Source organism: Rhizobium sp. WSM409 (assembly GCF_057653825.1).
The window spans coordinates 393095-623780 of the sequence record NZ_JBYGKP010000003.1 but is presented as its reverse complement, the minus strand read 5'-3'; the positions used below and the strand labels follow the sequence as shown (position 1 = coordinate 623780).

Below are 230686 nucleotides of genomic sequence, written 5' to 3'. Positions count from 1 at the left end.
TTGCTTATCGATCATCCGCGTCTTGGCGAGCGCCACCCCGAGATCTTCCGCACCGCGCGGATGCTAGTCGAAGCGCCGTATGTGATCCTGTACGAGACGCACCCCGACACGGACGAGGGCGAGGTTGATGCGGTCGAGATCATCCGCGTGGTGGATGGCCGGCGCGATCTGGCGGCGCTTTTCTAGGAATTTGAGGTGGACGAGGATAGAGGCTGTCGCACACCCTCAAAGGCGGCTTAAAATCCGTTCACACGCACGCACAGGTCCACACACACCGGGAATCTCTATGCAATAACCAAATAAATTCAATATGATATCGCATGGTGCAACTGACTTTGAGATAAAGGTCATCGCCAGTATTCCGGCAAGTCCTTGACATCGCTACCCGGCTCGCGCGGCATCGATGATGAACAAGCCACATTTGTATGTCAGCGAGCAGCCGCAAGACTGGCGGTCAACGGCGCGCCGGAGGCTTCACCGCGGCCCGCCGCTGCAGCGCGAAGCGCGCTGCCGAGCAGTTGACATCGGGAACGAGATCGTAGGTCTGTTGGTAGAGGGTCAGCGCCAGCGTTTTGTTGCCGCGGTTTTCCGAGGCAAGGGCTGCGAGTGCCGTGCGCTTGTAGGCCTCGACGATCGGCTCGGCGGCCTTCGCCAGCGCGGCGTCATCAGACGGTTCGGCGGCAAGCGAAAGGGCGGCATAGGTTGCGTCGCCATCCCTGCCGACACGGCCGCCGACTGCCCCGTTGAAGCTCGCCTCCGAAACCTGGCGCATGCGCCGGGCATTCTTGATGCATGTCGGAATGCGGCCGGCTTCCGCATTGATGCGTTCTGCCGTTGGGCCACCCTCCGCGCTGCCGCTGTCGGAGAGGATTACGTAACCGATGATGCCGACGATGGCGAGATAGGCGACACCCATGCCGGCGAGGAAGGCCGGCTGCTTGAGGAGCGACTTTTTCGGCTTGTCGTCACCTGCCTTGGAAGCCTCCTTCTTCGGCGCCTCCTTGGCGGCGGCCTTGACGACGAACTGGAATTCGACGTCCTTGCCGAGGCGGAAGCTGTCGCCGGCTTTCAGCGAGGCCGTCTGCAGCAGGGCTTCGCCGCGCAGCATGATCGGGTTCAGCCCCATGCGGCGGATGATGAAGCCGCCGTCGCTCTGCCGCTCGATGCGCGCATGGATCGGCGCAAGGAACGGATCGTCGACGACGATATCGGCATTAGCAGCCCTGCCGATCGACATTTCCGGCCGGTCGAGCACATGGCTGCGGCTCTGGCCACCGGGACCGGTCTGCAGAAGGCTTGGTTTGTTTCCGCGAAAGAAGGAAAAAAAGGCCATGATCAGAACATCCCACTCGACATCATCTCGACAATTGCAGGCGCCAGTACCAGAAGCAGGATCGACACGACGATCATCATCGCCGGCATAACGATCTTGGCCTTCAGCTTTTCACTGGCCCTGTCGGCCTTTTCCCAGCGCCGGAAGCGTAGGTCGCGCGCATGTTCGCGCAACAGCTCGACGCGGTTGCTGCCCTCGACTTCGCCCTGAATGACGGCGCGGATGACGCGGATGACCTCCTCGGCGGTCATGCGGCGCTCCAGACGTTGCAACGCCTCGATCATGCCGGTGCCGAGCGCCACGTCCTTCAGCGTCTGTTCGATCTCCTCGCTCATGACAGTGCCGGGTGCGGCTTCGGCATAAAGCCTCAGGCTTTCCGGCAGCGTCGCCTGCGCCTGCTGCGTCATGACGACCAGATCGAGGAAATAGGGAAATTCGCGCGAAATGCGTTCCTTGCGGTCCTGCGCCTTGTCGTCGGCGACGACCCAGAAATAGATCGCGGGGATCAGGCCAAGGATCAGCCCGGCCACGAGCCCGCCGATCACGCTGCCGCTGGCAATACCGAACAGCAGGCCGAGCACGACGAAACCGAAAAGGCTTAAGACCACGAGAAGCGCGATATATTCCCGCCCCGTGACGCCGCCGAAGGGCCGGCCGCCATAGATCAATTTCTGCTCCAGCTGCGCGCCGTAATCAGCCAGGAGGGTCTCGAAATGCGTCAGCACGAATTCGACCGGCGTGCGCATGCCGATGCTATCGACGATATTCGGCGGCGGACCATCGCCACCTGCGGACCGGCGCACCACCTGAATGCTGCCGAGCATATCGCCGATCCACCAGACGAACAGCGCAGCGGTGATCCCGGCAAAGACGATGGCGATCGGGGCGAGGGGTATCTGAGACATCAGACAGACACCTTCATCATCGAGCGCATCCAGAAGAAACCGGTCGCGTAGAGAATGGCGCCGACGATCGCGATGACGATGCCGATGGCGTTGCCGAACACCTTGTCGATCAGTTCCGGCTGGCCGAAGAAGATCATCAGCATCATGAACAGCGCGCCGCCATTGACGACGCGAAAGTTCATGCGCGCCTGCGACGACGAGGTCGTGATCTTCTGATCGAGCTTCCAGATTTCCTTGAAGGATTTCGACATTTCGGTCAGCGGCTCGGAGATGTCACCGCCCTGGCGGGCAAAGAGACCGAGGGCTGCATCGACCATCTTGAAGTGCAGGCTCGGCACGTTGCGGCCGTGGCGGTCGAGCGCCTCGACCAGGCCGATGCCGAGCTTCTGTTCGCGGGCGATGCGCTCGAACTCGCGCGAGGCCGGCATCTGGCCGGTATCGGCTACCGCATTGACGGCGATGGCGAGCGGCTTGCCGGTGCGCACCGCCGAGACGATCTGGTCGACGGCATAGGGAAGCTGCGATTCGATCTGCAGCCAGCGACGCTGCAGAAAATAACGGATCATGCCCTTGGGGAGGAAGATGGCGACCGGGATGGCGATGACGATGCCGAAGATCGGCCCGAAGATCAGCGAAATCACGATGAAGACGACGATCGCCGTGATGCCGTAGGCAAGGATCATCGTATAGGGTGGAACGGCATCGCGCCCGAAGACCTGCGCCGCCTCGCTGGCCAGCGCAATGTCGCGTTCGGTGGCGCGCAGCAGCGGCGCCGGCCAGCGCACCGGCGCGCCCCAGACGAGCAGCCCCGCCGTCACAGCGCCGAGGGCGACCGTAAAAATCTGCAGAATGCTGATATTCATCGCTTCCCCCTCAGACGAACATGTCCAGTTTTTCGATCTCGCCGTCGTCGTTGAACTCGACGAGCTCGGCGACGAAGCTCGGTAGGTAGCCGGTGAAGGCATGCACGGCCTGGCCGCCGGCACGGCCGACGAGATTGAAGATCGGCTCAACGATGATGAGGCCGGTATCCGGATCGATACCGATCACCTCCGATATTTCGGTGACGGCGCGCCGACCATTTGCCAGGCGGTTCAGCTGCACGACAAGTTCGACCGCGGCAACGATCTGCTGGCGGATCGCCATGACAGGCAGCGAGCTCTGCCCCTGCAGCACCATCACCTCCAGGCGGGTCATCATGTCCTGCGGCGTATTGGCATGCGCCGTCGTCATCGAGCCGGCATGGCCGGTGTTCATCGCCTGCAGCATGTCGATCGCCTCGGCGCCGCGGCACTCGCCGACGATGATGCGGTCGGGACGCATGCGCAGCGCGTTGCGCACGAGGTCGCGGATGGTGACGCTGGTCTCCGACTCCGCCGTCTTCGGCCGCGATTGAAGATAGACGACATGAATGCCGTCGAGCTGCAGTTCCGACGTGTCTTCGACGGCAACGACGCGCTCGCCCACCGGAATGAACTGCGACAGGCTGTTCAAGAGCGTCGTCTTGCCGGAGCCGGTGCCGCCTGAGACGACGATGTTCTTGCGGGAGCGGACGGCCGCCTCGAGGAAGGCGCGCATCGGCTCGCTGAGCGCGCCGGCGGTCACCAGTTTGCTGATATCGAGCCGCGACTTGCCGCCGAACTTGCGGATGGTGAGGCAGGCGCCCTTGACCGCCAGCGGCGGAATGACGGCGTTGACGCGAGAGCCATCCGGCATGCGGAAGTCGGCCATCGCCTCGCTCTCGTTGATCGAGCGGTTGGAATCGACGGCGATGCGCTCGATCACCTTCATCAGCTGCCGCTCATTGGCGAAGGCGAAGGGATAGCGCTCCAGCAGGCCGAATTTTTCGACGTAGATCTCGTCGTAGCGCGTCACCATGATTTCCGAGATCACGTCGAGATCCATCAGCTCGGAGATCGTTCCCCAGCGATACATCAGCTCCTCGATGCTGGAGCGCAGGTGCATATGGGCGATCTCATAGCGGTCACCGGCGTTAAAAAGCGCTTGCCGAGACTGGAAAGCTGCGCTGAAACGGGTGTCGAGCTGGGCAAAGTCCGCGCGGGTGGATTCGAAGTTGAGCTTGAGCTGCAGCGCCGAAATCAGCGCCTTGCCGACGTCGAAGAGGCGGCGATTGTCCTGCTCCTCGCGCGACAGGCTTGCGGCATTCGACGATGCGTCGCGCCGCCCCGTTCGGGCAATGCGTTTGGCCAGCCACCGATAGACGGCGTTCTTGATGACAAGGATGACGAGATCCTGCTGTGCTGCATCGAGCGCCTCCTTGATGAACATGTCGAGGCGTTCGCGGATGCGGTTTCGCGTGTCCTCGCGGCCGAAATCGGCGGATTTCACCAGCCGGTCATATTGCGTGTCCTTCAGCAGACGTTCGTGGATTTCCATCTGCAGGGCGAGCACGCGTTCCTGATCGGGAAATTGCGTCACCACCTCGGCGGCCGCGGCCGGCTCGACGAGCTCGATCGTGACATTCGGCACCCAGATCGACATGCCGGCCGAGACTGCAACCGGGGTGCCGGCCCGAAGCGGCTGATCGTCGACCCGCGTCGGGTTGCGTCCGTGATGCTGCACCGACCATCCCTGGCCGGACTTCCGCAGCACGAATTGCGGCGAAGAGACGTGGCTGCCCCGCAACCGCACGACCCCCGCGCCGGCGGGCAGCGTCAGCGTGCTGCTCTCGCCGACGAAATAGGTTTCGTTCGCCGAGAGCGGGATGACCTCTCGACCGCTGCCGTCCTCATAGGAAATCTTCAACAGCATGGCTTATTCCCCCGCGACGGTCACATGCGCGTCCAGTTGATGCTCGGCAGGTCCTCGACGGTATTGTCGGCCGGATTGCGCAGCACGAGGTTTAGGCTGCCGTTCGACTGGCCCATGGCAAAAATCAGCATTTCGGCTTCCGACGGCGTCACTTCGACGGTCACATTGTTGTAGGTGCTGTTGGCCTTGGTGACCGCACCCTCCGCCGTCGTCGCCGCGCCGACGGCCAGAACCTTGACATTCTGCAGGAAGGTGCGGGTGACGACGCGGGTACGCGAGCTGATGCCGAGTTTATAATCCTGCGCCTGCTTGCGGTAGGCGTTGACGTCGTTCTCGTCGGCACCGGGATACTGGGTGAGATAGTTCTTCAGCATCTGTTCGACCGGCGACTGCGGCTGGGCTGGAGCCTGCGGCTGTGCGGCTGTGGCCGGCGCCTGGCCCGGCACGGCAGGCTGACCTGGCAAGGCAGCGGGCTGGCCGGGAGCTCCCGGCTGGTTCGCGGCGGCCGGCGCCACGGGCTCGACCGGTTCGTCGACCGTGCCGAGGATATCGACATAGCTGCCCGGCTCGACGAAATGGCCGACGGCCGCGGCCGCGTTGACAGGGAGGGTCAGCGCCCGCTTGCCGGGCGCGATCATCGTCGTCAGGCGTCCGCCGTCGGTATCGTCGAAATACTGAAAGAGCAACACGGAGCCGGCCGGAATATCGCTCGCAGCCGTCCTGTCCTTCAGCCATTCCTGATAGGCGCTGGCGGCGGGAACCGCGAGTTTGGCCAGCGCCCCGAAGCTTTCCGGCAGCATCACCGGTTCGGCGAGCATGTCGGGCGTGATCGCCTGTCCTCGCGTGACCTTCCTGTCGGGCTGGAGCCGCATGAAGGCATAGGCCACCTGCTCGTTCTTGACGCTCTCGGTCCAGAAGTAGAGCAGAACGCCGGTGATGAGCCCGACGATGACAGCCGCGATGAGCTTCCAGTTCATGGTGTTATTCCTTCGACGAAGGGTTGCCTGATTTGAATGACTTCGACGGTCCGGCCGTCGGTTTTGCTGCGAGTGTACAAAACATTGGCCTCGACGCTGCCGCGCCGGCCATAAAGTGCTGTGACCCCGCCGCGCTGTGCCGGCGGCGTCTCGATGGTAAAACCGTCGCGGGCAAGCAGATCGGCGCGCTGATCGGACCAGCGCACGGCCGAAAGCGTGCCTTTCGACACGACCGTGCGCGACGTGTGGCTTTGGTCGCGATCGCCGATATCGCTCAGCACCTCGACACCGGCCGGCGGACGCAGCGACATCGGCAGCTTGCTGACATCGGCGGGGGCCGCAAAGGCCGGCAGCGTCGAGGCAACATCCTCGAAGCGGCTCATCAGCACCTCGGTCCTCGGCGCATCGGCGGGACGGCGGATCATGATCGAGACGCCCGGGATCGGCGCTCTTGCCGAAGGATTTTTAGGATCCTGCCGGCGGAGATAGTCGAGGGCCGCCTCGCCGTCGCCGTCGAAGAACCGCACCACCACGGCGAGATCGTCGCGGATGCGGCTCGTCTTCGGGACGATCAGCATGTTGGCGGCAATGACCGCGGTCAGTTCTTCCTTGTTATCGCTCCTGGGCAAGGCCGGCCTTGTATTGGCGGCCAGCACCCGCAGCCATTCGTCGGTGATATCGGAAATGCTGCGATCGCTCTGGTAGGGCGTGAATTCAAGCGGCTGGCCGTTGATGACGAGATCGCGCGGCGCCCGCTCCGGCGCGCCGAGGATGCCGGCCAGCATCGAGTTCAGCGTCACTTTGAAATCCTTGTAGATTTCGGCACGGACCGGTGTGGCCACGGCGACGGCGAGCCCGATCACCAGCACCAAACCAGTGAGATGGCCGGCAAGGTGACCGGCGAGACGAAAGGAGATGCGCGCGCCCTGCATCATCTTATTTCGCTCCCGGGAAGACGCCGTCGAACAGATCGCCGGAATCGTCGGCCACATCGCGGATTTCCCGACGCAGCGTCGGATCGTAGCCACGGCGCGTGGTATCGTTGTTGTGGGAGGCAAACAGCGTCGAGTCATCAACCGTGAACGCGTCCTTCCAGCGGAGGCTTCTGATCGTATCGAGATCATCGGAATCCCTGAACTTGTAGACCCGGTCGGCCGTCGCGGTGACGAGCTGCGGCTTCTCATTGGCGAGGTCGCCGACCATGTCGCCGAAATCGCGCCCGTCGCTCTTCAAGGTATTTTGCACGTCGTCCCAGACAAAGGTGCGTTGCGGGTCGCCGTCGCCTTCATGCGATGGCGTGCGCGCGCAGCTCATGGCGTCGCCCCCGGGCAGTGCCGGCAAGGCCGGGATCGGGAAGACGTTCGAGAAATCCGACGTGCAGTCCAGCCCATTCGCTTCGGCGAAGGCGGCGTTGCGCATCGCAAGCATGGTTCCCACCTTCTTGGTGGAAATCTTGTTGGCGTGGATGACGAAAATCACGATCAGCAGGATAACTGGCGCGGCAAGTACGAATTCGATCGAGGCGAGACCGCGCCTGTCGCGGTGCAGCCGCATCAGCAGCCCGCGGCCTGGAAGACCGCCCGTAGGCTCAGTGTGTGTTGACGGCAGCCCAGGCATTGGCTCCTCCTCGGTCGAAGACGCGGGTCAGACCGGTAAAACTGTCGGCCGCCGGGCTCTGCTTGATGGTGTTCGAAACATCGCCGATATCGTCGGCTAGCGTGGCGGGCGCAAGCGATGCCAGCCAGTCCTGTGTGTAGAGGTCGAAGGCCGTGTAATTGTGGACCCAGCTCTGCGCGAGCGCATAGGCCGACGGTGTCTTGTCCTTGAAGATGCGGATCTGCAGCCTGGCGCGCGGGGCGCGCGAAACGATCGCCAGCGTCTGGTAGTCGTCGAGTTGCTCGCCGCCGAAAGGCGTGAAGTTGAAAGGTGTGCGTCCCTTCAGCCAGTAAGGCTTCGGGAAGGAAACGACAGGCAGTGCGCCTGCCATCGAAATCGCAGCACCCGCCGGGCTGCAGACCCCATCCCAGATCGTGTCGAACTTGCGGGTGAAATCATTCTCGTCCTTTGTCTGCGCGTCGGAATAACGCGGCGGCACGTCGATCGGCAGCTGGAAGGGATTGGTGACGCCAAAGCCGACGCCGAAGACCTTGTCCGCGAGCCAGAAGCTGACGTCGAGCGCTGCTTCTTCCAGCCAGCTCAGATCACCGGCATATTGCTCGACGATCGCCTTGAACGGTACCTTGCTCAGGTAAGCTGGGCCGAAGGCTTCATAGAAGATGTAGAAGTTCACCAGCGCATCGTCGATGCCGCTTTCGTGGTTCACCCAGTCGCGAATATGGCTGCCATCGACGCCGCCTGCGGTCAACGGACCCTTGCCGTTGGGGAAGCCGCGGTTGGCAAACTCGCCGCGCATGAGGAACGGGTCCTGCCCTTGGGTGCCATAGGTCATGGCAATGCACATTTCAGCGTAGGCCGAGGCGGGATTGATGCCGTCGCGATCGACCGGCAGATTACCGCCCGCACCCTCTCCGGCGTTGTTGCAGGACTCGCAGGGCGGATGGAAGACGACGTGGTCCGACTTGTTCAGGCGCACCAAATGCAGGGCCTCGTTGCCAACGCGCTGCGGGAAGCTTTCGACGAGATAGTCGTTGAGGTCGTTCATGGCGTCGATAATGTCGCTGGACTTCACGATGAGGCCCCAGGGATCATAATCGAGCTGTGCTTTTACCGTATAGCCAATCGCCAGGCCGGCTTCCGTCGCCCGGAACCCCTGGAAAGCCAGGCAAGCGCCGTAGATGATGCCACCGACGATCGGCACCTTCTGCCAGCCCGGGCAGTAGGGCATCGGCGGAAGCGGCGGCAGGAGCGACGCCGGCCCGAAGCCTTCGGTGAACGAATATTCGGCGAGTTTCGCCAGAATGGCGGCCGAGCGCACGGCCAGTTCCGCCGTCGTCAGCTGGAAGGCGACCGAGGTCGCCATGACGACGGTTGCCTGCGAGGAGGCGACGTTGTTCATCGCCATGATGTTGAGATAGCGGGCTTCCCAGTCGGCATGGACGAGTGCGGCGGCATCGGCCGTGTCCTGCGTGCGCTGCTTGTCGTAGATCATCTGTCCCGTATTCAGGATCCAGACGATCATCAGCGCGAGCGCGATCGTCATGTAGAGAATGATCGGTGACAGGAAGCCGCGTTCGTCGCGGTGCAGGCGCTTGATGAGGGTCGGTGTCATAGCAGGTTCACCTCCGCCGTCGAGATCGTGTAGTAGCGGCCGTCCTTCCTCTGGCCGCGGGCAAAGACCCAGCCGGCATATTCGAGCAGCAGGAAGCGCGCTTCCACCTTGGCGGTGACCGGCACATGCGGCGAGCGGTTGATGGCCGCATAGAGCGCCATCGGCGCGCGGTCGACGGTCACGGTGACGTTTTGCGGGTCGAACATGTAGCGGGCCTGGTTGCGCATTGCGCGCCAGTTCTTCGAAAGCCCGGAGGCATCGGCAAGGTTTTTCAGCGCATCTTCCGGCGGCTGGCAGGCGCCGACGCATTTCAGCTGGTCGTAGGGTGCGGCCGGGATCAGCGCCAAGCGGGCAGCAAGATCGGCTTTGCCGGCAGCAGCGTCGTCATCGCAGGTCTTGACGTCGATTAGGCTTCGCAGCGTGATCGGCAGGGCCGGGCAGAAATAGACGCGGGCGCTGCGGGCCGCCGCATAGGCGGCATAATGGGTGAAAAGGTGGTTTTTCGCCAGGATGGTGAACTGGAAGACCACGAACATGAAGAAGACGAAGACCGGCGTCACGAGGACGAAATCCATCATCGTCGTGCTGCCGGAGGTATCCCCGTGCAGCTCCGATATCCGGCGCCGGCGGGCGGAAAGCCGCGGCAGCAGCAGCATCGAGGCAAGCAGCAGCATGGCGATCGCAAAGGTACCGAGGAGCGCGCCGTGATCCTGAGGGACCCAGAAGGTCCGCGAGTGCAGGATCGAACTCCAGAAGGCACCGTCGAAGATGGGGCGTTCGAGTTCAGCGCGCATTGCCGTTACCTCACGAATGAAAGAGGGGTGAAATCGGGCATGAAAAGGCACCAGAGAAGTCCGAGAGCAGCGGCAACGCCGAAGCGAACGGTATGATGGGTTTCGCGCGGCTTCAGCACGGAAGCGGCATCGCGGAAACCGGCAGGCAGGAGAAGCGCAAACAATCCGACCGTTCGGGCCAGCACGCTCCACTGAACACGCCGCGCCATGGAGAAAACGGCAATCACGCCGCCGACCATCAGCGATGCAAGGGTTACGTCGATGGCGGGCCAGAGGCCAAGAATGGCGCCGAGCGCCGCCATCAGCTTGACGTCGCCGCCGCCGCAGCTTCCGGCTGCGAAGGCGATGATGAAGATCAGGCCGGCTGCAAAGAGGCCTGCGAAAGCAAGCCCTATCCCCGCGAGACCGCCGCTGACTGCCGCCAACATGAACCCGCCAAGCAGGCAAGGATAAGTGACGGCGTTCGGGATATGACCGTGGCGATGGTCGAGCACCGCCGCGGTCATGGTGCAGGCGACGGCAAGAGCCGCCGCCGCAGGCATCAGGGTCAGATCATAGGTCGTATCCATGATCCCGACCCACTTATTGACCCGGCTCAGGAATTCTCTCGGCATCCGAGAGCGCCGTGTTCTTTTCGTTGAACCATTCGCCGATCTGTTTGCCGAATGCGAGCAGGATCAGCATCAGCGGAATGACGATCAGGGCGACGGCCAGGACGATCTGGGCCATGTCGCCGCGTTCGTCCTTGTGAAGTGCAATTGCGAGAGTCTTGAGTTTACCAAACATGTGAGTACTCCTCATTCCCAGGTTTGTTTCGGTTCGAAGCCTTGGTGAAGATGAACCAAGCATACGCTATCGATCCGAACGAGCATGTTGCTCGATCCAATGATATTTTCTGCTTCAGCTTATCTTCCCCGGCGGCCAACGTTTGTTGAGCAACACCATTAAGACCCAAGAGTGCGCCCAAGGCCAGCCCTCCGTCAAGCAAACGAAACGAAGGGTTCCAAATGTCTTGGAGGCATCGGCGGCAAAGTCGCAGTTGACGCCGGGTTTTTGCAACTAACCTTTTGAACAGGCTGACGTTTTACCTGTAGAGAAGAAGTTTTTGATGGTCCTTCGCGGCTTCGTCTACTGCTCCATAATTGGCCAATTCTTTCAAAGCGATAGAAGAGAAGGCGTACCGCGGGCAGAATCACCGCCCGCGCGGCGCCCGACCATGGCGTTGTTTGATGATCTGGATTAAGCTTTCGTCAAATGGTGGATATCGCCCGCCAGTCGATCCGGAGAGAGAATGATGGAAACGATGAGCAGCATCTTAATACTTGGATTGGTCCTCATTCCATTGATGATGTTCTTTCCGACCGCGGTTCAGATGATGGCGACGCTGTTCGGCATGAGCACGGTCCTGGTCGGGATGCCGCTCTGATGAAAGCCGTATCCGACGACGCTGCCGAACAGGCGACCTTCCAGGTCCTGACCCGGGCGCTGGACAAACTGCTTGGGCCGATCCGCTTTCTCCTCGATGATCCGAGCGTGTCCGAAATCCTGATCAACGGCACATCAGACATCTTCGTCGAAAGGCGAGGCAAGCTCGAACGCGCCGATACGCGTTTCGCCAGTCGTGAGGATCTGGAATCGGCCGCGCGCAGCATCGCGCAGTTCTCAGGCAAGCGGCTGACGCCGGAGGAACCGAGCGTCGAGGCCCGTCTGCCGGATGGTTCGCGCGTGCAGATGATCCAGCCGCCCGCGTCGCGCACCGGGCTCTGCATCTCCATCCGCCGTTTTTTGAAAGAACATCGCAGCATCCATGATCTCGTCACTCAGGGCAGCCTGACCGACGAGTCGCTGACGCTGCTGCAGGCGGCCGTCGGGCTGCAAAAGAACGTCATCATCTCGGGCGGCACCGGCACCGGCAAGACGACAATGCTGAACGCGCTGTCGGAAGCCTTTGCCGACCACGAGCGCATCATCGTCATCGAGGACACGTCGGAACTGCAGATCCGAAAGGAACACGTGGTCTATCTCGAAGTGACCAAGCCCGACCGGTTCGGCCGCGGCGGCGCCAGCATCCGCGACCTGTTCCGCTCGTCGCTGCGCATGCGGCCCGACCGCGTCATCGTCGGTGAGTGCCGCGGTGGTGAGGCGCTCGATATGATCCAGGCGATGACATCAGGCCACAGCGGCAGCCTTTCGACGGTGCATGCGAACACGCCCTATGACTCCCTGCACCGGCTGGAAACGCTGGCGCTGATGTCTGATATCGACATGCCGCTTCGGCCGCTGCGGGCCCAGATCGCCTCGGCGGTCGACGTCGTCGTGCAGATCGCCCGCTTCAAGCGCACAGGAAGGCGCCGGGTGGTCGAGATTTCCGAGATCAAGGGCCTGAACAATGACGGCCAGTATATCGTCGAAAGCATCTACAGGCTCGAGGGCGACGGCCATTCCAATCCCGACGGCGCACTGCTGTGGACCGGTGTCGTACCGAGCTTTGCCGCCGATGCGCTGGAGGAGCTGCAAGGCGCGGTGCGCCCCGAATGGGTCGGCACCGGCGCGCTGCATACACCTTAAACCTATTGGCGGATGCTACCTGGGGCTGTCTGTCCGGCTCTCGAAGCATCCGCTCGAATTCCCCACTGCCGCGTTCCGAACAGGCACCCATCCACTGTCCACGTAAGATCCGCGACGACAGACACCTAGGCAGCAAGTGGCGTGGTCCCCTTGGCGCTCGATCCGCATGGACAGGTCCAGCTTCGATCATCGAGCTATATATTGTGATCGGCTGGACCCCAGCGCAGTTAAGGCTCTGGGCTTTAAAACTTACCGGTGAGCATGGTGCATTCGAGGGAAGGCAAGCCTAGTTGCCTTCCCCGGTGTTTACTGGCGCTTTTTGCGCCAGGGCGCGTTCTTCTGCCAGTCGCCGGCCATGATGCTCCCGTAAGGGACTACTTCGTCGACCACTTCGGCGAGGCCGTAGTGCTCGATCTGCGCCCGAACGTTCGCAGCGCTCTTGTAGGCACTCGGCAGTTCCGACACATCGGCGAAACCAGAGAAGAACCGCGCGTCGAGACCGCTTGTTTCCTTATCCAGAATAGCCGCGATGTTGTTCGGGCTCAGACCTCGCGAATCCGCCCCATACTCCACAGACAGTTGCCTCATATGCGCGCTGCGCGAAAAGTTGCGGCCAGCGCCATGCGGCGAGAAGCCGAGGCCATGGGCAGCGTTCGAGCCACGAACGATCAGGATCGGTTCCGCCATATTGAGCGGAATGATGGTCAGATCGGTCGCGTCATGCGCCCAGTTGTCGAAGGCAGGGGTGGCACCCTTTCCGTGGTAGAACAGCCCGTCCGACTTCCGGAAGACGAAATTATGCTCGTTCCAGAATCGGTCCGCGACCTTGACCGAGAGTCTTTCCGCCGCCAGGTCGTGAAGGACATAGTGGTTTTCCTTCGTCCACTGGCGGATCGTCTGCAGCGCCGACCAGTAAAAGTCACCTTCCTCGGTATCCGCCGGAATCCAGGCATTTTCCCTATGCGTCTCGGGTGAAATGTGCTCCCGAAACCGGTTGGCGACCTTCATGCCCTTGTCGTAGAGCCGGGCGCCCGGTGCCCGCGATCCATGGTGGGTCACAAGTGCGGTTTCACCGGTCGACTTCATCGTCCCGACATAGGCAAAATGATTGCCGTCGCCCTGGGTCGCGAAATGCTCGATGCCAGCGCTCAGCGCACCGTCGCGCAGATAAGGATTCTGCTCGAAGGCCGAAAGCGTCGCCTCGGAAGGTCTGATCTGCGCGCCGCGCGGACGACCGCCGGGACCGAAATGCGTCACGGCATGCACGGCATCCAGAAGCGACTTCGGGTCTGTGCCAGGAAAGATCGAGATCGCCATGGAGCAGCAGATATCGGCCGAATGCATGCCGGGATGGATTGCTTCGGACGCGACTACGCCGCCGACCGGGATCGTTCCGACCGGACCAGCCGGGCAAGCGTCAGGCATGATCGCCGCGGAACGGACGACCGGTGTGCGCACCAGCGCCCGCATCGTCGCGTTGACCTTCTCGACATTGTCCTGTTCAAAGGCGTTCTCGGCACGAATGTTGGAATAGATCTCGATATCGTTGTCGGCCCTCAAGGCGAGCGTTGCCCCGGGCTGGAAAGCCTTTGCCGCTTCCAGCGCATCTGTCACCGAGCCACCCTTGCTCAAAACCGCGTTGGCCGCGTCGAGAGCCGGGCGAAACCACTTCCCCTGGCTCATGCCGGCATCGATCAAATCCTGTCCGCTCATTACCACTATCATTGTCTTTTCTGCGTCTGCAGTCCTTCTTGTTCAGTTGCTTTTCTTCACACCGCCTGCGCGACGAGCATTGCCGGAGATCTATCTCGCCGCACGCATTCCATGAACATGGCGCGATGCGGCCCCTGTAGTCACCGGCGGCATTCGCCCAGGGCCCTACCATCGTCCCGGCGACGAGATTTGGCAGGACAGTTTACTGAGCTACGCGCTCCTTTCGGAAGCGCGGGATGATTTGAACACCCGACCTGCCCGCCGGAAATCCGAGGGGCCGCTCTACCTGTAGTCCTGCCGGCATTCGCCGAGTTATTCCGTCCCTGTGGAACAGGGATAGTGCATGCCATGCAGCGGCGACGAGGGTGGACGAAACCGGATGGCCCCGCTCGTGCCAGAGAGCGTATGCCCAGGAGGAGTCGAACCTGCCAGACCATCCAATGGTGGCGGCTGTAGTTCCGTCCGGCATTCGCCGCTGCATTTGGCTATGGCGACTAGTGTTTAAGAAACTTCCCGCTACCAAGGGGACGTTCAATCCCTCGCAGGGTTCGAACCTGCCGCGGCCATGTAGTTCCTTTTGCATTCGCCATGTCATTCCATTCGTCCGTGACGACGAGGTGTGGTGAAACATCCTGCTCTATCCGCTGAGCTACGGGTCCATGAACTGGAGGACCCGACGGGATTCGAACCCGCGACCTGGAGATTAACGATCTGTAGTTTCATCCGGCATTCGTCACGGCCCCTCGCGCCGTTCTCGGCGGCGCGAGGGTATTGCTTCCTGTGAGCTCGTCAAAGCTCGATCGCCTCGATGGCTTTCACCCAGCCATCCACTCCTTTGCTATCGGCCGCGAACGCCGTGATCACCCCATAGACGGCATCCGAGAAGCCACCGATGTTGAGCACATCTTCCCGCGTCGGCGCCTGTGTCGTGGCATGGGGCTGGATATCGAGGCAGACCAGCTTTGCAGCCGGGTTGAACCGCTTGATCCTCGCCCATTCCGTCATCACCGCCGTCGGCTGGCCGCGCCTGCCTGCATCCACCCAGGACTCATTGTCCGAGATGAACACCACGAGATCGACCTTGGCCGTCTCGTTTGCCAGCGTCTTCAGCGGTGCCGAGCAATTGGTTCCGCCGCCGCCGATTTTCGCCAGCTTGCTGGCATTGGTCATCACCGAATCCCGCTTGTTGAGGCTGACGTGCACCACGTCATTCTCGAACGGCAGCACCCGCGCCTCCGGGTTGCGCTGCAGGAACGCCGCGGTCATCAGACCGGCGACATCGATGCAACGAACCGAGGACGTCGCGCCCTTCCGGTAGCCGGTCACGGGCGAGCCCATGGAACCGGACACGTCGGGGCAGAGCACCACATTGCCCATCAGGGACGGCACATTGGCGATGGCGATATCCATCGCGTCCTGAAGCGCATCCCGCACGACATCCGGAACCTGGCCATCGACCATCTTCCACGCCATCATCAACTGATAGGGGAAGACCTTTGCCTTGCGGATTTCCTCCGGATCGGCAAGCCGCGCCGCCAGCGCCTCGGCAAAACCGTCGACCTCGAACACGCCGTTGCGTGCAAAGGTGTTAAGGTTCTGCCGCACCATCTGCCAGCCGCCCTTGCGGGCGATCTCGACCCAATGCTCCTGCGTCAGCGGCAGCGAGGTCAGCATTTGGAACGGGACGTCGGGCACTGGCACCGTCTGGTCACGTCGAAACGCTTCCAATGCCTTGACGAGCTCAGGCAGTGCCGCGTAGTCGTGTGGCTTGCCGATCGCCCAGGCATAAAGCGCCTTGCGCTCCTCGGTCGCCGGCTTCGGATGCACCATGCGGATGACGTCGGCGAGCGAAGGATCGTTTCCGACTATCGCACGCAGGATCTGCTCGGTGCTGGCCCGTTCGAGCCACGCCTGCACCACCTTCTTCGGGCGTGTGCCGAGCGACTTGCGACCGGTGGCGCCGGAGCGCATGACCTGCACGAAGCCGCGCAGCATCTTGCCGTTCTTCACCACCCGCGGGAATGCACGGGCGAAGGCATCGCTCTGAAGGCTGGAGAGCATGGCGAGCAACGTCACCGGCATATCCTTCATGTGACCCATTTCAGCCGCGTAGACCGCCACCCTGGCGAGGAACTCCGGCTCGACCTGAAGGGCAAGCGTCTTTACCGCGTCAAGCTGCTCAGCTCCATCCGCATAGAAGGTGCCGTTGAAGGTGCCGGTAACAGCATATTGCGCCAGCGCCTCGCGCGGCGTCAGCTGGTAGGCCGGGGCCGCTTCGTGATTTTTGGTAACCGTTCCCGGAAGCAATTTCCCGAAGTAGGTTTTGAAGATTGCCTTGTTGACCATGACAGTACCTCTTGTTTGGTTCGTGCCAGATACATTTCAAGACGCGTGCCAGTTTGGAGAAAGGAGCGAGAGATACACAATATTTCGTGCATCTAGCTGTTTTAAAAAGAGAAATTTTTATGCCCTTGTCGAACGCAATCATGAATTGCGAAAATCGATATCCCGATTATATTATCGCAAATTATACTGTTTTATAATTTTGGATAAGACATGAAGCGTCGCGTCGCCATCAGCATATTGGGAACTACCCTGGATGCAGGGAAATGGGAAAATCGCTGGAGCCGCTGGCGGCCCAATGTCGCGCTCTGCCAGCAACCGGGCTTGTTTATCGACCGGCTGGAACTGATCCACGACAACCACTCGCAAGCTCTCTGTCACCGTATCGTTGCCGACATCGAAACCGTGGCACCGGCGACGGAGGTGCGGAGCAACGTCATCAACTTCCGGGACCCCTGGGACTTTTCGGAGGTTTACACGAACCTCAGGGACTTTGCCCGCAACTACAACTTCGACCCTGACACGGAAGACTATCTCGTCAACATCACTACCGGCACTCATGTGGCACAGATCTGCTGGTTCTTGCTGACCGAAGCCCGCATCATTCCCGGCCAGTTGTTGCAGCTCTCGCCGCCGCGCGATCGGGAACCGGAGCAGGATTTCGCCGGCACGCATCGGATCATCGACCTCGACCTTTCCCGCTATGACGAGATCGCCAAACGCTTCGCCTCCGAGCGCGAAGACGCCGCCTCGTTCCTGAAATCGGGGATTTCGACCCGCAGCGCCGCCTTCAACAGAATGATCGACGAGATCGAGAGGGTGGCGATCCGCTCGACCGCGCCTGTTCTCCTGACCGGGCCAACCGGTGCCGGCAAGTCGCAACTCGCCCGCAGAATCTACGAGTTGAAGAAGAGCCAGCGTAAGGTCAGTGGTCCGTTCATCGAGGTCAACTGCGCGACCCTGCGCGGCGACCAGGCCATGTCCACCCTGTTCGGCCATGTGAAAGGAGCGTTTACCGGCGCTGCCGGCGAGCGTGCCGGCTTGCTCAAGTCTGCCGACAAAGGCGTGCTGTTCCTCGACGAGATTGGCGAACTCGGCCTTGACGAACAGGCCATGTGCCTGCGCGCGATCGAGGAAAAGAGGTTCCTGCCCGTGGGCGCTGATCGGGAGGCGTCCGCGGACTTTCAGCTGCTTGCCGGCACCAATCGCGATCTTGGCGAGGATGTCCGCAAAGGCAGGTTCCGCGAAGATCTCTATGCCCGCCTGAACCTCTGGACTTTCCAGCTGCCGGCCCTGCGCGAGCGCAAGGAGGACATAGAGCCCAATCTGGACTTCGAGCTCAGGCGCTATCTGGAACGAGAAGGCGAAAATGTTACTTTCAACAAGGAAGCACGCGAACGCTATCTTACCTTCGCAACTGGCCCGCAAGCCGTCTGGAGTGCCAATTTTCGCGACCTGTCGGCTTCGGTTACCCGCATGGCGACCCTCTCGCCGCATGGGCGCATCACGACTGACGTCGTTGATGATGAAGTCCGACGGCTGAATGCGTTTTGGCGCAGCTCGGGCGACGGCGGCACGGTAGATCTGATCATTGAGGAAGTGCTGGGTGCAGAGTCTGCTGCCAACCTCGATCGCTTTGACGCAGCACAGCTTGCCACTGTTCTTCATAGCTGCCGCCAACATGCCACGGCGAGCGCGGCGGGCAGAGCCTTATTTGCGATCTCGCGATTGGAGAAAAAGAGCAGCAACGACGCCGATCGCCTGAGTAAATATCTCGCGCGGTTCAGTCTCAGATTCGAGGACATCAAGAAAGCAGGATAAGGGCTATGTGCTAGGCGTGAACGCCAATCATCTCTTTCGCTCATGAGACAAACCATTGGCGGTTGCCGTCGCCACGACCTAAAGCGCTCATCGACGATTTTGACAAGGGAACGAAGCCATTCGTCCCCTTAACGTCGTCCCTGATGTTGCGGGTACTAATGGCCTTATCGGCTATCCTTTTCGGCGCTCGCCGCCATTTGGGTGAGATCGTCCCACAGGCTTTCGGCAAAACTGCGCAGGACCGTGAGTTCGAAGCTGTCATCGCCGGTGCGGACGATCTGCACGGAGAGATGACCGACCATCGTCATGGCCGAATGGCCTTCCGGAAAGACGGAAGGATCGAGATCGACGGCGGTCCCCCTTGAGAGAAGTGCGCGCGAAGAACGGCCGGAAACGCCGATACGCACGCGCCCGTGGCTCTGGTCCATGACGAAAGCCTTTCCCGCAAGTGCTGCCGCGAGAGCATGGAGGCTGGCGGGCACGAGCGGCTCGTCGCCGGCGACGAACCATTGCCGGAAGCCTGCCTTACGGATCGAACTTTTCGCACAGCCTGCTTTCACCAATTCTGCGGCGAGCGCGGTGGGCTCGATTGCGCCGAGCACATGCAGGAGATGGCCCTCCGGCAAGGCTTCCAGCCGGACGCCCGCCCCTGAGATGCCTTTATATGCTGCCCCGGCCAGAACCGGCTTGTGTTGCGGAAGATCACGCATGGAGCTTCTCGTTTTCGGGATCGATGAAGACGGGATGGCAGAGCACCGCATCGGTGAATTCGTTGCGCAGGCCGTTCCAGACCGTCACCTTTTCACCGATGCGCTCCGGCCCACGCCTGACGAGCGCCAGGCCGATCGTATGGCCGAGCCCTGGCGAAAAGGCGCTTGAAGTGACGTAGCCTTGGTCGTTTTCGAGGGTCGCCGCAACGCCGTCGGCGAGAATATGCGAGCCGGTGCGGAAACCGGTCGCCGGATTAAGCGGCTTGACGCCGACAAGGCGCTGCCGCTCGGGATCTTGCAGCCCTTCGCGGGCAAGCAATGCCTTGCCGATGAAATCCGGCTTGGTTGATGAAACCATGCGGCCGAAACCGAGGTCGCCAGGCGTCACCGTGCCGTTGATTTCGGCATGGGTGACATGGCCCTTTTCGATGCGCATGACGCCGAGCGCTTCGGCGCCATAGGCGCAGATGCCATGTTTCTCGCCCGCCGCCATGATCGCATCCGCAACGCCTTCGCCGTAGCCGGCGGGCACCGCCAGCTCGTAGGCGAGTTCGCCCGAGAAGGAAATCCGGAAGAGCCGCCCTTCAAGTTGGCCGCCGAACAGGGAGACCTTGCGCGCGCTCATGAAGGGGAAGGCTGCATCCGACAAATCCTCGTCGACGATCTCCTGAAGAATGGCGCGCGACTTCGGCCCGGCAACGGCCATCTGCGCCCATTGATCGGTCGAGGAGGCGAAGCAGACGTCGAGTTCCGGCCAGAGCGTCTGGGCGCAGAATTCGAGATGGGTCAACACGCCGGCGGCAAGTGCGGTCGTCGTCGTCATGAAGAAATGCTCGTCACTGAACCGGCTGGTGGTGCCGTCATCATAGATGAAGCCGTCCTCACGCAGCATGATGCCGTAACGCGCCTTGCCGACAGCGAGCTTGGCGAAGCCGTTGCAATAGATGCGATCGAGGAAGGTCGCGGCATCCCTCCCTGATATTTCGATCTTGCCGAGGGTCGAGACGTCGCAGAGGCCGGCATTCTTCCGGATGTTCAGCACCTCGCGGTCGACGCTTTCACGCCATGTCGTCTCTCCGGCGCGCGGAAACCAGGCGGACCGGTACCAGAGGCCGGTTTCGACGAAGATCGCGCCATTCTTCTTAGCCCAGCCATGCAGCGGCGATTTGCGCGCCGGCTGGAAATGTTTGCCGCGCGACGCCCCAGTCAAGGCGCCGAAGGAAACCGGCGTATAGAAGGGCCGGAAAGTCGTCGTTCCCACATCGGCGGGCGACACGCCGCGCGCCTCGGCAAGGATGCCGATGGCGTTGATGTTGGAAAGCTTGCCCTGATCGGTCGCCATGCCTGATGTGGTGTAGCGCTTGGCAAGCTCGACATGACCGTAGCCTTCGCGGACGGCGAGGCCGAGATCCTTGAGATGCACGTCGTTCTGGTAATCGACGAAGGCCTTGCCCTTCGAGCCCTTGACCGACCAGAGCGGCTTTGCCTGTGCAGCCGCCTCGGACGCCAAGGCAAAGGCCGGTTCCGCCGCCGCGAAACCGATCGCCTTCAACGCGGCAACTGCCTTTGCGGCGCCATCACCGAGGCAGGTCGCGGTTTGCGCAAGGCCGGCAGCCGAGCCGGCAACGGTCAGACCTTCCTGCTGGACAGGCGCCAGAAACGCCGAGGCTTCGTCCGACCATTGCGGTTTCGCACCGCGATGGCAGGCAAGATGAATGATCGGGCTCCAGCCGCCCGACATGGCTAGCGCATCGGCTTCGATCCGGCGGGTGCCGGTTGCGGTTTCGACGCTGACGCCGCGCAGGCGCTTGCCGCCAAGCGCATCGATGACCCTGGCGCCCTTCAGCACTTCGGCGCGGCCCTGCCAGCTCGCGGCCGCATCCGCGCGGCTGTCGACGATCGCCGCGACGGTGAGGCCGGCGGCCTCCAGATCGGCTGCGGTTCGATATCCGGCATCGTTGGTGGTGAAGATGACCGTGCTTCTGCCGGGCGCGACCGCCTGCCGATTGAGATAGCTGCGCATCGCGCCTGCCATCATCACACCGGGAATATCGTTGCCGCCGAAGACCAGCGGACGCTCCTCGACGCCGGTTGCAAGGATCGCCTGGCGGGCGACGATGCGCCACAACCGTTCCACGGGGCGTTCCGGATCCGGCATCGCCACATGCTTCTGCACCCGTTCGACGGCGCCAAAGACATTGTCGTCATACCAGCCGAACACCGTCATGCGCGGCAGGCGGCGCACGTTCTCCAGGCTCGCCAGTTCGGCAAGCAGCTCGCCGAGAAGCGCATCCGCCGGCTTGCCGTCAATGGTGGCGCTGTCGGAAAGCAGGCTGCCGCCAAGTTCGGACCCCTCGTCGGCGAGGATGACGCGCGCACCGGCGCGGCCGGCGGTCAGCGCTGCGGCAAGACCGGTCGGGCCGGCACCGATCACCAGCAGATCGCAATGCGCCCAGCATTTCTCGTAAGTGTCGGGATCGGCCTGGTAGGAGGCCCTGCCGAGTCCTGCCGCCTTGCGAATCACCGGCTCGTAGAGCTTTTCCCAGAGGGCCGCCGGCCACATGAAGGTCTTGTAGTAGAAGCCGGCACTGAGGAAGGGCGACAGCAGCCCGTTGACCGCGCCGACATCGAAGCCGAGCGAAGGCCAGCGGTTCTGGCTCTTTGCCGTCAGCCCCTGGTAGAGCTCGATCATCGTGGCGCGCGTATTCGGCTCGGTGCGCCCGCCGCTGCCCGTCGTTACCAGCGCGTTCGGTTCGGCAGCGCCCGCCGTCAGGATGCCGCGCGGGCGGTGATATTTGAAGCTGCGGCCGACGAGCTGGACGCCGTTGGCAAGCAGCGCCGAGGCGAGTGTATCGCCCGGATGGCCTTCGAGTGGCCTGCCGTCGAAAGTAAAACCGAGCGTCGTGGCGCGGTCGATGCGGCCGCCGGAGGAAAGACGGAAGCTCGTCATGCCGGTTCTCCGCCGAGCTTGGAAAGAGCGGCATCCCTGACGCCGTGGACCACATGGGTGACGGTATCGCGTTCGACGATCAGCCAGCGGCGGCATCCGGAAGAGTGGTGCCAATATTCGCTGTGCCGGCCTCTCGGATTGTCGCGCAGATAGACATAATCGAACCAGGCCGCCGCACCGGCATCCGGCGCCGGCCTGATAAGGCCGGCATCGCCGCGGATCGAGAACTCCTCCTTCGGTCGGGCGCCGCAATGGGGACAGGAAATCAAGCTCGCCATCTTAAATGTCCTCAGTGCAGATTGGGCTGGGCGCCGACGCCCTTTTCGTCGATCGGATAGCCCCGCGCGAAGCGGTCGAGCCGGAAGGCGCGGGCGGTCTGATGCGGCGTATTGCGGGCGATCAGATGGGCGTAGCAGAAGCCGGAGGCGGGCGTGGCCTTGAAGCCGCCGTAACACCAGCCGGTATTCAGATAGAGATTGTCCATATGGGTGCGGTCGATGATCGGCGAGCCGTCCATGCTCATATCCATGACGCCGCCCCAGGAGCGCAGATAACGCACGCGCGACAGCGACGGGATCAGCGCCAGCCCGGCTTCGGCGACATGCTCGACCGAAGCGAGATTGCCGCGCTGGGCATAGGAATTGTAGCCGTCGATGTCACCGCCGAAGACCAGGCCGCCCTTGTCCGACTGGGACGCGTAGAAATGCCCGGCGCCGAAGGTGACGACCGTGTCGATGAACGGTTTCAGCCCTTCGGAGACGAAGGCCTGCAGCACGTGGCTTTCGATCGGCAGGCGAAGGCCGGCCATATCGGCGACGACGGTGGAGTTGCCGGCGGCAGCAAGCGCCAGCTTGCCGCAGCCGATGAAGCCCTTGTTGGTCTCGACGCCGGTAATCTGACCGTTTTCGCTGCGGATGCCGGTCACCTCGCACTGGGTGATGATGTCGACGCCGCGCTGATCGGCGCCTCGCGCATAACCCCAGGCGACCGCATCGTGGCGCACCGTGCCGCCGCGCGGCTGGAACAGGCCGCCCATAATGGGGAAACGGGCATTGTCGAAATCGAGGAAGGGCAATTTCCTGCGTACCGCCTGCCGGTCGAGAAGCTCGGCGTCGACGCCATGCAGCCGCATGGCGTTGCCGCGGCGCGTATAGGCGTCGCGCTGCGCGTCGGAATGGAAGAGGTTGAGAACGCCGCGCTGCGAGACCATGGCGTTGAAGTTGAAGTCCTGCTCCAGCCCCTCCCAAAGTTTCATCGACAGCTCGTAGAACGGATTATTACCCGGCAGCAGATAGTTCGAGCGGATGATCGTCGTGTTCCTGCCGATATTGCCGGAGCCGAGATAGCCCTTTTCGAGGACAGCGACATTGGTGACGCCGAATTCCTTGGCAAGGTAGTAGGCGGTGGCAAGACCATGCCCGCCGCCGCCGACGATGATGACGTCGTAATGCGGCTTCGGCGCCGTGTCGCGCCAGGCCGGCGCCCAGCCTTTGTTGCCGCGAAGGCCGTTCAAGAAAATCGAAAGAGCGGAATAGCGCATGGTCACTCCGGAAAGAACAGCTGCATGATGCCAGAAAGAGAAGGGCTGACTTGCATGATAAGGACACAAATCGCTAAGAAAGAGACATGTCCTCTATTGATAGTAGAAATGTCCAGAAAATCGGCTTCATCCTTATCCCGGGATTTGCGCTGATGTCCTATGCTTCGGCGACCGAACCGCTCAGGGCGGCAAATCTTTTGGCCGGACGCGAGATCTATCGACTGCAGATCTTCTCGCCCGATGGCGCGCCGGCGCTCTCCTCCTCGGGCACAAGCGTCCCCGCCGAGCCTCTCCCGGTCAGGGGCTCGGGGCTCGGAACGGCCTTCGTCTGCGCCGGCGGCTTGCCCCGCGACTGGCGGTACCCCGGCGTACTTGCCTGCTTGCGGCAGCTGTCGCGCGAAGGGGTGAGGATCGGCGGCATCTCGGGCGGCCCCTATCTGATGGCCGCCGCCGGACTGCTTGGCGGCCGCGACTTCACCATCCACTGGGAGCATGCGGCCGCCCTTCTCGAAGCCTTCCCGGACCTGACGCCGCGCCAGGCGCGCTTCGTGATCGACGGCAACCGGATCACCTGCGGCGGCGGCATCGCACCGCTCGACATGATGCATGTGCTGATCGCCGAGCGCATGGGGCCGGATTTCGCCCGCCGGGTCAGCGACTGGTATCTGCACACCGAGGTCAACGAGCCCGCTGCACCCCAGCGCGCCTCGCTGGCGCAGCGTTACGGCGTCCATCATTCCGGCCTGCTCAACGTTCTCGAACGGATGGAAGAGACGATCGAGATGCCGCTCGAGCGTGCCGCCATGGCGCGCATCGCCGGCGTCACCACCCGCCATCTCGACCGGCTCTTTTCGGCCCATCTCGGCACCACCTTCCTCGATCAGTACCGCAGGATCAGGCTGCAGCATGCCCATCGCCTGCTGAAGCAGAGCCCGCTTTCCGTCTCGGAAATCGCGGTGGCCACCGGTTTTTCCAGTCTGAGCCATTTTTCCCGGATGTTCCGTGCCGTCTACGGCATCGCTCCGCGCGCGGCGCGGCGGGAATAGGTTTTCTTCACGGTTGAGGAATTTTCACTATGACGATAGGGTTGCCTTCAGACAAAAGAGAAGGCGGCGGTGGAAAACCCATGAAAACCAAGCGTGAAGCGGCAGAGCAACCGGAACAGGCGCAGAGTGGACGCGCTCCCTTTTCCCAGGATCCGCACGCCGTCCGCGAGCCGAAGGAAAACAACCTCGAAATGGCGATCGGCCATGAGGTGCGCGCCTACCGCAAGAAACTCGGCATCACAGTCACCGATCTGGCGGCCGCGACCGGCATTTCACTCGGCATGCTGTCGAAGATCGAGAACGGCAACATCTCGCCGTCGCTGACGACCCTGCAATCGCTGTCGCGGGCGCTCGGCGTGCCGCTGACCGCCTTCTTCCGCCGTTTCGAGGAACCGCGCAATGCCGTCTTCGTCAAAGCGGGGCAGGGCATCGAACTCGAACGGCGCGGCACGCGCGCCGGCCATCAATATAATCTGCTCGGCCATATCGACAACAATACCAGCGGCGTCATCGTCGAGCCTTACCTCATCACATTGACGGCCGATTCCGACACCTTCCCGACCTTCCAGCACGAGGGCATGGAATTTCTCTACATGCTCGAAGGCGAAGTCGTTTACCGCCATGGCGACCAGCTTTTCCAGATGGAGCCGGGCGACAGCCTGTTCTTCGATGCCGATGCACCACATGGGCCGGAGCAGTTGGTCAAACTCCCGAGCAAATACCTCTCGATCATCACCTATCCTCAGCGCAGCTCGAAAGGCTGACTTGCCTTAAAAGAAAAAATCTTTCTTCCGAGTTGAAAACCGAAAACAGACCTGCTAGTCCTTTCTCAACACGAACGGAGGTCTGGTCATGTGCGGAATTGTGGGGCTCTTCCTCAAGGATAAAAGTCTCGAACCGGAGCTCGGGGCACTGCTGTCCTCGATGCTGATAACGATGACGGATCGGGGGCCGGACAGCGCCGGTATCGCGATCTATGGCGACGCCAGCGGCAGCAATGCCAAGATCACCATCCAGTCGGCCAATCCGAAGAAGGATTTCGCCGACCTCGAGGCCGAGCTCGGCCAGGCGGTCGGCGCACCGGTCGCCATCCAGGTTAAGAGCACCCATGCCGTCATCACGCTTGCGAAGGATCTGCTCGATGCGGGCAAGGCAGCCGTTTCTGAATTGCGTCCCAACATCCGCATCATGAGCAGCGGCGACGCCATCGAGATCTACAAGGAAACCGGCCTGCCGAAGGATGTGGTCTCCCGCTTCGCGGTCAATTCAATGGCCGGCACCCACGGCATCGGCCATACCCGCATGGCGACGGAATCAGCCGTCACGACGCTCGGCGCCCATCCTTTTTCCACCGGCTCCGACCAATGCCTTGTGCATAATGGCTCCCTGTCCAACCACAACAATCTGCGCCGCGAACTGAAGCGCGAAGGCATGACCTTCGAAACCGAAAACGACACCGAGGTCGCCGCCGCCTATCTGACGGCAGAGATGGCCAAGGGCAAGAATCTCGGCCAGGCGCTGGAAGGCGCGGTGGATGACCTCGACGGCTTCTTCACCTTCGTCGTCGGCACCAAGTCCGGCTTCGGCGTGGTGCGCGATGCGATCGCCTGCAAGCCCGCCGTCATGGCCGAAACGGAGCAGTATGTCGCATTCGGTTCCGAATACCGGGCGCTCGTCAATCTGCCCGGCATCGAGAATGCCCGGGTCTGGGAGCCGGAGCCTGCAACCGTCTATTTCTGGGATCACCAGAAGGTCGCTTGACCGGCGCCTCATGCATATTCTCCAAGGGTTATCGAAACATGCCTATCATTGATCTTGCCACTACGCCGTTGCGTGAACTCAACAGCGCCCTGCACAACATCCAGAACGGTTCGAACGATCTTTCCTTCGAAGTCGTCAATCCGCGCGGCAGCCATTCGGTTGCCGTCGGCATCGATGCGCCCGTCACGGTCGATGTGAAGGGGTCGGTCGGCTATTACTGCGCCGGGATGAACGACGGCGGGACCGTCACGGTTCACGGTTCGGCAGGTCCGGGTGTTGCAGAAAACATGATGTCTGGAACCGTCGTCATCGAGGGTGATGCCAGCCAGTATGCCGGCGCAACCGGCCGCGGCGGCCTCCTTGTCATCAAGGGCAATGCGGCATCGCGCTGCGGCATCTCGATGAAGGGCATCGACATCGTCGTTCATGGCAATATCGGCCATATGTCGGCCTTCATGGGCCAGTCCGGCCACCTCGTGGTGCTGGGCAATGCTGGCGATGCGCTTGGGGATTCGCTCTACGAGGCGAAGCTCTTCGTGCGCGGTTCGGTCAAGAGCCTGGGTGCCGATTGCATCGAAAAGGAGCTGCGTCCCGAGCATCTGACGAAGCTGGCCGAACTTCTCGAAAAGGCGGGTGTGACCGAAGTGAGGCCCGAGGAATTCAAGCGTTACGGCTCGGCCCGCAACCTCTATAATTTCAATATCGACAACGCCGACGCGTATTAAGGCGAGGGACCATCATGAGCTATCACAACCCCTATACCCCGCCGCGCAAGTCCGCGACCTTCGACGATTACACGCTGGCGGAAATCCGCCGTGCGGCGGCGACCGGCATTTACGACATCCGTGGCGCCGGCACCAAACGCAAGGTTCCGCATTTCGATGACCTGCTTTTTCTCGGCGCATCGATCTCGCGCTATCCGCTCGAAGGTTACCGCGAGAAGTGCGACACGTCGGTCGTCCTCGGCGCGCGCTTCGCCAAAAAGCCCATTCACCTGAAGACGCCGATCACCATTGCCGGCATGAGCTTCGGTGCGCTCTCCGGCAATGCCAAGGAAGCGCTCGGACGCGGCGCGACGATTGCCGGAACCTCCACCACGACAGGCGACGGCGGGATGACCGATGAAGAGCGCGGCCATTCGCAGACGCTGGTCTACCAGTATCTGCCGTCGCGATACGGCATGAATCCCAAGGACCTGCGTCGCGCCGATGCGATCGAAGTGGTTGTCGGTCAAGGCGCAAAGCCCGGCGGCGGTGGCATGCTGCTCGGCCAGAAGATCTCCGATCGTGTCGCCAACATGCGCAATCTGCCGAAGGGCATCGACCAGCGCTCGGCCTGCCGCCACCCGGATTGGACCGGCCCGGACGACCTCGAAATCAAGATCCTGGAACTGCGTGAGATCACCGACTGGGAAAAGCCGATCTATGTGAAGGTCGGTGGCGCGCGTCCCTATTACGATACCGCACTTGCGGTGAAGGCTGGGGCCGACGTGGTGGTGCTCGATGGCATGCAGGGCGGAACCGCCGCGACGCAGGATGTCTTCATCGAAAATGTCGGCATGCCGACGCTCGCCTGCATCCGCCCCGCCGTCCAGGCGCTGCAGGATCTCGGCATGCATCGCAAGGTGCAACTGATCATCTCGGGCGGCATCCGATCGGGCGCCGACGTGGCCAAGGCACTGGCGCTGGGTGCCGATGCCGTTGCCATCGGCACGGCGGCACTCGTTGCGATCGGCGACAACGATCCGCATTGGGAAGAAGAATACCAGAAGCTCGGCACGACGGCCGGCGCCTATGACGACTGGCACGAAGGCAAAGACCCGGCCGGCATCACGACGCAGGACCCGGAACTGATGAAGCGCCTTGATCCAATCGCCGCCGGCCGCCGTCTCGCGAACTATCTGAAGGTTATGACGCTGGAAGCCCAGACCATCGCGCGCGCCTGCGGCAAGAACCACCTGCACAACCTGGAACCGGAAGATCTTTGCGCGCTGACGATGGAGGCGGCCGCCATGGCCCAGATCCCGCTCGCCGGCACAAACTGGTATCCCGGCAAGGGAGGCTACTGATTTCTACTACCGGCCGGGCAAACGTCCCGGCCGTCTCGCATCCATAAGCAAAGTGTCTCCAAGAAATCCAAAGGGGAACGAGAATGACACTGGACCTTGCCGCTTTTGCCAAAGACAAAGGCATCAAATATTTCATGATCAGCTATACCGACCTGTTCGGTGGCCAACGCGCCAAGCTGGTCCCGGCAGAAGCCATCGCCGATATGCAGAAGGATGGCGCCGGCTTTGCGGGCTTCGCAACCTGGCTCGATTTGACGCCAGCCCATCCCGACCTGTTCGCGCTTCCCGATGCGTCCTCGGTCATCCAGTTGCCCTGGAAGAAAGACGTCGCATGGGTTGCAGCCGACTGCGTCATGAACGATCAGCCTGTCGAACAGGCACCGCGCGTGGTGCTGAAAAGACTGGTCGCTGAAGCTGCGAAAGAAGGGCTCCGGGTGAAAACCGGCGTGGAGCCCGAGTTCTTTCTGATTTCTGCGGACGGCTCGGTGATTTCGGACCAGTTCGATACCGCCGAGAAGCCTTGCTACGATCAGCAGGCCGTGATGCGTCGCTATGATGTCATCGCCGAGATCTGCGACTACATGCTCGAGCTCGGCTGGAAGCCCTATCAGAACGACCACGAGGACGCGAACGGCCAGTTCGAGATGAACTGGGAATATGACGACGCGCTTCAGACGGCAGACAAGCACTCCTTCTTCAAGTTCATGGTCAAGTCGGTCGCCGAAAAACACGGCCTTCGCGCCACCTTCATGCCGAAGCCCTTCAAAGGCCTGACCGGAAACGGCTGCCATGCCCATATTTCGGTCTGGGACATCGATGGCAAGGTCAACGCCTTTGCCGACAAGGAAATGGCCTTTGGGCTCTCCGCTCAGGGTAAAACCTTCCTCGGCGGCATCATGAAGCACGCCTCCGCGCTTGCCGCGATCACCAATCCGACGGTCAATTCCTATAAGCGCATCAACGCGCCGCGCACGACATCGGGCGCGACCTGGGCGCCGAACACCGTGACCTGGACGGGCAACAACCGCACCCACATGGTGCGCGTGCCGGGACCTGGACGTTTCGAGCTGCGCCTGCCTGATGGTGCGGTCAATCCGTACCTGCTGCAGGCGATCATCATCGCGGCCGGCCTCGACGGCATCCGCAGCCAGGCAGACCCCGGCCGGCATTACGATATCGACATGTATGCCGAAGGGTATCTGGTGAAGGACGCGCCGCGCCTACCGCTCAACCTGCTCGACGCGCTGCGCGCCTATGATGCAGACGAGGGCTTGAAGCAGGCGATCGGGGCCGAGTTTTCCGCCGCCTATCTCAAGCTCAAGCATCAGGAATGGAATGCTTTCTGCTCGCATTTCACCCAGTGGGAACGCGACAGCACGCTCGACATCTGAACGGACGGGCGTTCTGAAGACACGCTGATGCGCCGGAGCAGACAAGCTCCGGCGTGGTTGCAGTGCCGCGTGTATTTCAGACGCCAAAACGACGCTAACACTTTGAATTGCTGCGTAATTATCAAGTCGATCCCGATTTAAGGAATTATGCAGTAGGCCATCTGCGCTCGGGATAGCGAAGGAAGAAACAGCATGAAGAGTTTCGTACTCACCGTATCCTGCAAGTCGACGCGCGGCATCGTCGCGGCGATTTCGAGCTATCTGGCCGACAAGGGCTGCAACATCATCGACAGTTCGCAGTTCGACGATCTCGACACCGGCACGTTCTTCATGCGCGTCAGCTTCATTTCGGAGGAGGGGCTTTCGGGCGCCGATATCGACGCCGGTTTTGCGACCGTCGCCGCTCCTTTCGAAATGGATTACGATTTTCACGACAGCGAGAAGCGCATGAAGGTGCTCTTGATGGTGTCGCGCTTCGGCCATTGTCTGAACGACCTGCTCTACCGCTGGAAGATCGGCGCCCTGCCGATCGATATCGTCGGCGTCGTCTCCAACCATTTCGATTACCAGAAAGTCGTGGTCAACCACGACATTCCCTTCCACCACATCAAGGTGACGAAGGAGAACAAACTGCAGGCTGAAGGCCAGATCATGGATATCGTCGAACAGACCGGAACCGAGCTGATCGTGCTGGCGCGCTACATGCAGGTGCTTTCGGATGCGATGTGCCAGAAGATGTCCGGGAAGATCATCAACATCCACCATTCCTTCCTGCCGAGCTTCAAGGGCGCCAACCCTTACAAACAGGCCTATCAACGCGGCGTGAAGCTGATCGGGGCGACGGCGCATTACGTCACCGCCGATCTCGACGAAGGCCCGATCATCGAGCAGGACACGGCGCGCATCACCCATGCGCAGTCGCCCGACGACTATGTCTCGATCGGCCGCGACGTCGAAAGCCAGGTGCTGGCGCGCGCCATCCACGCCCATATCCATCACCGCACCTTCATCAACGGCAACCGCACCGTGGTCTTCCCGGCCAGCCCCGGAAGTTACGCGTCGGAGCGGATGGGCTGAGAGATGATTGGCGTCATCGCACCCATCGCGCCACAGCGCCTATGCCATCAAAGTTTGGGAAATGCATGCCGGGCGGGCTTGCCACGACGCGAAAGACTTATATAGTCAGGAAATAAATATTCCGTAGAGGAAATAAGAGGGAACGGACAATGGCTTTATCATGGCGTTTCTCCGTCTTGGCGGATCGGCATCGCGCACTGGGATCGAAGCTCGAGGACTGGAGCGGTATGGGCACCGCCTGGACTTATGACAAAGACATGTCGGAAGAGCATGTCGCCGTCCGTACCAAGGCCGGCATCATGGATGTCTCGGGCCTGAAGAAGGTGCACCTGGTCGGCCCGCACGCCATCGCCGTGCTCGACTCCATCACCAGCCGCGACCTGACGAAGATCTACCCCGGCCGGTCGGTCTATGCGACGATGCTGAACGAGCGCGGCCACTTCACCGACGACTGCATCGTCTATCGCACCGGCCCGAATTCCTGGATGCTGGTGCATGGCTCCGGCTCCGGCCACGAGGAACTCGTCAAGCAGGCCGCGGGCCGCAATTGCGCCGTGCTCTTCGATGACGACCTGCACGACCTGTCGCTGCAGGGACCGCTCGCGGTCGACTATCTGGCCAAATATGTGCCCGGCATTCGCGATCTCAAATACTTCCACCACATGCAGACGACGCTGTTCGGCGCGCCGGTGATGATCTCGCGCACCGGTTATACCGGCGAGCGGGGCTACGAGATCTTCGTGCGCGGCCAGGACGCCGTCATGGTCTGGGACCGGATCGTCGAGGAAGGCAAGGAGATGGGCATCATCCCCTGCTGCTTCTCCGTTCTCGACATGCTGCGGGTCGAAAGCTACCTGCTCTTCTACCCTTACGACAATTCGCAAATGTATCCCTTCGCCGATCAGCCGCCCGGCGATAGCCTCTGGGAACTCGGCCTCGACTTCACCGTCAGCCCCGGCAAGACGGGCTTCCGTGGCGCCGAGGAGCATGCCCGCCTCAAGGGCAAGGAACGCTTCAAGATCTTCGGCATGCTGATCGATGCCGACGGACCGGCCGATCTCGGTGACGAAGTCTTTGCCGACGGCAAAAAGGTCGGTGTCATTACCTGCCCGAGCTATTCCTCCCTGACGAAGAAATCCATGGCGATTGCCCGCTTGGACGTTGACAAGGCGGTGCATGGGACGAAACTCGAAGTCCGCGGCAAGACAGTAAAGGCAAGCGCCACCGCCCATACACTTCCCTTCGACGATCCGGAGAAGAAAAAGAGGATTGCCGTAGGTTAAGGAGCAGGCGAATGCTCGTTGCAGGCATCAAGAGCCGACCCGTCTACACGGGCTTGACCATCCAGCCCAATGCCCGGCGGCACATTTTCGCGCTCGAAGGGGAGGGCGCCAGGGCTCTGCTCGATCAGCAGCCGGCGCTTGACGAAACGGCTCTTGCCCGCAGCGAGATCCTCTATGTCGCCCGCGGCTCGCAAGGATCCGGCCTGGACGAGACGCTGCGCCGCCTCGGCGCCGACATGTTCTTCACGGCCCCGACGATCGCAACGTTGCTCTTCCGATTGAAGGGGTCGCTTGCCACCGCTCACATGGGCACGCGGCTTTACCTATCGGGCACGGAAGGCTTCATCGGCCAGGCAATGCTCGTGGCGCTCGATTACGGCATGGACCATGCCTCCGTCATCACCGAGCATCGCGGCTCGCTGGCACGGCGCGTGCAATGCGTCCATTGCAAGGGCATCACCGACGACGTCACCACCAGCCCGTTTGCCTGCAGCCATTGCGGGCTGCCGCTTCTGGTGCGCGATCATTATTCGCGCCGGCTCGCCGCCTTCCAGGGCGTCAATATCGATGCGGAAGAACCGGGCAGCGCGCCTGACCCCGAGGAGTTGTTCCTTTGAGCGGTGGTACTGAAATTCCTGTCCGTGTGGTGCGGATCACGCCGATTGCCGAGCGCGTCAAGCGCTTCCGTTTCGAGCGCCTTGACGGCAAGCCGATGCCTTATTTCTCCGGCGGCGCCCACGTCATCGTCTTGATGAACGATGGCGGCCATATGCGCCGCAACGCCTATTCGCTGATGTCGCCGCCGCATGATTGCGCAGCCTACGAGATCAGTGTGCTGCACGTCGAGAATTCGCGCGGCGGCTCCACCTTCATGCATGAGAAGGTCAGCGAAGGCGACGAGCTCAAGGTCAGTTATCCTGTCAACCTCTTCCAGCCGGACTGGCGCGGGCGCAAGCATCTTCTGATCGCCGGCGGCATCGGCATTACCCCCTTCATCGCAATGATGGAGCAGTTTTCCCGCGAGGGCGCCAATTTCGAGCTGCATTATGCCATCCGCACGCGCGACCGCGGTGCCTATTGGCAGCAACTTGTCGAGCGCTATGGCGGACATCGCATCAAGATCTATTGCGATGCCGAAGGCGGCGCCATCCCCCTGACGCGCCTGCTCGGCACCCAGCCGCTCGGCACGCATCTTTATGTCTGCGGCCCATCCGGCATGATCGACGGCGTGCTGAAGTCGGGACTGGACGCCGGCTGGCCGGAACAGAACCTGCATTCGGAACGGTTCCTGTCGTCTCTACCAGGCAAGCCCTTCGCGATCGAGCTCCTGCGGTCCGGCAAGACCGTGAAGGTCGGCCATCACGAAAGCATGCTGGAGGCAATCGAGGCAGCGGGCGTCGATGCGCCCTTCCTCTGTCGCGGCGGCGCCTGCGGTCAATGCGAGACCGGCGTCGTCACCTGCGACGGCAAGCTGCTGCACCATGACGTCTATTTGACGAGCGAAGAAAAAGCATCCGGCCGCAAGGTGATGATCTGCGTTTCCCGCTTCGAGGGAAACACGCTGCATCTTGATCTCTAGCGGCATCGGAAGCGGAACAAGGAGACCGGACATGGCAATCGTCTTCAAGCAGGAAACCTTCCGGAACGATTTCAGCTATCGGAATAGCCCCGAGAATATCCGGCGTTTCCCGTTTCCCTTTGACCGCGACGAATACATGTATTCGGTCAATATGGAGCCGCATGTCCACGGCCGGGCGGGAACCGTCTACGAAAGCTTGATCGACGTCGACGAGCATTATGTCGCCGAGATGCACGACCGGGCGCTGGTGCTGAAGGAAGATCCGCTACGCTATCAGGCGCTGCCGCACATGATGAGCGCGCAATGGGATACGCTCGAACTTTTGATGGAAGAGCAGGCGGCAGGGTACCCCGACCATTTCACGCTGATCCGCAACGGTGACCAGTGGCGTTGGATCAACCGCCCGCTCGGCATCGACGACAGCTTCACCTTTGGCGATGCCTCGACGCTGCCCTATGAGCCCTTCGAATATATCACCCGCCAGGCCCAGGGCGATTTCTGCATCGTCGACCAGCGCGACAGCAATCTCTGGATGGACGCCGGCATGGTGACGACGCAGGCCGACTGGTCGCTCGATTTCGACATCGGCATGAACTTCATGGAATGGCATGGGCCGGTGCCGCTCGCCCACCAGATCGGCGTCTTCGACCGAGCGCTGAAATTCCTGTTGAACCTGCAGCAGGGCAAGCCGACACGGCGCTTCAACTGGACGATGACGATCAATCCGCGGCTCGACACCAGCCCGGAGAATTATCACAAATGGGGTCCTGACCGCACCACGGTGACACCTGATAATGTCGGCGAGAAGGTGCATCTGCGCGTCGAGCTGCAGAGCCTTTGGCGCCTGCCACGCTCGAACGCCATCCTTTTCGTCATCCGCTGCTACCTGATGAACATGGAAGAGCTCGTGACCGTGCCGAAATGGGCGCGACGCTTTCCGCGCGTGCTGAAGACACTGCCGCCGGAGCTCATCGACTACAAAGGCCTCACCCGCTTCCGCGAGACGACGATCGACTGGTTTTCCAAGTATGACGATGGGGCGCCGACCAGCCCCGGCATCTATCCGGACTGACACGCAGGACAATGCGATATAATCAAGAGGGGAATGCTTCATGACAAGAGTAGCCGTCATCGGTGCCGGTCCTTCCGGACTGGCGCAGCTGCGCGCCTTTCAATCGGCCGCCCAAAAGTGCGCCGAGATCCCGGAGATCGTCTGCTTCGAAAAACAGTCGGACTGGGGCGGGCTCTGGAACTATACCTGGCGCACCGGCCTCGACGAATATGGCGAGCCGGTCCACGGCAGCATGTATCGTTACCTTTGGTCGAACGGACCGAAGGAATGCCTTGAATTCGCTGACTATTCCTTCGAGGAGCACTTCGGCAAGCCGATCGCCTCCTATCCGCCGCGCGCCGTGCTCTGGGACTACATCAAGGGCCGCGTCGAGAAGGCGAACGTCCGCCACTGGGTGCGCTTCAGCACGCCGGTACGCATGGTCCGCTTCGACGATCAGACGAAGAAGTTCACGGTGACGGCGCATAACCGCGTCGAGGACCGGATGTATGACGAGGAATTCGACTATGTCGTCGTGGCATCAGGTCATTTCTCGACGCCGAACGTGCCCTATTTCGAAGGCGTGAAGACCTTCAACGGCCGCGTGCTGCATGCCCACGACTTCCGTGACGCGCTGGAGTTCAAGGGCAAGGACATCCTGCTCGTCGGACGCAGCTATTCGGCCGAGGACATCGGCTCGCAATGCTGGAAATACGGCGCGAAATCGGTGACGACGAGCTATCGCTCGAAGCCGATGGGCTTCAAATGGCCGGAGAATTTCGAGGAGCGGCCATTGCTGATCAAGCTCGAAAACCGCACCGCACATTTCCTCGACGGCTCGACCAAGGAGGTCGATGCGGTGATCCTCTGCACCGGATACCAGCACCACTTCCCATTCCTGCCCGACGAACTCCGGCTGAAGACCGCCAACCGCCTCTGGGCTGACAGCCTCTACAAGGGGGTGATCTTCGACAAGAACCCGCAGCTTTTCTATATCGGCATGCAGGACCAGTTCTATACCTTCAACATGTTCGACGTGCAGGCCTGGTGGGCACGCGACGTGATGATGGGCCGCATCACGCTGCCGCCGGAAGAGGAGCTGAAAGCCAATTTCGACATGTGGCGCGCCCGCGAGGAAACACTCGAGGATGCCGAGCAGATGATCTGGTATCAGGGCGACTATGTGAAGGAACTGCTTGCCGAAACCGATTATCCCTCCTTCGACATCGAGGGCACCAACCAGACCTTCATGGAGTGGGAACATCACAAGGCTCACAACATCATGGGCTTTCGCGATCATGCCTACCGATCGCTGATGACCGGCAACATGTCGCCGACGCACCACACCCCCTGGGTCGAGGCGCTCGACGATTCCATGGAGGAATATCTGCGCAACTGATGAGGCGGGCCTGCATTGCCGGAGGAGGGTGTTCGTGCACTCTCCTCCGGCATATTGTGAGCCGCGCCTTTGAGCGAGACGATTGCAACTCTTCTCTTCGGATGTGGCCTTCATGGATTTTCAAACGAGCATTCTCGGGCGCATGAGCGGTTTTCTTTACCGCTGCCGTGCCGATGAAAACTACACGATGCTTGAGATGACCAACGGCATCGAGCGCATCTTCGGTTATCCCGTCGATGAAATCATCGGCAACCGCACGCGAACCTTCACCTCGATCATGTACGAGGAAGACGTGCCTTTGATGGATGAGATCGTCGGACGGGCGCTGGAGAAGCGCACGGACTGGACGATGGAATATCGCATCCGCCACGCCATGGGGCATCTCATCTGGGTCACCGAGACAGGCGGCGGTATCTGGGACGAGAAGGGTGAGCTTCTCTATCTCGAAGGCAGCATCATCAACATCGAATCGCTCTATCAGCGAATCGATGAACAGACCTCCGGCATGCGCGTCACCGCCTCGAAGACCAATGAGATCCTGCAATCGCTGCGTTACCTGAAGCTGCTCGCCGTCAATGCCGGCATCGAGGCCGCCCGCGCCGGCACGGCCGGATCGGGCTTTGCCGTGCTGGCCGCAGAAATGCGCACGCTCGCCAACTCCTCGGAAGAGGCCGCACGCGCCATTTCCAACGCACAACGCAAGGCCGAGGGCTGAGCTTTACCCAAGCAGCGGCAGATTTGCGACTCAAGTCGAAAGCCGCAATATTAACCGGGCAGCGCTTCCGCAGATTGCAACGCTTTTCCAATGGCTTGCGGTAATTCTGCGCTTAAAGAATCTCAGGTGATTGTCGGTGAAATTAAGGCCGCGTTAACTTTTTGTTAACCATAGCAGCGGTAGACATGGTCAACGATTTCTTCACATAGATGACCAAAGTGCTAACAGACGCTCGCTCTATCCGCATCAAGGGCCGCTCTTTCCTCGCGGTCATGCTGTCTCCGGATCTTCCCATCGATGATTGGTTGATCCGGCTGGACGATTTGGCCGCGCGTTCGGCCGGCTTCTTCCTCGGACGGCCTGTCGTGCTCGATCTGACGGACCTGCAAATCGACCGGCCACAGCTCAAGGACCTGATTGCCGAACTTGCCAAGCGCAATGTCAGCATCATGGGCATCGAGGGCGCGCGGCCTTCGATCCTCGGATCCGGCATGCCGCCGGCACTCAAAGGCGGTAGGTCGGTCTCCGACATCGAAGTTCAGGCAAAGGAGCCTGCCGATCTACCCGGCAAACCGGCAGCGGCGGAGGCCCGCCCGGCCATGCAATCGATCGTCATCCGGGAACCGGTGCGCTCGGGGCAATCGGTGATCTTTCCGGAAGGCGACGTCACCGTCATCGGATCGGTCGCCTCGGGTGCCGAGGTCATCGCCGGCGGGTCCGTCCATATCTATGGCGCCTTGCGTGGCCGAGCCATGGCGGGATCCATCGGAAACGCATCGGCGCGGATCTTTTGCCGCAAGCTCGAGGCCGAGCTGGTTGCAATCGACGGCATCTACAAAATGGCGGAAGACATGGCCGCCAATCTTCGCGGACAGGCTGTTCAGCTCTGGCTCGAAGACGACGCGATCATGGCAGAGAAACTGATCTGACGACAGCGCCGCGTCTCTTCGAGAGCCGCAAAGGACGCTTTAACACTTTGAATTACTGGGGCCACGGCAAAGGAGAGACAATGATGGGGAAAGTGATCGTCGTCACGTCAGGCAAGGGCGGGGTTGGCAAGACGACCTCGACCGCCGCATTGGGAGCGGCGCTGGCGAAACGCAATGAAAAAGTCGTCGTCGTCGATTTCGACGTGGGCTTACGCAATCTCGACCTCGTGATGGGCGCCGAGCGCAGGGTCGTCTACGACCTGATCAATGTCATCCAGGGCGACGCCAAGCTTACCCAGGCGCTGATCCGCGACAAGCGGCTGGAAACGCTGTTCCTGCTGCCGGCCTCGCAGACGCGGGACAAGGACAATCTGACGGCCGAGGGCGTCGAGCGCGTCATCAACGACCTGAAGCGTTATTTCGACTGGATCATCTGCGACAGCCCCGCCGGGATCGAGCGCGGCGCGACGCTCGCCATGCGCCACGCCGATGTTGCCGTGGTCGTCACCAATCCCGAGGTCTCGTCGGTGCGCGATTCGGATCGCATCATCGGCCTGCTCGATGCCAAGACCGCCAAGGCCGAACGCGGCGAGCGGATGGAAAAGCACCTGCTGCTCACCCGCTATGACGCCAACCGCGCCGAACGCGGCGACATGCTCAAGGTCGACGACGTCCTGGAGATCCTGTCCATCCCGCTGCTCGGCATCATACCCGAAAGCATGGATGTTCTGCGGGCATCCAATATCGGGGCGCCGGTCACGCTGGCAGACAGCCGCAGCGCGGCTGCGATGGCCTATTTCGATGCCGCTCGCCGGCTCGCCGGCGAAGTTGTGCCGATCGCCGTCCCAGAGGAAAAGAGGAACATTTTCGGCAAGATCTTCGGACGGAGGGCAGCATGAATATTTTCCGTCTATTCAACAAGCAGAGAACCGCACCGGCCGCCCGCGAACGGCTGCAGGTCCTTCTCGCTCATGAACGTTCCTCGGCGGGGTCGGACCTGGTCACCCTGCTGCGCGAGGAAATCCTGGCGGTGATCGCAAAGCATGTGCAGCTCGACCACGATAAGGTGCAGGTGACGATCGATCGCAACGAATACGTCTCGACCCTTGAGATCGACGTCGAAATCCCACTGAACGCAGCCGTTCAGGCTGCTTGAAAGAGAGCGCTGCCTGTTGCGACAACAGGCGGCGCTGACGATCAGGACTTCCTGGCTTTGCGATTGGCGTAACGCAGGTCGCGTTCGGCCTTTCGGGCGGCTTCGTCGGCAATCACGCGGGCGATCCGCTCTTTGTCAGCTGCTTCGCGCGCGTCGGCATCGGCGCGTGCTGCGGCCTCGGCGGCAGCCTGACGTTCGGCCTCGGCGGCCTGAGCCCGCTCCAGTTCCTCGAGCTTGACCCGTTCTCGCTGAGCGCGACGTCCTTCCCTGGCCGCGGCAATGGCTTGACGCTCCGCCTGCTTTGCCAGCCTTGTCGGTTCGGCTGAATCCTTGGCGCTACGATACGCATTGAGGAGAGCCGCCTTGGCTTCGGCAGCGGCGCTGCGGCGATCGGAAAGCTCGTTGTTTTTGGCGTTTTTCAAATCTGTTTCCTGACTGTTTGACTTCGACCCTAGAGCATGATGCCGAAAAGTGTGCGCGGTTTTCGGACGACACCATGCTCTAACTAAATAATGTAGAACAGGATTCAGAGTTTAGGCCGACCCTGCCTAAAATCATCCTGTTCTAGCGCGCCGCACGTCTTAAGACGCGCAAAGGGCGCTGTAATACCTTGAACTGCTGCATCGCTTTATCCTGAAATCGGACCGATTTAAGGAATTATGCCGTTGGGTCAGATTTTCTTTTTTCGCTTCGCGCTGGGAGCAGTACCCCCTGTCAAGCGATCCTGCAATTCCTTGGCTTCACGCGCTTCGCGTAACCGCAAGGTTTTTTCCTCGCGGGCACGTATGGTCGAATCGATCTCTTCGACCGCGCGGCTTCGCGCCAGGAACTGCGATTGCGCGTTTCCGAAGGCAATCTCCGCCTGCTTGCGTGATTTGCTGTGTGACTCTGTCATATCAATCCTGGATTTATCAGCCCGCTTGGCGGAACGCAGCAAAAAGGCCAGGCAACTTGCCTGACCTTGATAGTATCATACTTTCAACTGTGCCGGTACATCCGCGGTCAAAGGAAAGCAGATTTCAGTTTAAGCGGCTTGGAGATTGCAAGCGGACATTTTGCCCGACTTGTTATCGCGCTCAAGCTCGTAGCCGATCTTCTGGCCTTCGACGATTTCGCGCATTCCAGCACGCTCGACGGCAGAGATGTGGACGAAGGCGTCAGCGCCGCCGTCATCAGGCTGAATGAAGCCGAAGCCCTTGGTGGAATTGAACCATTTAACGGTGCCAGTGGTCATAACAAACCCTTTCATAGCAATTGACGACCGCACGTGCGAAAGCACGACGGATGATGATCTCGATTTTGAAGAGGGAAGTTCGTCCAGGGCACGCTGCCAGCGTGCGATAACAAAAGTCAAACAAGCAATATCGACCACCGAGATATAATCATCGAAGCCGGATATGTCAACTTTTAGTTTTTTTGAGCCGCCAAATCGCCATAAGATTGCATCTCGCCGGTCGTGCGCGTCAACGACAGTATCAACAACCGATCGCCGTTTCCCGACCTCCAAAGCAGGCGTTACGAGCGCGGCAGCGTCTTCTGCGGATCGTAATGCGAAAGCGGCACGATCGTCGCCGGCAGGCGCTTCTGGTGGCCGTCGAGCTTGCCGACCTCGACCTCGGTGCCCGGGTTTGCATGCATCACATCGATGCGTGCGAGCGCGATCGTCTTGCCGAGGACCGGCGAGCGCGTGGCGCTGGTGACGACGCCCACCTGCGCCCGGCCGATATGAATGCAATCGCCATGGCCGACGGCCTCGTTGGACTTGATGTCGAGGCCGACGAGCAGATGGCGCGGATGCTCCTTGCGCCGGATCAGCGCCTCGCGGCCGATGAAATCGTCCTGTTTGGATTTCAGCGGCACCGTGAAGCCGATCCCGGCCTCGAACGGATCGGTCTGGTCGGTGAATTCGTGATGGGCGAAGATCAGGCCCGCCTCGATGCGGACCATGTCCAGCGCTTCCAATCCCATCGGCTTCAACCCGTGCGGCTGGCCGGCCTCCCAGACGGCGTCGAACACCGTCAGCGCATCCTTCGGATGGCAGAAGATCTCGTAGCCGAGTTCGCCGGTGTAACCGGTGCGCGAGACGACGATCGGCGCACCCTCGAAGCCGCCGATGCGGCCGACGGTGAAGCGGAACCATTCGAGTTCGCCGATCGTCGGCTGGCGCGGCGCCGTCCAGATGATCTCCTTCAGGATATCGCGGCTCTTCGGCCCCTGCAGGGCGATATTGTGCATCTGGTCGGTCGAAGAGCGGACCCAGGCCTTGAAGCCCTTCTTCTCCGCCTGCTGGCGCAGCCATATGCCGCTGAAATCATCGCCGCCGATCCAGCGGAAGTTCTTGTCGCCGAGCCGGAACAGGGTGCCGTCATCGATCATGCCGCCGTTTTCGTAGCACATGGCGGAATAGACGACCTGGCCGGTCGACAGTTTGCGCACGTCGCGCGTCAGGCAATATTGCAGCAGTTCCTCGGCATCCGGCCCCGTCACCTCGAATTTCCGCAAGGGCGAGAGATCGATGACGGCGGCGCGCTCGCGGCAGGCCCAGTATTCCTCGACCGGCCCTTCGCTGGAAAAGCGGTTCGGCAGCCAGTAGCCGCGATATTCGGTGTAGTCGCGTGTCAAGGCGGAGAGGCGGGGATGGAAGGCGGTTTCGCGCGTCAGTTCGGCGTCGGCATCTGGGGTCATGCGATAGGCCACCGCTCGTGAGAATTTCTCTTTTCCGGAAAAGGTGCGGACGTGGATATCCGTCGGATCCCAGCCGTTCGCAGCGTCGATATCGTCAGGGCAGGACGAGGAGACGCAGACGAGATCGGTCAGCGCCCGCATCAGCACATAATCGCCGGGACGCGACCAGGGCTCGTCGAGATAGAGCTGGTTATTGTGGTCGATATTGGTGTTGTAGAAATAGTTCAGCGCTTCCCAGCCCTTGCGGCCGGCAATGCCGTAAGGCGCCAGCACCGCATTGAAATTGTCCGTGCAGTTGACGTGGCCGGGATAACCCATGTCGTCATAGTAGCGCGAATTGCAGGCGGTCGCGAAAGCGTCGTGACGGCCGACCGTATCCTGGACGATTTCGACCAGCGGCTCGAAGTCGCGGTCGAAGGCCTTCGAAGGGAGACCCGGCATCGGATAGCTGCGGCCGAGCAGCGTGCGGGTGACGGTGGAATCGAGCGCGAGGTCGAGGCCCTTGTCGACCTTGCGGGCGGCAAACGCCTGGAAATCGGTGCACTGGCGTCCATAGACGTCGATGATCTGGATGAATTCGCCGGCACGCACGAAATAGGCCGCCGCGGTCGCCGCCCGGATGCGAATATCCTCGACCGGATCGGCGGCCGGTTCCGGCAAAGCGGAGGCATAATCGCGGATCAGCAGGCTGCGCTTGATCCTGATCTCGATCGGCGTCGCTGTATCCTGCGCCTCCGGCGACATGGCGCTGGCCGGTGCTGCGACGATCAGCAGGCCCTTCATGGAAATCGTGAATTCCGCCCTGCTGCCCGGGGTCGATCCCGACCCGAAAATGCAGAGCGCGCCGGCCTTTGCAAGATCGGCGCCGCGACGCTGAAGCGCTGCACGCGTGCGGGCAGCACCCTCATCCTCCGCTTGAAGAATGGCCTTCAAACCATCGGCTGAATTGCTGAATGCCGTTCCGAGACCGGCCGCCAGGAACCGCCCTTTCTCGTCGAGGAAGGAGATTTCGCAGACCTGTCCGCCCTCGCTGTCGATGACGATGACGCCATCGCCCGGCTCGACGCGCACAACGACCGATCCGCCGCCCTTTGCCCTGTAGCGCTCGGTTCCTTCCGGCAAGGTGGAAATGCCGGGATAGTGCACGAGGCTCGGAGCGGCCGGCCGCAGGCCCGTCATAGCAGGATGAAGTTCTCGCATACTGCCCTCATGGGAGGATCGGGCGTCCTCGGACACCCACCCATGCAGGTTACAAAATGCCCCGGGAAAGTAAAGTGATGTTGACTAAAAAGAAAATATCTTCACTATGCATAAAGAGTTGAGACTCGGGGAATCCGTCGGGAACACGGATCGTCAAAATCATCCGAGCGGGCTTGAGACCGTCAGGGAGACACGTTCAGGGAGACGTACAAAGATACGTCCGGAACAAATAGAATGGGGAATTTCACCGATGACAGACGTTGTGGAGGCCGGGATTGTATCCGGCGCCGAAGGTAAGCTTGTACGTGCGCTCGACTGGAAGGGCGCATTCTGGGTGGCTGCGGGCGTGCCGCCGCTCGTTCTTTTCTCCATTGGCGGCATCGCTGGCACGACGGGCAAGCTCGCCTTCGTCGTCTGGATCATCTCGATGGTGATGGGTTTTCTGCAATCCTTCACCTATGCCGAAATCGCCGGCATGTTCGCCAACAAATCCGGCGGCGCTTCGGTCTATGGCGCCACCGCCTGGCTGCGTTATTCGAAATTCATCGCGCCGCTCTCCGTCTGGTGCAACTGGTTTGCCTGGTCGCCGGTGCTGTCGCTCGGCTGCGCCATCGCCGCCGGTTACATCCTCAACGCATTCTACCCGATTCCTGCAGCGGATTCGCAAATGGTCCTCGACTGGATCTCAGCGCATGCCGCTTCCATCACGGCCGACAGCCCCCGCGTCGCCGAATATATCGCAGCCCATACCGGCACCACGCCGGATGACGCCGTCAAGGCATTGCTCAGCACCGACGGTATCGCAGCGCTGACGCCGGCGATCCGCAGCTGGTCGCTCTTGAGCTTCAACATTCCCTTCCTCGCCACCGCCAATATCAACGCCACCTTCTTCATCGGCGGCATGCTGATGCTGATCATCTTCGCGATTCAGCATCGCGGCATTTCGGAAACGGCAAGCGTGCAGAAGTGGCTGGCAATCATCGTGCTGGTGCCGCTGCTCATCATCGGCCTCTATCCGATCGTCAGCGGTCAGATCCTCGCCACCAACGTCACCGGCCTCGTGCCGCCGACGGCGGCCTATGCCGCTGCCGACGGCACCTGGAGCAATGGTGGCTGGACGCTGTTCCTCGGCGGCCTCTATATCGCCGCCTGGTCGACCTACGGCTTCGAGACGGCCGTCTGCTACACCCGCGAACTCAAGAACCCGAAGACCGACACCTTCAAGGCGATCTTCTATTCCGGCCTTGCCTGCTGCCTGTTTTTCTTCCTCGTGCCCTTCGCCTTCCAGGGCGTTCTCGGCCATGCAGGCATGCTGGCCCCCGGCATCGTCGACGGCACAGGTGTTGCCGAAGCGCTCGGCGGCCTGATCGGCGCCGGCCGGATCGTCACTCAATTGCTCGTCGTACTGATGATCATGGCACTCTTCCTCGCCATCATGACCGCGATGGCCGGCTCCTCGCGCACGCTCTACCAGGGTTCGAAGGACGGCTGGCTGCCGAAATATCTCGACCACGTCAACGAGCACGGCGCGCCGACCAGGGCGATGTGGACCGATTTCGCCTTCAATCTCTTCCTGCTGGCGATCGCCTCTGATGTCGGCGGCTACTTCTTCGTGCTCGCCGTCTCGAATGTCGGCTACATCATCTTCAACTTCCTGAACCTCAATTCCGGCTGGATTCACCGGATGGATTCCGGCCATATCGAACGCCCCTGGAAGGCTCCGACCTGGCTGATCGGCCTTAACACCGTGCTGGCCTTCGTCAACGCGCTGTTTCTCGGCGCCGGTGCCAAGGTCTGGGGTTATTCCAATGCGCTCTGGGTTGGCTTCATCTTCGCCGCCCTGATCCTGCCGGTCTTCGCCTATCGCCACTATGTGCGCGACGGCGGCAAGTTCCCGGCAGGCGCGATGGAGGATCTCGGCCTGGTCGGCCAGGATCTCGGCGTCAAGAAAGCCGGCATGCTGCCCTATCTCGCACTCGCCGGCGGTTTGGCGATCGTCCTGATCGCCAATGTGATCTTCCAGCTTCCGGCCTAAAATCGCCTCCCAAGCAGACAGGCCGTCAAGCCGCCATGGAAACATGGCGGCTTTTTCATGGAAGCGGGCGTCGCCTGATCGTCTCGCCGCCATCGACTGGCATCCTGTCCGCCTCGACGAGAAGCGGACAGGGTTCGTTCGGAGGCGGAAGGAGGGCTCAGCGCCCACCCTCGATCTTGCGATGGCGCTGGTTGATGCCGCCCTTGCCGTAGGGATAGTCGAGTGGCTGAGGCGCGCTCACCTCGTTCAGTCTTGCCATCTCGTCGTCGGAGAGTTTGAGCTTCATGGCGCCGAGATTGTCGGCGAGCTGTTCCGGTGTGCGGGCGCCGAGGATCACGGAGGTGATCGCCGGCTGCGCCGCTGTCCAGGCGAGCGCCACCTGCGCCATGCTGACACCCTGCACCTTGGCGATCTCTTCGACGACGCCGATGATCGCCCAGGTTCGTTCCAGCGCATTGCGCGGCGCATAGGATTCGCCGCCGCGATTGGGGTTTTCACCGAGGCGGGTGGCGCCGGTCGGCATCTCGTCGCGCTTGTACTTGCCGGTCAGCCAGCCGCCGCCGAGCGGTGACCACGGCAACAGACCCATGCCGGCATCCTGGCAGGCCGCGACGATCTCGAGTTCGATGTCGCGCACCAGCAGGTTATATTGCGGCTGCAGCGTCACCGGACGGGTATAACCGCGCGCCTTGGCGATCTCCGAGGCCTTGGCAATGTGCCAGCCGACATAATTGGAGAAGCCGTAATAGCCGATCTTGCCGGAGGATACCGCATCGTCGAGGAAGCGCAGCGTCTCTTCGATCGGGGTCAGCGCGTCCCAGGCATGCATCTGGTAGAGGTCGATCTGCTCGAGGTCGAGGCGGCGGAGCGAATCGTCGAGCGCCTGGCTAAGATGCCGGCGCGACAGGCCGATATCATTGGGTCCGTTGCCCATCGGAAAGCGTCCCTTGGTGGCGACGATCGCCTGGCGGGCCTCGGTCGGTCGGGCCTTCAGCCAGCGTCCGATGATCTCTTCCGACTTGCCGGCGCTATAGACATCGGCGGTATCGATGAAATTGCCGCCCCAGGCGAAATAATCGTCGAGCAGCTTGTGCGACGCGGCCTCGTCGGCCTCCGCGCCAAAGGTCATGGTTCCGAGGCAATAGGCGGTGACGACGGTCCCGCTGGGACCGAGCTTGCGATAATCCATTTCTTCCTCCTCATGCGGATACCCGCAGCCGACGTGCAAACGTCGGGGTAGAAGCCGGGGCTCCTGCAATCAATGACAATGACAATATTGTGCTTGAGGCGGCCGCTTGCCGCCGGATGACGTATAGCGCCCTGGGCTGGGAACTCAGGGGCGAGGGCAGCATAACCAATCCCGCCCGCGCGACCAAGTGAGAAAAAAATATTCCTGCCTGCCGTCGTGCCCGGCGAGGATCACGGATTTTGCCAAAACGAACCGGCGATCCGATCGGCTGCGGCGACACCGGTCTCGTAGGCGCCGTGCGCCGTCGAATAACGCGACGTCGAACAGGCCTCTCCGGCAAAAAAGATCCGCTCGTCATGCGGCGCGGCGAGACGGCCGCGTTGATCGGAGGCGCCGGGTTCGGCGTAGGAATAGGAGCCGCCGATATGGGGCGTTGCGGCCCAGGCCGACATCGCGGCGACTGACAGCTCCTTGCGGATATCCGCGCCGAAATGTGCCGACAGTTCGTCTCCAGCGAAGGAGAAGGCGGCCTCTCTGCCTTGCCCCTCAAGATCATGCGCGAGGTCGCCGGCAAAATAGGCTTCGACGACGGGGGCGCCGAACGGCCGGAGCTGATAGGTGCCGGTCGCGCTGCGACGGGGAGAGCCCAACATATGCGTGTCCGCCGGCAACGCCTCCCGATTTGCGAGCCTCAAGAACAGCTTGTCGGCGAGCCCGAGCGGCAAACGGGCTGCTGCCTCGATCTTGTCAGGCAAAGGCGGGTCGAAGGCGATCTTGCCGGCGGCAAGCACATTCGTCGAAACCGTCACCAGCACCGCGCGGGCACTGAGCACACCCTGGTTCGTCTCGATGCCGATACGGCCGGCATGACGATGGTCGATGCGCGTGACTTCGGTGCCGAGCCTTGCCCGAACCGGCTTGCCGTAAAGCGAGACCAGCGTCCCATAGCCCTCGCGCACCCGCCAGTCAGGGCCGGGGCCGGGATCATATCTGTTGTAATCGACGACCGACGACCGCTCCAGTTCGGCGCCGGTGATGTAGGTACCGACCGCCCGGATCTGGCCGTTCCAGGGATTGCCGGGCTCGAGCATATCGGCCATGGCTGCATCATTGCCCGCGTGGCTCTCCAGCCGCTCGAAATAGGCGCCGATCGCCTGCCTTGCCGCACCCGCCTTTGCGTCATCGCGCTGAAGCCGCCGTCCGCCATCGTTCCAGGGCGCAGGTGTGTGGTCGACCGTCAGTCCGACCTCTCCGGCGATCGCAGTCCAGGCATTGGTCCGCGCGCCATGCAGCCAGCCGCAGCCAAGATCGAGCCCGATATCGGCGGCCTCAGGCAGTCCAACCGTCCAGGCGCGACCGCCGAGACGATCGCCAGCTTCAAGCAGGAGGATGGAAAGATCCGGGCGGATTGCCTGTAGGCGACGGGCGGCGGCAATGCCGGCGGCACCGGCGCCGATGATGACGACGTCCTCGTCGGCACCTTTGCTGTTGTCACCAGGCATGTATTTTCCTTCGGTCGTGCGACGGTTAAGTGGAAAGGGTCGTCTCAAGCCAGCCCCGCTTCGCTATTGCAGCTGCTCCAGCAGCCGCTGGAGTGCTGTCCGCAAATCGTCCATCTGCTGCTGGCTGGTCAGGGCGGCCCAGCCTTCATCGACGCGCCGGCCCGCCGCCATCGCTATCGGCCTGACCCCCTGGCCTTTTTCCGTCAGAAACACCAGCCGGCCACGCCGGTCAGTCGGATCGGGCCGGCGCTCGACATAACCCAAGCGCTCGAGTTCTTCCACGGCCTGCGTCATCGTCTGCTTGCGAACACGGGCGAGCTTGGTCAGCTCGCTGACCTGGATGCCCTCCGGCCGCGCGAAGGTAAAGACATTGGCGTGCGGCGGGCGGATATCGCCGTAGCCGGCCTCATCGAGTGCCGCTTCCACGGCCTGTGTCCAATGCTGATGGACCAGACGCAACAACAGGCCAAGGGAAGAAGACGACATGAAACCCCGCGCAGCGATATAGACAGTTACCTGTCTATATGATAGATGGACAGTCGCCTGCCTATATAGCACGAAAGCGTGGAGCTCCATATGCCGACCATCGATATCCTCAACTCGTTCATCTCCTACGAGGAGCTGGGGGAGGGCGACCCGATCGTCTTCCTTCACGGCAATCCCACCTCATCGCATCTCTGGCGGAACATCATGCCCGGTATCGGGCCTGGCCGCTACCTAGCGCCCGATCTCATCGGCATGGGACGCTCCGGCAAACCCGATATCGGCTATCGCTATGGCGATCACATCGCCTATCTCGACGCCTGGTTCGATGCGCTTGACCTCGACGACGTCGTGCTCGTCGGCCACGACTGGGGCGGCGCGCTGGCATTCGACTGGGCTTCACGCCACGTCGAGCGGGTGCGCGGCATCGCCTTCATGGAAACCATCCTGCGGCCGATGGGCTGGTATGATCTGCCGGGCGGCGGAAAGGCGCGTTATGAACTGTTGCGGGGTGCGGGAACCGGCGAGACCAAGGTCCTCGACGAAAATTTCTTCATCGAACAGGCCTTGCGCGCGACCACGCTGAAAGGGCTGAGCGATGCCGACTGGGATGTCTACCGAGCACCCTATCCGGACCGTAACAGCCGGCGCCCGCTGCTGGAATGGCCGCGCGCCATGCCGATCAACGGCGAGCCGGCCGACGTGGTCGCCAGGATCGAGGCCTATGACCGCTGGCTTTGCGCCAGTCCTCAGACTCCCAAGCTGTTGCTGACCTTCGACGGTCCCTCCGAAACGCTGTTGATCGGCAGCGAGATGATATCGTGGTGCCGCGACAATATCGCCGGCCTGGAGATCAGGGGGTGCGGGCCGGCGCGCCACATTGCCCCCGAGGACCAGCCCGAGGCGATTGCCGCCGAAATCAAAAGCTGGATCGACAGGAAGGGGCTCAGAACAGCGCAGCGGAAGGTCGCGTCTCAGACATAAAATCTGCGTCTGCGTTACCGTTATTGCGACATGACAGACTGTTGCAATGTTGAGCCGGTTCATGGGTGGGATCAATCAGCCACTGTGAAGGTCCAATGCCACGTTTCGATCGACGACGCTTTCTTCTTGCTTGGCTTCGTGCACCGCTGTGCATCGCTTCGATCACGCCATCAGGCCCGCGCCTTGCGGGCCTGACCTTTGGCCCAAAATGCTCGGTGCCCATCGAAATCCTCGACTCCCTCGGTCTTGTCTCAAAGAGCATCGGCTGGACCTTGCGCAATATCCCGCCGGCCGCAGTACCGCATCAGCCGCAGGTACCAACCGATGGCTTTGATCGAGCAGCGCCGTGCATCATGATGGATAGGATCCTTTGCTAGGAGGCGGCGATCTTCCATTCGATGCTCTGAAGGCACCGCAGACTTGCTTGATGGTGATATGGTTTCCACCTGTGGACCGGCAGTCCCCGATAGGAATAAGAGATGCGCATACTACTGATCGAGGATGAACCTCAAATGGCTGTGGCGCTCCGAGGCGCCCTGACCAGGCACGACATGGTGATGGATCACGTTTCGACGCTGTGCGACGCCGAGATGGTGATCGGCGACGGCGCCTACGACGCCGTGCTTCTGGATCGGCAATTGCCCGACGGCGATGGTCTCGAACTCATTCCGAAGATCCGCAAGAAGGGGCTGACGCTGCCGATCATCGTCATTACCGCCAAGGGAGAGGTTCCAGACAGGATCACCGGCCTTGAGACCGGGGCCGACGATTACCTTGCCAAGCCCTTCGTCTTCGACGAACTTCTGGCGCGGCTGCGTGCCGTGATGCGCCGCTCCGAAACCTTGCGCCCGGCGCTGATCTCGATCGGGCGGCTTTCGTTCGATCCAACCTATTGCGACATCATCGTCTCCGGCCTGCGTTTGGAAATGCCGCGCCGGGAGGCGTTGGTGCTCGAATGCCTCATGCGCCGTGCCGGTCGTATGGTGCCGCGACCGGCCTTGATGGAAGCGGTCTTCGGCTTCGACGACGAGATCCAGTCGAACGCGCTCGATTCCCACATATCGCGGTTGCGGCGCAAGCTGGCGGCATCGCAAGCAGGTGTCGTCATCAACGTTATCCGGGGCGTGGGTTATCTCCTGCGTGAAGCATCATGAGCAAACGATGCTCCTATTCGCTGCGCAAGCGCCTGTTCTGGCGGCTCCTTGCCGTCCAATCGGTCGTCCTCATCCTGGTGATGATCGTGCTGATTTCGGTTGGCAAGATATCCGAATTCAGGTCGACGGAGGGCACGATCGAGGTCCTGCGCCAGGCCGTGTTCCGCCAGCCCACCGGAGAATTGAGCCTGAGGGAGACCGAGGATCTGCGACAGCTGCGCAAGGACGCGCCCGATCTCTGGTACACCATACGCGACCTGCAGGGTCATGTTTTGACCGAGGGCCCGGTTCCGGAAGAATACGCCGCAATCGGCAACACGCTCGATCATGTCGGCCAGGCCAAATTCGGCTCGAATCTCGACGACCACGACCGTCCGGCTGCCCGAATGAAGTGGATTGCCACGGATGGGGGACAGGTGCAGTTTCTGACGGGCACCGACGGCCCAAACTCGTCCACCTTCATCCTGCTCAAGCTTTCGCTGGTCCTTGCGAAAATTGTTATTCCGATCGTCGCAGTGATGGCGTTGGGTGCGTTGATCGCGACGCCGCTGGTCGTGCGAAGGTCGCTGGTCGGGATCGACCAGGCCGCGCTCCAGGCCGATACGATCGATATCGACCAGCGTGGCGGGCGGCTGTCGGAAAACGATACTCCCGAAGAGATCGCGCCGCTGGTGCATGCCGTCAACCGCGCGCTCGGCCGTCTCGACGAGGGTTATGAGCGGCAGGAACGGTTTCTGACCGATGCCGCCCATGAACTGCGCACACCGATCGCCATCCTGAACACGAGAATTGGATCCCTGCCGCACAGTTCGATCAAGACCGACCTTTTGGAAGATGCCGCAAGGCTTGCCGTTCTCACCGAGCAGATGCTCGATCTTCAGCGACTGAAACAGGGCAAGGTCCAGTTCATCAAGGTCGATCTCGGCCAACTGGCGAGGAAGGTCATCATCGAGATGGCGCCACTGGCCTTTGCCGCCGGTTACACGGTGCAGTTCGATGTCGACGGCGCCGGCGAGATCGAGGGCGATCCCCTGGCGCTGCAGCGCGCCCTGATGAACATCCTGCAGAACGCGATCAACCACGGCGGCAGGAAAGGCATCATCTCGCTGACATCAGGCTGCAACTGGATCGAAGTCAGCGACGAGGGACCGGGCATCCCCGCCGATATGGAGGATCGGATATTCGAGCCGTTCTTCAAGCGCCATCACGACGGACGCGGTGCCGGCCTCGGCCTCAACCTTGTTCGCGACATCCTGCGCATGCACGGCGGCGAGGTGACGATCGACAACCGCAGTCCTGGCGCGGTCTGCCGGCTGCGCTTCCCGCCGGACAAATCGGCAGGCGTTTATACCCCATCGCATCTGGCTACTGCATAATTCAACGCGCTAAAGCGCCTCGCGATCTTTCAGATCGCTTGCCACGCTTTAGGTCTTTGTTTTGCGCATGTCGTTGTCGCAAAACCGCTCCACACTTTTGCGCGACATGCTTTGTTGCGTCCTTTGCGCCTCTCGAAAAGAGGCGCAGCGCTGTGCGTGCGATGGATTAAATCGCGTCTGCGTGACATATAGATTCGATGAGCGTGCACAGAGATTCGCAACTCGACATGTTTGCCAAGGCATCGCCCGTGACGGCTAAGGCGCGCGGTCCAGCGCGCCGGCGGCCGTCGCAGCCGGTCGTCCACTCCGATGAGGACATGGCGCGGGCGCTCGAAGAGAGCGGCAACTATCGCATCTTGAGAAAGCTGGTCGCCCGCCCGATTGCGTCAGTCAAACGGCCCGGATTTTCGCGCCTTGGCGTCATTCTCGATACGGAGACCACCGGTCTCAACCACCGCAGCGACGAGATCATCGAAATCGGCGCCGTCGCCTTCACCTTCAACGATGATGGGGCGATCGGCGATATCGTCGGCATTTACGGCGGCCTGCAACAGCCGTCCCGGCCGATCCCGCCCGAGATCACCCGGCTGACGGGTATCACCGATGCGATGGTCGAAGGGCAGCTCATCGATATCCAGTCGCTGAGAACTCTGATCGAGCCGGCGGATCTGATCATCGCCCATAATGCCGGATTCGACCGGCCGTTCTGCGAGGCCTTCTCAAAGATTTTCACCGGCAAGGCCTGGGCATGCTCGGTTTCGGAGATCGACTGGAGCGCCCGCGGCTTCGAAGGCACGAAGCTCGGCTATCTCGTCGGCCAGGCCGGATATTTCCATGAAGGCCATCGTGCCGTGGACGACTGCCATGCGCTGCTGGAAATCCTCGATCGAGAGCAACACGACGGTGAAAGCCCGTTCACCGAGCTTTACCGCGCCAGCCAGCGCTCGCGCATCCGCGTCTTTGCCGAACACAGCCCGTTCGAGATGAAGGATCATCTGAAGGCGAGGGGTTATCGCTGGTCGGACGGCAGCGACGGCCGCCTGAAGTCCTGGTGGATCGAAGTCGGCGAAGAGGATCTCAACGACGAACTCTCCTATCTGCGCTCGGATATTTACCGATGGGCCGAAGCGGAGCCGCCGATGGTGCGGCTGACGGCCTTCGATCGTTTCAAACTCTGACCGCGAAGCGATTCGGATCCTGATTGGCTGCTAGATATGGCGACCCATGCAACTGCCGCATAGGTGCAGTGATGCATTGGCGCTGCAATAACCGGATGCCCCATACTATATACAACTCATCGAAGCGAACAAAGCGCCAAGGACTGGCAGCTAAGCTTCGAAAGCCCACGAAAGGGGATCATCATGAACGTAGCACGCTCTTTCAATAACTGGCGCAAGTACCGTCAGACGGTCGCCGAACTGGGTCGTATGTCCGCACGCGAACTGGACGACCTCGGCATCGGCCGCGGCGACATCCGCAACGTCGCGCGCGCAGCCATCGCCCGCTAACGGCAGCTTAGACCAAGCATCTTCAAGACCATGCCAGCGCCTGCTTCTTCCCGAGCGGGCGCTTTGCTTTTGTGCTTCCGGCAAGGTGGAATCAAGGCGATCGAGCCTCCCGCTTTTCGCATAACGCATAGCTGCCCTGCAAAGAAATGCCTATCAACTGAGCAAGAAATAAGTATGATTATTTCTATCGAAGCGATGCACCTCCTCCCGCATCCCTTCGATATACAGGCGCCCCATCCTCCTCCCAGGGCCGTCTGTGGAATGACAGCACTCCTCCTCCCAGCTGTCGTTCGGTTTTTTACGAAAGCCTGCCGCACCTCCTCCCGCGGCAGGCTTTTTCGTTTTGGGCGATAGCATTGCCGGATCGCGCCAAGAGCGACCGCCAGCGATCAATCCATCGCATGACGATGGTGTCATCACCTCCGGCGTTTTGCTCTTATCCCAATTTTGCTTTCGTGCTCTTGCCGGCCCGTGCATCTCCTAAAGCGCGCACCGACAAAGCTGTTGACACCAAACTTGTCGTACAACTATGTAACCGGATGGATACCGCCGCAGCGGAATACGCCGGACAAGACCGGCTTGCGCAATAGCGACGACCCCTGGCGACAATGAAGCGGAAGGAAAATTGACATGCAGATCGACGTGAGGCACGCCTCCCATCCGGAGGCCGTGCGTGATTTCGACACGGAGACGCTGAGGCGTCACTTTCTGGTGGAAACCGTCTTCGCGAGCGGCGAGATCCGGCTCACCTATTCGCATTACGACCGGATGGTCATCGGCGGCGCGACGCCGATCGGCCCCGGGCTGACGCTGACGGCGCCGACAGCGATCGGACAGGAAACCTTCCTTGCCGAACGTGAACTGGGCGCTCTGAACATCGGCGGTGCCGGCCGCATCATCGTCGACGGCACGAATTACGATCTTGCCAAATATGATTGCCTCTATGTCGGCAAGGGTGCCAAGGACATCAGATTCGAGAGCACGGATACCGCCAATCCGGCAAAGTTCTATCTGGTCTCGACGCCAGCCCATCAAGCGCACCCGACCGTGTTGCTCACCCGCGAAAAGGCCCGTCACCTGACGCCGGGCGAAGCCGCGACGGCCAACAAGAGGTCGATCTACCAGTTCATCCATCCTGAGGTCTGCCAGTCCTGCCAACTCACCCTGGGCTTCACCATGATCGAACCGGGCAGCGTCTGGAACACAATGCCGGCCCACACGCATGACCGTCGCATGGAAGCCTATCTCTATTTCGATCTCGAAGCAGAGCAGCGCGTCTTCCACTTCATGGGCGAGCCGCAGCAGACCCGGCATATGCTTGTCGCCAACGAAGAGGCGGTCATCTCGCCGCCCTGGTCGATCCATTCGGGCGCCGGCACCAAGAATTACAGCTTCATCTGGGCGATGGCCGGCGACAATAAGAGCTTCACCGACATGGACCATATCGCCATTGCGGATCTGAGGTGAGCGTCGTGGCAAATCCCTTCGACCTTTCCGGCAGGACTGCCGTCGTCACCGGCGCCAATACTGGCCTCGGCCAGGCCATCGCGGCCGCACTGGCAGGAGCCGGTGCGTCGATCGTCGCCGTCGGGCGCTCCTCGATGGACGAAACCGAGGCGCTGGTGAAGGAAGCGGGAAGCCGCTTCCATGTCGTCAAGGCCGATCTTGCCAGCATCGAACCGGTCAAGGGGATCGTCGCTGAGGCCATCCAGACCTTCGGCGGCCTCGACATCCTCGTCAACAATGCCGGCATCATCCGCCGCGCCGATGCGCTCGATTTCACCGAGGAAGACTGGGACGCGGTGATCGACGTCAATCTGAAGACCGCCTTCTTCCTGTCGCAGGCAGCCGGCCGCCATATGGTCGACAAGGGCAGGGGCAAGATCATCAACATCGCCTCGCTGCTCTCCTTCCAGGGCGGCATCCGGATTCCGTCCTATACCGCCTCGAAAAGCGGCCTCGCCGGACTGACCAAGCTGCTTGCCTGCGAATGGGCCGGCAAGGGCGTCAACGTCAACGCCATCGCCCCTGGCTACTTCGTCACCAACAACACCACGGCGCTGCGCGAGGATGCCGACCGCAATGCCGCCATCCTTTCCCGCATCCCGGCCGGGCGCTGGGGAACGCCGTCCGAACTCGGCGGTGCGGCGGTATTCCTGGCATCGTCGGCATCCGACTACGTGCATGGAACGGTGCTGTCCGTCGATGGCGGCTGGCTGGCGCGCTGATCGGTCTCACCGACCGATCACGCCGAGAGCGCCTCGCGTCTTTTCAGACGTGCCAGGACGCTCTATCGCTTCGATCTGCGCATAACCCCGAAAATCGATTCGGATTTTCGGGATTGTGAGCGAGGGCCGCTGCCGACGCTCTCGACTTATATGTGGAATGCGAACAGGAAACGGGTCGGCGCGGCCGCCTCGACACCAGGATCTCGAAACAGGATGGCAGACAAGGACAACGCGGTCTTCAACACCATTCAGCAGGCGCCGAACCTGCGTAGCAACCTTGCCGATATGCTGACGGCGCAAATCGAGTCCGGCGACCTGAAGCCCGGCCAGCGCCTGCCGACCGAACAGGCGATCATGATTGCGACAGGCGTCAGCCGGACGATCGTTCGCGAAGCGCTCGCAGCGCTGCGCGCGAAGGGGCTGATCACCACGCGGCAAGGCCTTGGGGCTTTCGTCTCGAACGATCCGACGCCCCGATCCTTCTCCATCATTCCCAACGACCTGCAGTCGATCGACGAGGTTCTGCGCGTGTTGGAGCTGCGCATGGGGGTCGAATACGAAGCCGCCGGTCTTGCCGCGTTGCGGCGCACCCAGGAGGATATCGACCGCATGCAGGATCGTCTCGATGCCCTCGACAAGGCGCTTGAGGAGGGTGGATATGGCGCGCAAGAAGACTACGCCTTCCACAGGTCCATTCTGGTCGCGACGCAGAACTCCTATTACGGCCGTCTCTTCGATACGTTCGGCAACATCATGGTGCCACGGCAATGGGCGCGCCTGGACAAGATGACATCAGCCGAGCGCAAGCGCCATGCGGCGCGCATGCGCAGGGAACACCATGCCATATTCGCGGCGATCCGCGACCGCGACGAGCCCGCCGCGCGCCGCGCCATCCGAAGCCACCTGTCGAAGAGCGCCGCGCGCTTCGAAGAGTTGCGTGACGCTACCGCATAATGCCGCGGTGCATGAGGCGCGCCCGCTTCACACCTCAGGCTTCGGCTTCATCAGCCGCCGCCAGACGGCGTGGTCGGTTTGCAGATCGGCAGAGGCGTGGACCGCGGGAAGAAGCGGCTTGCGTTTGCGGCGGCCGAAGCGCCGTTTGAAGCCGAGGATATTTTCGACGAAGCTCCTGGTGTAAAGCCCGGGTCCGCTTGAATAGATCCGCCATCCGCCGTCGACGGCGATCTTTCCCGCCTTGACGCGCTCCCATTCGGCCGCTGCCTGATAACGGTCATGGAAAGCCGCATCGCTGCTGCTGAAATAGGTGTTGCGCTGGCGCAGTGATGCATGCGGCAGCGCCGATGTGACCGAAATCGGGTTGACGAGGGCGATCGCCTTCCAGAGCTCTTCCGCTTCGGCATCAAGCGCCAGCGTTTCGCAGTAGCGCAGATGCGCATGCACATACATCAGCCCGATCTCGCGGCCGAAGAAGGAGGAGGATTCGGCGCGGCGAAACAGCGTCTCGGGTCCGCCGGCATAGGTCGCGGGCTTCTCCATCAGTCGTACGCCGTCGGGAAAGAGCAGATGCTCTTCGATCAGCTTCATATGACCCTGTCTTTGAGCCGGCGTGAAGAGGCCGCCGAGCATCGCCTGCGTCATCGAGATCAGCGAAAAATGCAGGCCGGTGCGCCGGTCGCTCGGGTGCAGCAGCAATTCGACGCCGTCATGGCTGGGATCGAAGATACCGTAGCCGGCCACGACGCCGTCGCGCACGAGATGGCGGTTGAAATCCCGGCGCATCGCCGTTGCGATCTTCCTCAAGCCTTTGGCCTTGCCGCCATGGCCGAGGCGGCGCAGGATCGCCGAATAACGCACGATCTGCTCGTAGAGCAGGGCAACGGTCCAGCTGCTGACCATCCAGTCGCGCAGATGCGGATCGGCCGGCTGCAGAGAATCGTTCCAGTCTCCCTCGCCATAGCGGATCAGATGCGTTCCGGGGATGAAAGCTTCGCGAACGGTATCGAGCAGCTTCTCGACATGGATTGCGATAGTGTCGAGCTCCGCCCTGGCCATTGTCTTTTCATCGCGCCAGGAGACTTTCTCGTCGAGGATGGCGAGATCGCCGGTCGCTTCGATATAGTCGCAGAGCGCCTTCAGCGGCCAGACGACGATATCGCCGTGACTATCGCCCGCCCGGATGTTGGCATAGGGCTCCAGCATGAACCATTGCGGCCAGTCGCCTTTTCCCAGGTATTGTTCGCTGAAGACGGTTTTCAGCACCTGCTTGGCTTCGCGGTCATGCTCGTAGGCGAGCAGGAATTCTATCGGCCCCTGGCAGGCGTCGCGTGTGCCCCAGGCCGCACCCGTATATTGCTCGAGGCCGTGCGGCACGCTTAGATGCACGATTGCATCATGGGCGAGCCAGGGCAGCAGGGTCGTCTGCGCGGCAAGGTCGGGCGACGTGCTGGCGACCGTCAGGCCGCGCACGGTGTTCCGCCAGAATTTCGATGCCGGGGCAAGCATGGCTTCATCGGTGACGCCGGCCTGATAACGCTGCGCCAGGCGCTCGGCTTCCGCCGCATCTGTCATCGAGCCGACGACAGCGAACGACAGCGCCTGCGTCATCAGTGATCGTAGTGCCACGAAAGCGCCGTTGCGTGTTACCCCATCGCTGTAGAGCAGTTCGTCGCCGCCGATCTCTTCGATGGCATCGGGCGTCGAACTCACCAGCCAGTAGCCGGCGTCGGGATAACGCTCGCCCCAGAGCCAAGCCGGGTCCGGCCGGAAAAGAATGCGTTTGCCCGACGTATCGAATTCGATCTGCCCGCCCGCATCATATTCGCGCTCGCCGAGCACGACATGACCAAACACCAGGAAGCGGCACGGCTCGCCCTCGACGGAGACGGTCCACTGCATCGCCGCATCCTCGCCGGAGGCGACCGCCGACACGATGATCGTGCATTCAGGGAGGCGATAGATCCAGCGGCAATCGCTGAGCCCCATTTCGAAAGCCGACGGCACCGCCAGAAGCTGCCAGCCGGCGCCGACATCGGCCATGATGCGCAGCCCGCTGGCGCGGGTCAGATTGTAGGGGTCGCGGGAGACCGAAAAGAGCTTGTGAAAGGACGTATTGCCGATCGTCAGCTGGGCCGCGAAAATACCCTGCATCCAGCAGGTCGCGGCAAGCGTCCTATCGTCGAGCAGCATATTCTCACCGCTTCTGACGATCGCCCCGTGACGGCGCGCTACCAAGAGCTCCTTGTCGCGCAGGACCACATGGCGGTTCAAAACGCCGTCGGAGACGAAAAACGAAAGAAGCTTTCCGTCGACGCGCTCTTCCAGGCTCCGTTGCGGATAGAGCTGGCTGATCATTTTTTTATCCAGCGCCTCGGCCTTCAGCAAAGCAGCATCCTGGAGCAGGCTGCGGACCGGCGCGGCCTCGGCAATATCGGCCGCCGTCCCCTCTGTCGCCGCAAGCTCGTCAAGCCGTGAAAGGTCGGCATCGCTCGATGCCTCGGGATGATCCGCGGCGAAGACGGCAAAGAAGGTCGCGGTCGCACCGCTTGCCGGGACGGAAAGCGATTTTGACTGGATGGCGGGGCATGCCGTCTCCTGCTGGCGCCGTTTGCTCGGCAGGTTGGTGCCGAAGGGGCCGACCAGCAAGTCGCCGAGACGGTCACTCGCCTGTACCAATTGGATCGCATCGGTGGCATAGGCAGCCGCCCCATCGAGGCAGCCCTGCACGAGCCAGGGGTTGCGAGCACCCGACTGCTTGAGATTTTGCCGGTTCATTACGACAGAACCGAATGTCTCGTGATCGGCGATATGGTGATCGACATATTGCGAGGCATAGGCTTCGCTGTTCATCAGGAAGCCGCGATCGCCAAGACCGACGTCCTGGATCAGCACCAGATCGACCGGCAGCGTGCCATCCTTCAGATGCCGGATGGAAACACGCCAGAACCAGGCCGTTTCGGAGGGATGAAGCTCGAGGCGGACATTGTAGCCGATATCGCCTCTCTTGCCGCTCCAGGAGAGACTTGTCGCATCGTGCCCAAAGCTGCCATCGGCGAAAGACCCGACAAGCTCGACGACATCAGGTGCCGCACCACCGATACGCAGATAAAGGCGACTGACGCCGCCGGTCAGCGGCGAGCCCTGGATCTGGTTGATCTGCACCGATCCCTTGTCGTCGGCATATTCGATGGCAAACAGGGTGCCGTTCGGCAGCGCCGATATCGACAGGCCGGAACCGTTGCTGATCGTGAAGAGGCCAAGCTCGTCGCGTCGGGGCATTTGAAAACTGCGGTCAAGGTCCGTGGCCATTGAGATCTCGTCGATTGGCTTCAGAGGGGAATTGGAGGATGACGCAAAATGGTTGAGAGAAATCTTACCAACATCGCCGGTTCTCGATTTGGTCCTTGAAAGCCAGGCCAGTCGATATCACTTGATGTTCTAATTCGATAGTTGCAGCGATAGGTCATTGCCAAGGCCTCAAAGGAACAGTGGTCGCCGGTGACGAGGCGTCAGGTTGCCCGATGGCGCCATACCGGCGGGAACGGAGTTCCCTATCGTTTAAGTTCAAGGCAAACTGGGACGGAAACCGCTGATTCCGTCTGTGCGTGCTTCTTGATGCAACTCGCAGCTCCTATTCAACGAGGTGACTATTGACGCAGTTCTTCGAAACCACTCAAGGGATCATGGCAATGGGAGCGTTCATCGGCGCTGGCGGTTTAGCCGCTGGCTCCTTGCTTCCCATCGTCATTCGACTTGCGAAGTCTGGGATCAACCGGCGCCCGAAAGCCGAGGTTAGAAATCTGGCGATGCTGACGGTGCTGGCCCTAGACGATTTTGTCGGAGCCAGCTATGCGGCCGTTCACGACATGCCAGAATTCAATCCTATGGATGAAGGCCAATTCGCGTTTCACGTTCCCGATCCAACCCTTGCTCTTCCGCGTGACGCAAACTGGGGGCTTTTTAATACCGAGCTTTCAGAAGAAATTTTGTGGTTGTCGAACCGAGTGAAGACCCTTTCTTATGCGTTGGATAGCCTCGACCTTTCCAGGCCCGGATACGATGGCTTCTTTGAACGACGCCAAGAAGGTTATGCTGGTCTGGCCGCTGAAGCGATGGACATTATTCAGCGCATGCTTGAAGAGTTTGACCTCACCCTGCCTGGCAAGCCAGATTATTATCGCCAGCGGGAAGGTCTCGTTTCAGCTGTCCAAAAGGCTGGGGAAAACAACTCGCAGCGCCCAAAGGCTCGCACTGTCGCGCACCCGAGCGGGTCAAATGTGCTGCAACTGTTCCCAAAGGCGAACGACGACGCCGAGTAAAATCAAGCGAAATCGTCGAACCCGATCAAAGGCATCGCATCCTCACGCATGGCCTCTTCTCCAGTGGATGGCTCGTTCCATTGCGGCGTAGTCCGGCGCCAGATCGACGCCTTCTAAAAAGTTCAAGATCCAGGCGCGGTAGCAGCCTTCAAACACGGTCTACTTTCGGCTAGATGGTCCGCCATTGCATAGCTGCGTTGCACAAAAAATGTTTTCCAACTGGTCAAAAAAGGAGCATAACGATCATAGCTGATGCAACACGACGGCTTTCCTCCCAGTTCCGTCGTTTCAGCTGTTCCCCTCTGGAGGTTTATATCTCCACAATTAATGGGCCACGGTTTACCGTCGGCCCTCTTTTTTTGTCTCCGAAAATCACGCGTTGCCGCCGGGTTTGATCGACCGGCCTCCCAATTCCCAGGCGCTGGCTTCGGTCCGCGATTGCAATGGAGAAAAACTTATAGGGCGCTCAACCCGTGTCCGGGGAGCGCCCTTTTTGTTGCTCAAAGCGCGAAAACCAACGAGTCGGCAGGCGATTTGAAGTGGCGCTGCAATACAGGCGTGACGCCGTCGCGTAAAGTCCCGATCTCTCAGGCCTGGTAAGTGGTCCCGGTTATTTTCCGGAACATTGGGCACAGTGACCTGCCGCTCGGAACATTCTCCAAATTGATCAGTGCTGGTGGCGGAGCAGGCCTCTTTTAGCCATGTCGCTCAGGTTAAGCACGTCGACCTTGTCGACAATCGTTAGCAAGCCCGTCGCATCGTGTCCGAGCGATATCTGGACTTTTACGGCATTCGGCCGAAATAGATAAATATGTTGATCGAGAGCAGTGGGATCCCATCAAAACCGGTAGATCATAAGTCTCGCATCCGGGTCGTTGACCTCGAAACAGCCGGGAATGGCCTGAATGATGTTTGCGAGGTCGGATGGCAGGACGTCGTGCTTGGCCATGACGGGGGATGGCAGGTTGACGAAGAGCGCGGATCATTGCTTATAAATCCAGGGCGACCGATCTCTCCTGAGACGATGGCAATACATCACATCGTGGACGCGGAGGTCGCGACGGCACCTTTTTGGAAAGAAATCGCCTCCAGCGTCTTACGGCCGGAAGGTGGAGTGATCGCACTGGCTGCACATCGGGCAAGTTTCGAGCAGCGCTACTGCACCCCCAGATTTACCGGCGGAGCGGCCTGGATATGTACATGGAAATGCGCGCTTCGGCTGTGGCCTGAACTGCCGAGGTTCTCCAACCAGATGCTCCGGTATCTGCGTATGCCCGAGGGACTGGTGCACGCGATTGGCCTTCCCGCCCATCGCGCAATGCCAGATGCATACGTAACCGCACACCATTTGCGGGACATGTTGAATGAATCCACCTTCGAGCAACTGGTGAAATGGAGCAGCGAGCCCGGTCTTTTGCCACGAGTACCTTCTGGCCCAGCGCGTGGCAAAAGCTGGGATCGGCTGGATATTGCGGCATTGCAGGCGTTTGCTCGCGATCGGGATGCCGACCTCCGCTTCAGCGCGGAGACGGAACTTCGCCGGCGAGGCGACGCGGACATGAAAGTAGCTGACGAAGCCGAGCAGGGAACACTGTTTTAGGAGTTCTTCGGCTCCTGCAGGGAAAAGGGACACAGCGGTGAGGGTTTGATGGCAGAACGAATGTCTGAACGCGCCAAGGGTGACATCGACGCCATTTTGGAACGGCTCTATCGGGTTTCCCCGGAGCTGGATAGAATTGCCGCCGATTGCGAGAGAGCTTTGCGGCTCAATGCTGAAGCAAGAGGCGATTACATTTCGCCACGAACCATGCAGGCATTTGCCGAAATGCGCGATGCCGTAAGCGCGCTGTATGGCTCGGCGCAGAACGCGATGAAGGAAGCCGACAGGTTCTTTAAGCCGAAATCGTAGGCCAGTTTTCGCTCCAAATGCGCGATCGGGCCATGGGGCTCGGCACGGCTGATGATTTCAACCCATTCGCCAAGTTAACCGTTCATCTACAGGAGCTTAGACAACCAAGAGACAACGGTTCCCAAAGGCCGATAGCTCTTGAGCGTCAGCTTTTAGCCTCACGCAGGAACAAACTGCACCCCGGCGGCTTTCACATGGGCTCGAACGGAGGAGTTTGAAAATGGACCACAGCAAGCACGTGAGACTTGGCACCGACGAACTAACGCCCGCAGTCCTTGAAGGCGCTACTGTCTACGGCGCAGATGACGACAAGGTTGGAAGCGTGGACCACATGCACGGTTCAGGCAGCAGCGCAAATGTCGTCATCGACGTCGGTGGGTTTCTCGGCATTGGCGCGAAACCTGTTTCCGTGCCGATCAGCGATCTGGACTTCATGCGCGATGAAGATGGTGACGTTCACGCAGTTACGTCCTGGACAAAAGATCAGCTGAAAGACATGCCTGAGCATCGAGACTAACTCGCGGCGAGGAAGTTGAAAGCCCGATCTCAGCATCAGTCTCGGCTCCAGGTTTTTCAACAACTTGGTTGATTCTGTTCAGAGCGGCCTCGTCAACCCCAGTTTTCACGTTGGCGTTGGCCGCCTGGCAAAGGGCACTGAGAGCAGGGCGCAGCCGGTCAGGACGGCAATCACCATCCAGGCTTCGTTGATGGCCTGGACGCTTGCCGCGGTCTGGACCAGCGGATCGAGCAGTGCCGTGGTATCCGCGTCGAAGCTGCCATTATGCCCCGCTATCGTCTGAAGAGGCGCGCCGACGAATGACGCAGCCTCGACGTCGCCGGCTTGAAGGCGGGTCCACAGGCCTTGTCCCAGCGGCTCCGAGCGCGTGTAGATGATCGTATCGATCAGAGCGATGCCGATGGCCCCGCCGAGATTGCGCATCAGGTTGAAAAGTCCGCTGGCATCGGGGATGCGCTCTGGCGGCAGTGTACCGAGCGCCAGCCGCGTCGGCGGCAGCAGGCAGAACATGATAGCGACGCCGCGCACCACCTGCGGCCAGAACATCGCGTCATAGTCCGAACGAGGATCCTGAAAAGCGCTCATCCCGACACCGATCGCAAAGAGAGCGAAACCGGCCGCCGACAGCAATCGCGCGTCCATCCGCTTCTCCAGCGCCACCGCGATCGGCGCCGTGATCAATTGCGCGATGCCGGTGACCAGCATCGTCATGCCAATTTCGAGGGCGTCGTGTCCCCTGATGAAAGCGAGATAAACCGGCATGAGATAGACCGAGCCGAACAGGCCGATGCCGAGCACAAAGCTCAAAACCGAGCCGACCAGAAAGTTCCGGTCGCCGAAATTGCCGAGATCGACGATCGGACGGCGTCGGCGCAGCGTTCGCCATATGAACGCGCCTCCCGATGTGAGGCAGATCGTCAGCAGACTGAGCACATAGGCCGAGGTCCAGCCGCTCGTCGGCGCCTCTTTCAGGCTGAGTTCCAGGGTCGTCAATGCGGTTGCCATCAGCAGAAGCGAGAGCGTGTCGAGATGCCCGAGTTCAGACGGATCGGGCGCCTGCCGCGGCAGGAACCACGCAGCGACGATTGCCGAAACGATGCCCGGAATAACGTTGATCAGGAACAGCCAGTGCCAGGAGTAGGTCTCAGTCAGCCATCCGCCGACGATCGGTCCGACGGTCGGGGCCAACACCGCGAGAACGCCGGCGATCGTCGTCGCAAGCGCCTGGCGCTCGTTCGGGAAGAGAATGAACACGGCTGAAAACACCGAGGGGATCAGGGTTCCGCCGGAAAAGCCCTGCAGCACCCGCCAGGCTACCAGCTCGCCGAAGCTGCCGCTCGCCGCACAGCCGGCCGAGGCGGCGACGAACAGGCTGATGGCGGTAACGAACAGCCATCGCATCGTCAGCAGTCGGGTCAAGAGGCCGGTGAGCGGAATCGCCACCACTTCGGCGATGAGATAAGCGGTCTGTATCCAGCTCATCTGATCGGGATCGATACCCAGCGCCGACTGAATGGTCGGCAGCGATGTCGCCACCACCTGAACGTCGAGGATCGCCATGAACATGCCGACGCACATCGCCATGAAGCCGAGCCAGACGATGGCGGGGGTTTCATCAGGGCGGGCAGATTCAAGTCGTTCCGACATGCGATGATCCGGCGCGCTGCATTCTCAGCCGAGGGTGCGAAGACTACTGCATAATTTCTTAAATCGGAATCAATCGAGAGTAAAATATGCGGCAATTCAAAGTGCTACAGCGCCGCGTTTGCAAGACCGCGGCGCTGTTGGCATTTCCATCCCCAATTGCGATCGAGCCTGACCAGGTGGGTCAGGCTCGATCGTCTTTTCAACGGATTTGGTTCAGGCGTAATATATGTCAGGCGCTTAACTGCGGAAGAGCGACAGAATATTCTGCGACGACGAATTCGCGATCGATAGCGATTGGATCGCAAGCTGCTGTTGCGTTTGCAAGGCAGACAGCCTGCTCGACTCCTCCTCCATGTCGGCGTCGACCAGCCGTCCCACGCCCGACTCGATTGAATCGGACAGCGCACCGACGAAGTCTTCCTGCAGTTCGATGCGCGTCGAGATCGAACCCAGCTGCGCACCGGCAGAGGTCATTGCCGACAGCGCCGATTCGATGGTTGACAGCGCCGACTGGATCTGACCGGTGGTGAAGTCGGTAATGTCGAGCGAATAGACGGAATCGCCATTTGCGTCCACCGTTCCGAGGATGCCGGACGCGGTATCGATCGTCCCGCTGCTCATGCCGAACAACACGTTGCCCGTGGAGCTGGTATCCAGGGCATAATCCGTCACTTTAACGGAAACGGCGCCGGAGCCATCGCGAACAAAGGACGACACGACGCTTTTCGTGCCGCTTTCGCCCGCGACCCAGTTCTCACCAGAGAACGACGCTGACTGGGCGATGCTCAGCAGCTGTTCCTGAAGCTGCGTGATTTCTTCCTGGACCTTGGATTTGTCGACACCGTCTTCCGTCGCTGCCACAAGCTTGGATTTGATCTCGTCGACGACATCGATCGCATTTTCCATGGCCGTATAGGCAGTATCGACCTTTGCTGCGCCGAAGCCAAGGGCGTCGGAGACGGCCGAAAGCGCCTTGTTGTCGGACCGCATCGTGGTCGCGATCGACCAGTAGGCAGCGTTGTCGGATGCGGTGTCGACCCGATAGCCGGTAGAAACGCTGTTCTGCGTCGTTTCTAGGTTGGAGTTGATGCTGCGCAGCGTCTGAAGGGCAGACATCGCTGAATTGTTCGTATTGATGCTCGTCATTGGAAGTTCGACCCGTCCATGAGTTGGATGTGTTGCATCCCGGGTGAATCCGGGCCGTGGCGAGCAGCCTCATGCTTATCGACCCGTCTTCGGAAAGGTCAATTCGCCATCGTTGAGTTAATTATGGTACTTAAAAGTACCTTAATAGTTAACGCGAAGGACGAGTCGACACTTTTTGCATGAATACGCCGCGAAGGCTCGGCTGCTTGATTTGACGGTCGTTTTTCGTGAGGTCCAGATAAATGTCTGCCGGGAGCCGGTCCGAAAGGCGCTTCAGAAATTTCCAACCGGCAATTGACGTCTCGGCGGGAAACTGACTATCAATCTTAAATCAATTTGATTGACTTCAAAACAACGGGCTCGCGGGCATGAGGTTGAGCAAGGCTGCACCGCGCCACTTCCATCGGAGCCAGCTTCGCGGCAGCTACCGCCTCCGACCGGCTGGGCCTACGCGATCGTCGGCAACGTCACACCCTCGGCCTTCCACGAAAAGGCCGCTTGCCCCATGCCGATCCCCAATTCCGCTCCGGTAGTGCGCCGGAATACTCATGATCCGAACTCCAAGAAGAAAGAGTGACCATGTCCACATCGCGACCGAAAGCCCTGCGGCTTGAAACCCTTTGGAACCCGCCTGCTGACGGTAAGGAATTCTCCTACGTCCTGCGTCTCAAGAACCTCGGCACCGAGCCGCTTTCGAATTTCTCCCTCTGCGTGAGCGGCCCAGGCCGTGTCGATCCGGCCGGTCGTGTCGAAGGCGCCACGGTTTCGCAGCGGCTCTCGAATTTCACCGAATTCCAGCCACCGGCCAACTTCCTTCTCGGCGCCGGCGAGACGTGGACGATATCGGTCTACGCACTGAGCTGGCAGTTCCGTCACTGGACGGACGGCGCGACAAGCGGTTATCTCGCGCTTTCCGATGGAAGCACGATCGTGCTCAGCATAGAGCCGACGCGATCTTCGGTCAGCAATGCGCCGCTGAAGCGTGGCGCCGAGATCTATCCGGTTCCCATCAATTCGCCCGTTCAGGTGTCGATCATCCCCTGGCCGAACCATGTGGCGGTCACTTCCCGCCGGCCGCTGCCGGCCGGTTTTGCGCCGCAGTCGCAGAGCGCTGAAGGGGAGGCGGCATCAAGAAGTTTCGCAGCGCTGGTCGAGCATCTCTTTGCCGTCGAAGGCATTATGCGGAGCGAGACGGAAGGCGCGGTTCCGGTTGCCCTGAAGGATGCCGCCGGCTTCGGGCCGGAGGCCTATCGGCTGAGCTTCGAGGGTGAGGCGATCACGATCGAGGCAAGCAGCAAGACCGGCTTTCTCTACGGCCTCGTCACGCTCGGCCAGATCTGGCGCGGTGCAAGGCTGCATCCAGAGGTCTTCCAGTTTCCGGCATCCGGCGAGATCGTCGATGAGCCGTCGATGGGCTGGCGCGGCCTGCATCTCGACGTCGCCCGCCAGTTCTACGGCGCGGCTGAGGTCAAGAAACTGCTGGCGGTGCTTGCCTGGAACAAGCTCAACCGTTTCCACTGGCACCTTTCCGACGACGAAGCATGGCGCGTCGAGATCGACGCCTATCCTGATTTGACCGCGGTCGGTGCCTGGCGCGGCCACGGTCTTGCCGTTCCGCCGCTGCTCGGTTCGAGCCCGGCGCGCACAGGCGGTTATTACACCAAGGCTTCGATCCGCGAGATCGTCACCCATGCCAAGAGCTTCGGCGTGGAGATCGTGCCGGAGATCGATATGCCAGGCCATTGCTACGCCATGTTGCAGGCGATACCGGAGCTACGCGATCCGGCTGAGGTCGGCAGCTATTATTCGGTTCAGGGCTTTCCCGACAATTGCATCAATCCCGCCCGCGAGAAGACCTATGAGATCGTCGAGACGATCCTTTCGGAACTCATCGAGCTCTTTCCGTTCAAGACCATCCATCTCGGCGCCGACGAAGTTCCGCTTGGCGCGTGGTCCGGTTCGCCGGAAGCGCTCGAGCGCCTGCGTAGCGTGGCGGGGAACGAAGTTGCCGATGCGCATGCCAAGCGGCTGAACGTCGTGACCAATACCCACGGTGCCGACGACATCCACGGCTCGGGCGCCGCCATCCTGCAGGCGGAGTTCCTGAACCGGGTCCAGCGCTTCCTTGCGAGCAAGGGCTGCATCACCGGCGGCTGGGAAGAGGCGGCCCACGGCGATGTCATCGACAAATCGAAGAGTTATCTCTGCAGCTGGCGCAATGTCGAGGTCTCGGCCGAACTTGCCGAGCGCGGCTACGAAATGGTCGTCTGCCCCGGACAGGTCTACTACCTCGACATGGCGCTCAGGCCCGACTGGGATGAGCCCGGCGCCAGTTGGGCGGGGACTTCGGACGCCGAGAAGCTCTACAATTTTGATCCCATCGGCGGCTGGACGGCGAGCCAGAAACAGAAACTCCTCGGCATCCAGGCCTGCATCTGGTCCGAGCCGATGACGGATCGGGCCGTTTTCGACCGCCTCGTCTTCCCCCGCCTTTCCGCACTTGCCGAAACGGGCTGGACGAAGCCGTCATCCAAGTCGTGGGAGCGCTTCAGGGCGCTCGCAGGACTGATGCCGCTGCTCTACGGGCTGCAACAGTCGTAGCGCTCCGTTTGGGCCGCCGGTTTTGATTTAAGGATCACCCTTGCCATTGCCGGAGGCGGTGATGGCAAGGATACTGACATCGCTTTCAAAGGGCGTTGTCAGGTGCCGCCCCATCTGCCGCGGGCAGCTCGCATTCGGGTGCGGCGATACGAATAGGACGGGTTCCAATCTCCGCGCCGGTCGCGCGGTCGATTGTGAGGGGATCGATCTCCGTTCCGGTTGCAGCGTCAAAGAAACGGGTGACTGCACCGCCGCTGCGATGCTTGCGGCCCCAGGCGCCGATCGCAAACAGCACCGGCAGAAAGTCGCGGCCGGCTTCGGTCAGCACATATTCATCGCGCGGCGGACGCTCGGAATAGCGACGCTTTTCCAGCAATCCTTCCTCGGTCAACGATGACAGCCGCCCCGTCAGCATTGTCGGGACGATGCCGAGGCTTTTGCGAAATTCATCGAAGCGGGTCAGCCCCGCATGGGCGTCGCGCATGATCAACATGCTCCACGCATCGCCGACGAGTGCCAGGCTACGGGCGATCAGACAGGGCTGGTTTGAAAGATTCTTCATGTCGATATCTTTTTAGTAGTGACTTGCTATCAATTTGATAGTAACAGAATGCGCATGGATATTCCACGACAAAAACGAAGGCAGACGTCGATGAGCAAAAGAGAACGCGGCATTGCCCTGGTCACAGGGGCTTCTTCCGGCATCGGGCTGGTAACGGCGAAGGCCTTGCTACGCGACGGCTACAAGGTGTTCGGCACCAGCCGAAAGCCGATGGCCGACACCGCCGACGGCATCACCATGCTGGTTTGCGACGTCATCGACGATCAATCGGTGCAGAGCGTCGTCGATGAGGTTCTGAAGCGCACGGGACGGATCGATCTGCTGGTCAACAATGCCGGGATCGGCCTGCTCGGCGGCGCCGAGGAGTCGACGACGGAGCAGGCCAAAGCCGTGTTCGACGTCAACGTCTTCGGCACGATGCGCATGACCAATGCAGTGCTGCCAGTGATGCGGCGGCAGCGTAGCGGCCGGATCATCAACCTGAGCTCGATCCTTGGGCTGATCCCGGCGCCCTTCAACGCGCTTTACGCAGCGACCAAACACGCGATCGAAGGCTATTCGGAATCCCTCGACCATGAAGTGCGCACACAGGGCATCCGCGTCGTGCTCGTCGAACCGGGTGTCACCCGCACCTCCTTCGAGGAGAACATCACGCGCCCCGACCGGCCGCTTGCCGTCTATGATGCGGTGCGCGCCGACGCGGAGAGGCTGATGCGCGAGATCGTCTCAAAAGGCGATGCGCCCGAGGTGGTCGCCGCAACCGTCATCCGGGCTGCCAATGCAGCCTCGCCCAGGAGACGCTACACAGCCGGAAAGGCCGCAGGACAGATCCGTTTCATCCGCCGCTTCTTGCCCGAGTCCTTCGTCGACAAGAACCTCCGGAAATTCAACAAACTTCCCGATTGATCCTGGCTTGCCGCATTGTCGGCTCATCACAAAAACGAAAGTTCGCCCTTATGAAAGCATTCCTGATCGATCACTACAAGAAAGGCGGCGCCCTCAGGCTCGGCCAGAGCCCTGAACCTCTGCTGCGCGAGAATGACGTCATGGTCGAGATCCATGCCGCTAGCGTGAACCCGCTGGATGCCAAGATACGGGACGGAGAGTTCAAGCTGATCCTGCCTTACCGGCTTCCCTTGGTTCTCGGCAATGATGTCGCTGGTGTCGTGGTCCGGGTGGGCGCCAATGTCCGGCAATTCAAACCCGGCGACGCGGTCTATGCGCGTCCCGGCAAGGATCGCATCGGCACCTTCGCCGAGTATATCGCCATCGACGCTGCCGATGTTGCGCTGAAACCCGCCAATCTCAGCATGGAAGAAGCCGCATCCATTCCGCTTGTGGCACTGACCGCATGGCAGGCGCTGGTCGAGCGCGCCAAGCTGCAGAAGGGCCAAAGGGTGCTGATCCATGCGGGCTCCGGCGGCGTCGGCACCATCGCCATCCAGCTTGCCAAACATCTCGGCGCCCATGTGGCGACGACCGTGAGCACGGCAAATATCGATCTGGTGAAAAGCCTCGGCGCCGATGTGGTGGTCGATTACAGGAAGGACGACTTCGAAAAGGTGCTGAAGGGCTATGACGTGGTGCTGAACAGCCTCGGCAAGGAGACGCTGGAGAAATCGCTCGCCGTCCTGAAGCCCGGCGGCAAGCTGATCTCGATATCAGGTCCGCCCGATCCCGATTTCGCCCGGCAAAACGGTTTCGGCTTTCTGCTGCAGCAGGTCATGCGCTTCTTGAGCTTCGGCATCCGGCGGAAATCGAAACGCCGGGGGATCGGCTATTCCTTCCTCTTCATGACGGCAAACGGCGCGCAACTCGGCAAGATCACCGCGCTCATCGAGGCAGGCGCCATCCGCCCCGTCATCGACCGGGCCTTCCCGTTCGAGAAGACCAACGAGGCGGTGGATTATGTGGAAACCGGACGCGTCAAGGGAAAGGTCGTCATCGCGGTGAAGTGAGGTTTGGGAAGGCCGAAGAGCGCTCGGTTAGCCGAGCGGCTTTTGCAGGACGTCGAAGCGCGGATTGATTTCGGAAAAGAAAAGTGCGCTCGAGCGAAGCGGCTTCACGGTCGTTGCCGGTAGGCTGAGGGTGTAACACCTGTGCCCGACTTGAATGCCCGCGTCATGTGGCTCTGGCTGCTGAAGCCGCAGGCCGAAGCGATCTGCGCGATCGGGTCCATGCCTGATAACATCGATTTGGCGCGCTCGATACGCCGGTGAGCCACCCAGCCATGCGGGGACACACCATAGCTTGCCCGGAACATCCGCTGAAAATGAAAGGCGCTGAGCTGCCCGATCGTCGCCAGATCCTGCAAGCGGATCGTCTCACCGAGATGGGCCTCGATATACTCCAGACTCCGGCGCCGCACATGAGGAGCGAGCCCGCCGCTGATCGCGCAGGGACGCATCCCTCCATAACGCGGATCAACGAAGAAATCGTTGATCGCCTGGGTCATCGCTTCCTCAGCCAGCAGATGACCGCCCGTCACCATCGCTTTCGTCATCTGCCGAAGCGTGTGCGCCAAGACGGGCGCATCTGCGAAGGTTAATTCGGGAAGAGCCATGAGCCGAGCATCGCGGTCAAACGTCTCGGCAAACATCCGGCGCATCTGGTCGTCGGGAACATACAGATGGACGAATTGGGAGAAATCGGTGATTTCCCATTCGGAAGAGTGCTCCTGTGGCATGATGCACAGCACTCCCGGACGGCCGCGAGCGGCGGGGCTGCCATCCAGACGACGCGTTCCGGCACCGCCTCTCAGATAAAGACTGAACGTATGATCGTTCGGCCGCTGATAGCTCATCCTGTCGTGTGCATTGCTCCAGATGGCAGCTGATCGCCCGAACCCCAGATCGATGGACTGTGACATCTGCGCAGTGGGAGATGCGGATAGAAACCTGAAAACCGAGGGGTGACTATATTTCACCAATTCTTCCCCACACCTGATCATGCCACGCGAACAATACCGGCGGACGACCAGCATGGCGAGCCGGAAGTCCGGGCAAATCGATTTCGTAGCAAGAATCTGCAAGAGGCCTGCTCACGGTTCGCCTATTGGTCGGGAAAACGAGGATCACGCCATGGCAAATGCCGCTCTTTTCATCGCCACCGTCCTGATATGGGGCACGACCTGGATCGCCATTGCGATGCAGGTCGGTCCCGTGCCGGTCTTGGTCTCGGTCTTTTACAGATTTGCGGTTGCAGCAGCTATCCTCGTCGCCATCCTGGTTGTCATGCGGCGGCTCAAGCTGCCTGCCTTGCGCGATCAACCTTTCATCCTTGCGCAAGCGCTCTGCCTGTTCAGCCTCAATTTCATCTGTTTCTACAACGCCGCCGCCTCTATCCCGTCCGGGCTGATCTCGGTGATCTTCTCGCTCGCAACGATCTACAACGCCGTCAATGCGCGCCTCTTCTTCGGCGACCGCATTACCGGCCGCACGCTTGTCGCAGCCGCGCTCGGAGCAACCGGGCTTCTGCTCCTTTTCGGACAGGACGTTGTCGTCGATTTCGATATGGCCACGTTGAAAGGGATCGGACTCGCAGCGCTCGGCACCCTGTTCTTCTCGCTGGGCAATATGGTATCGCGTCGAAACAGCGCGGTCGGAATCTCACCGCTGACCGCCAATGCCTGGGGCATGACCTATGGCGCGATTATCCTGCTCTTCCTGATTGCCGTGACGCGAACGCCGATCGTGGCACCGCCTAACATCACCTATCTTGCCGCCATGCTCTATCTTGCGGCAATCGGATCGGTGATCGGCTTCACCACCTACCTCATGCTGGTGTCGCGCATCGGCTCCTCGCGCGCCGCCTATGCCACCGTCCTGTTCCCGATCGTCGCCCTGTCGTTGTCGACGGTTTTCGAGGGCTACCACTGGAGCGGTCTGGGCCTGTTCGGCCTGGCGCTGACGCTTCTCGGCAACGTGGTCATCTTTGCGCCACCTCTAGCCCGTCGCCCGCAGTCAGATGCGAGGCTGCCAGCAGGCGGATGAGGGGCCGGCCTCGGCAATCTCCGGGGCGGAGGTAGCTAACCGAGCGGCTTTTGCAGGACGTCGAAGCGCGGATTGGTTTCGGAAAAGATCGGCAGGGCGGCGGCGCCGAGGATTGCCGTATCCTTGCCGGTCATGCCGATCATCACCCGAGGTACCGCCCGCTTCTGGTTGGGATCGATGGGGGTGTGCAGCGGCTCCAGCCGCTCTGCAAGCCGAAGCATCAGCGAGGTCGATATGCTGCCGCCGAGCACGATGGTCTGCGGATCGAAGGCAAGCTCCAGAAAATCGACGGTCTGTCGCAGCGGCTGGACGGCTTGATCCAGCCAAACATCGAGGCCTTCGCCGCCCTTGGCGATCAGCGCATCGAGATCGTCGGGCGACAGCTCCTCGGCATTGGCAATGCCCATGAATTCGTATGCAACGGCCGGCGAGGCGTAGCGATCCAGACAGCCGCGCTTGCCACAGCTGCAGAGCTTGCCATGCGGTTCGACGATGATATGGCCGATCTCGCCGGCATTGTTGCGGCTGCCCTTGTAGAGGTGGCCGTCGAGGAACATTCCGGCGCCGATGCCGCCGCCGCCCGCAAGAAACAGATAGACGAAGCTGCCCAAACCGCGGGCGACACCATGAAGACGCTCGCCGATCGCTGCTGCCGTCGCATCGTTCTCGACCAGCACCGGCACTTTTATCCGCTGTTCCAGCTCATGCCGGACAGGAAAATCCTGCCAGCCGGGCAGGTTCAGGGGACTGAGCGACGTGGTGCCGCCATCGGCATAACGGCCGGGCAGGGCCATCCCGACGCCCAGCAGCCGGTTCCGGTCGAATGCGAAGGCCTCCTGAAGATCCTCGACTATTGCTTGGAGCGCCGGCATGGCCCGTTGCGGATCGGGATGTTCGACGTGGCGCTCGATGCGCGCGCAGACAGCGCCGGAGAGATCCGTCAGAACCCCGCTGGCGCGCTGGCGCCCAAGTTCGAGGCCGATCGAATAAGCGCCGCGCGGATTGATGGAGTAGGGGATGATCGGCTGGCCGCGCGATAGCTTCTGTGCCTGGGATGGGACGAGAAGGTGCGACCTCTCCAGTTCCTCGACGATATTCGACACGGTCTGGGCAGTCAGCGCCGTCATCCGGGCGATCGCCGCGCGCGACAAGGGACCGTTCGTGCGGACAGCCTCGATCACCACACGCCGGTTGTGAGACTTGGCCTGCTCGAGATTCGTGCCGGAGATCGCCTTCATGTCGCCTTCAAAGGAAATGGTGCGTCACCCTTGTCACAAGACGAACACCGATGAAAGCCGCATTCTTCGTCTGGTCCCATTTGCCAATGGTGTCGACTAGCGGGCTTTGCCTCTTTGCAGGAGGCCGATGATCGCTATCCCCGCCAATCCGGTGACAGCGCTGAGGATTGCGGTTCCCGAATAGCCGGTCACATAGGTGCCGGCGGCAAAGACCAGCGCGCCGATCCCGGCACTGGCAAAGATATTGACGGAGATCAGTGCGCTGCCGAGGCCCGGCCGGTCGGCGATCAGATCCTGCAGATAGGTGATCGGAATGGTGATGATCGCCGACGCTCCGATGCCGGCAAGCAAGGTGAGCGCATAGAGGTGCCACGGCTCGGAGGCAAAGCCAAGCAGACTGAGGAAGACGGCATAGATGATGGTACCGGCGGCAAGCGCCGTCATCTGTCCTGTCTTCCGCGCGATCCGCGACCAGACGATGATGAAGACGACTTCCAGCAATGCGACGATGCCGACGAGAATGCCGACGTCGCTCAGCTTGCCATGCGCAGCACCAGTGGCGATCAATGGCAGCAGGGCGTCATTCAGATGCAGCGTACTGGTGATCAGCGCGACCCCGCAAATATGCGCCGAAATCCGCGGAGAAACCACTTGGCCAAGCGCGCCGAGGTAAGTGAGATGATGAACTGCTGCCATTTCCGTTGCCGCTCGCTTCGGCAAGGCGAAGACGATGATCCCCTGGCACAACAGACATGAGATGCTGGCAAAGAGGTAGGCCGGCAGCATGCTCGATGCGCCAGACAGCAGCAGGCCAGTTATCCCTGGGATCAGTACCCACGACAGCGAGATCATGGCGCGCACGCCGGAGTTGGCCGTCACCATGTCGCTTCGGTTCATGCCGTGCATAGCCGCGCGCGCATTGGCAAACAGCAGCGAGTTCAGCGCCCCGTAGATCGGCAGGGGCAGCAACCCGCTGATGACGAAGACGGCGGCGCTGGGAAAGGCGTAGACCACGCCGTAGCCGACGATGCCGAACAGGCAGGCGCAGATCATCGTCGAACGGTATTCACCAAGCCGGTCGGCGAGATTGCCGAGCAGGATGCTGATGACGACATTCACCGCCGCCGAGACGAAACTCAGGAAGGAATAGAGGCCGTCGCTCAGCCCCAATTCGCGGATGCCGATGATCGAACGGTAGGGTGCGGTCATCGCTCCCGCCATGCCGAAGGTGAAAATGGCGATCATGCTGGCGCGGATCGCCGGATTGCGGAAGACGTCAGGGAAAAGTCGGCTCATGCGGTGATCGATCAGAAGTAAGCCGGCTTCACAACCTGCTCCTCTCGTCTTCCTCTAGGTTTCAGTAATGTTCCGATTGCGAGAAGGTCCGCGCGAGCTCGGCCTGGCCTGCCGTGAGGCCGCAATCGACAGGCAGGCAGACGCCGGTGATGGCTGCGGCCAGGGGACCGGCAAGGAAGGCCACCGCATTGGCAACATCTTTCGGATCGACGACGCGCTGCAGCGGATACCAGCGGCGTGCTTCCTCGAAAACATTCGGATTGGCTGCCGCGCGCGCTTCCCAGGCCTGCGTCTTTACCGTCCCGGGTGCGACGGCGTTGGACCGGATGCCGAACTTGCCGTATTCCACCGCAACCAGCCGGGTGAAATGCAAAAGGCCTGCCTTGGCGACGCTATAGGCAGGGTGCCCGAAGACATGCAAGCCATTGACCGAGGCAATATTGACGACGGAACCCTTCGAAATCGTCAGCATGGGCTCGAACGCGCGGAAACATAAGAATGCCGCTTCGAGATTGAGCGCATTGTCCGCCCGCCAGATCTCGGGCGTCGTGTCGTGCAGGCTGGTCGCGCGGGCAGCACCCGCATTGTTGACCAGGGTTCGACACACGCCGACGTCGGCGGCGCGTCTTGCCAATTCCGCAATGCTCGTCTCGCTGGTTACATCACATTGGACGGCGACGAAGCGATTGTCCGGCCCGAGCTTCAATGCCACGGCAGCCGCGGCCTCCGCATCGATATCGGCGAGCAACACGACGTCGTGGTCATCGGCGAGCCGTGCGGCGATCGCCGCGCCGATATCGCCTGCAGCGCCGGTAACGATGGCTATCGACTGCGTCATTTTCCGTCGCTCCCGTTCATGAACTTCAATCTCCAAGCAATTGCCGGTCGTCGCCGTCACGGTGAATGACAAGCTGCTGCTTGATACGCCGAAGCGTGGTCGTCGCCTTCGGCTGAACGGCATAAGCGACCAGGCTCGACAAGATATCGATCGTCGCGATGTAGGCGATGCGCGTCGAGGTCGGGCGATAGATATTGTGGCCCTCGGGAAGGTCGATCGGCACGACGATTTCGGCGGCCTTGGCAACCGGGCTGTCCGTCTGGGTGAGCGCGATCGTCTTCACCTTAGTCTGGCGGGCAAGCTCGAAGGCGCGCACCAGCTCCATATTGCGCCCTGAGAAGGACGAGCCGATCAACACGTCGCCGGGCCTTGCCGCGGCAGCCATCATCAGCTGCATGCTGTGGTCGGAACTTGCCGTGATGCGAAGCCCGAGACGAAAGAGCCGGTTCTGGAGCTCGTCGGCGATCATCGATGAATTGCCGCCCGACCCGAACGCATAGATCATATCGGCCTTGGCGATATGCGATACGGCGGCTTCGATCGCGGCAAGATCGAGCGACCGATGCAGGAGAAAGAGCGCGTTCTGGGCTTTGGTGATGATATCCTGGGCGACATCGGCCGGATCGGTGCTTTTCGATTCCGGTTTCAGGTAGCGAACGCCGATATGGGCGGTGCGGGCAAGCTGCACCTTGAAGTCGGAAAAGCTCTCGCAACCAAGCCGCCGGCAAAAGCGTGTGACGGTTGGCGGCGATACCTTCGCCCGTTCCGCCAGCTCGATGATCGAGGCATTCACGGCAAATTCGAAGTCGTTGACGATGATCTCCGCAATGCGGCTCTCGGAGGGAGAGAGCCGACCCTTGTCTTCCTGCAGCGTTGAAAAGATATCCAAGCCCGTCCCCCCGATGGTTCTCTATCCATCCCTCTTCTTATAAGCCACGCAGTCGATCTCAACCTTGCAATCAACCATCATCGACGATTGCACACAGGCGCGTGCCGGCGGGTGTTCGCCGAAATACTCCTGATAGATTTTATTGAAGGTCCAGAAATCGCGCGGATCATCGAGCCAGACGCCGACGCGCACGACGTCCTCGACGCCATATCCGGCCTCATCGAGGATCGAAAGGACATTGGCAATCGTCTTGTGGGTCTGAGCAATGATGTTGCCGTCGATGATTTCGCCATCTTCCATCGCAACCTGGCCGGAAACATATAGCCATCCGTCGGCTTCGACCGCACGTGCGAAAGGCAGCGCCTTGCCGCCGGCGCCCGTTTGAACCGTGCCATAGCGCTTGATCGGCATGCTGAAGTCCTTGCAAATTATTTTCTTGATAAGTTGACAAGTGACCATAGAAAGCAGAATTTGACCAGTGAAAAACACTATTTATGAAAAGAATTTCAATCCGGGGGGCTGATATGCGCGATCCTTTCCAGAATCCTTTCTCGTCAGACAGCGCCCGGCATGCCATCTGGGAAATGCTCGTTCCGCGCGATATCGATGCGTTTCTGGCCGCCGATTGGTCGATGGTGGAGCATGACTTCGTGGAGGAGGGCTTCATCGGTATCGATGCCCAGAAGCAGGTCAACCCCGACAGGTGGCGTCTCGCATTTCCGACGCTGTCTGCGTATCGAGACGAATGGCTGAGGCAGGCGCAGGATTTCGCCGAGCAGAGTTTCGCAGAAGACGCGCGCACGGCGATCTTCACCACGACGACGCTTGAGGATATCGAAATCGAGGGCGACATGGCGCTTGTCCGCAAGAAATTCGACGGCGGCATTACCAAGAGCGACGATTCCCGGGACGTCCTGCAATGGCAGACGCTCTATTACTGCAGGCTTCACCAAGGACGCTGGAAGATCTCAGGTTTCACCGGCTACCTGCCGAATCCGATGGGTTGACGCGGGGCCGACAACACGAAGGCCACTTTCTTGCGCATTTTCACCGCAGCACTGGCGACCGAGACCAACACCTTTTCCCCGATCTGCGTCGATCGTCGCGCATTCGAAGCCTCTCTTTATGCTCCGCCCGGCCAGCATCCCGAAACACCGACGCTTTGCACTGCGCCGATCACCGTCGGAAGGCGCGTCACCCGAGAAAAGGGTTGGGAACTGATTGAGGGAACTGCCACCTGGGCCGACCCCGCAGGCCTCGTCAACCGGACAACCTACGAGGAATTGCGTGACGAAATCCTCGGCCAACTCAGCGCGGCAATGCCTGTCGATGCCGTCGTCATGGGCCTGCACGGCGCCATGGTGGCCGCCGGATACGAGGATACCGAAGGCGATCTTCTGTCGCGCATCCGCGAGATCGTCGGGCCTGATGTCCTCATCTGCGCCGAGCTCGATCCGCACAGCCATCTCACTGCAAAACGTGTCGCCGCTCTCGATTTCGCCGTCTATTTCAAAGAGTTTCCGCACACGGACTTCGTCGACCGCGCCGAGGACCTCTGGCGCATTGCGGTCGCGACGCTCGAGGGCCGGATCAAGCCTGATATGTCGGTGTTCGACTGCAAGATGATCGACGTCTTCCCGACATCGCGCGAGCCCATGCGTTCCTTCGTCGACAAGATCATGCAGATCGAGAAGGATGATCCGGACGTCCTGTCGATCTCGGTGATCCACGGCTTCATGGTCGGCGACGTTCCCGAAATGGGAACGAAGCTACTTGTCGTGACGGATAATAAGCCGGAGAAGGGCGCGGCGTTGGCGCGCGAACTCGGCCTCGAGCTGTTTTCGAAGCGCGGCACCTTCATGGTCCCGCAGATCGACGAGAAGGAAGCTGTCTCACGCGCGATGACTGCCACCGCATGGCCGGTTGTCATCGCCGATGTCTGGGACAATCCGGGTGGCGGCACGGCAGGGGATGCGACCGTTGTCCTCGAAGAGCTTATCGCCCGCGGCGTCACGAGTGCTGCGATCGGCACCATCTGGGATCCGGTGGCCGTCCAGATTTGTTTTGCGGCGGGCGAGGGGGCGGAAATTCCACTGCGCTTCGGCGCCAAGTCGGCGCCCGGCACCGGCAATCCCGTCGACGGCACCGTCAAGGTCGTCAAGCTGCTGAAGAATGCCGAGATGCAGTTCGGCGAGAGCCTTGCACCTTTCGGCGATGCCGCACATATCGTGCTTGGCGGCATCGATATCATCCTCAATTCGACGCGCGCTCAAAGCTTCGATCCGAGCCTTTTTTCGGTAATGGGCATCGATCCCGCCAGGCAGAAGATCCTGGTGATCAAATCCACCAACCACTTCTTCGCGTCCTTCTCGAAGATCGCGGCCGAGATCCTTTACTGCTCGGCCGGAACGCCCTATCCCAATAATCCGGCAACGACGCCATACCGGCGGGCACCGAAGACCATATGGCCGATCGTCGCCGATCCACACGGACCAGAACGCGGAGCCGCCTAGATGCATGACAACAGGTTTGCCGTCATCGCCAAGGCAGGCGACAGGATCGCCGATCTCTCGACGCCGCGTCCTGTTATCGACGAAGACAGGCTGGCTGCAAACATAGGCCGCGTTCAATCCTATATGGATCAGCACGGGCTGAACTTCCGCCCGCATATCAAGACGCACAAGATCCCGGCTCTCGCTGTCGCGCAGGTTGCCGCCGGCGCCAAGGGCATCAATTGCCAGAAGGTGACGGAAGCCGAAGTCTTTGCCGAAGCCGGCTTCGAGGACATCCTCATCACCTTCAATATCCTCGGACCGCAGAAACTCGAGCGCCTGGCCAAGTTGAACGAGAAGATTTCGGCCCTCAAGGTCGTCGCCGACAGTGAAGTGACGGTAGACGGGCTAGCGGCACATTTCTCCGGCCACAAGCCGCTGAACGTACTGGTCGAATGCGATACCGGCGGCAGTCGCTGCGGCGTGCAGACACCAGGCGAGGCGGCCTCGCTCGCCAAACGCATCGCCGCCGCCGACGGCCTCACCTTCGGCGGCATCGTGACCTATCCGAAACCGCAATCGGCCGCCGCCGTCGAAGCCTTCATCACAGGGGCGCTGGAACAGCTGAAAACGGAAGGCATAAGCTGCCCGATCGTCAGCAATGGCGGAACGCCAAGCCTCTTTGAGGCGCATCTCGTCATGTCGGCCACGGAACACCGCGCCGGCACTTATATCTATAATGATCGCCAGATGGTGCGCATGGGCCATTGCACCGAGGAAGATTGCGCAATGCACGTGCTGGCGACCGTCGTGTCGCGGCCAAACGCCGACCGCGCCGTCATCGATGCCGGGTCGAAGGCTCTGACATCGGATCTTCAGGGTTTTAGCGACTACGGCCTGATCGTCGGTTATCCCGAGGCGCGGATCAGCAGCCTCTCGGAAGAACATGGCGTGATCGACCTGTCGAATTGCACCGGCCCCCGGCCGCAGATCGGCGAGAGGCTCTTCATCATCCCGAACCACACCTGCGTGGTGTCCAATCTGTTCGACACGATGGTCTTCCATCGGGGCGGCATTGTTACCCGCGTCGAGGATGTCGCCGCCCGCGGTCTCGTCTGGTAGGAGTTGGTTCCGGTTGAGGGCGAAATGGCCCTGACCGCCGAAGGCCGCAGTTATTGGTGGTTCGCTCGCGATCCGTATCAGCAAGAATGCAGTCGCTGATATCGCAAGAGGTGCGCGCGGCGGATGACTTCCTTCCAATCGCGGAGATAGGCTGTACGGGCGAACGTCGTCTTTGGTGCCGAGAGCGGACGGGCAGCTTATGACACCGATGAGAAGCAGCCGTTCCGTATCGATCTTGAACAAGCATTCCAACGACTTCTCTCGGCTCCCGAAAGCAGACATTCAAACACATCACTTGTCGGCTACCGCCATTTATTCTGATCTGTAATGGGCGCCCCACCTAAAGACGTTCACTCCCAAACGGGTCGACGCCAGTTGGATCCATGAGGTGATTTGTTTGAATGTCCATGTCCGAAGGCCACAATGGACCGAAGCGAATCCGGAACCGCTGAGCCAGCAACCGGTATCGCTTCCACGCCATTCGGGTTACGATGCGTAGCTGAGAACGGGCGCGGGCGCCTCGTCGGACCACCTACGTCAGGAGGGCAGCGTGAAACCGCCAACAGTGAAAGTTATGGCCGCGGCCGAGGAAGATCTGGCGATCGAAACGGTCATGCTGGCGTTTGCAGCGGATCCTATGGCGCGATGGACCTGGCCGCATGCACACCTGTACCTTGCGGCCATGCCGCGAATGATCCGGGCGTTTGGGAGCAGCGCATTCTCTAACGGAAGTGCTTTTTGCACCGACGGCTACGCCGGGACGGCGCTGTGGCTATCGCCCGGAGTGCATTCCGACGAGGAGGGGCTTGGTGCGGTGCTCGAGAGCACGATTGCGCTCTCTCTTGCGCCCGAGACAACGGCCATATTCGAGCAGATGGCCACGTACCACCCAACGGAACCACATTGGTACCTGCCCCTCATCGGCGTCGATCCGGCGCATCAAGGAAAAGGTCACGGCGACGCTTTGATGGCCTACGCGCTTACACGGTGCGATCACGACCACACACCAGCCTATTTGGAATCCTCGAACCCGCGTAATATTCCGTTCTACCGACGCTACGGCTTCGAACCGCTCGGCGCGATCCAGGTCGGTTCGTCGCCGACGCTCGTCCCGATGCTGCGGCGGCCGCGTTGAGCTACTGACCCAAAGTCTGTCGTTCGGAATGTGTCCGCGCCGGAAAACAGACGTGCTAGCCGTCAGAGCACTGCTGTTCCGAGCGCTGCGGCTAGTACATCGACCCGGACAAGCCACTTCAAGGGGAAAAGCAATGAAGTACAAATGGATGAAAGTCGGCTTGGTGGCCATGATCGCCGGCATGTCGATTGGAACGAGCATCGCAGAGGCGGCGGGCGTGCTGACCATTGGCCGGCGCGAGGACTCGACAACCTTCGATCCGATCAAGACGGCCCAGAACATTGATTTCTGGGTGTTTTCCAACGTCTACGATGTGCTGGTCCGCGTTGACAAGTCCGGCAAGTTGCTTGAACCGGGATTGGCGGAAAGCTGGTCGGCCTCCCCGGACGGGACGACCTACACTTTCAGGCTCCGAGATGCCAAATTCTCGGACGGCTCGCCCATCACCGCCGAAGACGCAGCCCACAGCCTGCTGCGCATCCGCGATGATGAAGGCTCTCTTTGGAGTGAATCATACCAAGTGATCGATACCGCGACCCAAGGTGAGGACGCGCGTACGCTGGTGGTAAAACTGAAGACGCTGTCGGCGCCGTTCCTGGCCTCGCTTGCCATGCCAGGCGCTTCGATCCTGTCAAAGAAGGGGCTCGAATCCATGGGAGCCGAAGCCTATGGCGAGAACCCGATCGCTTCGGGCGCTTTCAAGCTCAAGGAGTGGCGCCGCGGCGATCGGGTCATCCTTGAGAGGAACCCCAATTTCTGGGAGGCCAATCGCGTCAAGCTGGACGGAGTGGAGTGGATCTCGGTGCCAGACGACAATACGCGCATGCTGAACGTGCAGGCGGGACAGCTAGACGCCGCGCTATTCGTGCCGTTCTCCCGCGTGGCCGAACTGAAGAAAGAGCCGGAGCTGGTGGTCACGCAGGATACGTCGACGCGCGAAGATCACCTGCTCATCAATCACGAGCATGGCCCGCTAGCCAAGAAGGAAGTGCGCGAGGCCCTCGATATGGCAATCGACAAGCAAGCGATTGTCGACACTGTTACCTTCGGCCTGGGCGAAATCGCTAACTCCTATATCCCCAATGGCGCCCTCTATCACGACGACAAGGCGCTTCAGCGCCCTTATGATCCTGAGAAGGCCAAGCGGATGCTGGCGGATGCCGGCGCCGCCGACCTGGTGCTAAACTTTGTCGTGAACGCCGGCAACGAGGTCGACGAGCAGATCGCGGTCCTATTGCAGCAGCAGCTTGCGAAAGCCGGCGTGACGGCAAACCTGCAGAAGGTCGACGCGAGCCAGAGTTGGGACATGCTGGTCGCGGGCGATTACGACCTCTCGGTCATGTACTGGACCTACGACGTCATCGACCCGGACCAGAAAACTACCTTCGTGCTGGGCCACGATTCCAACATGAACTACATGACGCGCTATCAGAACGAGAGGGTCAAGAAGCTTGTTGCCGATGCCCGCATCGAGATGGACCCGGCCAAGCGTGAGGCCATGTACAGGGAAATGCAGAAGATGGCCAAGGCCGACGTGCACTGGATCGATCTCTACTACAGCCCGTTCATCAACGTAACGCGCAAGAACATCGAGAACTTCTATCAGAATCCACTCGGCCGCTTCTTCTTGGAAGACACGGTCAAGAACTGAGATTGATCCTGCTGCGTGGCGGCTCCACTCTGCGCCGCAGGGGCCTTGGCCGGAAGCCGTAGAAATTGCAGCGGGTGCTGGCCTACAAGCGGGACCCCATTTGCAGAACACTGCGGGAGCGCGTTGCGCGGCCGCTTGGCATAACTAAAACAGAACCTGCGCTACCTTCTGTCCTTCTATCGGTCGCCTCAAACGCATCACGCGCGCGCTCAACCTCCGCTCCCATCTTATCGACTCCAAGGATAAGTCCGGGCTGGGCAGAGCCCGATGCCGTACTTATTTTGGCACGCAGCGTACCAGCCTTTCGCCTGATGCCGGACGTTGCGCAGGGGGATGGTGCGAGCTGGGCTGTTTGGTACTGGCGCAAAGGGCAGCCACGCTCGACGCAAAGGATACTTTGAAAATCTTAGACTTCGGACTTCGAACTTCCCTCGCCGCAGTTCCCAAGACTTGATATCTTTTCAAGGCTGCGTGACGCCTGCAGAGATAAGCAAGTCTGCGAACTTAAACGTCCCTGACACCTTCGACGGGAGGATTGGCGTGCAACCGCCACTCACATTCAGGAGCGAGTTGCTTGCCCGCTTCAGGATCCGGACGAAGGTCCGTGCGCGAAAATTCCCTGGCATTCGCGCACAGCGAGGAAACACGTACAGGTTGACCACTATATCAATCTGATGTCGTCGTTGGCGGAACGTCACCGCTCCACTCTCTCAATTATCGGCACCGACGGGTGCTGGGATTTCAGCCCAAGATTTAATATCGTCTGTTTTCACCAGAATCCCAGGGCCGCCGTACCAAACGTCCATCGGCGCATGGTAAAAGACGACGTTATAGTCGCGCCTATTATTGTGCTCCGCGTTCAATGCGGTGACGATAATTTTTTGACCCCCGACGAAAGAAGGGTCAGGCTTGCCTTTTTTCCAGTTCAGAAAGGGTCCGTTCGTTTGCGAGTTCATTCGATTGCCTCCACAGGAAATAGTGAATTAGCGGCACATGTATTCTTGGACCTCCCTTGGACGTTCTAAATAATTTGTACTTCCTCAGACCACCAGAAGTAATTCTGGGAACTACCGTTCCTTGTAATCAAAACGGCCGTTCCCATAGCCGGCCCGAGCTGAAAACGTCCAGTCCCGTCAAACTTTGTATGATCACCCGGATAAGCCGGATCACGTGGCCACCAAACCTGATCCGCCCTCCAACTGCCAACACCGAAACCCGTGGTCTGGTAGGTTAATTGGATAGCGCCAGTGGATTTCTGCATCAGCCATACTTCGACTCGGACGATGGTCTCGCCGTTTGCCGGAAAAAGCGGCCCCTCTGGCCACTGGACCCAAAAGTTGCCTGCCAAGGTTACTGTGTTATCGAATTTCCCTCCTGCCATGACTTAATCCTCCAAATTACTTTACGAGGGCGGCTCTTTGAGCCGCAGACATACAATACCACCGCCGCCCAGGAAAGAAAGGAAGATTTGGATGCGGGATACTTTCTGTCAAAACTGTAAAAGTTCTTGAGGAGCTTGACGTCGCCCGAATGTCGGGGGTCCGACGAAGTCGAGTTGCTTGCAATATCAGCCGTCCGTGACTTGCGCCAACCACGACTGTGTCGTGAACGCGGAGACGTTATTTCCCTTGAGCCCATAGAGACGGAACGCCTCGGAGGCGACAACGACAGCCTCGTCAACGCGCAGTGACGCTTTGAGCACCTCGGCCAAGTCCAGCAGCGCGTCCGCCCGGTGGTTGACGAAATCGGTCCTCTGGGCCAGCGCCACGGCCTCGCGAGCCAGCACCTCGGCTTCCCGGTACTGCGCCCGCCTTGCTAGCACCCGCGCACGAACGCCGCGCCAGAGGATCTGCGAAAGCAGGTCGCCCTTTGCAGCCAGCTGGGCACTCAGCTCGGCGAACTCCTCGGCCTCCCCGTCGCGCCCCTGTTCCAGGACTGCGCGCGCGAGGAACGCAGCGGTCGTGGAGCGGAACATCCTCTCGCCCATCTCCTCGAGCGCGCGATACCCCGTGCGCAGGCTTTCCTCTGCTGCTGCCGGGTTACCAGCGAGAAGTTCGACGACGGCTTCGTTCTGAGACATTGCCGCGTCGAGCTTGAAACCTAGCTCGGCATAGGCGGCATTGCTCGTCGCAAGCAGTTCGCGCGCGAGGTCAAATTGGCCAATCATGCCGTACAAGCCCCCAAGGTGACGGAGGATCGCAGCGTCGGATTCGGGACTGTTGTGCACTTCCTTGAGCATTGCCTTGCAGCGGCGGATGCCAATGCTGGCCGGCGTCGGACCGAACCAAAGTGACGATGCTATCCACGTCAGAATCTCGTTGTACAAATGCTGATCGCCGGCGATACGCGCGTGAGCGGCCGCACGCTTCCACGCCTCTGCTGCCGCCTCGGCGCGTGCTTCGTTCCAATAGAGCAACGCTTCGAGTCGCCTTGCTCTGCATAGGCCGAGATTGTCTTTGTAGCGATCGAATACCGGCATCACCAAGGTCGTGGCCCGCGCGGCTTCCTCGGTTCCGCCCTCATCGACACGGAGCAGTCGGAGAAAGTGCTGTTCAACGAGCACGTGCGACGCGACGAGCTCGTCTTTTGCTATGGTGGCAAGCCGCTCCGCATCCTGCAATATGCGCTCGGCCTCGGCCAGCCGCCCACTCTCTATCAGTGCGCGGCCTAGTTCGGCGAGCAGCGTTCTTCGCCGGGAATCGTCCCTGGGGAGCAGGTGCGGTACCGCTACGCACAACCGCTCCAATAGCGTAATGGCCGAGGATAGGTGGCTGCGACCGAGTGCCCGCCGGGCTGCCGCCTCAAGTCGCGGGGCTGCCTGGGCCGCTAGCGAAGCGGCGAGAGGATCCTGGGAGTCAAGCGCGACGCGATACTGAAAAGCCTGTTCGAAGTGGTAGCCAACGATCTCATCAAATTCCCTTAGATGTCCTTCTGACTTCATCTCGAGCCAGGCGGCGAAGCGTTCATGCAACTCGGCCCGCGAGTGTTTCGACAATGAGCGATACGCGGCATCGCGGATTAGAACGTGTCGGAAGTGATAGGCCTCCTCCCCGGAGAAGTCCGGCGAACCCGGACGGATCAGGTCCAGGCGGACAAGCGCGAGCAGCCCATCATGAACAACCGAATTGGGCACCGGGCGAGCAAGCTCGACGACCGCACTCCGATGAAACACCACGCCTTCGATGGCAGCCATCGTAAGGATCGCTCGTTCGTGCTCGGGAAGGCGGTCAAGGCGCGCGCCTAGAAGCGCGTCGATTGTCGAGGGGACTCGTGGCGGATCGGAGAGATCGCCGCGCGCGACCCAAGTATCTTTCTCACGGGTAATCAGCTTCTCATCGACGAGCATCGCCACAAACTCTTCCGCAAAAAGCGGATTACCACCCGCGGCGCCTGTAATCGTTGACTCCACCGCAGGCTGTAGCGGCACATGGTCGAGCAGATTTGAAAGCATTTCGCGGGATTCCGCTTCACTCAGCGGTTCAAGCACGACCGTCGACGCATTCGACCTTCCGCTTCCCCAGTCGGAGCGTGTATCAAGTAGTTCTGGTCGTGCAATGGCGACTATCAATATGGGGACACCGTGCGACAAATCCACGAGATGCTCGATCAGGTCTAGGAACATCGACTCGGCCCAGTGGAGATCATCCACCACGATCACGAGCGGTCGTTCTCGCGCCAGTGACTCGAACAGACGTCGAACCGCCCAAAAAGTCTCCTCGCCTCGCCTTGGCTTCCCACCACCAAAACCGAGCAGCTCAGCCACGGTCTCAGCGATGAGCCCAGCCTTTTTGTCCCCAGCAAGGTTCTCTGCGATCTTTGCCACGGACTGCTTGCCGAGGTCCAGGCCCTCAGCTTTCGTGATCTCTCGGAAAATGTCTGCAAGCGGTCGATAGGTAATGCCCTCGCCGTAGGGAAGGCAGCGACCGCGGGCGACAAGTGTCTCGCTCGGAAGACTTGCGACGATTTCCATAACGAGTCGCGATTTTCCAACCCCTGCATCGCCCAAGATGGTCAATAGGCGACAGGTTCTGCGCCTGGTCACGTCGCGAAAAATGGTGTCGATCATTTCACGCTGGCGCCCGCGTCCGACGAACGGCGCCTCGAATCGACGTCGAATGCCCGGGGCATGCGCGGCGATGCTTATCAGGATGAAGGCATGGAACTCTTCGCCGTGCTTGAGCGCGCGCGGGCCGCTCAACTTTGCAAAGACGGCATCGCGTACCAGCCTATGGGTCGACTCTCCGATAAGTATCTCGTCAGGCGCCGCAGCTTCTTCGAGACGCTTCGCCACGCGCACAGCCTCGCCGGTGAGAAAGCGTTGCCCTTGGCTGTCGTCGCCGGTAATGACCTCCCCGGTGTTGATGCCGACCCGATGCGCCAGCTGAACACCCCAACTTGCTTCAAGCTCGCTGTTCAGCTCAGCGAGCGCTTCGCGCATTTCAACTGCCGCGCGCACCGCCCGCAGGGCATCATCCTCGCGGCGGATAGGCTCGCCGAAAACGGCCATGATCTCGTCGCCAATGAACTTTTCTACGTTTCCACCGTGCCGGCGGATAGAAGAGTTCATTCTGTCAAAGTATCGGGCAAATAGCTTGTGGAGCGTCTCTGGATCAAGGGTAAGACTAAGGCGTGACGAATCTACGACATCGGCGAAGAGAAATGTAACGGTCTTGCGAACGTCTTGTGCCGGCTGTCGCTCTGGCTCCTCGGCCATCTCAATCTCTTTCGTCTTTGGTTACACCTCGCGCTTGAATGCGTGATCGATACACATTCCCCCAACTCAGCGACTTCACAAGCGTGTTGCAAACCGTGCAGGCTTGCCGCCCGGTCAAGTACAGGTGCAGACGATAGTAACATCCGCTCCCGGCGTACTCCAGCGACGATCGCCGTGGGACTAAGAGGCTGCGTTCTACCCTCCTGTGACGAGAGTACTTGACCGGTGCAGGAGAGCCCGTCCGGTTTTCGGCCACAAATCGACCACTCCCTCAAGTCAAAGCAAAGTCCGCTTGTGGCGCGACGCGGCCATTGAACGCATTAATAGCAGCCGCATTAGGCCCAACACTGGACGAGCTTTTCGTTTTGAGCGGGTGCCAACTAGCGACCCTCTTGTTTCAGAGTCCTCGTTTTAACCTCTTTCGTAAGTGGGAATTGGTTCGACCCCACGAATTGACCGCTTTGGGCCGATGGCGGAAAATCTGCTATGCGAAAAATTTATCTGATGGCCACCCTTCGGCAACTGACCCAAAGCCTGAAGCTCGGAGTGTGTCCGCGCCGGAAAAGAGACGTGCTCGTTCAGGGCACTGCTGTTCCGAGAGCTGCGGCCAGTATGTCGGCCAGGCCGCGCCCGGCGCTGCCGTCCTCATCAAGGTGCGGATTGTAGATGGTGATCTCGATACCGACTGCCTTGCCGCTCGCCAAGGCAACCCGAAGCGCGGTTCCTAGCTCGTCCCATGACAACCCGTCAGGCACGCGGAAATCGACAGCCGGCATGATGACGTCGTCGAGGCAATCGGCGTCGAGATGGATGAAGAAGCCGTCCAATTCCTCTCGCGTCAGGTGGTCGACCGCTTCTCGCGCGGCGGCCTCGATGCCCATCGCGCGCACGGCGGGAAGGTCAATCGCCCTGAGCTCTTTGGGAAGCGGCTGGCTTCCGTACTCCTCCTGATCCTTATGATCGCGATATGCGAACGCGACGGCGTCTTCGGGACGGACCAAAGGACCGCGACCTTCAATGTCGGTCAGGAGCGCCGGACCGTGGCCGGTGACCAAGGCAAGATCCATCGAGGCGCCCTCACCATTGGGTTCCGCCTCGGGCTGAAAGAAATCGGCGTTGCCGTCGATGAAGAACAGGCCGTAGCGGCCGCGCCGTCGAAACGCGAGCATCGAGCCCATTAGGATCGTGCAATCGCCGCCGAGTACAACCGGAAATCTGCCCGAGTCAAGCACCGCTTCTACCGCGTCGGCGAGCTTGGGCGACCACGTCGCGATTGCCCTGGCATTCAGGATGCCGGTCTCGGGATCGGGCACAGGGTCCTTCGGAGGCACGGCGAGCCGCTCGGCTCTGTGCGCATGGATACGCTCCGCAAGTCCGAGGCCCAAGAGTTGGTCAGGCGAGCGCTCCACACCATCGGTCGCCAAGCCCAGCGTAGAGGGAGCTTCGAGAATTGCATAGGGAAGGGTCGGCATGCGCGGCTCCGTTAGCGAGTCATTTTGCGGAGTAGGTCACGGCCTCGATCTTGTGACCGTCCGGATCGCGGACGAACGCTCCATAATAGTTCGCATCGTAGTTCGTCCGCAGCCCCGGAGGGCCATCGTCGCTGCCACCATATTTTAGTGCTGCTGCGTAAAATCGATTGACCATCGAACGGTCCTCGACAGCAAAGGCGATATGGGTGCCATTGCCCACGGTCGCTGGTTTTCCATCAATCGGAACCTGGACGCTGAAATTAAACGTACCACTGCCGTAACCAAGTCCACCCTCGTCCTCGGCCATCGGCACAATTCCGACGATGGGTAAAACGGCATCGTAGAAGCGCTTAGAACGCGCAACATCATTCGTCCCAACCGAGACATGGTGGATCACGACTACCTCCGCTAGCCTTGTCCCCTAACGGCAGCTTTTGGTCATTGTTCCCTCAAACCGTTGTTTGCAATCGCCTTGCGTGTCATTTCCTCCCCGAAACCGATCCCTGTCAGGACGAACCACTGAAACGGAGCAGGTCGGTTCAAGCCGCCGTCGGGTTGATCACGTTCATATCGATTTCGGTCAGTTCAACCCGCCGCTCAAAGGCTATGCCCGCCTCGTCGAAGAGGTGGCAATCTGCGGCGTTGATGCCGGTCGCGACCGGCGCGTCCGCGCGGATGCCGACGCTGCCTGGCAGCATGGCGCAGAAATTCTCGGACTCTCCATTAAGCGAAGCGTAAGCGACCGTATTTGCTCCAAGGCGCTCGATGACCGTCGGCGTCACGGTAAACACGATATCGCCGCCGCCAAGCTGGATATGTTCCGGCCGGATGCCGAGCGTCAAAGCCTTGCCGACCATACCGTCACGCGGCGTCACGGGCAGAACCGCTGTCTGGCCTTGATAATCTACCTCGACGCCATTGGCGCTGACGCCCATGCAGGTTACGGGCAGAAAATTCATTTTCGGATTGCCGATGAAGCCGGCGACAAACTGATTTGCGGGCTTGTGATAGAGCTCCAGCGGCGCCCCCGTCTGGGAGATATCGCCGGAATCCAGCACGACGATACGATCGGCCATCGTCATGGCCTCGACCTGGTCGTGCGTCACATAGATCATCGTCGCCTTCAACTGCCTATGCAGCTTGGCAAGCTCGATGCGCATGTCGGCGCGAAGTGCTGCGTCGAGGTTGGACAGCGGCTCGTCGAACAGGAATATCTTCGGTTCGCGCACGATCGCGCGGCCGATCGCGACGCGTTGGCGCTGGCCGCCGGATAACATGCCGGGTTTCTGCTGCAGCCGCTGTTCGAGGTGAAGGATGCGCGCCGCGTTTTCCACCTTGGCCTTGAGCTTTTCCTCCTCCATCCTTTCGACGCGAAGCGGAAAGGCAATGTTCTCGAAAACAGTCATGTGCGGATAAAGCGCGTAGGACTGGAACACCATGGCAATGCCGCGCTTGACCGGCGGCAGATCATTGACCCTGATACCATCGATGACGATGTCGCCCGCCGTCGTCGCGTCGAGACCGGCGATCATGCGCAGCAAGGTGGATTTGCCGCAGCCGGACGGACCGACGAAGACGACGAACTCGCCGTTCTTCACATCGAGCTGCACGCCCTTCAGAACTTCGTAGTCGCCATAGAACTTCTGAACTTTGTTGAGAAGGAGCTGTCCCAAAAATCTGTCTCCGCTGGCGGCCGTCGCACATTCGATCATCAGAGAAGGGATCGCGGATGGTCTCCCGCGATCCCGAAGAGCCCAATGGGCTTACTTGAACGCCTCGACTTCGCCGGCAGCCTTCTTGAGAGCAGCCTCCGGCTCGGCCTTGCCCGTCACCACGGACTGTACCATCTCGATCATCGAGTTCTGGAAGCCCTTGTAGTCGGTGAAGAGCGGCTCGGGACCACCGTAGCTGATGCCGTCGATGAGCGGCTTCCAATGGGGATCCTTGGCGACAAATTCATCGACCTTTGCAGAAGGCCGCAGCGGGGTGAGGCCGGCGCCGCCCTGCAATTCGTATTCGGACTGCACATCGGGCGAGGTGATGAACTTGGCGAATTCCGTCGCCTTGTCCTCGACCCCCGAACCCTTGAAGATCGCCAGGCTGTCGGTGATCAGCAGCGTGCCGGGGCCCTTGGCGTCGGGACCGAGCGGCAGCGTCGTGATGCCCCAGCTGATCTTCGTCGCCTTCAGGCGGTCGGCTGCACCCGATCCTGCCTGGATCATCGCCACCTTGCCGTCGAGGAAGATGGCGCGGACTTCGTTCTGCTCGTAGGCCGTCGGGCCTTCTTCGGAGTAGGGGACGATATCCTTGTAGGCCTTTAGCGCGGCGAGTATCTGCGGGCTGTCGAGCGTAACTTTGCCGTCGGCATCGATCACCGTGCCGTTGTTGGTGTAAACCCAATGCATGAACTGGTGCATCGTGTTGTCGAAGGTCTTGGCGGAGAGACCGAAGCCCGGAATGCCGGTCTTTTCCTTGATGGTCTTTGCCATCTCGATTTCTTCAGCCCAGGTCTTCGGCGGCGTCTCGGGATCGAGGCCGGCCTGCTTGAAGAGATCCTTGTTCCAGTAGAGCGCCTTGGTAGAGAAGGCGATCGGAACGCCCCACTGTGAGCCCTCGAAGGTCACGGTGTTGACGATGTTCGGATAGTAGGTTTTCTTCTCGTCGTCCGTCATCGGCACAGGAACGATAAGGTCGTTCTGCGCGAATTCCTTCAGCGTGCGCGAGCCGACATAGGCCATCGCCACCGGCGTACCGGCGGCGGCAAGCGTCGTTGCCTTGTCCTGGCACTGTGCCCATCCGACGACCTCAGGGGCAATCTTCCAGCCCGTGTTCTTTTCTTCCCACTGCTTGATATATTTGGTGTGGACCGGGTCGATCGTGTCGCCGCAATAGATCCAGCTGATTTCCTTGTCGGCCGCCTGGGCAGTGACGGCCGTCAGTGCCGTCGAACCGAGCAGGGCGAGCGCCATAAGGCCTGTCTTGATTGATATGCTCACGTCGTGACTCCCATTCTTGTGTTAGCTGTTCACTCGTTTTTTGGTCTTATTGTTTCACCGCACCGGCGGTCAGCCCGCCGACAAGGTAGCGCTGAAGGAAGAAGATGACGACCATCGCCGGCGCAATACCGACGAAGGAAGCCGCCATCAGTTCGTTCCAGATGACCTCCTGCTTGCCGAAGTAAGCAAAGAGCCCCACCGGCAAGGGCATGTATTCGGTCTTCGAGTTGAACGTCAGCGCGAAGATGAATTGCTGGGCGTAGGCGCCGATGAAGGTGGTGATGGCGACGACGATGATCCCCGGCATCGCAATGGGCAGGATGACCCGGCGCAGCGTGTAGAAGTGGCTGGCGCCATCCATGTAGGCCGCTTCGTTGAGTTCCTGCGGAATACGGATCATGTAGGTTCGCAGCAGCCAGATCGCCGAGGGGATCAGGAAGGCGACGCCCGGCACGATCATGGCGAGATAGGTGTTGAGCACGCCGATGCTGCGCATCAGCCGGAAGAGCGGGATCAACAGCACGGCGCCGGAGAACATGTTTACCGTCAGGAAGGCGCCGAGCAGAATGCCCATGCCCCTGAATTCGAACTTCGCAAAGGCATAAGCCGCCGGAATGACGAGGCAGAGCACGATCAGCGTGACGATGATCGAGATGAAGAACGAGTTGAAGATATAACGTCCGAAGCCCGGCACGCTGATCCACATCGTCCGATAGGCTTCAAACGAGCCGTTCTCCGGCCAGAAACGGTAGGGCGAAGAGAAAAGCTGGCTGAGCGGCTTCAGCGAAACCAGGAAACCTTCGACGAAGGGCGACAGCACGAAGAAAAGAAACAGCGCGATGCCGCAATAAATCAGGATGATTTCCCACCAACGGTAACGGTCGATCATGGCTGCATTGCTCATGCGCGCTTCTCCGGGTTGAGGCGGCGGGTGACGCGGAAATAGGCGAAGCAGAACAGCGACAGGAAGATGCAGATCAAAACGGCGCGCGCTGCGCCTTCACCGTATTTCTTCGAGCCGATCGCGGTCTGATAGGTATCGATGATCATCGTCGTCGTCTCGCCGCTCGGTCCGCCCTGCGTCAGGATCCAGATGATGTCGAACGAGTTGAAGGTGGCGATCAGCGACAGCATCGACATGGTGATGATCGCCGGCACCATCAGCGGCAGCGTGATGCGGCGGAAGCGGTACCAGCGGCCGGCGCCGTCGGTCCAGGCGGCCTCGTAGAGATCCTTCGGAATGGATTGGATCGCCGCCAGGAAGTAGATCGTCACCAGCGGCACGCCGATCCATACGTCGGTGATGATCGTTGCCCAGAAGGCGGTGTTTCCATAGGCGAGGAAGGCGACGGGGCCGTCGACGAGACCGAAGCGCTGCAGCATGCCCGATATCATCCCGAACTGGCCATTATACATCCAGCCCCACATAAAGATGCCGATGGCCATCGGCACGATCCATGGCGGCATGGTCAAAAGCCGGAACAATGAGCGGCCGGGGACCGCGGCATTCAGCATGGTCGCACCGAAGGTGCCGATCACCATTTTCAGGGCGACCGAGAAGAAGGTCCAGATGAAGGTGCGGATGATGACTTCGGCAAACCGCTCGTTGAAGATCTTCTCGTAATTGGCCCAGCCGACCCAATTGGTGGTCTTCCTGAGGGACGCGTCGGTGAAGGAGAGAATGAAGGTATCGACCAGCGGATAGGCGACGATCGCCAGAACATAGAGCACAGCCGGAAGAAGAAGGACGCAAGCGAAGATGAAGGTGCTTCTTTGAACACTCATCTTGCCGCCCTCCTCAAGCCGCTCTCGCGTGAAGGGCTTCGTCGAAGCGGTCCCAGACGGGTCTGAGATCGACGACCGCTTTCTTCATCCTCGCTTCGTCCATCGCCAAGGCGAGGATGCCGGCTTCGAGCGCATTCAGGGTGGAAACAGGAAGTTCGAGCCCGGTGCGCACGCTTTCAAGCAGGTCGCTCGCCATCTGCTCATCGGCGCCGTAGTGCTGAGAGAGCTCGGTGGCGGCATATTTGCTTTCGAGCACCTTGTTGCCGGTCAGCTGTTCGTGAACGTCGAGATAGCCGCGAACGAAATCGCCTTCGGCCATGCCGCGCGAACCCATGATGGCAAAACGGCGGAATTGGTCGGGCACATTGAGATTGGTGTGAAAGTTCATGCCGACGCCATTGGCATATTCGACGATCGCGACCTGATAGTCGATGATATCGGCATCGCTGTCGAACACCTTGTCCGATCCCATCCATCCGCTCGGCTTGCGGTGGAAGAGCTCGAGGTCGTTGATGCCCTCGCGCGCCGGGTCGTTTGCCGGAATGAAGCTCTTGCGGCCGCCGAAACTTGCGACGCGCTCCGGCCGTGCGCCGGCGACGCCATTATAAAGATCGAGGTCGTGGCAGCATTTCTCCAGCATGAAGCTGCCGGAATAGCGCTCATAGCGGCGCCAGTCGCGCATGAAGAAGGCGCCGTGATAAGGCTCGATATGTTCGGAAGCCTCGATCGACACGATCTGACCAAGCTTGCCCTCGGCCTGGATGGCGCGAAGATCCTTATAAAGAGGAGAATAGCGCAAGACGAGACCGACCATCAGTCGCTCATGTCCGAATTTTGCCATCAGATGGGCAAGTTCGATGCTTTCGGCGATCGTCGTGACGATCGGCTTTTCGCAGAAGACCTTGAGACCGGCTTGAAGTCCGAGCCTGATATGGTCGAGATGCAGGTGGTTGGGGGAGCCGATCATCAGCAGATCGAGCTTTTCAGAGGCAAGGAGCTCCTCCGGCGAACCATAGGCCTTGCCGACTGAAATTCCCTTTTCCGTCAATCCCGGAAGTCCGGCGGGTTCCGGATCCACATAGCCGACAATGTCGAAGCCGCTATCGATTGCCTTGAAAACATAGCCGAGATAGCCGAGCCGGAATCCTAGCCCGATGATTCCCACTTTCATGCCGATCAAGTTCCCATTTAGTAATTTATTTTCTTTAAGTTGGGACAAAAATCGGGGGGCGTCAATAGAAAACGGGCATCGAAGCGCAAGCATGAAATTAATTTTCATAGATCGATAGCGGCGGTCGATTGCTGGCTGTGACCGGCCGGACGCAGATTCCACAAGGGACGTGTGCGCATCACTTAACGCCGGGGCAGCGAATTCAGCGACTGTTGGCACAGCCAGCGATCGCCCCGGCAAAGCTCACGCGGAACTCGCGAAATGTTGAAAAGAGCCGCGAGTTTACGTGTGTAGGATGGGCGCGACAACCCGGAGGCAAGGAGGAGCCATCATGACACGTATGACAGCCAAGGATTTCCCTCAGGAACTTCTCGAACTCTACGATTATTACGCGCACGGGAGAATTACCAAGCGCGAGTTTCTCGACCGGGCCGGCAAATTCGCTGTCGGCGGACTGACCGCAGCTGCCATTCTTTCATCGCTGAGCCCTGACTATGCGCTGGCGACCCAGGTCGAGTTCACCGATCCCGATATCTCAGCCGAATACATCACCTATCCCTCGCCAAAGGGAAATGGCGATGTCCGTGGCTATCTCGTCCGCCCTAAAAACGCGACCGGCAAAGTCGCGGCCGTGGTGGTCGTTCACGAGAATAGGGGCCTGAACCCCTATATCGAGGATGTGGCGCGTCGCGTGGCGAAGGCAGGTTTCATTGCACTTGCGCCGGATGGCCTCACCTCGGTCGGAGGCTATCCCGGCAACGACGAAAAGGGACGGGAACTGCAGCAGAAGGTCGACCCGGAGAAGCTGATGAACGACTTCTTCGCGGCGGTCGAATTTTTGATGCACAGCGATCTCACCACCGGCAAGGTCGGTATCACCGGCTTCTGCTATGGCGGCGGCGTTGCCAACGCTGCGGCGGTCGCCTATCCGGAGCTTGCCGCAGCCGTGCCCTTCTATGGCAGGCAGCCGCGCGCCGAAGACGTGCCGAAGATCAAGGCCCCGTTGCTTCTCCATTATGCCGGACTGGACAAGGGCATCAACGAGGGCTGGCCGGCCTACGAAGCTGCGCTGAAGTCATCGGGAAAAACATTCGAGGCCTACGTCTATCCTGACGTCAACCACGGCTTTCACAATGATTCCACGCCCCGCTACGATGAGGCGGCAGCCAAGCTCGCCTGGCAGCGAACGGTCGACTGGTTTACGAAATACCTCGCCTGAGAAACCGGACTTGAACGAGCCGCGGCGGGGAGCCATTCCCCGCCGCTTTTCCGTCCCGCGGCTTGTCAAGGCGACTGACGGTCTGTGATCAGGCTCCAGAAGGGATCGTCGCCGGACAGGTTTTCCAAATCGGCAAGCCGGCGAAGCCGCAGGAAAGCGGCGCCGGACACATTCCGATTTCCCCAGCGCAAGCAGTCCATGAATTTGACTTCGCGTTCATGGACGCTCATCGGCGCTTCGAGCGATCCCTTCGCATGCAAGCGGGACTTGTTCAAAATGCGCCCGTCGCGCATCGTCACCGTGACGACATGCGGGAGGCGCTCCACGCCTTTTTCCTCATCAGCCGAATAGGACTGCATGTCGATGCGCGGCATGAATTCCCGGATTTCCGCTCGCCCAATCTCCTGCCGTGTAAAGTCCGAAAGGCTAAGGGAGCCTTTGAGGAAAGCTGTCGCCAGGCAATATTGCATCGAGAAGCGTGCCTGCATCTCGTCGGTGGGCTCGGGATAGGCGAGGTTACGGGCAGCGGATATGCCGACTTTCGTCTCGATCCTGGCAATGTCGTCCGCCAAAAGCCCATGCTCCTGCTTCAGATCCAGAAGCGCGTCGATGGCGCGATGAGTGGAGGCGCAGCAGGGATGGCGCTTGGTCACCACGCCCCGGCTTTCGATGATGTGCTCCGCCTCGAATGTCAGGCCGTCCCAGCCCTTGGCGTCATCGCCCCCGAAAAGATCGACGAAGCCTTGCGGCCGTTCGAGGATATCCGGCCGCCCGCTCATGCCCGCCAACGCCATGCGTGCCGCGTCCACGGCATTGCGCGCGGCAATGCCGGCGTGAAGCGGTTTGGCGGTCGTGCCGAATTGCCCTTTCGGGCCGCAGGCGAAACTCGTCGCCAGGCTCATCGCCGCGACTAAGCCGTTTTCGTCGGCGCCGAGAAGCCGTGCTACGCCAGCCGCGGCCCCGATGCTGCCGACCGTCGCCGTTGCGTGCCAGCCCCTGTTGTAATGAGAGGGATTGACGCCAAAGCCGACCGCCGCTTGCGCTTCCAGCCCGGCCAGGTAGGCCTCGAGAAACCGTCTTCCGCTGGTGGCCTTGCCGCGCGTCAGAACGGCCAGCAGCGCCGGCACCAGAACCGCGGAAGCATGCGCCCTTGCCGGATGGAAATTGTCATCGAAATCGAGCGCATGCGCCGCCGTTGCGTTGATGAGTGCGGCCAAAGAGGGCGAGGCGGAGCCGCCGGTGACGAGCCGCGCTTGCCCGCCTCCGGCGATTTCCCCGTCGAAGGCACGGGTGAGTGCGGCAACGCTGTCATCGCCCCTGCCTGCAATCATGCAGCCGATGGTGTCCACCGCAGCATCTCTTGCCCGGTCCATCGCGAGGTTTGAGAACGTCGTTCGCGACAGGAGCTGTTCCGCGACCTTCCGGAGAATGGTGGCCATTGACGAAAGTCTTTCCGTGAGTTTGGTTCTCAGCGGAAAATGTTCAACTTTCCGCAGCTCCGCAATCTTATGCGGTTTGCGGGTAGGGCTATCGACGTTGGAGATAGAATGGCGCGACACACGAGTGCGGCGATCAGCCTGAAGCATATCGAGGCCTATGACGCCATCGCCGCGACGGGCTCGACGATCGCCGCTTCCGTCGAGCTTGGGATCTCGCAATCGAACGCCAGTCGCCTGTTGCAGCAACTGGAAGACTATCTCGGCGTCCGGCTTTTCGACCGGGAAAAGAACCGGCTTCAACCAACCCGCGAGGGCCTGCAGCTCGGCCCGGAAATCCGGGCCATTTCCGACCGGCTACGCGCCTTGAAAACGGCGGCGATGGAGCTCGAGAGCGGTCGATCGCGCGAGATCATGCTGCGGCTCGCCTTTCCCTCCAGTCTTTCCTCGACGCGCATTCCGAAGCTGCTGAAGAACTTTCTCGCAGCGAATGGACCGATGCGCGTCGAAGTCGCATCCGGCAGCTATTTGGCAATTGAACGGATGGTGGCTGACGGCGAGGCCGATCTCGGCTTCGCGCGTCTGCCGCTGATGAGCCCGGGATTGAAACAGGAGAAGATCCTGTCGTCGCGGGTCATTTGCGCCCTTCACAACGATCATCCCAAGGCCGGCAGCCGTCAATTGTCGGTCGGCGACCTGAAGGGGCAGGATCTGATCATGCTGAACAGGGAGCGACCGGTTCGCCATGAGCTGGAGGCGTTGTTCTACAAGGCCGGCATCCGTCAACGCCCCCTGCTCGAGGCGCATTCGGTGGCGAGTGCCTGCGCGCTGGCCGCGCAGGGGCTCGGCATTGCGCTGGTCGGCGAGATCATCGCCCGCGAATATGCGACGCTGCCGCTGCAGTTCATTCCGCTCGAACCGGAACTGCCGGTTGCCTACGCGCTGATCAGCGGAGAGAAATTTCCAATGCCCAAGGCCGCCAGCCTCTTCCTTCAAAGCATTTCGGACTGGGCATGATGACGGTGCTCGAACTGTCCCGGGGGATCGCGAACGCATGAATATCAAGCAACTGGAAGTCCTGCGCACGCTTTTGGCGACAGGGTCGACGATTGCCACGGCAAAGACGATGGGCCTCAGTCAGTCCGGCGTCAGCCGCCTCCTCCAGCAGCTCGAGGCGGACCTTTCGATGTCGCTGTTCGTGCGCGACAAAGGCCGTCTCATCCCCACCCCCGAGGCCCTGCTTCTCGCCCGCGATGCCGAGAACATCTTGCTCGCAGTCGATCGGATGTCGGGCCACGCGGAGGACTTGAGAAGCGGCGCCGCCGGCCCGGAGATCGTCCGCGTCGGCTTGCCGAGCAGCATGTGGGAGCATTTCGCGCCGGCAATGCTGGCCGATTACTTCAGCGATTTCCCCGGTGTGCGGATCGAAACCTTCTTCGAGACGACGACCGCGATCAACAAGCTCGTCGAGCAGCGGGTGATCGACTTCGGATTTTTGCGCATGGAGGGCGAGAGCGGACCGGGCATCGAGGTCGAGCGGGTCGCAACCGGCGAAAGCGTCTGCGTCGTTCCGAAGGATCATCCTCTTGCGAAACTGGAGGAAATCACGGTCAGAAATTTGCGCGACGTGCCCCTCATTCTGATTGGCCGCCAACGGCCGAACCGCATGGCGCTCGACCAGACTTTCCGGCGGGCCGGTATCAAGCAGATCGTCAAGATCGAGACGCATACCAACAGTTCCGCCTGTTCCTATGTCGCGCATGGCCTTGGGGTCACGATCATCAGCAGCTTTTATGCGAATCTCTATCGCCACCTGCCGGTGGTTCACCGTCCTTTCGTGCCACGCGCGATCCAGGAGTTCGGATTGGCGAGGGCGGTCGGAACGCCACTCTCGATTGCCGCCCACGCTCTGAGCGACGCCTTGAAGCGACAGATCAAGCTTTCGCAAAAAGACATTTAAAATTAAATATTTAGTCTGAACTCCTATTCCAACGCAGCCGCTTTGGTTGCGGTCGTATTCCGCATAGGCTTATGACAGAATCGCATAATATTGCGGATATTTCCTCATTCGATCATAGTCTGCGGCAACGAAACCGATGGCGCCGGGCACTGTCCGTCGCCAATCGCGGGGAACAAAAATGCTGAAATTCGTTCTAAACCGCCTGTTGATGGCATTGCCGACGATCGTCCTCGTTTCGGTGACGGTCTTCACGCTGATCCGCTTCATACCCGGCGATCCGGCGGCATTGATGCTGGGTGATATGGCTGAGCCGGGTCAGATCGCGGCGATGCGCTCCGAACTCGGCCTCGACAAATCGCTGCCGGAACAGTTCCTGATCTGGACCGCCAATGTCGTCCAGGGTGATTTCGGCCGCTCGATCGTCAATGACGAGCCGGTTCTGCCGCTCGTTGCATCACGTTTTCTGGTCAGCGCCGAAGTCGTCGTCATCGCCGTCCTTCTGGCGAGCCTCATCGCCGTGCCGGCCGGTGTCATCGCCGCCTGGCGGCAGAACAGTCTGACGGACCTGGCGCTCGTCGGCACGGCCACGATCCTGCTGTCGATCCCGACATTCTGGCTCGGCCTCCTGCTCCTGCTTTTCTTCGGCCTGAAACTCAGCTGGCTACCGGTCCTCGGCTATGTCTCGATCGGCAGTAATCTCACCGGCGGCCTGCTTTACCTCGTGCTGCCGATCATGACCCTGGTCATTCACGAGATGGGTGTGTTGATCCGCATGGCACGCGCCTCGACGCTGGAAGTGCTGCGTCTCGACTATATCACCCACGCCCGGGCCAAGGGGCTTTCCGAGAGCGCCGTCCTCTGGCGGCACGCCTTCAAGAATGCCTTCGGCCCGACCTGGACAGTCATCGGTCTGATCCTCGGCAATCTGCTCGGCGGCATTGCCGTCATCGAAACTGTCTTCACCATACCGGGGCTCGGGCGACTGATGGTCGACAGTATTTTTGCCCGCGATTACCCCGTGATCCAGGGGTGTCTGCTGTTCGTCTCGCTTTCCTATGTGCTGGTCAATTTGGTCGTCGACCTGCTCTATCCCCTGTTCGATCCGCGGGTAGTCGCCGAATGAAAAACGTCACCTTCAACGGCTTCATCGGCAGCATTCTGATTGCCGCACTGCTCATCTCCGCTGCGATCGGCCTCTTCTGGACCCCCTATGATCCGATGAAGCTCGGCTTCACCGCACGGCTGGCGGCACCAAGCAGCGCCCACTGGCTCGGAACCGACGAATTCGGCCGCGACGTGCTCAGCCGCCTGATCGTCGGCGCCCGGGCGAGCGTCTGGATCGGCACCTTGACGGTCACATTCGCGACGGTCTGCGGCACTCTGATCGGTCTCGTCAGCGGCTACGCCCGCGGTTGGATCGATGCCGCTATCATGGCCGTCAACAATGCGCTTCTCGCCTTTCCGGGCATCCTTCTGGCGCTTGGATTGCTCGCCGTCTTCGGCGCCAACCAATATGGCATCATCTTCGCGCTGGGCATTGCCTATTCTCCCTCCATGGCCCGCGTTGTCCGGGGTGCCGTCCTGTCGCTGCGCGAGCGGGAATTCATCGAGGCCTCCAAGGTGATGGGTAATGGCGAGCTCTACACCATGTTCCGCCATATCCTCCCCAATTGCATCGCCCCGATCACCGTGCTGGCGACCTCGATGTTCGGTTGGGCGATCCTTTCGGAAAGCGCGCTCAGCTTTCTCGGTCTCGGCGTCCCGCCACCAGCGCCAACCTGGGGCAACATGCTGGCTGCCGGGCGACCATTCATCGAGCAGGCTGTCTGGCTGGGCCTGTTCCCGGGCCTGGCGATCGCCCTGACGCTTCTCGGCATCAATCTTCTGGGCGACGCTCTACGGGACAAGCTTGATCCGCGGATGAGGGGGCTGAAATGACCAATAGAACGCTTTTGAATGTCCGCAACCTGTCGCTTCAGGTCACTGGGACCGGTGTGCAGGTCGTCAAGGACGTCAGCTTCGACATCGCGCCGGGCGAAATCTTCGGCATCGTCGGAGAAAGCGGATCGGGCAAGACGCTGGCAACACGCGCCCTGATCTCGCTGCTGCCGGCACCCATCAGGGTGATCGGCGGCTCCATTGCCTACAAGGGACGCGACGTGCTTTCCATGAACGGCACGCAATTGCGCCAGTTGCGTGGTGCGGAAATCGGTGTCGTCTTCCAGGAGCCGATGACCTCGCTCAACCCCTCGATGACCGTCGGCCGCCAACTCGAAGAAGGGTTGCAGCTGCATACGAAACTTTCGAAGGAGGAACGACGCAGCCGGATCCTCGACATGCTGAACCGGGTCGGGATCCGCGACCCCGCCGGGGCGCTCACGTCCTATCCGCATGAATTCTCAGGCGGCATGCGCCAGCGCATCATGCTGGCATCGGTGATGCTGCTGAAACCGGCGCTCTTGATCGCCGACGAGCCGACAACCGCGCTCGATGCCGTGATCCAGCGCGATGTCATGGAATTGATGGTGGAACTGACGCAGGCGGAAGGCACCGCCGTGCTGCTGATCAGTCACGATCTGCCGATGGTTGCCCGCTACACGAACCGCATCGTCGTGATGGAAAAGGGCGTGATCGTCGAAGAAGGACGCACCGCCGATCTGCTCGACGCACCGCAGCGTGCCTATACGAAGAAACTGCTTTCCTCCCTGCCGTTTCGCGGAGAGACGCGGACGATCGACAAGACCAGGGCGCCGATGGTCTCTGCGCGCGATATCGTCGTCGACTATCCGGGCCGGCGGTCGCTGATGAAGAAGGCAACGCCGAAACGGGCGCTGCATGGCGTCAGCATCGATATCCACGAGGGCGAAGTCGTGGCGCTGGTCGGCGGTTCGGGTTCCGGCAAGACCACGCTCGGCCGCACCATTGCCGGACTGGTCCGCGAGAGCGAAGGCGATATCCGGTTCAAGGGACGCAGCCGCGACGCCGACTGGATGGACTATCGGCTGAATTGCCAGATGGTGTTTCAAGATCCTTATTCCTCGCTCGATCCGCGCATGACCATCCTCGCGCTCGTGGAAGAAGCGCTGCGGCTCGTTCCCGATCTCGACGCCATGACTAAGCGCAAGCGCGCCCTGGAGACGCTGGAGGAAGTCGGTCTTGGGTCCGACTATGCCGGGCGCTACCCGCATGAGCTTTCGGGCGGCCAGCGGCAGCGCGTGGCGATTGCCCGCGCCATTGCGCGCCGGCCGAAATTCCTGATCGCCGACGAACCGGTATCGGCGCTTGACGTGACGGTCAGGGCGCAGGTGCTCGAACTCCTGTCCGATCTGCAAAAACGCTACGGCTTTTCCTGCCTGTTCATCAGCCATGATCTCGGCGTGGTCGAACAGGTGGCCGATCGCGTCGTCGTCATGCAGGACGGCCGGATCATCGAGGAGGGCGACCGCGATACGGTTTTCGACCGCCCGAAGGAGGCCTATACGCAAAGGCTTCTCTCGGCCATCCCCGCTCTGGACCACAATGCTCAGGGCGGCGTGATCCTCAAATGGCGCCTGGAGAACTGACATGACGACGATGATTGAATCCGCAAAGCTCGGCGAGCGATTGAACGCGATCTGCGATGCCCAACCTTTCGTCACGCGTTTCATGGTGCGTGCGCTTGGCACAGGTGAAACGATCGGCAGAGGCGCTGACGAGGAAACCCCTTCCGCCAGCACCCGAAAGACCTCGATCATGATGGCAGCCTTGAAGGCCGCCCATGAAGGCCGCCTGGATCTGGACGAACGGATCACCTACGAAAAGCGTTTCGCCGAGGAAGTGGCGAGCGGGATGTTCCGCTATCTGACGCCCGGTATCGTCATATCGCTGCGCGATGCCATCACCGGCATGATGGTGCTGAGCGACAATGTCTGCACCAAGATGGTCTTCGAAAGGCTGACGCTCGATGAGGTCGACAGCTATTGCAAGTCGATCGGCATGACGGGCACCAACCATCGCTTCCTCATCCCTCCCTTGGCGCTGTCGCCCGATCACTCATTGAAAGCCGTCACCACGACGACGGCGCGGGATCAGGTCTATCTGCTGCAGACCATCCTGGATGCGCAGGATTCGCGGGAAGCCGCGGACCGGCTCGGCTGCTCGCAGGCGCTCAGCGCTTACGCGCTTCAGACCCTGAAGAACCAGATCCTGCGTTATGCCATTCCCTCCAGGCTGCCCTTCGGTGTGCTCGTCGCCCACAAGGGCGGCACGGGAAAGCGCGGCCGCATGAATGCCGGTATCGTCTATCGCGACGGTTCCCCCTTCTACATCATCGCCGCCTATACCGACGACGTGCCGCAGGAGATGCCGGACGGCACCCCCGGCTACACGGTCGCGCTTGAAACCATCGGCAGGCTTTCACGCGCCTGCTGGGATGAATTCCAATCCTGACGATCATAAAAAGAGGGTAGAACGATGCACAAGCTTCTTCTTGCAGGCACCATGTTGATGGCGATGACCGGCGTGATCCACGCCCGCGACATCGTCGTGGCTCAAAGTTCCGATCTGCGCAGCAACAATCCGGGCGTCAATCGCGACGGCAATACCGATGGCGTCATCCTGCATATCGTCGAAGGGCTCGTCGGCTATGCCAACAACGGCGAGGTCAAGCCGCTGCTGGCAAAGAGCTTCGAAGTCTCGGCCGATGGGCTGACCTACAGCTTCAAACTGCGTGACGACGTCAAATTCCACAACGGCAAGACATTGACCGCCGATGACGTCGTTTGGAACTGGAACCGCTATCTCAAGACCGAAACGAAATGGACCTGCCTTCCTGACTTCGACGGCAGCGGCAGCGTGCATGTTACGGGGGTCAAGGCAGTCGATGCGTCGACCGTCACCATCGCGCTGGAAAAGCCATCCGCGGTTTTCCTTGGCCTGATGTCGCGCCCCGAATGCGGTTACACCGGGATCATTTCCCCGGAATCGGTCGGCGCAGACGGAAATTTCGTCAAGCCGATCGGCACCGGTCCCTTCAAATGGGATGAATGGAAAAAGGGCGAGTATATCCATCTCGCCAAGTTCGACGATTATGTCTCGCCAGAGAATGACGGCAAGCCCGACGGCATGGTCGGCTCCAAACGCCCTCTCGTCGATGGCATCAAGTTCATGGTCATTCCCGATGCTTCGACCGTAAAGGCCGGCCTTCAGTCCGGGGTGCTCGATACCGCGGAGATTTCGCCGGATCTCATTCCCGAATTCAAGACGAGCGACACGATGCAATTGATCGTGGCGCGCAACAACGGCAAAAACCTCTTCTACATCCAGACGCGCGACAAGGTTCTGAGCAATCCCGGCGTGCGCCGCGCCATGGCAATGGCGCTCGATCTCGACCAACTCGTCGAGGCCGCCTCCAATGGCACCGGCGCAGCCAACGGTTCGATGGTTTCGCAAGACTCGCTCTATTTCGACGATGTCCAGAAGGAGCGTCTGCCCTACGACGTCGAGGCCGCGAAGAAAGAACTTGCGACGGCCGGCTATAAGGGCGAGCCGATTACCATCATCGCCAACAAGCGCAGCAACGTGCCAAGCTTCCCGGCCGCGGTGATGGCGCAGGCCATGATGCAGCAGGCAGGTCTCAATGTGCAGATCGAGGTGCTCGACTATGCGACGCAGGTCGATCGCCGCCGGTCCGGCAACTACCAGATCATCTCGCAATCGGTCGCGCCGCGGCTCGATCCGGCGCTGATGTACGGCTTCTATGTCGGCAACAAGGACAAGAATGCGTCGTTGATGTGGGATGATCCAAAGGCCGTCGAGTTGATGAAGGCCGCCTATGCGGAGGCCGACCAGACGAAGCGTCAAGCGATCTTCGACGAGTTTCACACGCTGATGCTCAAGGAAATGCCGGGCATCTTCCTCTATGACATGGTCGATGTCTGGGGCGCGACCAAGAAGCTGAAGGGCCAGCCCGTCTGGCAATCGAATGCCCGTCTTTGGGAAGTTTCGCTCGACAACTGATCCTGAACTCCGCGCCCGATGGTCGGGCGCCACCATCCCACTCAACAGTCAACAGGAGATCCGGCAGGCAGTCCTGCCGGGTCCGGTGCAACACATCCCTGTGGCGGCAGGGCAGACAGCGAGGAATACCATGAATCTTGACGCGATCAGCTCCATTGCCGCGACGATCGAAAAGATCAAGCCGGACTATACTGCCCTCAGCGACAGCATCTGGGACTTCGCAGAGTTGAAGTTCGAGGAGCGGCGCTCGTCGCAATTGCTGGCAACGACACTCGAGGAAAACGGCTTTGCCGTGCGCCGCGGCGTCGCAGGCATGGAAACGGCCTTCATCGGCGAATCCGGCAGCGGCAAGCCGGTGATTGCTTTCCTCGGAGAATTCGATGCCCTGGCCGGAATGAGCCAGACCGCCGACCTAGCCGAGCCTCTTCCCGAGGCGGCGGGAGCAACCGGTCACGGCTGCGGGCACAATCTGCTTGGCGTCGGATCGCTGATGGCGGCGGTTGCGCTTGCCCGCCACCTCAAGGAGAACAACCTGCCCGGGACGGTGCGCTATTATGGCTGCCCGGGAGAGGAGGGCGGTTCCGGCAAGACCTTCATGGTTCGCGCCGGCGCGTTCGATGACGTCGATGCCGCACTGACCTGGCATCCGGCTCCGTTCAACGGTGTTCGCTCGACGAACAATCTTGCCGTTCTCGAATATTACTATCGCTTCAGGGGTGTCGCAGCACATGCGGCCAACAGCGCCCATCTCGGCCGCTCGGCGCTCGATGCGGTCGAACTGATGAATGTCGGCGTCAATTTCCTGCGTGAACACATGCCGCAGGATTGTCGCGTTCACTACGCGATCACCGACACCGGCGGCAGGGCCGCCAATGTGGTGCAGGCCAGCGCCGAGGTTCTCTATCTGATCAGGGCGCCTGACATGCCGCAGGCGCTTGAGCTTGTCGGGCGGGTCGAGAAGGTTGCACGAGGTGCGGCGATGATGACCGAAACAGAGGTCGAGATCGTGTTCGACACCGCCTCGACGAACCTTCTTCCCAACATCACACTTGAAACGGCGATGCACGAGAACATGGTCGCCCTCGGGCCGATAGCCTTTGACGAGGCCGACATCGCTTTCGCGAGCAAAATCCAGGATACCTTCACACCCGAAGCGATCAGGAGCAGCATCCGCCTCTATCAGATCAAGGGCGATGTGTTCTCCAACGCCAAGGTCGATGGCTCGGCGCCCCTGCACACCGGCCTGCGCGATTTCGAGGGACAATCGCATTTCCGGGCCGGATCGACCGATGTCGGCGATGTCAGTTGGGTGACGCCGACTGCGCAATGCTGGGCACCAGCCTGGGCGATCGGCACCAATCCCCATACCTGGCAGGTCGTCGCGCAGGGAAAAAGCCCGGCCGCGCACAAAGCCATGGCGCATGCGGCCAAGACGCTTGCGACAACGGGGCTCGCATTGATGTCGTCATCCGACCTTCTGGCAGCCGCGACGGCCGAGTGGCGGGAAAAGACCAGCGGCAAAGCCTATGTGTGCCCGATCCCCGACGATGTGATGCCTGCATCGGTTCATAGCCGGTAACCTGTCTCCATCCGTTGGGTGATACGCGGGTGCATCGTACCCGCTTGCAGCACTGCATGAAAAAGCACTAAGGGTATGGAAGTCGAAAGCGCGGAACTCAGGCATTCACCGCTTTCGAACCTCCAACATCTCGGAAAAGGGAAAGATGACAAGCTCCGAATGGCGGGTGGGAGTGCTGTTTTCCAGAAGCGGAATTAGCGAAATTACGGAAACTGAGCACTTTCTTGGCACCGCACTTGCGATCGAGGAAGTCAATGCGGCGGGCGGCGTGCTTGGCAAGCCCATCGTTCCGATCGCCTATGATCCGGGCGGGGATCAAACCGCCTATCGCAATCTGGCGCGGCGACTTCTGGCCGATGACGACGTCAACATCATTTTCGGTGCGTCGATGTCGGCCAGCCGAAAGGCGGTGCTGCCGATCGTCGAGCGGCACAACGGACTGCTGTTTTATCCGTCGATGTATGAAGGTTTCGAATATTCGGAGAATGTGGTCTATACCGGCGCCACCCTCAATCAGAATACTTTCGCGCTCGCGGAATACCTTCTCCGCCACCATGGACGCCGGATCCTCTTCGTCGGTGCAGATTATATTTATCCGCGCGAATCCAATCGGGTCATGCGCGATGTGGTGGAGGCAAAGGGCGGTGAAGTCGTCAGCGAACGATATCTTCCTCTTCATGCCGACGAACAAACCTTGCGTTCGGTTATTTCCGATATCGTTCGTCTCAAGCCCGATGCCATTTTCTCGACGATCATCGGCCGGCCGGCGCAGCGTTTTTACCGCATGTATGCCGAGACCGGGATCGATCGCAGGCGGGTCCCGATTGCCAGCCTGACCATGGCCGAGAGCGAGATTCGCGAGATCGGAGCCGACGCTTGCACCGGCCATATTCTGTCTGCGACCTATTTCCAGACGGTCGAAAACGAGGCGAATGAGCGCTTCGTAGGGGCATTCAAAGCCCGCTTCGGCCAGGATTTCACCACGAGCGTCTGGTCGCAGCCGGCCTATGCGCAGGTTCACCTTTTCGCCCGAGCGCTTGCTCGGGCCGGCTCGCTCGAAACCCATCGCATTTCCGAGGAAATTCTCCTGGAAGACTTTCTTGCTCCGGAAGGCCGGATCAATTTCGACGCCGATACCCGCCACCTCTGGCTGCATCCCCGCATTGGCGTGGCGCGCGCCGATGGACTTTTCGACATTGCCTGGCAGGCGCCTGGCCCGATCCGGCCGGATCCCTACCTGACGGCTTCGCGGTTCGAAGACGTTTGGCTGGAGGCCTGAGATGGCGGGACCGAGCAGGATCGTTCAGGATCTGCGGCGCGCACGCGTTCTGGTCGTCCATCCTCGCGACGAGGACGGCGACGTTCTGATCGCCCACCTCAAGCGCCTTGGCTGTGAGGTTCGGGCCACCTGGCCGCTTCCGCCAGCCTTGCCTCCTGACGTAGACACCGTCTTTCTGCACGTCGAGGATGTGCATGTCGAGCACGCGCTGCAGATTATCGACCTCCAGCAGACGGCGATCATCGCCATCGTAACCTATGAGAGCCCGACCGCCCTCCAAGCGATCATCGATCTCAACGCTCACGGCGTGATCAGCAAACCGTTGCGGCCACTCGGCATTCTGACGCAATTTGCGCTTGCACGTTATCGGCATAGCTACGAAAAACGGCTCGCCGGCAAAGTGCAAAAACTCGAGGAAACCTTGAAAAGTCGCCGGCTGGTCGAAAAGGCCGTTTCGGCGCTGCGGGTCATGAACGGTCTCGACGAGGAGGCGGCCTATAAGCTGTTGCGCGATCAGGCGACGTCAAAGCGCGTTCCGATGGCGACGATTGCCGAATCCATCATCGCCGCGCAAGACACCATGAAAAGCCTCGGACTTTCCATAAGCGCAAAAACTCAACCTTAAGTCGCCGAACCTATGCGCCCTGAAGATGCCTGCTAAAGCCGCTTGACGGTCACATTCTTTCGTGCAAGCCTAAAGACAACGAGCAGGTTTGCTCGGCGGCAGGGCTGCCGCATTCACATCATGGCTATGTAGCCTCTGGTTCACGGATTGAATTCCGTGCCAGAGGTTTTTTGCGTTTGGAGACAAGATTGACCGTCAAGACCTCAGCCGCACGGACGGTAACCGTCGCAACCGTCCAATTCGAACCGATCGTCGGTGATCGCGCTCGTAATCTTGCGGCTATCGAGTGGCTGGTGAGGTCGGCAAAGACCAGGGGCGCGGAGATCGTCGTTCTGCCGGAACTCGCCGATAGCGGCTATAACTTCCGTGACGGCGACGAGGTTGCCACATTGGCCGGCCCGGTACCCGGCGGCCCGAGTGCCGAGACGCTCTGCCGTCTTGCCGAGGAGCTTGGCCTTTACATCGTCAGCGGCGTTGCCGAGCAGGATGGCGACCGGTTTTACAACAGCGCTCTTCTCTGCGGTCCCGAGGGATATATCGGCAAATACCGCAAGCTTCATCTGTGGAACAACGAAAACCGTTTTTTCAGAAAAGGCGATCTCGGGCTGCCGGTATTCGACCTGCCATTCGGCCGTATCGGCATCGCTATCTGCTACGACGGCTGGTTTCCGGAAACGTTTCGTCAGTTGGCGCTGGCCGGCGCCGAGCTGGTCTGCGTCCCCACCAACTGGGTCCCGATGGCCGGTGCGGAAAGCGTTTCCGAGCCGATGGCCAATATCCTCCACAAGGCGGCTGCCCACACCAATGGTCTCTACATTGCCTGCGCCGACAGGATCGGCATCGAGCGCGGCCAGTCCTTCATCGGCCGAAGCCTGATCGTCGGCCCGCAAGGCTGGCCCGTATCTGGTCCGGCCAGCGCCGATCGCGAGGAAATCCTCCTTGCGCATATCGATCTGTCGAGCGTGACGGAAACCCGCACGCTCAACAGCTTCAATCATCTGCTCGGCGACCGCCGAGCCGATGTCTACGGGTAACATCGACCCACTCAAGAAAGGGGAACAAAATGCAAATGAAAACCATAATCCTGACGCTGGCATCTGCGGCATTCGCCACCGCAGCTTTCGCCGAGGACCCGATCAAGATCGGCGTGCCGGTCGGGCTGTCTGGCGCAAACAGCGTGGTCGCGCCATCCGTCGTCCAAGCTGCGGAGCTTGCCGTCGAAGAGATCAATGCCAAAGGCGGCGTGCTCGGGCGGCCATTGGAGCTTGAGATCGCCGACGACGCATCAGGGGCGGCCGGCGCGCAAAAGGCCTTCGATTCCCTGGTTTTCCAAAAGGAGGTGAACGTGATCATCTCTATGGAGACGAGTGCTGCACGCAATGCCGGACTGCCGATTATTTCCAAGGGTGACGTGCCATACATCTACACGTCGTTCTACGAAGGCAAATCCTGCAACGCCAATCTTTTCGTCGATGCCTGGGTTCCAGAACAGCAGGTGCCGCCTGTCGTTGACAATTTCATCAGCAAACAGGGCGCAACGAAATTCTTCCTGATCGGTTCGGATTATGCCTTCGGACGCGGCATGCTGACCTTCGCCAAGGGCTATATCGAAAAAGCCGGGGCTCAGGTCGTCGGCGAGGAATATCTGCCGATGGACGGCAGCGACTGGACGGCCATCATCTCCAAGGTCCGCTCCTCGGGCGCCGACGCCATCATCACCTCGACAGCCGGCGGCGCACCGAACGTGACCTTGACCAAGCAGTTGCGCTCGTCTGGCGTCACCCTGCCTTACGGCAATCTCGCCGTTGACGAAGGCACCGCCAAGAGCATGGGCGCGGATGCCAAGGACATCTTCCTCTCGGCATCCTACGTCACCGGCATCGATAGCCCGGAAAACAAGGCTTTTCTCTCGGCCATGGATAAGAAGTTCGGCAAGGAACTGCGCACGCCGAACGATCTTTCCGTGCCACAATATGAAGCGATCTACCTTTACAAGGCAGCCGTCGAAAAGGCCGGCAGCACGGATACGGCGGACGTGCTCAAAGCCCTCCCGGACGCATCCTTCACCGGTCCGCGCGGCAAGATCTCCATGAACAAACAGCACCACGCGCCGCTGACGATGTATCTTGGCCAGGTAAAGGACGATGGCAGCGTTGCAGTCGTCGATAGCTTCAAGGACGTCGATCCCGGCGATCAGTGCCCGAATCTCTGAAACCAGCGTGGCGGGGCAGGGTGCCCCGCCTCCAGCATCGGAGTTCTAGAAATGACGCTCTTTCTCGATATTGTCAGCACTGCGGCCATTCTCTTCATCGTTGCCGCCGGGCTGCTTGCGATCTTCGGCGTGCTGAAGATCATCAATTTCGCCCATGGCGCATGGCTGACCATCGGGGCCTACTGCGCTGTCGTCGTAAGCCGGATCGGCCTCAATCCGTGGCTTGCCATTCCCTTCGCGTTTCTGGTCGGAGCGATCCTCGGCGGTGTTGCCGAACGGTTCATCGTGCGGCCTCTCTATCGTCGGCCGCTCGATGCCATTCTTGCAACCTGGGGCCTTGGCATCGTCATCGGCCAGTTGATCACGCTCTGGTTTGGCCGTGATGTCCAGTTCACGCCGGCGCTGCTGCCCGGCACTTTCGATCTCTTTGGCGCCGGCTACTCGGCCTACCGTCTTTTCGCCATTGTCGCGGCTGTCGGTCTGGGGCTCGGCTTCACCTTGCTGCTCGATGGGACAAGGCTTGGTCTTTCCGCCCGGGCGGTCATCATGAATGAAACGCTGGCGCGCGGACTTGGTATCGATACCGAAAAGGTGCGGCTGGCGACCTTCATGATCGGCACCGGCCTTGCCGCCCTTGCCGGCGTGCTGCTCGCGCCGCTGACCAGCGTCGATCCCAATATGGGTGTCGCCTGGCTGACGGGCGCCTTCATGCTGGTGATGGTCGCAGGCTCTTCTTTCGGCGCGCTTGCCGCCGCCTGCCTCATCTTCGGGGCCGCTCAGGTGCTTGTCAGCATCTATTTCAGTCCAATCCTCGGCGGCATCACCGTCGCCGTCCTGTGCGCAATCACACTGCGCATCCGTCCGAAGGGATTTGCCCGTGCGTGACAGACAAAGACTCCGGCTTGTCCTTCTTCTGGCGCTGGCGCTCACAGCTCTCCTGTTGATCGTCTTCGGAACGATGTTTCTCGGCCGCTTCAGCCTCAACGTACTGACGCGTTCGATGATCTACGCCATGCTGGCGGTCACCGTCGACTTGCTCTGGGGCTACACGGGTGTCCTCACTTTCGGGCAGGCGGCGTTCTTTGGCGTGGGCGCCTATGCCACCGCCATGGTTCTTACCCATATCGGCGCAAGCCCGGCGCTTTTCGTCGTCGCGCTTGTCGCCGCCGTGCTCGTTCCGCTCGTGCTTGGCCTCGCCGTTGGCTGGCTGTCGTTCTATCACGGCTCGACACCGCTCTATGCCACCGTGATCTCGCTCGTGGTGCCGATCGTCGTCACACAGCTCGTCTTTTCGGGCGGCACGTGGACTGGTTCCTCGAGTGGCCTCGTCGGTTACGAAACCCTCCCGCTCGGGCTTCCCGGCTATTTCCGCCTGTCGGGCGCGTGCCTGCTGGTCTTGGCCGTTCTTGCCATCGTCTTCGTCCGCTCGGACGCCGGCCGTCTGCTCGTCGCAATCCGCGACAATGAAGCCCGCGTTGCCTATCTGGGCATGAACCCCGCCCGGCTGAAGATCGTCCTGACGGGCGTTCTGGCTGGCGTATGCGGCCTGGCCGGCTTCCTTTTTGCCAACGCTTCCGGTGTCGTCGCTCCTGAAAACACCGGTTTCGTTTTTGGAACCGAACTCGTCGTCTGGACGGCGCTTGGCGGCCGGGGAACGATTATCGGACCGCTGTTTGGCGCAATCGGCATCGATTATCTGAGCGCCAGTCTTTCGGGCGATCTGCCCTTCCTGTGGCAACTGATCATCGGTGCGCTCTTCGTCGCCATGATCATCCTTTTGCCGGGCGGCCTCGCTTCCCTGGTGACGCGGTTCCTGCAGTCGGCGAACTCCAGCAGCACTCTAAAGTCCTTGCCGACCCGCATCGTCGCCAAGGATGGTGCGTTGGCGGGCAAAAGCCTTCTGTCGATCCGCGGTCTCGGCAAGTCCTATGGCAGCTTCTCCGTCCTCAAGGGCATCGACCTTGAAATCGGCGCTGGAGAACTCGTCAGCCTGGTCGGCCCCAACGGCGCCGGCAAGACCACGCTGATGCGTTGTCTGTCGGACGGTACCCAGCAGATCGAAGGTCAGGTAGACATCATCGGTACAAATATCGCCGGTCGTGCACCCGAACGGATCGTCGCCCTCGGCGTCGGCCGAAAATTTCAGGTTGCCAGCATCTTCGACAGCATGACCATCGGTGAATGCCTCAAGATGGCGCGTTTCAGCCGCGAGAGACCCAACGCGATGCGGTCGCTTGGCGAGATCATGCTGCCGGCAGCGGCAGCCGAGATCCTGACGCTCACCGGCATGGCTGATATGCTGGACAAGCCGGTCTTGCTGCTGTCGCATGGTCAAAGACAGGCTCTCGAACTGGCGATGGTCGTCGCTCTGGAACCACGCATCATTCTTCTCGACGAGCCGACTGCGGGTCTTACCAAGACTGAGCGCATGACCATCGGAACCATCCTCAAGAAACTGACGGACGAAATGGGTTTCGCCGCCATCCTGGTCGAACACGATCTGGATTTCGTGCGCAACATATCGAGCCGCATCGTGGTTCTCCACCAGGGCAAGCTCGTTCTCGACGGCACGGTGAATGACGTGGTCAATTCCGAAACGGTTCGCACCATCTACGCAGGAGGCGCCCATGGCTGATACGTTCAAACTCAAGCTCGGCGAGGTCTCGAGCGGATATGGCGCGGTCGATGTCGTCAATGGCGTGTCGCTCGCCATCCGGCCGGGGGAGATCTTCGCGCTCATGGGCAAGAACGGCATGGGCAAGACGACGCTGCTGAAGACGATCCTCGGCTTCCTGCGTGCCGGCAAGGGCACGATCGAGGTGGACGGTGCTAGTATCACCGACAGGAAGCCCGCGGAGCTGATCGCTTCCGGCATCGGCTACGCCCCTCAGGAATTGCCGTTGTTCCAGGATCTCTCCATCCGCGACAATCTCCGCCTGGCGCTCAAGGGCGATCTGGATCTGCCATCCGCCCTGGAGCGGGTCTATGGCTATTTCCCGTTCCTGAAGGATCGGCTGGCGCAGAAGGCCGGCACCCTGTCGGGCGGGGAGCAGAAAATGCTGATCCTCGCACGGGCACTCATGCTGCGTCCAAAACTGCTGCTGATCGACGAAATCTCCGAAGGCCTGCAACCCTCCGTCGTTCAGAACATCGCCAAAGCATTAAGGGACGATCGCGAGAAACGTGGCACGACCATTCTGCTCGTCGAACAGAACCTGGATTTTGCCCTTTCGGTGGCCGACCGCTGGGCCATTCTCAAACTTGGGGCGATCGAAGACGAAAGCCCCAATGGTCCAGACAGCCGCGACCACGTCCTGCAACACCTTAAGATCTAGGGAGCCGGGGCAAGTGCGAGACCCATGGAACGCATTCATGCCCTATCTGGATGCGGATGTCGGGAGCGCGGCTATCGGTCCGCTTTCCGGCCTTCGCCTGGCGGTCAAGGACCTTTTCGACGTTGCCGGCTATCCGACCGCGGCCGGCAACGCCGCGGTACTCGCTGCCTCCGGCATCAAGACATCGACGGCGCCTCTGGTCCAGACGCTGCTGGATGCCGGCGCCTGTTTCGTCGGCAAAACCAATACGGATGAGCTCGCCTATTCCCTGATCGGCGGCAACATCCACTTCGGCATGCCGATCAATCCGCGCGATCCCCACCTCGTTCCCGGCGGATCGTCGTCGGGCTCGGCCGTCGCGGTTGCCGCTGGTCTCGCCGATATCGGCCTTGGAACAGACACATCCGGCTCCATCCGTCTGCCCGCCGCCGTCAACGGTCTCATCGGCTGGCGGCCGACACATGGAAGCCTCGACAACAGAGCGCTGCGTCCGCTGGCGCCAAGCTTCGACGTGCCGGGCTTCATGACGAGAAGCCTGGAACCAATGGCCGCGGTGATGAGCGCCGTCGGCATGCCCGCGGCAAATGACCAACCATCATCTATTCTCATTCCCAAGGATATCTTCGCAACCATTGACGACGCGGTCGCCGACGAGATGATCGCCCGCCTTCGATCAGCGGGCATGCCTATTCGCATGACCAATGCTATCGCCTCGTTCAGCCTCGCCGATCTTGCTTTGACGTTCATCACCATCCTGCAAAGGGAAGCCTGGGAAAGCAACAGAACACTCTTCGAGCGGAGCCCTGAAGCCATTGCGCCCGATATTGCGGCGCGTCTTCTGTCAGGATCTCACCTGGTCGACGAGGAGGTGCGCGAGGCAGGCAGGATCCGCAAACTTTTTTCCGCGGAGATCGACCGATTGCTCCGCGAAAATGTGGTTGTCGCTCTTCCGACCTTGGCCACGAGCCCGCCAAGGCGCGACGCAGAACCGGAAAGCTTTGCCGCATTTCGTTCCGCCTGCATCAAGCTTCTGTGTCTTTCAGGCCTTAGCGGCTGCCCGCAACTGGCTTTTCCCATTGTCAATTGCGCGGGGAGCGGTTCGCTTTCCTTGTTCGGCGCAAGGGGCGCCGACAGGATGCTCATTGATCTGGCCAGGCGACTAGGAGCTGGGTGAAAGAGCAAATGCGGCGCGGAGCCATGTCTCCGCCGTCCATCAATCCCCACTGCTTGCGACCGGCCGATAAAATTGTTCGTGCTGCAATGGCACCGGAATCGCAGCACTGCGCTTGGCTATTGCGAGCCGCCGGCTTTGCGTCGTCCCCGACTGACCATCATTCCGCCGACGATGAGAACAATTCCGATCGCGTTCGCCCAAAACGACGCGGGCACGGCGCTGATATAATCAAACGCCACCCCTGTCACCATCTGACCACCGATGATCAGCAGAGCCGAATTGACCGCGCCTATTCGAGCAATGACCCAGCTGCCCGCCGCCACGAAGATGACGCCGATGGGACCACCCAGATAGGTATACCAAGGCGCCTCGGCCGCACCCGCAGGAAGCAAACCTCCCACAAAAAGACCGAGGCAGGTGAGGGCGGCAAAGCCTATCGCATGGTTCCAGAAGGATGCGATCAGCGGCGTCGTCGATACGCTCAACCGTCCATTGAGCTGACGACTGAGGCCGACGAGCACACCGCCCAGGCATGCCAGGAGAATGAATATGGTCACGCCGCACCTCGCCCGAACAATATAATGAGTGCGGCCCCGGTGACGACCAAGCCGAGTGCTACGATGTCTCGTCTATCTGGGCGCCGCTTTGGCAGACCGAACAGTCCCCAACTGTCGGCCGCGACGCTGAAGGCGACCTGGCCTGCCAAACCCAAAGCCAAGGTGCCGGAGAGCCCGAGCGGTGAGTTGACCGCAGTAGAGGTCAGAATGACCGTTGCAGCGCCGGATATCCCTCCGAGATAAGCCCACCAAGGTGCATCGGGAGCTTTTTCTACCCTGGGCGTGCGCCGGCGGTGGACCATCAGGAGAAGAAGGACGGCGGCGATGATGCCTGTGCCGTGTGCGGTCCAAGATGAGAACAGAGGATTGCCATAACGGGCCAACTCGCCGTTGAGGTGCACCATGAAAGTCAGGAGCCCGCCCGTGGCAAAAGCTCCAATGAAGTAGATGGGATGCGAACTACGTGCTTCGGTGGTCATTGCAGATCCTGTCAAAGAATCGATTGCGCCGATATTTTTCAAATTGCCACTAAGGCCATTCATCGGCATTTTCAGCAAGATGATTAGCATCGTCCGATCGACACATGGTTGGTGTATTTGACAGGCTTAATTCGAGCGATGTGCCATAATGCAAGATGATGCCAGGTCCGCGGATCTCGATAGTCCAGACGCCTCCACAATACCGGGAGCCGGATTGTCGGAGATCCTCGCTCCTGGCCTTTCCGTGGTTTTCTGCGGATTGAATCCGGCTCTGTCCGCGGTTCGCGACGGCCATAATTTCTCGAACCCGAGCAACCGTTTTTGGCGGGTCTTGCATCTAGCCGGATTTACACCGCGTCTGCTGCGGGCGGATGAAGAGCGCGAGCTGCTGCAATATGGCTGCGGTCTGACATCCGCGGTGTCACGTCCTACGAAAAGCGCAAGCGAGCTCAAGAAGCAGGACTATCGCAGCGCCGCGCCCGTCCTGGAAAACAAGATACGAAAGATTGCGCCAGCCAATTTGGCCTTTCTCGGAAAGGCGGCATACGCGGCGATCAGTCTTCGAGCCGATGTTGAATGGGGTCGGCAGCCTGAGGTATTTGCCGGCGCAGACGTCTGGCTGTTGCCAAATCCGAGCGGCCTCAACAGAGCCTTCACCTTGACGACATTGACCGAACACTATCTCGAGCTGAGATTGACGCTGTAGCCGTCCTTCGTCGATCTCGAAATTGCGGTGATCATCATTCGGGAGAAATGTCATGGGACGCTTGCTTTCGGTCAATGTGGGCCTGCCGCGCGAGATCAACTGGCAAGGCAAGATCGTCAACACTGCCATTTGGAAGACGCCGGTCGACGGCCCGCGCATGGCGCGGCGCCTGAACGTTGACGGCGATGGACAAGGCGATCTGGCCGGCCACGGCGGCGAACGCCGCGCAGTCTTTGTCTATCAGACTGATTCCTATGGGTACTGGCAGGAGCACTTGCGCCGAGACTACTTCGTCTACGGGCAGTTCGGCGAGAATTTCACCGTCGACGGCTTGCCGGACGTAGAGGTATGCATAGGAGACCGTTACCGGATCGGCGGTGCCCTGTTCGAAGTGACGCAACCGCGCGTCACCTGTTACCGGCTCGGCATACGCATGGACGAGCCGGAGATGGCCGCGCTGGTGGTCAAGCACGGCCGACCTGGTTTCTATTTCCGTGTGCTGGAGGAAGGCGAAGTGCAGGCCGGCGACGAGATCACCAAGGTCGGGTCCGGACCGGAGGGCATGAGCGTTTTCGAGATCAACGCGCTGCTTTATATGCCGGGTCACCCTCACGATCAGTTGGAGCGCGCCCTGCGCATCCCGGCACTAAGCGCAGGATGGCGCGGTTCATTCGAGGCACTACTCAAGCAGGAGCGAAGGGAGGGCGCGACGACAGGGAATGCCGGGCTGGCAGCCGCGTCCGGGCCGCCTCCGGCATGGCGCGGATTCCGCCCGTTGCGTGTGTCGCGCAAGGTGCGCGAAAGCGGTAGCGTCGTTTCCCTCGTGCTCGAACCGGCAGATGGCCAACCTGTTGCCGCAGCACTCCCCGGGCAGTTCGTGGTGCTGCGGTTCGGCCCGGCTTCGGCGCCTGCGCTGACGCGCAGCTATTCGCTGTCGGGCGAGCCCGGCGGCACGCATTACCGCGTCAGCGTCAAGCGGGAAGCCCATGGCGCTGCCAGCGGTTACATCGACGAGGAATTGCGGGTCGGCGACATCGTGCAGGCAAGTGCGGCACGCGGCAGTTTCACGTTGCGACCGGGCGATACGCCGGTTGTTCTGTTGAGCGCCGGGATCGGGGTGACGCCCGTGCTCGCGATGCTTCATGTTTTGGCCGCCGAAGCATCGTCCCGGGAAGTCTGGTGGCTATATGGAACCCGCAACGGCCGCGAACATCCCTTTGCCGAGGAGGCGCGCGGGCTGCTTAAGAGGCTTCCTCACCACCACAGCCATGTTTGCTACAGCACTCCCGACCCCAAGGATCGGCCCGATATAGATTTCGACGCTCGCGGCCATTTGAATGCGCAGGCGCTCAAGTCGCTCAACCTGCCGCGCGATTGTGACGTCTATGTCTGCGGGCCGTCGAGCTTCATGAGCGATCTGAGCGCCGGCCTTGCAGCCTTGGGCATCGCGCCGAACCGGATCCACACCGAGATGTTCAGCGCGGGTCCCGCGATGACCCCGGGCATAGCTGCCTCGCCGCGCCGGCCACCACATTTGCCGAAAGGGCTTGCAGGTTCCGGGCCACTGGTGTCGTTTGCCCGCACCGGCCTCAATGTGCGCTGGGAGCCGACATTCCAGAGCTTGCTCGAGTTGGCCGAGGCCTGCGACGTGCCAGTGCGATGGTCGTGCCGCACCGGCGTCTGTCATACTTGCGAGACCGGACTTGTCGAGGGAAGGGTCCGCTACCGCCCGGACCCCATCGATGCGGCGGCGGACGGCAATGTGCTGATCTGCTGCTCGAAGCCTGACGGCGACATCGTGATCGATTTGTAAAGCGGGACGACGCGCGCCCTGGTTCTTGATCACAACAGACGCGGTCGTAGCCCGGGCTCATCACTGCCTTGCAAGCATGGAGGTTGCGATGCTGCTCAAGGGCGAACGAACATTCGTGGTGCGGGATATGGGAGGCTTCGTCACGCACCTCAACATGCCGGGGTGGTTGAAGCCCAATTCGACTGATCACGGCCACGGCCCTCTCGCCATGGTCGTTGAATCCATCCTCGATCCTGGCCGCATGATCGCCATGCATGAGCACAGGAACGACGAGATTATTTCCTGGGTGCCGGAAGGCGTCATGCGTCACGACGACAAGGCTGCCGGCCGGTTGGTTATCGACCGTGACCATCTGATGGTGATGAATGCCGGAGCAAGCTTTTGGCATTCCGAAGAGACGCTGGCATCCGATCCACCTTTGCGAATGCTGCAGATCCTCGTTCGCCCTTACGCGGTCGATCTGGAGCCGAAGATCCAGCACGGGCCGATGGCAGCTGCCGCGGCAAACGTCTGGCGACACCTGGTCGGGCCCGAAGGAGAGGGCGCGCCCTTCTATGTCCGCAGTGCGATCGACGTCTTTGATATCCGGCTAGACGCAGGCATACGGGTGGAATTCCCGCAGAAACATCGCCGAGACCTCTATTTCTATGTCTTTAGCGGTTTCGTTGTCGTCGATACGCGACCGTTCGCCGAAGGCGAGCAGGGGCTGCATTTATCGGGTGACAAGCTCGAAGTAGAGGCGCAGAGTGCAAGTACGTTGGTCGCGTTTCTGCTCGACCCGAACGCAACTATCACCAAGCAGGGGACTGTCGGCGACCACAAGAAGATCCCGCCGGCGATCATCATTCGCGCGTTCCTGCGATGGAGGAAATTTCGCCATATGTGGCGTCGTCATCTTTCGCATCGCCGCTCGAAGACCGAAAAGGCGATATGAATGGAACAAGGATGCCCCTAACGGGTTTCGAACCTTAGCGTTCAATAGGAGGAGCATTTCATGCCTACGGTTGCCGCCACACCCATCACCCCACCGGACCAGCACGTTGTAACGGCGCGCGAAGCCATCGAGCCGCTTTATGAGAAGCTCGAGCTTCAAACGGAATCGCTGGTTCTGTCTGCGGCGCTGGAAGCGGGATGGTCTTCGGACGAGGCAACCAAGGCTCTGGCGACGCTCAGACTTCAGGACGCACTTTCCACCCTTGGACGAACGGCCTGACCAATAGAACTCCGGGAATAATCGACGCTCTTGTCGGAATGCCGACTATCCGAACGGTCTCGCGCGGCGTGCTGACTACACGGCGGCTGCGTGATTAGTGGCATGGAGCGCGCCCTCGCATTTTCAGTTTGACCAGGCATCCCAAGGAACCTCAATCAATCTCTGCGCCATGCGCGAACCAAGTATCCATCGGCGCCCTCGATAGGGTCGCTGCTCGGGATCGAGAGTTCGGCAATGGTCAAAAGTTGCTCTTCAGACGGAGCTGATGTCAGTATGTCTGCATGCTGTCCGGGCGGATAGCCTCCTACCACAGAAAAATCCGCACTCGCCCCAAGGTTCCGATGGCCGGTCCCGGCTGGCAAGATCAGACAATCGCCCGCTGCGACATCGATTTCTTTGCCCTCTGGCCCGCCGAGCAAAAGCTTCGCCGTGCCCCTGGCAATACCAAGCACCTCATGGGCACCAGAATGATAATGGTCGTAGGTGAAGATGCCATTCCGCCATATCCCGGTCCATCCGTTGCTCGCGAACAGGTCTTCGAAACTCTTGCTGCCTGCTGCGGCTGAAAGCGCACGTCGATAGATTAGAACTGACAGTTTCGGGTTGTTTGGCACCCAGCTGCTTCGCTGTAGCTGCAGCTCGTGTACGACAACCGGGTCAGTGGCATCCTCGGTCATAAAAATGTCTCCCAAGCATATATCCGATCTTCGTTGAGCTAATCAGCCTGGCACGGTTGGGGAGGCGCTGGTCTCGCAAGAAATCCCAACTCGACTATGGCTCATCAAATGAGGACGCTCTGACCGTCAACGTCTTCCCGGCGGGGTCTTGCTGGAATATCAGCCCACCTTTGGCCTTCGAGTGTCCCGGGACATAATCCAAGACGGTCTCGACGTTTTCAAGGACCGAATCTTGTTCTCGTATCTCGCCCTGGACGGTTACCTGCGACGCGGTCGCGCTTGAATCGTTTCGGATTTCGAAGAGAACTTGAAAACCATCGCCGCGTTTTTCGGTTTGCAGCACGACCCCGACCAGGTTCGGCGAAGAGTCACGGTCAACCAATGCATCCTTGCCAATCCAAGCAATCACGCCAAGGACAATTACGGCCGAGACGACACCCGTGACCCATTCAATCCAATGCGGTTCGCCTGCTTCCAGATTTTTGCCGTTGGAGATTTTTGTCATCGTGCCTCACAGGATCAGGCGAGCTGCTGCCGCGCCAATGGCACCGGGAAAGCTCAGAACGACAACGGCCATAAGGATTTGGGTAGACCCGATGTCATCGGTTCTATGGAACGTCCAGAGGCAATAGGCACTGATCAGACCGGCAATTACGTAGCCCGGCAGGGTGAAGCGAACGAAAGCGTGCCAGCTTGGCGTACCCTCGGCGAGATCGTGGCTCCCCTTGAAAGAAAGGGCGTAAACGAACCCATGCATGACTGCCAGCGAGGCGGCGATCATGAGCAAGGCATGCCACGGCGTCATCTTGTAGGAGAGCAAGATCATTTCCTCGGTGGGCGCGACGTTGAGGTTGAGGAACAGGGCGCCGACCGCCATCAGGAATAGTTCACCGGCGTAGCTCGTTTCCCGTTCGTGGATTGGGTCATCACTATCGCCTTCCTTGGCATCGACGCCATCGTCCGATTGTCCGCCGAGCTGGCTCCGACCTAGCATCGCGCCGATGCTGGCAGGTATGGACTGGATCGCGATCATTCCGATAATCTCGTGCGGAGATTGGTCGTATTTCAGAACCCCCATGGCGAAGAGGATAAGTGCGCTGCCCAGAACCCCAAGGCCATAGGCAATGCTTGCATCACGGATCGCTTGTCGCCAGGTTGACGTCCGCTCAAATCCGATCCGGTCCGAGAGAATAACGAGAAGGGGAATATTGACGATCAGCAAGAGAAACAGGCGGCTGCGGTCCATGTAGAAGCCGAGCTCCCACATTTCCATGGTCATGAACATGGGCAGCGCGAAAAGCAATGCTCCCGCAATACCGCGTGCGATCCCTGCAAAAAATTTGCTTCTATCGAAATCCTCGCGCGTGATCGCGACACTCAAGTTTGATCTCCCCCTAAATGAAAAACTCCCACCACCCGTAAACCGAGGCAGCGGCATTCAAAGCGCAGGCGCTCGCTGCAGAAGCGCGGGTTGGACGCATGAGCACCAGCGCCGCCGAAGTCAAAGCCGTCATGGACATCAAGGTTGACATGACTTTTCTCGAATGCTTCTCAGTTGTGAGATAGTGGCAGCTCCGACCGTACCTGCGAGAGATTTGGGGTCGACACGGTTCGATATCGTGCCTCGACCAAATTATAGATTCCGAACGCAGCCAAGCCGATAGCCACGACGAGGTAGAGAACAGCTCCGAACGGAAGCTGTCTCACGAAGGTCAAGGCATCACTTATGCTCCCTGCCTGGCCCGGATCGACGGTAAAGGCCGCATAGCAAAAGAAGATGCCGACGATCACGAAAACGACCCCACGGGAAACGAGCCCATAGATGCAAACCAATAACAGAGGTCGGCTTTGACCGAGCGTGAGATATCGCTCAAACCGCCTCGTGATACCTTTCAGCGCTGTAACGGCGCCACCAATGACAAACCCGAGACCAATCGCACCAGCTAGGAATCGACCAAACGGTTGCGACATGACCCAAGCTGCCAAGCCCTTTTCTCCGCCGTCACCACCGGATCCAAAGCCAAGTGCGTCCTGAAAGGCGTATATCGCCAACCCCAAGTACGTCACGGCGCTCCCGAGAAGAGCGGCACGGATCAGGTAGCTTTTCAAACTGTGGTCATGGTTGTCTGCGTTTGCGATGGACTGGGCAAGCCGCCATGCTACGAAGCCGAGTAGCCCGAGCCCTATCAACCCCAGCCACACTCGGCCTAATGGCTGTTCCAAGACAGCGTCGAGCGCTGATTTGGTATCGGCCTTTCCGCCGCCGAAGCTCGAAAATACTGCGAGCGCAGCAACGAGCAAAAACACAATGCCTCGGGCGCTATATCCAGCCCGCGCAAGCCATTCAAATTTCGACCTGGTCATCTCTGGTTCCCCCGCCGCGGATTTAACGAGCGCCCAGCAAAACAGTTCCGACTTCTCCGCGATGAATGTCTTCAACGAGGCAAGGTCCTCGAACTTTTATCGCAAATTTGACTGTCGGACGCCAACAGGGGTTGCCAATGAAACGAGATTGCGAGCAGCGCGAAACGCGGCTCAATATATTTCAGTTCCATAAGATAGATTATGCCACTTTTACAATTATAGATTGCGTCAATTAACTACATACACTCCAGTTTCCTGGGAAACTCAGCCGGGGGCCCCCTGAGATCCGGCTTTCAAATATCGTTTGGTGATCGCAGTTCATAGAGCACGTGACGGCGCAACGGATGCCCCTCGGCCAGATTGGGATGATCGAATTCACCGATCCGGTTCATCCCTAGCCGTCTCATCAAACCCCAGGAATTGCTGTTTGCGGGCACCGTGAAGCTGACGATGCGGTCAAGCTTCAGCTCGTTGAATGCAAAGTCGAGAGACCGTTCCGCGGCCTCGCGCGCATAGCCGGCGCCGTGCCGAGACGCTGAAAGCCGCCAACCGATTTCGACTGCCGGGGCAAATGGCAAAGCAGGTGAAACCTTAGCGAGGCCGCACATGCCGATCAACGCGCCGCTTGCCTTTTCCTCCAGCGCCCAGAACCCCCAGCCATGATCCTCGAAGTGAAGGTCGATGCGGTCGAGCATCGCATTCGACTGTTCGTCGGTCAGAGGGTTGAGATATCTGACGACGTCGGGCTCGGCATTGATCGCAGCGAAGGGCTTGCGATCCTGTTGTTGCCAGGGTCTCAAAATCAGGCGTTCAGTTTCGAGCTGCATCGTCTCTCACCATTAGCTCCTACCAGAGCGTCATGTGACGGTTGACGTCCTTGTAGAGCAGGTAGCGGAACCGGCCGGGGCCACCGGCGTAACATGCCTGCGGGCAGAAGGAGCGCAGCCACATGAAGTCGCCGGCCTCGACCTCGACCCAATCCTGGTTCAGCCGATAGACGGCTTTGCCCTCTAGCACATAGAGACCATGCTCCATGACATGGGTTTCCATGAAGGGGATCACGGCGCCCGGCTCCAGAGTCACGATATTCACGTGCATGTCGTAGCGGACATCGGCCGCATCGATGAACCGGGTCGTCCCCCAGCGTCCATCGGTATCGGGCATTGCCGAGATTGGGTGCTGGTCCTCATGCGTGACAATCGCCGGCGGCGGCTCCAGCCCCTCGACCTCCTGAAATGCCTTTCGAATCCAGTGGAATTTTGCCGCAGTCGAGCCGCCGTTTTTCAGGCGCCAGACCGAACCCGCCGGAATATAGGCGAAGGAACCGGCGCGAAGCGCATGGCTGACGCCTTCGAGTTCCACTGTCATCTCGCCTTCGACGACGAACAGGACCGCTTCCGCCCGCTTGTCGGGCTCCGGCCGGTCGCTTCCGCCGCCCGGCTGAACTTCCATGACATATTGCGAGAAGGTCTCGGAGAAGCCGGAGAGCGGCCGGGAGAGAACCCATGCCCGTGTCCCCGTCCAATGCGGAAGGACGCTGGTGACAATATCCGTCATGACGCTGCGTGGGATAACCGCATAGGCTGTGGTGAAGACGGCCTTGCTGGAAAGCAGCTCGGTTTGCGGCGGCAATCCGCCGAGTTTGGAATAATAATCTCTGTTCATCGGTCCAGGCTTCGCGGCATTTGGTTATGCATCTGCTTTATGCGCCGTTTGCACGTTAGGCAACTCCCAATGGGCCGAGCGGAGCCAACTGACGGACTGCATAATTCCTGAAATCGGACCAGGCCTCAGGATAAACTAGACAGCAATTCAGGATGTTACAGCGCGATCTTCAGGCGTCACGAAAAGACGGGCTGCGTTATGGCTTACCGATCGGCCATGACCAGATGGCCCGGCCCGACTTCGCGATAAGACGTGCTCGCGGGCTGATAATCGACCGGGCGCATCGGGCTCTTGATCTCGTCATTCGCCACCATCCGCTTTTCGTGGCGACGGTCCGGATCCGGCACGGGCACTGCCGCAATGAGTTTCTTCGTATAGGGATGCTGCGGATTTTCGAAGACCGCGGCCCGCGGGCCGATCTCGACGATCTCGCCGAGATACATCACCGCCACCCGGTGGCTGACGCGCTCGACTACCGCCATATCGTGCGAGATGAACAGGAAGGCAAGGTTGAGGCTCTGCTGCAGGTCGAGCATCAGGTTGATGACTTGCGCCTTGATCGAGACGTCGAGCGCCGAGACGCTTTCGTCGGCGACGATGACCTTCGGCTGCAAGGCAAGCGCGCGCGCAATGCAGATGCGCTGGCGCTGGCCGCCGGAAAATTCATGCGGGTAGCGCGCTGCCATATCCGCCGACAGACCGACCTTCACCAGCAGATCGGCGACGACGTCTTTTGCCTGTTTCGAATTGCCCATCCTGTGTTCGAGATAGGGTTCGGCGATCGCAGCACCGACCGTCATGCGCGGATTGAGGCTGGCAAAGGGATCCTGGAAGATCATCTGCACGGATTTGCGCATCTCGCGCAGATCCTTCCTGTCGAGGCCGAGCACCTCCCTGCCCTCGACGAGAACGGAACCGGCCTGCGGCTCAATGAGCCGCATGATGGCGCGGCCGGTCGTCGATTTGCCGCAGCCGGATTCGCCGACGAGCGACAGCGTCTCGCCGGCATGAAGGTCGAAGGAAACGTTTTCCACTGCGTGCACCCGGCTGGTCAGCCGGCCGAACAGACCGGAATGAATATCGAAACGCTTGGTGAGGTTCTTCACCTGCAGGACCGGCGTCGCTGCCACCGTATCGGTGACCTCGACGGGAATGTCGGATTCACCCGTTGCGGTGTTGACCACGGGAAAGCGCAGCGGCCTTTGCCTGCCCTGCATCGAGCCGAGCACCGGCACGGCGGATAGTAGCGCTCTGGTATAGGGATGTTTGCCGCGGTGGAAGATATCGGCGGTGGCGCCGCTTTCCACCTGTTCGCCGCGATACATCACCACCGTCCTGTCGGCGATCTCGGCGACGACACCCATGTCATGGGTGATGAACAGAACGGAGGTCCCCTCCTCGTCCTGCAGCATCTTGATGAGATCGAGGATCTGGCCCTGGATGGTGACGTCGAGCGCCGTCGTCGGCTCGTCGGCGATCAGCAATTTCGGCCGGCTGGCGAGCGCCATGGCGATCATCACCCGCTGGCGCATGCCGCCGGAAAAACGGTGCGGATATTCGCCGAAGCGCGAGGCGGCCGAGGGGATGCGGACCTTTTCCAAGAGCCGGATCGTCTCCGCCTTCGCATCGGTTTTGCTCATGTCGGAATGGCAGAGCAGCGCTTCGGAAATCTGGTCGCCGATGGTGAAGAGCGGATTGAGCGATGTCATCGGCTCCTGGAAGATCATCGCCACCTCGTTTCCGCGAACCTGCCGCATGGCATTTTCCGGCAAGGCCAGAAGGTCGCGTCCGCCGAGCATGACGCGGCCCTCGACACGGCTCGTGTCCGCCTGCAGCAGCCGCATGATCGAGAGCGAGGTGACGCTCTTGCCCGAGCCGGATTCGCCGACAATCGCCACTGTCTCCGCTGGCACCACCGTGAAAGACACATCGCGCACGACCGGTTTCCAGACACCGTCCACCAGGAAGGATGTCGTCAGACCTTCGACGGAAAGAACGTCGGTCGTCGCCTGGATCGGTTGGGTTTGGGCACTGGCCATGGTGGTTCCTCTTGCGACAGGTAAGCGGCGGATCAATCCGGCCAGCGCAGCGCACCGTCGAAGCGGTGCCTGCTACGGTTCTCGATGGGCGTTGCGATGATCTCATTGGACGCGCGCGCCTTGTCGAGCTCCTGCGCCAGGCGCTCCGCGACGACCGTCTCCTCGCCCGGGTGCAGGTTGCAGGGGTCGAGATAAAAATAGCGGTGCTCCACCTCATGATCGCGCACGATGATCGGCGGGCTGCCCTTGGCAAGCGCATCGGCCAGATCCCAGGCGGTGATATGGGCTGGCTCGGGATCGACGATCAGGCGCAGCCGCTCGAGCGGATTGTGGGTCGGATCGGGCTCGATCAGCGCGGTAAGGCCAGGGCGGCCGTCGAGCGTGCGCTTCCACAGGTTGAGATAGCCGGTCTCGCGTTCCCGGATGCCGGCATGGTCACGATTTTCCCAGGCTTCGAGTGCCGCCATGACGCCGAAGATGCTCTCCTTGCCGACCTTCATGCCGCGGCCGATGCCCATGTTCTGCAGGAAGGCATGACGCACCAGCTCCTTGCTGCCGGCAACGATGCCCGAAGTCGGACCGCCGAGGAATTTGTGGCCGGAGTAAAGGGCGATATCGGCCCCCTGCTCCAGGAAAATCCTGAGATCATATTCCGAGGCGGCATCGACGATGACGGGCACGCCCTTGGCATGGGCAATCTCGACGAATTCCTTGAGGTTCAAAAGGCCGTAATCGACGACATGGTGGGAGACGACATAGACGGCAGCCGCGGTCTTGTCGGTGATGGCGTTTTCCATGTGGAAGCGATGCGTCGAGGTCGCCTGCCCGACAAGCACGACCTTGCCGCCGGCAAGCCGGATCGCCTGGTCGACCGGGGCGCCGTAGCTGACCACATGCCCCATCTGCACCAGCACTTCGTTCTTCTCCGGCACGACATCCGGCAACCTCTCGATCGCCAGCAGATTGTTGCCGGTGATGGCGCCGGCAACAGCCAGCGAAATGCCGGCCGAGCAGGAGGCGGTGACGAAGCCCGCCTCGCCGCCGGTCAGCCGGCCGATGACGCCGCTTGCCTTGCGCTGCAGGTCGTTGATCTCGACGAAATGCGGCAGGATCGATGCCATCGCGCTGATCGCTTCTGGAACGACGATCGAGGCGCCGAGGCTGGTCATGGTGCCCGATACATTGATGACAGGGCGAAGGCCGAGCGACGGGCGGATATCAGTGGACATGGAGATCTCCAGGATTCTGGGTCGAAAAACGAAACATGGGGCGGTCGATCAAGTGTGTCGAGTTCCCGTCAGCCGTGCAAGGCGACGATTGCCTCGATCTCGACGGTGATGTTGCCGGGCAGCGAGCCGAAGCCGACGGCCGAGCGGGCATGTTCGCCGGCCGGCCCGAAGACTTCAATCAGCAGATCCGAGCAGCCGTTAATGACGCTCGGATGATCCTCGAACTCAGGCACGGCATTGACCATGCCGAGCAATTTCACCACCCGCTTGACCCGGGCGAGATCGCCAAGCGCATCCTGCATGACGGCAAGCAGGTTGATGCCCGTCAGCCGCGCATGGCCGTAGGCCTCGTCGATACTGACTCCACCGCCGACCTTGCCGGCATGCATGAAACCGTCGGCCTCACGCGGTCCCTGGCCGGAGAGATAGAGCATATTGCCTTCGATTACGTGCGTGACGAAATTGGCGATCGGCGGCGGCGGCGGCGGCAGCGCAATGCCGAGGGCGGCAAGCCGTTCGTAAGGCGAGTTCTCGACCTTGCCGGCGGCGGTGGGAAACTGATTCACGCAAACTCCTGTCATGCAATTTTCGATTTGGCGAATTTCGATTGGGCCGACGCTTGGTCGGCGGATTAAAGATCCTTGCGCAGTCTTGGATCGAGCATGTCCCTAAGGCCATCGCCGACCATCTGCAGCGACAGTACGGAGAGGATGATGGCGACACCCGGAAACAGCGTCATCCAGTCGGCCTGGCCGATATACTGCCGGCCGGCGGCGATCATCGTTCCCCAGGTCGGGATCTCAGGGCTGACGCCAAGGCCGAGGAAAGACAGGCCGGCTTCGGCAAGCATGGCACTGGCGAAAAGGAACGTCGCCTGCACCAGGATCGGCGACAGCAGGTTGCGCAGGACATGCCGGGTCATGATATGGAAGGTCGAAATGCCAAGCGCCCTCGCCGCCTCGACATAAGGCAGCTCGCGAATGACCAGCGTCGATGCGCGGACAATGCGGGCAAGGCGTGGCGCATAGACGATCGACAGCGCGATGATCACCGTCGTCAACGACGGCCCGAGGGCGGCGACGAGCGCAATCGCCAGCAGAATATCGGGAAACGCCATCATCGCGTCGATCAGCCGGGCGATCGGCGTATCGAGCTTCTGGAAGAAGCCGGCAAGCAGACCGAGCGTCACGCCGATCACGGCTGACAAGGTCACGACCGCAACACCGACGAGCAGCGACAGGCGGCCGGCGAAGATCGTACGCGAAAAGACGTCGCGGCCGAACTCGTCGGTGCCGAAGAAGAACATGCCGCTCGGCGGTTTCAGCCGGTTGACGATGGAAAGCTTCGACGGCGAATAGGGCGCGACAACAGGCGCGAAGACCGCCAGAAGCACGAAGATCGTCAGGATCAGCAGGCCGCAGGCGACCGTCTTGCGTTTCAGCAGGCGCCTGGTGAATTTGCTGCCCTCACCTTCGACGGGCTTGATTGCGATATCGGCCATCAGTAGCGCACCCTCGGATCGATCAACAGATAGAGCATGTCGATCGCAAAATTGATCAGCACGTAGAGAGCGGCGATGACGAGCAGAGCCCCCTGGATGACGGGATAGTCGCGGCGCAGAACCGCGGAGACGACGAGATTGCCGACACCAGGCAGGCCGAAGACGGTCTCGGTGACGACGGCGCCTGAAATCAGCACCGCTGCCGTCAGGCCGATCACCGTCAGGATCGGGATCAGCGCATTCTTCAGCGCGTGCTTGAGGATCACCCGTCGCTCGATCAATCCCTTGGCGCGGGCGGTACGGATATAATCGTCGCCGAGCACATCGAGCATCGACGCGCGGGTGAAACGCAGGATCAGCGCCGAGGAGACGATGCCGAGCGCAAAGGCAGGCAGCGTCAGGTGATACATGCGCTCGAAGAAGGTCGAGCCCGGACCGCCATAACCCGAGACCGGGAAGAGATTGAGCCTGACGGCGAAGAACTGCATCAGGATCAGGCCGAGCCAAAAGCTCGGAATGCTGGCGGCGAACATCGCGAGCGTCGTTGCCGCCTGATCGATGAAGGAGCCGCGCCGATAAGCGGCATAAATGCCGATCGGCAGGGCGATGATGCTGGCGATTGCGAGCGAAAACAAAGTCAGGAAGAAGGTCGGCTCGGCCCGGTCGAGCAAGGCCGAGGTGACCGGCATGTTGAGGAAGATCGACTGGCCGAGATCACCTCTCAGCATCTGGCCGATATAATAGACATATTGCAGGCCTAGCGACTGATCGAGGCCGAGGCGAGCCCTGAGGTCGGCAATATCCTGCGGCGTCGCATCCGGCCCGAGCATGACGGCGGCCGGATCTCCCGGGGTCACGCGCACGATGACGAAGACGATCGTGACGACGAGAAACATCACGACGATCATGCCGAACAGGCGCTGGAGGATGTAGCGTATCATGAATACCTGGCAAACCCTTGCAGATGCTACGAAAAAGAAGACCGATACCGACCAGGGATAGCCGGTATCGGTGGCGATGCTTACTTCTTGATCGAAGCATTCCAGAAATACGGCCACGGAGCCGGATCGACGCCTTCGAGCTTGGTCGATTCCGCCGAAACGGCGTTGAAGTCGCCGATCTTCATGAAGGGTGCGTCGGCATAGATCGCCTTCTGAACATCGGCCCAGAGCGCCACGCGCTTCTTCGGATCGACTTCCGAGGTGAAGGCATCGACGGCAGCCTTGCGGGCCGGCGTATCCCACCAGCCCGGCGAGCTGGTCGAGAGCGAGCCGATCAGGGCAGGCTCCGGCAGGAAGGGGCTATGGGTGATGTAGATATCCCAGAGCTTCGGATCGGTGCGGCGCTGCGTCAGCGTCGCCCAGTCCACAACCTGCATATCGACGGTGAAGCCGGCAAGCTTCAGATATTCGGCGGCGACCTGCGCCATCTTATAGTGGAACTCATACTGGCGGCTGGTCAGGATACGGATCGGTTCGCCGTTGTAGCCGGCCTTCTTGGCGGCGGCGGCAGCCCCTTCCGGATCGGCGGCGTTATAGGCGCCCTCGACGCCGGCATCCGTCGACCAGGCAAAGGTCTTTGGATAGATGGCGCCGTCGAGCGCGTAGAAATCCGTGCTGCCGAAAGCCGCGGCCAGCATGTCTTCCATGCTGAGCGCCTGGCGGATCGCCTTGCGGACCTCGACATTCCCAGCAATACCTTCCTTCGTATTGAAGACGAAGACGGGATAACCGAAGGGCTTCAGGATGATCGGCTGCGAGGCGGTGGAGGCCTTCAGCTTGTCGTAGGATTCGACCGGGATCGAGTCGACGTAGTCGTACTGGCCGGAAACGGCAGCCTCGACGCGGGTGTTCGGATCCGGCACCGGCACGAAGCGGATCTCATCGAGATACTGGTGGCGGGCGCCGCCATAGCCATCGCTGTCGCCTTCACGTGACTTGTAGCCATCGAAGCGGACAAGCTGGATATACTGGTCGGCCTTGCGCTCCTTCAGCATGTAGGGACCGGTGCCGATGAAGTCCTTCATCGGCTCGTCCTGCTTCTCGGATGGGATGATGATGGCGGCCGAATTGTTGAAGGCGAGCAGCGAGGTCAGCGGCGCATAGGGCTGCTTCAGCGTGATCGTGACGGTTGAGGGATCGACGGCGGTGACCTTATCGATGAAGCCGGCCACCTGCTTGCCGCGCGAAGCGATCTTCATCCAGCGGCCAAGCGAGGCGACGACATCTTCCGAGGTCATATCGGTATTGTCGTGGAACTTGATGCCGGTCCTGAGCTTGATCGTATAGGTTTTGCCGTCGGCGCTGATCTCTGGCAGGCTTTCGGCGAGAAGCGGCGTAACGTTCCAGCTCCTGTCGAAGGTGTAGAGCGTTTCGAAAATGTGCTGCGTGACGATGCCGACCAGATCGGCCGTCGACGACATCGGATCGAGCGTCGGCGGCTCGCCGATCGTCGCGACATTGATGACGCCGCCTTTTTCCTGGGCAAGAAGTGTCGAAGGCAGGGCGACGAGCGCAGTGCCAAGAAGGAATGCGACCAGTGTTTTCATCTGAGGTCTCCCGTTTAGTTCCACAATTATGTAACTCATCTTTTTGTAACAGAATAGGAGATGGATCGATCCTGTCAAGCACGAGCGACGGATTATGCCCTCGGCGGATATCGGGACGCCGGAAAAACACACAATCTTCGGCTGCGCCAGCCTGCAACAAGACCGGGCATTATGCCAAGATGAGCCAATCGCCCTGCGGTGAGACTTTTAACGGAACGGGAGAACAGGATGAGCATCGATTTCAACGACGGCAAATGGCTGAACGAGCCGGCTCAATGGCGGGCGGCCGACGCCGGCCTCACCCTGACGACCGACGAAAGAACCGATTTCTGGCGGGAGACCCATTACGGCTTCACCCGCGACAGCGGCCATTTCCTCGCCTTTCCCACGGCCGACGGCTTCACTGCGCAAATCCGCGTTCAGGGCGAATTCCGCACGCTCTACGACCAGGCAGGCCTGATGGTGCGCATCGACGAAAAACGCTGGGTGAAGACGGGCGTCGAGTTCACCGACGGCGAACCCTTCCTCAGCACCGTCGTCACCGATGGCAGGTCCGACTGGTCCGTGGCCCAGCCTTTCACGGAACTCGAGGATTTCTATATCCGCGTCACCGTCGCCAAGAGCGCCATGCGCATCCAGGCCTCGCGCGACGGCAGTTTCTGGCCGCTGCTGCGGCTAGCGCCCTTCCCGGCTGCAGCGCACTACGAGGTCGGACCCACGGCCTGCACGCCGGAGCGTGGCGGACTAACGGTCCGCTTTTGCGAATTCTCGATTGGGCCGGCGACTGCCAAGGATCTGCATGACTTGAGCTAGAAGAGCGTCCTTTCGAGGCTCTACCGAAAGAACGAGATCAAATGACCGCGAGTGCAGCGCAGCACACTTGACAAAGACGAGCTGCCTGTATTTTACTCAAGCCTGCGGATTAGGCAAAAGGCCGGCCGCATTGACATGACTCCGATAGTCTCTGGGCAGTTTCGCCCCATGACGCCTCATCGCTCGATGGGACCAGCGTCGTGGGGTTTTTGATGTGGTCACTTCATGAATGACGCGCTGAAAATCGGCATCCTCTTTTCGACCACCGGGCCCTACGGCTCGATGGGCCGCGACGCCCGCGACGGCGCCGATTTTGCGATGGCCGAATATGCCGGCGTCGAAGGGCTGGCGATCGAGCCCGTCTTCTTCGATCCGCATGCCGATCTCGCCGCCTATCTCGATGGCGCGCGTCATCTTCTGCGCGCCGGCTGCCGCCATATCGTCGGCACGATCACCTCTGCGGCACGCAAGGAAGTCATCCCGCTCGTCGAGAAACATGACGGCCTGCTCTGGTACATGTGCCCTTATGAAGGTTTCGAGGCCAACGAGAACGTCATCTATGTCGGCGGCTGCCCGAACCAGCATCTGCTGCCGCTGTTCGAGCACCTGATCCCACGTTACGGCGCAAGGCCCTACCTCGTCGGCGCCAACTACGTCTGGGGCTGGGAGATGAACCGGCTCGCCCGCGAACTGATTACCAATGCCGGCGGCGAAGTGCTTGGCGAACGCTATCTTCCGCTCGAGGAAACCGCCGTCGAACGCATCGTCGCCGAGATCGCGCAGCGCCGCCCGAGCTTCATCCTCAACAATCTGATCGGCCCCTCGAGCTACGCCTTCCTGGAGGCGATCAAGGCCCTCGGTGATCGCGACCCGGCCTTTCGCGCGGAAAACTGCCCGGTGGTGAGCTGCGATCTGATGGAATGCGAGCTCGACGATATCGCCGCCGGAGCTGCTGCCGGCCAGCTGTGCGCCGCTTCCTATTTCGACAGTATCGCGACCCCCGAAAATGCCGCCTTCAAGGCCCGTGTCACTGAGCGTCACGGCGCCGAGCGGCGTGTCTCCAGCGTCTTTGCCAGCGCCTATACGGCCGTCCGGCTCTGCGTCGACGCGATCGTCGCTGCCGGCGGTGACGAGCCTGACGCCGTCCGGCGCGAGCTCTACAATCGTTCCTGGCCGACCCCGTTCGGCACGCTTTCGATCGACCGCGAGACCAATCATGCCGCCCTGCCCTTCCATCTCGGCCGGATCAACGCCGACAACGGCTTCGATGTCGTCACCTCACGGCCGCCGCTCGCCGCCGACCCCTATCTGACCGGCCGCAACCGCCAGGCCTTTCCACGGCTAAGGGTGGTGTCATGAGAGAGACACCCAATTTCACCGGCTGGCAGGCGATGGTCCTGCATCGCGAGGACGGCAACACCGAAAAGCTGATCCGCCAGCTTCGCCTGCTCGGCATCCATGCAACGCTGCAATGGGCGCCGCTTTCGGCTGCGGCACTGCCCGATCTCGTCATCGTCGATGCCGACCAGGGCTGGGACGATCTGCTGCCCTGGAACGGCGAAACGCCTGCTTGCCCCGTCGTCGCCTTGCTTGGTTCGGAAGCGCCCGGCCGCATCGCCTGGGCGCTCGGACAGGGCGCCGGCGCGATCATCGCCAAGCCGATCGCCACATCGGCCGTCTATCCGGCGCTTGTCATGGCCGTCTCCATTCATCAGGAGCGCAAGGCGACTGCGGAAAAGCTGCAATATCTCGAAGAGCGCGTCCGGCTGCGGCCGCTTGTTCACGCCGCCGTCGAAAAGCTGCAGGCCGCACACGGCATCGACGAGGAGAACGCTTACGCAATCCTGCGCAATTGCGCCATGCGCCGCCGCCTGCCGATGGAGCAGATATCAGCCTTCATCCTGGCGGGTGCCGAACCCCTGCCGGAGGCCGGCTGATGCATGTGCTGAAACAGATGATCCGCCAGCCGACGGCGCTCTTCGGCCTGATCGTCGTCACCCTCGTCATCGCGCTCGCCATCGCAGCGCCGTGGATCGCGCCGTTCAGCCCCGACGAGCAGATGTTTGACGGCCTCTCGCTCGAAGGCGCACCGCTGCCGCCGGGCGGGCCCTATCTGCTGGGCACCGACACGCTCGGCCGCGACCTCTTCTCCCGCCTGCTCTTTGGCGCCCGCACCTCGCTGATCATCGGCCTTGTCGCCAACGGCATCGCGGTGGCGATTGGCCTCCTCGTCGGCATCGTTGCCGGTTATCTCCGCGGGCTGCTGGGCAACATCCTGATGCGCTTCACCGATCTAATGATGGCCTTTCCGGCGCTGCTGCTCGCCATCGTGCTTGCCGCATTGCTGAAGCCGAGCCTCTGGATCGTCGCCATGGTGATCGCGCTCGTCAACTGGGTGCAGGTCGCCCGCATCGTCTATACCGAGACTCGCGGCCTGGTGGAGCGCGATTTCATCATGGCCGAACGCTCGCTCGGCGCCGGCCATATGCGTGTGCTCTTCATGCATATCCTGCCGCACCTCATGCCGACGGCAATCGTCTGGGGGACGCTCGGCATCGCCACCACCGTGCTGCTCGAGGCCACACTCTCCTTCCTCGGCGTCGGCGTCCAGCCACCGCAGCCCTCCTGGGGCAACATCATCTTCGAGAGCCAAAGCTATTTTCAGGCCGCCCCCTGGCTGGTCTTCATTCCCGGCGCGATCATCCTTCTGACGGCACTTTCCTTCAATCTGGTGGGCGACGCGCTGCGCGACATTCTCGACCCGACCCAGCGCGGGAGGGGCTGATGGCATCACTCATGCTCCGCAGGCTGGCGCAGGCGGCTCTGATCCTGCTCGGTGTCGCGGCGATCACCTTCGTGCTGCTCTACGCCCTTCCGGCCGACCCGGCCCGCATGATCGCCGGCCGCAGCGCCACCGCCCAGACGGTCGCCAACATCCGCCATGAACTCGGCCTCGACCAGCCGCTGCTGGTCCAGTTCGGCACCTATCTCGGCAATCTGCTGCACGGCAATCTCGGCCGCTCCTATGCGCAGAAGACCGATGTCTGGACGCTGATCGCCGCGCGCCTGCCGGCAACACTGACGCTGATGCTTGCCGGCATCTTCGTCGAGGTGGTGCTCGGCCTGACGCTCGGCACCATCGCCGCCGTGCGCCGCGGCGGCTTCGTCGACCGACTGGTGATGATGGCCTCCTTTGTCGGCACCTCGGCGCCGCAGTTCCTCGTTGCGCTTCTGCTGCTCTACCTGCTGGCGGCAACGCTCGGCTGGTTTCCGATGAGTGGCTATGGCAGCTTCTCGCATCTCGTCCTGCCTGCCGTAACACTCGGCATCTGCGGCGCCGGCTGGTACGCCCGCATGGTCCGCTCGTCGATGATCGACGTGCTAAACCAGGATTATGTCCGCACGGCGCGCGCCAAGGGCCTTTCCTCGAAGCGAGTCATCCTGCGCCACGCATTGCCCAACGCCGTACTGCCCATCATCGCCATGATCGGCATCGATATCGGTCAGTTCATGGGCGGCGTGGTCGTGGTCGAGGCGGTCTATGGCTGGCCCGGCATCGGCCAGCTCGCCTGGCAGGCGATCCAGCAAGTCGACATCCCGATCATCATGGGCGTCACGCTGACCTCGGCACTTGCCATCATCATCGGCAACCTGCTTGCCGATCTCGTCGCGCCGGTCATCGATCCGCGCATCCGCACACGCTGACAGCAACCAAAGAAGGGGAACCAAGATGTTCAAACGCTGGATGCAACAGACGACCATGGCAACGATGGTGGCGCTCGCTCCATTGTCCGTCATGGCTGATGAAACGCCCAAGCAGGGCGGCGATATCGTCGTCACCTACAAGGACGACATCACCACGCTCGACCCGGCGATCGGCTACGACTGGGTCAACTGGTCGATGATCAAGAGCCTCTATTCCCGCCTGATGGACTATACGCCCGGCACGCCGAACCCGGTTCCCTCGCTTGCCGAAAGCTTCACCGTTTCGCCCGACGGCATGACCTATACCTTCAAGCTGCACAAGGGCGTGAAGTTCTCGAACGGCCGCGAACTCGTCGCCTCCGACGTGAAATATTCGATCGAACGCGCCGTCGACCCGAAGACTCAAGGCCCCGGCGCCGGCTTCTTCGGCGCGATCAAGGGCTTCGAGGATGAAACCGCCGGCAAGACGACGACGCTCTCCGGCATCGAGACGCCCGATGACAGCACCGTCATCTTCAACCTCTCGCGCCCCGACGCCACCTTCCTGCACGTGCTTGCGATCAACTTCGCCTCGGTCGTGCCGAAGGAAGCCGTCGAGGCCGCCGCCGGCGACTTCGGCAAGAAGCCGGTCGGCTCCGGCACCTTCATCCTGAAGGACTGGACGATCGGCCAGCAGCTCGTTTTCGAGCGCAACAAGGATTATTTCGTCAAGGGCGTTCCCTATATCGACAGCTTCAAGGTCGAGGTCGGCCAGGAGCCGCTGGTGGCGCTCTTGCGCCTGCAGAAGGGCGAGGTCGATATTGCCGGCGACGGCATTCCGCCGGCAAAGTTCCTCGAAATCAAGAATTCGGCAGACGGCGCGCAGATGATCGTCGACGGCGAACAGCTGCACACCGGCTACATCACGCTGAACACCAAGGTAAAGCCCTTCGACAATGTCAAGGTTCGCCAGGCGTTGAACATGGTGATCAACAAGGATCGCATCACCCGCATCCTCAACGGCCGCGCAACGCCGGCCAACCAGCCGCTGCCGCCGCTGATGCCGGGCTACGACAAGGCCTTCACCGGCTATGCCTATGACGTGGCGAAAGCCAAGGCGCTGCTTGCCGAAGCCGGCTATCCCGACGGCTTCGAGACCGTGCTCTACTCCACCAATACCGACCCGCAGCCGCGCATCGCCCAGGCGATCCAGCAGGATCTGGCCGCCGTCGGTGTCAAGGCCGAAGTCCGGGCGCTGGCCCAGGCAAACGTCATCTCGGCGGGCGGCACGGAAGGCGAAGCGCCGATGATCTGGTCGGGCGGCATGGCCTGGATCGCCGACTTCCCGGACCCGTCCAACTTCTACGGCCCGATCCTCGGCTGCGCCGGCGCGGTTCCGGGCGGCTGGAACTGGTCATGGTACTGCAACGCCGATCTCGACAAGCGCGCCGTTGCCGCCGACTCCATGTCCGATCCGGCAAAGGCGGCCGAGCGCACCGCCGCCTGGGGCAAGATCTTCACAGACATCATGGCCGATGCGCCGTGGATCCCCGTCATCAACGAACGCCGCGTCGTCGCCAAGTCGCTGCGTATGGGCGGTGCTGACAACATCTACATCGATCCGACCCGCGTCATCAATTACGACGCGATCTACGTCAAGCAATAAGCCCTGAAGAAACAAAGCCTTCCCGGTCCCGGCCGGGAAGGCGTCATAAAATTGAGGGAGACATGACATGTGCATCGCCTGCACCCATACCATCCACCGCGCCCAGCATAATTTCGGCTGGAACAAGGATTTCGCCCCCGCCGTCGTCGCCAAGCCTGGCGAGACGATCCACTTCGAATGCATGGATTCATCAGGTGGCCAGCTCGGAAGCGACGCGACGCTCGAAACGCTGAACGCGCTTGATTTCGGCAAGATCAACCCGGTCTCCGGCCCGGTCTATATCGAAGGCGCAGAGCCCGGCGATGCGCTGAAGGTGACGCTACGCAAGTTCATTCCGTCGGGCATCGGCTGGACGGCCAACATTCCAGGCTTCGGCCTGCTTGCCGACCAGTTCAAGGATCCGGCGCTGCACGTCTGGTCTTATGACGCCAACAGTATGGTGCCCGCCCTTTACGGCCCGGGCGGTCGCGTGCCGCTGAAGCCCTTCGCCGGCACGATCGGCGTCGCGCCTGCCGAGCCCGGCACCCACTCCGTCGTTCCCCCACGTCGCGTCGGCGGCAACATGGACATCCGCGACTTGACGGCCGGGGTGACGCTCTACCTGCCTGTCGAGGTCGACGGCGCGCTGTTTTCGATCGGTGATACCCATGCCGCCCAGGGCGATGGCGAAGTCTGCGGCACGGCGATCGAAAGCCAGATGAACGTCGAAGCGACGATCGAGCTCGTCAAGGACGCCAAGCTCCAGACACCGCGCTTCACTACGACCGAACCGGTCACCCGCCATCTCGACGGCGCCGGCTACGAGGTCACGACAGGCATCGGCCCTGACCTGATGACCGGGGCGCGCGAAAGCGTCATGCGCATGATCGATCTTCTCGGCGCCGAACATGGCATGAGCGCCATCGATGCCTATCTGCTCTGCTCGGTCTGCGGCGATCTGCGCATCAGCGAGATCGTCGACCAGCCGAACTGGGTGGTTTCCTTCTACTTCCCGAGGATCGTGTTCGCGTGAACGACGCCATGCCCGCCGCAGAACCGGTGCTCAGCCTTCGCAATCTGAGCGTCGATGCCCGCACACCCGAAGGCCGCAAGCCGGTGCTGCAGGATGTCAGCTTCGCGCTTGCAAGCGGCGAAACGCTCTGCATTGCCGGCGAATCCGGCTCCGGCAAATCGGTCACCTCGCTGTCGATCATGGGGCTCTTGCCGAAAGCCTCGCTGCGGGTCGCCTCCGGCAGCGTGCTGCTTGGCGAGCGCGACCTGCTCACGCTTTCCGACCGGGCGATGCGCAGCGTCCGTGGCGGCGATATCGCCATAGTGTTCCAGGAACCGATGACCTCGCTCAACCCGGTCATGTCGGTCGGCAACCAGCTGACCGAAGCAATCCGCGCGCACCAGGGCAGCGACAATGCCGAGGCGGTGGCGCTGAAGATGCTCGATGCCGTGCAGATCACCGAGCCGGCCCGGCGGCTGAAGCAATATCCGCACGAGCTTTCCGGCGGCATGCGCCAGCGGGTGATGATCGCCATGGCGCTCTCCTGCCGGCCGAAGGTGCTGATCGCCGACGAGCCGACGACGGCGCTCGACGTCACCGTGCAGGCGCAAATCCTCAAGCTGATGCGTCAGTTGAAGCGCGAATTCGGCGCCTCGATCATCCTCATCACTCACGACATGGGCGTCGTCGCCGAAATGGCCGACCGCGTCGTCATCATGCAGAACGGCAGGATCGTCGAGCAGGGAACGGCGCTCGCCATCTTCCAGCGGCCGAAGGAGGCTTATACGCAGCAATTGCTGGCCGCCGTCCCGCGGCTCGGCGCGCTTGCCGGCACCGACCGTCCGCCGCGCATCACCCAGCGCGCCGTCGAGACACTGCATCCGGACCGCACGCCGGTGCTGAACGTGCGCGACCTCACCGTCACCTATGGCAATGCCGCAAGCCGGTTTTTCAAGGGCAAGCCGCCGGTCGCAGCCGTCGATGGCGTTTCCTTCGATATCCTTCCGGGTGAAACGCTCGGCCTCGTCGGCGAAAGCGGCTCCGGCAAATCGACGACGGGCAAGGCCGTGCTCGGTCTCATCCCCTTCCAGGGCAACGTGCTGATCGACGGGCGCAATATCGCCGGCCTCAGCCAGCGCGAAATGCGCCCCGTGCGCCGCTCGGCGCAGATGATCTTCCAGGATCCCTATGCCTCGCTCGACCCGCGCATGGCCGTCGGCAAGGCGATCGGCGAACCGATGCTCATCCACGGCATCGGCAACCACGGTGAACGGCAGGACCGCGTCGCCGAACTGTTGCGCCGGGTCGGCCTGACGCCTGATGCAGCGACGCGCTATCCACACGAATTTTCAGGCGGCCAGCGCCAGCGCATCTGCATTGCCCGGGCGCTAGCGCTGGAGCCGAAGCTGATCGTCGCCGACGAAAGCGTCGCGGCGCTTGACGTCTCCGTTCGCGCCCGGGTGCTCGACCTGCTGCTCGAACTGCAGGAAACGATGGGGCTCGCCTATCTCTTCATCTCCCACGACATGGCGGTGGTCGAGCGCATGTCGCACAACGTCGCCGTCATGCGCGCCGGCCACATCATCGAAACCGGCACACGGCGGGATATCTTCGAAAACCCGAGAGATGACTACACCCGCGCGCTGATCGCCGCGGTTCCGATCCCCGATCCGGAGGTCTATCGCGGCAAGGAAGCGCATGCGTGATTGAAGGTTTGAGACTGACTAAAATGTCGACGAGGAGCGCCTCGTCGGCTGACCGCGTTTCGTAAAAGAGACGCGCGCCGCGTCGGTCGCAGGATTGTCATTTTCGGGGTGACATCAGCCCCGTTCTCTGCGAAAAAGAGCGCGATGAGAGACAGGGGCGCCCGTCGACAGACGGGCTGAGAAGCACCCTTCGAACCTGAACCGGATAATGCCGGCGGAGGGAGTCGCTCGGGGTCGCGGCATCGCCCGCACGAACCGCCCCGTGCCCGCCCCCGCCTGAAAGGGGCCATATGCAGACCAAGACCACACCCGGAGCGATGCTGAAGGCGATGCGCGAGAAGCCGCCGCTCGTTCAGTGCATCACCAATTACGTCGCCATGAACATTGCCGCAAATGTTCTGCTTGCATCAGGCGCCTCGCCCGCCATGGTGCATGCCGCTGAAGAAGCCGGCGAGTTCGCCGGGATCGCCAGTGCGCTGACCATCAATATCGGCACGCTGTCGACGCAATGGATCGACGGCATGCAGGCAGCGGCGAAGGCGGCGACATCCGCCGGCAAACCCTGGGTGCTCGATCCGGTCGCGCATTATGCGACGGCTTTCCGCCGTAACGCCGTCGCCGACCTCCTGGCGCTGCGTCCGACCATCATCCGCGGCAACGCTTCCGAAATTATAGCGCTGGCCGGCGGAGAGAGCCGCGGCCAGGGCGTCGACAGCCGCGACCCGGTCGAACAGGCGGAAGGTTCGGCGCGATGGCTCGCTGAGCGGCAGCGGGCGGTCGTTGCCGTTACCGGCGCGGTTGATTTCGTCACCGACGGCGAGCGGGCCGTGCGCATCGAAGGCGGATCGGCCTTGATGCCGCAGGTCACAGCGCTCGGCTGCTCGCTCACCTGCCTCGTCGGCGCCTTTGCCGCGACGGCACCTGAGGATATCTTCGGCGCGACGGTTGCGGCACTTGCAACCTTCGCCATCGCCGGCGAGGAGGCCGCACTTGGAGCGGCCGGGCCCGGCTCCTTCTCCTGGCGCTTCCTCGATGCGCTGGCCGCGCTCGACGCCGAAACGCTTGACGCCAGGGCAAGGATATCAGCGGCATGAAGGCTTTCGACCTTTCGCTCTATCTCGTCCTCGACCCCGATCTTTGCGCCGGGATCGGCATGGTCGAAACTGCGCGCCTTGCCATTGCCGGCGGCGCCACCATGGTGCAACTGCGCGTCAAACATGCCGGCACCATCGGGATGATCGAGACCGGCCGCGCCCTGAAACAGGCATTGGATGGAACCGGCGCCCTCCTCATCGTCAACGACGATGTCGAGGCGGCCATCGCCATCGGCGCTGACGGGTTGCATATCGGCCAGGAGGACATGGATGCGATGAGAGCGCGGACGATGATCGGCCCCGACATGATCCTTGGCCTGTCGGTCGAGAGCGAGGCGCTTGCGAACGCGGTCGACCCTGATCTCGTCGACTACACGGGCGTCGGGCCAGTGTTTGCGACGCCGACCAAGGCCGACCACAAGCAGCCGATCGGCTTTGACGGCCTTGCAAGGCTGGTGAAGGCCTCGCCGGTGCCGTCCGTCGCTATCGGCGGGCTCAAGGCGGATCATGTCGCCCAGGTGTTCGCCGCCGGCGCCAGCGGGCTTGCCGTTGTCTCCGCCATCTGCGGCACGCCCGACCCCGAAGCGGCCACGCGCCGCATCGCTGCAGAAATCCGAAAGGCCCGCGCATGATCCGCAACGTTCTCTCGATCGCCGGCTCCGATCCCTCCGGCGGCGCCGGCATCCAGGCGGATCTCAAGGCTTTTTCCGCCCGCGGCGTCTACGGCATGGCGGTGCTGACCGCGCTGACGGCGCAGAACACGCAAGGCGTCAGCGGCGTGCATCTGGTGCCGCCGCAATTCGTCGCCGACCAGATCAATGCCGTCTTTGCCGATGTCCGCGTCGACGCCGTCAAGATCGGCATGATCGCCAATGCTGGCATCGCCGAAGCCGTTGCCGGTGCGCTGACTGACCACCGCGACATTCCGATCGTTATCGACCCGGTCATGATCGCCAAGGGTGGAGCCGCTCTGCTCGCGCCCGAAGCGGTCGACGTACTGACCCGCCGGCTGCTGCCGCTTGCCACGCTGCTGACCCCGAACCTGCCCGAAGCCGCCGCCCTACTGCACCAGCCGGTCGCGACAAACCGGGCGGAGATGGCGGCGCAGGCCGAGCGCTTGCGGGCGCTTGGACCGGCCGCAGTGCTGGTCAAGGGCGGCCATCTCGACAGCGACGAGAGCCCTGACGTGCTTGCCACTGCCGCCGGCCTGCACTGGTTCGAAGCCAGGCGCGTGCCGACCAAGAACACCCATGGCACCGGCTGTACGCTCTCCAGCGCCCTGACGGCCGAGCTCGCCAAGGGCGCCTCGGCGCAAGAGGCCGTCGCCATCGCCAAGGAGTATCTCGCCGGCGCGGTCGCGGCATCAGGACACCTAAGCGTCGGCTCCGGCCACGGCCCGGTGCAGCATTTTCATGCGCTTTGGGAAGACGGCGAATAGGCGCTCGTTCCACCAATATTCCGCCAATCGACAACGGCCCGGCCTTCCCGGGCCGTTTTTGTGTCCGGCACCTACTTTGCGTCGAAACCGCGGAGGGCGGCGGCGGGTCGCGCCTTTGGCCGTTTGAAAAACCTTGTTGACAAGCCCGGCCAGATAGCCAAGTCTATGACACTAAAAGGGGATATGTTCCGCAATAACGGAATAACTGGAGGAGTGACGGGTGCCAGACCTGCTTGTGAGCCTATATTCCACTGAGCTCGCCGACCTGAAACAGAAGGCCGGCGATGTCGGCGTCTCCATCCGTCCGGCCCTCCCCCCGGAACTGCATCTTATCGTCAGCTGGGTTCGCGAACGGTTCAGCGAGAACTGGGCAAGCGAAGTCGCGGTCGCCTTCTCCCGCCAGCCCGTTGCCTGCCTGATATCAGTCGAAAACGGCAAGCTCCTGGGCTTTGCCTGCTATGACACGACGGCGCGCGGCTTCTTCGGCCCGACCGGCGTCGATCCCGACGCCCGCGGCAAGGGCATCGGGCTCGCCCTCTTTTCCGCCTGCCTTCAGACCATGAAGACGCTCGGCCACGCCTATGCCTTCATCGGCGATGCCGGCCCGGTCGATTTCTACGCCAGGACCGCAGGTGCAACCATCATCCCCGCCCCCGACAAGGGCATCTACGAAGGCATGCTGAGAAGCACGCCGAAATGACCATCTGATCCCGGAGTTACAGAATTGTCCTCGACCCCGCTCGCCCTTTTCGTCGGCCTTCCGAATCCCACTATTTCGGATGATGAATTCGCCCTCTTTCGCGAAACCAATCCGCTCGGCCTCTTCGTCGGCCGGCGCAATCAGCGCGAGCCGGAGCAGACGAGGCGCCTGATCGACCGCTTCCGCGAAGCCGTCGGCCGCGACGACGCGCCTGTCTTCACCGACCAGGAAGGCGGCCGCGTTCAGCATCTCGATGCCGGCCCCTGGCCGCTCTTCCGCAGTTTCGGCCAGTTTTCCGAACTTGCACGCCGCGATTTCGATCTCGGCAAAAAAGCACTGCGCCTTTCCTCCCAGGCCATGGGCGCGATGATGACGGAACTCGGCCTTTCCAGCGGCTGCTCGCCCGTTCTCGACCTCGTCTTCGAGACGACGAGTGCGGTCATCGGCGCCCGCTCCTTCGCCCCTGATCCCGATTTCGTCGCTGCCCTCGGCCGCGAGGTGGTCGATGGCCTGCTCGAGACCGGCAACATGCCTGTCATCAAACATATTCCCGGCCATGGCCGGGCGACGCTCGACTCCCACAAGGAGCGTCCGGTCGTCAATGCCAGCCGTGAGACGCTCACCGCCACCGACTTCAAGCCCTTCGTGGCACTGAAGGATACGCCCTGGGCCATGGTCGCCCATGTCGTCTACTCGGCCTATGACGCTGAGCTGCCGGCGTCGGTCTCGCCTGTTATGCACGACGTGATCCGCAACGACATGGGCTATGAGGGCGTGCTGATTTCCGACTGCATCTTCATGCAGTCGCTCTCCGGCACCCTGCCGGAACGCGTCAAACAGGTGCTCGACGCAGGTTACGACATTGCGCTCCACAGCCACGGCGACATTCCGGAAAGCGAAGCCGCCGCCAAGGCCGCCCGCCCGCTGACGGAAGCCGCCCTCAAGCGCATCGCCGCCGGCAAGGCCCGCCTCGGCAATCTCAAGATCGATGTCCGCGCCGCCCATGCGGAAGTCGAAGACATGTTTGCAAGCGCGTTGGTCTCCTGACCGGCACCTCATCTCTCACCGCATAAGAAAAGGGGAATAAGACATGAAAAAATATCTTCTTGCCGCCGCCGCACTAACGCTGCTTTCGGGATCTGCCATGGCGCAAACGATCCTCACAGTGAATATCGAACCGGCGACGACCTGGGTCCGCAACTTCAATCCGTTCAACCAGACCTCGTCGCGCCAGTCCACGCTCGACTTCATCTACGAGCCGCTGGTCGTCTTCAATCGCTTCGACAGCAACAAGCCGGTCTATCGCCTGGCCGAAAGCTTCAAGCTCTCCGACGACCTGAAGAGCATCGATTTCAAGCTGCGCCCGAACCTGAAATGGTCGGACGGTAAGCCGCTGACCGCAGCCGACGTCAAGTTCACCTATGATTACCTGAAGAAATTTCCGGCGCTCGACTTCGTCAGCATCTGGACCTTCATCACCGATATCAAGGCCGTCGACGGCCAGACGGTGCGCTTCACGCTCGCCAATCCGAGCTCGCTTGCGGCCGAGCAGATCTCGCAATTGCCGATCGTTCCGGAACATGTGTGGAAGGACGTCGCTGATCCGGTGACCTTCGCCAACGAGACCCCTGTTGGCAGCGGCCCGCTGACGGAGGTGCCGCGCTTCACCGGCCAGACCTACGACCAGTGTCGCAACCCGAATTACTGGGACAACGAGCACCTGAAGGTCGATTGCATGCGCTTCCCGCAGCTTGCCGACAACAATCAGATGCTGACGGCAACGGCCGACGGCACGCTCGACTGGGGCGTCTCCTTCATTCCCGATATCGACAATGTCTATGTTTCCAAGGACCCGGCGCATTTCCACTACTGGTATTCGCCAAGCAGCATGGTCGCCTTCCTGTTCAACCTGGAAACGGCGAACGAGAACAACAAGAAGGCCTTCAACGACCTGAAGTTCCGCCGTGCCGTCTCGATGGCGCTCGACCGCAAGACGATGATCGACGTCGCCGGCTACGGCTATCCGACGCTGAACGAAGACCCCGGCCTGATGGGCGAGCTTTACAAGAGCTGGGCGGACCCATCCGTCAAGGCCGACTTCGGCAAGTTCGCAACCTATGATGCCGATGCTGCCAAGGCCTTGCTCGACGAGGCGGGCTACAACGACAAGGACGGCGACGGCTTCCGCGACAATCCCGACGGCACCAAGATCTCCTTCTCGATCATCGTCCCGAGCGCCTGGACGGACTGGATCGATACCGTCAACCTCGCGGTCGAGGGCATGCAGGCGGTCGGGATCGACGCCAAGATCGAAACGCCGGAGGAAGCAGTCTGGACCGGCAACCTCATCAACGGCACCTTCGATGCGGCGATCAACAGCCTGCCGGCATCGGCTTCGCCCTATTACCCCTACAAGCGCGCTTTCAGTGCTTCGGATAAGGGCAAGACCCGCTTCACCGCGCAGCGCTGGTTCAATCCGGAGGTCGAGAAACTCGTCACCGAGTTCACCCATACCGCCGACCTTGCCAAGCAGAAGGACGCGATGAACAAGGCGCAACGCATCGTAGCCGAAAACATGCCTGTCATTCCGGTGTTCAACAATCCGAACTGGTATCAGTACAACACCAAGCGCTTCACCGGCTGGTCGACCAAGGAAAACCCCTTCGTCAATCCGTCGATCTCGCGGACCAATCCGGCACGCCTGCTGAACCTGCTGGCCCTCGAGCCGGTGAAGTAAGCATCGCAATCCTCGGGAGCGGCGTAAAGCGCCGCTTCCGTCACGACGGAGTTCCCATGGCTTTCCTGCTTCGCCGCCTCGTCTTCTATATGGCAGCCTTCATCGCGGCAGCGACGATCAATTTCTTCCTGCCGCGGCTGATGCCGGGCGATCCCGTGCAGATCATGTTTTCCAGCGCCGGCACCGAATTGCCGCCGGAAAGCCTGCAGGCGCTGAAGCTCACCTTCGGCTTCGTCGACGGTCCGCTCTGGCAGCAGTACCTCACTTATCTCGGTAGCATCTTCACCGGCGATCTCGGCCGCTCGATCAAATATTTTCCGCTGCCGGTCACCTCGGTGCTCGGCCATGCACTCGTCTGGACCGTCGGCCTGATGGGCACGGCGACGATCGTCAGCTTTGCGCTCGGCACCTTCCTCGGCATCGTCGCCGCCTGGCGCCGTGGCAGCCAGTTCGATGTCATCGTCTCCGTCGGCGCGATCTTCGCCACCTCGGTGCCGGCCGTCGTCACCTCGCTGATCGTGCTCTTCATTTTCGGCTTCACGCTCGGCTGGTTTCCGAACGGTTATGCCGCCGACCCATCGCTCGATCCCGCCTTCAGCCTGCAATATATCGGCAGCCTCGCCTATCACGGCATCCTGCCGATGGTGACGCTCTGCACCGTGCTGATCGGCGGCTTCACCGTCACCATGCGCAACAACATGATCAACCTGCTCGGCGAGGATTATATCATCATGGCCCGCGCCAAGGGCCTTTCCGACCGGCATGTGATGCTATGGTACGCGGCGCGCAACGCCCTGCTGCCGACCGTCTCCAGCCTTGCCATCGCCATCGGCACCATCCTCGGCGGCTCCCTGGTAACGGAAGTGGTCTATAACTATCCCGGCCTTGGCAATATTCTATACCAGGCGATCCTCGCCCGCGACTATCCCGTCATCCAGGGCCAGCTCCTCATCATGACCGCGACCATGCTGATCGCCAATTTTATCGTCGACGTCAGCTATGTGCTGCTTGACCCGCGGCTGAAGGGAGCGTGAGATGAAGACCCTGCTTCGAAATCGCAAGGCGCTGATCGGGCTTGCCATCATCGCCTTCATCGTCCTCGTCGCGATCGCAGCACCGCTGCTGACACACTACGATCCCGCCGCCCGCACCGGACGACCGCACCAGTCGCCGTCGCTCGATCATATCCTCGGCACCACCCGCATCGGCCAGGATGTCTTTGCCCGACTGATCTACGGCGCCCGCACTTCGCTTGCCGTCGGCTTCGGCGCCGGCCTGCTGATCACGCTCGTCGGCACCGCACTCGGCATCATCTCCGGCTATCGCGGCGGCAAGACCGACGAGATCATCAGCTTCTTCACCAATATGGTGCTGGTCGTTCCGAACCTACCGCTGCTGCTCGTGCTCGCCGCTTTCATCGGCCAGGCAAGCCCCCTCGTCATCGCCCTCATCCTCGGCGCCACCTCCTGGGCCTGGGGCGCACGCGTCACCCGCGCCGAAACGCTCTCCGTCAAGCAGAAGGATTTCGTCAAATCCGCCGAGATGATGGGCGAGCCGCAATGGCGCATCATGACATTCGAGATCTTTCCCAACGTGATTTCAATCGTCGGCATCAATTTCATCGGCAGCGTCATCTTCGCGATCATCACCGAAGCGACGCTCGAGTTCCTCGGCCTCGGCGATCCGAGAGCGATCTCCTGGGGCACGATGCTCTATAATGCGCAGAAGGCCTCGGCCCTTTCGGTCGGCGCCTGGTGGGATATTCTCACCCCCTGCTTCGCGCTCGCCTTTCTTGGCATCGGCATGTCATTGCTGAACTTCGCCGTCGACGAGATCGCCAATCCGCGGCTGCGCACCGGCAATCATCTGAAGCGCTGGTCCCTGCTCGTTCGAACAGGGGAGGGCCGCCTGTGACGCAGCCGCTGCTTTCGGTGAGGAACCTCACCATCGACTATATCGGCGAGGAGAAGGATTTCCGCGCCGTCGACGACGTCAGCTTCGATGTCGCGCCCGGCGAGGTCTTCGGCCTTGCCGGCGAATCCGGCTGCGGCAAGAGCACCATCGCTTTTGCCATCAGCCGCCTGCACAAGCCGCCGGCGCTGATCCGCAAGGAGAGCCGCATCCTGCTCGACGGCCGCGACGTGGTCGGCCTCGACCGGCAGGCGCTCAGCGCGTTTCGCTGGCGCGAGGTCGCCATGGTGTTCCAGAGCGCCATGAACTCGCTGAACCCGGTGCTGCGCGTCGAAACGCAATTCTACGACATGCTGCGGACCCACAAAGGCATGAGCCGTGCTGCAGCCCGCGAGCGCACCGCCGAGATGCTGACGCTCGTCGACATCGCGCCGGATCGCATGCGCGACTACCCGCACCAGTTTTCTGGCGGCATGCGCCAGCGCATCGTCATCGCCATCTGCATGGCGCTCGATCCGAAGCTCGTCGTCATGGACGAGCCGACGACGGCGCTCGACGTCGTCGTCCAGCGCGAAATCCTGCAGCGCATCAACGAACTGCGCCGCAGCTTCGGCTTTTCCGTGCTGTTCATCACCCATGATCTCGGGCTGATGGTGCAGTTCTGCGACCGCATCGGCATCATGCTATCAGGCCAGCTGGTGGAGCAGAACACGGCCGAGGCGATCTACAGGACGCCCAAGCATGACTACACGAAGAAGCTCTGGGCCTCCTTCCCCTCGCTGCATGGAGGAGTGCTGTTATGACGGACGCCATTCTCGCACTCGACCAGGTGACGAAGACCTTCGGCCATGGTTCCGCGGCCGTGCATGCGGCGCGCGCCATCTCGTTTTCGCTGCATGCCGGCCGGGCACTGGCGCTCGTCGGTGAATCCGGCAGCGGCAAGACCACCTGCGCCCGCATGGCGATGCGCGAATATCTGCCGACATCGGGCCAGGTTCTCTACAAGGGCCGGCCTGTCGAGGCGGCAAAATCCGCCGAGATCGCCCGCTACCGCCGCTCGGTGCAGATGATCTTCCAGGACCCTTTCGCCTCGCTGAACCCCGCCCACACCATCGCCCATCATCTCAGGCGGCCGCTGAAGCTGCACCGCCCGGAGATCAAGGGGGCCGAGATCGACGTTGCGGTCCGCGAACTGCTTCAACGCGTCAGGCTCGATCCCGATCTCGTCGCGCCGAAATATCCGCACGAGCTCTCCGGCGGTCAGCGCCAGCGCGTCAACATCGCTCGTGCCTTGGCCGTCAAGCCGGAGGTGATCGTCGCCGACGAGCCGACCTCGATGCTTGACGTCTCGGTGCGCCTCGGTGTGCTGAACCTGTTGAACGAGATGAAGCAGGAGATGAATCTCGGCCTGCTCTACATCACCCATGATATCGCCACCGCCCGTTATGTCGCCGAGGACATCGCCGTGATGTATGCCGGCCAGATCGTCGAATGGGGCAACGTCGCCAAGGTGATCGACAATCCGCTGCATCCCTATACCCGTCTGCTGCTCTCGGCCGTACCCGATCCCGAGGTCCGCTTCGACGACCCGAAGGCCCGGCTGAGGCCCGACGAGGTAGAGGACATCCGCCGCCGTTCGGCCGTGCCGCAGGACGACATCGTCGAATTCGAGCAGGATCATTTCATGCGGATGATCTGAGGCCGGCTTGCTGGCCTCATCTAGCGCCCTATGCTAGGGGACGGTCCCTTTCATATGAGGCGAAGCCGTCATGCTGCCCTGGATCCAGCTCGATTCCGCGACCATTCCCGGTGAAAACGGCGAATTACGGCTGAAGCAGCGCGGCAGCGAATTTTCGATCATGCTTGGCGCCAACGAGCTGATGAACAGCCGTCTCAGCGGCTCGGAGGAAGCGCTGGCAACCCTGTCCTGGGATCGGATCAAGTCGCACCCGAAGCCGCGGATCTTGATCGGCGGGCTCGGCATGGGTTTCACCCTGCGCGCCGCTCTTGCCGCCCTTCCCGAAGATGCCGGCGTCACCGTCGCCGAACTGGTGCCGGCCGTGATCGCCTGGGCCCGCGGGCCGATGGCCGAGGTCTTCAAGGGCTGTCTCGACGATCCGCGCGTCGGCATCCACCAGGGCGATGTTGGCGAGGCGATCCGCGCCGGCAAGGCTGCCTATGACGCCATTCTGCTCGATGTCGATAACGGCCCTGACGGCCTGACCCGCAAATCCAACGACCGGCTCTACGATTTTGCCGGCCTTCGCGCCGCCAGCGACGCGTTGCGCCCCGGCGGCGTGCTCGCCGTCTGGTCGTCCGGTCCGGACCCCGATTTCACGCGGCGTCTGAAGGGCAGCGGGTTTGCCGTCGATGCGGTCAACACGCGCGCCAACGGCAAACGCGGCGGCGCCCGCCACGTCATCTGGCTGGCCGTCAAACCGGTGAAATGACGCTCAAGCCGAAGCGATCCTGCGGGCGGCATTGATGGCGCGGCGGGCGCCGGAGCGCAGTTGTGCGGTCTCGGCACCGGCAATGACCAGATCGAAGCCGAATTTCAGCAGTTCGCCGGCCCGCTCGCCGTCGCCGGCGAAGGCGCAGGCGAATTTGCCATGGGCACGGCAGCGCGAAACCGCATGCTGCATGGCGCTGTCGATCTCGGCGGCGTTCGGCGCCACCTGGTCGCCGTTCGAGAGTGCAATCGAAAGGTCGGAAGGACCGATAAAGATGCCGTCGATGCCGGCAACGCCGAGGATGTCGTCAATCGCCTCAAGGGCTGCCCGGGTCTCGATCATGGCAATGGCGACGGTAAGCGCATTGGCGTTCTTCAGATAATCATCGGCCGACAGGCCTGTATGGTTGAGCGCCAGGGACGGTCCCCAGCTGCGTTCGCCGAGAGGCGGGTATTTCATGGTCTTGACGAAGGCTTGCGCGTCTTCGGCCGAATTGATCATCGGCGCGATGATGCCGGAGGCGCCGGCATCGAGCAGGCGCGAGGCGGACGCGAAATCACCGACCGGGATGCGCGCCAGCGCCGGCTTGCCGGCAAGGCGCACCTGGGCGACGGCGTTCGCGGCCGAGGGCATGTCCCACATGCCGTGCTGCATATCCAGCACGATGGTGTCGAAGGCCTCCTGCGCCAGGTGATTGGCGAGCGTGGCGTCGGGAATACCGATCCAGGCGGAGATCATGCCGCCTCGGTGGTGCCTGATCCGGTCCGCAAAGCCGTCGATTTCAGCTGCGCTCATGCCATTCTCCTCAATTCGACAGGCCGCCAGCGGCCAGATATTTCACCTCGAGGAACTCTTCAATGTCGAATTCCCTCAAAGCTATGCACGGTTGCCGGCTTATCCTCTCCGGCGCAGCCGTGAAATAATGACCGTCACGGCAATCCCCGCCGCAGCCATGATGCTCCCCCAGAGGATCCAGATGCTTTGGTTGATCATGAAACTGGACGCGGGATAGGGAAAATAACCGCTTCCCTGGGCGATCCAGATCAGCCCGAGGAGGATCAGGAGCAGTCCAACGACGTATCCGACGGTTCGCAACATGCTTCGGCCCTTCCCTATGAATCGATGCCACAATGTCGATCGGCATCGGTCATGACAAGGCTTCTCTCCTGAGCGCGAACATATTCCGGATGCAATGACGCGCTGGCCTCGGTCCGAATGTCAGGTCCTGCCGACTTCATCCACCAGCCAGGTGCTGAGCCTCTCGCTATCAATATTTGCCGATCGCGGCGGTATCAGCCAGTAACCGCGGTCGGGTGCCTCGAGCGGCCGCCCGGCTTCCACCAGCATATGTGTGGAGAGAAGCGTATCGACCAGCCCCATCCAGCCGATCGCCACGCCCTGCTCGCTGAGAGCGGCCTGGACGACCAGCGAGTAGGTGTTGAAACTGACATCACCGCGGCCGGCATGGAGATCGCGAGTAACGGAGAATTCGGCAAGATAACTTCGCCAATCGAACCAGGGCGGTGGCGTCGGCAAGTCGAGATGGATCAGGACCGCCTTGGCAAGAAGCTGCGGATCGTCGAACGGGCCGTTGCGATCGAGAAAGCCTTTCGTGCAGACGGGCACGACCTTTTCCTGCAGCAGAAGCGATCCGATAGCGCCGAATTCCGCCCGCGTCCCAAAAACCACCACCACATCTGCGTCGTCGCGAAAGCCGGGCTCAAGCCTCTGGGTCGCGACGATCTGTATATCCGCTTCCGGGTGAAGCAGGCGAAAGCCGTGCATGCGCGGGATCAGCCAAAGCGCTGAAAAGGCATAGTCGGTTCTCAGTCTGACGACCGGCCTTTGAGCGTCAGTGCGGAAACTGCGTGCCAGGGCATCGATATCACCGACCGTTTTGGCGGCGACCTGGAAAAGCCGCTCTCCTTCCGCGGTCAACTCGACGCCGCGGTGCTGGCGGCGCAGCAGGGCGACGCCGAGCTGCTCTTCCAGCCGCCGAATCTGATAGCTGACGGCCGGCTGCGTAAGGCCGAGACCTGCCGCCGCGGCCGAAAAGCTGCCGAGCCTTGCGACCTCCGCGAAAATGCGCATCCATCCCAGCTCAGGCGGGCGGTCTGGCATAAAAATTCCTTTTGACAACCATCGAAAAAAGCCAGCTTTACAGGCACGATGATACTGGCTTTGATAAGATCTGCAAATAGCAAGAGGGACGTTCCCTTCATCGGCCCCCCGGCCTTTGAGACCACAGGAGACAATTTCATGGCGCGTCCGAATATCCTCATCCTGATGGTCGATCAGTTGAATGGCACTTTCTTTCCCGACGGCCCTGCCGATTTTCTGCATGCGCCGCATCTGAAATCATTGGCGGAGCGTTCCGTGCGTTTCACCAACGCCTATACGGCAAGCCCGCTCTGCGCACCGGCGCGGGCCTCCTTCATGTCCGGACAATTGCCGAGCCGAACCCGCGTCTATGATAATGCGGCGGAATTTGCCTCTGACATTCCGACCTATGCGCATCATCTGCGCGCCGCCGGATACCAGACCGCACTTTCCGGCAAGATGCATTTCGTCGGCCCCGACCAGTTGCATGGCTTCGAGGAGCGCCTGACGACGGACATCTACCCGGCCGACTTCGGCTGGACGCCCGATTATGGCAAGCCCGGCGAGCGCATAGACTGGTGGTATCACAATCTGGGTTCGGTCACCGGCGCCGGCATTGCCGAGATCACCAACCAGATGGAGTATGACGACGAGGTCGCCTACCATGCCGCCCGCAAGCTGTTCGATCTCTCGCGCGGCCATGACGAGCGCCCCTGGTGCCTGACCGTCAGCTTCACCCATCCGCACGATCCCTATGTTGCGCGCCGCAAATTCTGGGACCTCTATGAGGATTGCCCGGCACTCGACCCTTCGGTTGCGCCGATTGCCTTCGAGCGGCAGGACCCGCATTCGCAGCGTCTGATGAAAGCCTGCGATCACGACGCTTTCGACATCAGCCGCGAGCAGATCAGGCGGGCAAGGCGGGGCTATTTCGCCAATATTTCCTATGTCGACGAGAAGATCGGCGACATTCTCGGCGTCCTGGAACGTAGCCGCATGGCTGAAAACACGATCATCCTCTTTGCCTCCGACCATGGCGACATGCTCGGTGATCGCGGCCTCTGGTTTAAGATGAACTTCTTCGAAGGATCGGCCCGCGTTCCACTGATGATCGCAGCACCCGGCTGGAAGCCCAGACGGATCGACCAGCCTGTCTCCACACTCGACGTGACGCCGACGCTGGCGGGTCTTGCCGGGATCGATATCGCCTCGCTGAAGCCGTGGACCGAGGGCGAGGATCTCGCAGCACTTGCCGAAGGCACCGGGAGCCGCAGCCCGGTGCCGATGGAATATGCCGCGGAGGGTTCCGAGGCGCCGCTCGTCTGCATCCGAGACGGACGATACAAGATCTCGCTCTGCGAGAAGGATCCGCCGATGCTGTTTAATCTCGAGGCCGATCCGCAAGAACTCGACAATCTGGCGGCCGACCCGGCCCATGCCGAGATCTTGGCAAGGCTTGTCGAACAGGCCGGCCGGCGCTGGAACCTTTCCGCTTTCGACGCAGCCGTGCGCGAAAGCCAGGCACGCCGCTGGGTGGTCTATGCGGCGCTGCGCAACGGGGCCTATTATCCATGGGACTACCAGCCGCTGCAGAAAGCCTCGGAACGCTATATGCGCAACCACATGGATCTGAACGTGCTGGAGGAAAACCAGAGGTTCCCGCGCTAGAACAGGATGACTTTAGGCCGGGTCGGCCCAAAATCTGAATCCTGTTCTACATTATCTAGTTAGAGCATGATGGCGTCCGAAAACCGCTCACACTTTTCGCCATCATGCTCTGGGAATGAGAAAGAAGTGCTTCTGATTTAAGCCGTCTTGCGCGCCGGCGCCTCGCGCAGGAAATCCTCGATGAACGTCTTTTGCAGCAGGATGCCGTCCCATTCATCGGGGAAGAAGGGCGAGTCGTAGATCAGCGTGAAGGGGCCGGCATAACCGGCCTTCTCGCACATCTCCAGGCAGGTGCGGTAGTCGACGGCATCGAGGCCGGCAACGCCATAATCGGCCTTGGCATGGCAGATTTCCGCCCGGCCCATGATATCGGCAAGGCCCTGATATTTCGCTGGCGCCACCCAGTTGCCGAGGTCGCCGTTGAGCCCGACCTTGCCGTCCAGCCGGTCCAGCAGCCAGTTCATTTCGACCGGCGACGGCAGCAGGTCGAACCAGTTCTCGACGACGACACGCACGCCGCTGCCTTCCGCCTTTCCGGCCAGCCAGCTCAGATGGCGGGCGGCACGGGTAAGGTTTTCCTCCGTCGGCTTCTGCTTGCCGGCAATGACGCGCATCCTCTCAGCCCCGAGGGCTGCGGCGATGTCGATCCACCCCGCCATCCATTCGACGTCGCGTTCGGCGGTCTCGGGATGGCTCGGATCGCCGTCCTCGACGAGCAGCGTCTGGAACAGCACGTTCGAGGTCGCCATCGCATCGCGAAATTCGCTTATATAGGCGGCGTCGAGGCTCGGCAGATGGAAGGAACAGACCTCCAGCCGGTTGACGCCGCGTGCCGCAAGCGCCGCCGGCACGTCGATCAGCGCCGCGGCACCGGGGCCATAGGGCTCTTTCGGCGCGGCACTTTTGTCGGGATCGGGGCTATAGGCATGAACGGCGCCAAGCAGCCGATGCAGCGACCATGTCGAAACCGCGAAACGTCCGTTTTGCAAAACCTGCACGTGTCTTCCTCCAGCATCTCCTCATGCCATCAATGGCAACTAAATCCCGGCGGTTCAATTGCCAATTCCGGCAAAATCGTCGCGGATAATCGGCTCGGCGGCAAGGGCAATCCCCAGCAGCGCCTCATCGCGATGGGTGGTGGCCGAAAGCAGCAATCCAACAGGCATGCCAGCCTCGCCGGTGCCGCAGGGAATGGAAACGCCGCACCAGTCGAGGAAATTGCCAAGTGCTGTGTTGCGCAACGTCTTGTTGTTCGTCGCGAAGAACAGCTCGTCATCCTGCTCCAGCGGCCCGATCGGCGGCGCGACATGGGCGACAGTCGGAAAGGCGAGCAGCCGGTCGCCGACCAGGCGCTCGACATCGGCGATCAGGCGGCTGCGCGCCTCGAGGATCGCCAGGTAATCCGGCAGCGTCGTCTTGCTTCCGAGACGGGTGCGCATGACGACACGGTGGTCCATCCTGTCCGCATCCGGTCCGGCCAAGCGTTCGCGGTGAAGCGCGAAAGCCTCCGCCGTCACCAGCGGACCATATCTCGTCATCAGCTCGAATGTCTCGTCGAAGGCGGGAATGACGGTACGGGCAACCTTGGCGCCGGCCTTTTGAAGACGTCCCACAGCTGCCTCGAACGCATCGACAACGCCGGCTTCCGCTCCGTCGAAAACGATGTTTTCAGGCACGATGAGTTCCAGCCCTTGCAAGGGATGCGTGGCGACATCGGGTGTCGTCAAGCCGCGCATCGCCGCATCGATCCAGACTGCGTCCCTGACGCTGCGGCAGAGCGGCCCCAGCGAATCCAGGCTCTTTGCCAGCGGATAGACGCCTGCCATCGCGTGGCGACCGCGCGTAGCCTTATAGCCGACGATACCGTTGAAGGCGGCAGGAATACGCACCGAGCCGCCGGTATCGGTGCCCATGGCGACCGGAACCAGTCCGGCGGCGACGACGACACCGGCGCCAGAGGACGAGCCGCCCGGAATGCGTGGAAGATCAGTGCCGCGCGGATTTACCGGCGTGCCGTAATGCGGATTGATGCCGAGGCCGGAAAAGGCGAACTCGCTCATATTTGTGCGTCCGACGGCGACCATGCCCGCCTGCCTGAGCAAAGCGACAACAGCCGCATCGCGCTTGGCCGGCATATCCTTTGCCAGAACGACGGAACCCGCCGTCGTCGGCAGGCCTTCCATGTCGAAAAGATCCTTCCAGGCAATCGGAATGCCATCCAGCAATCCAAGCGAGCGCCCTTCCCGCAGACGCCGCGAAGAGGCGCGCGCCTCCTCCATCGCCCGGCTTTCGAGCAATGTGGTGAAAACCGCCTTGTTGGCATAATGCGCGATGGAATCGAAAACCGCCTCGGTCACCTCGACCGGATCGACCGCGCCACCTTGAATGAGGACGGAAAGCTGCGCGACCGACATCGCGCCGTAGGATTTGCTCATGGGACTATCCAGAAGAGAGATGTTCCACTCTGGACTACCCCGGATCATTCCGGTCAACCAGAGCTTCACGATATTTTGCATTTATTGGTACGATTTTTTGAACACTGCGTTTGAAGATCGCCCCTTCAATTGCCACGATCGAAGACACACATGCTGCTCGCATGCGGAAGCGGTTCGGCACGAGGGTGGGAGTTTGCCCTAAAGAGACCGGCGCCGCATGTGTTGCAGGAGTAATTGAAATGACAGATTGTGAAACTTTAAGCCGTCGCCAGGATATGGTGACACTTCATGCGAAAGAGGACGAAACCGCCGGTTTAGGCGAGCGCGATTATGTAGATCATGTCAGCGCCCAGAAACTTTCAGCCTTCGAGCGCATTGTCGTGGTCGGAGCGCTGGTTCTCTTGAGCTTTGCGGGGTTTGCCGCATATTCTTCCGGCAATACGGACCCGATGACGACATCGGCCATTGCCGCCCCGGCCGGCGATAACATGCCGCCGCACCCGGCCTACGGCCATTGCCGCGACAGCAGCCCTTACGCTGAGAGGGTTTGCTGATAGCAAAACCACTGCATAATTCCTTAAATCGGAACCGATTTAAGGATGAAATTATGAAGTCATTCAAAGTGCTACAGCGTCCTTTGCGCGTCTGAAAGACGCGCGGCGCTGTAGATCGCCGGGCGTGGAAACCTTGGCCCAGGCTGCATCGACAGCAGGAAAAGGGAAAAGGACCATGGCCGGCGACATCGACTACAAGCTTCACCGCTTCATAGACGCCCAGAACGGCGTCTACGAACAAGCGCTCTTAGAGCTGAAAGCCGGGCGCAAGACCTCCCACTGGATGTGGTTCATCTTCCCGCAGGTCGCCGGTCTCGGTACGTCAGCGATGGCCGAAAAATATGCGATCCGCTCGGCGGAGGAAGCCGCCGCCTATCTCGCCGATCCTATTCTCTCAAGCCGGCTTCTGCGTTGCGTCGAGGCGATCCTGTCCGTGAACGGCCGATCGGCGCACGCAATCCTGGGTTCACCCGACGACGTCAAGCTGCGCTCGTCGATGACCTTATTTGCCGCGATCAGCGATCACGGTTCGCCCTTCCACCAGGTGATCGAGCATTTTTATCAGGGAAAATTCGACGATCGAACGATGAAAATCCTCAGTGCCAGCACCGACTGATTTTATGCCGGTCGGCTTAAAATCTGAATGCTGTCGCAAATTAAATAGTTATCGGCCCGGCCTGCTCTCCAGCGTAGCAATTTCCTCGGAAATTTCGCTCAGCCGCTGACGCAGATCGCTGTCGGTGCCGTCATCGACCTCTTCCTCGCCGAAACAATAGCGCGCATCATGGAGCTCCAGCTTGGCCTCAAGCTCGGCGCGTTTGGCATACAGGCGTTTGAGATAGACGTAGTTCATCTCCCTGCCTCCACATCGCTCTCGGGTTAGTGTGAAAACGGCATGGAAGCGGTAAGGTTCCCCTCCCACACACTTGTGGTCGTCAGGCGAAAGAAGCGATTGCCGCCTGGCAGGCCTTGGCGAAATGACCGCAGCAGCCGGCAGCGCCCATGGCCTGGCGGCTGACGCGCGCGCCTTCGAGCAGCAGCGTCAACGTATCGGCAAGAAGCTGGGGTTCGCGCGCGCCGGCCGCCGAACAGAGCGCAGCCAGGCGATCACGCTGTTCGGCCTTGTGCCGCTCGATCATTTCGTGGGCGGGATGGCCCTCGCCCTTCAGCTCGATGGCGGCATTGGCGAGATCGCAGCCGGCGGGCTCACCGTTCAGACATTGCGCCCGCAGTTCCACCCAGGCATCCAGCTGGGCGCGCGGATTGTCGGGATAGGCCGCTTCCAGATCTCGCCAGATAGTACCCGCCTTTTCGGAGGCGCGGCGCAGCGTTTCGCAGACGAGTTCGTCCTTCGAGCCGAAATGCCGGTAGAGCGTCATCTTGTTGGTCAGAGCCGCGTCGGCAATGGCATCGACGCCGATGCCGCGAATGCCGCGCTCGCGGAAAAGCTCCGAGGCGGTCGAGACGATACGCTCCCGCGGCGGGATGCGATCTTCTAGAACGGCTGCGGAGATTTCATTCGAAGTTTCTGATTTTTTTGAGGACGTAGTCCTTGACATCAATGTGACCGATCGGTAACAAATGCATTGTTACTTACCGGTAACACCACAAAACGCGAAAGTCAATGCCGAGGGCATGGCAGCGGAAAGTGGAACACGGGCGACCGCCCACGAAAGGAGGACACCATGACAAAGACCAGAGATGACCTGACGATATCCGAAGCCCTTCGCGACCCCCTGATCGCCATGGTGTTGCGCGCCGACGGCGTAAAGCTTGAAGACTTCAAGCAACTCCTGGAGACGGCCGCCCGCAAACGCGAACCGCGCTCGACATCGGTGGGCAAAATGATCGGAGCACTCGCAAGCCGCGCCAATCTGCCGGCAATGCCCTGCTTCGGCTAAGGAAGCCGCCTAAACAGCTTGGGGATCTCTCCCTGCCCCCGTCAAGGGCTGCCGTCATAACCAGACGGCAGCCCTTGACGCTTTAAAGGATCGGCTTGCCGCCGGTGACCGCGATTGTCGTGCCGGAGACGTAGCTCGACAAGGGATCGGCCAGCATCACATAGGCTGTGGCAAGCTCGGCCGGCTGTCCCGGCCGTTTCATCGGCACCTGCTTGCCGAAGTTGCTGACGCTTTCTTCAGGCAGTGTCGATGGGATGAGCGGCGTCCAGATGGGCCCTGGCGCCACCGCATTGGCGCGAATGCCTTTCTCGGCCAGAAGCTGAGCAAGGCCGGCGGTGAAGTTCTGGATCGCGCCCTTGGTCGTCGCATAGGCAAGCAGCGTCGGGTTCGGATTGTCCGAATTGATCGAAGCCGTGTTGATGATGGCGCTGCCGGGCTTCATATGGGCGACGGCCGCCTTGGTCAGGTAGAACATCGAATGGATATTGACCTTGAAGGTCAGTTCCCACTCTTCATCACTGATCTCGTCGATGCTCTTGAAGCTTGCCTGATGTGCGGCGTTGTTGACGAGAATGTCGATACCACCGAGCTCCTTGACCGCCGTCTCGACGATCTGTCTGCAGTGGGCGGGATCCTGGATGTCACCGCTGACGAGGATAGCCTTGCGTCCGGCCTGCTCGACGAGCCGTTTCGTCTCATCGGCATCCTCATCCTCGTCGAGATAGGAGAGCAGCAGATCGGCACCCTCCCTGGCATAGGCGATCGCCACTGCCCGGCCAATGCCGCTATCGCCGCCGGTGATGATCGCCCGCTTGCCCTTCAGCCGCTCGGAACCGCGATAGCTCTTTTCGCCATGGTCGGGAACCGGGTCCATCTGTGCCGTGAAACCCGGCATCGGCTGCTTCTGGGACGGGAAAGGCGGTGTGGGATAATTTGGCATCGTGACCTCCTGAGTTTCAGAGATCAAACTCGGCCTGATGCTTGTTGTTCCAAGTCTCGCGGCGGAATGACCTTCTCGAGCAACCGCTCGCGCTGAGCGCGCTCACGGCCGTCGCCGCATCCTAAATTTCCGGTGATGATTGAAAACGGAGCCTCATCTGATCGGCCCAATCCGACTGGCAACCCGCGAAATGTTGCCATTTGCCACGGCGACAGCTATGCCATAGTAATGTAACATAGTCGCGTTTTCATGAGGGGCGTTGAATTGGACGGAAAGACATCAGCAGCAGTTTATTCCGAAGATGAGGGTGTTGCCGGCGAGACCGGTGGCAAGACCGCGCGTCGCGCGCGCGTCAGCGGCATCGACCGGGCGCTTCAGGTAATCGACCATCTCTACGAGACCGGATCGCCCGCCGGCGTCTATGCTATCGCCAAGGCGGTGAAGGCGCCGCTGTCGACCGTTTACGTCATCGTCGACGATCTCGTCGAGAAGAACATGCTGACGCGCCAGGCCGACGGCTCGATCTGGCTCGGCGCGCGGCTTTACCATTACGGCCTTGCCTATGCCAGGTCGCTGGATTTCATGAGCATCGCCACCCACGAAATGCACGATCTCTGCCGCCAGGCCGGCGAAACCGTGCAGGTCTGCGGCCGGGACGGCGACTATATGCTGGTGCTCGCCATGGCCGACGGTCCGAGCCATTTTCAGGTGGCGTCCCGCGTCGGCACAAGGGTGCCGCTGAACTGGACGGCCTCCGGCCGCCTGCTCGTCGGCCACCTGGCCGAAGACGAGCGCATCGAACTGTTCAAGCGCTGCGCCCGCTCTTCACCGACTGGCCGCGCCGAGATCGATCCGGGCACGCTGTCGGAAGCCGCCGGCAAGGCCTTCGAATCGCGCCTGTCGATCCAGGCGGGAGAATCCGATTACGCGGTTGCCTGCATCGCTTCGCCGATCTGCGATCGCGACGGCCAGTGCGTCGCCACCATTTCCATCGTGCTGCCGGAACAGAAGGCGTTTTCCGACGAGAACCACTATACGGCCCATGTACGCAGTTCAGCGGAACGGATCGAAAAGCTGATGGGCTGGCGCAACCGCTAAGCATTGCGACCTTCAGCGTATCCTACCTGTAGGAATAGCCGTGGCTATGGCGCACCAGCTTGCGCGCCCGCGGCACATAGCGGCTGGCGGCAAAGGCATCGGCGCCCATCACCGCATAGCGCGGCTCGAACAGCTTGCTAAGGACCGAAACGTCGCCGTTGGAATCCGTCGCCTCGAGATCGGAATCGACCAGGTCGAAAATGGTAAATTCCGCTTGCGAACCGACCGCAAGCCGGTTCTCCATCGATAGCTTGATGACGGATGCCGGCGCATGGGTGACGGCTTCCACCACCTTGTCGAAAGGCATGCCGACACTGAGCAGCTTCGACATCGTCGTCGCCAGGTCCCAGACCGGGAAGTTCATCGAATGGCCGTGCAGGTCGGTCGAGATCGAGAACGGCAGAAGCCCGCGCGCGATCGCCGCCTCGGCGACCTTGAAGGAGAAGGAGGCGCCGCCATGGCCGATGTCGAGACGGATGCCTTCGGAGGCGCAGCGCTCGGCGAGATTAAAGAGGTCCTCGTCTTCCATGATGCTCGACCCGGCCTTGCCGTTGAAGCAGTGGGTGACGACGTCGCCGGGGCCGAGGATCTCCAGCACCTCGTCATAGAGCGCCGGCGGCTCGCCGACATGCACCATCATCGGCACTTTCAAGATCTTGGCGATCTTCTTGCCGAGCTTGACCGGGGTGACGCCCCAGGATCCGGTGATGACATGGCTGGCGCGCACCTTGATGCCGACGATGTGCTCGCTGTTTGCGGCATAGACTTCGAGGATGCGGTCGAGATCGATATCGCGGATATCCCGCAATTCCGCGACGCGGTTGCAGGCGACGAGGCCGATGGAGCCGAGATTGAGGAAGGCCTTGATGCGTTCGCGCGAGGGCTCGATGATATATTCGCGGAAGCCATGGAAATTCGCCTCACCAGCCGAACCGGCATCGACGAGTGTAGTGACGCCGCGCTCGAGGCCGCATTCGGACGGGCGGATGGAAATATCTGTGCCGCCGTGCCAGATATGCACGTGCAGATCGACCCAGCCCGGCGAAATGAAGGCGCCTTTGCCGTCGATGCGCGTCACATCGTGCGAGACGGAAAGCGACGGACCGATCTCGGCGATCCTGCCGTCGGCATTGACGAGAATGTCGGTTGCCCCCTCGGATGGGCCAGAACCGAAAGCCATCGGTTTGACATTGGTGAGGAGAAGCGGCTTCTTCGCCTGGTCGCCGGGCATGACATGCATTCCTTTCGAAGTCTTGGACCGAGATCGGTCCTCCGTCAAAATTCCATAGTTATGCTATATAAATCTTTATAATAGAATAAAGCTGGAGATGTCGCTGTCAAGAAAAATGACGCGGCCGACACCGCTGAGAAAATGGCAGCGGCGCGCTCCTTGCGACGCGCGCCTATCTCGAAGATCCGATAAATTCGCGTTTGTTTTCAATCCCCAAGGATCGAATAGTCGAGCCTTTCCAGGTGCTCCGGATCAGCGATGGCGTCGATCGCGGCGATCCTGCCATCGGCGATCGTCAGCGCCACGACGACGCGGAGCTGGCCCTGGATCTCCACGACGAACCCAAGCTCACCGCCGACGATGGCGATTTCGGCTGCCTGCGCCCGACCCTTGAAGGCTTCGGCCACGTGAACTGCGCCGCGCATTTCGCCAATGGTGCCGAAGCGGGCGGCCGTCGCATCCGGCCGGAAGACGACGTCGGGCGCAAGCACCGCGATCAATCCCTCCAGATCGCCGTTGCGCGAGGCCGTCAGAAAGGCCTCGGCGATCGTCCGCTTGCGGCCGAAATCGACATCTGGCGCTTCGTCCACCCCCTGCACCCGGCGGCGGGCGCGGCTTGCAAGCTGGCGGGTAGCGGCGGACGAACGGCCGATGATCGGCGCGATCTCGTCGAAGGGCAGATCGAACATGTCGTGAAGCACGAAGGCGACACGTTCGGCGGGCGCCAGCGTCTGCAGCACGACGAGCAGCGCCAGACCGACCGAATCGGCGAAGGCGGCTTCGCGCTCGGGATCGTTCGCCGGATCGGCGATCCCGCCATGGTCGGGCACCTCCAGCGGCTCCTCGCGCCGGGTCTTGCGGGCGCGCAGCATGTCGAGGCAGATGCGCGCCACCACCGTCGTCAGCCAGCCGCCGAGATTGCCGACCCCTGTCGTATCGGTGCGGCTAAGCCGCAGCCAGGCCTCCTGAACGGCATCCTCCGCCTCGCTGCGCGAGCCGAGCATGCGAAAGGCTGCGGCCCTCAGATGCGCTCTGTTCGCCTCGAATTCTTCAGTCAGCCATTTTTTCTCGTCCATTTGTCACATTCCTCCGCTGCGTTCCGTCAAGGCCATGACGCATAAAACCCGGCCGATGTGACAGCGCCGGCGGATCGTCGAACACGAAACGTATAAGGAGACATATCATGCAGGAGAGAATGGGAAATCCCGCCCTCGTCCTTCCCGCGGCCATGCAGGCGCTCAATGCACTCAGCAAGGTGCCGACCGAAACCGGCCTTTCGCCAAAGCTGCTCGAACTCGTCAATCTGCGCGCCAGCCAGATCAACGGCTGCAGCGTCTGCATCGATGGTCATTGGCGCATTGCCCGCAAACACGGCGAGACCGATGAGCGGCTCTTTGCCGTCGCTGGCTGGCGCGACGCCCCCTATTATAGCGATGCCGAACGCGCCGCGCTTGGGCTGGCGGAGGCGATCACCCGCCTTAGCGATCGGGCGGATCCGGTGCCGGATGATATCTGGGATGAGGCGACCCGGCACTATGACGGCAAGAGCCTTGCGGCACTGGTCATCGCCATCGCCAACATCAATGTCTGGAACCGGCTGAACGTCGCCACCCGACAGGTCGCGGGGCAATGGAAGCCATAAACGGCGAGGTTGCCGGCAGCGCGTCACGCCTGCGCTGCCGGCAACCATCATCCCGCTCAGCATGGCTTCAGGCCATGCGAGACAATCGGTCGTTCAGATGATGCCGCCGCCGCCGGCAGCGGATGCCGGGCGCTCGGCCGCCACTTGTCTGCGATAACCGCTGGCGCGGTAGACGGCGATCGGGTCGATTGCGCCGCCGGCCCTGCGGCGGGCTTCGGCCAGAATCGGCTCGACATCGGCGCGATAGGCGCGCTTCAGCGTTTCCGACGCCATCAGCGCGTCGTTATCGTCCTGGTAGCCGGAGAGCGCCTTGCGGTCGACGAGCAGTGCCTGCGCATAGGCACGGCGGATTTCGTTGGCGCTGTTGATCAGGCTTTCGATCGGGTCGGTGACATTGTGCGACTGGTCGATCATATGGGCCGGGTTGAAATCGTTGACGCCGCGCTGCTCGGCGTCGACCAGTTCGTTGAAGACGAGGAACAGCCGGTAGGGATCGATCGCGCCGGCGTCGAGATCATCATCGCCATATTTGGAATCGTTGAAGTGGAAGCCGCCGAGCTTGCCGAACTGGATCAGCCGAGCGACGATCATCTCGATATTGGTATTCGGCGCGTGGTGGCCGAGATCGACGAGGCAATAGGCCTTGGGGCCGAGCGTCTGGGCGATCAGGTAGTTGCTGCCCCAATCCTGCACGATGGTGGAATAGAAAGCCGGCTCGTACATCTTGTGCTCGGAAAACAGCTTCCAATCGTCGGGCAGCGCCTTGTAGATATCCGCCATCGAGGCAAGGTAACGCTCGAAAGCCTTGGTGAAATGGCTCTGGCCGGGGAAGTTCGAGCCGTCGCCGATCCAGACCGTCAATGCCTTGGAGCCGAGCGCCTTGCCGATCTCGATGCATTCGAGATTGTGCTCGACCGCTTGCGCCCGTGTTGCCGCATCGGTGTGGCTAAGCGAGCCGTATTTATAGGAATGGGCCTGGCCGGGCGCATCGGAAAATGTGTTCGAATTCATCGCATCGAAGCCAAGGCCGAGCGCATTGCCCTTGGCCTTCAATTCGCTGGCATCCGCCTTGTCCCAGGGAATATGCAGCGAGACGTTCGGGGTCGCCTGCGTCAGCTGATTGATGACGGCGCAATCGTCGAGTTTGTCGAAGATGCCGCGCGGCTCGCCGGTGCCGGGGAAACGCGCAAAACGCGTGCCGCCGGTGCCGACGCCCCAGGAGGGAACGGCAACGAAGAATTCCGCAACCTTGCGGGTGACCGCCTCGATATCGACGCCGCGACGGGCAAGCGTCGCGCCCAGTGCCTCGTAGTCGGCTTTCAGAGCGGTTGCCCGCTTGTCGTTGTCAGTCGCGACCAGATCTGGCGCAATCCTGGAATCTGTCATCTATTCCTCCCTGGTCGCGAACCATAGGGGCACGGTTCGCGTTCAAACGCTTACATGTCTTCAAACGAAGGAGCTACGATGGACGTTGTCCGCATTCTTCTTGCGATCATCCTGCCGCCCCTTGGCGTATTCTTGCAGGTCGGGATCGGCCTGCATTTCTGGCTCAATATATTGCTGACACTCTGCGGCTATGTGCCGGGGATCATCCACGCAATATGGGTGATCCTCCGGAAATAGCTCTATCCGTTTGCTTACGCGTCCGGACGCAAAACCGAATCGCTCTAACGCGTAAAACTCTGCACGTTGCCGGCATCGACGTTGATGATGTTGCCGGTCGATTTCGCCGAAAGGTCCGAGGCGAGGAAATAGATCGCCTCGGCGATATCTTCCGGAAACACGTTGAGTTTCAGCATCGAACGCTTGCGGTAATGTTCCTCGAGATCGTCCACCTCGATCTTGGACGAGGCGGCGCGCTGCTCGCGCCATTCACCGCTCCAGATCTTCGAACCGCGCAGGACCGCGTCCGGATTGACCGTGTTGACGCGGATGCCGGCATCCGCGCCTTCCAGCGCCAGGCAGCGGGCCAGATGGATTTCGGCAGCCTTTGCCGTGCAATAGGCAGATGCATTCGGCGAGGCGGCAAGACCGTTTTTCGAAGCGACGAAGATGACGTTGCCGCCGAGCGCCTGACGGCGAAACAGGCGGAAGGCTTCGCGCGAGACGAGGAAATAACCGGTCGCGAGAATATCGATATTGCGGTTCCACGTCGCAAGCTCGGTCAATTCGATCGGCGCGGAGGAGGCAATGCCGGCATTCGAGACGAGGATATCGATGCCGCCGAATTCGACGCAGGCTTCCGCGAAGGAAGCGATCACCGCATCTTCCTTGGTGACGTCGAGCCGGACGCTGCGCACGGCGTCAGCGCCGAACTTCTTGACGAAATCGGCTTCGGTGCCTTCGAGCGCTGTCTGGTCGATATCGGCAAGCACCACGCAGGCGCCTTCGCCGACGAGGCGCGCGGCCGTCGCCCGGCCGATGCCGCCGGCGCCGCCGGTGACGAAGGCGACGCGACCGGCAAGGCTCTTTGGCTTCGGCATGCGCTGCAGCTTGGCCTCTTCAAGCAGCCAATATTCGATATCGAAGGCTTCCTGCTCGGGCAGGCCCTGATATTCGGAGACCGTCGAGGCGCCGCGCATGACGTTGATGGCGTTGACGTAGAATTCGCTGGCGATGCGGGCCGTCGCCTTGTCGCGGGCAAAGGACAGCATGCCGACGCCGGGCACCAGGAAAATGACGGGATTGGCGTCGCGGATGGCGGGCGAATTGTCATGCTTGCAGTCGATATAATAGCGGGCGTAGTCGGCGCGGTAATCCTCTAGCGCCTTGTCGAGACCGGCAACGATCGCGTCGACATCGGGCTTGGCCGGGTCGAAATCGACGATCAGCGGACGGATCTTGGTGCGCAGGAAATGGTCAGGGCAGCTGGTGCCGAGCGCGCCGAGCGGGCGCAGATCGCTGGAATTGACGAATTCGAGCACGGCATCCTGATCGTCGAAATGCCCGAGCTTGCGCTCCTGCTTGCCGATGCGGCCGCGAATCTCCGGCATCAGCCGGGCGGCGATGGCGCGGCGTTCGGCGACAGGCAGGCTTTGTGTCAGCGCGCCACCGAAAATCGTCTTGCCTTCGGTCTTTTCGGCAAACCAGACGATCGCCTTGTTGATGATATCGAGCGTCAGTTCGTAGCAGGCCTTGGCATCGTTTGCCCAGGTGAAGAGGCCGTGGCTCTCGAGCACGACACCCTTGGCATTCGGGTTTGCGGCAACGAATGCGCCGAGGTCGAGGCCGAGCTGGAAGCCCGGACGGCGCCAGGGCAGCCAGCCGATCTCGTCGCCGAAGATCTGCTGCGTCAATTCCTTCGAATTCTTAGACGCGGCGATCGCGATGATCGCGTCGGGATGCATGTGGTCGACATGGGTGAAAGGCACGAAACCATGCAGCGGCGTGTCGATCGAGGCAGCACGGGCGTTCAGGTTGAAGGTGCAGTGCGGCAGGAAGCCGACCATGCGGTCCTCGTCCTCGACGCCCTTGTAGATGCTCTTCAGCGATTCCAGCTTGTCCTGGTAGAGCGTCGCGAAACCGTCGAGCTTGATCGTGCCGACATCGCCGCCCGATCCCTTGACCCAGAGTACCTTCACCTTGCCGCCGGTCAGCGGATCGGTTTCCAGCACCTTCGCCGAGGTGTTGCCGCCGCCGTAATTGGTGATGCGCTTGTCGGCGCCGAGCAGGTTGGAACGATAGAGCAGCTTGCCAGGCTCATCGAGGCCCGCCGCGTAAGCATCATCCCACCGGTTTTCCAAAAGCCGGACGTTCGCCGCCATGTCATCCTCCCATATGAAATCATCATCGGAGCGCAAAGTTCGCGCCCCTTTTCGCAGACGGTATCGCTCATCAAAACCGAGGTTGTCAATCGAAAACGATCAAATTCGATTATTGTGCAGCGCAATATGAAAATTTATGATCGTTTTTGATTGACACATTGTCATATGTGCGAAATAAACGATCGAAGGAGGAGCCCCATGCACGAACGCGAACGCCATCGCATCATTCTCAGCGCCGTTCAGGAAAAGTCCGTCGTGACGGTTCAGGATATTTCCGAACTGACCGAAGCTTCCGAGGCGACGATCCGGCGCGACATCGCGGCTCTCCATGTCCAGGGCAAGATCCGGCGTGTGCGCGGCGGCGCCGAGGCGGTACATCCGCCGCAGCTCGGCAATCTCGCGGGGCGTCCCTTCCGCGTTTCGGAATCCGTCAATATCGATAAGAAGCGCGCAATCGCACGCCAGGCCGTCGAGCTTTGCGATCCGGGCGATGCGATCATCATCAATGGCGGCACGACCACCTTCCAGATGGTGCATTTCATGGCGGCGCACCGCCTGCAGGTGATGACCAATTCTTTCGCGATCGCCGAACATCTGGTCAAACATTCGAAGAACACGGTGACGGTGCCAGGTGGCGCGATCTATCGCGAGCAGAGCCTGATCCTCTCTCCCTTCGACAATGACGCGATTCGCAATTTCTACGCCCGCCGATTCTTCATCGGCGCGCAGGGCATCGGCCCGCTCGGCATCATGGAAGCCGACGCGCTGATTATTCAAAGCGAACAGAAGCTGATGCATCAGGCCGACGAACTGGTCGTCATGGCCGATTCCAGCAAGTTCCATCGCCGGTCGAGCCTCATTTTATGCCCGCTCGAGCGTGTGTCTACGATCATCACCGATGACGGCATTCCAGAGGAAGCCGTCAGGATGATCGAGAATGCCGGCATCAGGCTCATTGTCGCGAGCCCGGTCGCCCAGGCAATCAAGGAGGATTCCTCGTCGGTCGCATAAGGCGCCGGGGAGGTGTGAAGAGTGTCAATCAAGTGGGAGGATGAAAGCATGAAACTCGCAAAGAAACTCGCAATCGGCGTGGCATTTGCCGTCGCCATGATGGCCGGCACGGCAAGTGCTGCCGACATCAAGATCGGTCTCGTCGTCAAGTCGCTCGGCAACGGCTTCTTCGATGCTGCCAACAAGGGCGCGCAGGAAGCTGCCAAGGAGCTCGGCGGCGTCGAGGTCATCTATACCGGTCCGACGACGACGACGGCCGAAGGCCAGATCGAAGTCATCAACTCGCTGATCGCTCAGGGCGTCAGCGCCATCGCCGTTTCGGCCAACGATCCCGACGCGCTCGTTCCGGCGCTGAAGAAGGCTGCACAGCGCGGCATCAAGGTTATCTCCTGGGATTCCGGCGTCGCACCTGAAGGCCGTATTCTGCAGCTCAACCCGTCGTCCAACGAACTGATCGGCAAGATGTGCCTGACGCTCGTCAAGGACCATCTTGACGGCGGCAAGGGTGACTTCGCCATCTTGTCGGCGACGACCACCTCGACCAACCAGAACATCTGGATCGACCAGATGAAGAAGCAGCTCAAGGATTTCCCGGGCCTCAACCTCGTCACCACGGTCTATGGCGACGATCTCTCGGACAAGTCCTATCGTGAAGCCGAAGGCCTCTTGAAGGCGAACCCGAACATCAAGGTCATCGTCGCTCCGACCACCGTCGGCGTTCTCGCCGCTTCCAAGGTCGTCGAAGACAAGGGTCTTGTCGGCAAGGTCTACGTCACCGGTCTCGGCCTGCCGTCCGAAATGGCCGGCGCGATCAAGTCGGGCGCCACGAAGGAATTCGCCATCTGGAACCCGATCGATCTCGGCTACTCCGCAACGCAGATCGCCTATCGCCTCGTCAAGGGCGAGACCGACGGCAAGCCGGGCAGCGAGATCGAAGTCGGCCGCATGGGCAAGATCAAGGTCGGCGACAATGGTGAAGCCGCCATGGCCGATCCCTTCGTCTACAATGCTTCGAATATCGACCAGTTCTCCAAGGTCTTCTGATCCGGAACCACCGCATTAAAGCCCGGCGGCCTGATGGCCGCCGGGATTCTCATTCGACACTGGTAGAAGCTTGATGAACGCTGCCTTTCAACAAACCGCCACGGACAGCAAAACCGGTGATGCGCCCGCCATTCTGGAAATGCGCGGCATCTCCCAGATCTTTCCGGGCGTGAAGGCGCTCGACAATGTCAGCATCGCGCTGCATCCCGGCACGGTGACCGCGCTGATCGGCGAAAACGGCGCCGGCAAATCGACGCTGGTCAAGATCTTGACCGGCATTTACAGGCCGAACGAAGGCGAGATCCTCGTCGACGGCCAGCCGGTGACCTTTGCCAGCGCCCAGGCCGCAATCGATGCCGGCGTCACCGCCATCCATCAGGAAACCGTGCTGTTCGACGAACTGACGGTTGCCGAGAATATCTTCCTCGGCCACGCGCCGCGCACGCGTCTGCGCACCATCGACTGGCAGGCGATGAACAGCCGCGCCAAGGCGCTGCTGACTGCGCTCGAAAGCAATATCGATCCGACGATCCGGCTGAAGGACCTCTCGATCGCGCAGCGCCACCTGGTGGCGATTGCGCGCGCGCTGTCGATCGAGGCCCGCATCGTCATCATGGACGAACCGACGGCAGCCCTTTCCCGCAAGGAGATCGATGATCTCTTCCGCATCGTCCGGGGCCTGAGGGAAAAGGGCAAGGCGATCCTCTTCATCAGCCACAAGTTCGACGAGGTCTACGAGATCGCCGATGATTTCGTCGTCTTCCGCGACGGCCGCGCCGTCGGCCAGGGCCGGCTCAAGGAAACGCCGCAGGACGAGATCGTCCGCATGATGGTCGGCCGCGACGTCGAGAATGCTTTTCCGAAGGTCGATGTCGCCATCGGCGGCCCGGTTCTGGAGATCCGCAACTACAGCCACCGCACCGAATTCCGCGACATCTCCTTCACCCTGCGCCAGGGCGAAATTCTCGGCATTTACGGTCTGATCGGCGCCGGGCGTTCGGAACTGTCCCAATCGCTGTTCGGCATCACCAGGCCGGCCTCCGGCACCATGATGCTCGAAGGCCGCGAGATCACCATCCATTCGCCGCAGGATGCGATCCGCGCCGGCATCGTCTATGTACCGGAGGAACGCGGCCGCCACGGGTTGGCGCTGCCGATGCCGATCTTCCAGAACATGACGCTGCCCTCGCTTACCCGCACCTCGCGCAGAGGCTTCCTCAGGGCAGCAGAAGAATTCGCGCTCGCCCGCAAATATGCCGAGCGGCTGGACTTACGCGCCGCTGCCCTTTCCGTCCCGGTCGGCACGCTCTCCGGCGGCAACCAGCAGAAGGTCGTCATCGGCAAATGGCTGGCGACGGCGCCGAAGGTCATCATCCTCGATGAACCGACAAAGGGCATCGACATCGGTTCGAAGGCGGCCGTGCACGGCTTCATCAGCGAACTCGCCGCCGAGGGCCTGTCGATCATCATGGTCTCGTCCGAACTGCCCGAAATCATCGGCATGTCGGACCGCGTCCTGGTGATGAAGGAGGGTCTCGCCGCCGGAATGTTCGAACGCGCCGAGCTGTCGCCGGAAGCGCTGGTGCGCGCCGCCACCGGCAATGCATGAGGCCCGCAATGCATAAGGCCCAGCAATTCATAAGGCCCAGGAATTCCTAAGGTATGAGCATGGCAAGACTGATCAGAAAACGCGAAACCCTGCTGTTCCTCATCATCGTCGTGATGATCGCGATCTTTTCGACGCGCGCTGCCGATTTCGCAACGCCGGAGAATCTCGCCGGCATTTTCAACGATACCTCCATCCTGATCATCCTGGCGCTCGCGCAGATGACGGTCATCCTGACGAAATCGATCGACCTGTCGGTTGCCGCCAATCTCGCCTTTACCGGCATGGCGATCGCGATGATGAATGCCGCCTATCCCGACCTGCCGCTCGTCGTGCTGATCCTTGCCGCGATCGTCATCGGCGCCTGCCTCGGCGCCATCAACGGCTTTCTCGTCTGGGCGCTCGAAATCCCGCCGATCGTCGTCACGCTCGGCACGCTTACCATCTATCGCGGCATGGCCTTCGTGCTCTCGGGCGGGGCATGGGTGAATGCCCACCAGATGACACCGGTCTTCCTGTCGGTGCCGCGCACGCCGATCCTCGGCCTGCCGGTCCTCGGCTGGGTGGGCATCGTCATCGTGCTTCTGATGTATGTCCTGCTCAGATACACCCAGTTCGGCCGCTCGGCCTATGCCACCGGCGGCAATCCGACCGCGGCCGTCTATGCCGGCATCGATACGGGTTGGACGAAATTTTTGGCCTTCGTTCTGTCGGGCGCGCTTGCCGGCCTTGCGAGCTATCTCTGGGTGTCGCGTTATGCCGTCGCCTATGTCGACATCGCCAACGGCTTCGAGCTCGACAGCGTTGCGGCCTGCGTCATCGGCGGCATTTCGATTGCCGGCGGCGTCGGCTCGGTCGCCGGCACCGTGCTCGGCGCGCTCTTCCTCGGCGTCATCAAGAATGCGCTGCCGGTGATCGGCATTTCACCCTTCACGCAGATGGCGATCTCCGGAACCGTCATCATTCTCGCTGTCGCCTTCAACGCCAGGCGTGAGCGCAACCGCGGCCGCATCATCCTGCGCGACCGCGCCGCAACCGAGATCAGAACGGAGGCCGCAGCATGAGCACCGTGTCCACACACGAAAAGCGGGTCATCCCCGACCGCCTCGGCACACCCTTTCGCCGCATCGTCGCGAGCTGGGAAGTGCTGCTCTTTGCCGTCGCCGTCCTGATCTTCATCTTCAATTCGCTGGCTTCGCCCTATTTCCTCGATGCCTGGAACCTCTCGGACGCCACTTTCAACTTCACCGAAAAGGCGATGATCGCCTTCGCCATGGCGCTGCTCGTCATATCGGGCGAGATCGACCTCTCGGTGGCTGCGATCATCGCGCTCGCCTCGACGGCGATGGGCGCGGCAGCGCAGGCCGGCATCGGCACACCGGGCCTGGTCGCGATCGGCATCGGCACCGGCCTTGCCTGCGGCACCTTCAACGGCGTTCTGGTCTCGGTGCTGAAACTGCCGTCGATCGTCGTCACCATCGGCACGATGAGCCTTTTCCGCGGCATTTCCTATATCGTGCTCGGCGACCAGGCCTATGGCAAATACCCTGCGGATTTCGCCTATTTCGGCCAAGGTTATGTCGTCTGGGTATTCTCCTTCGAATTCGTGCTCTTCATCGTGCTGGCGATCCTCTTCGCCATCCTGCTGCATGCGACGAATTTCGGCCGGCAGGTCTATGCGATCGGCAACAATGACTTCGCCGCCCGCTTCTCCGGCATTCCGGTCGAACGCGTCAAATTCATCCTCTTCCTGCTGACCGGCGTCATGAGCGGTGTTGCCGCCGTCTGCCTGACCTCACGCCTCGGCTCGACCCGGCCGTCGATCGCCCAGGGCTGGGAACTCGAGGTCGTCACCATGGTCGTGCTCGGCGGCATCTCGATCCTCGGCGGTTCCGGCACGATCGTCGGCGTCGTCATCGCCGCCTTCGTCATGGGCCTCGTCACCTTCGGCCTCGGCCTGCTGAACGTGCCCGGTATCGTCATGTCGATCTTCATCGGCCTGCTTCTGATCATCACCATCGCCATCCCGATCGTCGCCCGCCGCATCAAGGTCATGAGCTCCCGATGACTTTAGAAAAACACGCCTTCAAAATGCAGCTCAATCCCGGCATGGAAGCCGAATACCGCCGGCGGCATGACGAGATCTGGCCGGAACTCGTCGATCTCCTGCACAAGTCAGGCGCCAGCGACTATTCCATCCATCTCGACCGCGAGACCAACACGCTGTTCGGCGTGTTGACGCGGCCCGCCGATCATACAATGGCGAGCCTGCCGGAGCATCCCGTCGTGAAAAAATGGTGGGCGCACATGGCCGATATCATGGCGACCAATCCCGATAATTCACCGGTCCAGAGCGACCTGGTCACCGTCTTCCATATGCCATGAACGCCATCTCCTATCGCCGCATCGCAGTCCTCGATATCGGCAAGACCAATGCCAAGGTCGTCGTGCTCGACAGCGAGACGGGCGCCGAGATCGCCGTGTTGAAACGGCCGAATATCGCGATCAAAACCGGTCTCTATCCGCATTACGACGTGGAGGCTCTGTGGTCTTTTGCGCTCGATGCGCTGAAGAGCCTTGCGCGCGAACCTGGCTTCGACGCCATTTCGATCACAACCCATGGCGCCTCCGCAGCACTGCTTGGCCGGGACGGCAGGCTTGCCATGCCTGTCATCGACTATGAACACGAATATCCGCAGGACATCCGCGACGCCTATACGCGGCTGCGCCCCTCCTTCGACGAAACCTTCTCGCCGCACCTGGCGATGGGTCTCAATGTCGGCGCACAGCTGCACTACCAGAAGAGCGCCTTTCCCGAGGAATTCGCTAAGGTGGCGACCATCCTCACCTATGCGCAATATTGGACGGCGCGGCTGACGGGTGTTGCCGCCAATGAGCTGACCTCGCTCGGCTGTCATACCGACCTCTGGAATCCCAAGGCCGGCCGCTATTCCTCGCTCGTCGACAGGCTCGCCATTCGCGACCTCATGGCGCCGATCCGTTCCGCCTTCGATGCACTCGGCCCGGTCCTGCCGGATATCGCCACGGAGCTCGGCCTCAACTCCCCCGTGCCGGTCTATTGCGGCATTCACGATTCCAATGCCTCGCTGCTGCCGCATCTGGTTCATCGAGAGGCACCCTTCGCCGTCGTCTCCACCGGCACATGGGTCATCAATTTCGGCGTCGGCGGCGATCTCGATCATCTCGATCCGAAACGCGATGCGCTCGCCAATGTCGATGCCTATGGCCGTGCCGTCCCCTCCTCGCGTTTCATGGGTGGGCGGGAATTCGAGATCCTGTCGGCCGAGATCGGCCCTGCCGACGAAAATGACACTCAGGCGGCAATCGGCCCGATCATCGACAAGGGCATGATGCTGCTGCCGAATATCGCCCCGGGTTCAGGGCCTTTCCCGGGAAAGACAAGCCGCTGGATCGGTGCAGAGGAGGCAAGCCCCGAGGAGCGCTCTGCCGCTGCCTGCCTCTATCTCGCTTTGATGACCGATGCCTGCCTCGGACTGATTGGCGCCAAGGGCCCGGTTATCGTCGAAGGGCCTTTTGCGCTGAATGGGAGCTATCTCAAGCTGCTTGCCGCCCTGACCGGCCGCGAGGTCATGGCCCTTCCGGGTTCGACCGGCACCAGCCAGGGTGCGGCCCTTCTTACCGGCATCCGGCCAGTGTCGGGTGCCGAGACGCATGTTCCGCCGACCGATATCCCCGGACTGACCGCCTATCGCACCCGCTGGTACGCGGCGATGGAATAGGAGTCTTTCCAAAAGCGGCCTTGTTCGTCCCAACCTTCTCGCTAGTGTGGCACCTCGAAAATCATGTCGAGGAGATAGCATGACAGAGACATTCGATCCCCGCGCCCTTGCCACCCGGCTTCACAGCCTGCGCCAGGCCGGCCGACAGGAAGCAACGAGCGCTTTCGCGCTGCCAACCGATCTCCATCAGGCGATGGAGGCGCAGGATTTGCTTGCCGCTGCGGGCGGCATTTCCAGCAATGCCTGGAAGGTGACGGTCTCGCCGCAGGGCCAGGCAGTCACCGGCCCGCTGCATCCCTATGCCGAAGCCGTCTCGGGCGCTGACATTCCATGGTATCCGGGCCTGAAATTCGAGACCGAGATCGCCGTCCGCCTCGGCAGCGACCTGCCCGTCCGCGCCGGCATTCCTTACACCCGCACTGAGGTGGTCGAGGCGATATCCGCTGTCTATCTCGGCGCCGAGCTGCTGGTCAGCGCCGTCAAGGAAAGCGGCAACGTTTCGTTTCTGCTGTTCGTCGCCGACCGTCTCGGCAATAGCGGCTATGTGCTCGGCCCGAAGCTCGAAAAAAGCGTCGTCGATACCGCCGGTAGCACGCCGCTCAAGGTCACCCATGCCGGCCGCACGATCTATGATGGTCCGGCACAGCATCCGAAGGGCGACGTTCTCACCTGGCTCGTCGATTATGCCAATGACGGCTTGCGCCCGCAGACATCGCTGAAATCAGGTGCGCTCATCACGACGGGCACGTTGAGCGGCGCGATCGAACTGACCGAACCCGGCGAGATCGACATCCTGCTCGGCAATAGCAGCCTCAGCTTCTCTGTGTCTGATTGACCCCGATTTTCCCTGGATTGGTGCCGGAATTGGCAATTGCCATCCGGTTCGGCCTGCGGTAATAAACTTGAGTGCAAATTGAAGGTTTACTTCCGGCGCGTCGCCGGAGGCGGAAGTGGAAATGACGTTTCAACCGCGGATGCAAAACAAGATCCAGGGCTTTTCCGTCGTCGGCGGCGTGCATCGCCGCCTGTGGAACGGCATCGTCGCCGATGTCTGGGACGTGGAATGTGCCTCTTATGCCGGCGGCTATTACGTCTCGCGCGATCCGCGGCTGTTCATCATGCTCGACAAGCGGGGACCGGGCAATTCGCATATCAAGCTCTCGCCGAAGGAGCAGGGCACCGTCCAGGACACCGAGAAACGGCCGATCTCCTATGTGCCGGCCGGCATGGAAGTCTGGGCCGATCTGACCGACGTGCATTCGGTGCGCCACCTCGACATCCATTTCGACACCGAGACCGTCAGTCGCCGGCTGATGGAGGATATCGATCCGCGCCGTCTCGAAAGCCCGCAGCTTCTGTTTTCCGATGAGCGGGTGCTGTCGCTGGCACAGCTGGTCGCCGCCGAATGCCTCAATCCGGAGCCGTTGCACGATCTCTATGGCGACGGGCTGGCATTGGCGCTGATCATCGATGTCCTGAAAATTGCCAAGGCAATGCCGCGCAAACGCAGCAAGCTGGCCTCCTGGCAGCTTCGCCGCGCCACCGAATTCATCGAGGAAAACTGCCTGCGCAATATCCGCCTCGAGGAACTCGCCGGCCTGACAGGCCTGTCGCAATCGCATTTCAGCCATGCCTTCAAGGCCTCGACCGGCATCGCTCCGCATCAATGGCAGACCAATGTCCGGCTCGACAGGGCAAAGCGCCTGCTTGTCGAAAGCGAAAATGCGTTGACCGCAGTCGCCGCCGAAACCGGCTTTGCCGATCAGGCGCATTTTACCCGCGTCTTCCGCAAGCATATCGGCATCACGCCGGCGAGCTGGAAGAAGGCACAAGTTGCCTGATTGCAACGCTTGGCGGGCAATTGTTTGCAACGCGGAGAATTGCCCAAAAACGTTCAATTTTCCCCGATCGCGACAATCCACCCCGGTAAAACTGAGTTAATCACTCATCTTATTCAGGGCTTCGCCGCACGCGGGTATCGCGCGGCACGAGTGGGGTATAGGACATATGCGCGGGCAGACCAGGGGTCTCAATTTCAAGGTAATTCTATTGGCAGGAGTGGCGATCGCCGGCCTGATCGCGGGCTCCGCCGCGGCGCAGGAAGCGAATTCGACTGAGCTCGCGCCGATCGTCATCCAGGGCGGCGGCGACACCGCCACCAGTCCGGTCAAGGGCTATGTCGCCAAGAACTCCTCCGCCGGCTCGAAGAGCGACACTCCGCTCAACGAAATCCCGCAATCCGTCTCCGTCATCGGCACCCGTGAAATGGACGATCGCGGCATTACCAACAAGATCGACGAGGCGCTGCTTTATACGCCCGGCGTCACCTCGCAGCCCTTTGGCAACGACGGCGATACCGACTGGTTCTATATCCGCGGCTTCGACGCGACGCAGACCGGCGTCTACTTCGATAATCTGACGCTGTTCAGCTATGGCTTCGGCGGCTTCCAGCTCGATCCCTTCATGCTGGAGCGCGTCGAGGTGCTGAAGGGTCCGGCCTCCGTGCTATACGGCGGAGCAAACCCCGGCGGCATCGTCAATCTCGTCCGCAAGCGCCCGCTCGACGAGCCGCTGTTTTATACCGAGATCGGCATCAACAGCAACGGCAACGCCTTCACCGGCTTCGATGTCTCCGACAAGGTCGGCTCCAGCGGAACGATGAGCTACCGCATCACCGGCAAGGTTGCCGGCGGCGACAATTATTCGGATTTTTCCGAGGATCTGCGCGGCTTCATCATGCCGCAGCTCACCATTTCGCCGGATGACAGCACGAGCCTGACGGTCTGGGGTTACCTCGCCGGGCTCGACCAGGTGCATACCGGCAACGGCTTCTTCCCTTATGTCGCCACTGTCGAGGATGCGCCTTTCGGCAAGATCGACCGCGACGCCTTCTATGGCGAGCCCGACATCGACAACGGCAGCTATGTGCAGAAAATGATCGGCTACGAATTCGAGCATGAATTCGACAATGGCATCAAGTTCTCGCAAAATGCGCGCTACGGCCATCTCGACAAGCATGAGATCGGCCCCTACCTGAACGGCTGGGTCGGCGGCGTGCCGACGGGTCCGGACTACCAGCTGGCGCGCATCGGCTTCGAAGGCCGCTCGGGGGTCGATAGCGTCTCGATCGACAACCGGCTCGAAGGCGAGACCGAAATCGGCGGCGCCACGCATAATCTTCTCGTCGGGCTCGACTACACCTATTACCGCCTCGAAAATTGGCAGGCCTGCTGCGGCTCCAATTCGATCAGCGCGACCGATCCCACCTATGGCACGACACAGGGCGCCAATTTCGTCTATGCGGACGGCGTCGTCACCAAGAACCAGATCGGCGTCTACGCCCAGGATCGGATCCATTTCGGCGATGGCTGGCTGCTGACGCTCAACGGCCGCTACGACTATGTCGATATCGACCAGGACGCCGTAATCGGCACGACCTACAGCACCAACGACAGCGCGCTCAGCGGCCGCATCGGCCTTGCCTACGAATTCGACAACGGCCTGACGCCCTATGTCAGTGCTGCGACTTTCTTCAACCCGCTCGTCGGCACCGGTGTTTCCGGCGCCTTGAAGCCGGAAGAGGGCGAGCAGTTCGAAGGCGGCATCAAGTATGAGCCGGCCTTCATCGACGGTTCGCTGAACGCCTCGGTCTTTCACATCACCAAGCGCAACAACACGGTGACCAACCCGCTGACCTTCGCCCAGAGCCAGCTCGGCGAGGTGGTTTCACGCGGCGCCGAACTCGAAGGCAAGGTCAATATCAACGAGAACTGGAAGCTTCTCGCATCGCTTGCCTATACCGACATGGAGGTGATGGAGAACGACGCCAATCCGGCGCTGGTCGGCAATTCACCCTATATCGTCCCGAAGGTGACCGCCTCTCTCTGGGTCGACTACACGCTGACGACAGGGGCTTTCGAGGGCATGAGCTTTGGTGCCGGCGTCCGCCATCAGGGCTGGTCCTGGGCCGATGAGGCCAATACCGAGAAGGTGCCGGCCGCCACGCTCGTCGACGCTGCGATCCGATATGAGAAGGAAAACTGGGGCGCCTCGCTCAACGTCGCGAACCTCTTCGACAAGGAATATGTCAAGGGTTGCGGCGGGCTGACCGTCTGCGGTTACGGCGATGCCCGCACCATCACCTTCAAGCTCAGCAGGAAGTGGTAAGTTGACAATCTGAGTTTAGTTTTGCAGGAACCTGTGGGGAAAGGGAGGGCCTGCCCTCCCGAACCCGTTGCAGCGCCGAACCTGGAGCAGACCATGCCTTCGCCTTTCCTTGCCCTGTCGGCGATAGATTATGCCATCGGGCCGAAATCCATCCTGTCCGGCATCGACCTGACGCTTGAGCGCGGCCGCATTTACGGACTGGTGGGGCCGAACGGTTCCGGCAAGAGCACGCTTTTGAAGATCATCGCCCGCCAGGTCGCGCCGAAATCCGGCGCCATCTCCTTCGACGGCAAGCCGGCGGGTGACTGGGGCAGCCGGGCCTTTGCCCGGCACGTCGCCTACATGGCGCAATTCACGCCGGCGACCGACGGGATGACCGTGCGGGAACTCGTGGCGCTCGGCCGTTTTCCCTGGCACGGCACGCTTGGCCGCTTCACCGCGACGGATCGCAACATGGTCGAGGAGGCGATCGTCCGCACCGAGCTCGAGGATTTTGCCGATCGTCTCGTCGCCAGCATGTCCGGCGGCGAACGCCAGCGCGCCTGGATCGCCATGATGCTCGCCCAGGACGCCCGCTGCCTGCTGCTCGACGAGCCGACGTCGGCGCTCGACCTCGCCCATCAGGCCAGCGTTCTCTCGCTGGTCAAGGAACTCAGCCATGAACGCGGGCTGACCGTCATCATCGTGCTGCACGATATCAACCTCGCTGCGCGCTATTGCGACGCGATCATCGCGCTCAACCGCGGCCGGATCACTGCCGAGGGCACGCCCTCCGAAATCATGCAGGCCGACACGCTGCAGTCGATCTTCGGTGTCGGCATGGGCGTCTTCCCGCATCCGGTTCGAAACGAGCCGGTCAGCTATCTGTTGTAGACCATGGCTGTTTTCTCCCGCAGGCAGTTTCTGGCCGGTGCGGCGGCCTTGCTCTCCGCCCCCGCGCGTTTGCGGGCGGCGGAGGGCTTGCGCGTTGCGACACTCGATTGGGCGCTGCTTGAAACGCTGCTGGCAATCGGCGCGAATGTCGTTGCGGCGACGGAACTGCGGCAATTCCGCGAGGTGGCGGTCACGCCTGACGTGCCGGCCACGACTGCCGATCTTGGCCTGCGCGGCACGCCGAATTTCGAGGTGCTGCGGTTTGTACGGCCGGACCTGATCTTCAACTCGAACTTCTATGCCTGGGCAGACCAACGCATGCGCGGAGTCGCGCCTGTGGAAAGCCATGCGATCTACAAACCCGGCGAAAGCCCCTTTTCGCTTGCCGAACAGGCCACACTTGCAATCGGCGAGCGCCTGCAGCTTGCCACCGCCAGACAGTTGACCGAAGAGCTTGCAGCCAGGCTCGATCGCCACCGGGCCCTCCTTGCCGCCGGTGACGGGCGTCCGGTGATCCCGATCAATCTCGGCGATGCCAGGCATTTCCGCGTCTTCGGCTCCGACAGCATGTTCGGCGAGGTGCTGAAACGCGTCGGCCTCACCAATGCCTGGCAGGCTCAGACCAGCTACTCGGCCGCCGCTCCCGTCGGCATTGAGATATTGGCATCGCTGCCCGACGCCTGGATCGTGATGATCCCGCCACACCCGGCCGATGCGCTCGCCACGCTGGCGACCAGCAGCTTCTGGAATGCGTTGCCGGCCGTGCGCGAAAAACGCGTGCTGATGCTCGGTTCGATCAATCCCTATGGCGCACTGCCGGCGGCCGGCCGCTTTGCCGATTTTCTGGCGGAGGGGCTTCAACATGCATGGAATGGTTAGCCGCGCCAAGCCCGCAGGAAGCGCGGGCACACCCGTCTTGGCGATATTACTGCCCGTACTCTGCATCACGGCCTTCGCACTCCTCATCGTAACGCGTCCTGAGGTTCCGAAGGGCGATGCCGATGCAGCCATGCTGAACAGCGTGCTGCTCTGGAACAGCATCATGCCCCGCGCCATGCTGGCACTGATCGCCGGTGCGGCACTCGGCCTTTCCGGCACATTGTTGCAGCGTGTCCTGCGCAATCCGATCGCCGATGCCTCCACGCTCGGCATCGCCTCCGGGGCGGAACTGGCAATGACCGCGGCCATGGGCTTCTCGCCCCTGCTCATCGGATTTTCGCGCGAGATGGCCGCCTTCGGCGGCGGGCTCGCGGCTGTCGCCATCGTGCTGGCTTTGAGCTGGCGGCGCGGGCTCGATCCGGTGACCGTCGCACTCTCCGGCCTGATCGTCAGCCTGATCGCCTCCGCCCTCAGCGTCACGCTCATCCTTTCGCGCGGCGAATATGCCATGTCGATCTATATCTGGGGCGCCGGTTCGCTCAGTCAGCAGGATTGGAACGGCGCACTCTCGCTCGGGCCCCGGCTTATCCTCGGCTTTGCCGCCGCTCTTCTCCTGGTGCGGCCGCTCCGCATCCTTGCCCTCGACGACAGCGGCGCCAGGAGCCTCGGCCTTGCCCTGCATTCGACCCGCCTGGCGATCATCGCACTCGCCGTCTGGCTTGCCGCCTCGGTGATATCAGAGGTCGGCGTCATCGGTTTCGTCGGGCTCGCAGCTCCGGCCATCGCAAGGCTTGCCGGCGCACGCAGCACCGGCAAACTGATGCTGACAGCGCCGCTGATGGGTGCGGGCCTGCTGTTCCTGACCGATTGCCTCACCCAGATCCTCGGCCCCGGCTTTACCGACCTTGCGCCGACGGGAGCCGCAACCGCCCTGCTCGGCGGTCCCTTATTGCTTTGCCTGCTGCCCAGCGTGCATTCCGTTTCGGCCGTTGCCACCCAGTCGAACGCAGCGCTGAACAGGCTCGCTAAGCCGCTTCTGGCCCTTGGCGCGCTTTTTACTGCCCTCGCCCTGATCTTTGCCGTCGTCCTCACCCTCGGCCCTGCCGAGGACGGCTGGCATGTCGCGACCGGCTCGCTCTTGACCGATCTCCTGCCCTTCCGACTGCCGCGAACGATCGTGGCGGCCGGGGCTGGCGCTATGCTGGCAGCAGCCGGCTTCATCATGCAGCGCGTCACCGGCAATCCGATCGCCAGCCCCGAGGTCCTGGGCGTCAGCAGCGGAGCCGGTGCAGGTCTGACCGTGGCGCTCTTCCTCTTCGGCTTCCCCTCGCCCATCATCATGCTGCTTGCCATGGCGCTCGGCGCGCTGGCAGCCTTCCTTGCAATGATCGCCATAGCAGCCCGCGCCCAATTCTCGCCGGAACGCATGCTGCTTGCCGGCGTCGGCATCGGCTCCTTCGCCATGGCGATCGTGACCATGGTGCTCGCAAAGGGCGATATGCGCAGCTATATCCTGCTGACATGGCTTTCCGGCTCGACCAACCGCGCCGGCGCCTTCGAAGCCTGGACGGCCATCATCTCGCTCGTCGTGCTGACGGCGCCCTTGCCCTTCCTCAGCCGCTGGCTGACGATCCTGCCGCTTGGCGCCGGCCCCAGCCGCGCTGCCGGCCTTCATGTCGGGGCAAGCCGACTGGCGCTTGCCATCCTCGCCGCGCTGATGACGGCGATCGCCTCATTCCTTGTCGGGCCGCTCAGCCTCACCGGCCTGATTGCGCCGCATCTTGCCCGCCTTGCCGGCTTCCGCGCCCCGGGCCACCAGCTGACGGCGAGCCTTCTCCTCGGCGCCGGCGTGCTGATGGCGGCGGACTGGCTGTCGCGCGTCGTCATCTACCCCTACCAGGTGCCGGTCGGCCTCTTCGCCGCCCTGATTGGCGGCCCCTATCTCATCTGGCTGCTTTCGCGAAAGGAGGTTCAGCAATGATGGCTGAACGATTTACAGTATCCGGCATCGCGATCACCGCCGATCCCGGCAGAATGCTCGACGAGATCTGCACACATTTCGTCGAGCACGGCACCGTCACCCGAAACGGCGACGCCGTGACAGTCGAGACGATGATCGGCAAGGCCGATATAAGTCGAGACGGCCAGGCACTCGCGATCGAGCTCTCCTGCCGGAGTGCGCGAGCGCTGCAGAATGTGCGGGCCATCCTTGCCGAACACCTGTTCGACTTTGCCGGCGAGGCGACGCTGGAGCTCACCTGGTCCGATGCTCCAAAGGCGGACCGCCTGCCCGATCTGCGCGAAATCCGCGTCATCGGCGCCAAAAACATCACCCCGCATATGCGCCGGGTTACCGTCGCCTGCGACGACACCAGGCATTTTGCCGATGGCGGTCTGCATTTTCGCCTGCTCATTCCGCCGAAGGGGCGCCCACCCGTGTGGCCGCAATTGCGCCCCGATGGCCGCATCCACTGGGCGAGCGGCGAAGACGCACTGACCGTGCGCATCTATACGATCCGCAGCGTCTATGTGGAGCGGGGCGAGATGGAGATCGATTTCGTCCTGCATGAGGGCGACAACATGCCCGGCGCCGAATGGGCGATCAACGCCAAGCCGGGCGACATCGCCGGCGCCCTCGGGCCGGGCGGCGGCGGAGTTCCCGACGCAACGTCGATCATCCTTGCCGGTGACGAGACGGCGCTGCCCGCCATCTCCCGCATCGCCGCCGATATCCCGGCGGGAAGGCGGCTCACGATCTTTCTTGAAATCGACAGCGTCGCGGAAGAACAGCCCCTGCCCTCGGCGGGCATTCTCGATGTCACCTGGATGCATCGAAACGGCAAACCGGCCGGCACGCTTGATATGATCGAGAAATCAATCAAGAACGCGCTCAGCGATGCGGATGCCGACACCTTCGTATGGGCCGGCTGCGAAAGGGCGGAAGCCAAGCGCATTCGCGACTTCCTGAAGACCGAGCGCGGCCATGACCGCCGGAGGATGAGCATCGGCGCCTATTGGGAGCGCTGATCAGCGCTTACGCCTTCTCGCGGAACATCTCGATGATGGCGGAAAAGTCCCTTCCGCCATGTCCTAGTTTGTCGAAGAGCGCATAAAGCTGCGCGGCTTCCGCGCCGAGCGGCGTGGAGGCGCCGCTTGTCAGCGCCGCCTCCTGCGAAAGCCTGAGATCCTTCAGCATCAGAGCCGCGGCAAAACCCGGCTTGTAGTCATTGTTCGCCGGCGAGGTCGGCACCGGTCCGGGCACCGGACAATAGGTATTGATCGACCAGCACTGGCCCGACGAGGTCGAGGCGACGTCGAACAGCGCCTGATGCGAGAGACCAAGTTTCTCGGCGAGCACGAAGGCCTCGCAGACGCCCACCATCGAAATGCCCAATATCATGTTGTTGCAGATCTTCGCCGCCTGGCCGGCGCCGGCCTCGCCGCAATGGACGATCTTCTTTCCCATCGCCTCCAGGATCGGCTTCGCCCTGGCGAAGGCGTCTTCCGTGCCGCCGGCCATGAAGGTCAGCGTGCCCGCGGTCGCCCCGCCCGTGCCGCCGGAGACCGGAGCGTCAAGCGACAGGCAGCTTGCGGCCTTGGCCATCTCATGCGCCTTGCGGCTGCTGTCGACATCGATGGTCGAGCAATCGATGACCAGCGTCCCTTGCGCGGCGGACTGCAGGATATCGGTCCAGGCGGTCAGCACGTGTTTGCCCTGCGGCAGCATGGTGATGATGATCTCCGCGTCCTTGACCGCCTGGCTGGCATGGCTTGCCGGCTTGACGCCGCTCTCCTCGGCCGCCTTCAGCACCGAAGCCGCGAGATCGAAACCGAGCACCTCGTGACCTGATTTGACCAGATTGGCCGCCATCGGCCCACCCATGTTGCCAAGCCCGATGAATGCGATCCTTGCCATGCTCTTCTCCTATCGATTGTCTTCGAGGATCATTGCTGCCGCCTTTTCGGCGATCATGATCGTCGGCGAATTGGTGTTGCCCGAGGTGATCGACGGCATCACGGAGGCGTCGGCGATCCTCAGCTTGCCGAGCGCCCGGAATCTCAGCCTAGGATCGACGACGCTGTCCCTGTCGGCGCCCATGCGGCAGGTGCCGACGGGATGGAAGATCGTCGTGCCGATCTCGCCCGCCGCCCGCTCCAGATCGGCCTCCGTCTGATAGGCGGGGCCCGGCTTGAATTCCTCCGGCCTGAAACGGGCAAATGAAGGCTGCGCGACGATCCTGCGGGTCAACCGTATTGAACGGACAGCTATGTCACGATCGCGCTGCGTCGAGAGGTATTTCGGGCTGATCGTCGGCTGGGCGGCAAAATCCGGGCTGGACAGGTGCACCGAACCCCGGCTTTCCGGCCTCAGATTGCAGACACTCGCGGTGATTGCCGGGAAAGGGTGGACGGGATCGCCGAACTTCTCCAGCGAGACCGGCTGCACATGATATTGCAGGTCGGGCGTTTCCCGGTCCGGGCCTGATCGGGTGAAGATGCCAAGCTGGCTCGGTGCCATCGCCATCGGCCCTGAGCGGCGGACGAGATATTCGAGCCCGATCGCCGCCTTGCCGATCAGCTTCGTCGCCTTCTCGTTCAGCGTCGGAACGCCTGTCACCTTGTAGGCCAGACGCAGTTGCAGATGGTCCTGCAGGTTCTCACCGACACCCTTGACCACGGTGACGACATCGACGCCGGCACGCTGGAGAACCTCGCCCCGGCCGATGCCTGACAGTTCCAGGATATGCGGAGAACCGATCGATCCGGCGGACAGGACGGTTTCTTTCACCGCGTAGGCGCGTTTCGCTACGCCCCGATGCTGGAATTCGACGCCGGCAACGGCGCCTTCCTCCACCAGCAGCCGCCGAACCTGCGCCTTGGTCAGCACGGTCAGGTTGGAGCGCCTCATTACCGGGCGCAGGAAGGCCTTCGAGGTGTTCCAGCGAATGCCGGAACGCTGGTTGACGTCGAAATAACCCGAGCCTTCGTTGCTGCCGCGGTTGAAATCCGCGGTCTCCGGGATGCCCGCCTCCCTGGCCGCCTGCTGAAAGGCATCGAGCACGGCCCAGCGCACACGCGCCTTCTCGATGCGCCACTCGCCGCCGGCACCATGCATCTCGTCTTCGCCGCGATAAAAATCCTCGGACTTGCGGAAGAAGGGCAAAACATCGTCCCAACCCCAGCCGCTGCAGCCCATCTGCCGCCAGAGGTCGTAATCGCGCGCCTGGCCGCGCATGTAGATCATGCCGTTGATCGACGAACAGCCGCCGAGAACCTTGCCGCGCGGATAGCTCAGCGCCCGGCCGTTCAGTCCCGCTTCCGGCGCCGTGGTGAAGCACCAGTCGGTACGCGGATTGTTGATGCAATAGAGATAACCGACCGGAATATGGATCCAGTGATAGTTGTCGCTGCCGCCGGCTTCGAGCAGCAGCACCCGGCTCCGGCCATCGGCAGACAGCCGGTTGGCGAGCACGCAGCCGGCGCTGCCTGCCCCGACGATGATATAGTCGTAACGATCCATGCCCCGACGAGACTCCAGATGCTTGCCGCTTCCCTCTCCCCGCAGCACGGGGAGAGGGAGAGTCGCAGCGCCGCCGCCCGTCTCTTTTCCCGGGAAAAGTAATTCCGGAAAGAGAGAGGTCCGCCCGTTCAGCGGCGATAGACGAAGCCCAGTTTCCGCCCCAGCCGCGAGGCGTAGAATTCGCCGATGATGCCGCGGCGGAAGATCAGCACGCAGACCATGAAGACGATGCCAGTGATGATCGTCACCGGGAATTCCGAGGTGGCGAGGTAGTTTTCCAGCGCCACCACCAGCCCGGCGCCGAAGAGCGGGCCGATCAGCGTGCCGATGCCGCCGAGCAGCGTCATCAGGATCACCTCGCCCGACATCTGCCAGGCGACGTCGGTCAGCGTCGCAAACTGGAAGACGATCGATTTCACAGCACCCGCGAGCCCGGCAAGCGCTGCCGACATGACGAAGGCGCCGAGCTTGTAGCGCGCTACGGAGTAACCGAGCGAGATCGCCCGTTGCTCGTTTTCGCGGATCGATTTCAGGATCATGCCGAAAGGCGAGTTGATGAAGCGCCAGATGATCAAGACGCCGATGATGAAAACAGCCAGCACGAAATAATACATGTTGGTCGAGCTGTTCAGATCGATGAAGCCGAAGAGATGGCCGCGCGGCACCGACTGGATGCCGTCCTCGCCCTCGGTGAACTCCGCCTGCAGGCAGAAGAAGAAGAACATCTGCGACAGCGCCAGCGTGATCATCGCGAAATAGATGCCCTGGCGGCGGATGGCGAAGAAACCCATGACGAGACCGAGAAACGCCGCACCCGCCACGCCGATCAGGATGCCGAGTTCCGGCGGCAGGCCCCATGCCTTCACTGTATATGCGGTGAAATAGGCCGCGCCCCCGAAAAAGGTGGCGTGGCCGAAGGACAGCAGGCCGGTATAGCCGAGCAGCAGGTTGAAGGCGCAGGCAAAGAGCGCGAAGCAGAGCAGCTTCATCAGGAAGATCGGATAGAAAAAGAACGGCGCCAGCAGCAGGATCAGCAGCCCCGCCAGCAGAAAACCCGCCTGCACTGAAAGAGCGGTACGGCTTTTTTCCGTTTCGATGGTTTCGGTGACGTCAGCCATGTCAAGCATCCCGTCCGAAGAGGCCCGCGGGCCTGATGAGAAGCACGATCGCCATGATGACGAAGATCACGATGTTGGACGCCTCGGGATAGAAGACCTTGGTCAGGCCCTCGGCGATGCCGAGCACATAACCGGTGATGATCGCGCCCATGATCGATCCCATGCCGCCGACGACGACAACGGCGAAGACGACGATGATCATGTTCGAGCCCATCAGCGGCGAGACCTGGTAGATCGGCGCCGCCAGCACGCCGGCAAAGGCGGCAAGACCCGCGCCAAGCGCGTAGGTGAGCGTCAGGAGCACCGGCACGTTGACGCCGAAGACCTGGACCAGCACGGCGTTTTCGGTAGCGGCACGCAGGTAAGCCCCGAGTTTGGTCTTCTCGATCAGCAGCCAGGTGCCGAGGCAGACGACGAGCGAGGCGACCACCACCCAGCCGCGATAGATCGGCAGGAACATGAAGCCGAGATTGGCGCCGCCGGCGAGCGCTGCCGGCGTCGCATAGGGCTGGCCGGAGGAGCCATAGAGATAGCGGAAGGTGCCCTCGACCGCGAGCGCCAGCCCGAAGGTGAAGAGCAGGCCGTAGAGCGGATCGAGATCGTAGAGCCGGCGCAGGAAGAGCCGCTCGATGATTGCACCGGCAAGGCCGACGATAACAGGTGCCAGGATTAGCGATGGCCAGTAGCCGATGCCGGCATAGGTCAGCAGCAGGTAGGCGACGAAGGCGCCGAGCATATATTGCGCGCCATGGGCGAAGTTGATCACTCTCAGAAGGCCGAAGATGATGGCGAGGCCGAGGCTGAGCAGCGCGTAGAACGAGCCGTTGATCAGGCCGATCAGCAGCTGGCCGAGCAGCGCCTGCAGGGGAATGCCGAAGATCATCGTCATCTGATCACACTCCCAGAACCTTGTGCAGCGTATCCATGCGCTGCGGCAGTTCACCGACCGGGAATTCCGACACCATCTGCCCATGATCCATCAGATAGAAGCGATCGGCAATACGGCTGGCGAAACGGAAATTCTGCTCGACGAGCAGGATCGTCATGCCGCGCTCCTTCAGGGTCTTCAGCACCTCGCCGATGCGCTGGACGATCACGGGGGCAAGCCCCTCCGTCGGTTCGTCGAGAATGAGCAGCCTGACGCCGGTACGCAGGATTCGGGCGATCGCCAGCATCTGCTGCTCGCCGCCTGATAGTTTGGTGCCCGGGCTGCCGCGGCGCTCGTAGAGATTGGGAAAGAGCTCGTAGATTTCGTCGAGCGTCATCCCCCCTTCTGCCACGACAGGCGGCAGCAGCAGGTTTTCCGAAACGGTGAGCGTCGAGAAGATGCCGCGCTCCTCCGGCACGAATCCGATGCCCCGATGAGCCGTCTTGTGCAGCGGCACCTGCATCATGTCGCTGCCGGCAAAGCTGATCTTGCCCTTCCGGGCACGCACAATGCCGGTGATGGTGCGCAGCGTCGTCGTCTTGCCGACGCCGTTTCGGCCGAGAATGGTGATCATCTCGCCTTCGTTCACACGCATGTCGACGCCGTGCAGGACGTGGCTTTCGCCGTACCAGGCATTGAGCCCCTGGACTTCGAGGAGAGTGGCCATCAATGCTCCTCCGTGCCCATGTAGGCCACGCGTACGCGCTCATCCTGGCTGACGGTGGCATAATCGCCCGCGGCGAGGATCTCGCCGCGCTGCAGCACGGTGACGTGCTGGCAGATATTGGCGACGACGGAGAGATTGTGTTCGACCATCAGCACCGCCCGGTCGCGGGCGACCTCGCGGATGATTGAGGAAACGACGCCGACATCCTCCTGGCCCATGCCGGCCATCGGCTCGTCGAGCAGCAGCACCTTCGGATCCAGCGCCAGCGTTGTCGCGATCTCCAGCACGCGCTTGCGGCCATAGGAAAGATCGGCGGCGATATGGTCACGCTCCTTGGAAAGCCCGACGCTGGCCAGCAATTGCTCGGCGCGCCCATTCAGCCGGTCGAGCGCCGAAATCGGCCGCCAGAACTGCGTGGAAAGATTGTTCGGTCGCTGCAGCGCCACACGCACATTGTCGAGAACGGTCAGATGCGGGAAGACCGCCGAGATCTGGAAAGAGCGGACCAGCCCCATGCGCGCCACCTTGTCGGGCGGCGTCTTGGTGATATCGGTGCCCATCAGCGTGATCGTGCCTGAGGTCGGCTGCAGGAACTTCGTCAGCAGATTGAAGACCGTCGTCTTGCCGGCGCCATTCGGGCCGATCAGCGCATGCACACTTGCGTCATGCACGTCGAGATCGACATTCTTGACGGCGGTGAAGCCGCCGAAATCACGGCGCAGGCCGCGGGCGGACAAGACCACCCGCGGCTTTTCCTGAGTTTCAATTGCGGAAACCGCCATCGTGCCTACTTCACCAGATCGCAGCCGCTCTTGGCGGGATCGATATAGGCTTCCTTGCCGGGAATGGTGGCGAGCACGTTGAAATAATCCCACGGCTCCTTGCTTTCGGAAGGCTTCTTGACCTGCAGCAGGTACATGTCATGGATCATCCGGCCATTGGCGCCGACCGTGCCGCCGCGGCCGAAGACGTCATCGACCGGCAGTTCATGCAACTGCTTGGCGACGGCTTCCGTCTCGTCGGTGCCGGCCTTCTGCACCGCCTTCAGATATTGCGTCACTGCCGAATAGGTGCCCGTATGGATCATGTTCGGCATCTTGCCGGTGCGGGCGAAGAATTTTTTGGCGAAGGCGCGGCTTTCGTCGTCGCGATTCCAGTAAAACCCTTCCGTCAGCGTCAACCCTTGAGCCGCTTCGAGGCCGAGGCCATGGACTTCGGCGAGCGTGAAGAGCAGCGCCGCCAGATGCTGGCCGCCCTGGGTGATGCCGAATTCGGCCGCTTGCTTGATGGCGTTCGAGGTGTCGAGGCCGGCATTGGCAAGGCCGATCACCTTGGCGCCGGACGATTGCGCCTGCAACAGGAAGGACGAGAAGTCCTGGGTCGAGAGCGGATGGCGGACGGCGCCGACCACCTTGCCGCCGCTTGCCTTGACATAATCGCTGGTCTGCTGTTCCAGCGAATAGCCGAAGGCATAGTCGGCAGTCAGGAAGAACCAGCTATCGCCGCCCTGCTTGACGAGCGCGCCACCGGTGCCGACGGCCAGTGCATGGGTGTCATAGGCCCAGTGGAAGCCATAAGGCGAGCAGGCCTTGCCGGTCAGATCCGTCGTCGCAGCACCCGTGACGATGTCGATCTTCTTTTTCTCCTTGGCGATTGCCTGCACGGCGAGCGCCACGGACGAGGTCGTCAGTTCCATGATCGCATCCACCTGCTCGGTATCGTACCATTGGCGGGCGATATTGGAGGCGATATCAGGCTTGTTCTGGTGGTCGGCATCGACGATCTCGACCGGAACATCCAGCACCTTGCCGCCGAAATCCTCGACCGCCATCTTGGCGGCTTCGACGGAGGACTTGCCGCCGAAATCGGCATAGACACCCGACTGGTCGTTCAGGATGCCGATCTTGACCTTGCCGTCGGTCGCGCTCTGCGCGAGCACCGCTGTGCTGCTTGCAAGCAGAAATGCAACTGATGCAATGAGATTCTTTCGCATATGATCTCCTCCCAGAGATTGGCCAGATTGCGGATCTGTTCAAATTTGGCCAGCCGCACTCCTCAGAACGACGGACCCTCCCCTACGATCACGGAAATTCCGCCCTGAGGCAACGGGTGATTTACAACTAATTCCAAACAGTATCTGTTCGTTTTTGAACAGAGGGGACCGCGATGAACAATCCACCGCAGTTTACTTGGGACGATCTGCAGTTTTTTCTAGCCGTCGCCCGCACGGGACAGCTGTCGACGGCGGCCCGCCAGCTGCGCTCCAGCCATGCCACCGTCTCGCGCCGCATCGACCGACTGGAGTTCACCCTCAAGGTCAAGCTGTTCGAGCGCAATCCGCGCGGTTACGTGTTGACCGCCATGGGCACCCGCTTCGTCGAGACGGCCGAGAGGATGGAACAGGAGACCGAGCGGCTGCGCGCCGACCTCGCCGACGGCTCGATGGCGCAGCGCGGCCTGGTGCGGCTCAGCGCGCCGGAGGGTTTTGCCAACTTCTTCTTCGCAACCGTGCTGCCGCAGTTTGCCGCCCAGCATCCGCATCTATCGCTCGAACTGGTGACGATCCAGCAGATCATGTCGCTGTCGCGCAAGGAGGCCGATCTTTCCGTCGTGCTCGATGAGCCGAAGGGCGGGCCGTATTTTGCCGAGAAGCTGACCGACTATCATCTGCAGATCTATGGCTCGCGCGACTATCTGGCGAAGGCCGCACCGATCAGCTGCCGTGAAGACCTGCTCGGCCATCCCTTCGTCAGCTATATCGAGGAGATGATTTTCGCGCCGGGCCTGGATTATCTGGGCGATGTGCACCCGCGCATCAAGCCGCAGTTCCAGAGCTCCAGCATCTTCGCACAGCTTACTGCCACCAGAAACGGTCTCGGCCTTTGCATCCTGCCTTATTTCTTCGCCAGCCGTTATCCCGAACTCGTGCGCGTGCTGCCAGACGAGATCGACCTCAAGCGCCATTACTGGATCACCTGTCATCGCGACCTCAAACAGGCGCCGCGCGTGCGCGCCGTCATCGACTTCCTGCGCGAGGCGGTGCGCGGCGAGGATGCGCGCTTCGTGCCGCCCTATGTCACCGCTGCCGGCCCGGCGCGCCGGGCAAAGGTGGAAACCTGACTACTTCAGGAATTCAGTCCGATGCGGGGTGAAAGCATCGATCAGCCGGCCCTTTTCCAGCGCCTTGACGCCGTGGACCAGATTGGGGGGCACGATGAAGCTGCCGCCCTGTTTCAGCACTTCGGTCCGGTCGTCGATCGTCACTTCGAAACTGCCTTCGGCGACGTAGCTTGCCTGGATGTGCGGATGAGAATGGGCCGCACCCACGGCGCCGCTTTCGAAGACCACTTCCACCAGCATCATCTCGGGCAGATAGGTCATGATGCGCCTGACGACGCCGGGCTCGGGATTGACCCATTCGGCGCCTTCGGCCGATACGAACAGATCGCTTGACGACATTTCCGCCTCCTCGTTCCAGAATCGATCGTGGGCAAAGTGGATCATGCCGACGCTTTTGAAAAGATGGCCGGGCCTGTCTTTTCGACGCGACCGCCGTCTGTTGACGCGGTCGGCTGGCGGGTCTATGGCCAACTTGAGCGAGGCAAGCTGAGGAGACACCGCCATGCAGCATACGCGCGAAGTTTTCGACTGGGCCGATCCGTTCCGCCTGGTAGAGCAACTGACCAGCGAAGAGCGCATGGTGCAGGACACCGCCCATGCCTATGCGCAGGAAAAGCTTGCTCCCCGCGTTCTCGACGCCTTCCGCAATGAAAAGACCGATCCTGAGATCTTCCGCGAAATGGGTGAACTCGGGCTGCTCGGCCCGACCATCTCGCCGGATTATGGCGGCGCCGGTCTCGGTTACGTCGCCTACGGCCTGATCGCCCGCGAGGTCGAAAAGGTCGACAGCGGTTACCGCTCGATGATGAGCGTCCAGTCCTCACTGGTGATGGTGCCGATCGAAACCTTCGGGTCTGAGGCGCAGAAGCTGAAATACCTGCCGAAACTCGCCACCGGCGAATGGATCGGCTGCTTCGGCCTGACCGAACCCGATCATGGCTCCGACCCCGGCTCGATGGCGACACGCGCCAAGAAGGTCGACGGCGGCTACAGCCTCACCGGCTCGAAGACCTGGATCTCCAACGCGCCGATCGCCGATGTCTTCGTCGTCTGGGCAAAGACCGAGGACGGCCTCATCCGTGGCTTCATCCTCGAAAAGGGCTGGAAAGGGCTTTCGGCTCCCGCCATCCACGGCAAGGTGGGCTTGCGCGCCTCGATAACAGGCGAAGTGGTGATGGACGGGGTCTTCGTGCCGGAGGAAAACCTTCTGCCTGATGTCACCGGCCTCAAGGGACCATTCACCTGCCTCAACTCGGCCCGTTTCGGCATCGCCTGGGGCGCACTTGGTGCTGCCGAGGATTGTTATGCCAGAGCCCGGCAATATACGCTCGAGCGCAAGCAGTTCGGCCGGCCGCTTGCCGCCAACCAGCTGATCCAGAAGAAGCTCGCCGACATGGCGGCGGAGATCTCGCTCGGCCTTCAAGGCTGCCTGCGGCTTGGCCGCATGAAGGAGGAAGGCCATCCGCCGGTGGAGCTGACCTCGATCTTGAAGCGCAACAGCTGCGGCAAGGCGCTGGAGATTGCGCGGGCGGCCCGCGACATGCTCGGCGGCAACGGCATCTCCGACGAATTCGGCATCGCCCGTCATCTCGTCAACCTCGAAGTGGTCAACACCTATGAGGGCACGCACGACATCCACGCGCTGATCATCGGCCGGGCGATCACCGGCATTGCCGCCTTTGCGAACTAATACATGCCGCCCAAAAGTGTGCAGCGGTTTTGGGACAACGGTGTGCATAAAACAGAGACCTAAGCGCGTCGCATGATTCCGGTTTGACGCGACGCGCTTAGCCTTTGACGCGAAAGGGCGAATTGCCACGCGCCTGACAATGTGCAACCTTCCCTGACGACGGCAAGAGCCGGCAAAAAGGGGATCATGCATGTTTCTGCTTCTTGCATTACTGATTGGTGTCATTGCCGGGCTTCGCACGATGACCGCGCCTGCCGCCGTTGCCTGGGGCGCGGCGCTTGGATGGTTTGATGTCTCGCAGACGCCGCTTGCCTTCATGGGTTACCAGTGGACGCCGTGGATCTTCACGCTTCTCGCCATCGTCGAACTGATCGCTGACCAGTTGCCGACCACGCCGTCGCGCAAGGTGCCGATGCAGTTCGGCGCCCGCATCGTCTCCGGCGCGCTGGCCGGCGCCACGATCGGCGCCGCCAGCAGCCTGCTTTTCGGCGGGCTGATTGCCGGCGTGATCGGCGCCGTCATCGGCACATATGGTGGCGCCGCCGTCCGCGGCAGACTTGCCGCGTCCTTCGGCAAGGATCTGCCGGCCGCTCTCATCGAGGATGCCGTCGCCGTCATCGGCGCGGTGCTGATCGTGGGGGCCGTCGCATGAAAAGCTTCGACGCCATCGTTATCGGCGCCGGCCAGGCCGGCCCGTTTCTTGCCGCAAGGATGGTCGAAAAGGGCATGAAGGTGGCGCTGATCGAGCGCAAGTTCCTCGGCGGCACCTGCGTCAACGCCGGCTGCATGCCGACGAAAACGCTGGTCGCCAGCGCCCGCGCCGCCCATGTCGCAAGAAACGGCGCCACCTACGGCGTCAATATCCCAGGCGAGATCGCCATCGACATGAAGGTGGTCAGGGCGCGCGCCGAAACCGTGACCATGAACGCCCGCAACGGCCTGATCGGCTGGTTCGCCGGCATGGACGGCATGACCGTTATCTATGGCCACGCCCGTTTCGAGGACCCGAAGACCGTCAGCGTCAACGGCGAAACACTGACCGCACCGCGCATCTTTCTCAATGTCGGAGCACGGCCAGTCATCCCCGATCTGCCCGGGATCAACGATATCGATTACCTCACCAGCACTTCGATCATCGATCTCGACTCCCTGCCACGGCATCTGGCCGTCATCGGCGGCAGTTATATCGGGCTGGAATTCGCGCAGATGTATCGCCGTTTCGGCGCCGAAGTCAGCGTTATCGAGCATGGTCCGAAGCTCGCATCGCGCGAGGACGAGGATATATCCGACGCGATCGCCGACGTCCTGCGCTCGGAGGGCATCGACATTCATACCGGCGCCAGCGAGATCGCCTTTTCCAAGAGCAGCGACGGAATAACGGTCGCCACCGATTCAGCGAGGATCGATGCGAGCCATGTGCTGATTGCCACCGGCCGCAAACCGAACACCGACGATCTCGGCCTCGATGCCGCCGGCGTCATCACCGACGGACGCGGCTTCATTACCGTCGACGACAAGCTTGCCACCAATGTCGACGGCATCTGGGCGCTCGGCGACTGTAACGGCCACGGCGCCTTCACTCACACCTCCTACAATGATTTCGAGATCGCCGCCGCCAATCTGCTCGACAGCGACGACCGCAAACTCTCGAGCCGCATCCTGGCCTATGCGCTCTATATCGACCCGCCGCTTGGCCGTGTCGGCATGACGGAGAAGCAGGCGCGCGCCTCGGGACACAAGATCCTGATCTCGACCCGGCCGATGAGCCGCGTCGGCCGCGCCAACGAGCGCGGCGAGACCAAGGGATTCATGAAGGTGATCGCCGACGCCGAGACCAAAAAAATCCTCGGCGCGGCGATACTCGGCATCGAGGGCGACGAGGTGATCCACGGCATCATCGATGCGATGAATGCAGGAACGACCTATCCCGCATTGCAATGGTCGGTGCCTATCCATCCGACGGTGTCGGAGCTGATCCCGACGCTGCTTGGGGATTTGAAGCCGGTTTAGCGATGAATTGATGCTTCGAAATCGACAGCTGGAGGCGGGCTGAGTGTCTATCGAACTGCTGATCGAGCACTACGGCCTGTTGGCGATATTTCTGGGTGCGGCCTTCGAAGGCGAAACAGCCGCCTTCCTCGGCGGCGTGATTTCCCACCGCGGACTGCTGACCTATTGGTCGGCGTCGCTTGCGGCAACGGCAGGATCCTTCGCCGGCGATCAGTTCTGGTTCTTCGCCGGCCGTTATGCGGCTCGATGGGGTCTCGTGCGCCGGCTGATGGAAAGACCGGCGCTGGCGCGCGCCACCCGCCTTCTGGAAAGATATCCGACCGGCTTCATCCTTGCGTTTCGTTTCCTGGTGGGATTGCGGACGATCAGCCCGATCGTCATCGGGACAACGCGAATAGCGACCGGAAAATTCATCATCCTGAATGCCGTGGCCGCGTTTGCGTGGGGGCAGCTTTTCACGGCGCTCGGCTATCTCTTCGGGCACGGCATCCAACAGACATTGGGCCACCTTCCGCTGCACCGTCATCTGCTGATTGCAATCGGAGCCGCGGCTGTCGTCGCAGCCGCGGCCCTTGTCTTTCGCAAGATGAAACTGAGCGCCAGGCACTCATAGCGGTATGACGTCCTAGAACAGGATGATTTTAGGCCGGGTCGGCCTAAAGCCCGAATCCTGTTCTAAATTATATAGTTTGAGCATGTTGTTGTCCGAAAACCGATCACACTTTTCGGCATCATCATGCTCTAGTCCATCACGATCTGCAGCTTCACGTCGCTTGGCCGGGCCTCGACGGCGCGATCAAACGCCTTGATCGAATCTTCGAACTTAAAGGTCTCTGATATCAGCGGCTTCAGATCCACGCGTCCCGAGCCGAGCAGCGCGATCGAGCGCTCATACTGATGCGCGTAGCGGAACACTGTCTCGACGCGGATTTCCTTGGTGGATGCCGTCGAGACGTCGAAGCCGATCGGGTTGACCGGCAGGCCGACGACGACGATGACGCCGCCTGGGCGCGGCAGCGCCATGATCGTCTCCCAGGCCTTCGGCGAGCCGGAGCATTCGAAGACGACATCGGCGCCCCAGCCGTCGGTCAGCCGGGCAACCTCTTCGGCCAGGTTCTTCTCGCGGATATTGACCGGAATGACGCCCTGGTACTGCACGGCGATATCGAGCTTCGGCTGGGCAAGATCGGCGACGATGGCGCGGGCGCAGCCGCCGGCAAGCGCCGCGATCGCCACCATCGTGCCGATCGGCCCGGCGCCGAGGACGACGGCAGTATCACCAGGCGTAATCTTCGCCTTGGTGGCCGCCTGCATGCCGACGGCGAAGGGCTCGACCATGGCGCCTTCGGCGAAGCTGACATTGTCGGGCAGCTTGAAGGTGTAGTTGGCGGGATGCACGACCTCCGGCGTCAGCACGCCGTGGATCGGCGGGGTCGCCCAGAAGGTCACGGCCGGGTCGATATTGTACATGCCGAGCCGGCTTGCCTTGGAATTCGGATCGGGAATGCCGGGCTCCATGCAGACGCGGTCGCCGACTTTCAGATGCGTGACGCCGGCGCCGACCTCGACCACCGTGCCCGCCGCCTCATGGCCGAGCACCATCGGCGCGTTGACGATGAAGGGGCCGATCTTGCCGTGCGTGTAATAATGCACGTCTGAACCGCAGACGCCGACCGTGTGGATCCTGATCTTTACCTCGCCGGGGCCGGTTTCGAGCGGCAGATCGATATCGCGGAGCGCAAGCTCATGCTGGCGCTCGAGGACAAGCGCACGGACTTTGGTCATCGTCGGTTTCCTTCCCTAGTGGCTTGCCCATGGTTTCATCGGGCAGCGTTGAAGCCGACTATAAAGCCCGAAGCCTTCCCAATTCAACCAGATTGAGAAGGCTTTTGCTCAACAAATGAAAAACTGCTCACGCAGATCTGCCGCGGCTCAGCACCGGCAGCGGCCCGCCCGAAAACTGCACCAGGCTGGTCCGATGGCGAGCGGCCCGTATGGGCATTTATAAGATTTTTATATTGATGGCCCGTCGTCCGTCTCGAACCTTTATGCGCTTCGGCTCCATATTGATGTGCGAGAGGTCGGAAGATCATCTCCACGCCAGAAAGCATGAAAGGCAGCCTCCCAGCGCCCTTTGTCTTGTCTGACTCCAAGAAGAACAACAGGAGTCACGATCATGATGGATATCATTTTACTTGGCACGGCGACCATATTCTTCGCGCTGTGCTTTGCCTACACCCGAGCCTGCGACAGGCTTTGACCGGAGAAACGACGATGACCCTCGATTATGTCTTGAGCGGTGCCGTGACCGTGTTTCTCACCGTCTACCTCACCTACGCTCTCCTTCGCCCAGAACGCTTTTGAAGAGAACTGGCACTTCTGCGGTCGCCCATGCGCGACCGAGAGGCAGCCGGGTATTGAAAGTTTACCTCCATGACCCTCAACGGATGGCTTCAGATCCTGCTTTACTGCGGGATCGTCCTCGTGCTCGTCAAACCGCTCGGCGGTTACATGACGCGTGTCTTCAGCGGCGAGCGCACTTTCCTGTCACCGGTCCTCGTTCCGATCGAACGGGGGCTTTACCGCCTTGCCGGCACCAGCGAAGGCGAGGAACAGCATTGGACCTCTTATGCCTTCGCCGTGCTGCTCTTCAGCCTGCTTGGTGTCATCATACTTTACGCGCTGCAACGCTTGCAGGCCGGCCTTCCCTATAATCCGGCCGGCATGGCAGCCGTCCCGCCCGAGCTTTCCTTCAACACCGCCGTCAGCTTCGTCAGCAACACCAACTGGCAGAACTACGGCGGCGAAAGCACGATGTCCTATCTGACCCAGATGGCCGGCTTCACCGTCCAGAACTTCGTCTCTGCGGCGACGGGCATCGCCATCGCGCTCGCCTTCATCCGCGCCTTCTCGCGCGCTTCGGGCAAGGTCGTCGGCAATTTCTGGGTCGATATGACGAGGGCAACCTTCTATGTGCTGCTGCCGATCTGCATCGTGCTGACACTGGTCTACGTCTACCTCGGCGTGCCGCAGACGCTTGGCGCTTATGTCAATGCCACCACGCTCGAAGGTGCGCAGCAGACGATTGCGGTAGGGCCTGTCGCCTCGCAGCTTGCGATCAAGATGCTCGGCACCAATGGCGGCGGCTTCTTCAACGCCAATTCGGCCCATCCGTTCGAAAATCCCGACGCGATCTCCAATCTCATCCAGATGGTCTCGATCTTCGCGATCGGCGCGGCTTTGACCAACGTCTTCGGCCGCATGGTCGGCAACCAGCGCCAGGGCTGGGCGATCCTTGCCACGATGGGCATCCTGTTCATCGCCGGTGTCGGTGTCACCTATTGGGCGGAAGCTGCCGGCAACCCGCTGATGCATGCTTTCGGTCTTGGCGGCGGCAATATGGAAGGCAAGGAAGTCCGCTTCGGCGTCGCCCTGTCCTCGCTCTTTGCGGTCATCACCACCGCGGCCTCGTGCGGCGCCGTCAATGCGATGCACGGCAGCTTCACCGCACTCGGCGGCCTCATCCCGCTGATCAACATGCAGCTCGGCGAAGTTATCGTCGGCGGTGTCGGCGCGGGTTTCTACGGCATTCTGCTCTTCATCATCGTCGCAGTCTTCGTCGCCGGCCTGATGGTTGGCCGCACGCCGGAATATCTCGGCAAGAAAATCGAGGCGAAAGAAATGAAGATGGCCGTTCTCGCCATCCTCTGCCTGCCGCTCGCCATGCTGGTCTTCACGGCAATCGCAAGCGTCCTTCCAAGTGCGGTTGCATCGGTGGGGACCGCGGGTCCGCACGGCTTCTCCGAAATCCTCTATGCCTATAGCTCGGCTGCGGCCAACAACGGCTCGGCTTTCGGCGGCCTCACCGGCAATACGCCCTGGTACAACATTACCCTTGGCCTCGGCATGCTGATGGGCCGCTTCCTGGTCATCATCCCGGCGCTTGCCATCGCCGGTTCGCTGATCGCCAAGAAGTCGGTTCCAGCCACGGCAGGCACCTTCCCGACGGATGGTCCGCTCTTTGTCGGCCTGCTCGTCGGCACGATCCTGATCGTCGGCGGCCTGACCTTCTTCCCGGCGCTCGCCCTTGGCCCTGTCGTCGAGCACCTGGTCATGATCGCCGGCCAGACCTTCTGAGGTGATGTCATGATCCTCCGTCACAGGCTTCGCAACGCCTTCCACCCTCGTCCCGGTGCGCCGGGACGAGAGAATGGCCCGAGACCCCAAGCCTCCGACATCATCCTGGTGATGATGGCAGGCCTCCTCGTCATCGCCGCCATCTTCAAGATCCTACAGGGCTGACCGGCTTCCGGTTCGCCGTCCTCGTTTCAAAGCTGGAGTCTCTTATGAGCCAGGCAAAATCCGCGAGCGTCATGGACTCTCGCATCCTCATTCCGGCCGTGGGGGCCGCTTTCAAAAAGCTCAATCCGCGGGCGCTTGCCAGAAATCCGGTCATGTTTGTCGTGGCCACGGTCTCGGCACTGACCACCGTTCTTTTCCTGCGCGATCTGGTGGCGGGCAACGGCAATCTCGGCTTCTCGTTCCAGATCAATATCTGGCTCTGGTTCACCGTGCTCTTTGCCAATTTCGCCGAAGCCGTCGCCGAAGGCCGCGGCAAGGCGCAGGCGGATTCGCTGCGCAAGGCGCGTATCGAAACCCAGGCGAAGCTTCTGACCGGTACGGACCGCACCCAATTCAAGTTGGTGCCCGGTACCAGCCTGAAGGTTGGCGATGTCGTGATCGTCGATGCCGGTGACATCATCCCGTCGGACGGCGAAGTGATCGAAGGTGTGGCCTCGGTCAACGAAGCGGCGATAACAGGCGAATCCGCCCCTGTCATCCGCGAATCCGGCGGCGACCGCTCGGCCGTCACCGGTGGCACGCAGGTGCTGTCCGACTGGATCCGCGTGCGCATCACCGCGGCTGCCGGCTCGACCTTCATCGACCGGATGATTGCGCTCGTCGAAGGTGCGGAGCGCCAGAAGACCCCGAACGAGATCGCGCTCAACATCCTGCTTGCCGGTATGACGCTGATCTTCGTGCTCGCCACCGCGACGATCCCGAGCTTTGCCATTTATGCCGGCGGCTCGATCCCGATCATCGTGCTCGTCGCCCTCTTCGTCACGCTGATCCCGACGACGATCGGCGCGCTGCTGTCGGCAATCGGCATTGCCGGCATGGACCGCCTCGTTCGCTTCAACGTGCTCGCCATGTCCGGCCGCGCGGTCGAAGCTGCCGGCGACGTCGATACGCTGCTGCTCGACAAGACCGGCACGATCACGCTCGGCAATCGTCAGGCGACGACCTTCCGCCCGGTTCGCGGCGTTTCCGAGCAGGATCTCGCCGATGCCGCCCAGCTCGCCTCGCTTGCCGACGAAACGCCGGAAGGCCGCTCCATCGTCGTGCTCGCCAAGGAGAAATATGCGATCCGCGGCCGCGACATGGCAAGCCTCAAGGCGACCTTCGTGCCCTTCACCGCCCAGACCCGCATGAGCGGTGTCGATCTCGACGGTTCCTCGATCCGCAAGGGTGCGGTCGATGCGGTGCTGGCTCATGTCAACGGCGACGCATCCTCGAAAAACGGCAGCGAGATCGTCCGCGAACTGCAATCGATCTCCGACGAGGTCGCCAAATCCGGCGGCACGCCGCTGGCCGTTGCCCGCGACGGCAGGCTGCTCGGCGTCATCCAGCTGAAGGATATCGTCAAGGGCGGCATCCGCGAGCGTTTCACCGAGCTTCGCCGCATGGGCATCCGCACCGTGATGATAACAGGCGACAACCCGCTGACGGCAGCGGCCATCGCCGCCGAGGCCGGCGTCGACGACTTCCTCGCCCAAGCCACGCCAGAGATGAAGCTGGCGCTGATGCGCGAGGAACAGTCGAAGGGCAAGCTCGTCGCCATGTGCGGCGACGGCACCAACGATGCGCCGGCGCTCGCCCAGGCCGATGTCGGCGTCGCCATGAACACCGGCACGGTCGCCGCCCGCGAGGCCGGAAACATGGTCGATCTCGATTCGGACCCGACGAAGCTCATCGAGATCGTCGAGATCGGCAAGCAACTGTTGATGACGCGCGGCGCGCTGACAACGTTTTCGATCGCCAACGACATCGCCAAGTACTTCGCCATCATCCCGGCGATGTTCCTGACCTTCTACCCGCAGCTCGGCGTCTTGAACATCATGGGGCTGTCGACGCCGCAAAGCGCCATCCTCTCGGCAATCATCTTCAATGCACTGATCATCATCGCGCTGATCCCGCTGTCGTTGAAGGGTGTCCGCTACCGTCCGATCGGCGCCGGTGCGCTGTTGTCGCGCAACCTGCTGATCTACGGCGCCGGCGGCATCATCGTTCCCTTCATCGGCATCAAGGCGATCGACATGGCTGTCGCAGCCCTCGGCCTTGCCTAACGGAAGCCGTCTGAACACTCGAAGGAGTAAGACTATGTTGAAAGAACTTCGTCCGGCGGTCGTCATGATCGTTGCCACCACCGCCATCACCGGCCTGCTTTATCCGCTTGCCATGACGGGTGCTGCCCAGGCCCTGTTCCCGGCCCAAGCGAACGGCAGCCTGATCGGGAACAACGGCCAGGTGATCGGCTCGATGCTGATCGGCCAGGCCTTCACCAGCGACAAATATTTCCACGGCCGTCCTTCGGCCGCCGGCGACGGCTACAATGCGGCTGCCTCCAGCGGCTCGAATCTCGGCCCGACCAGCCAGAAGCTGATCGACCGCGTCAAGGGCGACTACAACGCCGCCAAAGCGACGAACCCGAACGCGGAGGTGCCGGCCGACCTCGTCACCGCTTCGGGCAGCGGCCTCGATCCGCATATCTCGCCGGAGGCTGCCTATTTCCAGGTGGCGCGTGTTGCCAAGGCGCGAAGCCTTGATGAGGCCAAGGTCAAGGCGCTGGTCGACGGCGCCGTCCAAGGCCGCGAACTCGGCATTCTCGGCGAACCCACAGTCAATGTTCTGGCGTTGAATCAGAGCCTTGATGCTTCTATGACTGAGTGACCCTGGCAGGCTGGGCGCCCTTTTTCTTCCCATCGCTGCGCTCGTCGGAGGGGCGAAGGATAGGAAAACATAGCGCCCGTCCTCGGCAGCCACCTGCAGAAAGACCATACGCATGCCAGACGACAATCGCGACCAGGCCGGCAGGCCCTCGCCCGATGCGCTTCTCGAAAAAGCCCGGGCTGAAACGCGCGGCCGTCTGAAGATCTTTCTCGGAGCCGCACCCGGTGTCGGCAAGACTTACGAGATGCTCGTCTCCGGCCGTGCCAAGATCGCCGACGGTCTCGATGTCGTCATCGGCGTCGTCGAGACCCACGACCGTAAGGAGACCGAAGCGCTTATCCCCGGCTTCGAGATCATCCCTCGCGTCGAAATCAGCTACAGGGGCCGGGCGCTCGAGGAAATGGACCTCGACGGCATCCTTGCCCGCCGGCCTGATCTCGTGCTGGTCGACGAACTCGCCCACACCAATGCCGAGGGCAGCCGCCATCCGAAGCGTTATCTCGACGTCAAGGAATTGCTCGATCGCGGTATCGACGTCTATACGACGCTGAACATCCAGCACGTCGAAAGCCTGAACGACGTCGTCTCGCAGATCACCCGCATCCGCGTGCGCGAGACTGTGCCGGACTCGATCATCGACCTTGCCGACGACATCGAGATCATCGACCTGACGCCGGATGATCTGATCAAGCGCCTGCATGACGGCAAGGTCTACATGCCGCGCACCGCCGAGCGGGCGCTGACCAACTATTTCACGCCTGGCAACCTGACGGCGCTCAGAGAACTTGCGCTGCGCAAGACCGCCCAGCGCGTCGACGACCAGTTGCTTTCCCATATGCAGGCCCATGCAATTTCCGGCCCATGGGCGGCGGGCGAGCGGGTGCTCGTTTCGGTCGACCACCATTCACGTTCCGCTTCGCTGGTGCGTTACGCCGCCCGCATGGCCTCGCGGCTGCGTGCGCCATGGGCCGCCGTCTATATCGAGACCAACCGCTCGATCAATCTGACCGAAGCCGAACGCGATACCGTCGCCGCGACGCTGCGCCTCGCCGAGCAGCTCGGTGGCGAGGCGATTACCCTTCCCGGTCGCGAGGTGGCTGAAGAGCTCGTCGGCCACGCCACTGCCAACAACGTCACCCATATCGTCATCGGCGCCCCGAAGAAGCCGACATGGCGGGACTGGTGGGGCCGCTCGATCACCGACGAGCTGATCCGCAGGGCCGGCGAGATCAGCGTCCATGTCATTTCCGGCAATGAGAAGGACGGCACCACCGCGCGCGGTGTGAGGGCGGCGGCCACCCCGCCGCCACTGGATCTCAGGGCCTATCTGCTGGCGACCGGTTATGTCGCCATCGCGCTCGCCGTCGGCGTCGTGCTCGACCAGGTGCTCGACGTGCGCAACCTCGCCCTCGTCTTTCTGATGGCCGTGCTGACCTCAGCCGTCCTCCACGGCCTGCGGCCGGCCCTTTACAGTTGCATCCTCAGCGCGCTGTCCTTCAACTTCTTCTTCCTGCCGCCGCGCTACACGCTGACGATCAGCGATCCGGAAAGCGTACTTGCGCTCTTCTTCTTCCTGGGCGTCGCCATCATCGCCAGCAACCTGACGGCAACCGTGCAGCGCCAGGCCGCCGCCGCCCGCCAGCGGGCGCGCACGACGGAAGACCTTTATCTCTTCTCGAAAAAGCTCGCCAGCACCGGCACGCTCGATGACGTGCTCTGGGCAACCGCCTTCCAGCTTGCCTCGATGCTGAAGGTCCGCGTCGTGCTGCTGCTGCCGGAAGAGGGCAGCATCGCCGTCAAGGCCGGTTATCCGCCTGATGATACGCTCGATGACGCGGATATTGCCGCCGCCCGCTGGGCCTGGGAGCACAACCACGCCGCCGGCCGCGGCGCCGATACCCTGCCCGGCGCCAAGCGCCTCTATGTGCCGCTGAGAACCGGGCGCACCGCCGTCGGCGTCATCGGCCTCGACAGCGACCGCCGCGACGGGCCGCTGCTGACGCCAGAGCAACAGCGGCTGCTCGATGCGCTCGCCGACCAGGCGGCCCTTGCCATCGAACGTGTGCAGCTCGTCGCCGATGTCGACCGGGCAAGACTTGGGGCCGAAGCCGATCGGTTGCGCTCGGCGCTGCTGACATCGATCTCGCACGACCTGAAGACACCGCTTGCCGCCATCCTCGGCGCCGCCGGCACGCTGCGCGACTATTTCGCCTCGATGCCAGAGGAGGATCGCAGCGATCTGCTGTCGACCGTCGTCGACGAATCCGAACGCCTCAACCGCTTCATCGCCAATCTGCTCGACATGACCAAGATCGAATCCGGCGCGATGGAACCGAACTCGGCACTGCATTATGCCGGCGATATCGTCGGCAGCGCACTTCGCCGTGCCGCAAAGATCCTCGACGGCCACAAGACAGAGATGAGTATTCCCGCCGACTTGCCGATGGTGCGCGTCGATCCCGTCCTGTTTGAGCAGGTGATCTTCAACCTGCTCGACAATGCCGCGAAATATGCGCCCGAGCAATCGGTGATCCATATCGAGGGCTGGGCCGATGCCGACAACGTCGTTGTGCAGATTTCGGACGAAGGCCCAGGCATTCCGCCGACCGATCTCACCCGCGTCTTCGACACCTTCTACCGCGTGCGCAAGGGCGATCAGGTGCGCGCCGGCACCGGGCTTGGCCTTTCCATCTGCCGCGGCTTCATCGAGGCGATGGGCGGCACGATCACCGCCGGCAACCGGACGGGCCGTCCGGGCGCCGTCTTCACCATCCGCCTGCCGAAACCCAACGACATTCCGAAACTGGATGAACTCCGATGACCGGTTCAGCCGTCAAGATCCTCGTCGTCGACGACGAGCCTCCGATCCGCAAGCTGCTCCGCGTCGGCCTGACCGCGCAGGGCTACGAGGTGCGCGAGGCGCCGAACGCCGCCGCCGCCCGTCAGTCGGTCGCCGACGACATGCCCGACCTCATCGTGCTCGACCTCGGCCTGCCCGACACATCAGGCCACGACTTGCTGCAGGTGTGGCGCGACGAAGGGCTTTCCATGCCCGTCGTCATTTTGTCCAGCCGCACCGACGAGGCCGGTATCGTCAAGGCGCTGGAAAGCGGCGCCGACGATTACGTCACCAAGCCCTTCGGCATCAACGAACTCGGCGCCCGCATCCGCGTGGCGCTGCGCCACCGCCTGCAGCAACAGGGCGAAAAGGCGATCTTCCAGACCGGCGGGCTGTCGATCGATCTCGTCAAGCGCATCGTCAAGGTCGAAGGCGCGGAAATAAAGCTGTCGCCGAAGGAATACGACATCCTGCGCGTGCTCGCCCAGCATGCCGGCAAGGTGCTGACACACCAGTTTCTTCTAAAGCAGGTATGGGGGCCGGCGGCGGATGTGCAGTATCTGCGCGTCTATGTCCGGCAGCTGCGGCAAAAGGTCGAGCAGATTCCCGACCAGCCGCACTATATCACCACCGAGACCGGCGTTGGCTACCGGCTCAGGGAACCGGATTGAACTCCCTTCCCTCCCGCTGCCGGAACACTATCGAGCCGAGCAGTATCGAGCCGAACAGTATCGAGCCGAACAGTATCGAGAATGACATGAACCTTCCCAACATCATCCGCCCGGAACACACCTTCATCGGCGTGTCGGCGCCGACGAAATGGCGCGCGCTGCAGACCATCGCCGACAAAGCCGCCAAGGCTTTCTCCGTCGACGGCCAGACCATCCTGAAGGCGCTCGAAGCGCGTGAGAAGCTCGGCTCGACGGGGATCGGCAACGGCATCGCCATCCCGCATGCGGCAATCGACGGCATGACCAGCCCGCGCGGCCTTCTCCTCCGCTTTGCCCATCCGCTGGATTTCGAGGCGATCGACGATATCCCGACGGATATCGCCTTCGTGCTGCTCTTCGGGGAAAACAATCGCGGCGAATATCTGAACGTGCTTTCTGCGATCGCCAGGCGGCTGCAATCGGACGGCACGCTTGTCGCCATGCGCAAGGCACGAACGGTCGACGAATACTATTCCGATTTCATCGCCGATTCACGGGTATGACGTCCAAATTGAATAGCGGGAGCATGATGTCGTCCGAAAACCGCTCACACGTTTCGGCATCATAAAAAAGGCGCGGCCCGAAGGCCGCGCCCGCTCGTCTGCAATCAGACTATCTTAGAAATCGCGCTGGAAGCGCAGGAAGCCGAACACTTCGTCGTCGCCTTCGTCCTCATCGTGATATTGCACGCTGAGCTTCGAACGCAGGTCTTCGACGATCTGGTAGTCGATGGTGACACCGGTCGTGTAGGCGCTGCCGCCGGTGAAACCGTTGCCGTCAGCCTCGAGAGCAATGTTCTCGAAGTACTGGAAGCCCGGGGTGACCGACCACTTGTCGTTGATCTTCAAGGCATACTCTGCTGCGATCGTCCATTCGGACTCTTCGTAGTAGTAGTTGGCGCCGCTTGCCCATACGCCGGCAATGCCGAGCGTGCCCGGGCCGATGTCGGCATAAACGATACCGCGGACAGCGACTTCGCTGGTGTCGGTGTCGTAACCGGCAAGCAGGTAAGCGCTGATGGCGCCGGCCTTGTAGGAGACCTGGCCTGCGACACCAAAGTTGTTCGGGCCGTCGCCCGGCTTGGTGGCGTAGACTTCTTCGAGTTCGTCGACCGAGATGCCGGCCGCGAAAGCGCCATTCTCGTACTGATAACGGATCGAGTTGTGGGTCGTCTCGTTGCTGGCGAGCGTATCGGTCTCGCCGCTCATGTCGTCATCCCACCAGCTGTACAGCTTACCGGCGCGGAAACCGGCAATGTCGAGATAGCCTTCATCGAGCAATGCTTCCTGATCGGAGGCATCGTCGGCATTGTAACGCAGTGTGATGACGCCGGTGAGCGTACCGTACTCGGTGTCGTTCTTGGTCTGGAAGGTGACCTGACCACGAGTCCAGAAGTCTACGTCGGAATCGCCGGAAATATGGTCACCGAAACGCACTTCGGTACGGATATAACCGCCGATCGAAAGGCATGTTTCCATCCCCGGAATATAAAAATAGCCGGTACCGTAGGCGTCGCAAACGCGAACATATTCCACGGGCTCGGGTTCCGCCGCCACGATGGCGTCGGCTGCGCGGGCTCCGGAGGCCGCGGCAAGGGCGGCAACGGAGGCAAAAAGGATAGTTCTGATATTCATTTTGAATGGCCCTAACAGGTTTGGAATGCGAGGCGCACTTCAAGGGTACCCCCGCGTAGCAGTCGGCGAATACGACCGCACGGGAGCCATATAGGAATCCGCAAGTGTCATCGCGGCAAAATCTTGGCAAAAATCTGCATCACCATGTCGTTTTCGTGGAGGAACTGTGGCCAAAAAAACACGGCCCTACGGCAGGCAGCGCCCCGGCGACCAATTGGCCGCGGCCAACTTCGGCACGTCCATTTCCAAATTGCCGCTTAAATGGAATGGCATTCTAACAGCCACGCCGGAACCGGAAGAACCTTTGTTTCATTATACGACCGAGTTGATAGAGTTAAGGCAGAAAACAGGAGGGTTCCCCATGCAGACACAACGGCTCACCCGGCTCATCGCAGCTGCGGTCATGGCAGGCAGCTTCGCGATCGGAAGCATTGCTCCGGCATTCGCAGATCAGACGCTTCTTAACGTTTCCTACGATCCGACCCGCGAATTGTATAAGGATTTCAATGCCGCCTTTGCCGCCAAGTGGCAAAAGGACAATGGTGAAACCCTGACGATCCAGGCTTCGCATGGCGGTTCCGGCGCCCAGGCCCGCTCGGTCATCGACGGTCTCGACGCCGATGTCGTGACACTTGCCCTCGAAGGCGATATCGACGCCATCGCCAAGGCGACCGGCAAGATCCCGGCCGACTGGAAGACCAAGTTCCCCAACAATTCGACGCCTTATACGTCGACGATCGTCTTCCTCGTGCGCAAGGGCAACCCGAAAGGCATCAAGGATTGGGGAGACCTGGTCAAGGACGACGTGCAGGTGATCACCCCGAACCCGAAGACATCGGGCGGCGCGCGCTGGAACTTCCTTGCCGCATGGGCATGGGCCAAGCAGTCAAATGGCGGCGACGAAGCCAAGGCGCAGGAATACGTTGCGAAACTGCTGCAGCACGTCCCGGTTCTCGACACCGGCGCTCGCGGCGCCACGACCACCTTTGTCCAGCGCGGCCTCGGCGATGTGCTGCTCGCCTGGGAAAACGAAGCCTATCTTTCGCTCGAAGAGCTCGGTCCCGACCAGTTCGAGATCGTAACACCGACCTTCTCCATCCGCGCCGATCCGCCGGTCGCCGTCGTCGACGGCAATGTCGACAAGAAGGGCACGCGCAAGGTCGCCGAAGCCTATCTCAACTACCTCTATTCGGACGAAGGCCAGAAGATCGCCGCCAAGCACTACTATCGGCCGACCAAGCCGGAAGCCGCCGATCCGGCTGACATCGCCCGCTTCCCGAAGCTGACGCTGGCGACCATCGACGACTTCGGCGGCTGGAAGGACGCACAGCCTAAATTCTTCGGCGACGGCGGCGTATTTGACCAAATCTACAAGCCGGCCCAATAATAGACTTCATGAAAGCACATAGCCCCACGCGGTGGCGGTTCAAACGGCCGAGCGTCATTCCGGGTTTCGGAATGGCGCTCGGCTTTACCTTGACCTGGCTCACCCTTCTGATCCTCATCCCGCTCTCGGGCCTTGCCGTCCGGTCGAGCGCGCTCGGCTGGGAGAAATTCTGGTCGATCGCGCTCGATCCGCGCACGCTGAACGCGTTGCGCATAAGCTTCGGCAGCGCCTTCATCGCCGCGATCGTCAATGCCGTCTTCGGCATCATTCTCGCCTGGGTGCTGGTGCGTTACCGCTTCCCCGGCAAGCGCATCATCGATGCCATGGTCGACCTGCCCTTCGCGCTGCCGACCGCCGTTGCCGGCATCGCACTGACGACGCTCTATGCGCCGAACGGCTGGATCGGCCAGTTCCTGACGCCGCTCGGCATCAAGATCGCCTTTACGCCTACCGGCATCGTCGTGGCGCTGATCTTCGTCGGCCTGCCCTTCGTGGTGCGTACCGTGCAGCCGGTCATGGAGGAGATCGACAAGGAAGTGGAGGAGGCCGCGGCAACGCTCGGCGCCAATCGCTTCCAGACGATTTTCCGCGTGTTGCTGCCGGGGCTGGCGCCCGCCGTGCTCACCGGCTTTGCGCTGGCCTTTGCCCGCGGCGTCGGCGAATACGGCTCGGTCATCTTCATCGCCGGCAACCTGCCGTTCAAATCGGAGATCGCGCCGCTGCTGATCATCATCAAGCTCGAAGAGTATAATTATGCGGCAGCGACCGGCATTGCGGCGATCATGCTGATCATCTCGTTCGCCATGCTGCTCGTCATCAATCTCATCCAGAGCTGGAGCAGGCGGAGGTACGGCTATGGCGCTTGATGCGACCGCTCAACCAACGAAGCTGCGTTCAGTGACCACCGAAAACAGGATCGCGCGCTTCAGCCTGATCATCCTCTCGCTCGTCTTCCTGCTGCTGATCCTGCTTCTGCCGCTCGCAGCCGTCTTCGTCGAGGCCTTCCGCAAGGGGGCCGGCCCGTTCCTCCAGGCGCTCGCGGACGCCGAGACCTTCTCGGCGATCCGCCTGACACTGATCGTTGCCGGCGTCAGCGTGCCGCTCAACCTCGTCTTCGGGGTTGCTGCCGCCTGGGCGATTGCCAAGTTCGAGTTCAAGGGCAAGGCGTTCCTGACGACGCTGATCGACCTGCCCTTCTCGGTCTCGCCCGTCATATCGGGCCTGGTCTTCGTTCTGCTGTTCGGCGCCAATACCTGGCTCGGCCAGTGGTTCAGCGCTCACGACATCAAGATCCTATTCGCCGTGCCGGGGTTGATCCTCGCCACCATGTTCGTCACCTTCCCCTTCGTCGCCCGCGAGCTGATCCCGCTGATGCAGGAACAAGGAACGGCCGACGAGGAGGCAGCGCTTTCGCTCGGCGCCAGCGGCTGGCAGACCTTCTGGCACGTGACGCTGCCGAACATTAAATGGGGACTGCTCTACGGCGTGCTTCTCTGCAACGCCCGCGCCATGGGCGAATTCGGCGCCGTCTCGGTGGTATCCGGCCACATCCGCGGCCAGACGAACACCATGCCGCTGCAGGTAGAAATTCTCTACAACGAGTATAATTTCACCGGCGCTTTTGCGGTCGCCACGCTTTTGGCCTTGCTCGCGCTCGTAACTCTTGTTTTGAAGACGCTGCTGGAAATGCGCTATAGCGCAGAAATCGCCGCCAGCCGGCGGCACTGAAGGATTTGGAATGGAAGTACGCGTTCAAAACATTCGCAAGGAATTCGATCGTTTTCCGGCGCTGCACGATGTCTCGCTCGACATCCGCTCCGGCGAGCTGATCGCACTGCTCGGTCCATCGGGCTCCGGCAAGACGACATTGCTGCGGCTGATCGCCGGCCTCGAAAGCCCGACGGAGGGGCTGATCTTCTTCGGCGACGAGGATGCCTCGAAGAAATCAGTGCAGCAGCGCAATATCGGCTTCGTCTTCCAGCACTATGCTCTCTTCCGCTACATGACGGTGCTCGAAAACGTCTCCTTCGGCCTGAAGGTCAGAAACAGTGCGCGGCGGCCGCCGAAGGCCGATATCCGCAGGCGGGCGCTGGAACTGCTCGACCTCGTCCAGCTTTCGGGTCTCGAAAAACGCTACCCAGCCCAGCTTTCTGGCGGCCAGCGCCAGCGTGTGGCGCTCGCCCGCGCCATGGCCGTCGAGCCGAACGTGCTGCTGCTCGACGAACCCTTCGGCGCGCTCGACGCCCAGGTGCGCAAGGACCTGCGCAAATGGCTGCGCGATATCCACGATCGCACCGGACATACCACAGTCTTCGTCACCCACGACCAGGATGAGGCGCTGGAGCTTGCCGACCGCGTCGTCGTCATGAGCCAAGGCGCGATCGAACAAGTGGGCACGCCGGACCAGGTTTACGACAATCCGAATTCTCCCTTCGTCTTCGGCTTCATCGGCCAGTCGAACTGCCTGCAAGTCGAGATATCAGACGGCGACATTCGCTTCGAAGGTCGCTCGCTCGGCCTCAATGCCGAAGGCGAGCCGGATGGCACGGCGCAGCTCTATTTCCGCCCGCACGACGTCAGGCTTTGCGAATCAGCTGAAAACTGTATCGCCGGCCAGCCGGTCTCCAGCCGCCGCGTGGCAGGCACCCGCCATATCGAATTGGATATCGGCAATGATCGCCCGCATATCGAGATCGAATTGCCACCGAGCGAGGCCGACAGGCTTGACCGCAACCGGGTAGCCTTCAAGCCGACCCGCTGGAAACTGTTCCGCAGCTGATGGGGATTGGTGACGCTAACACCTTGAATTCCTGCACCATTTATCCCTAAATCGATTCCGATTTAGGGGATTATGCAGAAGGCCATCGCCGGAATCGTATTTGGCGAGAGTCCCTTAAGGTTTTTGTTATCTAAGGTTGTTTGTATTTCAGTCATATGACGAGTAAAACGTTTACGCTTAACCATTAAGGGCTGGACTAATCCCATAGGAGGCACCTGGCGTTGAGGGCGGAGATTTCCTTTGGAAAATCCCTGATCGGGATTTTGTTCGTGGGACTGGCAGCTGCAAGCTGCACAACGACATCGAAACCGGCGGCAACGGCGGCGAACAGCAAGACGAAGCCGGGCCAAGCGGCGAAAGTCACGTTCAATTATACGGCCAAAGACCGCGAGTGCCTGCAGCGCGCGATGTATTTCGAATCGCTGCATTCGGACAAGGACGGCTACATGGCTGTCGGGACCGTGGTCATGAACAGGCTCACCTCCGGCGCCTATCCGACGTCGATCTGCGGCGTGGTGGCCCAGAAACGGCAGTTCGCGCCCGGCGTGATGACGCGCGAAGTCAAGCCGCAGGCGGAAACCGAGCTTGCCAGCGCGGCCGATGCAATCCTTGTTAAAGGCGCACGCCATCCTGCGGTGAAGGACGCGATGTTCTTCCACACCGATGGGCTGAAATTCCCGTACGACAACATGCACTATGTGACGGTTGCCGGCGGCAACGCCTTCTACGAGAAGCGCGACTCCAACGGCATGCTTGAAACGCCGCCGCCGCTGCCCTCCTACGAGGTGGCGATGAACTATGTGCCCGGCGAAAGCATGCTGCCGCCGCAATTCGAGGCCCTGATACCCTCGGCGGTTCCCGTTCCTCTCCCGGCGCCAGACCCCATGGCGACGGCGAGCACGGGGCAGATGCGGATCACGGCGCCGGTGACCGCGCCGGAAACATCCCCGGTAACATCGGTCGAGCCCGAGCCGGGAATGCCCATTGCGATCCCTATCCCCCGGCCCGCCTATGACAGCGTGATGCTGCGTGAAAGCCTTCCAGCGAACGGCGGTTAAACCAACCGCCGTTCCGGTATGAGTTAGATGGAAGCGCGCTTTTGCTGGACTTGTTTTAGGCGCGCTCTTCCCAAACCCTCGCCAGTTCCACGATCGTCTTCACGGCCTTTTCCATGTCCTGGCGGCTCACCCATTCGAGCGGCGAGTGGAAGGCGTGGCCGCCGGCGAAGATGTTCGGGCACGGCAGCCCCATGAAGGAAAGACGCGAGCCATCGGTGCCGCCGCGGATGCTGCCGCGCACCGGCGTCATGCCGGCCCGGCGCACCGCTTCGATCGCGTTGTCGACGATCTCCGGGTGACGATCGAGCACCACCTTCATGTTGCGATACTGCTCCTTCACCTCAAAATGATAGGTCGAGCCGGGATAGACAGCCATCACGTCCTTGACGATGCCTTCGAGCATCGATTCCTTTTCCGTGAGACCCTTGTCGGTGAAATCACGGATGATAAAGCTCAGCGACGCCTTCTCCATCGAACCGGTCACGCCTGTGGGATGGATGAAGCCCTGCTGGCCTTCCGTGGTCTCGGGGGCAATATCCCCCGGCAGCCGGTCGATGATGGCGCCAGCGATTTTGATGGCGTTTTCCATGCGGCCCTTGGCAAAGCCGGGATGGATCGCCACACCTGATATGCTGATCTCGACGCCGTCGGCCGAAAACGTCTCATCCTCGATATGGCCGGCCGTCTCGCCGTCCATCGTATAGGCGAAGTCGGCACCGAGTTTCTTCAGGTCGACCTTGTTGACGCCGCGCCCGACTTCCTCGTCGGGCGTGAACAGGATCTTGATCGTCCCGTGCCTGATATCTGGATTGCCGACGAGTATCTGAGCCGCGGTCATGATTTCGGCCAGTCCGGCCTTGTCGTCGGCGCCGAGCAATGTCGTTCCATCGGTCGTGACGATATCATTGCCAATCTGGTTCTGCAGTTCGGGATGATCGCTGACGCGGATCACCCGGCCGGTGTCGCCGGCAAGCTTGATATCGCCGCCGGCAAAATTCCTGATGATCTGCGGCTTGACATCAGTGCCGCTGAAATCGGGTGCCGTATCCATGTGCGAGCAGAAACAGATGACCGGCACCGTCTTGTCGCTATTGGCCGGAATGGTCGCGTAGACATAGCCGTGTTCATCGAGATGCGCGTCCGCAAGACCGATCTTCAGCAGTTCATCGACCAGAACGCGGCCGAGATCCTTCTGCTTGCCGGTGGTCGGCTGCGTCGAGGAGGCGGGGTCGGATTGCGTGTCGATAACGACATAACGGAGAAAGCGGTCGAGAACAGTGTCGGTCATGGCATCCAATCCAGCAAGATCACACGGACGATATAGCCCTCATGGGCGATGCGGCAAAAGATTTTTCCGCTCGCAGCACGTGAGGAATGATCGTGCAATCCCTTTCATGCGCCCCTGTCTGATATCGGAACCGAGACCACATGTGAAACCAGCCTGCCGTCGCTGACCTCATGCATGAGGAAGGACGGAGCGTCGATCACCGAAAGATCGGCACGGCCGTCCAGCAGAAGCGGATTGGGCGGGCAAAGGGAGCCGCAGGTCTGGACAGTCATCGATCCCAGCCGGCCAAAAGCGGGTCGGTGAACATGGCCGCAGAGAATCGCCAGCGGTAGCCTGTGCATCGTCTTCAGGGTGCTGAGAAGCGCACTGCCGTTTCTGCATCCGACCTGGTCCAGCACCTCGATGCCGATCCGCAACGGCGGCTGATGCATGAAGAGAAGGGAGGGCGTCGTCACATCCGCAAGCGCGCTCGTCAGCCATGGCAGGTGCGGCAGGACGTCGCCGTAACTCTGACCGGCAACGGTCACATCGACACCGAAGAGGGTCAGCCCATCGACGGCTGTCCGGAAATGCATCGGTCCCGTCGCATTGATCCACGTGCCGACAGCGACAAGTTCGGAGCGCATCAATTGCACATCGTCACCGTTGCCCGGCAACAGATGGACGGGGCAGTCCAGCGACCGCAGGTTTTCGGCAACAAGGCGATAGCCGTGCCGCCATCGGTCGTTTACCAGATCTCCGGTGACAACAAGCACATCCGGGCGGAACGTTTTCAGCCAACCTATCGCTCGCTCCAGCGTCCGCAGCGACGAAAGGTCTGGCCCCGCATGGATATCGGAAATCTGCGCAACGAGCATGTTCTGCCTCCCCGCCCCTGCCGGAGACACTATGCCGAAACCGACAGCATCGGGCTACCGGCCTAACCGTTCAATCGACGCGTTTTCCCTCGCCGTCGAACACATGCAAATATTGAGCCGGGAAGGCCACATTGACCTTGGGACCTGCCTTCAGCGCTTCGCGGTTCAGCGTGAAGATCTTGAACGGCAGACCATGCAGGGCAAGGTGCAGGATGATGCCGAAGCCTGTCGGTTCGACGAGTTCCACATCCGCGGCAAGCCCCGCCCCGCCGTCACTCATCAGCACATGCTCCGGCCGGATGCCGAGCGTCACCTTTGCGCCGTCTGAAAGCGGCAAAGGCTTTGCAAGCGGCACGATCGTGCCGTCCTTCAGCTTCACGCCGCCGGCATCGTAGCTGGCCTCGAGGAAATTCATCCCAGGCGAGCCGATGAAGCCGGCAACGAAGAGATTGGCGGGGCGGTCGTAGAGTTCCAGGGGACCGCCGACCTGCTGGACCACTCCGCCATGCATGGCGACAATCCGGTCCGCCAGCGTCATTGCCTCGATCTGGTCGTGGGTCACGTAGATCGAGGTCGCCTTCAGGTCGCCATGCAGTTTCTTGATTTCGGCGCGCATCTGTTCGCGCAGGCGCGCATCGAGGTTGGACAGCGGTTCATCGAACAGGAAGGCCTTGGGCTGGCGCACGATGGCGCGGCCCATGGCGACGCGCTGTCGCTGGCCACCGGAAAGCGCCTTCGGCCTGCGTTCGAGCAACGGATCGAGGCCGAGCTTTGCGGCAGCCGCGGCGACCGCGCCTGCAATCTTCTCCTTCGCCACCTTCCGCAGCCTGAGGCTGTAGCTCATATTGCCGGCGACATTCATATGCGGGTAAAGCGCGTAGGACTGGAACACCATGGCGATGTCGCGGTCCTTGGGATGCAACTCGTTGACCCTATTGCCGGCGATGCGGATCTCGCCTGATGTGACCTCCTCAAGCCCGGCGATCATCCGCAGCAGCGTGGACTTGCCGCAGCCGGACGGACCGACGAGCACGACGAATTCGCCGTCCTGGATTTCCAGGTTGACGCCGTGCAGCACCTGCACATGGCCATAGGCTTTGCGGATATTCCGGATATCGATCGATGCCATTTGTTTAACCCTTGACCGCGCCGGCCGTCAGGCCCTGGACGAGATAGCGCTGGATGAGCAGGAAGAAGAGGCCGGCCGGAATGAGCGCCATGACGCCCGCCGCCATCATCTGCCCGAAATCCACCGAGAATTTCGAAACGAAGGTAAGAAGGCCAACCGGGAAGGTCGCCGCGTCATTGCCGTTGATCAGCATCAGCGCGAAGAGCAGTTCGCTCCAGGCGGCGGTGAAGACGAAACCGAGTGTGGCGGCGATCCCCGGCAGCGTCAGCGGCAGGATGATCTGGCGAAATGCCGTGAACTGCGTCGCCCCGTCGATCTTCGCCGCCTCTTCGAGATCCCTTGGGATGCCGTCGAAGAAAGACTGCATCAGGAACGTGGCGAAAGGCACGTTGAAGGCGGTGTAGACGATGACGAGCCCGGTCAGGCTGTTGGTCAGATGCAGCGGCGACAGGATCTTGAAGATCGGCGCGACCAGCATGACCAGCGGGAACATCTGGGTCAGCAGCATCAGAGCGACAATCCAGTATTTTGCCCGGAAATTGAAGCGGGAAAGCGCATACCCCGATAGCGAGGCGCAGATGGTCACGGTGATGGCCGTCGAGGCCGAGACGATCAGGCTGTTCTTGAAGAAGGTCGGAAAGGCGCTGTGCCGCAGGACAAAGGCATAATGATCCCAAGTCGTGCGCGACGGCCACATGCGCACGCCCTCGCTATAGAGCAGGTCGTTCGGCGTCACCGAGACCTTGAGCAGCCAGAACAGCGGAAAGAGCGCGAAGGCGATGTAGCAGAGGATCGCCAGACGGTGTGCGATGGTGGGAATGACGGATCGTCTCATGATCTCAATCCTTGTTCAGCAGCGTCTGCCGGAGCAGGATGATCAGCATCGAATAGGCAAGCAGCAGTACGAGCAGCACCAGCGCGATCGCCGAGGCATAACCGAAATCGAGCCGCCTGAAGGCTGTCGTGAAGATATAGCTGGCGACGATCTGCGTTCGGTCTGCCGGCCCGCCATTGGTCATGACGACGATGAGATCGGCGAAATTGGAAATCCACACGGTGCGCAGCAGCACGGTGATGGCGATCGTTGGCGCCAGAAACGGCAGGGTGATCGAGCGGAACCGCTGGAACCAGCCGGCGCCGTCGATCGACGCCGCCTCATAGAGATCGCGCGGGATCGCCTGCAAGGCGGCGAGCAGGGTAATGGCGAAGAAGGGAATGCCCCACCAGACATTGGCGACGATCGGCCCCCACATCGCATAGTTGGGATCGGAGAGGATATTGCCCGGCTCATGCATCAGCCCAAGGGCGAAGAGCCAGTGCGGGATCGGCCCGATGACGGGATTGAACAGCCAGGCCCAGTTGAGGCCGGCAAGAAAGGACGGCACGGCCCAGGGCAGGAAGACCAGCGCCTGGGCGATTGCCCGGCCCTTGAACGGCTTGTCGAGCAGCAGCGCCAGGATCAGCCCGAAAACGAACTGCAGGACGACGGAAGCGCCTGTCCACCACAGCGTGTTCCTCAGCGCACCGTAGAAGGCGGCGTCGCCTGAAAGCTCGCGGAAATGATCGAGCCCGATGAAGCCGCCGGAAAACGGATTGAGCAGCTGGATATCGCGGAAGGCGTAGGAAATCCCGACCGTCAGCGGCACCAGCATCACCGCAATGATCAGGATCAGCGACGGCGCGCTGTAGAGATAGGGCTCCGAAGCATCGGCAACGCGACGCAGCCATGGTCTGCGGTCGCGACGCATGTCGAGCGTATCGGCGGAAATGGTCATCAGCCAAAAGGTCCCGTTCGCGGCGTTCTGCGCCGTCTGTGTCATCAAAAAAGCGGCGGCGGCCTGTTTCGAGGCCGCCGCCGTCAGTCCGTCGCTTATTTCTTGGCGAGGAACTTCTGCTGCGCCTTGGTGAGGTATTCCGCCCACTGGTCGGCCAGATCCTTCGCCGAGATATCGCCGAGCATCGCCTGTTGCGAGGTCTTGATCGCCAGCGAATCCTTGAAGAAGGCGAATTCCTCGAGATAGGTCGGCATGACTGTTGGTACCGTGTTCGGGTCGGCCAGTTCCTCGAACCAGCCCTTGAACTGGTCACCGGCGTAGAAGGGATCCTTCTCGGCCGCCGTATAGGCCGGCAGGGCGCCGATGCGCTTGTTCCACTCGATATTGCCTTCCGGCCCTTCGAGCGTGGCGATCAGCTTCCAGGAGAGATCCTTGTTGCCGCTGGTCGTGAACATCGACCAGCCGCCATAGCCGATCGTCGGGAAGGACTTGCCGTCAGGCCCCTTCGGCAGCGGCATGACGCCGAAATCCTCCTTCTTCATGCGTTCGGCAATGGCGATCAACGCATCCGGATCCTGATCGAGGAATGCGCAGGTGCCAGAATAGAAGCCGGCGACGACCTCGTTGAAGCCCCAGTTGACGCTGTCCTTGGGCGCATAGCCCTTCTTGTAGAGATCGACCATCCATTCGATGCCCTTGGCCCAGCCGGGGCTGTTCATCGTCGAGGTGCCGTCGTCGTTGAAATACTTGTTCGAGCCGGCCATCGAGGCGGCGAAGATCATCCAGCCGTTTAGGCCGCCCGCTCCGCCGCGCATGCAGTAGCCGTATTTGCCGGACAGTTTGGAAACCTTCTCCGAAGCGGCGGTGAATTCTTCCATCGTCTTCGGCGGCGCGGCGACGCCGGCTTCGGCAAGCAGCTTCTTGTTGTAGAACATCGCCCTGAGATAGAATCCGTAGGGCAGCATATAGGCGGTGTTCTTGACGTCGCGGCCGAGTTCGAGCGCGCGCGGCGTCAGCTCCTTGGTGTGCTCCCACTTTGCAAGGTAGGGCTCTAAGCTCTCGAGCATGCCGTTATTGGCATAGAGCGACAGCCAGGTATCGGGCATTTCCATCACATCGGGCACGTCGCCGGCAGACACCATAGTCGCGAACTTCTGGAACGCCTCGTTCCAGGGCAACGAGATGATGTCGACTTTGGTGCCGGGATTGGCGGCTTCGAACTTGCCGACGATCGATTTCAGCGTTTCGGTGCGCTCCGGGCTGGTGATGACTTCGACAAGCTTGAGCGTCGTATCGGCAAAGGCCGTGCCCGCCATCATCGAAGCAAAGATCGTCGAGATTATTAGTTTTTTCATGGCTCAGTTCCCCCTTATTAGGTTTCTCTCGGGTTTCAGGATTGTGAGGCGGCGGCGAGCGCCTCCTCGATGTCTCTCCACAAAGCCTCGGTTCCTTCGAGGCCGACATGGAGACGTACGGATCGCGCATGGATGCCGAAGGCATGTGCGGAATTCGGCTGTGCTTTCTGCTGGAGCACCACCTCGCCCGGTACGATCAGGCTTTCATGTCCACCCCAGCTTACGCCCAGTTTGAAGAGCTTGAGATGATCGGCGAAGGCACGGATATCCACGCCGTCGCGGAATATGAAGGAAAACAGGCCCGAGGTGCCGATGAGGCCAGTGGGCAGACGGTTGGCGAGCCCCGGATGGCAGACCGTTTCCACCACGCCGAGCTTCTGAAGGCGCCTGGCGATTTCAAGCGCCGATGCCTCGTGGGCTTTCATGCGCAGCGGCAGCGTGCGCAACCCGCGGATCAGCAGCCAGGCGTCGAACGGCGAAAGCTTGCCGCCGAGATAGGGATAGGCCTCGGCCTTGACACGCGCGATCATCGCCTTCGAGCCGGCGATGACGCCGGCCACCACATCGCTGTGGCCGCCGAGATATTTCGAGGCTGAATGGATGACGAGATCGACGCCGAGCGTCAGCGGCCGCTGGAAGAACGGGCTTGCCCAGCTGTTGTCGATCATCGAGACGGCGCCATGTTGTCTGGCGAGTGCTGCGAGCGCGCCGACGTCATGCGCCTCCATCACCCAGCTCGTCGGGCTTTCCATGTAGAAGAGTTTGGCGCCGGGCAGCGCCTTGGCGACCGCCTCCTCGTCGCGTCCGTCGACATAGGTCACCTCGATCTTCATCCGCTTCAGGATGGTGCCGAACAGGCGAAAGGCATCGGGATAGACATGCTTGACGGCAACGATGCGGTCGCCCGGCTCGACGAAGCTTAAGACCGCCGATGAGATCGCCGCCATGCCGCTTGCAAAACCCAGCGCATCCTCGGCACCTTCGAGCTTGGCGAGCATTTCTTCGAAGGCACGCACCGTCGGGTTCAGGCCGCGCGTATAGATCGGCCGCACCCTCTCGCCGCGATAAGAGGCGATCATGTCGTCATAATCGGAAAAGGTGAAAAGCGAGGTCTGGAAAATCGGCGGCACGACGGCGTCAGCGAAGTTGCCTTCGTCGTGCGCCGTGATGAGGGAAGCAAGATCGAACGGTTCAGAGCCGTTGCTCATTTGGACATTTCCTTGATGTCTTCCTCGACGATATCGAGAATTTTCAACGTTTCGGCGCGCGCCGCCTCGGGATCCCCGGCAGCGATCGCATCGAAAAGGGTGCGGTGAAAGGGGAAGGACCGGCGCGCGAAATCCTGGCGGTCGAACGGATGCTCCCAGAAGCGCTCGAAGGTCTCGCGCATCTGCTCGAGAAGCTGGCGAAACAGCGGATTGTGGGTGGCGTCGTAGACAGCGAGATGGAAGGCCAGATCCTCCGGCCCGGAGGTACCCTTCTCCAAGTGCACCCGCTCCATCGCGTCCAGCTTTTCCTCGATGACGACGAGGTCTGTGTTCGTGCGCCGCCGGGCCGCGACCATGCCTGCCTCGCATTCGATGCCGCGTCGAACCTCCAGCGTCTGCAGCAGCACGTCGCGCAGATGAACCGTGTCGAAAGACAGCGGCATGTGGATCGTCGCCCTGGAAACCGGTTTCAGCAGATAGGTACCGCTGCCCTTACGCGTCTCGATGACGCCGAGCGCCTGGAAGTGGCGTATCGCCTCGCGAATGGTCGAGCGGCCGACGGCAAGCGCTGCCATCAGCTCGCGCTCGGCCGGAAGCCTATCGCCCGCCTTCAACCTGGCTTCCTCGACATAATCCGCCAGCGCATCGGTCACCTGACGCGCGCGGTCCATGACTGGAAGCGGCCGGATCACCGGCCTGTCGCTGCTATTTGCCTTCATGGTTCCCCATTTTCTTATCAGGCAGCCGACGTCTAGAATTGGTCTGACATCTTAGCATTTCTCAAAGATGGAAAGACGTCAAGGGGTGTTTGTTGGTCGGCCGGCCGCTCCACAATTCCCTTTGCACCTCCGAAATGGTTTCAGCGCGGCGCTTACCGCGGGCACGCAGTGGAACCGCCTCTCTCTTCAGGTGTTCCTGTCGATCAGCAGGGAGCTTTCAAATGACCTACGTCGCATCGCCAAGCTACGACCGTAACGACGCCAGCCGCGCTTCGAACCTTCGTCAGTGTCTCGAGACCGCCAGACGCCGCCTCGATGAGATATCGCACAACTCGGAAACCGAGAAAATTGAAACGCTCGTGGCTTCCGCCGTCGAGGCGGGTTGGGAAGAGGATGAAGTGCGCGAGGCCCTGAGCGCCGGCGACGAGCAAGGAAACAAGATGCCGGAGCACAAACCACCCGTCCCAACGATCGGCGTGGTCCCTTCGTCATCTTTTTGACAAGTGGCGGATGCTAGCGCGGTCCTGGCAAGCGGCGGGATCTCGGCTTATCTCGCCGTGTGATCACCTGTGCGGATAATGTTGCCCAATCGCCACCACCCAGGCGCCGATGGTGTTCCGTCAGGCATGCTCAAGACGCTCGACGTCCGGCGGGACCAAACCGCGTGGAAGCGGCCCGCCCGGCGTCAGATCTCCTGTTCATTGGTGGCCGGTCGGCAAGAAAGACTCGTCCAACCCTCCGGCATGATCCTCTCTCCGGCAAACAGTCTGACCGTGGCGTGAAAAAGCGTCGGCGCCGACCTAGTTAGTCACCGACGGCCGGGGATGGCGGCCGTCGGACTTTTGAACTTACAATCAACGACAAGAGGATAAGTTGATGAAAAGGACGTTTCTATATTATTGCACTTTGATATCCGCGCTATCGGCGATGACGGCTTCTATTGTCGGCGCGCCCGCTCTCGCCGAAGAGTTTGTTGCTTCGCAGAGCAAGACGGTCGTCGAAACCAACAAGGGCAGTCTCGTCGGCGCACTCGACGATGGCATCTTTAGCTATCTTGGCGTCCCCTATGCACATGCCGACCGCTTCATGCCGGCGGAAGAGGTCGCGCCCTGGAAAGGCATCCGCCCCGCGGTCACCCATGGCGAGAACTGCTTTATCCCCCGCATGAAGGAAGTGGCCGGCGACGAACTCTTCAATCCGCACCGCTATCTGCCGATGAGCGAAGCCTGCCAGTTCCTGAACATCTGGACGCCGGCGATCAACGACGGAAAGAAACGGCCGGTCATGGTCTGGATCCATGGGGGCGGCTTCACCAATGGTTCAGGCATCGAACTGACCTCGTATGACGGCCACAATCTGAGCAAGGACGGTGATGTCGTCGTCGTCACCCTCAACCACCGGCTCAACGTGCTCGGCTTCCTCGATCTTTCCGCTTACGGAGAGAAATACAAACGGACGGGCAATGCCAGCGTCACCGATCTCGTCGCCGCGCTGAAGTGGGTCCACGACAATGCCGCGGCCTTCGGCGGCGATCCCGGCAACGTGACGATTTTCGGCCAGTCCGGCGGCGGCTACAAGGTGCGCGCCTTGATGGGGACGCCTTCGGCGAAGGGCCTCTTCCAGAAGGCCATCGTTCAGAGCGGCTCCCGGAGCGATTCCGTCGTCGATCAGGCATCCTCGCGGAAGGTGGCCGAACTGACGCTTGCCAACCTCGGTCTCAAGGCTGAGGAAATCGACAAGCTTGCCGACGTCGACTACTACGATCTCCTTGCCGCGGCCGACAAGGCCATCAAGGACGCGACCGCCCAAGGCGCAAAAGACGCCCGCTACGCACCTGTTCAGGACGGGGACTACATTCCGGTGAACCCCGTCGGGACAGAGTGGGTTGACCAGGCCAAGGACATTCCGCTGATGGTCGGAAACACCCTCAACGAGTTCGAGACGGTGATCAATCACAAGGCGGGCGAGCTTCTTGCCGACAACAAGAACAACTGGGACGAAGACAAGTCCGAGGCCAAGCTGAAGGAGCGCTTCGCCGACAAATCCGACGCGGTCGGCAAGGCATTCATGGCGGCCTACCCCGAGAAAAAGATCGCCGACGCCTATTTCCTGGATCTGCGCTTCCGGCCGGGAGCCATCCGTGATCTCGACCTGAAGGCGAAGCAGAACGGGGCTCCGGTCTACTCCTACATGTTCGCCTACGAGTCACCGGTCCTGGATGGGATTGCCATGGCCTGGCATTGCTCGGAACTGCCCTACGTGTTTGCGAACGCCGCTCTGGTCAAGACGTCGACCGGTGGTGGGAGCGACGCCCTGGCGCTTTCCAGGAAGGTGAGCCAGGCCTGGGTCAACTTCGCGCGCAACGGCAAGCCGAGCGCCGAGGGCTTGCCCGACTGGCCGGCCTACACAACCGACAAGCCGGCGACCATGGTTCTCGACAAGCAGTCCCGCGTGTCAGTCGATCTCGATCGCAAGCTGCTGCAGGCGGCGGGCGCTCTCTAACGAGATTTGCAGGATGGGACATACGGCGCCTGACGACATCGACCAACCGGCACCGGCGGCGCATTTGCTGGTCCCGATCAGGCATCGACATCGGCTGAAATCGTCACCTCCTTGAAGGCGTCGAGTTCAGCCAACCGCTCGACCAGCGCCTTGCGGATCGAGGCATAGCTGCCGGCGCCAAGCGCCAGCCGCTTCGGAGCCAAGTGTTGTTCGGCAGCCTCGATCATCGCCTGCGCCATCTTGACGGGGTCACCCTTGGCCTCGAACCTGCCGTCGGCGATAGCGCGGCGGATGTCGCCGGCCGGCGTCGCGTCATAGGCTTTCATCGGCCGCGGCGCGACCAGCCCGCGGCCAAAATCGGTCCGCGCCGGACCTGGCTCGGCGATGATGAATTCGATGCCGAAGGGGGCGACCTCCTGCGAAACGGCTTCGATGAAGCCTTCGATGCCCCACTTGGTCGCGTGATAGAGGCTGAAATTCGGATAGGCGATTTGCCCGCCTTCCGAAGACACCTGCAGGATGCGGCCGCCGCCCTGCGCCCGCATATGCGGCAGTGCTGCCCGGATCACCTGGATCGAGCCGACCAGGTTGGTATCGATCTGATGGCGGATCTGTTCGTCGCTGACCTCTTCGGCAGCACCGAACAGGCCGTAGCCGGCATTGCTGACGACGACGTCGATCCGGCCCATCGCTCCAAAAGCGGCGTCGACGACCGAGCGCACCGTCCCATCATTGCTGACGTCAAGCGTCGCGATCCAGAGGTTGTCGCCGTAATGCGACTTCAAATCATCGAGCGCTGCCGGCTTGCGCACTGTCGCCGCGACGCGATCGCCGCGCGCCAGCAATTTTTCGGTCATGATGCGCCCGAAACCGGAGGAGGCGCCAGTAATCATCCATGTCTTTCCCATTGTCTTTACCTTTCATGCCGCGGCATTGCGGCTGCTCTTGAAGGTAAAGATAGATAAGCCTATTCCTGCTTCCATCCGTCGAATGCTGCATGAGTTGGTGAATTCTAGCCATGAATTACAAGCCGGGCCTTGCCGATCTGAGAGCCTTGTCTGCTATCGTCAACCATCGCAGCTTCCGCAAGGCTGCCGACGAGTTGGGCCTGTCGCCTTCGACGCTCAGCCATATGATGCGTTCGCTCGAAGCCAATATGGGCGTTCGGCTTCTCCACCGGACGACCCGCAGCGTGGCGGCGACGGAGGCCGGCGAGCGCCTCGTTACCCGTCTGACGCCACTGTTCAGGGATTTCGATCTGGCGCTCGAGGAGGTCAACGAATTCCGCGGCCATCCCAGCGGCACGTTGCGGGTCAATACCAGCGAGATCGCCGCGCGGGTGCTGCTCGATGCCGCCGTCCCGACCTTTCTCACCCGCTATCCCGACATGTCGCTCGATCTCGTCACCGACAATCGGCTCGTCGATGTCGTTGCCGACGGTTTCGATGCCGGCATAAGACTTCGCGAGGCGGTGCCGCTCGATATGATCGCGGTGGAATTCGGCGGAGATACCCGCTTTGTTGCCGTCGCTTCGCCGGCCTATCTGGCAGCGCATCCGGCGCCGCAGACACCGGACGCATTAAAGACCCACGCCTGCATCCGCTTCCGGCTGCCAAGCGGCAAGCTCTTCCGCTGGGAGTTCGAAAAACACGGCCACGAGCTTGCCGTCGACGTTCCGGGCGTGCTGACGCTCGACCATGTCGAGCTGATGGCGCAGGCGGCGGCAAAGGGGCTCGGCATCGCCTATGTCTCGGATCGCACCGCCCGGCCGTTTCTCGAAAGCGGCGCGCTCGTCACGGTGCTGGACGACTGGTGTCCTGCCATTCCGGGCCTCTGTCTCTATTATCCCGGCCACCGTCACGTGCCGCGGGGTTTGCGGGCCTTCATCACGGTGCTGACCGAGGTCGAGCGTCACGGCAGATAGGCCGCCTTCAGAAGGTTTCGATCCGGGAGTTGATCCAGCGGACAAAGAACGAGGCAGGCGGAGCGAGACGTTCAAAACTGCGCGCGACCAGCCAGTAGGCGCCGTGGGCAACGGCAAGGTCGGACAGGCGAAGCAACCGGCCCGCCCTGATCTCTTCCTCGGCGAAGATATCGTCCATCAGTGCTATGCCCTGCCCGCGCAGGACCGCCTGCATGACCAGCCCGCCATCGGCATAGACCGGCCCCCGCGCGATTTCCGGCATGGCGATGCCTGCCATCTCGAACCAGCGGAACCACACGTCGCGGGTCTCCTCATGCAACAGCGTATGACAGAGCATGTCTTCCGGGCGGTCGATCGCAGGCCCTCCCTTGAGCAGCGCAGGTGCCGCGACCGGCACCATCCTGACATCGGCGAGATGCCCGCTCTCCGTCCTCGGCCAGGCGGTCACGCTGGCGCTGTGGCGGATGGCGATCTCGGCCTGTCCGCCTCGGAACTCGACCAGGCGTGAATCGGCGTCGATCGTCACGTCGATCTCAGGATGCCGTTCGCGAAACTCCGGCAGGCGGGGAACGAGCCAGCACGCCGCGAAGGAAGGTTCCACGCTGATCGTCAGCGCTGCCCTCGCCGGTCGGCTGCGGATTTCTTCCAGGGATTCGTCGATCCGGTCGAAGGATGACGTCAGGATCGCCAGCAGCTTGTTGCCCGAGGCGGTCAGATGGACGCCGCGATGGCGGCGCTCGAAGAGCGCTTCGCCCAGCAACGTCTCCAGCTCGCGGATCTGCCGGCTGACCGCCGCCTGCGAGATGAACAGCTCCTGCGCCGCCCGCGTGAAGCTCTCGAGGCGGCCGGCGACCTCGAAACTCCGCAAAGCGGTCAATGGCAGGCGTCCGCGCTTCATCCATAACCTCAAGTCATTCGAGGCCGACGATAAGCTCGTTTGAAGGCGCGAGGCAAGGGGCGGCATATGATTGCGAAGGAGAGATATCGATGCGCAAGCGGATATTCGAGATCATGTTGAACGCCATCCGGCTTGTGACGTTTCAGCCATGGCTGAGTGAAAGCGCCGGCCGAAGTGACAACGGCGACAGCACCCGCTGTCGCCATGACATCAACCCGCAACCGGTTCCAGATCGATCAGCGCCTTGATCGGCAGGTGGTCGGAGGCGATACGCGCGAGCGGCGTATCATGTGCTTCCACCTCCGAGATGATCCCCTTGCGGTTGGCGATGATGCGGTCGAGCGCCAGAAGCGGCAGGCCGGCGGGGAAACTCGGGACGGCGGGCGGCAGCGGTCCGAAGGCGGATTGAAAGGTGTTGAGCGAAGACCGGTCGCCGAGCCGCCATTCGTTGAGGTCGCCGAGCAGGATGGTCGGCATCTCGTGCCTGTCGTTGATCAGTTCGACCAGCATGCGCGCCTGCTGGGCTCTGCTATGGCGCAGCAGCCCGAAATGCGCGGCGATGATGCGCAGCACCCCGCCCTTCTCGAGTTCGATCTCGGCAACCAGCGCGCCGCGCGGTTCCAGCCCCGGCAGCTTGACCTGATGCACGTCATGCACCAGCCCCTTCTTGAAGAGCACGACATTGCCGTGCCAGCCATGCGCCTTCGCCATGCCGGCAATCGGGACCGCGATCAGTCCCGTTTCCCGCTCCAGCCGCCCGAGATCGAGAATGCCGGTGCGCTCGCCAAAGCGCGTATCGGCCTCCTGCAATGCTATCACGTCGGCGCCGATTTCGTGGATGACGCGGCTGGTGCGCTCCGGATCGAAGCGGCGGTCGGTGCCGATGCACTTGTGCACGTTGTAGGAGGCGATCAGCGTCCCCGCACTGGGCGGCCTTGCCTCCGTATAGGCTGCATCGAGCCGCTTTTTCCTGCTCCTGATCGAGGCGAGAATGCTGGCGGGAAGGCTGTCTTTTCTGGCGTGCATCGGCAGGCGCACTTGTTCCGTTGATCGAAAAGGCTTGTCTCAACAGTATAGGCGGGCAAGCCGGACTTGCCACGTCCGATCACAAAAAATCCTTCAGAGATAGGGCGACCCTAGCCACAGCACCTTCTCAAGCAGCCGCACCGGGAAGGGTCGCGCCTG

At 61.4% G+C, this 230686-nt stretch carries 215 protein-coding genes, 1 pseudogene and 1 riboswitch (2 of these 217 cut by a window edge); of the genes and pseudogenes, 124 read left to right on the top strand and 92 right to left on the bottom strand.

Annotation, left to right across the window (positions count from 1 at the left end; all coding sequences use genetic code 11):
• Positions 1-186, top strand: partial view of a type II toxin-antitoxin system RelE/ParE family toxin gene (locus tag AC25BC_RS30585; RefSeq protein ID WP_128439133.1) — the 3' portion only. The gene continues 126 nt to the left of window position 1, outside the view; only the last 186 of its 312 coding nucleotides appear in the window; its start codon lies beyond the left edge, outside the window; it ends in the stop codon at positions 184-186.
• A gap of 268 nt (positions 187-454) precedes the next feature.
• Here the strand turns inward: AC25BC_RS30585 and AC25BC_RS30580 are convergent, their stop codons facing one another.
• Genes AC25BC_RS30580 through AC25BC_RS30530 form a run of 11 tightly spaced genes read right to left on the bottom strand, consistent with a single transcriptional unit; the run spans position 455 to position 10796 of the window.
• Complete coding sequence (locus AC25BC_RS30580) at positions 455-1333, bottom strand: FHA domain-containing protein (RefSeq protein WP_017996887.1); 879 nt, start codon at positions 1331-1333, stop codon at positions 455-457.
• Between the two features lie 2 nt (positions 1334-1335).
• Entirely contained in the window at positions 1336-2238 is a 903-nt protein-coding gene (locus tag AC25BC_RS30575; RefSeq protein WP_012763624.1) for a type II secretion system F family protein, read from the bottom strand.
• Positions 2238-3101 carry a type II secretion system F family protein gene (locus AC25BC_RS30570; protein ID WP_012763625.1) on the bottom strand — a complete coding sequence of 288 codons (864 nt, stop codon included), beginning with the start codon at positions 3099-3101 and terminating at the stop codon, positions 2238-2240. The genes AC25BC_RS30575 and AC25BC_RS30570 overlap by 1 nt, the downstream gene beginning before the upstream one ends.
• 10 nt (positions 3102-3111) lie before the next feature.
• Positions 3112-5010, bottom strand: a complete 1899-nt coding sequence (locus AC25BC_RS30565; protein ID WP_012763626.1) for a TadA family conjugal transfer-associated ATPase — start codon at positions 5008-5010, stop codon at positions 3112-3114.
• Positions 5011-5030: 20 nt separating this feature from the next.
• Positions 5031-5987: a Flp pilus assembly protein CpaB gene (gene cpaB / locus AC25BC_RS30560; RefSeq protein WP_128439134.1), complete on the bottom strand. Its 957-nt coding sequence runs from the start codon at positions 5985-5987 to the stop codon at positions 5031-5033.
• Positions 5984-6922 (bottom strand): hypothetical protein, encoded by a 939-nt coding sequence (locus AC25BC_RS30555; RefSeq protein ID WP_113547797.1) that lies wholly within the window; start codon positions 6920-6922, stop codon positions 5984-5986. Before AC25BC_RS30555 ends, cpaB begins: the two co-directional genes overlap by 4 nt.
• Position 6923: 1 nt before the next feature.
• Complete coding sequence (locus AC25BC_RS30550) at positions 6924-7604, bottom strand: TadE/TadG family type IV pilus assembly protein (protein ID WP_012763629.1); 681 nt, start codon at positions 7602-7604, stop codon at positions 6924-6926.
• Positions 7576-9216, bottom strand: coding sequence for a TadE/TadG family type IV pilus assembly protein (locus AC25BC_RS30545; protein ID WP_128439135.1), 1641 nt, complete (start codon positions 9214-9216; stop codon positions 7576-7578). Before AC25BC_RS30545 ends, AC25BC_RS30550 begins: the two co-directional genes overlap by 29 nt.
• Positions 9213-10010, bottom strand: coding sequence for a TadE/TadG family type IV pilus assembly protein (locus tag AC25BC_RS30540; RefSeq protein WP_012763631.1), 798 nt, complete (start codon positions 10008-10010; stop codon positions 9213-9215). The genes AC25BC_RS30545 and AC25BC_RS30540 overlap by 4 nt, the downstream gene beginning before the upstream one ends.
• A 5-nt stretch (positions 10011-10015) precedes the next feature.
• Positions 10016-10579: an A24 family peptidase gene (locus AC25BC_RS30535; protein ID WP_128439136.1), complete on the bottom strand. Its 564-nt coding sequence runs from the start codon at positions 10577-10579 to the stop codon at positions 10016-10018.
• A gap of 13 nt (positions 10580-10592) precedes the next feature.
• Positions 10593-10796: a hypothetical protein gene (locus AC25BC_RS30530; RefSeq protein ID WP_003548168.1), complete on the bottom strand. Its 204-nt coding sequence runs from the start codon at positions 10794-10796 to the stop codon at positions 10593-10595.
• A gap of 468 nt (positions 10797-11264) precedes the next feature.
• Here AC25BC_RS30530 and AC25BC_RS30525 point away from each other — a divergent pair, with 468 nt between their 5' ends.
• On the top strand, positions 11265-12578 hold the full coding sequence (locus AC25BC_RS30525) for a TadA family conjugal transfer-associated ATPase (protein WP_245459822.1): 1314 nt from the start codon (positions 11265-11267) through the stop codon (positions 12576-12578).
• A 306-nt stretch (positions 12579-12884) separates the two neighbouring features.
• Here AC25BC_RS30525 and AC25BC_RS30520 read toward each other — a convergent pair whose 3' ends face one another.
• The gene (locus tag AC25BC_RS30520; protein WP_128439138.1) at positions 12885-14291 is read right to left on the bottom strand and encodes an RtcB family protein; all 1407 of its coding nucleotides are present in this window, start codon (positions 14289-14291) and stop codon (positions 12885-12887) included.
• A 789-nt stretch (positions 14292-15080) separates the two neighbouring features.
• A complete protein-coding gene (locus AC25BC_RS30515) occupies positions 15081-16637 on the bottom strand; it encodes an RNA-binding protein (RefSeq protein WP_128439139.1) in 1557 nt (518 codons plus the stop codon).
• A 210-nt stretch (positions 16638-16847) separates the two neighbouring features.
• Here AC25BC_RS30515 and rtcR point away from each other — a divergent pair, with 210 nt between their 5' ends.
• Positions 16848-18455 carry an RNA repair transcriptional activator RtcR gene (gene rtcR, locus AC25BC_RS30510; RefSeq protein ID WP_128439140.1) on the top strand — a complete coding sequence of 536 codons (1608 nt, stop codon included), beginning with the start codon at positions 16848-16850 and terminating at the stop codon, positions 18453-18455.
• Positions 18456-18619: 164 nt separating this feature from the next.
• Here the strand turns inward: rtcR and AC25BC_RS30505 are convergent, their stop codons facing one another.
• The 4 genes from AC25BC_RS30505 to AC25BC_RS30490 are packed head-to-tail and all read right to left on the bottom strand — an operon-like array spanning position 18620 to position 23655.
• On the bottom strand, positions 18620-19165 hold the full coding sequence (locus tag AC25BC_RS30505) for a sarcosine oxidase subunit gamma (RefSeq protein WP_128439141.1): 546 nt from the start codon (positions 19163-19165) through the stop codon (positions 18620-18622).
• Positions 19158-22115, bottom strand: a complete 2958-nt coding sequence (locus AC25BC_RS30500) for a sarcosine oxidase subunit alpha family protein (protein WP_128439142.1) — start codon at positions 22113-22115, stop codon at positions 19158-19160. The genes AC25BC_RS30505 and AC25BC_RS30500 overlap by 8 nt, the downstream gene beginning before the upstream one ends.
• The gene (locus AC25BC_RS30495; protein ID WP_017996899.1) at positions 22112-22393 is read right to left on the bottom strand and encodes a sarcosine oxidase subunit delta; all 282 of its coding nucleotides are present in this window, start codon (positions 22391-22393) and stop codon (positions 22112-22114) included. The genes AC25BC_RS30500 and AC25BC_RS30495 overlap by 4 nt, the downstream gene beginning before the upstream one ends.
• 11 nt (positions 22394-22404) lie before the next feature.
• Positions 22405-23655, bottom strand: coding sequence for a sarcosine oxidase subunit beta family protein (locus AC25BC_RS30490; protein ID WP_128439143.1), 1251 nt, complete (start codon positions 23653-23655; stop codon positions 22405-22407).
• Positions 23656-23741: 86 nt separating this feature from the next.
• Here AC25BC_RS30490 and AC25BC_RS30485 point away from each other — a divergent pair, with 86 nt between their 5' ends.
• The 16 genes from AC25BC_RS30485 (at position 23742) to minE (ending at position 39110) form a co-directional block, all read left to right on the top strand.
• Entirely contained in the window at positions 23742-24701 is a 960-nt protein-coding gene (locus AC25BC_RS30485; protein ID WP_128439144.1) for a GlxA family transcriptional regulator, read from the top strand.
• A gap of 80 nt (positions 24702-24781) precedes the next feature.
• The gene (locus tag AC25BC_RS30480; RefSeq protein WP_012763161.1) at positions 24782-25465 is read left to right on the top strand and encodes a helix-turn-helix domain-containing protein; all 684 of its coding nucleotides are present in this window, start codon (positions 24782-24784) and stop codon (positions 25463-25465) included.
• An 88-nt stretch (positions 25466-25553) separates the two neighbouring features.
• Positions 25554-26462 (top strand): class II glutamine amidotransferase, encoded by a 909-nt coding sequence (locus tag AC25BC_RS30475; RefSeq protein WP_012763162.1) that lies wholly within the window; start codon positions 25554-25556, stop codon positions 26460-26462.
• 38 nt (positions 26463-26500) lie between these two features.
• Positions 26501-27187, top strand: coding sequence for a GltB/FmdC/FwdC-like GXGXG domain-containing protein (locus AC25BC_RS30470; RefSeq protein WP_128439145.1), 687 nt, complete (start codon positions 26501-26503; stop codon positions 27185-27187).
• A gap of 14 nt (positions 27188-27201) precedes the next feature.
• Positions 27202-28530, top strand: coding sequence for an FMN-binding glutamate synthase family protein (locus AC25BC_RS30465; RefSeq protein WP_003548137.1), 1329 nt, complete (start codon positions 27202-27204; stop codon positions 28528-28530).
• Between the two features lie 83 nt (positions 28531-28613).
• Positions 28614-29921 (top strand): type III glutamate--ammonia ligase, encoded by a 1308-nt coding sequence (gene glnT / locus AC25BC_RS30460; RefSeq protein ID WP_012763164.1) that lies wholly within the window; start codon positions 28614-28616, stop codon positions 29919-29921.
• Between the two features lie 192 nt (positions 29922-30113).
• On the top strand, positions 30114-30998 hold the full coding sequence (gene purU / locus AC25BC_RS30455) for a formyltetrahydrofolate deformylase (RefSeq protein ID WP_128439146.1): 885 nt from the start codon (positions 30114-30116) through the stop codon (positions 30996-30998).
• 149 nt (positions 30999-31147) lie between these two features.
• Complete coding sequence (locus AC25BC_RS30450; protein ID WP_012763166.1) at positions 31148-32281, top strand: aminomethyl transferase family protein; 1134 nt, start codon at positions 31148-31150, stop codon at positions 32279-32281.
• 11 nt (positions 32282-32292) lie between these two features.
• Positions 32293-32898, top strand: coding sequence for a dimethylamine monooxygenase subunit DmmA family protein (locus AC25BC_RS30445; protein ID WP_128439147.1), 606 nt, complete (start codon positions 32293-32295; stop codon positions 32896-32898).
• The gene (locus tag AC25BC_RS30440) at positions 32895-33860 is read left to right on the top strand and encodes a PDR/VanB family oxidoreductase (protein WP_128439148.1); all 966 of its coding nucleotides are present in this window, start codon (positions 32895-32897) and stop codon (positions 33858-33860) included. The genes AC25BC_RS30445 and AC25BC_RS30440 overlap by 4 nt, the downstream gene beginning before the upstream one ends.
• A gap of 31 nt (positions 33861-33891) precedes the next feature.
• A complete protein-coding gene (locus tag AC25BC_RS30435) occupies positions 33892-34932 on the top strand; it encodes a heme-dependent oxidative N-demethylase family protein (RefSeq protein WP_012763169.1) in 1041 nt (346 codons plus the stop codon).
• 40 nt (positions 34933-34972) lie between these two features.
• Positions 34973-36310 (top strand): NAD(P)-binding domain-containing protein, encoded by a 1338-nt coding sequence (locus AC25BC_RS30430; protein ID WP_128439149.1) that lies wholly within the window; start codon positions 34973-34975, stop codon positions 36308-36310.
• Positions 36311-36422: 112 nt separating this feature from the next.
• Positions 36423-37025, top strand: coding sequence for a methyl-accepting chemotaxis protein (locus AC25BC_RS30425; RefSeq protein WP_128439150.1), 603 nt, complete (start codon positions 36423-36425; stop codon positions 37023-37025).
• 209 nt (positions 37026-37234) lie between these two features.
• Positions 37235-37954 (top strand): septum site-determining protein MinC, encoded by a 720-nt coding sequence (minC, locus tag AC25BC_RS30420; RefSeq protein WP_012763172.1) that lies wholly within the window; start codon positions 37235-37237, stop codon positions 37952-37954.
• Positions 37955-38037: 83 nt separating this feature from the next.
• Positions 38038-38853 (top strand): septum site-determining protein MinD, encoded by an 816-nt coding sequence (gene minD / locus AC25BC_RS30415; protein ID WP_128439164.1) that lies wholly within the window; start codon positions 38038-38040, stop codon positions 38851-38853.
• Positions 38850-39110 carry a cell division topological specificity factor MinE gene (gene minE, locus AC25BC_RS30410; RefSeq protein ID WP_003548116.1) on the top strand — a complete coding sequence of 87 codons (261 nt, stop codon included), beginning with the start codon at positions 38850-38852 and terminating at the stop codon, positions 39108-39110. The genes minD and minE overlap by 4 nt, the downstream gene beginning before the upstream one ends.
• A gap of 41 nt (positions 39111-39151) precedes the next feature.
• Here minE and AC25BC_RS30405 read toward each other — a convergent pair whose 3' ends face one another.
• From AC25BC_RS30405 to AC25BC_RS30390, 4 genes are all read right to left on the bottom strand, one after another.
• Positions 39152-39532 (bottom strand): DUF6481 family protein, encoded by a 381-nt coding sequence (locus AC25BC_RS30405; protein ID WP_128439151.1) that lies wholly within the window; start codon positions 39530-39532, stop codon positions 39152-39154.
• A 248-nt stretch (positions 39533-39780) separates the two neighbouring features.
• Positions 39781-40005: a hypothetical protein gene (locus AC25BC_RS30400; protein ID WP_012763174.1), complete on the bottom strand. Its 225-nt coding sequence runs from the start codon at positions 40003-40005 to the stop codon at positions 39781-39783.
• Positions 40006-40134: 129 nt separating this feature from the next.
• Positions 40135-40344, bottom strand: a complete 210-nt coding sequence (locus AC25BC_RS30395) for a cold-shock protein (protein WP_003548109.1) — start codon at positions 40342-40344, stop codon at positions 40135-40137.
• 281 nt (positions 40345-40625) lie between these two features.
• Positions 40626-42995: a trimethylamine N-oxide demethylase gene (locus tag AC25BC_RS30390; protein ID WP_128439152.1), complete on the bottom strand. Its 2370-nt coding sequence runs from the start codon at positions 42993-42995 to the stop codon at positions 40626-40628.
• A 250-nt stretch (positions 42996-43245) separates the two neighbouring features.
• Between AC25BC_RS30390 and AC25BC_RS30385 the strand changes: the two genes are divergently transcribed.
• Positions 43246-45030, top strand: a complete 1785-nt coding sequence (locus AC25BC_RS30385; RefSeq protein ID WP_128439153.1) for a trimethylamine N-oxide permease — start codon at positions 43246-43248, stop codon at positions 45028-45030.
• Between the two features lie 157 nt (positions 45031-45187).
• Here AC25BC_RS30385 and AC25BC_RS30380 read toward each other — a convergent pair whose 3' ends face one another.
• From AC25BC_RS30380 to AC25BC_RS30370, 3 genes are all read right to left on the bottom strand, one after another.
• Positions 45188-46219 carry an aldo/keto reductase gene (locus AC25BC_RS30380; protein ID WP_487778577.1) on the bottom strand — a complete coding sequence of 344 codons (1032 nt, stop codon included), beginning with the start codon at positions 46217-46219 and terminating at the stop codon, positions 45188-45190.
• Positions 46220-46449: 230 nt separating this feature from the next.
• On the bottom strand, positions 46450-47721 hold the full coding sequence (locus tag AC25BC_RS30375; RefSeq protein WP_128438714.1) for a flavin monoamine oxidase family protein: 1272 nt from the start codon (positions 47719-47721) through the stop codon (positions 46450-46452).
• A gap of 63 nt (positions 47722-47784) precedes the next feature.
• A complete protein-coding gene (locus AC25BC_RS30370; RefSeq protein ID WP_128438713.1) occupies positions 47785-48297 on the bottom strand; it encodes a MarR family winged helix-turn-helix transcriptional regulator in 513 nt (170 codons plus the stop codon).
• Between AC25BC_RS30370 and AC25BC_RS30365 the strand changes: the two genes are divergently transcribed.
• From AC25BC_RS30365 to AC25BC_RS30325, 9 genes and pseudogenes are all read left to right on the top strand, one after another.
• Complete coding sequence (locus tag AC25BC_RS30365) at positions 48298-49188, top strand: haloalkane dehalogenase (RefSeq protein WP_128405904.1); 891 nt, start codon at positions 48298-48300, stop codon at positions 49186-49188.
• Between the two features lie 95 nt (positions 49189-49283).
• Positions 49284-49545: pseudogene (locus AC25BC_RS30360) on the top strand (hypothetical protein).
• A 122-nt stretch (positions 49546-49667) separates the two neighbouring features.
• Positions 49668-50342, top strand: coding sequence for a response regulator transcription factor (locus AC25BC_RS30355; RefSeq protein ID WP_012763182.1), 675 nt, complete (start codon positions 49668-49670; stop codon positions 50340-50342).
• Complete coding sequence (locus AC25BC_RS30350) at positions 50339-51718, top strand: ATP-binding protein (RefSeq protein ID WP_128405902.1); 1380 nt, start codon at positions 50339-50341, stop codon at positions 51716-51718. The genes AC25BC_RS30355 and AC25BC_RS30350 overlap by 4 nt, the downstream gene beginning before the upstream one ends.
• A gap of 197 nt (positions 51719-51915) precedes the next feature.
• Positions 51916-52896, top strand: coding sequence for a 3'-5' exonuclease (locus tag AC25BC_RS30345; protein ID WP_128438711.1), 981 nt, complete (start codon positions 51916-51918; stop codon positions 52894-52896).
• A 183-nt stretch (positions 52897-53079) separates the two neighbouring features.
• Positions 53080-53226 carry a DUF1127 domain-containing protein gene (locus AC25BC_RS30340; protein ID WP_003594835.1) on the top strand — a complete coding sequence of 49 codons (147 nt, stop codon included), beginning with the start codon at positions 53080-53082 and terminating at the stop codon, positions 53224-53226.
• Positions 53227-53856: 630 nt separating this feature from the next.
• Positions 53857-54693: a 5-dehydro-4-deoxy-D-glucuronate isomerase gene (gene kduI / locus AC25BC_RS30335; RefSeq protein ID WP_128438710.1), complete on the top strand. Its 837-nt coding sequence runs from the start codon at positions 53857-53859 to the stop codon at positions 54691-54693.
• Complete coding sequence (gene kduD, locus AC25BC_RS30330; RefSeq protein ID WP_281023994.1) at positions 54690-55454, top strand: 2-dehydro-3-deoxy-D-gluconate 5-dehydrogenase KduD; 765 nt, start codon at positions 54690-54692, stop codon at positions 55452-55454. Before kduI ends, kduD begins: the two co-directional genes overlap by 4 nt.
• Positions 55455-55667: 213 nt before the next feature.
• Positions 55668-56408, top strand: a complete 741-nt coding sequence (locus AC25BC_RS30325) for a FadR/GntR family transcriptional regulator (protein ID WP_012763187.1) — start codon at positions 55668-55670, stop codon at positions 56406-56408.
• A 27-nt stretch (positions 56409-56435) separates the two neighbouring features.
• Here the strand turns inward: AC25BC_RS30325 and AC25BC_RS30320 are convergent, their stop codons facing one another.
• The gene (locus tag AC25BC_RS30320) at positions 56436-59720 is read right to left on the bottom strand and encodes a GH36-type glycosyl hydrolase domain-containing protein (RefSeq protein WP_128438708.1); all 3285 of its coding nucleotides are present in this window, start codon (positions 59718-59720) and stop codon (positions 56436-56438) included.
• Between the two features lie 341 nt (positions 59721-60061).
• On the opposite strand from AC25BC_RS30320, the gene AC25BC_RS30315 reads away from it, so the two are divergent.
• The 4 genes from AC25BC_RS30315 to AC25BC_RS30300 all read left to right on the top strand — a co-directional run bounded on the left by AC25BC_RS30315 (position 60062) and on the right by AC25BC_RS30300 (position 63156).
• The gene (locus AC25BC_RS30315) at positions 60062-60730 is read left to right on the top strand and encodes a hypothetical protein (protein WP_128438707.1); all 669 of its coding nucleotides are present in this window, start codon (positions 60062-60064) and stop codon (positions 60728-60730) included.
• Positions 60731-61541: 811 nt separating this feature from the next.
• Positions 61542-62330 carry a DNA polymerase III subunit epsilon gene (locus tag AC25BC_RS30310; RefSeq protein ID WP_128438706.1) on the top strand — a complete coding sequence of 263 codons (789 nt, stop codon included), beginning with the start codon at positions 61542-61544 and terminating at the stop codon, positions 62328-62330.
• A 48-nt stretch (positions 62331-62378) separates the two neighbouring features.
• Positions 62379-62639 (top strand): hypothetical protein, encoded by a 261-nt coding sequence (locus tag AC25BC_RS30305; RefSeq protein ID WP_012763191.1) that lies wholly within the window; start codon positions 62379-62381, stop codon positions 62637-62639.
• Between the two features lie 220 nt (positions 62640-62859).
• Complete coding sequence (locus tag AC25BC_RS30300; protein WP_012763192.1) at positions 62860-63156, top strand: PRC-barrel domain-containing protein; 297 nt, start codon at positions 62860-62862, stop codon at positions 63154-63156.
• A 105-nt stretch (positions 63157-63261) separates the two neighbouring features.
• Here the strand turns inward: AC25BC_RS30300 and AC25BC_RS30295 are convergent, their stop codons facing one another.
• Both AC25BC_RS30295 and AC25BC_RS30290 read right to left on the bottom strand, forming a co-directional pair.
• Positions 63262-64803 carry a DHA2 family efflux MFS transporter permease subunit gene (locus tag AC25BC_RS30295; RefSeq protein ID WP_017996924.1) on the bottom strand — a complete coding sequence of 514 codons (1542 nt, stop codon included), beginning with the start codon at positions 64801-64803 and terminating at the stop codon, positions 63262-63264.
• A 237-nt stretch (positions 64804-65040) separates the two neighbouring features.
• Entirely contained in the window at positions 65041-65949 is a 909-nt protein-coding gene (locus AC25BC_RS30290) for a flagellin N-terminal helical domain-containing protein (RefSeq protein WP_128438705.1), read from the bottom strand.
• Between the two features lie 579 nt (positions 65950-66528).
• Between AC25BC_RS30290 and AC25BC_RS30285 the strand changes: the two genes are divergently transcribed.
• A complete protein-coding gene (locus tag AC25BC_RS30285; RefSeq protein ID WP_128438704.1) occupies positions 66529-68550 on the top strand; it encodes a beta-N-acetylhexosaminidase in 2022 nt (673 codons plus the stop codon).
• 85 nt (positions 68551-68635) lie between these two features.
• On the opposite strand, the gene AC25BC_RS30280 is transcribed toward AC25BC_RS30285, so the two are convergent.
• Complete coding sequence (locus AC25BC_RS30280; RefSeq protein ID WP_012763196.1) at positions 68636-69112, bottom strand: winged helix-turn-helix transcriptional regulator; 477 nt, start codon at positions 69110-69112, stop codon at positions 68636-68638.
• A 90-nt stretch (positions 69113-69202) separates the two neighbouring features.
• Here AC25BC_RS30280 and AC25BC_RS30275 point away from each other — a divergent pair, with 90 nt between their 5' ends.
• Entirely contained in the window at positions 69203-70018 is an 816-nt protein-coding gene (locus AC25BC_RS30275; RefSeq protein ID WP_012763197.1) for an oxidoreductase, read from the top strand.
• A 50-nt stretch (positions 70019-70068) separates the two neighbouring features.
• Positions 70069-71070, top strand: a complete 1002-nt coding sequence (locus tag AC25BC_RS30270; RefSeq protein WP_128438703.1) for an NADP-dependent oxidoreductase — start codon at positions 70069-70071, stop codon at positions 71068-71070.
• A gap of 104 nt (positions 71071-71174) precedes the next feature.
• Here AC25BC_RS30270 and AC25BC_RS30265 read toward each other — a convergent pair whose 3' ends face one another.
• Entirely contained in the window at positions 71175-72038 is an 864-nt protein-coding gene (locus tag AC25BC_RS30265; RefSeq protein WP_012763199.1) for a helix-turn-helix domain-containing protein, read from the bottom strand.
• Between the two features lie 154 nt (positions 72039-72192).
• Between AC25BC_RS30265 and AC25BC_RS30260 the strand changes: the two genes are divergently transcribed.
• On the top strand, positions 72193-73104 hold the full coding sequence (locus AC25BC_RS30260; protein ID WP_128438702.1) for a DMT family transporter: 912 nt from the start codon (positions 72193-72195) through the stop codon (positions 73102-73104).
• A gap of 35 nt (positions 73105-73139) precedes the next feature.
• Here the strand turns inward: AC25BC_RS30260 and AC25BC_RS30255 are convergent, their stop codons facing one another.
• The 5 genes from AC25BC_RS30255 to AC25BC_RS30235 all read right to left on the bottom strand — a co-directional run bounded on the left by AC25BC_RS30255 (position 73140) and on the right by AC25BC_RS30235 (position 77776).
• On the bottom strand, positions 73140-74342 hold the full coding sequence (locus AC25BC_RS30255; RefSeq protein ID WP_128438701.1) for an ROK family transcriptional regulator: 1203 nt from the start codon (positions 74340-74342) through the stop codon (positions 73140-73142).
• A 96-nt stretch (positions 74343-74438) separates the two neighbouring features.
• Positions 74439-75638 (bottom strand): MFS transporter, encoded by a 1200-nt coding sequence (locus AC25BC_RS30250; protein WP_128438700.1) that lies wholly within the window; start codon positions 75636-75638, stop codon positions 74439-74441.
• A 61-nt stretch (positions 75639-75699) separates the two neighbouring features.
• A complete protein-coding gene (locus tag AC25BC_RS30245) occupies positions 75700-76476 on the bottom strand; it encodes an SDR family oxidoreductase (RefSeq protein WP_012763203.1) in 777 nt (258 codons plus the stop codon).
• Between the two features lie 25 nt (positions 76477-76501).
• Positions 76502-77365 (bottom strand): MurR/RpiR family transcriptional regulator, encoded by an 864-nt coding sequence (locus AC25BC_RS30240; RefSeq protein ID WP_012763204.1) that lies wholly within the window; start codon positions 77363-77365, stop codon positions 76502-76504.
• A gap of 21 nt (positions 77366-77386) precedes the next feature.
• On the bottom strand, positions 77387-77776 hold the full coding sequence (locus tag AC25BC_RS30235; protein WP_012763205.1) for a RidA family protein: 390 nt from the start codon (positions 77774-77776) through the stop codon (positions 77387-77389).
• Between the two features lie 113 nt (positions 77777-77889).
• On the opposite strand from AC25BC_RS30235, the gene AC25BC_RS30230 reads away from it, so the two are divergent.
• The 5 genes from AC25BC_RS30230 (at position 77890) to AC25BC_RS30210 (ending at position 83765) form a co-directional block, all read left to right on the top strand.
• Complete coding sequence (locus AC25BC_RS30230; RefSeq protein WP_128438699.1) at positions 77890-78372, top strand: hypothetical protein; 483 nt, start codon at positions 77890-77892, stop codon at positions 78370-78372.
• Between the two features lie 30 nt (positions 78373-78402).
• Positions 78403-79878: a M81 family metallopeptidase gene (locus AC25BC_RS30225; protein WP_128438698.1), complete on the top strand. Its 1476-nt coding sequence runs from the start codon at positions 78403-78405 to the stop codon at positions 79876-79878.
• On the top strand, positions 79879-80979 hold the full coding sequence (locus tag AC25BC_RS30220; RefSeq protein WP_128438697.1) for a D-TA family PLP-dependent enzyme: 1101 nt from the start codon (positions 79879-79881) through the stop codon (positions 80977-80979).
• 550 nt (positions 80980-81529) lie between these two features.
• Entirely contained in the window at positions 81530-82114 is a 585-nt protein-coding gene (locus AC25BC_RS30215) for a GNAT family N-acetyltransferase (protein ID WP_206642371.1), read from the top strand.
• A gap of 148 nt (positions 82115-82262) precedes the next feature.
• Positions 82263-83765: an ABC transporter substrate-binding protein gene (locus AC25BC_RS30210; protein ID WP_432431574.1), complete on the top strand. Its 1503-nt coding sequence runs from the start codon at positions 82263-82265 to the stop codon at positions 83763-83765.
• Positions 83766-84475: 710 nt separating this feature from the next.
• On the opposite strand, the gene AC25BC_RS30205 is transcribed toward AC25BC_RS30210, so the two are convergent.
• The 9 genes from AC25BC_RS30205 to AC25BC_RS30165 all read right to left on the bottom strand — a co-directional run bounded on the left by AC25BC_RS30205 (position 84476) and on the right by AC25BC_RS30165 (position 95903).
• Complete coding sequence (locus tag AC25BC_RS30205; protein WP_128438695.1) at positions 84476-84721, bottom strand: hypothetical protein; 246 nt, start codon at positions 84719-84721, stop codon at positions 84476-84478.
• Positions 84722-85332: 611 nt separating this feature from the next.
• Positions 85333-88479, bottom strand: coding sequence for an ATP-binding protein (locus AC25BC_RS30200; protein WP_128438693.1), 3147 nt, complete (start codon positions 88477-88479; stop codon positions 85333-85335).
• A 578-nt stretch (positions 88480-89057) separates the two neighbouring features.
• Positions 89058-89951 carry an arginase family protein gene (locus tag AC25BC_RS30195; protein ID WP_128438692.1) on the bottom strand — a complete coding sequence of 298 codons (894 nt, stop codon included), beginning with the start codon at positions 89949-89951 and terminating at the stop codon, positions 89058-89060.
• Positions 89952-89970: 19 nt separating this feature from the next.
• Positions 89971-90348, bottom strand: coding sequence for a VOC family protein (locus AC25BC_RS30190; RefSeq protein ID WP_128438691.1), 378 nt, complete (start codon positions 90346-90348; stop codon positions 89971-89973).
• A gap of 142 nt (positions 90349-90490) precedes the next feature.
• The gene (locus tag AC25BC_RS30185; protein WP_128438690.1) at positions 90491-91624 is read right to left on the bottom strand and encodes an ABC transporter ATP-binding protein; all 1134 of its coding nucleotides are present in this window, start codon (positions 91622-91624) and stop codon (positions 90491-90493) included.
• A 90-nt stretch (positions 91625-91714) separates the two neighbouring features.
• Entirely contained in the window at positions 91715-92920 is a 1206-nt protein-coding gene (locus tag AC25BC_RS30180; protein ID WP_017996939.1) for an ABC transporter substrate-binding protein, read from the bottom strand.
• 73 nt (positions 92921-92993) lie between these two features.
• The gene (locus AC25BC_RS30175) at positions 92994-93851 is read right to left on the bottom strand and encodes a carbohydrate ABC transporter permease (RefSeq protein WP_003553169.1); all 858 of its coding nucleotides are present in this window, start codon (positions 93849-93851) and stop codon (positions 92994-92996) included.
• Positions 93848-94732: a carbohydrate ABC transporter permease gene (locus AC25BC_RS30170; RefSeq protein ID WP_003553168.1), complete on the bottom strand. Its 885-nt coding sequence runs from the start codon at positions 94730-94732 to the stop codon at positions 93848-93850. Before AC25BC_RS30170 ends, AC25BC_RS30175 begins: the two co-directional genes overlap by 4 nt.
• Positions 94733-94745: 13 nt before the next feature.
• Entirely contained in the window at positions 94746-95903 is a 1158-nt protein-coding gene (locus tag AC25BC_RS30165) for a Gfo/Idh/MocA family protein (protein ID WP_128438689.1), read from the bottom strand.
• 331 nt (positions 95904-96234) lie between these two features.
• Between AC25BC_RS30165 and yghX the strand changes: the two genes are divergently transcribed.
• Positions 96235-97122: a YghX family hydrolase gene (gene yghX / locus AC25BC_RS30160; protein WP_003553166.1), complete on the top strand. Its 888-nt coding sequence runs from the start codon at positions 96235-96237 to the stop codon at positions 97120-97122.
• Between the two features lie 65 nt (positions 97123-97187).
• Here yghX and AC25BC_RS30155 read toward each other — a convergent pair whose 3' ends face one another.
• Positions 97188-98561 carry an MmgE/PrpD family protein gene (locus AC25BC_RS30155; protein ID WP_128438688.1) on the bottom strand — a complete coding sequence of 458 codons (1374 nt, stop codon included), beginning with the start codon at positions 98559-98561 and terminating at the stop codon, positions 97188-97190.
• A gap of 39 nt (positions 98562-98600) precedes the next feature.
• Between AC25BC_RS30155 and AC25BC_RS30150 the strand changes: the two genes are divergently transcribed.
• The 16 genes from AC25BC_RS30150 to AC25BC_RS30075 all read left to right on the top strand — a co-directional run bounded on the left by AC25BC_RS30150 (position 98601) and on the right by AC25BC_RS30075 (position 116719).
• Positions 98601-99575 (top strand): LysR family transcriptional regulator, encoded by a 975-nt coding sequence (locus AC25BC_RS30150; protein WP_206642370.1) that lies wholly within the window; start codon positions 98601-98603, stop codon positions 99573-99575.
• Positions 99576-99612: 37 nt separating this feature from the next.
• Positions 99613-100518 (top strand): LysR family transcriptional regulator, encoded by a 906-nt coding sequence (locus tag AC25BC_RS30145; RefSeq protein WP_128438686.1) that lies wholly within the window; start codon positions 99613-99615, stop codon positions 100516-100518.
• Between the two features lie 178 nt (positions 100519-100696).
• Complete coding sequence (locus tag AC25BC_RS30140) at positions 100697-101641, top strand: ABC transporter permease (RefSeq protein ID WP_003553158.1); 945 nt, start codon at positions 100697-100699, stop codon at positions 101639-101641.
• A complete protein-coding gene (locus tag AC25BC_RS30135; protein ID WP_003553156.1) occupies positions 101638-102456 on the top strand; it encodes an ABC transporter permease in 819 nt (272 codons plus the stop codon). The genes AC25BC_RS30140 and AC25BC_RS30135 overlap by 4 nt, the downstream gene beginning before the upstream one ends.
• Positions 102453-104081: an ABC transporter ATP-binding protein gene (locus AC25BC_RS30130; RefSeq protein WP_128438685.1), complete on the top strand. Its 1629-nt coding sequence runs from the start codon at positions 102453-102455 to the stop codon at positions 104079-104081. Before AC25BC_RS30135 ends, AC25BC_RS30130 begins: the two co-directional genes overlap by 4 nt.
• Before the next feature lies 1 nt (position 104082).
• Positions 104083-104946, top strand: a complete 864-nt coding sequence (locus AC25BC_RS30125; protein ID WP_003553147.1) for a serine hydrolase — start codon at positions 104083-104085, stop codon at positions 104944-104946.
• A 24-nt stretch (positions 104947-104970) separates the two neighbouring features.
• Positions 104971-106515, top strand: coding sequence for an ABC transporter substrate-binding protein (locus tag AC25BC_RS30120; RefSeq protein WP_128438684.1), 1545 nt, complete (start codon positions 104971-104973; stop codon positions 106513-106515).
• Positions 106516-106645: 130 nt separating this feature from the next.
• Entirely contained in the window at positions 106646-108094 is a 1449-nt protein-coding gene (locus AC25BC_RS30115; RefSeq protein ID WP_128438683.1) for a M20 family metallopeptidase, read from the top strand.
• Positions 108095-108239: 145 nt separating this feature from the next.
• A complete protein-coding gene (locus AC25BC_RS30110) occupies positions 108240-109373 on the top strand; it encodes a transporter substrate-binding domain-containing protein (protein ID WP_003553142.1) in 1134 nt (377 codons plus the stop codon).
• Between the two features lies 1 nt (position 109374).
• Positions 109375-109998 (top strand): ANTAR domain-containing response regulator, encoded by a 624-nt coding sequence (locus AC25BC_RS30105; protein ID WP_003553141.1) that lies wholly within the window; start codon positions 109375-109377, stop codon positions 109996-109998.
• A gap of 188 nt (positions 109999-110186) precedes the next feature.
• Positions 110187-111032 (top strand): nitrilase family protein, encoded by an 846-nt coding sequence (locus AC25BC_RS30100; RefSeq protein ID WP_128438682.1) that lies wholly within the window; start codon positions 110187-110189, stop codon positions 111030-111032.
• 29 nt (positions 111033-111061) lie between these two features.
• A complete protein-coding gene (locus AC25BC_RS30095; RefSeq protein ID WP_128438681.1) occupies positions 111062-112210 on the top strand; it encodes a substrate-binding protein in 1149 nt (382 codons plus the stop codon).
• A gap of 51 nt (positions 112211-112261) precedes the next feature.
• Positions 112262-113095, top strand: a complete 834-nt coding sequence (locus AC25BC_RS30090) for a branched-chain amino acid ABC transporter permease (RefSeq protein ID WP_003553135.1) — start codon at positions 112262-112264, stop codon at positions 113093-113095.
• Positions 113082-114845, top strand: a complete 1764-nt coding sequence (locus tag AC25BC_RS30085; RefSeq protein WP_206642369.1) for a branched-chain amino acid ABC transporter ATP-binding protein/permease — start codon at positions 113082-113084, stop codon at positions 114843-114845. Before AC25BC_RS30090 ends, AC25BC_RS30085 begins: the two co-directional genes overlap by 14 nt.
• Complete coding sequence (locus tag AC25BC_RS30080) at positions 114838-115545, top strand: ABC transporter ATP-binding protein (RefSeq protein ID WP_003553132.1); 708 nt, start codon at positions 114838-114840, stop codon at positions 115543-115545. The genes AC25BC_RS30085 and AC25BC_RS30080 overlap by 8 nt, the downstream gene beginning before the upstream one ends.
• A gap of 13 nt (positions 115546-115558) precedes the next feature.
• The gene (locus AC25BC_RS30075; RefSeq protein ID WP_128438679.1) at positions 115559-116719 is read left to right on the top strand and encodes an amidase family protein; all 1161 of its coding nucleotides are present in this window, start codon (positions 115559-115561) and stop codon (positions 116717-116719) included.
• Between the two features lie 116 nt (positions 116720-116835).
• Here the strand turns inward: AC25BC_RS30075 and AC25BC_RS30070 are convergent, their stop codons facing one another.
• Both AC25BC_RS30070 and AC25BC_RS30065 read right to left on the bottom strand, forming a co-directional pair.
• Positions 116836-117276: a DMT family transporter gene (locus tag AC25BC_RS30070; RefSeq protein ID WP_128438678.1), complete on the bottom strand. Its 441-nt coding sequence runs from the start codon at positions 117274-117276 to the stop codon at positions 116836-116838.
• Positions 117273-117755, bottom strand: a complete 483-nt coding sequence (locus AC25BC_RS30065; RefSeq protein WP_128438718.1) for a DMT family transporter — start codon at positions 117753-117755, stop codon at positions 117273-117275. The genes AC25BC_RS30070 and AC25BC_RS30065 overlap by 4 nt, the downstream gene beginning before the upstream one ends.
• A gap of 148 nt (positions 117756-117903) precedes the next feature.
• Here AC25BC_RS30065 and mug point away from each other — a divergent pair, with 148 nt between their 5' ends.
• The 4 genes from mug to AC25BC_RS30045 all read left to right on the top strand — a co-directional run bounded on the left by mug (position 117904) and on the right by AC25BC_RS30045 (position 121487).
• Positions 117904-118461 (top strand): G/U mismatch-specific DNA glycosylase, encoded by a 558-nt coding sequence (gene mug / locus AC25BC_RS30060; protein ID WP_128438677.1) that lies wholly within the window; start codon positions 117904-117906, stop codon positions 118459-118461.
• Between the two features lie 52 nt (positions 118462-118513).
• Positions 118514-120274 carry an MOSC and FAD-binding oxidoreductase domain-containing protein gene (locus tag AC25BC_RS30055; RefSeq protein ID WP_128438676.1) on the top strand — a complete coding sequence of 587 codons (1761 nt, stop codon included), beginning with the start codon at positions 118514-118516 and terminating at the stop codon, positions 120272-120274.
• Positions 120275-120362: 88 nt separating this feature from the next.
• Entirely contained in the window at positions 120363-121208 is an 846-nt protein-coding gene (locus AC25BC_RS30050; RefSeq protein WP_128438675.1) for a pirin family protein, read from the top strand.
• Between the two features lie 60 nt (positions 121209-121268).
• A complete protein-coding gene (locus AC25BC_RS30045; protein WP_003553121.1) occupies positions 121269-121487 on the top strand; it encodes a hypothetical protein in 219 nt (72 codons plus the stop codon).
• Positions 121488-121642: 155 nt separating this feature from the next.
• Here the strand turns inward: AC25BC_RS30045 and AC25BC_RS30040 are convergent, their stop codons facing one another.
• The 12 genes from AC25BC_RS30040 to AC25BC_RS29985 form a co-directional block, all read right to left on the bottom strand.
• On the bottom strand, positions 121643-122164 hold the full coding sequence (locus AC25BC_RS30040) for a cupin domain-containing protein (RefSeq protein WP_003553119.1): 522 nt from the start codon (positions 122162-122164) through the stop codon (positions 121643-121645).
• A 94-nt stretch (positions 122165-122258) separates the two neighbouring features.
• Positions 122259-122669 carry a TIGR02588 family protein gene (locus tag AC25BC_RS30035; RefSeq protein ID WP_003553118.1) on the bottom strand — a complete coding sequence of 137 codons (411 nt, stop codon included), beginning with the start codon at positions 122667-122669 and terminating at the stop codon, positions 122259-122261.
• Between the two features lie 6 nt (positions 122670-122675).
• A complete protein-coding gene (locus AC25BC_RS30030) occupies positions 122676-123545 on the bottom strand; it encodes a TIGR02587 family membrane protein (RefSeq protein ID WP_164902991.1) in 870 nt (289 codons plus the stop codon).
• A gap of 170 nt (positions 123546-123715) precedes the next feature.
• Positions 123716-124603 carry a DUF1206 domain-containing protein gene (locus AC25BC_RS30025; RefSeq protein ID WP_003553743.1) on the bottom strand — a complete coding sequence of 296 codons (888 nt, stop codon included), beginning with the start codon at positions 124601-124603 and terminating at the stop codon, positions 123716-123718.
• A 218-nt stretch (positions 124604-124821) separates the two neighbouring features.
• A complete protein-coding gene (locus AC25BC_RS30020) occupies positions 124822-125355 on the bottom strand; it encodes a GNAT family N-acetyltransferase (protein WP_012763226.1) in 534 nt (177 codons plus the stop codon).
• Positions 125356-125374: 19 nt separating this feature from the next.
• Positions 125375-126193 carry a bifunctional allantoicase/(S)-ureidoglycine aminohydrolase gene (locus tag AC25BC_RS30015; protein WP_012763227.1) on the bottom strand — a complete coding sequence of 273 codons (819 nt, stop codon included), beginning with the start codon at positions 126191-126193 and terminating at the stop codon, positions 125375-125377.
• 203 nt (positions 126194-126396) lie between these two features.
• Positions 126397-128232 (bottom strand): ABC transporter ATP-binding protein, encoded by a 1836-nt coding sequence (locus AC25BC_RS30010; RefSeq protein ID WP_012763228.1) that lies wholly within the window; start codon positions 128230-128232, stop codon positions 126397-126399.
• A 32-nt stretch (positions 128233-128264) separates the two neighbouring features.
• The gene (locus AC25BC_RS30005) at positions 128265-129461 is read right to left on the bottom strand and encodes an aminotransferase class V-fold PLP-dependent enzyme (RefSeq protein ID WP_128438673.1); all 1197 of its coding nucleotides are present in this window, start codon (positions 129459-129461) and stop codon (positions 128265-128267) included.
• 68 nt (positions 129462-129529) lie between these two features.
• On the bottom strand, positions 129530-130042 hold the full coding sequence (locus AC25BC_RS30000) for a RidA family protein (RefSeq protein ID WP_017996429.1): 513 nt from the start codon (positions 130040-130042) through the stop codon (positions 129530-129532).
• Positions 130043-130092: 50 nt separating this feature from the next.
• Positions 130093-130962, bottom strand: a complete 870-nt coding sequence (locus AC25BC_RS29995) for an ABC transporter permease (RefSeq protein ID WP_012763231.1) — start codon at positions 130960-130962, stop codon at positions 130093-130095.
• A complete protein-coding gene (locus AC25BC_RS29990; protein WP_003547937.1) occupies positions 130962-131903 on the bottom strand; it encodes an ABC transporter permease in 942 nt (313 codons plus the stop codon). Before AC25BC_RS29990 ends, AC25BC_RS29995 begins: the two co-directional genes overlap by 1 nt.
• 80 nt (positions 131904-131983) lie before the next feature.
• A complete protein-coding gene (locus AC25BC_RS29985) occupies positions 131984-133510 on the bottom strand; it encodes an ABC transporter substrate-binding protein (RefSeq protein WP_128438672.1) in 1527 nt (508 codons plus the stop codon).
• 228 nt (positions 133511-133738) lie between these two features.
• On the opposite strand from AC25BC_RS29985, the gene AC25BC_RS29980 reads away from it, so the two are divergent.
• The 19 genes from AC25BC_RS29980 to AC25BC_RS29890 all read left to right on the top strand — a co-directional run bounded on the left by AC25BC_RS29980 (position 133739) and on the right by AC25BC_RS29890 (position 152700).
• Complete coding sequence (locus AC25BC_RS29980) at positions 133739-134323, top strand: DUF1349 domain-containing protein (RefSeq protein WP_128438671.1); 585 nt, start codon at positions 133739-133741, stop codon at positions 134321-134323.
• Positions 134324-134548: 225 nt separating this feature from the next.
• Positions 134549-135682 carry a transporter substrate-binding protein gene (locus tag AC25BC_RS29975; RefSeq protein WP_128438670.1) on the top strand — a complete coding sequence of 378 codons (1134 nt, stop codon included), beginning with the start codon at positions 134549-134551 and terminating at the stop codon, positions 135680-135682.
• Entirely contained in the window at positions 135679-136260 is a 582-nt protein-coding gene (locus AC25BC_RS29970; RefSeq protein ID WP_128438669.1) for an ANTAR domain-containing response regulator, read from the top strand. Before AC25BC_RS29975 ends, AC25BC_RS29970 begins: the two co-directional genes overlap by 4 nt.
• A complete protein-coding gene (locus tag AC25BC_RS29965) occupies positions 136260-137108 on the top strand; it encodes an ABC transporter permease (RefSeq protein ID WP_128407229.1) in 849 nt (282 codons plus the stop codon). Before AC25BC_RS29970 ends, AC25BC_RS29965 begins: the two co-directional genes overlap by 1 nt.
• Complete coding sequence (locus AC25BC_RS29960; protein ID WP_024320038.1) at positions 137108-138028, top strand: ABC transporter permease; 921 nt, start codon at positions 137108-137110, stop codon at positions 138026-138028. Before AC25BC_RS29965 ends, AC25BC_RS29960 begins: the two co-directional genes overlap by 1 nt.
• 25 nt (positions 138029-138053) lie before the next feature.
• The gene (locus AC25BC_RS29955; protein WP_128438668.1) at positions 138054-139673 is read left to right on the top strand and encodes an ABC transporter substrate-binding protein; all 1620 of its coding nucleotides are present in this window, start codon (positions 138054-138056) and stop codon (positions 139671-139673) included.
• 67 nt (positions 139674-139740) lie between these two features.
• Positions 139741-140685, top strand: a complete 945-nt coding sequence (locus tag AC25BC_RS29950) for an acetamidase/formamidase family protein (protein WP_128438667.1) — start codon at positions 139741-139743, stop codon at positions 140683-140685.
• Complete coding sequence (locus tag AC25BC_RS29945) at positions 140682-142370, top strand: ABC transporter ATP-binding protein (RefSeq protein WP_128438666.1); 1689 nt, start codon at positions 140682-140684, stop codon at positions 142368-142370. Before AC25BC_RS29950 ends, AC25BC_RS29945 begins: the two co-directional genes overlap by 4 nt.
• 143 nt (positions 142371-142513) lie before the next feature.
• Positions 142514-142610, top strand: a riboswitch (TPP riboswitch).
• A gap of 50 nt (positions 142611-142660) precedes the next feature.
• Positions 142661-143464, top strand: coding sequence for a hydroxyethylthiazole kinase (gene thiM / locus AC25BC_RS29940; RefSeq protein WP_012763240.1), 804 nt, complete (start codon positions 142661-142663; stop codon positions 143462-143464).
• Positions 143461-144096, top strand: coding sequence for a thiamine phosphate synthase (gene thiE, locus AC25BC_RS29935; protein ID WP_017996442.1), 636 nt, complete (start codon positions 143461-143463; stop codon positions 144094-144096). Before thiM ends, thiE begins: the two co-directional genes overlap by 4 nt.
• On the top strand, positions 144093-144902 hold the full coding sequence (gene thiD, locus AC25BC_RS29930) for a bifunctional hydroxymethylpyrimidine kinase/phosphomethylpyrimidine kinase (protein ID WP_128438665.1): 810 nt from the start codon (positions 144093-144095) through the stop codon (positions 144900-144902). The genes thiE and thiD overlap by 4 nt, the downstream gene beginning before the upstream one ends.
• Positions 144903-145122: 220 nt before the next feature.
• Positions 145123-145602 (top strand): GNAT family N-acetyltransferase, encoded by a 480-nt coding sequence (locus AC25BC_RS29925; protein WP_128438664.1) that lies wholly within the window; start codon positions 145123-145125, stop codon positions 145600-145602.
• Between the two features lie 24 nt (positions 145603-145626).
• On the top strand, positions 145627-146649 hold the full coding sequence (locus AC25BC_RS29920) for a glycoside hydrolase family 3 N-terminal domain-containing protein (protein WP_017996445.1): 1023 nt from the start codon (positions 145627-145629) through the stop codon (positions 146647-146649).
• Positions 146650-146692: 43 nt separating this feature from the next.
• Positions 146693-148339, top strand: a complete 1647-nt coding sequence (locus AC25BC_RS29915; RefSeq protein ID WP_017996446.1) for an ABC transporter substrate-binding protein — start codon at positions 146693-146695, stop codon at positions 148337-148339.
• 56 nt (positions 148340-148395) lie between these two features.
• A complete protein-coding gene (locus AC25BC_RS29910; RefSeq protein ID WP_128438663.1) occupies positions 148396-149373 on the top strand; it encodes an ABC transporter permease in 978 nt (325 codons plus the stop codon).
• Between the two features lies 1 nt (position 149374).
• On the top strand, positions 149375-150253 hold the full coding sequence (locus AC25BC_RS29905; protein WP_017996448.1) for an ABC transporter permease: 879 nt from the start codon (positions 149375-149377) through the stop codon (positions 150251-150253).
• Positions 150250-151053 (top strand): ABC transporter ATP-binding protein, encoded by an 804-nt coding sequence (locus tag AC25BC_RS29900; protein ID WP_128438662.1) that lies wholly within the window; start codon positions 150250-150252, stop codon positions 151051-151053. Before AC25BC_RS29905 ends, AC25BC_RS29900 begins: the two co-directional genes overlap by 4 nt.
• Positions 151050-151949, top strand: a complete 900-nt coding sequence (locus AC25BC_RS29895) for an ABC transporter ATP-binding protein (protein WP_017996450.1) — start codon at positions 151050-151052, stop codon at positions 151947-151949. The genes AC25BC_RS29900 and AC25BC_RS29895 overlap by 4 nt, the downstream gene beginning before the upstream one ends.
• A gap of 70 nt (positions 151950-152019) precedes the next feature.
• Complete coding sequence (locus AC25BC_RS29890; RefSeq protein ID WP_113547707.1) at positions 152020-152700, top strand: spermidine synthase; 681 nt, start codon at positions 152020-152022, stop codon at positions 152698-152700.
• 3 nt (positions 152701-152703) lie between these two features.
• Here the strand turns inward: AC25BC_RS29890 and AC25BC_RS29885 are convergent, their stop codons facing one another.
• The 3 genes from AC25BC_RS29885 to AC25BC_RS29875 all read right to left on the bottom strand — a co-directional run bounded on the left by AC25BC_RS29885 (position 152704) and on the right by AC25BC_RS29875 (position 154821).
• A complete protein-coding gene (locus AC25BC_RS29885; protein WP_113547706.1) occupies positions 152704-153495 on the bottom strand; it encodes an HpcH/HpaI aldolase family protein in 792 nt (263 codons plus the stop codon).
• A gap of 99 nt (positions 153496-153594) precedes the next feature.
• Positions 153595-153798 (bottom strand): hypothetical protein, encoded by a 204-nt coding sequence (locus tag AC25BC_RS29880; protein WP_113547705.1) that lies wholly within the window; start codon positions 153796-153798, stop codon positions 153595-153597.
• A 120-nt stretch (positions 153799-153918) separates the two neighbouring features.
• Positions 153919-154821, bottom strand: a complete 903-nt coding sequence (locus tag AC25BC_RS29875) for a choline sulfate utilization transcriptional regulator (protein ID WP_487778576.1) — start codon at positions 154819-154821, stop codon at positions 153919-153921.
• 138 nt (positions 154822-154959) lie between these two features.
• Here AC25BC_RS29875 and betC point away from each other — a divergent pair, with 138 nt between their 5' ends.
• A complete protein-coding gene (gene betC / locus AC25BC_RS29870) occupies positions 154960-156468 on the top strand; it encodes a choline-sulfatase (protein ID WP_128438660.1) in 1509 nt (502 codons plus the stop codon).
• A gap of 137 nt (positions 156469-156605) precedes the next feature.
• Here the strand turns inward: betC and AC25BC_RS29865 are convergent, their stop codons facing one another.
• Together AC25BC_RS29865 and AC25BC_RS29860 are read right to left on the bottom strand one after the other, a co-directional pair.
• The gene (locus AC25BC_RS29865) at positions 156606-157466 is read right to left on the bottom strand and encodes a sugar phosphate isomerase/epimerase family protein (protein ID WP_128438659.1); all 861 of its coding nucleotides are present in this window, start codon (positions 157464-157466) and stop codon (positions 156606-156608) included.
• Between the two features lie 54 nt (positions 157467-157520).
• On the bottom strand, positions 157521-158903 hold the full coding sequence (locus AC25BC_RS29860) for an amidase (RefSeq protein WP_128438658.1): 1383 nt from the start codon (positions 158901-158903) through the stop codon (positions 157521-157523).
• A 275-nt stretch (positions 158904-159178) separates the two neighbouring features.
• Here AC25BC_RS29860 and AC25BC_RS29855 point away from each other — a divergent pair, with 275 nt between their 5' ends.
• Together AC25BC_RS29855 and AC25BC_RS29850 are read left to right on the top strand one after the other, a co-directional pair.
• Positions 159179-159457: a hypothetical protein gene (locus tag AC25BC_RS29855; protein WP_017996456.1), complete on the top strand. Its 279-nt coding sequence runs from the start codon at positions 159179-159181 to the stop codon at positions 159455-159457.
• A gap of 175 nt (positions 159458-159632) precedes the next feature.
• Positions 159633-160073 (top strand): DUF1810 domain-containing protein, encoded by a 441-nt coding sequence (locus tag AC25BC_RS29850; RefSeq protein WP_128438657.1) that lies wholly within the window; start codon positions 159633-159635, stop codon positions 160071-160073.
• 48 nt (positions 160074-160121) lie between these two features.
• Here AC25BC_RS29850 and AC25BC_RS29845 read toward each other — a convergent pair whose 3' ends face one another.
• Complete coding sequence (locus AC25BC_RS29845) at positions 160122-160310, bottom strand: hypothetical protein (RefSeq protein WP_003547852.1); 189 nt, start codon at positions 160308-160310, stop codon at positions 160122-160124.
• Between the two features lie 82 nt (positions 160311-160392).
• Positions 160393-161016, bottom strand: coding sequence for a TetR/AcrR family transcriptional regulator (locus tag AC25BC_RS29840; RefSeq protein ID WP_003553843.1), 624 nt, complete (start codon positions 161014-161016; stop codon positions 160393-160395).
• A gap of 126 nt (positions 161017-161142) precedes the next feature.
• Here AC25BC_RS29840 and AC25BC_RS29835 point away from each other — a divergent pair, with 126 nt between their 5' ends.
• A complete protein-coding gene (locus AC25BC_RS29835) occupies positions 161143-161358 on the top strand; it encodes a hypothetical protein (RefSeq protein ID WP_128438656.1) in 216 nt (71 codons plus the stop codon).
• A gap of 82 nt (positions 161359-161440) precedes the next feature.
• On the opposite strand, the gene AC25BC_RS29830 is transcribed toward AC25BC_RS29835, so the two are convergent.
• A complete protein-coding gene (locus AC25BC_RS29830; RefSeq protein WP_003553847.1) occupies positions 161441-162298 on the bottom strand; it encodes an SDR family oxidoreductase in 858 nt (285 codons plus the stop codon).
• A 249-nt stretch (positions 162299-162547) separates the two neighbouring features.
• On the opposite strand from AC25BC_RS29830, the gene AC25BC_RS29825 reads away from it, so the two are divergent.
• Positions 162548-163396, top strand: a complete 849-nt coding sequence (locus tag AC25BC_RS29825; RefSeq protein WP_017996459.1) for an IclR family transcriptional regulator — start codon at positions 162548-162550, stop codon at positions 163394-163396.
• Positions 163397-163418: 22 nt separating this feature from the next.
• Here AC25BC_RS29825 and AC25BC_RS29820 read toward each other — a convergent pair whose 3' ends face one another.
• Positions 163419-164627, bottom strand: coding sequence for an amidohydrolase/deacetylase family metallohydrolase (locus AC25BC_RS29820; RefSeq protein WP_128438655.1), 1209 nt, complete (start codon positions 164625-164627; stop codon positions 163419-163421).
• A 206-nt stretch (positions 164628-164833) separates the two neighbouring features.
• Positions 164834-165703 carry a sigma-70 family RNA polymerase sigma factor gene (locus tag AC25BC_RS29815; protein WP_128438654.1) on the bottom strand — a complete coding sequence of 290 codons (870 nt, stop codon included), beginning with the start codon at positions 165701-165703 and terminating at the stop codon, positions 164834-164836.
• A 107-nt stretch (positions 165704-165810) separates the two neighbouring features.
• On the opposite strand from AC25BC_RS29815, the gene AC25BC_RS29810 reads away from it, so the two are divergent.
• Positions 165811-166269: a carboxymuconolactone decarboxylase family protein gene (locus AC25BC_RS29810; protein ID WP_017996462.1), complete on the top strand. Its 459-nt coding sequence runs from the start codon at positions 165811-165813 to the stop codon at positions 166267-166269.
• Between the two features lie 93 nt (positions 166270-166362).
• On the opposite strand, the gene rhaI is transcribed toward AC25BC_RS29810, so the two are convergent.
• A complete protein-coding gene (rhaI, locus tag AC25BC_RS29805; protein ID WP_003553857.1) occupies positions 166363-167655 on the bottom strand; it encodes an L-rhamnose catabolism isomerase in 1293 nt (430 codons plus the stop codon).
• Between the two features lie 78 nt (positions 167656-167733).
• On the opposite strand from rhaI, the gene AC25BC_RS29800 reads away from it, so the two are divergent.
• On the top strand, positions 167734-167892 hold the full coding sequence (locus tag AC25BC_RS29800; RefSeq protein ID WP_003547831.1) for a YqaE/Pmp3 family membrane protein: 159 nt from the start codon (positions 167734-167736) through the stop codon (positions 167890-167892).
• Between the two features lie 44 nt (positions 167893-167936).
• On the opposite strand, the gene AC25BC_RS29795 is transcribed toward AC25BC_RS29800, so the two are convergent.
• Positions 167937-170033: a bifunctional rhamnulose-1-phosphate aldolase/short-chain dehydrogenase gene (locus AC25BC_RS29795; protein ID WP_003553860.1), complete on the bottom strand. Its 2097-nt coding sequence runs from the start codon at positions 170031-170033 to the stop codon at positions 167937-167939.
• A gap of 198 nt (positions 170034-170231) precedes the next feature.
• Here AC25BC_RS29795 and AC25BC_RS29790 point away from each other — a divergent pair, with 198 nt between their 5' ends.
• The 14 genes from AC25BC_RS29790 to AC25BC_RS29725 all read left to right on the top strand — a co-directional run bounded on the left by AC25BC_RS29790 (position 170232) and on the right by AC25BC_RS29725 (position 186401).
• On the top strand, positions 170232-171044 hold the full coding sequence (locus AC25BC_RS29790) for a DeoR/GlpR family DNA-binding transcription regulator (protein WP_011655152.1): 813 nt from the start codon (positions 170232-170234) through the stop codon (positions 171042-171044).
• A gap of 48 nt (positions 171045-171092) precedes the next feature.
• On the top strand, positions 171093-172088 hold the full coding sequence (gene rhaS / locus AC25BC_RS29785; RefSeq protein ID WP_003553864.1) for a rhamnose ABC transporter substrate-binding protein: 996 nt from the start codon (positions 171093-171095) through the stop codon (positions 172086-172088).
• 73 nt (positions 172089-172161) lie between these two features.
• The gene (locus AC25BC_RS29780; RefSeq protein WP_128438653.1) at positions 172162-173697 is read left to right on the top strand and encodes a sugar ABC transporter ATP-binding protein; all 1536 of its coding nucleotides are present in this window, start codon (positions 172162-172164) and stop codon (positions 173695-173697) included.
• 59 nt (positions 173698-173756) lie between these two features.
• On the top strand, positions 173757-174758 hold the full coding sequence (locus AC25BC_RS29775; protein WP_128438717.1) for an ABC transporter permease: 1002 nt from the start codon (positions 173757-173759) through the stop codon (positions 174756-174758).
• Positions 174755-175762 (top strand): ABC transporter permease, encoded by a 1008-nt coding sequence (locus tag AC25BC_RS29770; protein ID WP_128438652.1) that lies wholly within the window; start codon positions 174755-174757, stop codon positions 175760-175762. Before AC25BC_RS29775 ends, AC25BC_RS29770 begins: the two co-directional genes overlap by 4 nt.
• On the top strand, positions 175759-176079 hold the full coding sequence (rhaM, locus tag AC25BC_RS29765; protein WP_128438651.1) for an L-rhamnose mutarotase: 321 nt from the start codon (positions 175759-175761) through the stop codon (positions 176077-176079). Before AC25BC_RS29770 ends, rhaM begins: the two co-directional genes overlap by 4 nt.
• Entirely contained in the window at positions 176076-177455 is a 1380-nt protein-coding gene (locus tag AC25BC_RS29760; protein WP_128438650.1) for an FGGY-family carbohydrate kinase, read from the top strand. Before rhaM ends, AC25BC_RS29760 begins: the two co-directional genes overlap by 4 nt.
• Positions 177456-177534: 79 nt before the next feature.
• Positions 177535-178290 carry a fumarylacetoacetate hydrolase family protein gene (locus AC25BC_RS29755; protein WP_128438649.1) on the top strand — a complete coding sequence of 252 codons (756 nt, stop codon included), beginning with the start codon at positions 177535-177537 and terminating at the stop codon, positions 178288-178290.
• Positions 178291-178411: 121 nt separating this feature from the next.
• Positions 178412-179296, top strand: coding sequence for a helix-turn-helix domain-containing protein (locus tag AC25BC_RS29750; RefSeq protein ID WP_041935778.1), 885 nt, complete (start codon positions 178412-178414; stop codon positions 179294-179296).
• A gap of 166 nt (positions 179297-179462) precedes the next feature.
• Positions 179463-181622 carry a TonB-dependent siderophore receptor gene (locus tag AC25BC_RS29745; protein ID WP_128438648.1) on the top strand — a complete coding sequence of 720 codons (2160 nt, stop codon included), beginning with the start codon at positions 179463-179465 and terminating at the stop codon, positions 181620-181622.
• Between the two features lie 93 nt (positions 181623-181715).
• Positions 181716-182495: an ABC transporter ATP-binding protein gene (locus AC25BC_RS29740; protein ID WP_128438647.1), complete on the top strand. Its 780-nt coding sequence runs from the start codon at positions 181716-181718 to the stop codon at positions 182493-182495.
• A 3-nt stretch (positions 182496-182498) separates the two neighbouring features.
• The gene (locus AC25BC_RS29735; protein ID WP_003553879.1) at positions 182499-183374 is read left to right on the top strand and encodes an ABC transporter substrate-binding protein; all 876 of its coding nucleotides are present in this window, start codon (positions 182499-182501) and stop codon (positions 183372-183374) included.
• Positions 183367-185355, top strand: coding sequence for a Fe(3+)-hydroxamate ABC transporter permease FhuB (fhuB, locus tag AC25BC_RS29730; protein ID WP_026157611.1), 1989 nt, complete (start codon positions 183367-183369; stop codon positions 185353-185355). Before AC25BC_RS29735 ends, fhuB begins: the two co-directional genes overlap by 8 nt.
• Positions 185352-186401 carry a DUF2218 domain-containing protein gene (locus AC25BC_RS29725; RefSeq protein ID WP_128438646.1) on the top strand — a complete coding sequence of 350 codons (1050 nt, stop codon included), beginning with the start codon at positions 185352-185354 and terminating at the stop codon, positions 186399-186401. Before fhuB ends, AC25BC_RS29725 begins: the two co-directional genes overlap by 4 nt.
• A 7-nt stretch (positions 186402-186408) precedes the next feature.
• Here the strand turns inward: AC25BC_RS29725 and mmsB are convergent, their stop codons facing one another.
• From mmsB to AC25BC_RS29690, 7 genes are all read right to left on the bottom strand, one after another.
• Positions 186409-187290 carry a 3-hydroxyisobutyrate dehydrogenase gene (gene mmsB / locus AC25BC_RS29720; protein ID WP_128438645.1) on the bottom strand — a complete coding sequence of 294 codons (882 nt, stop codon included), beginning with the start codon at positions 187288-187290 and terminating at the stop codon, positions 186409-186411.
• Positions 187291-187299: 9 nt separating this feature from the next.
• Positions 187300-188895, bottom strand: coding sequence for a GMC family oxidoreductase (locus AC25BC_RS29715; protein WP_128438644.1), 1596 nt, complete (start codon positions 188893-188895; stop codon positions 187300-187302).
• Positions 188896-189023: 128 nt separating this feature from the next.
• Entirely contained in the window at positions 189024-190013 is a 990-nt protein-coding gene (locus AC25BC_RS29710) for a branched-chain amino acid ABC transporter permease (RefSeq protein ID WP_017996475.1), read from the bottom strand.
• Between the two features lies 1 nt (position 190014).
• Positions 190015-190902 carry a branched-chain amino acid ABC transporter permease gene (locus tag AC25BC_RS29705; protein WP_128438643.1) on the bottom strand — a complete coding sequence of 296 codons (888 nt, stop codon included), beginning with the start codon at positions 190900-190902 and terminating at the stop codon, positions 190015-190017.
• Positions 190903-190906: 4 nt separating this feature from the next.
• The gene (locus AC25BC_RS29700; RefSeq protein ID WP_012763272.1) at positions 190907-191608 is read right to left on the bottom strand and encodes an ABC transporter ATP-binding protein; all 702 of its coding nucleotides are present in this window, start codon (positions 191606-191608) and stop codon (positions 190907-190909) included.
• Positions 191608-192390: an ABC transporter ATP-binding protein gene (locus AC25BC_RS29695; RefSeq protein WP_012763273.1), complete on the bottom strand. Its 783-nt coding sequence runs from the start codon at positions 192388-192390 to the stop codon at positions 191608-191610. Before AC25BC_RS29695 ends, AC25BC_RS29700 begins: the two co-directional genes overlap by 1 nt.
• Positions 192391-192395: 5 nt before the next feature.
• On the bottom strand, positions 192396-193601 hold the full coding sequence (locus AC25BC_RS29690; RefSeq protein ID WP_003553898.1) for an ABC transporter substrate-binding protein: 1206 nt from the start codon (positions 193599-193601) through the stop codon (positions 192396-192398).
• 173 nt (positions 193602-193774) lie between these two features.
• Between AC25BC_RS29690 and AC25BC_RS29685 the strand changes: the two genes are divergently transcribed.
• A complete protein-coding gene (locus AC25BC_RS29685) occupies positions 193775-194728 on the top strand; it encodes a LysR family transcriptional regulator (RefSeq protein WP_003553900.1) in 954 nt (317 codons plus the stop codon).
• Here the strand turns inward: AC25BC_RS29685 and AC25BC_RS29680 are convergent, their stop codons facing one another.
• On the bottom strand, positions 194729-195067 hold the full coding sequence (locus tag AC25BC_RS29680) for a cupin domain-containing protein (RefSeq protein ID WP_003553902.1): 339 nt from the start codon (positions 195065-195067) through the stop codon (positions 194729-194731). It abuts the gene before it with no gap.
• Between the two features lie 163 nt (positions 195068-195230).
• On the opposite strand from AC25BC_RS29680, the gene AC25BC_RS29675 reads away from it, so the two are divergent.
• The 4 genes from AC25BC_RS29675 (at position 195231) to AC25BC_RS29660 (ending at position 199041) form a co-directional block, all read left to right on the top strand.
• Complete coding sequence (locus AC25BC_RS29675; RefSeq protein WP_012763286.1) at positions 195231-196418, top strand: acyl-CoA dehydrogenase; 1188 nt, start codon at positions 195231-195233, stop codon at positions 196416-196418.
• Between the two features lie 190 nt (positions 196419-196608).
• Positions 196609-197070, top strand: a complete 462-nt coding sequence (locus AC25BC_RS29670; RefSeq protein ID WP_003553906.1) for a DUF4126 family protein — start codon at positions 196609-196611, stop codon at positions 197068-197070.
• Entirely contained in the window at positions 197067-198428 is a 1362-nt protein-coding gene (locus AC25BC_RS29665; protein WP_128438642.1) for an FAD-containing oxidoreductase, read from the top strand. The genes AC25BC_RS29670 and AC25BC_RS29665 overlap by 4 nt, the downstream gene beginning before the upstream one ends.
• A 43-nt stretch (positions 198429-198471) precedes the next feature.
• The gene (locus AC25BC_RS29660; RefSeq protein WP_003553910.1) at positions 198472-199041 is read left to right on the top strand and encodes a DedA family protein; all 570 of its coding nucleotides are present in this window, start codon (positions 198472-198474) and stop codon (positions 199039-199041) included.
• A 128-nt stretch (positions 199042-199169) separates the two neighbouring features.
• Here the strand turns inward: AC25BC_RS29660 and AC25BC_RS29655 are convergent, their stop codons facing one another.
• Positions 199170-200213: an NAD(P)-dependent alcohol dehydrogenase gene (locus tag AC25BC_RS29655; protein WP_128438641.1), complete on the bottom strand. Its 1044-nt coding sequence runs from the start codon at positions 200211-200213 to the stop codon at positions 199170-199172.
• A 489-nt stretch (positions 200214-200702) separates the two neighbouring features.
• Between AC25BC_RS29655 and AC25BC_RS29650 the strand changes: the two genes are divergently transcribed.
• The 8 genes from AC25BC_RS29650 (at position 200703) to AC25BC_RS29615 (ending at position 209491) form a co-directional block, all read left to right on the top strand.
• Entirely contained in the window at positions 200703-200792 is a 90-nt protein-coding gene (locus AC25BC_RS29650) for a K(+)-transporting ATPase subunit F (protein WP_003547774.1), read from the top strand.
• Positions 200793-200861: 69 nt separating this feature from the next.
• Positions 200862-202565 carry a potassium-transporting ATPase subunit KdpA gene (gene kdpA, locus AC25BC_RS29645; protein ID WP_128438640.1) on the top strand — a complete coding sequence of 568 codons (1704 nt, stop codon included), beginning with the start codon at positions 200862-200864 and terminating at the stop codon, positions 202563-202565.
• Between the two features lie 9 nt (positions 202566-202574).
• On the top strand, positions 202575-202730 hold the full coding sequence (locus AC25BC_RS29640) for a hypothetical protein (RefSeq protein ID WP_164902783.1): 156 nt from the start codon (positions 202575-202577) through the stop codon (positions 202728-202730).
• Between the two features lie 44 nt (positions 202731-202774).
• Positions 202775-204835 (top strand): potassium-transporting ATPase subunit KdpB, encoded by a 2061-nt coding sequence (gene kdpB, locus AC25BC_RS29635; protein WP_128438639.1) that lies wholly within the window; start codon positions 202775-202777, stop codon positions 204833-204835.
• Between the two features lie 34 nt (positions 204836-204869).
• Entirely contained in the window at positions 204870-205439 is a 570-nt protein-coding gene (kdpC, locus tag AC25BC_RS29630; RefSeq protein WP_128438638.1) for a potassium-transporting ATPase subunit KdpC, read from the top strand.
• A gap of 112 nt (positions 205440-205551) precedes the next feature.
• Positions 205552-208260 (top strand): sensor histidine kinase, encoded by a 2709-nt coding sequence (locus AC25BC_RS29625; protein WP_128438637.1) that lies wholly within the window; start codon positions 205552-205554, stop codon positions 208258-208260.
• A complete protein-coding gene (locus AC25BC_RS29620; RefSeq protein ID WP_012763295.1) occupies positions 208257-208949 on the top strand; it encodes a response regulator transcription factor in 693 nt (230 codons plus the stop codon). Before AC25BC_RS29625 ends, AC25BC_RS29620 begins: the two co-directional genes overlap by 4 nt.
• Before the next feature lie 86 nt (positions 208950-209035).
• Complete coding sequence (locus AC25BC_RS29615) at positions 209036-209491, top strand: PTS sugar transporter subunit IIA (protein WP_003553925.1); 456 nt, start codon at positions 209036-209038, stop codon at positions 209489-209491.
• A 114-nt stretch (positions 209492-209605) separates the two neighbouring features.
• Here AC25BC_RS29615 and AC25BC_RS29610 read toward each other — a convergent pair whose 3' ends face one another.
• A complete protein-coding gene (locus AC25BC_RS29610) occupies positions 209606-210622 on the bottom strand; it encodes a porin (RefSeq protein WP_128438636.1) in 1017 nt (338 codons plus the stop codon).
• A 361-nt stretch (positions 210623-210983) separates the two neighbouring features.
• Here AC25BC_RS29610 and AC25BC_RS29605 point away from each other — a divergent pair, with 361 nt between their 5' ends.
• From AC25BC_RS29605 to AC25BC_RS29585, 5 genes are all read left to right on the top strand, one after another.
• Positions 210984-212009, top strand: a complete 1026-nt coding sequence (locus tag AC25BC_RS29605; protein WP_012763298.1) for a sulfate ABC transporter substrate-binding protein — start codon at positions 210984-210986, stop codon at positions 212007-212009.
• 8 nt (positions 212010-212017) lie between these two features.
• Entirely contained in the window at positions 212018-212875 is an 858-nt protein-coding gene (gene cysT, locus AC25BC_RS29600) for a sulfate ABC transporter permease subunit CysT (protein ID WP_003553931.1), read from the top strand.
• Entirely contained in the window at positions 212865-213737 is an 873-nt protein-coding gene (gene cysW, locus AC25BC_RS29595; RefSeq protein WP_012763299.1) for a sulfate ABC transporter permease subunit CysW, read from the top strand. The genes cysT and cysW overlap by 11 nt, the downstream gene beginning before the upstream one ends.
• Positions 213738-213747: 10 nt before the next feature.
• Complete coding sequence (locus AC25BC_RS29590) at positions 213748-214788, top strand: sulfate/molybdate ABC transporter ATP-binding protein (protein ID WP_003553934.1); 1041 nt, start codon at positions 213748-213750, stop codon at positions 214786-214788.
• Between the two features lie 221 nt (positions 214789-215009).
• Positions 215010-215846 carry a cell wall hydrolase gene (locus tag AC25BC_RS29585; RefSeq protein WP_003553936.1) on the top strand — a complete coding sequence of 279 codons (837 nt, stop codon included), beginning with the start codon at positions 215010-215012 and terminating at the stop codon, positions 215844-215846.
• A 55-nt stretch (positions 215847-215901) separates the two neighbouring features.
• Here AC25BC_RS29585 and pepT read toward each other — a convergent pair whose 3' ends face one another.
• The 8 genes from pepT to AC25BC_RS29545 all read right to left on the bottom strand — a co-directional run bounded on the left by pepT (position 215902) and on the right by AC25BC_RS29545 (position 224177).
• Positions 215902-217134, bottom strand: coding sequence for a peptidase T (pepT, locus tag AC25BC_RS29580; protein WP_128438635.1), 1233 nt, complete (start codon positions 217132-217134; stop codon positions 215902-215904).
• A 104-nt stretch (positions 217135-217238) separates the two neighbouring features.
• The gene (locus AC25BC_RS29575; RefSeq protein WP_128438634.1) at positions 217239-217991 is read right to left on the bottom strand and encodes a metallophosphoesterase; all 753 of its coding nucleotides are present in this window, start codon (positions 217989-217991) and stop codon (positions 217239-217241) included.
• 70 nt (positions 217992-218061) lie between these two features.
• Positions 218062-219120: an ABC transporter ATP-binding protein gene (locus tag AC25BC_RS29570; RefSeq protein WP_128438633.1), complete on the bottom strand. Its 1059-nt coding sequence runs from the start codon at positions 219118-219120 to the stop codon at positions 218062-218064.
• 4 nt (positions 219121-219124) lie between these two features.
• Positions 219125-219955, bottom strand: a complete 831-nt coding sequence (locus AC25BC_RS29565) for a carbohydrate ABC transporter permease (RefSeq protein ID WP_003553943.1) — start codon at positions 219953-219955, stop codon at positions 219125-219127.
• Positions 219956-219959: 4 nt separating this feature from the next.
• Positions 219960-220895, bottom strand: coding sequence for a carbohydrate ABC transporter permease (locus tag AC25BC_RS29560; protein ID WP_033183885.1), 936 nt, complete (start codon positions 220893-220895; stop codon positions 219960-219962).
• A 95-nt stretch (positions 220896-220990) separates the two neighbouring features.
• A complete protein-coding gene (locus tag AC25BC_RS29555) occupies positions 220991-222250 on the bottom strand; it encodes an ABC transporter substrate-binding protein (RefSeq protein ID WP_003553948.1) in 1260 nt (419 codons plus the stop codon).
• Positions 222251-222285: 35 nt separating this feature from the next.
• On the bottom strand, positions 222286-223458 hold the full coding sequence (locus AC25BC_RS29550) for a PLP-dependent transferase (protein WP_017996491.1): 1173 nt from the start codon (positions 223456-223458) through the stop codon (positions 222286-222288).
• Positions 223455-224177 (bottom strand): FadR/GntR family transcriptional regulator, encoded by a 723-nt coding sequence (locus tag AC25BC_RS29545; RefSeq protein ID WP_003553952.1) that lies wholly within the window; start codon positions 224175-224177, stop codon positions 223455-223457. The genes AC25BC_RS29550 and AC25BC_RS29545 overlap by 4 nt, the downstream gene beginning before the upstream one ends.
• A gap of 221 nt (positions 224178-224398) precedes the next feature.
• Here AC25BC_RS29545 and AC25BC_RS29540 point away from each other — a divergent pair, with 221 nt between their 5' ends.
• Positions 224399-224677, top strand: coding sequence for a hypothetical protein (locus AC25BC_RS29540; protein ID WP_128407619.1), 279 nt, complete (start codon positions 224399-224401; stop codon positions 224675-224677).
• A gap of 376 nt (positions 224678-225053) precedes the next feature.
• A complete protein-coding gene (locus AC25BC_RS29535; protein ID WP_128438632.1) occupies positions 225054-226679 on the top strand; it encodes a carboxylesterase/lipase family protein in 1626 nt (541 codons plus the stop codon).
• Positions 226680-226756: 77 nt separating this feature from the next.
• On the opposite strand, the gene AC25BC_RS29530 is transcribed toward AC25BC_RS29535, so the two are convergent.
• Positions 226757-227587, bottom strand: coding sequence for an SDR family oxidoreductase (locus AC25BC_RS29530; protein ID WP_128407618.1), 831 nt, complete (start codon positions 227585-227587; stop codon positions 226757-226759).
• Positions 227588-227697: 110 nt separating this feature from the next.
• Between AC25BC_RS29530 and AC25BC_RS29525 the strand changes: the two genes are divergently transcribed.
• The gene (locus AC25BC_RS29525) at positions 227698-228603 is read left to right on the top strand and encodes a LysR family transcriptional regulator (protein WP_128407617.1); all 906 of its coding nucleotides are present in this window, start codon (positions 227698-227700) and stop codon (positions 228601-228603) included.
• 7 nt (positions 228604-228610) lie between these two features.
• Here the strand turns inward: AC25BC_RS29525 and AC25BC_RS29520 are convergent, their stop codons facing one another.
• The 3 genes from AC25BC_RS29520 to AC25BC_RS29510 all read right to left on the bottom strand — a co-directional run.
• The gene (locus AC25BC_RS29520) at positions 228611-229501 is read right to left on the bottom strand and encodes a LysR substrate-binding domain-containing protein (RefSeq protein ID WP_012763308.1); all 891 of its coding nucleotides are present in this window, start codon (positions 229499-229501) and stop codon (positions 228611-228613) included.
• A gap of 210 nt (positions 229502-229711) precedes the next feature.
• Positions 229712-230527 carry an endonuclease/exonuclease/phosphatase family protein gene (locus tag AC25BC_RS29515; RefSeq protein ID WP_017996496.1) on the bottom strand — a complete coding sequence of 272 codons (816 nt, stop codon included), beginning with the start codon at positions 230525-230527 and terminating at the stop codon, positions 229712-229714.
• A gap of 93 nt (positions 230528-230620) precedes the next feature.
• Positions 230621-230686: the end of a phospholipase D-like domain-containing protein gene (locus AC25BC_RS29510; RefSeq protein ID WP_128407615.1), read on the bottom strand. It continues 1398 nt past the right edge of the window; the window shows 66 of its 1464 coding nt (coding positions 1399-1464); its start codon lies off the right edge, out of view — the gene reads right to left on this strand; it ends in the stop codon at positions 230621-230623.

Excerpts from the sequence above, each read along its gene's own strand:
- thiE (WP_017996442.1), top strand. The coding sequence starts at position 143,461 with ATGAAGGCTTTCGACCTTTCGCTCTATCTCGTCCTCGACCCCGATCTT.
- AC25BC_RS29950 (WP_128438667.1), top strand. The coding sequence starts at position 139,741 with ATGTGCATCGCCTGCACCCATACCATCCACCGCGCCCAGCATAATTTC.
- AC25BC_RS30530 (WP_003548168.1), bottom strand. The coding sequence starts at position 10,796 with ATGTTTGGTAAACTCAAGACTCTCGCAATTGCACTTCACAAGGACGAA.
- AC25BC_RS30385 (WP_128439153.1), top strand. The coding sequence starts at position 43,246 with ATGACAGACGTTGTGGAGGCCGGGATTGTATCCGGCGCCGAAGGTAAG.
- AC25BC_RS29715 (WP_128438644.1), bottom strand. The coding sequence starts at position 188,895 with ATGGATCGTTACGACTATATCATCGTCGGGGCAGGCAGCGCCGGCTGC.
- cysT (WP_003553931.1), top strand. The coding sequence starts at position 212,018 with ATGAAAGCACATAGCCCCACGCGGTGGCGGTTCAAACGGCCGAGCGTC.
- AC25BC_RS29575 (WP_128438634.1), bottom strand. The coding sequence starts at position 217,991 with ATGCTCGTTGCGCAGATTTCCGATATCCATGCGGGGCCAGACCTTTCG.
- AC25BC_RS30180 (WP_017996939.1), bottom strand. The coding sequence starts at position 92,920 with ATGGCGCTCGCCCTGCTCGGTTCGACGGCACTGACGGCCGTCACTGCC.
- glnT (WP_012763164.1), top strand. The coding sequence starts at position 28,614 with ATGACACTGGACCTTGCCGCTTTTGCCAAAGACAAAGGCATCAAATAT.
- AC25BC_RS29990 (WP_003547937.1), bottom strand. The coding sequence starts at position 131,903 with ATGATACGCTACATCCTCCAGCGCCTGTTCGGCATGATCGTCGTGATG.
- AC25BC_RS29670 (WP_003553906.1), top strand. The coding sequence starts at position 196,609 with ATGTTTCTGCTTCTTGCATTACTGATTGGTGTCATTGCCGGGCTTCGC.
- AC25BC_RS29995 (WP_012763231.1), bottom strand. The coding sequence starts at position 130,962 with ATGGCCGATATCGCAATCAAGCCCGTCGAAGGTGAGGGCAGCAAATTC.
- AC25BC_RS29535 (WP_128438632.1), top strand. The coding sequence starts at position 225,054 with ATGAAAAGGACGTTTCTATATTATTGCACTTTGATATCCGCGCTATCG.
- kdpC (WP_128438638.1), top strand. The coding sequence starts at position 204,870 with ATGTTGAAAGAACTTCGTCCGGCGGTCGTCATGATCGTTGCCACCACC.
- AC25BC_RS29655 (WP_128438641.1), bottom strand. The coding sequence starts at position 200,213 with ATGACCAAAGTCCGTGCGCTTGTCCTCGAGCGCCAGCATGAGCTTGCG.
- AC25BC_RS30120 (WP_128438684.1), top strand. The coding sequence starts at position 104,971 with ATGCACAAGCTTCTTCTTGCAGGCACCATGTTGATGGCGATGACCGGC.
- AC25BC_RS29565 (WP_003553943.1), bottom strand. The coding sequence starts at position 219,955 with ATGAGACGATCCGTCATTCCCACCATCGCACACCGTCTGGCGATCCTC.
- AC25BC_RS30095 (WP_128438681.1), top strand. The coding sequence starts at position 111,062 with ATGCAAATGAAAACCATAATCCTGACGCTGGCATCTGCGGCATTCGCC.
- AC25BC_RS30245 (WP_012763203.1), bottom strand. The coding sequence starts at position 76,476 with ATGACGCAGTCGATAGCCATCGTTACCGGCGCTGCAGGCGATATCGGC.
- AC25BC_RS30425 (WP_128439150.1), top strand. The coding sequence starts at position 36,423 with ATGGATTTTCAAACGAGCATTCTCGGGCGCATGAGCGGTTTTCTTTAC.
- AC25BC_RS29760 (WP_128438650.1), top strand. The coding sequence starts at position 176,076 with ATGAACGCCATCTCCTATCGCCGCATCGCAGTCCTCGATATCGGCAAG.
- AC25BC_RS30255 (WP_128438701.1), bottom strand. The coding sequence starts at position 74,342 with ATGAAGGCGATCTCCGGCACGAATCTCGAGCAGGCCAAGTCTCACAAC.
- AC25BC_RS29740 (WP_128438647.1), top strand. The coding sequence starts at position 181,716 with ATGCCTTCGCCTTTCCTTGCCCTGTCGGCGATAGATTATGCCATCGGG.
- AC25BC_RS29855 (WP_017996456.1), top strand. The coding sequence starts at position 159,179 with ATGGTGACACTTCATGCGAAAGAGGACGAAACCGCCGGTTTAGGCGAG.
- AC25BC_RS30345 (WP_128438711.1), top strand. The coding sequence starts at position 51,916 with ATGAGCGTGCACAGAGATTCGCAACTCGACATGTTTGCCAAGGCATCG.
- AC25BC_RS30500 (WP_128439142.1), bottom strand. The coding sequence starts at position 22,115 with ATGACGAGCTTCCGTCTTTCCTCCGGCGGCCGCATCGACCGCGCCACG.
- AC25BC_RS30430 (WP_128439149.1), top strand. The coding sequence starts at position 34,973 with ATGACAAGAGTAGCCGTCATCGGTGCCGGTCCTTCCGGACTGGCGCAG.
- AC25BC_RS30165 (WP_128438689.1), bottom strand. The coding sequence starts at position 95,903 with ATGAAAGTGGGAATCATCGGGCTAGGATTCCGGCTCGGCTATCTCGGC.
- AC25BC_RS29525 (WP_128407617.1), top strand. The coding sequence starts at position 227,698 with ATGAATTACAAGCCGGGCCTTGCCGATCTGAGAGCCTTGTCTGCTATC.
- AC25BC_RS30340 (WP_003594835.1), top strand. The coding sequence starts at position 53,080 with ATGAACGTAGCACGCTCTTTCAATAACTGGCGCAAGTACCGTCAGACG.
- AC25BC_RS30475 (WP_012763162.1), top strand. The coding sequence starts at position 25,554 with ATGTGCGGAATTGTGGGGCTCTTCCTCAAGGATAAAAGTCTCGAACCG.
- AC25BC_RS29890 (WP_113547707.1), top strand. The coding sequence starts at position 152,020 with ATGCTGCCCTGGATCCAGCTCGATTCCGCGACCATTCCCGGTGAAAAC.
- AC25BC_RS29695 (WP_012763273.1), bottom strand. The coding sequence starts at position 192,390 with ATGGCGGTTTCCGCAATTGAAACTCAGGAAAAGCCGCGGGTGGTCTTG.
- rhaI (WP_003553857.1), bottom strand. The coding sequence starts at position 167,655 with ATGACAGATTCCAGGATTGCGCCAGATCTGGTCGCGACTGACAACGAC.
- minC (WP_012763172.1), top strand. The coding sequence starts at position 37,235 with ATGACCAAAGTGCTAACAGACGCTCGCTCTATCCGCATCAAGGGCCGC.
- AC25BC_RS30480 (WP_012763161.1), top strand. The coding sequence starts at position 24,782 with ATGAAAACCAAGCGTGAAGCGGCAGAGCAACCGGAACAGGCGCAGAGT.
- AC25BC_RS30270 (WP_128438703.1), top strand. The coding sequence starts at position 70,069 with ATGAAAGCATTCCTGATCGATCACTACAAGAAAGGCGGCGCCCTCAGG.
- AC25BC_RS30375 (WP_128438714.1), bottom strand. The coding sequence starts at position 47,721 with ATGCCTGGTGACAACAGCAAAGGTGCCGACGAGGACGTCGTCATCATC.
- AC25BC_RS29700 (WP_012763272.1), bottom strand. The coding sequence starts at position 191,608 with ATGGCCACTCTCCTCGAAGTCCAGGGGCTCAATGCCTGGTACGGCGAA.
- kdpB (WP_128438639.1), top strand. The coding sequence starts at position 202,775 with ATGAGCCAGGCAAAATCCGCGAGCGTCATGGACTCTCGCATCCTCATT.
- AC25BC_RS29520 (WP_012763308.1), bottom strand. The coding sequence starts at position 229,501 with ATGAAGCGCGGACGCCTGCCATTGACCGCTTTGCGGAGTTTCGAGGTC.
- AC25BC_RS30565 (WP_012763626.1), bottom strand. The coding sequence starts at position 5,010 with ATGCTGTTGAAGATTTCCTATGAGGACGGCAGCGGTCGAGAGGTCATC.
- AC25BC_RS29905 (WP_017996448.1), top strand. The coding sequence starts at position 149,375 with ATGAAGACCCTGCTTCGAAATCGCAAGGCGCTGATCGGGCTTGCCATC.
- AC25BC_RS29550 (WP_017996491.1), bottom strand. The coding sequence starts at position 223,458 with ATGAGCAACGGCTCTGAACCGTTCGATCTTGCTTCCCTCATCACGGCG.
- AC25BC_RS29570 (WP_128438633.1), bottom strand. The coding sequence starts at position 219,120 with ATGGCATCGATCGATATCCGGAATATCCGCAAAGCCTATGGCCATGTG.
- AC25BC_RS29875 (WP_487778576.1), bottom strand. The coding sequence starts at position 154,821 with ATGCCAGACCGCCCGCCTGAGCTGGGATGGATGCGCATTTTCGCGGAG.
- AC25BC_RS29955 (WP_128438668.1), top strand. The coding sequence starts at position 138,054 with ATGTTCAAACGCTGGATGCAACAGACGACCATGGCAACGATGGTGGCG.
- AC25BC_RS30350 (WP_128405902.1), top strand. The coding sequence starts at position 50,339 with ATGAGCAAACGATGCTCCTATTCGCTGCGCAAGCGCCTGTTCTGGCGG.
- AC25BC_RS30390 (WP_128439152.1), bottom strand. The coding sequence starts at position 42,995 with ATGCGAGAACTTCATCCTGCTATGACGGGCCTGCGGCCGGCCGCTCCG.
- AC25BC_RS29975 (WP_128438670.1), top strand. The coding sequence starts at position 134,549 with ATGAATGACGCGCTGAAAATCGGCATCCTCTTTTCGACCACCGGGCCC.
- AC25BC_RS29750 (WP_041935778.1), top strand. The coding sequence starts at position 178,412 with ATGACGTTTCAACCGCGGATGCAAAACAAGATCCAGGGCTTTTCCGTC.
- AC25BC_RS30135 (WP_003553156.1), top strand. The coding sequence starts at position 101,638 with ATGAAAAACGTCACCTTCAACGGCTTCATCGGCAGCATTCTGATTGCC.
- kdpA (WP_128438640.1), top strand. The coding sequence starts at position 200,862 with ATGACCCTCAACGGATGGCTTCAGATCCTGCTTTACTGCGGGATCGTC.
- AC25BC_RS30575 (WP_012763624.1), bottom strand. The coding sequence starts at position 2,238 with ATGTCTCAGATACCCCTCGCCCCGATCGCCATCGTCTTTGCCGGGATC.
- AC25BC_RS30140 (WP_003553158.1), top strand. The coding sequence starts at position 100,697 with ATGCTGAAATTCGTTCTAAACCGCCTGTTGATGGCATTGCCGACGATC.
- AC25BC_RS30035 (WP_003553118.1), bottom strand. The coding sequence starts at position 122,669 with ATGACAAAAATCTCCAACGGCAAAAATCTGGAAGCAGGCGAACCGCAT.
- cpaB (WP_128439134.1), bottom strand. The coding sequence starts at position 5,987 with ATGAACTGGAAGCTCATCGCGGCTGTCATCGTCGGGCTCATCACCGGC.
- AC25BC_RS30090 (WP_003553135.1), top strand. The coding sequence starts at position 112,262 with ATGACGCTCTTTCTCGATATTGTCAGCACTGCGGCCATTCTCTTCATC.
- AC25BC_RS30485 (WP_128439144.1), top strand. The coding sequence starts at position 23,742 with ATGTCCTCTATTGATAGTAGAAATGTCCAGAAAATCGGCTTCATCCTT.
- AC25BC_RS29965 (WP_128407229.1), top strand. The coding sequence starts at position 136,260 with ATGCATGTGCTGAAACAGATGATCCGCCAGCCGACGGCGCTCTTCGGC.
- kduI (WP_128438710.1), top strand. The coding sequence starts at position 53,857 with ATGCAGATCGACGTGAGGCACGCCTCCCATCCGGAGGCCGTGCGTGAT.
- AC25BC_RS30395 (WP_003548109.1), bottom strand. The coding sequence starts at position 40,344 with ATGACCACTGGCACCGTTAAATGGTTCAATTCCACCAAGGGCTTCGGC.
- AC25BC_RS30525 (WP_245459822.1), top strand. The coding sequence starts at position 11,265 with ATGGTGGATATCGCCCGCCAGTCGATCCGGAGAGAGAATGATGGAAAC.
- AC25BC_RS30275 (WP_012763197.1), top strand. The coding sequence starts at position 69,203 with ATGAGCAAAAGAGAACGCGGCATTGCCCTGGTCACAGGGGCTTCTTCC.
- rtcR (WP_128439140.1), top strand. The coding sequence starts at position 16,848 with ATGAAGCGTCGCGTCGCCATCAGCATATTGGGAACTACCCTGGATGCA.
- AC25BC_RS30015 (WP_012763227.1), bottom strand. The coding sequence starts at position 126,193 with ATGAACAGAGATTATTATTCCAAACTCGGCGGATTGCCGCCGCAAACC.
- AC25BC_RS29845 (WP_003547852.1), bottom strand. The coding sequence starts at position 160,310 with ATGAACTACGTCTATCTCAAACGCCTGTATGCCAAACGCGCCGAGCTT.
- AC25BC_RS29725 (WP_128438646.1), top strand. The coding sequence starts at position 185,352 with ATGATGGCTGAACGATTTACAGTATCCGGCATCGCGATCACCGCCGAT.
- AC25BC_RS29650 (WP_003547774.1), top strand. The coding sequence starts at position 200,703 with ATGACCCTCGATTATGTCTTGAGCGGTGCCGTGACCGTGTTTCTCACC.
- AC25BC_RS30280 (WP_012763196.1), bottom strand. The coding sequence starts at position 69,112 with ATGAAGAATCTTTCAAACCAGCCCTGTCTGATCGCCCGTAGCCTGGCA.
- AC25BC_RS29815 (WP_128438654.1), bottom strand. The coding sequence starts at position 165,703 with ATGGACGAGAAAAAATGGCTGACTGAAGAATTCGAGGCGAACAGAGCG.
- AC25BC_RS30195 (WP_128438692.1), bottom strand. The coding sequence starts at position 89,951 with ATGCCGACCCTTCCCTATGCAATTCTCGAAGCTCCCTCTACGCTGGGC.
- AC25BC_RS29555 (WP_003553948.1), bottom strand. The coding sequence starts at position 222,250 with ATGAAAAAACTAATAATCTCGACGATCTTTGCTTCGATGATGGCGGGC.
- AC25BC_RS30065 (WP_128438718.1), bottom strand. The coding sequence starts at position 117,755 with ATGACCACCGAAGCACGTAGTTCGCATCCCATCTACTTCATTGGAGCT.
- AC25BC_RS30210 (WP_432431574.1), top strand. The coding sequence starts at position 82,263 with ATGAAAGTCGGCTTGGTGGCCATGATCGCCGGCATGTCGATTGGAACG.
- AC25BC_RS30130 (WP_128438685.1), top strand. The coding sequence starts at position 102,453 with ATGACCAATAGAACGCTTTTGAATGTCCGCAACCTGTCGCTTCAGGTC.
- AC25BC_RS30310 (WP_128438706.1), top strand. The coding sequence starts at position 61,542 with ATGTTGATCGAGAGCAGTGGGATCCCATCAAAACCGGTAGATCATAAG.
- AC25BC_RS29620 (WP_012763295.1), top strand. The coding sequence starts at position 208,257 with ATGACCGGTTCAGCCGTCAAGATCCTCGTCGTCGACGACGAGCCTCCG.
- mmsB (WP_128438645.1), bottom strand. The coding sequence starts at position 187,290 with ATGGCAAGGATCGCATTCATCGGGCTTGGCAACATGGGTGGGCCGATG.
- AC25BC_RS29830 (WP_003553847.1), bottom strand. The coding sequence starts at position 162,298 with ATGCCAAATTATCCCACACCGCCTTTCCCGTCCCAGAAGCAGCCGATG.
- AC25BC_RS29895 (WP_017996450.1), top strand. The coding sequence starts at position 151,050 with ATGACGGACGCCATTCTCGCACTCGACCAGGTGACGAAGACCTTCGGC.
- AC25BC_RS29685 (WP_003553900.1), top strand. The coding sequence starts at position 193,775 with ATGAACAATCCACCGCAGTTTACTTGGGACGATCTGCAGTTTTTTCTA.
- AC25BC_RS29735 (WP_003553879.1), top strand. The coding sequence starts at position 182,499 with ATGGCTGTTTTCTCCCGCAGGCAGTTTCTGGCCGGTGCGGCGGCCTTG.
- AC25BC_RS30570 (WP_012763625.1), bottom strand. The coding sequence starts at position 3,101 with ATGAATATCAGCATTCTGCAGATTTTTACGGTCGCCCTCGGCGCTGTG.
- AC25BC_RS29775 (WP_128438717.1), top strand. The coding sequence starts at position 173,757 with ATGGCAAGACTGATCAGAAAACGCGAAACCCTGCTGTTCCTCATCATC.
- AC25BC_RS30465 (WP_003548137.1), top strand. The coding sequence starts at position 27,202 with ATGAGCTATCACAACCCCTATACCCCGCCGCGCAAGTCCGCGACCTTC.
- AC25BC_RS29790 (WP_011655152.1), top strand. The coding sequence starts at position 170,232 with ATGCACGAACGCGAACGCCATCGCATCATTCTCAGCGCCGTTCAGGAA.
- AC25BC_RS30505 (WP_128439141.1), bottom strand. The coding sequence starts at position 19,165 with ATGCGTGATCTTCCGCAACACAAGCCGGTTCTGGCCGGGGCAGCATAT.
- AC25BC_RS30495 (WP_017996899.1), bottom strand. The coding sequence starts at position 22,393 with ATGGCGAGCTTGATTTCCTGTCCCCATTGCGGCGCCCGACCGAAGGAG.
- AC25BC_RS30300 (WP_012763192.1), top strand. The coding sequence starts at position 62,860 with ATGGACCACAGCAAGCACGTGAGACTTGGCACCGACGAACTAACGCCC.
- AC25BC_RS29680 (WP_003553902.1), bottom strand. The coding sequence starts at position 195,067 with ATGTCGTCAAGCGATCTGTTCGTATCGGCCGAAGGCGCCGAATGGGTC.
- AC25BC_RS30320 (WP_128438708.1), bottom strand. The coding sequence starts at position 59,720 with ATGGCCACGGACCTTGACCGCAGTTTTCAAATGCCCCGACGCGACGAG.
- AC25BC_RS30540 (WP_012763631.1), bottom strand. The coding sequence starts at position 10,010 with ATGCGCGCTGAACTCGAACGCCCCATCTTCGACGGTGCCTTCTGGAGT.
- rhaS (WP_003553864.1), top strand. The coding sequence starts at position 171,093 with ATGAAACTCGCAAAGAAACTCGCAATCGGCGTGGCATTTGCCGTCGCC.
- purU (WP_128439146.1), top strand. The coding sequence starts at position 30,114 with ATGAAGAGTTTCGTACTCACCGTATCCTGCAAGTCGACGCGCGGCATC.
- AC25BC_RS29910 (WP_128438663.1), top strand. The coding sequence starts at position 148,396 with ATGGCTTTCCTGCTTCGCCGCCTCGTCTTCTATATGGCAGCCTTCATC.
- AC25BC_RS30550 (WP_012763629.1), bottom strand. The coding sequence starts at position 7,604 with ATGCCTGGGCTGCCGTCAACACACACTGAGCCTACGGGCGGTCTTCCA.
- AC25BC_RS30145 (WP_128438686.1), top strand. The coding sequence starts at position 99,613 with ATGAATATCAAGCAACTGGAAGTCCTGCGCACGCTTTTGGCGACAGGG.
- AC25BC_RS29590 (WP_003553934.1), top strand. The coding sequence starts at position 213,748 with ATGGAAGTACGCGTTCAAAACATTCGCAAGGAATTCGATCGTTTTCCG.
- AC25BC_RS30295 (WP_017996924.1), bottom strand. The coding sequence starts at position 64,803 with ATGTCGGAACGACTTGAATCTGCCCGCCCTGATGAAACCCCCGCCATC.
- AC25BC_RS30105 (WP_003553141.1), top strand. The coding sequence starts at position 109,375 with ATGGCGGGACCGAGCAGGATCGTTCAGGATCTGCGGCGCGCACGCGTT.
- rhaM (WP_128438651.1), top strand. The coding sequence starts at position 175,759 with ATGACTTTAGAAAAACACGCCTTCAAAATGCAGCTCAATCCCGGCATG.
- AC25BC_RS29540 (WP_128407619.1), top strand. The coding sequence starts at position 224,399 with ATGACCTACGTCGCATCGCCAAGCTACGACCGTAACGACGCCAGCCGC.
- AC25BC_RS30000 (WP_017996429.1), bottom strand. The coding sequence starts at position 130,042 with ATGACAGGAGTTTGCGTGAATCAGTTTCCCACCGCCGCCGGCAAGGTC.
- thiM (WP_012763240.1), top strand. The coding sequence starts at position 142,661 with ATGCAGACCAAGACCACACCCGGAGCGATGCTGAAGGCGATGCGCGAG.
- AC25BC_RS30325 (WP_012763187.1), top strand. The coding sequence starts at position 55,668 with ATGGCAGACAAGGACAACGCGGTCTTCAACACCATTCAGCAGGCGCCG.
- AC25BC_RS29545 (WP_003553952.1), bottom strand. The coding sequence starts at position 224,177 with ATGAAGGCAAATAGCAGCGACAGGCCGGTGATCCGGCCGCTTCCAGTC.
- minE (WP_003548116.1), top strand. The coding sequence starts at position 38,850 with ATGAATATTTTCCGTCTATTCAACAAGCAGAGAACCGCACCGGCCGCC.
- AC25BC_RS30170 (WP_003553168.1), bottom strand. The coding sequence starts at position 94,732 with ATGAGTGTTCAAAGAAGCACCTTCATCTTCGCTTGCGTCCTTCTTCTT.
- AC25BC_RS29610 (WP_128438636.1), bottom strand. The coding sequence starts at position 210,622 with ATGAATATCAGAACTATCCTTTTTGCCTCCGTTGCCGCCCTTGCCGCG.
- thiD (WP_128438665.1), top strand. The coding sequence starts at position 144,093 with ATGATCCGCAACGTTCTCTCGATCGCCGGCTCCGATCCCTCCGGCGGC.
- AC25BC_RS29860 (WP_128438658.1), bottom strand. The coding sequence starts at position 158,903 with ATGAGCAAATCCTACGGCGCGATGTCGGTCGCGCAGCTTTCCGTCCTC.
- betC (WP_128438660.1), top strand. The coding sequence starts at position 154,960 with ATGGCGCGTCCGAATATCCTCATCCTGATGGTCGATCAGTTGAATGGC.
- AC25BC_RS29885 (WP_113547706.1), bottom strand. The coding sequence starts at position 153,495 with ATGAGCGCAGCTGAAATCGACGGCTTTGCGGACCGGATCAGGCACCAC.
- yghX (WP_003553166.1), top strand. The coding sequence starts at position 96,235 with ATGACACGTATGACAGCCAAGGATTTCCCTCAGGAACTTCTCGAACTC.
- AC25BC_RS29820 (WP_128438655.1), bottom strand. The coding sequence starts at position 164,627 with ATGCCCGGCGACCAGGCGAAGAAGCCGCTTCTCCTCACCAATGTCAAA.
- AC25BC_RS29615 (WP_003553925.1), top strand. The coding sequence starts at position 209,036 with ATGAACCTTCCCAACATCATCCGCCCGGAACACACCTTCATCGGCGTG.
- AC25BC_RS30220 (WP_128438697.1), top strand. The coding sequence starts at position 79,879 with ATGCATGACAACAGGTTTGCCGTCATCGCCAAGGCAGGCGACAGGATC.
- AC25BC_RS30125 (WP_003553147.1), top strand. The coding sequence starts at position 104,083 with ATGACGACGATGATTGAATCCGCAAAGCTCGGCGAGCGATTGAACGCG.
- AC25BC_RS30230 (WP_128438699.1), top strand. The coding sequence starts at position 77,890 with ATGCGCGATCCTTTCCAGAATCCTTTCTCGTCAGACAGCGCCCGGCAT.
- AC25BC_RS30155 (WP_128438688.1), bottom strand. The coding sequence starts at position 98,561 with ATGGCCACCATTCTCCGGAAGGTCGCGGAACAGCTCCTGTCGCGAACG.
- AC25BC_RS29880 (WP_113547705.1), bottom strand. The coding sequence starts at position 153,798 with ATGTTGCGAACCGTCGGATACGTCGTTGGACTGCTCCTGATCCTCCTC.
- AC25BC_RS30110 (WP_003553142.1), top strand. The coding sequence starts at position 108,240 with ATGACAAGCTCCGAATGGCGGGTGGGAGTGCTGTTTTCCAGAAGCGGA.
- AC25BC_RS29755 (WP_128438649.1), top strand. The coding sequence starts at position 177,535 with ATGACAGAGACATTCGATCCCCGCGCCCTTGCCACCCGGCTTCACAGC.
- pepT (WP_128438635.1), bottom strand. The coding sequence starts at position 217,134 with ATGACCGACACTGTTCTCGACCGCTTTCTCCGTTATGTCGTTATCGAC.
- AC25BC_RS29810 (WP_017996462.1), top strand. The coding sequence starts at position 165,811 with ATGCAGGAGAGAATGGGAAATCCCGCCCTCGTCCTTCCCGCGGCCATG.
- AC25BC_RS30555 (WP_113547797.1), bottom strand. The coding sequence starts at position 6,922 with ATGATGCAGGGCGCGCGCATCTCCTTTCGTCTCGCCGGTCACCTTGCC.
- AC25BC_RS30020 (WP_012763226.1), bottom strand. The coding sequence starts at position 125,355 with ATGCAGCTCGAAACTGAACGCCTGATTTTGAGACCCTGGCAACAACAG.
- AC25BC_RS30305 (WP_012763191.1), top strand. The coding sequence starts at position 62,379 with ATGGCAGAACGAATGTCTGAACGCGCCAAGGGTGACATCGACGCCATT.
- AC25BC_RS29800 (WP_003547831.1), top strand. The coding sequence starts at position 167,734 with ATGGACGTTGTCCGCATTCTTCTTGCGATCATCCTGCCGCCCCTTGGC.
- AC25BC_RS30045 (WP_003553121.1), top strand. The coding sequence starts at position 121,269 with ATGCCTACGGTTGCCGCCACACCCATCACCCCACCGGACCAGCACGTT.
- AC25BC_RS30515 (WP_128439139.1), bottom strand. The coding sequence starts at position 16,637 with ATGGTCAACAAGGCAATCTTCAAAACCTACTTCGGGAAATTGCTTCCG.
- AC25BC_RS30080 (WP_003553132.1), top strand. The coding sequence starts at position 114,838 with ATGGCTGATACGTTCAAACTCAAGCTCGGCGAGGTCTCGAGCGGATAT.
- AC25BC_RS30200 (WP_128438693.1), bottom strand. The coding sequence starts at position 88,479 with ATGGCCGAGGAGCCAGAGCGACAGCCGGCACAAGACGTTCGCAAGACC.
- mug (WP_128438677.1), top strand. The coding sequence starts at position 117,904 with ATGCAAGATGATGCCAGGTCCGCGGATCTCGATAGTCCAGACGCCTCC.
- AC25BC_RS30005 (WP_128438673.1), bottom strand. The coding sequence starts at position 129,461 with ATGTCCACTGATATCCGCCCGTCGCTCGGCCTTCGCCCTGTCATCAAT.
- AC25BC_RS30520 (WP_128439138.1), bottom strand. The coding sequence starts at position 14,291 with ATGAGCGGACAGGATTTGATCGATGCCGGCATGAGCCAGGGGAAGTGG.
- AC25BC_RS30055 (WP_128438676.1), top strand. The coding sequence starts at position 118,514 with ATGGGACGCTTGCTTTCGGTCAATGTGGGCCTGCCGCGCGAGATCAAC.
- AC25BC_RS29970 (WP_128438669.1), top strand. The coding sequence starts at position 135,679 with ATGAGAGAGACACCCAATTTCACCGGCTGGCAGGCGATGGTCCTGCAT.
- AC25BC_RS30490 (WP_128439143.1), bottom strand. The coding sequence starts at position 23,655 with ATGCGCTATTCCGCTCTTTCGATTTTCTTGAACGGCCTTCGCGGCAAC.
- AC25BC_RS30050 (WP_128438675.1), top strand. The coding sequence starts at position 120,363 with ATGCTGCTCAAGGGCGAACGAACATTCGTGGTGCGGGATATGGGAGGC.
- AC25BC_RS30040 (WP_003553119.1), bottom strand. The coding sequence starts at position 122,164 with ATGACCGAGGATGCCACTGACCCGGTTGTCGTACACGAGCTGCAGCTA.
- AC25BC_RS29985 (WP_128438672.1), bottom strand. The coding sequence starts at position 133,510 with ATGAAAACACTGGTCGCATTCCTTCTTGGCACTGCGCTCGTCGCCCTG.
- AC25BC_RS29745 (WP_128438648.1), top strand. The coding sequence starts at position 179,463 with ATGCGCGGGCAGACCAGGGGTCTCAATTTCAAGGTAATTCTATTGGCA.
- AC25BC_RS30235 (WP_012763205.1), bottom strand. The coding sequence starts at position 77,776 with ATGCCGATCAAGCGCTATGGCACGGTTCAAACGGGCGCCGGCGGCAAG.
- AC25BC_RS30205 (WP_128438695.1), bottom strand. The coding sequence starts at position 84,721 with ATGAACTCGCAAACGAACGGACCCTTTCTGAACTGGAAAAAAGGCAAG.
- AC25BC_RS29840 (WP_003553843.1), bottom strand. The coding sequence starts at position 161,016 with ATGTCAAGGACTACGTCCTCAAAAAAATCAGAAACTTCGAATGAAATC.
- AC25BC_RS29960 (WP_024320038.1), top strand. The coding sequence starts at position 137,108 with ATGGCATCACTCATGCTCCGCAGGCTGGCGCAGGCGGCTCTGATCCTG.
- AC25BC_RS29980 (WP_128438671.1), top strand. The coding sequence starts at position 133,739 with ATGAGCATCGATTTCAACGACGGCAAATGGCTGAACGAGCCGGCTCAA.
- AC25BC_RS29825 (WP_017996459.1), top strand. The coding sequence starts at position 162,548 with ATGAGGGGCGTTGAATTGGACGGAAAGACATCAGCAGCAGTTTATTCC.
- AC25BC_RS29690 (WP_003553898.1), bottom strand. The coding sequence starts at position 193,601 with ATGCGAAAGAATCTCATTGCATCAGTTGCATTTCTGCTTGCAAGCAGC.
- AC25BC_RS30250 (WP_128438700.1), bottom strand. The coding sequence starts at position 75,638 with ATGAGCCGACTTTTCCCTGACGTCTTCCGCAATCCGGCGATCCGCGCC.
- AC25BC_RS29530 (WP_128407618.1), bottom strand. The coding sequence starts at position 227,587 with ATGGGAAAGACATGGATGATTACTGGCGCCTCCTCCGGTTTCGGGCGC.
- AC25BC_RS29915 (WP_017996446.1), top strand. The coding sequence starts at position 146,693 with ATGAAAAAATATCTTCTTGCCGCCGCCGCACTAACGCTGCTTTCGGGA.
- AC25BC_RS29665 (WP_128438642.1), top strand. The coding sequence starts at position 197,067 with ATGAAAAGCTTCGACGCCATCGTTATCGGCGCCGGCCAGGCCGGCCCG.
- AC25BC_RS30380 (WP_487778577.1), bottom strand. The coding sequence starts at position 46,219 with ATGGATTATCGCAAGCTCGGTCCCAGCGGGACCGTCGTCACCGCCTAT.
- AC25BC_RS30535 (WP_128439136.1), bottom strand. The coding sequence starts at position 10,579 with ATGGATACGACCTATGATCTGACCCTGATGCCTGCGGCGGCGGCTCTT.
- AC25BC_RS29515 (WP_017996496.1), bottom strand. The coding sequence starts at position 230,527 with ATGCACGCCAGAAAAGACAGCCTTCCCGCCAGCATTCTCGCCTCGATC.
- AC25BC_RS30450 (WP_012763166.1), top strand. The coding sequence starts at position 31,148 with ATGGCTTTATCATGGCGTTTCTCCGTCTTGGCGGATCGGCATCGCGCA.
- minD (WP_128439164.1), top strand. The coding sequence starts at position 38,038 with ATGGGGAAAGTGATCGTCGTCACGTCAGGCAAGGGCGGGGTTGGCAAG.
- AC25BC_RS30545 (WP_128439135.1), bottom strand. The coding sequence starts at position 9,216 with ATGACACCGACCCTCATCAAGCGCCTGCACCGCGACGAACGCGGCTTC.
- AC25BC_RS30435 (WP_012763169.1), top strand. The coding sequence starts at position 33,892 with ATGGCAATCGTCTTCAAGCAGGAAACCTTCCGGAACGATTTCAGCTAT.
- AC25BC_RS30285 (WP_128438704.1), top strand. The coding sequence starts at position 66,529 with ATGTCCACATCGCGACCGAAAGCCCTGCGGCTTGAAACCCTTTGGAAC.
- AC25BC_RS30470 (WP_128439145.1), top strand. The coding sequence starts at position 26,501 with ATGCCTATCATTGATCTTGCCACTACGCCGTTGCGTGAACTCAACAGC.
- AC25BC_RS30580 (WP_017996887.1), bottom strand. The coding sequence starts at position 1,333 with ATGGCCTTTTTTTCCTTCTTTCGCGGAAACAAACCAAGCCTTCTGCAG.
- AC25BC_RS30400 (WP_012763174.1), bottom strand. The coding sequence starts at position 40,005 with ATGACAGAGTCACACAGCAAATCACGCAAGCAGGCGGAGATTGCCTTC.
- AC25BC_RS29795 (WP_003553860.1), bottom strand. The coding sequence starts at position 170,033 with ATGGCGGCGAACGTCCGGCTTTTGGAAAACCGGTGGGATGATGCTTAC.
- AC25BC_RS29850 (WP_128438657.1), top strand. The coding sequence starts at position 159,633 with ATGGCCGGCGACATCGACTACAAGCTTCACCGCTTCATAGACGCCCAG.
- AC25BC_RS29710 (WP_017996475.1), bottom strand. The coding sequence starts at position 190,013 with ATGGCTGACGTCACCGAAACCATCGAAACGGAAAAAAGCCGTACCGCT.
- AC25BC_RS29605 (WP_012763298.1), top strand. The coding sequence starts at position 210,984 with ATGCAGACACAACGGCTCACCCGGCTCATCGCAGCTGCGGTCATGGCA.
- AC25BC_RS30260 (WP_128438702.1), top strand. The coding sequence starts at position 72,193 with ATGGCAAATGCCGCTCTTTTCATCGCCACCGTCCTGATATGGGGCACG.
- AC25BC_RS30365 (WP_128405904.1), top strand. The coding sequence starts at position 48,298 with ATGCCGACCATCGATATCCTCAACTCGTTCATCTCCTACGAGGAGCTG.
- AC25BC_RS30355 (WP_012763182.1), top strand. The coding sequence starts at position 49,668 with ATGCGCATACTACTGATCGAGGATGAACCTCAAATGGCTGTGGCGCTC.
- fhuB (WP_026157611.1), top strand. The coding sequence starts at position 183,367 with ATGGTTAGCCGCGCCAAGCCCGCAGGAAGCGCGGGCACACCCGTCTTG.
- cysW (WP_012763299.1), top strand. The coding sequence starts at position 212,865 with ATGGCGCTTGATGCGACCGCTCAACCAACGAAGCTGCGTTCAGTGACC.
- AC25BC_RS29770 (WP_128438652.1), top strand. The coding sequence starts at position 174,755 with ATGAGCACCGTGTCCACACACGAAAAGCGGGTCATCCCCGACCGCCTC.
- AC25BC_RS29835 (WP_128438656.1), top strand. The coding sequence starts at position 161,143 with ATGACAAAGACCAGAGATGACCTGACGATATCCGAAGCCCTTCGCGAC.
- AC25BC_RS29675 (WP_012763286.1), top strand. The coding sequence starts at position 195,231 with ATGCAGCATACGCGCGAAGTTTTCGACTGGGCCGATCCGTTCCGCCTG.
- AC25BC_RS30290 (WP_128438705.1), bottom strand. The coding sequence starts at position 65,949 with ATGACGAGCATCAATACGAACAATTCAGCGATGTCTGCCCTTCAGACG.
- AC25BC_RS29780 (WP_128438653.1), top strand. The coding sequence starts at position 172,162 with ATGAACGCTGCCTTTCAACAAACCGCCACGGACAGCAAAACCGGTGAT.
- AC25BC_RS30150 (WP_206642370.1), top strand. The coding sequence starts at position 98,601 with ATGTTCAACTTTCCGCAGCTCCGCAATCTTATGCGGTTTGCGGGTAGG.
- AC25BC_RS29625 (WP_128438637.1), top strand. The coding sequence starts at position 205,552 with ATGCCAGACGACAATCGCGACCAGGCCGGCAGGCCCTCGCCCGATGCG.
- AC25BC_RS29705 (WP_128438643.1), bottom strand. The coding sequence starts at position 190,902 with ATGACGATGATCTTCGGCATTCCCCTGCAGGCGCTGCTCGGCCAGCTG.
- AC25BC_RS30370 (WP_128438713.1), bottom strand. The coding sequence starts at position 48,297 with ATGGAGCTCCACGCTTTCGTGCTATATAGGCAGGCGACTGTCCATCTA.
- AC25BC_RS30445 (WP_128439147.1), top strand. The coding sequence starts at position 32,293 with ATGCTCGTTGCAGGCATCAAGAGCCGACCCGTCTACACGGGCTTGACC.
- AC25BC_RS30010 (WP_012763228.1), bottom strand. The coding sequence starts at position 128,232 with ATGGCCAGTGCCCAAACCCAACCGATCCAGGCGACGACCGACGTTCTT.
- AC25BC_RS30175 (WP_003553169.1), bottom strand. The coding sequence starts at position 93,851 with ATGAGCAATGCAGCCATGATCGACCGTTACCGTTGGTGGGAAATCATC.
- AC25BC_RS29560 (WP_033183885.1), bottom strand. The coding sequence starts at position 220,895 with ATGACCATTTCCGCCGATACGCTCGACATGCGTCGCGACCGCAGACCA.
- AC25BC_RS30115 (WP_128438683.1), top strand. The coding sequence starts at position 106,646 with ATGAATCTTGACGCGATCAGCTCCATTGCCGCGACGATCGAAAAGATC.
- AC25BC_RS29640 (WP_164902783.1), top strand. The coding sequence starts at position 202,575 with ATGATCCTCCGTCACAGGCTTCGCAACGCCTTCCACCCTCGTCCCGGT.